This window comes from Streptomyces ochraceiscleroticus, from assembly GCF_000720485.1.
GTDB lineage: Bacteria > Actinomycetota > Actinomycetes > Streptomycetales > Streptomycetaceae > Streptomyces > Streptomyces ochraceiscleroticus.
In genome coordinates this window covers 227,713-457,219 of record NZ_JOAX01000001.1, presented here as the reverse complement: position 1 = coordinate 457,219, position 229,507 = coordinate 227,713, and the positions used below count along the sequence as shown (strand labels likewise).

At 71.3% G+C, this 229,507-nt stretch carries 196 protein-coding genes, 12 tRNA genes, 2 pseudogenes and 1 riboswitch (2 of these 211 running past the window's edge); of the genes and pseudogenes, 83 read left to right on the top strand and 127 right to left on the bottom strand.

Annotated elements, in window-relative coordinates; translation table 11 throughout:
- Positions 1-2,026 carry the 5' portion of an asparagine synthase-related protein gene (locus IG84_RS0102070; RefSeq protein WP_031050533.1) on the bottom strand. It extends 65 nt beyond the left edge of the window, so only the first 2,026 of its 2,091 coding nucleotides appear in the window; its start codon is at positions 2,024-2,026; its stop codon lies off the left edge, out of view.
- A 787-nt stretch (positions 2,027-2,813) separates the two neighbouring features.
- On the opposite strand from IG84_RS0102070, the gene IG84_RS0102065 reads away from it, so the two are divergent.
- From IG84_RS0102065 to IG84_RS0102045, 4 genes are all read left to right on the top strand, one after another.
- On the top strand, positions 2,814-4,415 hold the full coding sequence (locus IG84_RS0102065; RefSeq protein WP_031050530.1) for an NsdA family TPR-like regulatory protein: 1,602 nt from the start codon (positions 2,814-2,816) through the stop codon (positions 4,413-4,415).
- A 309-nt stretch (positions 4,416-4,724) separates the two neighbouring features.
- Positions 4,725-6,095, top strand: a complete 1,371-nt coding sequence (gene lhgO / locus IG84_RS0102055) for an L-2-hydroxyglutarate oxidase (protein WP_078648548.1) — start codon at positions 4,725-4,727, stop codon at positions 6,093-6,095.
- A 188-nt stretch (positions 6,096-6,283) separates the two neighbouring features.
- Positions 6,284-7,135 carry a tRNA (guanosine(46)-N7)-methyltransferase TrmB gene (trmB, locus tag IG84_RS0102050; RefSeq protein ID WP_031050525.1) on the top strand — a complete coding sequence of 284 codons (852 nt, stop codon included), beginning with the start codon at positions 6,284-6,286 and terminating at the stop codon, positions 7,133-7,135.
- A 350-nt stretch (positions 7,136-7,485) separates the two neighbouring features.
- On the top strand, positions 7,486-8,793 hold the full coding sequence (locus IG84_RS0102045) for a PrsW family intramembrane metalloprotease (protein WP_078648547.1): 1,308 nt from the start codon (positions 7,486-7,488) through the stop codon (positions 8,791-8,793).
- 35 nt (positions 8,794-8,828) lie between these two features.
- Here IG84_RS0102045 and IG84_RS39475 read toward each other — a convergent pair whose 3' ends face one another.
- Positions 8,829-9,764 (bottom strand): YDG/SRA domain-containing protein, encoded by a 936-nt coding sequence (locus tag IG84_RS39475; protein ID WP_078648546.1) that lies wholly within the window; start codon positions 9,762-9,764, stop codon positions 8,829-8,831.
- A gap of 171 nt (positions 9,765-9,935) precedes the next feature.
- Here IG84_RS39475 and IG84_RS0102035 point away from each other — a divergent pair, with 171 nt between their 5' ends.
- The gene (locus IG84_RS0102035; RefSeq protein ID WP_031050519.1) at positions 9,936-10,235 is read left to right on the top strand and encodes a hypothetical protein; all 300 of its coding nucleotides are present in this window, start codon (positions 9,936-9,938) and stop codon (positions 10,233-10,235) included.
- A 120-nt stretch (positions 10,236-10,355) separates the two neighbouring features.
- Here IG84_RS0102035 and IG84_RS0102030 read toward each other — a convergent pair whose 3' ends face one another.
- The 3 genes from IG84_RS0102030 to IG84_RS0102020 all read right to left on the bottom strand — a co-directional run bounded on the left by IG84_RS0102030 (position 10,356) and on the right by IG84_RS0102020 (position 13,648).
- Complete coding sequence (locus IG84_RS0102030; RefSeq protein ID WP_078648545.1) at positions 10,356-11,357, bottom strand: aldo/keto reductase; 1,002 nt, start codon at positions 11,355-11,357, stop codon at positions 10,356-10,358.
- A 169-nt stretch (positions 11,358-11,526) separates the two neighbouring features.
- Entirely contained in the window at positions 11,527-11,958 is a 432-nt protein-coding gene (locus tag IG84_RS0102025) for a VOC family protein (protein ID WP_031050515.1), read from the bottom strand.
- A 433-nt stretch (positions 11,959-12,391) separates the two neighbouring features.
- On the bottom strand, positions 12,392-13,648 hold the full coding sequence (locus IG84_RS0102020) for a M23 family metallopeptidase (RefSeq protein ID WP_078648544.1): 1,257 nt from the start codon (positions 13,646-13,648) through the stop codon (positions 12,392-12,394).
- Positions 13,649-13,659: 11 nt separating this feature from the next.
- Positions 13,660-13,802, bottom strand: a riboswitch (cyclic di-AMP (ydaO/yuaA leader).
- A 275-nt stretch (positions 13,803-14,077) separates the two neighbouring features.
- Here IG84_RS0102020 and IG84_RS0102015 point away from each other — a divergent pair.
- A complete protein-coding gene (locus IG84_RS0102015; RefSeq protein ID WP_031050507.1) occupies positions 14,078-15,187 on the top strand; it encodes a DUF2332 domain-containing protein in 1,110 nt (369 codons plus the stop codon).
- Positions 15,188-15,364: 177 nt separating this feature from the next.
- On the opposite strand, the gene IG84_RS0102010 is transcribed toward IG84_RS0102015, so the two are convergent.
- The 5 genes from IG84_RS0102010 to IG84_RS0101995 all read right to left on the bottom strand — a co-directional run bounded on the left by IG84_RS0102010 (position 15,365) and on the right by IG84_RS0101995 (position 21,141).
- Entirely contained in the window at positions 15,365-16,501 is a 1,137-nt protein-coding gene (locus tag IG84_RS0102010; protein WP_031050504.1) for a PP2C family protein-serine/threonine phosphatase, read from the bottom strand.
- A gap of 390 nt (positions 16,502-16,891) precedes the next feature.
- Positions 16,892-16,964 (bottom strand) — tRNA-Lys (locus IG84_RS0102005).
- Positions 16,965-17,194: 230 nt separating this feature from the next.
- Positions 17,195-19,471, bottom strand: coding sequence for a DEAD/DEAH box helicase (locus tag IG84_RS0102000; protein ID WP_031050501.1), 2,277 nt, complete (start codon positions 19,469-19,471; stop codon positions 17,195-17,197).
- A 387-nt stretch (positions 19,472-19,858) separates the two neighbouring features.
- On the bottom strand, positions 19,859-20,554 hold the full coding sequence (locus IG84_RS40985) for a hypothetical protein (RefSeq protein ID WP_157848802.1): 696 nt from the start codon (positions 20,552-20,554) through the stop codon (positions 19,859-19,861).
- A gap of 236 nt (positions 20,555-20,790) precedes the next feature.
- Positions 20,791-21,141 carry a metallopeptidase family protein gene (locus IG84_RS0101995; RefSeq protein WP_031050498.1) on the bottom strand — a complete coding sequence of 117 codons (351 nt, stop codon included), beginning with the start codon at positions 21,139-21,141 and terminating at the stop codon, positions 20,791-20,793.
- A 243-nt stretch (positions 21,142-21,384) separates the two neighbouring features.
- Here IG84_RS0101995 and IG84_RS0101990 point away from each other — a divergent pair, with 243 nt between their 5' ends.
- The 4 genes from IG84_RS0101990 (at position 21,385) to IG84_RS0101975 (ending at position 23,367) form a co-directional block, all read left to right on the top strand.
- Complete coding sequence (locus tag IG84_RS0101990) at positions 21,385-23,001, top strand: metallophosphoesterase family protein (protein ID WP_031050496.1); 1,617 nt, start codon at positions 21,385-21,387, stop codon at positions 22,999-23,001.
- A gap of 82 nt (positions 23,002-23,083) precedes the next feature.
- Positions 23,084-23,156, top strand: a tRNA-Glu gene (locus IG84_RS0101985).
- Positions 23,157-23,194: 38 nt separating this feature from the next.
- Positions 23,195-23,269, top strand: a tRNA-Asp gene (locus tag IG84_RS0101980).
- A gap of 24 nt (positions 23,270-23,293) precedes the next feature.
- A tRNA-Phe gene (locus IG84_RS0101975) sits at positions 23,294-23,367 on the top strand.
- 89 nt (positions 23,368-23,456) lie between these two features.
- Here the strand turns inward: IG84_RS0101975 and IG84_RS0101970 are convergent.
- Positions 23,457-24,575, bottom strand: coding sequence for an ABC transporter permease (locus IG84_RS0101970; RefSeq protein WP_051861246.1), 1,119 nt, complete (start codon positions 24,573-24,575; stop codon positions 23,457-23,459).
- Positions 24,576-24,729: 154 nt separating this feature from the next.
- Here IG84_RS0101970 and hrpA point away from each other — a divergent pair, with 154 nt between their 5' ends.
- The 3 genes from hrpA (at position 24,730) to IG84_RS41990 (ending at position 29,562) form a co-directional block, all read left to right on the top strand.
- Positions 24,730-28,773 (top strand): ATP-dependent RNA helicase HrpA, encoded by a 4,044-nt coding sequence (gene hrpA, locus IG84_RS0101965; RefSeq protein WP_031050492.1) that lies wholly within the window; start codon positions 24,730-24,732, stop codon positions 28,771-28,773.
- A gap of 141 nt (positions 28,774-28,914) precedes the next feature.
- Positions 28,915-28,989: transfer RNA gene (locus IG84_RS0101960), tRNA-Asp, on the top strand.
- Positions 28,990-29,220: 231 nt separating this feature from the next.
- Positions 29,221-29,562 carry a DUF6274 family protein gene (locus IG84_RS41990; RefSeq protein ID WP_078648543.1) on the top strand — a complete coding sequence of 114 codons (342 nt, stop codon included), beginning with the start codon at positions 29,221-29,223 and terminating at the stop codon, positions 29,560-29,562.
- Between the two features lie 520 nt (positions 29,563-30,082).
- On the opposite strand, the gene bldC is transcribed toward IG84_RS41990, so the two are convergent.
- Positions 30,083-30,289 carry a developmental transcriptional regulator BldC gene (gene bldC / locus IG84_RS0101955; protein WP_003949541.1) on the bottom strand — a complete coding sequence of 69 codons (207 nt, stop codon included), beginning with the start codon at positions 30,287-30,289 and terminating at the stop codon, positions 30,083-30,085.
- Between the two features lie 626 nt (positions 30,290-30,915).
- Positions 30,916-31,752, bottom strand: a complete 837-nt coding sequence (locus IG84_RS0101950; RefSeq protein WP_031050490.1) for a DUF8083 family protein — start codon at positions 31,750-31,752, stop codon at positions 30,916-30,918.
- A 274-nt stretch (positions 31,753-32,026) separates the two neighbouring features.
- On the opposite strand from IG84_RS0101950, the gene IG84_RS0101945 reads away from it, so the two are divergent.
- Together IG84_RS0101945 and IG84_RS0101940 are read left to right on the top strand one after the other, a co-directional pair.
- Positions 32,027-33,199 (top strand): Leu/Phe/Val dehydrogenase, encoded by a 1,173-nt coding sequence (locus tag IG84_RS0101945; protein WP_245659186.1) that lies wholly within the window; start codon positions 32,027-32,029, stop codon positions 33,197-33,199.
- Between the two features lie 323 nt (positions 33,200-33,522).
- Positions 33,523-33,780 (top strand): DUF3073 domain-containing protein, encoded by a 258-nt coding sequence (locus tag IG84_RS0101940; RefSeq protein ID WP_031050486.1) that lies wholly within the window; start codon positions 33,523-33,525, stop codon positions 33,778-33,780.
- A 99-nt stretch (positions 33,781-33,879) separates the two neighbouring features.
- Here IG84_RS0101940 and purM read toward each other — a convergent pair whose 3' ends face one another.
- From purM to purS, 6 genes are all read right to left on the bottom strand, one after another.
- Entirely contained in the window at positions 33,880-34,974 is a 1,095-nt protein-coding gene (gene purM / locus IG84_RS0101935; RefSeq protein ID WP_031050479.1) for a phosphoribosylformylglycinamidine cyclo-ligase, read from the bottom strand.
- Positions 34,975-35,007: 33 nt separating this feature from the next.
- Positions 35,008-36,564 carry an amidophosphoribosyltransferase gene (purF, locus tag IG84_RS0101930; RefSeq protein WP_031050476.1) on the bottom strand — a complete coding sequence of 519 codons (1,557 nt, stop codon included), beginning with the start codon at positions 36,562-36,564 and terminating at the stop codon, positions 35,008-35,010.
- Between the two features lie 353 nt (positions 36,565-36,917).
- Entirely contained in the window at positions 36,918-37,709 is a 792-nt protein-coding gene (locus IG84_RS0101920) for a maleylpyruvate isomerase family mycothiol-dependent enzyme (RefSeq protein ID WP_031050473.1), read from the bottom strand.
- Between the two features lie 80 nt (positions 37,710-37,789).
- A complete protein-coding gene (purL, locus tag IG84_RS0101915; protein WP_031050470.1) occupies positions 37,790-40,039 on the bottom strand; it encodes a phosphoribosylformylglycinamidine synthase subunit PurL in 2,250 nt (749 codons plus the stop codon).
- Entirely contained in the window at positions 40,036-40,716 is a 681-nt protein-coding gene (gene purQ / locus IG84_RS0101910; RefSeq protein ID WP_031050467.1) for a phosphoribosylformylglycinamidine synthase subunit PurQ, read from the bottom strand. Before purQ ends, purL begins: the two co-directional genes overlap by 4 nt.
- Positions 40,713-40,958, bottom strand: coding sequence for a phosphoribosylformylglycinamidine synthase subunit PurS (gene purS, locus IG84_RS0101905; protein WP_030259003.1), 246 nt, complete (start codon positions 40,956-40,958; stop codon positions 40,713-40,715). Before purS ends, purQ begins: the two co-directional genes overlap by 4 nt.
- 331 nt (positions 40,959-41,289) lie before the next feature.
- Between purS and IG84_RS0101900 the strand changes: the two genes are divergently transcribed.
- The 4 genes from IG84_RS0101900 to IG84_RS0101885 all read left to right on the top strand — a co-directional run bounded on the left by IG84_RS0101900 (position 41,290) and on the right by IG84_RS0101885 (position 42,243).
- Positions 41,290-41,610: a histone-like nucleoid-structuring protein Lsr2 gene (locus IG84_RS0101900; RefSeq protein ID WP_030259007.1), complete on the top strand. Its 321-nt coding sequence runs from the start codon at positions 41,290-41,292 to the stop codon at positions 41,608-41,610.
- 118 nt (positions 41,611-41,728) lie between these two features.
- A tRNA-Gly gene (locus IG84_RS0101895) sits at positions 41,729-41,800 on the top strand.
- A gap of 75 nt (positions 41,801-41,875) precedes the next feature.
- Positions 41,876-41,948: transfer RNA gene (locus IG84_RS0101890), tRNA-Gly, on the top strand.
- A 219-nt stretch (positions 41,949-42,167) separates the two neighbouring features.
- Positions 42,168-42,243, top strand: a tRNA-Gly gene (locus IG84_RS0101885).
- Positions 42,244-42,299: 56 nt separating this feature from the next.
- On the opposite strand, the gene IG84_RS0101880 is transcribed toward IG84_RS0101885, so the two are convergent.
- The 4 genes from IG84_RS0101880 to purD form a co-directional block, all read right to left on the bottom strand.
- Positions 42,300-43,214 carry a phosphoribosylaminoimidazolesuccinocarboxamide synthase gene (locus IG84_RS0101880; RefSeq protein WP_031050464.1) on the bottom strand — a complete coding sequence of 305 codons (915 nt, stop codon included), beginning with the start codon at positions 43,212-43,214 and terminating at the stop codon, positions 42,300-42,302.
- 196 nt (positions 43,215-43,410) lie between these two features.
- A complete protein-coding gene (locus IG84_RS0101875; protein WP_031050460.1) occupies positions 43,411-44,889 on the bottom strand; it encodes a N,N-dimethylformamidase beta subunit family domain-containing protein in 1,479 nt (492 codons plus the stop codon).
- A gap of 355 nt (positions 44,890-45,244) precedes the next feature.
- Positions 45,245-47,191, bottom strand: coding sequence for a hypothetical protein (locus IG84_RS0101870; RefSeq protein ID WP_031050458.1), 1,947 nt, complete (start codon positions 47,189-47,191; stop codon positions 45,245-45,247).
- 394 nt (positions 47,192-47,585) lie between these two features.
- Positions 47,586-48,863, bottom strand: coding sequence for a phosphoribosylamine--glycine ligase (gene purD, locus IG84_RS0101865; RefSeq protein ID WP_031050457.1), 1,278 nt, complete (start codon positions 48,861-48,863; stop codon positions 47,586-47,588).
- A gap of 375 nt (positions 48,864-49,238) precedes the next feature.
- On the opposite strand from purD, the gene IG84_RS0101860 reads away from it, so the two are divergent.
- On the top strand, positions 49,239-50,003 hold the full coding sequence (locus IG84_RS0101860) for an SLATT domain-containing protein (protein ID WP_031050447.1): 765 nt from the start codon (positions 49,239-49,241) through the stop codon (positions 50,001-50,003).
- Between the two features lie 27 nt (positions 50,004-50,030).
- On the opposite strand, the gene IG84_RS0101855 is transcribed toward IG84_RS0101860, so the two are convergent.
- The 4 genes from IG84_RS0101855 to IG84_RS0101840 form a co-directional block, all read right to left on the bottom strand.
- Positions 50,031-50,681: a hypothetical protein gene (locus IG84_RS0101855; RefSeq protein WP_031050445.1), complete on the bottom strand. Its 651-nt coding sequence runs from the start codon at positions 50,679-50,681 to the stop codon at positions 50,031-50,033.
- A gap of 125 nt (positions 50,682-50,806) precedes the next feature.
- Positions 50,807-51,484 carry a GntR family transcriptional regulator gene (locus IG84_RS0101850; RefSeq protein WP_031050443.1) on the bottom strand — a complete coding sequence of 226 codons (678 nt, stop codon included), beginning with the start codon at positions 51,482-51,484 and terminating at the stop codon, positions 50,807-50,809.
- A 255-nt stretch (positions 51,485-51,739) separates the two neighbouring features.
- Entirely contained in the window at positions 51,740-53,098 is a 1,359-nt protein-coding gene (locus IG84_RS0101845) for an aspartate aminotransferase family protein (RefSeq protein WP_031050441.1), read from the bottom strand.
- A 259-nt stretch (positions 53,099-53,357) separates the two neighbouring features.
- Positions 53,358-53,933 (bottom strand): hypothetical protein, encoded by a 576-nt coding sequence (locus tag IG84_RS0101840; protein WP_031050439.1) that lies wholly within the window; start codon positions 53,931-53,933, stop codon positions 53,358-53,360.
- Positions 53,934-54,240: 307 nt separating this feature from the next.
- On the opposite strand from IG84_RS0101840, the gene IG84_RS0101835 reads away from it, so the two are divergent.
- Together IG84_RS0101835 and IG84_RS0101830 are read left to right on the top strand one after the other, a co-directional pair.
- Positions 54,241-55,035, top strand: a complete 795-nt coding sequence (locus IG84_RS0101835) for a response regulator transcription factor (protein WP_051861244.1) — start codon at positions 54,241-54,243, stop codon at positions 55,033-55,035.
- A gap of 5 nt (positions 55,036-55,040) precedes the next feature.
- Complete coding sequence (locus IG84_RS0101830) at positions 55,041-56,516, top strand: sensor histidine kinase (RefSeq protein WP_037798965.1); 1,476 nt, start codon at positions 55,041-55,043, stop codon at positions 56,514-56,516.
- 126 nt (positions 56,517-56,642) lie between these two features.
- On the opposite strand, the gene IG84_RS0101825 is transcribed toward IG84_RS0101830, so the two are convergent.
- A complete protein-coding gene (locus IG84_RS0101825) occupies positions 56,643-57,449 on the bottom strand; it encodes a polyphosphate polymerase domain-containing protein (RefSeq protein WP_031050432.1) in 807 nt (268 codons plus the stop codon).
- Positions 57,446-58,177 (bottom strand): DUF4956 domain-containing protein, encoded by a 732-nt coding sequence (locus IG84_RS0101820; protein WP_078648542.1) that lies wholly within the window; start codon positions 58,175-58,177, stop codon positions 57,446-57,448. The genes IG84_RS0101825 and IG84_RS0101820 overlap by 4 nt, the downstream gene beginning before the upstream one ends.
- Before the next feature lie 342 nt (positions 58,178-58,519).
- Between IG84_RS0101820 and IG84_RS0101815 the strand changes: the two genes are divergently transcribed.
- Positions 58,520-59,512 carry a phosphatidylinositol-specific phospholipase C gene (locus tag IG84_RS0101815; protein WP_031050425.1) on the top strand — a complete coding sequence of 331 codons (993 nt, stop codon included), beginning with the start codon at positions 58,520-58,522 and terminating at the stop codon, positions 59,510-59,512.
- Between the two features lie 218 nt (positions 59,513-59,730).
- Positions 59,731-61,554, top strand: a complete 1,824-nt coding sequence (locus IG84_RS0101810) for a serine/threonine-protein kinase (RefSeq protein WP_031050422.1) — start codon at positions 59,731-59,733, stop codon at positions 61,552-61,554.
- A gap of 50 nt (positions 61,555-61,604) precedes the next feature.
- Here the strand turns inward: IG84_RS0101810 and IG84_RS0101805 are convergent, their stop codons facing one another.
- Positions 61,605-62,891, bottom strand: a complete 1,287-nt coding sequence (locus IG84_RS0101805) for an adenylosuccinate synthase (protein WP_031050418.1) — start codon at positions 62,889-62,891, stop codon at positions 61,605-61,607.
- Between the two features lie 298 nt (positions 62,892-63,189).
- Here IG84_RS0101805 and IG84_RS0101800 point away from each other — a divergent pair, with 298 nt between their 5' ends.
- Positions 63,190-64,131 (top strand): diacylglycerol kinase catalytic domain-containing protein, encoded by a 942-nt coding sequence (locus IG84_RS0101800; protein WP_037798964.1) that lies wholly within the window; start codon positions 63,190-63,192, stop codon positions 64,129-64,131.
- Positions 64,132-64,216: 85 nt separating this feature from the next.
- Here IG84_RS0101800 and IG84_RS0101795 read toward each other — a convergent pair whose 3' ends face one another.
- Positions 64,217-64,747 (bottom strand): GbsR/MarR family transcriptional regulator, encoded by a 531-nt coding sequence (locus IG84_RS0101795; RefSeq protein ID WP_037798961.1) that lies wholly within the window; start codon positions 64,745-64,747, stop codon positions 64,217-64,219.
- Between the two features lie 124 nt (positions 64,748-64,871).
- Here IG84_RS0101795 and IG84_RS0101790 point away from each other — a divergent pair, with 124 nt between their 5' ends.
- Together IG84_RS0101790 and IG84_RS0101785 are read left to right on the top strand one after the other, a co-directional pair.
- On the top strand, positions 64,872-65,864 hold the full coding sequence (locus IG84_RS0101790) for an ABC transporter ATP-binding protein (RefSeq protein ID WP_031050408.1): 993 nt from the start codon (positions 64,872-64,874) through the stop codon (positions 65,862-65,864).
- A complete protein-coding gene (locus IG84_RS0101785; protein WP_031050406.1) occupies positions 65,861-67,501 on the top strand; it encodes an ABC transporter permease in 1,641 nt (546 codons plus the stop codon). The genes IG84_RS0101790 and IG84_RS0101785 overlap by 4 nt, the downstream gene beginning before the upstream one ends.
- Before the next feature lie 166 nt (positions 67,502-67,667).
- Here IG84_RS0101785 and IG84_RS0101780 read toward each other — a convergent pair whose 3' ends face one another.
- The 14 genes and pseudogenes from IG84_RS0101780 to IG84_RS39465 all read right to left on the bottom strand — a co-directional run bounded on the left by IG84_RS0101780 (position 67,668) and on the right by IG84_RS39465 (position 82,602).
- Complete coding sequence (locus tag IG84_RS0101780) at positions 67,668-68,324, bottom strand: response regulator (protein WP_031050404.1); 657 nt, start codon at positions 68,322-68,324, stop codon at positions 67,668-67,670.
- A gap of 491 nt (positions 68,325-68,815) precedes the next feature.
- Positions 68,816-70,087 (bottom strand): annotated as a pseudogene (locus tag IG84_RS0101775) (sensor histidine kinase); the annotation flags it as partial.
- Positions 70,088-70,337: 250 nt separating this feature from the next.
- Positions 70,338-71,552, bottom strand: coding sequence for a cytochrome P450 (locus tag IG84_RS0101770; protein ID WP_031050399.1), 1,215 nt, complete (start codon positions 71,550-71,552; stop codon positions 70,338-70,340).
- 26 nt (positions 71,553-71,578) lie between these two features.
- Complete coding sequence (locus IG84_RS0101765) at positions 71,579-72,469, bottom strand: alpha/beta hydrolase family protein (RefSeq protein WP_063761728.1); 891 nt, start codon at positions 72,467-72,469, stop codon at positions 71,579-71,581.
- A 90-nt stretch (positions 72,470-72,559) separates the two neighbouring features.
- Entirely contained in the window at positions 72,560-74,023 is a 1,464-nt protein-coding gene (gene kynU, locus IG84_RS0101760) for a kynureninase (RefSeq protein WP_078648539.1), read from the bottom strand.
- 60 nt (positions 74,024-74,083) lie between these two features.
- A complete protein-coding gene (locus IG84_RS0101755) occupies positions 74,084-74,980 on the bottom strand; it encodes a tryptophan 2,3-dioxygenase family protein (RefSeq protein ID WP_031050390.1) in 897 nt (298 codons plus the stop codon).
- A gap of 235 nt (positions 74,981-75,215) precedes the next feature.
- Positions 75,216-75,629: a DUF3151 domain-containing protein gene (locus IG84_RS0101750; protein ID WP_030259077.1), complete on the bottom strand. Its 414-nt coding sequence runs from the start codon at positions 75,627-75,629 to the stop codon at positions 75,216-75,218.
- Positions 75,630-75,801: 172 nt separating this feature from the next.
- Positions 75,802-76,824: a class II fructose-bisphosphate aldolase gene (gene fbaA, locus IG84_RS0101745; RefSeq protein WP_031050387.1), complete on the bottom strand. Its 1,023-nt coding sequence runs from the start codon at positions 76,822-76,824 to the stop codon at positions 75,802-75,804.
- A 226-nt stretch (positions 76,825-77,050) separates the two neighbouring features.
- The gene (gene pyrE / locus IG84_RS0101740) at positions 77,051-77,593 is read right to left on the bottom strand and encodes an orotate phosphoribosyltransferase (protein ID WP_030259085.1); all 543 of its coding nucleotides are present in this window, start codon (positions 77,591-77,593) and stop codon (positions 77,051-77,053) included.
- 55 nt (positions 77,594-77,648) lie between these two features.
- Positions 77,649-78,500: an aldose epimerase family protein gene (locus IG84_RS0101735; RefSeq protein WP_031050386.1), complete on the bottom strand. Its 852-nt coding sequence runs from the start codon at positions 78,498-78,500 to the stop codon at positions 77,649-77,651.
- A gap of 80 nt (positions 78,501-78,580) precedes the next feature.
- Entirely contained in the window at positions 78,581-79,612 is a 1,032-nt protein-coding gene (locus IG84_RS0101730; protein ID WP_031050384.1) for an SRPBCC domain-containing protein, read from the bottom strand.
- A gap of 109 nt (positions 79,613-79,721) precedes the next feature.
- The gene (locus IG84_RS0101725; protein WP_031050382.1) at positions 79,722-81,341 is read right to left on the bottom strand and encodes a polyamine aminopropyltransferase; all 1,620 of its coding nucleotides are present in this window, start codon (positions 81,339-81,341) and stop codon (positions 79,722-79,724) included.
- Positions 81,342-81,439: 98 nt separating this feature from the next.
- Positions 81,440-81,958 (bottom strand): DUF2617 family protein, encoded by a 519-nt coding sequence (locus IG84_RS0101720; RefSeq protein WP_031050370.1) that lies wholly within the window; start codon positions 81,956-81,958, stop codon positions 81,440-81,442.
- A 338-nt stretch (positions 81,959-82,296) separates the two neighbouring features.
- Positions 82,297-82,602 carry a hypothetical protein gene (locus IG84_RS39465; protein ID WP_078648554.1) on the bottom strand — a complete coding sequence of 102 codons (306 nt, stop codon included), beginning with the start codon at positions 82,600-82,602 and terminating at the stop codon, positions 82,297-82,299.
- A gap of 99 nt (positions 82,603-82,701) precedes the next feature.
- Between IG84_RS39465 and IG84_RS0101710 the strand changes: the two genes are divergently transcribed.
- Positions 82,702-83,892, top strand: coding sequence for a pyridoxal phosphate-dependent aminotransferase (locus IG84_RS0101710; protein ID WP_031050364.1), 1,191 nt, complete (start codon positions 82,702-82,704; stop codon positions 83,890-83,892).
- 10 nt (positions 83,893-83,902) lie between these two features.
- On the opposite strand, the gene IG84_RS0101705 is transcribed toward IG84_RS0101710, so the two are convergent.
- The 10 genes from IG84_RS0101705 to IG84_RS0101660 form a co-directional block, all read right to left on the bottom strand.
- Positions 83,903-84,757 carry a DUF6282 family protein gene (locus IG84_RS0101705; protein WP_031050361.1) on the bottom strand — a complete coding sequence of 285 codons (855 nt, stop codon included), beginning with the start codon at positions 84,755-84,757 and terminating at the stop codon, positions 83,903-83,905.
- Complete coding sequence (locus tag IG84_RS0101700) at positions 84,750-85,442, bottom strand: RraA family protein (RefSeq protein WP_031050358.1); 693 nt, start codon at positions 85,440-85,442, stop codon at positions 84,750-84,752. The genes IG84_RS0101705 and IG84_RS0101700 overlap by 8 nt, the downstream gene beginning before the upstream one ends.
- A complete protein-coding gene (locus IG84_RS0101695) occupies positions 85,439-87,637 on the bottom strand; it encodes an isocitrate/isopropylmalate family dehydrogenase (protein ID WP_037798957.1) in 2,199 nt (732 codons plus the stop codon). Before IG84_RS0101695 ends, IG84_RS0101700 begins: the two co-directional genes overlap by 4 nt.
- A complete protein-coding gene (locus IG84_RS0101690) occupies positions 87,634-88,437 on the bottom strand; it encodes an alpha/beta fold hydrolase (RefSeq protein ID WP_051861238.1) in 804 nt (267 codons plus the stop codon). Before IG84_RS0101690 ends, IG84_RS0101695 begins: the two co-directional genes overlap by 4 nt.
- Positions 88,434-89,366, bottom strand: coding sequence for a beta/alpha barrel domain-containing protein (locus IG84_RS0101685; protein ID WP_031050351.1), 933 nt, complete (start codon positions 89,364-89,366; stop codon positions 88,434-88,436). The genes IG84_RS0101690 and IG84_RS0101685 overlap by 4 nt, the downstream gene beginning before the upstream one ends.
- 295 nt (positions 89,367-89,661) lie before the next feature.
- On the bottom strand, positions 89,662-90,582 hold the full coding sequence (locus tag IG84_RS0101680) for a LysR family transcriptional regulator (protein WP_031050349.1): 921 nt from the start codon (positions 90,580-90,582) through the stop codon (positions 89,662-89,664).
- 122 nt (positions 90,583-90,704) lie between these two features.
- Positions 90,705-91,988: a multidrug effflux MFS transporter gene (locus IG84_RS0101675; protein ID WP_078648537.1), complete on the bottom strand. Its 1,284-nt coding sequence runs from the start codon at positions 91,986-91,988 to the stop codon at positions 90,705-90,707.
- 45 nt (positions 91,989-92,033) lie between these two features.
- Entirely contained in the window at positions 92,034-93,476 is a 1,443-nt protein-coding gene (locus IG84_RS0101670) for an FAD-binding protein (protein ID WP_051861237.1), read from the bottom strand.
- A gap of 53 nt (positions 93,477-93,529) precedes the next feature.
- Complete coding sequence (locus IG84_RS0101665; RefSeq protein ID WP_031050342.1) at positions 93,530-93,727, bottom strand: tautomerase family protein; 198 nt, start codon at positions 93,725-93,727, stop codon at positions 93,530-93,532.
- A 118-nt stretch (positions 93,728-93,845) separates the two neighbouring features.
- Positions 93,846-95,072, bottom strand: coding sequence for an MFS transporter (locus IG84_RS0101660; RefSeq protein WP_031050338.1), 1,227 nt, complete (start codon positions 95,070-95,072; stop codon positions 93,846-93,848).
- An 89-nt stretch (positions 95,073-95,161) separates the two neighbouring features.
- On the opposite strand from IG84_RS0101660, the gene IG84_RS0101655 reads away from it, so the two are divergent.
- On the top strand, positions 95,162-96,136 hold the full coding sequence (locus IG84_RS0101655) for a LysR family transcriptional regulator (protein ID WP_245659185.1): 975 nt from the start codon (positions 95,162-95,164) through the stop codon (positions 96,134-96,136).
- 89 nt (positions 96,137-96,225) lie between these two features.
- Here IG84_RS0101655 and IG84_RS0101650 read toward each other — a convergent pair whose 3' ends face one another.
- Entirely contained in the window at positions 96,226-96,756 is a 531-nt protein-coding gene (locus IG84_RS0101650) for a YbjN domain-containing protein (RefSeq protein ID WP_031050330.1), read from the bottom strand.
- A gap of 150 nt (positions 96,757-96,906) precedes the next feature.
- Positions 96,907-99,549, bottom strand: a complete 2,643-nt coding sequence (clpB, locus tag IG84_RS0101645) for an ATP-dependent chaperone ClpB (RefSeq protein WP_031050325.1) — start codon at positions 99,547-99,549, stop codon at positions 96,907-96,909.
- Positions 99,550-99,759: 210 nt separating this feature from the next.
- Between clpB and IG84_RS0101640 the strand changes: the two genes are divergently transcribed.
- Both IG84_RS0101640 and IG84_RS0101635 read left to right on the top strand, forming a co-directional pair.
- The gene (locus IG84_RS0101640; RefSeq protein ID WP_031050323.1) at positions 99,760-100,164 is read left to right on the top strand and encodes a PPOX class F420-dependent oxidoreductase; all 405 of its coding nucleotides are present in this window, start codon (positions 99,760-99,762) and stop codon (positions 100,162-100,164) included.
- A 320-nt stretch (positions 100,165-100,484) separates the two neighbouring features.
- The gene (locus IG84_RS0101635) at positions 100,485-100,889 is read left to right on the top strand and encodes a hypothetical protein (RefSeq protein ID WP_031050321.1); all 405 of its coding nucleotides are present in this window, start codon (positions 100,485-100,487) and stop codon (positions 100,887-100,889) included.
- Between the two features lie 75 nt (positions 100,890-100,964).
- Here the strand turns inward: IG84_RS0101635 and IG84_RS0101630 are convergent, their stop codons facing one another.
- The 4 genes from IG84_RS0101630 to dnaK are packed head-to-tail and all read right to left on the bottom strand — an operon-like array spanning position 100,965 to position 105,141.
- Positions 100,965-101,423, bottom strand: coding sequence for a heat shock protein transcriptional repressor HspR (locus tag IG84_RS0101630; RefSeq protein WP_030259115.1), 459 nt, complete (start codon positions 101,421-101,423; stop codon positions 100,965-100,967).
- Positions 101,424-101,425: 2 nt separating this feature from the next.
- On the bottom strand, positions 101,426-102,604 hold the full coding sequence (dnaJ, locus tag IG84_RS0101625; protein WP_031050317.1) for a molecular chaperone DnaJ: 1,179 nt from the start codon (positions 102,602-102,604) through the stop codon (positions 101,426-101,428).
- Between the two features lie 39 nt (positions 102,605-102,643).
- The gene (grpE, locus tag IG84_RS0101620; protein ID WP_031050314.1) at positions 102,644-103,288 is read right to left on the bottom strand and encodes a nucleotide exchange factor GrpE; all 645 of its coding nucleotides are present in this window, start codon (positions 103,286-103,288) and stop codon (positions 102,644-102,646) included.
- Positions 103,285-105,141 carry a molecular chaperone DnaK gene (gene dnaK, locus IG84_RS0101615; protein ID WP_030259125.1) on the bottom strand — a complete coding sequence of 619 codons (1,857 nt, stop codon included), beginning with the start codon at positions 105,139-105,141 and terminating at the stop codon, positions 103,285-103,287. The genes grpE and dnaK overlap by 4 nt, the downstream gene beginning before the upstream one ends.
- 424 nt (positions 105,142-105,565) lie before the next feature.
- Here dnaK and IG84_RS0101610 point away from each other — a divergent pair, with 424 nt between their 5' ends.
- From IG84_RS0101610 to IG84_RS0101595, 4 genes are all read left to right on the top strand, one after another.
- Entirely contained in the window at positions 105,566-107,833 is a 2,268-nt protein-coding gene (locus IG84_RS0101610) for a (Fe-S)-binding protein (RefSeq protein WP_031050310.1), read from the top strand.
- Positions 107,834-108,083: 250 nt separating this feature from the next.
- Positions 108,084-109,364, top strand: a complete 1,281-nt coding sequence (locus tag IG84_RS0101605; protein WP_425424004.1) for an FG-GAP repeat domain-containing protein — start codon at positions 108,084-108,086, stop codon at positions 109,362-109,364.
- Positions 109,365-109,466: 102 nt separating this feature from the next.
- Positions 109,467-109,712 (top strand): hypothetical protein, encoded by a 246-nt coding sequence (locus tag IG84_RS0101600; RefSeq protein ID WP_031050302.1) that lies wholly within the window; start codon positions 109,467-109,469, stop codon positions 109,710-109,712.
- A gap of 97 nt (positions 109,713-109,809) precedes the next feature.
- On the top strand, positions 109,810-110,787 hold the full coding sequence (locus tag IG84_RS0101595) for a Yip1 family protein (protein WP_031050299.1): 978 nt from the start codon (positions 109,810-109,812) through the stop codon (positions 110,785-110,787).
- A 143-nt stretch (positions 110,788-110,930) separates the two neighbouring features.
- Here IG84_RS0101595 and IG84_RS0101590 read toward each other — a convergent pair whose 3' ends face one another.
- The 4 genes from IG84_RS0101590 to IG84_RS41455 form a co-directional block, all read right to left on the bottom strand.
- Entirely contained in the window at positions 110,931-112,472 is a 1,542-nt protein-coding gene (locus IG84_RS0101590; protein WP_031050297.1) for a ricin-type beta-trefoil lectin domain protein, read from the bottom strand.
- A 127-nt stretch (positions 112,473-112,599) separates the two neighbouring features.
- Complete coding sequence (locus tag IG84_RS0101585) at positions 112,600-113,097, bottom strand: phosphoribosyltransferase (RefSeq protein WP_031050294.1); 498 nt, start codon at positions 113,095-113,097, stop codon at positions 112,600-112,602.
- Positions 113,098-113,148: 51 nt separating this feature from the next.
- Positions 113,149-113,724, bottom strand: a complete 576-nt coding sequence (gene dcd / locus IG84_RS0101580) for a dCTP deaminase (RefSeq protein WP_030259148.1) — start codon at positions 113,722-113,724, stop codon at positions 113,149-113,151.
- A 136-nt stretch (positions 113,725-113,860) separates the two neighbouring features.
- Positions 113,861-114,019, bottom strand: coding sequence for a hypothetical protein (locus IG84_RS41455; RefSeq protein WP_169746141.1), 159 nt, complete (start codon positions 114,017-114,019; stop codon positions 113,861-113,863).
- A 244-nt stretch (positions 114,020-114,263) separates the two neighbouring features.
- On the opposite strand from IG84_RS41455, the gene IG84_RS0101570 reads away from it, so the two are divergent.
- Positions 114,264-114,337 (top strand) — tRNA-Gly (locus tag IG84_RS0101570).
- A gap of 51 nt (positions 114,338-114,388) precedes the next feature.
- Here the strand turns inward: IG84_RS0101570 and IG84_RS0101565 are convergent.
- From IG84_RS0101565 to IG84_RS0101525, 9 genes are all read right to left on the bottom strand, one after another.
- Entirely contained in the window at positions 114,389-115,552 is a 1,164-nt protein-coding gene (locus IG84_RS0101565) for a tyrosine-type recombinase/integrase (protein WP_031050293.1), read from the bottom strand.
- Complete coding sequence (locus IG84_RS0101560; protein ID WP_031050291.1) at positions 115,552-115,755, bottom strand: excisionase family DNA-binding protein; 204 nt, start codon at positions 115,753-115,755, stop codon at positions 115,552-115,554. The genes IG84_RS0101565 and IG84_RS0101560 overlap by 1 nt, the downstream gene beginning before the upstream one ends.
- Before the next feature lie 2 nt (positions 115,756-115,757).
- Positions 115,758-117,149 carry a replication initiator protein RepSA gene (gene repSA, locus IG84_RS0101555; RefSeq protein WP_031050289.1) on the bottom strand — a complete coding sequence of 464 codons (1,392 nt, stop codon included), beginning with the start codon at positions 117,147-117,149 and terminating at the stop codon, positions 115,758-115,760.
- Complete coding sequence (locus tag IG84_RS0101550; RefSeq protein ID WP_031050287.1) at positions 117,146-117,331, bottom strand: hypothetical protein; 186 nt, start codon at positions 117,329-117,331, stop codon at positions 117,146-117,148. Before IG84_RS0101550 ends, repSA begins: the two co-directional genes overlap by 4 nt.
- Before the next feature lie 92 nt (positions 117,332-117,423).
- Positions 117,424-117,693 (bottom strand): hypothetical protein, encoded by a 270-nt coding sequence (locus IG84_RS0101545; RefSeq protein ID WP_031050285.1) that lies wholly within the window; start codon positions 117,691-117,693, stop codon positions 117,424-117,426.
- A gap of 20 nt (positions 117,694-117,713) precedes the next feature.
- Positions 117,714-117,902: a mobile element transfer protein gene (locus tag IG84_RS0101540; protein WP_031050283.1), complete on the bottom strand. Its 189-nt coding sequence runs from the start codon at positions 117,900-117,902 to the stop codon at positions 117,714-117,716.
- 13 nt (positions 117,903-117,915) lie between these two features.
- Positions 117,916-118,662, bottom strand: coding sequence for a DUF2637 domain-containing protein (locus IG84_RS38695; protein ID WP_051861236.1), 747 nt, complete (start codon positions 118,660-118,662; stop codon positions 117,916-117,918).
- 84 nt (positions 118,663-118,746) lie between these two features.
- Positions 118,747-120,093: an FtsK/SpoIIIE domain-containing protein gene (locus tag IG84_RS0101530; protein ID WP_031050279.1), complete on the bottom strand. Its 1,347-nt coding sequence runs from the start codon at positions 120,091-120,093 to the stop codon at positions 118,747-118,749.
- A 2-nt stretch (positions 120,094-120,095) separates the two neighbouring features.
- Complete coding sequence (locus IG84_RS0101525) at positions 120,096-120,425, bottom strand: SCO3933 family regulatory protein (protein WP_031050277.1); 330 nt, start codon at positions 120,423-120,425, stop codon at positions 120,096-120,098.
- Positions 120,426-120,622: 197 nt separating this feature from the next.
- Between IG84_RS0101525 and IG84_RS0101520 the strand changes: the two genes are divergently transcribed.
- The 3 genes from IG84_RS0101520 (at position 120,623) to IG84_RS39455 (ending at position 124,416) form a co-directional block, all read left to right on the top strand.
- On the top strand, positions 120,623-121,381 hold the full coding sequence (locus IG84_RS0101520) for a GntR family transcriptional regulator (protein WP_031050275.1): 759 nt from the start codon (positions 120,623-120,625) through the stop codon (positions 121,379-121,381).
- A gap of 1,220 nt (positions 121,382-122,601) precedes the next feature.
- Entirely contained in the window at positions 122,602-123,279 is a 678-nt protein-coding gene (locus IG84_RS0101510; RefSeq protein WP_031050273.1) for a hypothetical protein, read from the top strand.
- A 42-nt stretch (positions 123,280-123,321) separates the two neighbouring features.
- Positions 123,322-124,416 carry an XRE family transcriptional regulator gene (locus IG84_RS39455; protein WP_037798952.1) on the top strand — a complete coding sequence of 365 codons (1,095 nt, stop codon included), beginning with the start codon at positions 123,322-123,324 and terminating at the stop codon, positions 124,414-124,416.
- A 281-nt stretch (positions 124,417-124,697) separates the two neighbouring features.
- Here the strand turns inward: IG84_RS39455 and IG84_RS0101505 are convergent, their stop codons facing one another.
- Positions 124,698-125,336 carry a YceI family protein gene (locus IG84_RS0101505; protein WP_031050269.1) on the bottom strand — a complete coding sequence of 213 codons (639 nt, stop codon included), beginning with the start codon at positions 125,334-125,336 and terminating at the stop codon, positions 124,698-124,700.
- A 204-nt stretch (positions 125,337-125,540) separates the two neighbouring features.
- Here IG84_RS0101505 and IG84_RS0101500 point away from each other — a divergent pair, with 204 nt between their 5' ends.
- A complete protein-coding gene (locus IG84_RS0101500) occupies positions 125,541-126,311 on the top strand; it encodes a DUF4232 domain-containing protein (RefSeq protein ID WP_031050266.1) in 771 nt (256 codons plus the stop codon).
- A gap of 7 nt (positions 126,312-126,318) precedes the next feature.
- Here IG84_RS0101500 and IG84_RS0101495 read toward each other — a convergent pair whose 3' ends face one another.
- Positions 126,319-126,714, bottom strand: coding sequence for a DoxX family protein (locus tag IG84_RS0101495; protein WP_031050263.1), 396 nt, complete (start codon positions 126,712-126,714; stop codon positions 126,319-126,321).
- Positions 126,715-126,856: 142 nt separating this feature from the next.
- Entirely contained in the window at positions 126,857-127,270 is a 414-nt protein-coding gene (locus IG84_RS0101490) for a hypothetical protein (RefSeq protein WP_031050260.1), read from the bottom strand.
- Between the two features lie 209 nt (positions 127,271-127,479).
- On the opposite strand from IG84_RS0101490, the gene IG84_RS0101485 reads away from it, so the two are divergent.
- The gene (locus IG84_RS0101485) at positions 127,480-129,954 is read left to right on the top strand and encodes a phosphoketolase family protein (RefSeq protein WP_078648532.1); all 2,475 of its coding nucleotides are present in this window, start codon (positions 127,480-127,482) and stop codon (positions 129,952-129,954) included.
- 156 nt (positions 129,955-130,110) lie between these two features.
- Here IG84_RS0101485 and IG84_RS0101480 read toward each other — a convergent pair whose 3' ends face one another.
- Positions 130,111-131,304 carry a GTP-binding protein gene (locus IG84_RS0101480; protein ID WP_031050257.1) on the bottom strand — a complete coding sequence of 398 codons (1,194 nt, stop codon included), beginning with the start codon at positions 131,302-131,304 and terminating at the stop codon, positions 130,111-130,113.
- A gap of 239 nt (positions 131,305-131,543) precedes the next feature.
- Here IG84_RS0101480 and IG84_RS39450 point away from each other — a divergent pair, with 239 nt between their 5' ends.
- From IG84_RS39450 to IG84_RS0101455, 5 genes are read left to right on the top strand one after another with little or no spacing between them, the layout of a single operon-like run.
- Positions 131,544-133,217, top strand: coding sequence for a sensor histidine kinase (locus IG84_RS39450; protein WP_078648531.1), 1,674 nt, complete (start codon positions 131,544-131,546; stop codon positions 133,215-133,217).
- Complete coding sequence (locus IG84_RS0101470) at positions 133,214-133,642, top strand: roadblock/LC7 domain-containing protein (protein ID WP_031050252.1); 429 nt, start codon at positions 133,214-133,216, stop codon at positions 133,640-133,642. The genes IG84_RS39450 and IG84_RS0101470 overlap by 4 nt, the downstream gene beginning before the upstream one ends.
- On the top strand, positions 133,639-133,992 hold the full coding sequence (locus IG84_RS0101465) for a DUF742 domain-containing protein (protein WP_030259166.1): 354 nt from the start codon (positions 133,639-133,641) through the stop codon (positions 133,990-133,992). Before IG84_RS0101470 ends, IG84_RS0101465 begins: the two co-directional genes overlap by 4 nt.
- Positions 133,973-134,590: a GTP-binding protein gene (locus IG84_RS0101460; RefSeq protein ID WP_031050249.1), complete on the top strand. Its 618-nt coding sequence runs from the start codon at positions 133,973-133,975 to the stop codon at positions 134,588-134,590. The genes IG84_RS0101465 and IG84_RS0101460 overlap by 20 nt, the downstream gene beginning before the upstream one ends.
- 34 nt (positions 134,591-134,624) lie before the next feature.
- On the top strand, positions 134,625-135,875 hold the full coding sequence (locus IG84_RS0101455; protein WP_051861234.1) for a cytochrome P450: 1,251 nt from the start codon (positions 134,625-134,627) through the stop codon (positions 135,873-135,875).
- 72 nt (positions 135,876-135,947) lie between these two features.
- On the opposite strand, the gene IG84_RS0101450 is transcribed toward IG84_RS0101455, so the two are convergent.
- Positions 135,948-137,120: a cytochrome P450 gene (locus IG84_RS0101450; protein ID WP_051861231.1), complete on the bottom strand. Its 1,173-nt coding sequence runs from the start codon at positions 137,118-137,120 to the stop codon at positions 135,948-135,950.
- A gap of 306 nt (positions 137,121-137,426) precedes the next feature.
- On the opposite strand from IG84_RS0101450, the gene IG84_RS0101445 reads away from it, so the two are divergent.
- Positions 137,427-138,452: a cation diffusion facilitator family transporter gene (locus tag IG84_RS0101445; protein ID WP_031050241.1), complete on the top strand. Its 1,026-nt coding sequence runs from the start codon at positions 137,427-137,429 to the stop codon at positions 138,450-138,452.
- Positions 138,453-138,653: 201 nt separating this feature from the next.
- A complete protein-coding gene (locus tag IG84_RS0101440) occupies positions 138,654-139,631 on the top strand; it encodes a hypothetical protein (protein ID WP_031050238.1) in 978 nt (325 codons plus the stop codon).
- Here IG84_RS0101440 and IG84_RS0101435 read toward each other — a convergent pair.
- Positions 139,618-140,559, bottom strand: coding sequence for an NADP-dependent oxidoreductase (locus IG84_RS0101435; protein ID WP_031050235.1), 942 nt, complete (start codon positions 140,557-140,559; stop codon positions 139,618-139,620). The two genes, IG84_RS0101440 and IG84_RS0101435, sit on opposite strands and share 14 nt — an antisense overlap.
- Before the next feature lie 196 nt (positions 140,560-140,755).
- Here IG84_RS0101435 and ligD point away from each other — a divergent pair, with 196 nt between their 5' ends.
- Positions 140,756-141,721: a non-homologous end-joining DNA ligase gene (ligD, locus tag IG84_RS0101430; RefSeq protein WP_037798947.1), complete on the top strand. Its 966-nt coding sequence runs from the start codon at positions 140,756-140,758 to the stop codon at positions 141,719-141,721.
- Between the two features lie 78 nt (positions 141,722-141,799).
- Here ligD and IG84_RS0101425 read toward each other — a convergent pair whose 3' ends face one another.
- The gene (locus tag IG84_RS0101425) at positions 141,800-143,884 is read right to left on the bottom strand and encodes a PhoX family protein (RefSeq protein ID WP_031050229.1); all 2,085 of its coding nucleotides are present in this window, start codon (positions 143,882-143,884) and stop codon (positions 141,800-141,802) included.
- A 278-nt stretch (positions 143,885-144,162) separates the two neighbouring features.
- Between IG84_RS0101425 and IG84_RS0101420 the strand changes: the two genes are divergently transcribed.
- The gene (locus IG84_RS0101420; protein ID WP_031050227.1) at positions 144,163-145,770 is read left to right on the top strand and encodes a vWA domain-containing protein; all 1,608 of its coding nucleotides are present in this window, start codon (positions 144,163-144,165) and stop codon (positions 145,768-145,770) included.
- An 82-nt stretch (positions 145,771-145,852) separates the two neighbouring features.
- Here the strand turns inward: IG84_RS0101420 and IG84_RS0101415 are convergent, their stop codons facing one another.
- Positions 145,853-146,053, bottom strand: coding sequence for a DUF397 domain-containing protein (locus IG84_RS0101415; RefSeq protein WP_157848800.1), 201 nt, complete (start codon positions 146,051-146,053; stop codon positions 145,853-145,855).
- A 176-nt stretch (positions 146,054-146,229) separates the two neighbouring features.
- Between IG84_RS0101415 and metG the strand changes: the two genes are divergently transcribed.
- Together metG and IG84_RS0101405 are read left to right on the top strand one after the other, a co-directional pair.
- On the top strand, positions 146,230-147,939 hold the full coding sequence (metG, locus tag IG84_RS0101410; protein ID WP_031050221.1) for a methionine--tRNA ligase: 1,710 nt from the start codon (positions 146,230-146,232) through the stop codon (positions 147,937-147,939).
- Between the two features lie 261 nt (positions 147,940-148,200).
- The gene (locus IG84_RS0101405) at positions 148,201-148,533 is read left to right on the top strand and encodes a hypothetical protein (protein WP_031050219.1); all 333 of its coding nucleotides are present in this window, start codon (positions 148,201-148,203) and stop codon (positions 148,531-148,533) included.
- A 65-nt stretch (positions 148,534-148,598) separates the two neighbouring features.
- Here the strand turns inward: IG84_RS0101405 and aspS are convergent, their stop codons facing one another.
- Complete coding sequence (gene aspS, locus IG84_RS0101400; protein ID WP_031050216.1) at positions 148,599-150,362, bottom strand: aspartate--tRNA ligase; 1,764 nt, start codon at positions 150,360-150,362, stop codon at positions 148,599-148,601.
- A gap of 245 nt (positions 150,363-150,607) precedes the next feature.
- Here aspS and IG84_RS0101395 point away from each other — a divergent pair, with 245 nt between their 5' ends.
- A complete protein-coding gene (locus IG84_RS0101395) occupies positions 150,608-152,833 on the top strand; it encodes an ATP-binding SpoIIE family protein phosphatase (protein ID WP_078648530.1) in 2,226 nt (741 codons plus the stop codon).
- On the opposite strand, the gene IG84_RS0101390 is transcribed toward IG84_RS0101395, so the two are convergent.
- The 3 genes from IG84_RS0101390 to IG84_RS0101380 all read right to left on the bottom strand — a co-directional run bounded on the left by IG84_RS0101390 (position 152,740) and on the right by IG84_RS0101380 (position 155,667).
- Positions 152,740-153,867, bottom strand: a complete 1,128-nt coding sequence (locus IG84_RS0101390; protein ID WP_031050210.1) for an AI-2E family transporter — start codon at positions 153,865-153,867, stop codon at positions 152,740-152,742. The two genes, IG84_RS0101395 and IG84_RS0101390, sit on opposite strands and share 94 nt — an antisense overlap.
- Before the next feature lie 185 nt (positions 153,868-154,052).
- Entirely contained in the window at positions 154,053-155,006 is a 954-nt protein-coding gene (locus tag IG84_RS0101385; RefSeq protein WP_031050207.1) for a pirin family protein, read from the bottom strand.
- 187 nt (positions 155,007-155,193) lie between these two features.
- Positions 155,194-155,667, bottom strand: a complete 474-nt coding sequence (locus IG84_RS0101380) for an SseB family protein (RefSeq protein ID WP_031050204.1) — start codon at positions 155,665-155,667, stop codon at positions 155,194-155,196.
- 131 nt (positions 155,668-155,798) lie between these two features.
- Here IG84_RS0101380 and IG84_RS0101375 point away from each other — a divergent pair, with 131 nt between their 5' ends.
- The 6 genes from IG84_RS0101375 (at position 155,799) to IG84_RS0101350 (ending at position 163,676) form a co-directional block, all read left to right on the top strand.
- Positions 155,799-157,625, top strand: coding sequence for an acyl-CoA dehydrogenase (locus tag IG84_RS0101375; protein ID WP_031050201.1), 1,827 nt, complete (start codon positions 155,799-155,801; stop codon positions 157,623-157,625).
- A 239-nt stretch (positions 157,626-157,864) separates the two neighbouring features.
- Positions 157,865-159,157, top strand: a complete 1,293-nt coding sequence (locus IG84_RS0101370) for a M18 family aminopeptidase (RefSeq protein ID WP_031050198.1) — start codon at positions 157,865-157,867, stop codon at positions 159,155-159,157.
- 1 nt (position 159,158) lies between these two features.
- The gene (locus tag IG84_RS0101365; protein ID WP_031050195.1) at positions 159,159-161,093 is read left to right on the top strand and encodes an AfsR/SARP family transcriptional regulator; all 1,935 of its coding nucleotides are present in this window, start codon (positions 159,159-159,161) and stop codon (positions 161,091-161,093) included.
- 103 nt (positions 161,094-161,196) lie between these two features.
- Entirely contained in the window at positions 161,197-161,424 is a 228-nt protein-coding gene (locus tag IG84_RS0101360) for a DUF6458 family protein (protein ID WP_031050192.1), read from the top strand.
- Between the two features lie 343 nt (positions 161,425-161,767).
- On the top strand, positions 161,768-162,757 hold the full coding sequence (locus tag IG84_RS38690; protein ID WP_245659184.1) for a hypothetical protein: 990 nt from the start codon (positions 161,768-161,770) through the stop codon (positions 162,755-162,757).
- A gap of 91 nt (positions 162,758-162,848) precedes the next feature.
- Entirely contained in the window at positions 162,849-163,676 is an 828-nt protein-coding gene (locus tag IG84_RS0101350; protein ID WP_031050187.1) for a helix-turn-helix domain-containing protein, read from the top strand.
- 17 nt (positions 163,677-163,693) lie between these two features.
- On the opposite strand, the gene IG84_RS0101345 is transcribed toward IG84_RS0101350, so the two are convergent.
- Complete coding sequence (locus IG84_RS0101345; RefSeq protein ID WP_031050184.1) at positions 163,694-165,505, bottom strand: NHL domain-containing thioredoxin family protein; 1,812 nt, start codon at positions 165,503-165,505, stop codon at positions 163,694-163,696.
- A gap of 97 nt (positions 165,506-165,602) precedes the next feature.
- On the opposite strand from IG84_RS0101345, the gene IG84_RS0101340 reads away from it, so the two are divergent.
- Positions 165,603-166,094, top strand: a complete 492-nt coding sequence (locus IG84_RS0101340; RefSeq protein ID WP_031050181.1) for an LURP-one-related/scramblase family protein — start codon at positions 165,603-165,605, stop codon at positions 166,092-166,094.
- Positions 166,095-166,132: 38 nt separating this feature from the next.
- On the opposite strand, the gene IG84_RS0101335 is transcribed toward IG84_RS0101340, so the two are convergent.
- The gene (locus tag IG84_RS0101335; protein WP_031050179.1) at positions 166,133-166,921 is read right to left on the bottom strand and encodes a carbon-nitrogen family hydrolase; all 789 of its coding nucleotides are present in this window, start codon (positions 166,919-166,921) and stop codon (positions 166,133-166,135) included.
- 144 nt (positions 166,922-167,065) lie between these two features.
- Here IG84_RS0101335 and IG84_RS0101330 point away from each other — a divergent pair, with 144 nt between their 5' ends.
- Positions 167,066-167,890 (top strand): maleylpyruvate isomerase family mycothiol-dependent enzyme, encoded by an 825-nt coding sequence (locus tag IG84_RS0101330; RefSeq protein ID WP_031050176.1) that lies wholly within the window; start codon positions 167,066-167,068, stop codon positions 167,888-167,890.
- A 76-nt stretch (positions 167,891-167,966) separates the two neighbouring features.
- Here IG84_RS0101330 and IG84_RS0101325 read toward each other — a convergent pair whose 3' ends face one another.
- Complete coding sequence (locus IG84_RS0101325) at positions 167,967-169,280, bottom strand: MFS transporter (protein ID WP_031050173.1); 1,314 nt, start codon at positions 169,278-169,280, stop codon at positions 167,967-167,969.
- On the bottom strand, positions 169,277-169,951 hold the full coding sequence (locus IG84_RS0101320) for a GntR family transcriptional regulator (RefSeq protein WP_031050171.1): 675 nt from the start codon (positions 169,949-169,951) through the stop codon (positions 169,277-169,279). The genes IG84_RS0101325 and IG84_RS0101320 overlap by 4 nt, the downstream gene beginning before the upstream one ends.
- 191 nt (positions 169,952-170,142) lie before the next feature.
- Between IG84_RS0101320 and IG84_RS0101315 the strand changes: the two genes are divergently transcribed.
- Positions 170,143-170,919, top strand: a complete 777-nt coding sequence (locus IG84_RS0101315; protein WP_031050168.1) for a class I SAM-dependent methyltransferase — start codon at positions 170,143-170,145, stop codon at positions 170,917-170,919.
- Between the two features lie 4 nt (positions 170,920-170,923).
- On the opposite strand, the gene IG84_RS0101310 is transcribed toward IG84_RS0101315, so the two are convergent.
- The 4 genes from IG84_RS0101310 to pdhA (IG84_RS0101295) form a co-directional block, all read right to left on the bottom strand.
- Complete coding sequence (locus IG84_RS0101310; protein WP_037798944.1) at positions 170,924-171,364, bottom strand: NUDIX hydrolase; 441 nt, start codon at positions 171,362-171,364, stop codon at positions 170,924-170,926.
- Between the two features lie 72 nt (positions 171,365-171,436).
- Positions 171,437-172,891, bottom strand: a complete 1,455-nt coding sequence (locus IG84_RS0101305; RefSeq protein ID WP_031050164.1) for a dihydrolipoamide acetyltransferase family protein — start codon at positions 172,889-172,891, stop codon at positions 171,437-171,439.
- A 23-nt stretch (positions 172,892-172,914) separates the two neighbouring features.
- Positions 172,915-173,898, bottom strand: coding sequence for an alpha-ketoacid dehydrogenase subunit beta (locus IG84_RS0101300; protein WP_031050160.1), 984 nt, complete (start codon positions 173,896-173,898; stop codon positions 172,915-172,917).
- 1 nt (position 173,899) lies between these two features.
- Positions 173,900-175,075, bottom strand: a complete 1,176-nt coding sequence (pdhA, locus tag IG84_RS0101295) for a pyruvate dehydrogenase (acetyl-transferring) E1 component subunit alpha (protein ID WP_031050158.1) — start codon at positions 175,073-175,075, stop codon at positions 173,900-173,902.
- A gap of 327 nt (positions 175,076-175,402) precedes the next feature.
- On the opposite strand from pdhA (IG84_RS0101295), the gene IG84_RS0101290 reads away from it, so the two are divergent.
- From IG84_RS0101290 to IG84_RS0101280, 3 genes are all read left to right on the top strand, one after another.
- Positions 175,403-176,062 carry a response regulator gene (locus tag IG84_RS0101290; protein WP_031050156.1) on the top strand — a complete coding sequence of 220 codons (660 nt, stop codon included), beginning with the start codon at positions 175,403-175,405 and terminating at the stop codon, positions 176,060-176,062.
- Positions 176,063-176,199: 137 nt separating this feature from the next.
- Complete coding sequence (locus tag IG84_RS0101285; protein WP_031050153.1) at positions 176,200-176,613, top strand: pyridoxamine 5'-phosphate oxidase family protein; 414 nt, start codon at positions 176,200-176,202, stop codon at positions 176,611-176,613.
- 57 nt (positions 176,614-176,670) lie between these two features.
- Complete coding sequence (locus tag IG84_RS0101280; RefSeq protein ID WP_031050151.1) at positions 176,671-177,696, top strand: phosphotransferase; 1,026 nt, start codon at positions 176,671-176,673, stop codon at positions 177,694-177,696.
- A gap of 108 nt (positions 177,697-177,804) precedes the next feature.
- Here IG84_RS0101280 and IG84_RS0101275 read toward each other — a convergent pair whose 3' ends face one another.
- Positions 177,805-179,349 (bottom strand): protein kinase domain-containing protein, encoded by a 1,545-nt coding sequence (locus IG84_RS0101275; RefSeq protein WP_051861229.1) that lies wholly within the window; start codon positions 179,347-179,349, stop codon positions 177,805-177,807.
- A gap of 466 nt (positions 179,350-179,815) precedes the next feature.
- Here IG84_RS0101275 and IG84_RS0101270 point away from each other — a divergent pair, with 466 nt between their 5' ends.
- On the top strand, positions 179,816-181,459 hold the full coding sequence (locus IG84_RS0101270) for a protein kinase domain-containing protein (RefSeq protein WP_031050147.1): 1,644 nt from the start codon (positions 179,816-179,818) through the stop codon (positions 181,457-181,459).
- A 108-nt stretch (positions 181,460-181,567) separates the two neighbouring features.
- Here the strand turns inward: IG84_RS0101270 and IG84_RS0101265 are convergent, their stop codons facing one another.
- A complete protein-coding gene (locus tag IG84_RS0101265) occupies positions 181,568-182,128 on the bottom strand; it encodes a bacterial proteasome activator family protein (protein WP_031050143.1) in 561 nt (186 codons plus the stop codon).
- 202 nt (positions 182,129-182,330) lie between these two features.
- Between IG84_RS0101265 and IG84_RS37605 the strand changes: the two genes are divergently transcribed.
- Positions 182,331-183,173 (top strand): hypothetical protein, encoded by an 843-nt coding sequence (locus IG84_RS37605; protein WP_037798941.1) that lies wholly within the window; start codon positions 182,331-182,333, stop codon positions 183,171-183,173.
- A gap of 19 nt (positions 183,174-183,192) precedes the next feature.
- On the opposite strand, the gene IG84_RS0101255 is transcribed toward IG84_RS37605, so the two are convergent.
- The 7 genes from IG84_RS0101255 to pdhA (IG84_RS0101225) all read right to left on the bottom strand — a co-directional run bounded on the left by IG84_RS0101255 (position 183,193) and on the right by pdhA (IG84_RS0101225) (position 191,953).
- Entirely contained in the window at positions 183,193-184,173 is a 981-nt protein-coding gene (locus tag IG84_RS0101255; RefSeq protein ID WP_031050140.1) for an NAD(P)H-quinone oxidoreductase, read from the bottom strand.
- Positions 184,174-184,390: 217 nt separating this feature from the next.
- On the bottom strand, positions 184,391-185,575 hold the full coding sequence (locus IG84_RS0101250; RefSeq protein WP_051861227.1) for a potassium channel family protein: 1,185 nt from the start codon (positions 185,573-185,575) through the stop codon (positions 184,391-184,393).
- Complete coding sequence (locus IG84_RS0101245) at positions 185,572-187,170, bottom strand: molybdopterin molybdotransferase MoeA (protein ID WP_342668389.1); 1,599 nt, start codon at positions 187,168-187,170, stop codon at positions 185,572-185,574. Before IG84_RS0101245 ends, IG84_RS0101250 begins: the two co-directional genes overlap by 4 nt.
- 200 nt (positions 187,171-187,370) lie before the next feature.
- Positions 187,371-188,267 carry an NTP transferase domain-containing protein gene (locus IG84_RS0101240; protein ID WP_031050129.1) on the bottom strand — a complete coding sequence of 299 codons (897 nt, stop codon included), beginning with the start codon at positions 188,265-188,267 and terminating at the stop codon, positions 187,371-187,373.
- Positions 188,268-188,337: 70 nt separating this feature from the next.
- A complete protein-coding gene (locus IG84_RS0101235) occupies positions 188,338-189,726 on the bottom strand; it encodes a dihydrolipoamide acetyltransferase family protein (protein WP_031050126.1) in 1,389 nt (462 codons plus the stop codon).
- The gene (locus tag IG84_RS0101230; protein WP_051861222.1) at positions 189,726-190,799 is read right to left on the bottom strand and encodes an alpha-ketoacid dehydrogenase subunit beta; all 1,074 of its coding nucleotides are present in this window, start codon (positions 190,797-190,799) and stop codon (positions 189,726-189,728) included. The genes IG84_RS0101235 and IG84_RS0101230 overlap by 1 nt, the downstream gene beginning before the upstream one ends.
- Positions 190,799-191,953: a pyruvate dehydrogenase (acetyl-transferring) E1 component subunit alpha gene (pdhA, locus tag IG84_RS0101225; protein WP_031050121.1), complete on the bottom strand. Its 1,155-nt coding sequence runs from the start codon at positions 191,951-191,953 to the stop codon at positions 190,799-190,801. The genes IG84_RS0101230 and pdhA (IG84_RS0101225) overlap by 1 nt, the downstream gene beginning before the upstream one ends.
- A gap of 232 nt (positions 191,954-192,185) precedes the next feature.
- On the opposite strand from pdhA (IG84_RS0101225), the gene IG84_RS0101220 reads away from it, so the two are divergent.
- Complete coding sequence (locus IG84_RS0101220; RefSeq protein WP_031050119.1) at positions 192,186-192,674, top strand: Lrp/AsnC family transcriptional regulator; 489 nt, start codon at positions 192,186-192,188, stop codon at positions 192,672-192,674.
- Between the two features lie 36 nt (positions 192,675-192,710).
- Here IG84_RS0101220 and IG84_RS0101215 read toward each other — a convergent pair whose 3' ends face one another.
- The gene (locus IG84_RS0101215) at positions 192,711-193,304 is read right to left on the bottom strand and encodes a TetR/AcrR family transcriptional regulator (protein WP_031050117.1); all 594 of its coding nucleotides are present in this window, start codon (positions 193,302-193,304) and stop codon (positions 192,711-192,713) included.
- Positions 193,305-193,538: 234 nt separating this feature from the next.
- Here IG84_RS0101215 and paaN point away from each other — a divergent pair, with 234 nt between their 5' ends.
- Complete coding sequence (gene paaN, locus IG84_RS0101210) at positions 193,539-195,236, top strand: phenylacetic acid degradation protein PaaN (protein ID WP_031050114.1); 1,698 nt, start codon at positions 193,539-193,541, stop codon at positions 195,234-195,236.
- Between the two features lie 4 nt (positions 195,237-195,240).
- On the opposite strand, the gene IG84_RS0101205 is transcribed toward paaN, so the two are convergent.
- The 3 genes from IG84_RS0101205 to IG84_RS0101195 all read right to left on the bottom strand — a co-directional run bounded on the left by IG84_RS0101205 (position 195,241) and on the right by IG84_RS0101195 (position 198,094).
- Complete coding sequence (locus IG84_RS0101205) at positions 195,241-195,912, bottom strand: TrmH family RNA methyltransferase (protein WP_031050111.1); 672 nt, start codon at positions 195,910-195,912, stop codon at positions 195,241-195,243.
- Positions 195,913-196,004: 92 nt separating this feature from the next.
- Complete coding sequence (locus IG84_RS0101200) at positions 196,005-197,252, bottom strand: HTTM domain-containing protein (RefSeq protein WP_245659197.1); 1,248 nt, start codon at positions 197,250-197,252, stop codon at positions 196,005-196,007.
- Positions 197,253-197,407: 155 nt separating this feature from the next.
- Positions 197,408-198,094, bottom strand: a complete 687-nt coding sequence (locus IG84_RS0101195; RefSeq protein WP_031050105.1) for a DUF5819 family protein — start codon at positions 198,092-198,094, stop codon at positions 197,408-197,410.
- Positions 198,095-198,327: 233 nt separating this feature from the next.
- Here IG84_RS0101195 and IG84_RS0101190 point away from each other — a divergent pair, with 233 nt between their 5' ends.
- On the top strand, positions 198,328-199,461 hold the full coding sequence (locus tag IG84_RS0101190; protein WP_031050093.1) for an acyl-CoA dehydrogenase family protein: 1,134 nt from the start codon (positions 198,328-198,330) through the stop codon (positions 199,459-199,461).
- 102 nt (positions 199,462-199,563) lie between these two features.
- Here IG84_RS0101190 and IG84_RS0101185 read toward each other — a convergent pair whose 3' ends face one another.
- From IG84_RS0101185 to IG84_RS0101175, 3 genes are read right to left on the bottom strand one after another with little or no spacing between them, the layout of a single operon-like run.
- The gene (locus IG84_RS0101185; protein ID WP_063761727.1) at positions 199,564-199,908 is read right to left on the bottom strand and encodes a rhodanese-like domain-containing protein; all 345 of its coding nucleotides are present in this window, start codon (positions 199,906-199,908) and stop codon (positions 199,564-199,566) included.
- 43 nt (positions 199,909-199,951) lie between these two features.
- Positions 199,952-200,824 (bottom strand): hypothetical protein, encoded by an 873-nt coding sequence (locus IG84_RS0101180; RefSeq protein ID WP_031050089.1) that lies wholly within the window; start codon positions 200,822-200,824, stop codon positions 199,952-199,954.
- Between the two features lie 21 nt (positions 200,825-200,845).
- Positions 200,846-202,309: a DUF2252 domain-containing protein gene (locus tag IG84_RS0101175; RefSeq protein ID WP_031050087.1), complete on the bottom strand. Its 1,464-nt coding sequence runs from the start codon at positions 202,307-202,309 to the stop codon at positions 200,846-200,848.
- 130 nt (positions 202,310-202,439) lie between these two features.
- Between IG84_RS0101175 and IG84_RS0101170 the strand changes: the two genes are divergently transcribed.
- A complete protein-coding gene (locus tag IG84_RS0101170) occupies positions 202,440-202,874 on the top strand; it encodes a MarR family winged helix-turn-helix transcriptional regulator (RefSeq protein WP_031050086.1) in 435 nt (144 codons plus the stop codon).
- Between the two features lie 48 nt (positions 202,875-202,922).
- Here the strand turns inward: IG84_RS0101170 and IG84_RS0101165 are convergent, their stop codons facing one another.
- Positions 202,923-203,285: a winged helix-turn-helix transcriptional regulator gene (locus IG84_RS0101165; protein ID WP_031050084.1), complete on the bottom strand. Its 363-nt coding sequence runs from the start codon at positions 203,283-203,285 to the stop codon at positions 202,923-202,925.
- A 94-nt stretch (positions 203,286-203,379) separates the two neighbouring features.
- Between IG84_RS0101165 and IG84_RS0101160 the strand changes: the two genes are divergently transcribed.
- Entirely contained in the window at positions 203,380-204,030 is a 651-nt protein-coding gene (locus IG84_RS0101160) for an FMN-dependent NADH-azoreductase (RefSeq protein ID WP_031050080.1), read from the top strand.
- Positions 204,031-204,139: 109 nt separating this feature from the next.
- Here the strand turns inward: IG84_RS0101160 and IG84_RS0101155 are convergent.
- Positions 204,140-204,223 (bottom strand) — tRNA-Leu (locus IG84_RS0101155).
- A gap of 497 nt (positions 204,224-204,720) precedes the next feature.
- On the opposite strand from IG84_RS0101155, the gene IG84_RS0101150 reads away from it, so the two are divergent.
- From IG84_RS0101150 to pknB, 6 genes are all read left to right on the top strand, one after another.
- Complete coding sequence (locus tag IG84_RS0101150; RefSeq protein WP_031050076.1) at positions 204,721-205,533, top strand: FHA domain-containing protein; 813 nt, start codon at positions 204,721-204,723, stop codon at positions 205,531-205,533.
- Between the two features lie 10 nt (positions 205,534-205,543).
- The gene (locus IG84_RS0101145; RefSeq protein ID WP_031050073.1) at positions 205,544-206,080 is read left to right on the top strand and encodes an FHA domain-containing protein FhaB/FipA; all 537 of its coding nucleotides are present in this window, start codon (positions 205,544-205,546) and stop codon (positions 206,078-206,080) included.
- A gap of 129 nt (positions 206,081-206,209) precedes the next feature.
- Positions 206,210-207,742 carry a PP2C family protein-serine/threonine phosphatase gene (locus IG84_RS0101140; protein ID WP_211266399.1) on the top strand — a complete coding sequence of 511 codons (1,533 nt, stop codon included), beginning with the start codon at positions 206,210-206,212 and terminating at the stop codon, positions 207,740-207,742.
- A 23-nt stretch (positions 207,743-207,765) separates the two neighbouring features.
- Positions 207,766-209,163 carry an FtsW/RodA/SpoVE family cell cycle protein gene (locus IG84_RS0101135; RefSeq protein WP_031050068.1) on the top strand — a complete coding sequence of 466 codons (1,398 nt, stop codon included), beginning with the start codon at positions 207,766-207,768 and terminating at the stop codon, positions 209,161-209,163.
- The gene (locus IG84_RS0101130) at positions 209,160-210,626 is read left to right on the top strand and encodes a peptidoglycan D,D-transpeptidase FtsI family protein (protein ID WP_031050064.1); all 1,467 of its coding nucleotides are present in this window, start codon (positions 209,160-209,162) and stop codon (positions 210,624-210,626) included. Before IG84_RS0101135 ends, IG84_RS0101130 begins: the two co-directional genes overlap by 4 nt.
- 145 nt (positions 210,627-210,771) lie before the next feature.
- Positions 210,772-212,748, top strand: a complete 1,977-nt coding sequence (gene pknB, locus IG84_RS0101125) for a Stk1 family PASTA domain-containing Ser/Thr kinase (protein WP_031050061.1) — start codon at positions 210,772-210,774, stop codon at positions 212,746-212,748.
- A 71-nt stretch (positions 212,749-212,819) separates the two neighbouring features.
- Here the strand turns inward: pknB and IG84_RS0101120 are convergent, their stop codons facing one another.
- The 6 genes from IG84_RS0101120 to IG84_RS0101095 all read right to left on the bottom strand — a co-directional run bounded on the left by IG84_RS0101120 (position 212,820) and on the right by IG84_RS0101095 (position 217,428).
- The gene (locus IG84_RS0101120; protein ID WP_031050058.1) at positions 212,820-213,596 is read right to left on the bottom strand and encodes a class E sortase; all 777 of its coding nucleotides are present in this window, start codon (positions 213,594-213,596) and stop codon (positions 212,820-212,822) included.
- 23 nt (positions 213,597-213,619) lie between these two features.
- Positions 213,620-215,026, bottom strand: a complete 1,407-nt coding sequence (locus IG84_RS0101115) for a class E sortase (protein WP_031050055.1) — start codon at positions 215,024-215,026, stop codon at positions 213,620-213,622.
- The gene (locus IG84_RS0101110; protein WP_030259375.1) at positions 215,023-215,661 is read right to left on the bottom strand and encodes an aminodeoxychorismate/anthranilate synthase component II; all 639 of its coding nucleotides are present in this window, start codon (positions 215,659-215,661) and stop codon (positions 215,023-215,025) included. Before IG84_RS0101110 ends, IG84_RS0101115 begins: the two co-directional genes overlap by 4 nt.
- Positions 215,658-215,852: a hypothetical protein gene (locus tag IG84_RS0101105; protein ID WP_031050053.1), complete on the bottom strand. Its 195-nt coding sequence runs from the start codon at positions 215,850-215,852 to the stop codon at positions 215,658-215,660. The genes IG84_RS0101110 and IG84_RS0101105 overlap by 4 nt, the downstream gene beginning before the upstream one ends.
- A 71-nt stretch (positions 215,853-215,923) precedes the next feature.
- On the bottom strand, positions 215,924-216,622 hold the full coding sequence (locus tag IG84_RS0101100; RefSeq protein WP_031050050.1) for a class E sortase: 699 nt from the start codon (positions 216,620-216,622) through the stop codon (positions 215,924-215,926).
- 35 nt (positions 216,623-216,657) lie between these two features.
- Positions 216,658-217,428, bottom strand: coding sequence for a DUF881 domain-containing protein (locus tag IG84_RS0101095; protein ID WP_031050048.1), 771 nt, complete (start codon positions 217,426-217,428; stop codon positions 216,658-216,660).
- Between the two features lie 144 nt (positions 217,429-217,572).
- Here IG84_RS0101095 and crgA point away from each other — a divergent pair, with 144 nt between their 5' ends.
- On the top strand, positions 217,573-217,830 hold the full coding sequence (gene crgA / locus IG84_RS0101090) for a cell division protein CrgA (RefSeq protein ID WP_031050045.1): 258 nt from the start codon (positions 217,573-217,575) through the stop codon (positions 217,828-217,830).
- A 430-nt stretch (positions 217,831-218,260) separates the two neighbouring features.
- On the opposite strand, the gene IG84_RS0101085 is transcribed toward crgA, so the two are convergent.
- Entirely contained in the window at positions 218,261-219,190 is a 930-nt protein-coding gene (locus IG84_RS0101085; RefSeq protein WP_031050041.1) for a rhomboid family intramembrane serine protease, read from the bottom strand.
- Positions 219,191-219,333: 143 nt separating this feature from the next.
- Positions 219,334-219,861, bottom strand: coding sequence for a peptidylprolyl isomerase (locus IG84_RS0101080; protein ID WP_031050038.1), 528 nt, complete (start codon positions 219,859-219,861; stop codon positions 219,334-219,336).
- A gap of 533 nt (positions 219,862-220,394) precedes the next feature.
- Here IG84_RS0101080 and IG84_RS0101075 point away from each other — a divergent pair.
- Both IG84_RS0101075 and IG84_RS0101070 read left to right on the top strand, forming a co-directional pair.
- Positions 220,395-221,114, top strand: coding sequence for a DUF5324 family protein (locus tag IG84_RS0101075; RefSeq protein ID WP_031050035.1), 720 nt, complete (start codon positions 220,395-220,397; stop codon positions 221,112-221,114).
- An 88-nt stretch (positions 221,115-221,202) separates the two neighbouring features.
- A pseudogene (locus IG84_RS0101070) lies at positions 221,203-221,520 on the top strand (MMPL family transporter); the annotation flags it as partial.
- 61 nt (positions 221,521-221,581) lie between these two features.
- Here IG84_RS0101070 and IG84_RS0101065 read toward each other — a convergent pair.
- Both IG84_RS0101065 and IG84_RS0101060 read right to left on the bottom strand, forming a co-directional pair.
- Positions 221,582-221,815 (bottom strand): hypothetical protein, encoded by a 234-nt coding sequence (locus IG84_RS0101065; RefSeq protein WP_031050031.1) that lies wholly within the window; start codon positions 221,813-221,815, stop codon positions 221,582-221,584.
- Positions 221,816-221,996: 181 nt separating this feature from the next.
- Positions 221,997-222,069: transfer RNA gene (locus IG84_RS0101060), tRNA-Ala, on the bottom strand.
- A gap of 117 nt (positions 222,070-222,186) precedes the next feature.
- Here IG84_RS0101060 and IG84_RS0101055 point away from each other — a divergent pair.
- Together IG84_RS0101055 and IG84_RS0101050 are read left to right on the top strand one after the other, a co-directional pair.
- On the top strand, positions 222,187-222,732 hold the full coding sequence (locus tag IG84_RS0101055; RefSeq protein WP_031050028.1) for a helix-turn-helix domain-containing protein: 546 nt from the start codon (positions 222,187-222,189) through the stop codon (positions 222,730-222,732).
- Between the two features lie 109 nt (positions 222,733-222,841).
- Positions 222,842-224,212: a serine/threonine-protein kinase gene (locus IG84_RS0101050; protein ID WP_031050025.1), complete on the top strand. Its 1,371-nt coding sequence runs from the start codon at positions 222,842-222,844 to the stop codon at positions 224,210-224,212.
- A 41-nt stretch (positions 224,213-224,253) separates the two neighbouring features.
- Here the strand turns inward: IG84_RS0101050 and IG84_RS0101045 are convergent, their stop codons facing one another.
- The 5 genes from IG84_RS0101045 to gyrA all read right to left on the bottom strand — a co-directional run.
- On the bottom strand, positions 224,254-225,681 hold the full coding sequence (locus IG84_RS0101045) for a hypothetical protein (protein ID WP_031050022.1): 1,428 nt from the start codon (positions 225,679-225,681) through the stop codon (positions 224,254-224,256).
- A gap of 237 nt (positions 225,682-225,918) precedes the next feature.
- Positions 225,919-226,053: a DLW-39 family protein gene (locus tag IG84_RS41765; RefSeq protein WP_003958712.1), complete on the bottom strand. Its 135-nt coding sequence runs from the start codon at positions 226,051-226,053 to the stop codon at positions 225,919-225,921.
- A 157-nt stretch (positions 226,054-226,210) separates the two neighbouring features.
- Positions 226,211-226,284, bottom strand: a tRNA-Ile gene (locus tag IG84_RS0101035).
- A gap of 113 nt (positions 226,285-226,397) precedes the next feature.
- Positions 226,398-227,072, bottom strand: a complete 675-nt coding sequence (locus IG84_RS0101030) for a DUF3566 domain-containing protein (protein WP_078648528.1) — start codon at positions 227,070-227,072, stop codon at positions 226,398-226,400.
- Positions 227,073-227,087: 15 nt separating this feature from the next.
- A protein-coding gene (gene gyrA, locus IG84_RS0101025) for a DNA gyrase subunit A (protein ID WP_031050015.1) crosses the window boundary here: on the bottom strand, positions 227,088-229,507 show its 3' portion. Its footprint extends 205 nt past the window's final position; only the last 2,420 of its 2,625 coding nucleotides appear in the window; its start codon lies off the right edge, out of view — the gene reads right to left on this strand; the stop codon is at positions 227,088-227,090.

Below are 229,507 nucleotides of genomic sequence, written 5' to 3'. Positions count from 1 at the left end.
AGCACGTGCCGCGCCGGGCGAGCAGCCGGCGCAGCCACAGCTCCGTCGAGACCAGCTCCGCCAGGCCGTCCAGGGGCAGCGGCGCGCCCTCGGCCGCGGCGCGCAGCGCCTTGCGTACGACGCGGGCCTCCACCAGCCCCGCGTCGGCGAGCAGCGGCGCGTCGAAGAGCCGCACGAGGTCGTCCATGGAGGCGCGCAGCCCGGCCCGTACCGCCGCCGCGTGCGTCACGTGCGAGGTCGCGCCCCAGCCCGGTGGCAGATCGCGGATGCCCGCCCCGGAGAGCACGGCGCGCAACACCGAGGCCCGCGCCCCCGGTTGCACCCTGAGCGTGTCAGGGAGCGCGCGGCAGGCGAGTACCACCTGGTTGTCCAGGAAGGGCGCGTGCAGCCGTTGGTTCCGTACCTCGGCGGCCTGCTCGAAGACGCGGTGGTCGGCGGCGTGCCGGGCGAGCGCCGCGCGTGCCCGGCGTTCCCCGGGGCGGCCGACGGCCGGGGCCCGGAGTGCCGCCTCGCTCAGCCGAACCGATACTTCAGCGAGCGCTTCCCCCGTGAGCCAGCGCGCGGCAGGGCCGGGCCGGCACCACGTGAGCGCCGCCAGCGAGGCTTCCACGGCGCTGCCCGCCACCGCCTCGTCCACGAACTCCCGCCCCAGGAGACGCGCGGCGGCCGCGGAGATGCCCGCCCTGTAGGGCGTGCGGGCCAGCTTCCGCGCCGCCCGGTAGACCGTGAACGGTATGAACACCGAGTGCGTGGCCGCGCCGTCGGCCTTCGCCAGCGCCGTGACCGGGCGCAGCAGGTGCCGGCGCCGCCGGTCGAGCAACAGGTCCGCCAGACGCGCCGGATGGGCGTCCAGTACCTGTCGCGCGCCGTGCCCCACGAAGTGGTCGGCGCTCCCGGAGAGCAGCCGCCTGCGGTGCCGTTCGGCGGCGACCATCGAGGGCCCCGGCTCGTCCGTGAGCGGCCCCGCCCCCAGGTCCGCGTACGGGAGCGCCTCCTCGCCCGCGGCGACCACCACGTGGTGCAGCCGCGGGTTGTCCGCGATGCTGCGGGCACGCTCCAGCTCGGCCTCCCGGTACGCCTGGCCTCCGTTGCCGGCCCGGTCGTTGAAGGTCACCGCGAGGAGCCGCTCGCCCTGCCCGTTGAGCCGCCCCGGCTGCCCCGGCAGGCCGGCCGCGAGCAGCGCCAGCGTCCCGGACGCGCTGCCGCCTGACAGGTCGGCGCCGATGCCGGGTGCCGGTGCGCCGCGCGCGGCCCGTCGGTCCTCCGGGCCCATGCCGGGCACCGGACCGGGGTCCAGGCCGCCCGCGGCGCCCGGGCCGCCGTGCGGGTCGGGCGCGTGCCGCGGGGCCGCCAGCCGGGCCCGTACGGCGTCCACGAGCGCCTCCCGCACGCCGTCCACGGCCTGTTCGGGCGCGAGCTGCGGCGCCGAGACGGCGAGCGAATGGGTCTGTTCGTACGAGGTGATCTCGCTGGAGCCGCCGCGCAGTACGAGGGCGTGGCCGGGCGGGACGCGCCGCACGCCCGTGTACGGCGTGCCGGTGCCGAGCGCCTCGGGGGCGTCCGGGCAGGCCAGCAGTGCCGCGAGGTGCCCCACGTCGAGGCTCGCCTCGATCAGGTCGGCGAGCGGCAGGGCGGCGGTCGCATAGGCCGTGCCGCCCGCCCACCGGGTGTGGAACACCGGGCGGGCGCCCGCCAGATCGCCCGTGACCGTGAGCCGCCGGCCCACCTGGGCGACGGCGGTGTAACTGCCGGGCCAGGCGGTGAGATGGCGCAGTGCGCCACCGCGCGCGGCGAGGAGTCCCACCCGCAACTGGTCGTCGGTGGCGCCGCACACCCCGAAGACCGCGATCCGGGTCTCGGGGTCGGCCTGCACGATGCGTACTTCATCGGGGCGCCAGTCGCCGACCGCCCACAGTGGATCGGGGTCGCCCCACAGGAGTTGGGCGCCCACGGGGAGCACCGTACGGCTGTCGTCGATGGGGCCCGGGCCCGTGGCGGTACTGCTCCACCCCACCAACCAGCGCATCGTGGCCTCCGCCCGTCTCCCCGTCGCTCCGTACGCCGGTCACGGGGCACTCATTCGCCCCGTACGGCGCGTGGCACAGCAGTTGTACAGCAGTTGTGCGGACCACTCTGCCACGACAGGGGCGGGTGGGAGGCGGCATGAGGACGGCGTGTACGCGCGGGCGGCCCCTGGTGCCGCGGCACCGCTCCGAAGAGCCGCGCACGCTGCTTCTCAGAGGCCCGCACACCGCCTTCAGGAGCCGCGGACGCCGCTTCTCAGTGCTGCGCGCTGCCCGCGGCGGGAATTGGGCGGGTGATGGTATTCAGCCAAAGTCCGTTCCGTACCGATACGTTGCGGACGGAAGCGCTCTCGGCGCGTACCCGGCGCATTCGGGGGCGGCCAACGGGGCGCGCGATCCGGGCAGCGGACCGTACGGACCGCCTGGCGGTCCCGTTCCCATGCGTTGCGTAAGTGATCGCGACAGTCCGGGAGGTGGGACTCACCCCCCGGACCGGACCGCCACCCGCGGGGAATGAGGTGGCGGTGTCCCCCAGCCCACTGGATCCAGTGCAGCGGGCCGACCCACGCAAGTCCCATGGAAACGTGCCCGCCTTGGAGCGGCCAGCGCGCACGGACGGGCGCACGGCAACACGTACCCGGAGCACATGCCCATGCGTGACCTCCCCCGCAGACACGAATCTCGCCATCCGGGACACCGGCCCTTAACGGTCGGGATTCAGCGAACTACTCTGGGTGGACGCATGCCCCGGGGAGTACGGGGTGGCCGTCGCTTGGTCGAGGGGTGCGCATGTCCAGGGATACTCGCGGGCCGAACGAAAAACTCGGCACCGTTCTCGCCCTCGCGGGGATCAGTAACGCCGGGCTCGCCCGCCGGGTCAACGACCTCGGTGCGCAGCGTGGCCTGACTCTTCGCTACGACAAGACCTCGGTCGCCCGGTGGGTGTCGAAGGGCATGGTTCCGCAGGGTGCGGCACCGCACTTGATTGCGGCTGCGATCGGCAGCAAGCTCGGCCGGCCGGTGCCGCTGCACGAAATCGGGCTGGCCGACGCCGACCCCGCGCCCGAGGTGGGCCTGGCCTTCCCGCGCGACGTGAACGCGGCCGTACGGTCCGCGACCGAGCTGTACCGGCTGGATCTGGCCGGACGGCGGGCGGGCGGCGGCGGCATCTGGCAGAGCCTGGCCGGTTCCTTCTCCGTCAGCGCATACGCCACTCCGGCCTCCCGCTGGCTCATATCCCCGGCCGACAGCTCGGTGGCGCGGGGCGTCCCCGAGGCGAGAACGGGGCGGGGCGGCCCGCAGGACACGGATACGGACGCGGGGCCCGAGGGTGGCCCTTCGGGGCCGACGGCCGCACCTGGTAGCGCGCCGACGGTCTCCGGGGTACCCAGTACGTCTGTCCCACTGGGCAAGGACCCCGCCGGCATGGACGACCCGAAGGACACGGCGGCCGCCGGCGGCGAGCCGCTGCCCCAGCACGTCGGCCACAGCGACGTCTCCAAGCTGCGCGAGGCGGCCGAGGACGCGCGCCGCTGGGACTCCAAGTACGGCGGCGGCGACTGGCGTTCCTCGATGGTGCCCGAGTGCCTCCGGGTGGACGCGGCGCCGTTACTCCTCGCCTCGTACAGCGACGAGGTGGGGCGCGCGCTGTTCGGCGCCACCGCCGAGCTGACCCGGCTGGCCGGCTGGATGGCGTTCGACACGGGCCAGCAGGAGGCGGCGCAGCGGTACTACATCCAGGCGCTGCGCCTCGCCCGAGCCGCCGCCGACGTACCCCTGGGCGGCTACGTCCTCGCATCGATGTCGCTGCAGGCGACCTACCGCGGCTTCGCCGACGAGGGCGTCGACCTCGCCCAGGCCGCGCTGGAGCGCAACCGGGGGCTGGCGACGGCCCGCACGATGAGCTTCTTCCGGCTGGTCGAGGCGCGCGCCCAGGCGAAGGCCGGCGAGGGCCGCGCCTGCGAGGTCGCTCTGAAGGCGTCCGAGGGCTGGCTCGAACGGTCCCGTGAGGGCGACCCCGACCCGTCCTGGCTGGACTTCTACTCGTACGAGCGGTTCGCGGCCGATGCCGCCGAGTGCTACCGCGATCTGAGACTTCCGCGCCAGGTACGGCGCTTCACGGAACAGGCCCTGTCCCGCCCGACCGAGGAATTCGTGCGCTCGCACGGCCTGCGGCTGGTGGTGTCGGCAGTGGCCGAGCTGGAATCGGGCAATCTGGACGCGGCCTGCGCGGCGGGCACCCGCGCGGTCGAGGTGGCCGGGCGGATCTCCTCCGCCCGCACCACGGAGTACGTGCGCGACCTCCTGCACCGGCTGGAGCCGTACGGCGACGAGCCGCGCGTGGTGGAGCTGCGGGAACGGGCCCGGCCGCTGCTGGTGGCGCCGGTTTAGGGGCTGGCCCGGCGTCGTACGGGCGTCGTGGCGACGTCGTACCGGCGCCTCGCCGGATGTTCTCTTTCGGCTGCTCTTGCCGGCCCGGCGCGTGGCCACCGGCGCGGTCCTCGCCATGGTCCTCGTCGTGGTCACCGACCTGATCAACGGGCTGAACAACAGACCTGTCAACGGTCTGATCAACGGCCTGGCCGTGGCCCGGCGGCGGCCGCTGAGGGAGCCGGTGACGGACGGATGTCAGTGCCCCCCGTCATGATGGGTATGTCGGTCGTGACGTGACGTTGCTCGTGATGGGGAGGTGCTGCCGCGATGACGTTCGAGCAGGCGGAGGGGCGGCCCGCGGGGCAGGCCCCGGGTGAGGGCGCGGAGGCCGCGCGGCGTGCGGAAACAGGGACGGCGGAGCCCGCGGGCGCGCGAGGGGACGACGCGCGGACCGTCGACGCCTCTCGGCCCGCCGGGGCGCCCGGCGCGGCTCCCCGCTCCGACTGTGACGTCGTGATCATCGGCGCCGGCATCGTCGGCCTCTCGACGGCGTACGCGATCACCCGGGCAGCCCCCGGCACCCGCGTCGTCGTGCTGGAGAAGGAGCCCGGCCCCGCCCGCCACCAGACGGGCCGGAACAGCGGCGTGATCCACAGCGGCATCTACTACCCACCCGGCTCCCTCAAGGCCCGCTTCGCGCTCGAAGGCTCGGCCGAGATGGTCAAGTTCTGCGCCGAGCACGACATCCCGCACGACATCACCGGCAAGCTGATCGTCGCCACCGACCGCGCCGAGCTGCCCCGTCTGCACTCCCTGATCCAGCGCGGCCGTGAGCACGGCATCCCCGTCCGCGAGCTGGGCCCCGCGCAGATCCTGGAGTACGAGCCCGAGGTGCGCGGCCTCGCGGCCATCCACGTGGGCACAACCGGCGTCGCCGACTTCGGCGCGGTCGCGGACCGGCTGGGCCGCCTCGCTACGGAGGCCGGCGCGCGCATCGAGTACGGCGCGGACGTCCGTACGATCGGCCGGCGCGGCGGCCGCGTCGCGGTCCGCACGTCCACGGGCCGGGTCGTCCGCGCCCGCGCCCTGGTGAACTGCGCGGGGCTGCACTGCGACCGCGTCGCCCGGCTGGCCGGTGACGCCCCCGGGATGCGCATCGTCCCGTTCCGCGGTGAGTACTACTCCCTCTCCCCCGCGCGCGACTCCCTGGTCCGCGGCCTGGTCTACCCCGTCCCCGACCCGGCCTTCCCGTTCCTCGGCGTCCACCTCACCCGCGGCGTCCACGGCGAGGTCCACCTCGGACCGAACGCCGTCCCGGCCCTGGCCCGCGAGGGGTACGACTGGCGGACGGTCCGGCCCGCCGAGCTGGCCGGCACCCTGGCGTATCCGGGCGCCTGGCAGATAGCCCGCCGCCACTGGCGGTACGGCGCGGGCGAGCTGCACCGCTCCCTCTCCAAGCGCGCCTTCACGGACGCGGTCCGCCGCCTGCTCCCGGCGATCACGGCCGACGACCTCATCCCCGCCCCGGCCGGCGTCCGCGCCCAGGCGGTCCTGCCCGACGGCACCCTGGTGGACGACTTCCTCATCACCGAGGGCCCCCACACCATCCACGTCCTCAACGCCCCGTCCCCGGCGGCGACGGCCTCCTTGCCCATCGGCCGAGAGATCGCGGACCGAGCCCTGCGGACTCTCGGGTAACCCGGTCCGCCGCCGCTGTGGGCAATCGTGCCGCTGGGGCGATGGGGGTACCCCCTGCTCCTCAAGGGCTTGGGGGAGGGTGGGCACAGCGGCACGCCCACCGGCGCGCAGCCGGAAGGCCACCCCGACCACCGACCCCATACCGCCGCCCCTGCCCTCCACTCCCCCGCCCGTAGAATCGACCCACTGTGTCCGAGAACCCCGTCACCCCAGCCGACGCCGCCCCCACCGCACCCGAGGGGCACGCAGGCGCCTCCGCCGACCCGCAGACGCCCCCGGCACGGCAGACGCCCGTACGCCACCGCGGCGAGCCGATGTTCCCCGACGGCACCGGACCGGCCGCCGACCCGGCGGGCTCGCACCACGAGCGCCGCATCCGCTCGTTCCAGCCGCGCCGCAGCCGGGTGTCGCCCTCCCAGGCCGACGCGCTCCGCCGCCTGTGGCCCAAGTGGGGCCTGGACATCGACGGCCTGTCCCGGATCGACCTCGACGAGCTCTTCGACGGCCTGCCCGTCGTCCTGGAGATCGGCTTCGGCATGGGCGAGGCGACGGCCCAGATGGCCGCCGCCGACCCGGACACCGGCATCCTCGCCTGCGACGTCCACACCCCCGGCCAGGGCAACCTCCTCGCCCTCGCCGAGCGCAATGGCCTGTCCAACATCCGCGTGGCCAACGGCGACGCGATCATCCTCCTCCGCGAGATGCTCGCGCCCGCCTCCTTGGCCGGTCTGCGCGTGTACTTCCCCGACCCGTGGCCGAAAAAGCGCCACCACAAGCGCCGCCTGATCCAGCCGGAGTTCCTCTCCCTGGTCAGCACGCGGCTCGCCCCGGGCGCGATCGTCCACTGCGCCACCGACTGGGAGCCGTACGCGGAGCAGATGCTCGAGGTCCTGAGCGCCGAGCCCAGCCTGGAGAACCTCCACCCGGACAGCGGCTACGCGCCCCGCCCCGGCTTCCGCCCGCTCACCAAGTTCGAGGGCCAGGGCCTGGACAAGGGCCACGTCGTCCACGACCTCCTCTTCCGCCGCCGCACCGACTGAGCCGACGCGGACTGGCCGACACGGACCGAGCGGACACGGACTGAGCGGATGGGGGGGCGCCGGGGCGTCCGCACCCGTACAGCTCCCGTCCGCTCAGCTCCCCTCCGTACGTGTCCAATCCGCGCGCAAGTGCAGTCAAAACTGGCCCGTACCGACCGCCCCACCCATCGGCTCTCAGCCCCGGTGCACGACTCCGCGCGCAGCCGCCACCTCGTGGTTACTGTCGAAGAGTGCACCCGTCCAAGCCGTCACCGGACCGCCCCTCGGGCCCCCCGTACGGACCCCCGAGCGGCCCCCCGCCTCTGCCCCAGCCCCCCGACGGCACACCGACGGACACCCACCGCAGAGGCATGCACGAACACAGCAGAGGCGCACTCGAGCACGGCAGCGGCGTACGCGTAGGCAAGCAACGCTCCCCCCGCCGGGCGGCGCTCCGCATCGCCTCCCTGATCGCCCTCATAGCCCTGCTGACGGTTTCCGGCATAGCCATCCTGACCCTGGTCCGCCGCCAGACCGGCACGGAAGGGTTCCTGGTCGGCTTCGCCCTCGCCGTCTTCCCGGTACCGATCCTCGTCACGGCCTTCCGCTGGCTGGACCGCGTGGACCCGGAACCCTGGCGCAACCTCGCCTTCGCCTTCGCCTGGGGCGCCTGCGCCGCGACCCTCGTCGCGATCACCGCCAACGGCTTCGCGACCCAATGGCTGAGTACGAACATCGCCAGCGTCTCCCCGACCGACGCCGAGACCTGGAGCAGTACGGTCGTCGCGCCGGTCGTCGAGGAGACGGCGAAGGCCGCCGCCGTCCTCCTCCTCTTCGTCTTCCGCCGCCGGCACGTCGACGGCATCACGGACGGCGTCGTCATCGCGGGCCTCACCGCCACCGGATTCGCGTTCACCGAGAACGTCCTCTACCTCGGCAACGCCGTCGGCCGCGACCTCTCGCTCGGCTCGCTCAGCCTGCACTCACTGGCCGGCCTCGCCGACTCCCTCACGGCGGGCACCTTCTTCGTACGCGTCATCATGTCGCCGTTCGCGCACCCGCTCTTCACGGTCCTGACGGGCCTGTCCTTCGGCATAGCCGCGACCCGCTACCCCCACCACCGCCCGCTGCGCCTGGCGCTCCCCGCCCTCGGCCTCACGACGGCGATCCTGCTCCACTCCATATGGAACAGTGCCTCGTCCCTCGGCAGCTTCGGCTTCCTGGCGGTCTACGGGCTCTTCATGGTCCCGGTCTTCGCCGCCCTCTCCTGCCTCGCCGTCTGGTCCCGCCGCCAGGAGCTGCTCTCCCTGCGCACGTACCTGCCCCCGTACGCGGCCGCCGGCTGGCTCAACCCGACCGACCCGCTCACCCTCTCCTCCCTCAGGACGCGCGCCCTCGCCCGCTCGATAGCCCGCCGCACCCACGGCCCGGCCGCCGCCCGAGCCGTCACCGAGTACGCCGCGCTGGCCACCTCCCTGGCCTTCCTCCGCCGCCGCGCCCACCGCACGGGCCCCACCCCCGACTTCCACACCCGCGAACGCACCCTCCTCCACCACCTCTGGCAAACCAAACCCCTGGCCCACCCCTCCCTCACCCACGCCCATCTCACCACTCGACGCCCATACCAGTCCGGCTCGCTCATGCAATACGAGTCGGCTACTGAGCCAGACAATGATTGAGCTTGATCGCGCGTTTCGCGTTTCTTATTCAGCTCTTACTCAGCCAGCCGATCAGCCCACCGCGCTCGATGGAGGCGGACACATTCCACCTTTATTGCATGCGTCTTCGCTTTACGAAGCGCAGTCACGAACTTTTGCGTGAGACCATCAATAACATCTAGATCGTCAGTGAGCTGAAGAGCCCCCCGATCAAACAGCGTATGGCAGTTTGGGCACAAGCAGAGCACGTTCCACACTTTATCCGGGCCATTGTGCGGCTTACCCATCGCTTGTATATGCGCCGCTTCGCTGTACGCTCCCCCAGTAGGGGATATGACCAGTCGCGTCCCACAAATCTGGCAGGTATTGTCGTACAGTTCCTTCACTTCGCGCACTACGGCGGAGTCACGAACGCGCCGCTCACGCTCAACCGTACGGCGCACCTGCATCTCAAAGTCCGTGTCCTGATCGCCGTCAGGAGAGACGGGCTTAGGCTGTGGCGACTCGCCCGGCGCCAGTTTCACCAACCTGAACTGGCAAACGCGGAAGCCCTCCTTGCCGGGCTTCATCCAGTGATCCGCTACGCGAAAGAGCCCACAGTATTCATACCCGCCGGTTGCTCGACGACGCTTGGTGCCCTTAATATCCAGCCCCCGAATCACTCGGACAGGATGACCAAGAGCCTCATCAAGCAACAACCCGGCATTACCCGGCGAGTCCATTGTCTGATCGGCGAAGAGACTTCCAGTCGTTCTATCGCGCCCCCCTTCACCGGTATACGTGATCTCCTCATCTCCGTACACATCGTCGAGGTAGCCGCCAGAGAGAACAATCGAGTCCACACCGTCGCGCGCCGTACCAGAAATTCCCTGCCCGTAGGCCCGGTGCACGCCACGGTCATACAATTCCCTATGGCCCTTAAACCAGTCCCCCTCCGATACTCCCGGTGGAGTGCCGAAGCTGACCGACTTGCTCACCTTTGACTTCGCCATGTGCAAATTCTGTCAAGTGATCGACGCTTCGACTGAAGGCGACGCAGAGTGTGTCAGGGCACACATCCGCCTCGCGAAGTCACGACCGAAGTGACGGACACGCCGTCGGGACTCCAAGCGCCCCGGCGTAAGGTCATGGCCAGAGATGTCCCTGATGTGGAGGTTTTGGTGATGGCTGGGGTGCCGGCGAGTGTCGTGGCTGCGGGTGGGCTCGTAGGGGGCTATGGAGTGGCTCGGTGGACGAAGAAGCGGCCGTTGGGTGGGGTGGCGCTGGCGGCGGCCGGGGCCGTGGCGGCTCGGGAGTGGCAGCGGAAGGGTGGGAACGGTACGGCGGCGGCGCTGACGGGGCTGTACGTAGCGGCGTTCGCCGGGTCGCATCCGCTGGCGAAGAAGGTGGGGGCCTGGCCGTCCGTATTCGCGGTCGCCGGGGCCGTGGCGGCGGCTTCTTGGGTGGTCGTGGACCGCAAGTAGTGGTCGTGGACCGCAAGTAAGCGAGCCAGGGGCCAAGAGTGGCAAGGCAAGGCAAGGCAAGGGCGGCTGTGTACGAACCGTACGCAGCCGCCCTTGCCGTATGCCGGAGTGCGGGGCGGGTTACGCCGACGCGTCCGTCAGGAGGGTGAGGTCCTCGTTGGTGAGGGGGAGGGTGCCGAGGGCCAGGAGGGCCGGGAGCTGGGCGACCGTGCGGGCGCTGGCGATCGGGGCCGTGACCGTGGGCTGCGCGGCGAGCCAGGCGAGGGCGACGGTGGCCTGTTCGGCGTTGTGGCGGGCCGCGACCTCGTCGAGGGCGGCCAGGACGCGGCGGCCGCGCTCCGTGGCGAGGTGTGCGGCGGCCTTGCCGGAGCGGGCGCTGTCCACGTCCGTACCCGGGCGGTACTTGCCGGTCAGAAAGCCGGAGGCGAGGCCGTAGTACGGCATGGCACCCAGGCCGTGGCGGGCGGCGATGTCGCGCAGCGGGCCCTCGTACGTGTCGCGGGAGACGAGGTTGTAGTGGGGCTGCAGGGCCACGTACTTGGCCAGGCCCTCGCGCTCGGAGAAGTCGAGGGACTCCTGCAGGCGCTCCGGCGAAATGTTGGAGGCGCCGATCTCGCGTACCTTGCCGGCCTTCACCAGGTCGTCGAGGGTCGAGATGATCTCCGAGACCTCGACGGACTCGTCGTCGTAGTGGGTGTAGTAGAGGTCGATGTGGTCGGTGCGGAGGCGGGCCAGGGACTCGTCGACGGCCGCCTTGATGTTGGCGGCGGACAGGCCCTTGCGGTCGGGGAGGGCGCCGACCTTCGTAGCGATGACGAGGTCGGAGCGGTTGCCGCGGGCGGTGTGCCAGTCGCCGATGATCGCCTCGGATTCGCCGCCCTTGTTGCCGGGGGCGAAGACGGAGTAGGCATCGGCCGTGTCGATGAAGTTGCCGCCGGCTCCGGTGAACGCGTCCAGTACCTCGAAGGACGTCGCCACGTCGGCGGTCCAGCCGAAGACGTTGCCGCCGAGGGAGAGGGGGGAGACCGTCAGCGAGCCCAGGGGCTTGGTGGCGGAGACGGCGACGGGGCCGTGGCCGGGCGTGGGGGCGGAAGAGGCGGAAGAACTGGAGGAAGTGGACATGTGAGCGTCAGCGAGGGTCGGGCGGGGAGTTATTCCGGGAGATGGCCTGAAGGTGAGGGGGCATCACTCGGTTGCTTTGCCAGGGGCATTCGTGGCCGGGGTGGGGCCTCTCTCCCCGCCGGTCGTCGACTCCGCCCGGAGGCCCCACCGGTTACGGAGCGGAGAAGCCCTACCGGTCACTGAGCGGGGACGGCGCCTCCTGGACCGTCCAGCCGTTGCCGTCGGGGTCCTTGAAGAACATGAAGGAGTTCCACGTCTCGCCCCGGCCTTCGGTCCAGCCCTCGGCCCCGAGATGCTGTACCGGGCCGACCTCCACCCCGCGCCGTACCAGCTCCGCGTGGGCCGCTTCGATGTCCACCACGCACAGCTGCAGGCCCTGGAGCGAGCCCGGGGCCATGGCGGACTGGCCGGGTGCCGGGGGCAGGCCCCGGACGAGGGCGATCGAGCAGCGCGAACCGGGCGGGGTGAGCTGGATGATCCGTACCCCCTCGGCGACCTGCGCGTCCACATCGGCCTTGAAGCCGCACTGTTCTTCGTAGAAGCGCTTCGCACGGTCCTGGTCGGTGACGGGAACGGTGACGATCTCGAGGGTCCACTCCACTGGGGCCGTCCTTGGCTCGGCGCCGTGCTTCTGAGGCGCGGTGGCGGGGGCTCGTTCATTCTGCGGGAGCGGGGTCGGTCGCGCTCGCCGGATGGCCGAACATACGACCGGCGGCCCGATGGCGCACCGCGGTGTGCGGGTGGCCATCAGGGCCGCCGTAGTGTGCGGGCCCGCGGTACGCGGAGACCCGGCCGTCGGCCACCGCCTCTCCCCTCCTGCTGTGCGCCCGGTTCCCGTTCACGGCGGAACGGGGCGCACGAGGCGGCGGCGACGGCGGACAAGTGCCCCGGACGGGCGGACGGAAGCCCGTAGGAGCGCCCGTTCTCGGCCCTTCACCACATCGACGTCGTCAGGCGTTGAGTCGGACGTTCAGTCGGGCGTTCAGTCAGGCGTTGAGCCAGACGTTCAGTCGGACGTTCGGCCAGACGATCACTCAGAGGCTCAGCCCGTGGTCGCGCAGCCACGGCATCGGGTCGACCGGGGTGTCCGGGCTCGGGCGGACCTCCAGGTGGAGGTGCGGGCCCGTGACGTTGCCCGTGGCGCCGACCCGGCCGATGACGTCGCCGGTGGCCACCTTGCCCGAGGTCTTCACCATCGAGGAGAGGTGGCAGTACCAGAGCTCCGTGCCGTCGTCGAGGGTGACGACGATGCGGTACCCGTACGAGCCCGCCCAGCCGGCCTGCGTGATCGTGCCGCCGTGCACAGCCTTGGCCGGGGTGCCGGTCGGCGCTGCGAAGTCCAGGCCGGTGTGGTCGGCGGCCCAGCGGTCACCGCCCTGCCCGAAGGTGGCGGTGATGGTGAAGGAGGAGACCGGGAGGGTGTAACTCTTGGCCAGTTCGGCGAGCTTGGCGGCCCGTTCGGCGGCCGCCTTCTTGCGCGCCTCTTCCTCGGCCTTGGCCTTGGCTTCCGCCGCGGCCTTCTTCTTCGCGCTCTCGGCCTGCTGCTGACGCTCGGCCGCGTCCGCCTCGGCCTGCTTGACCGCGGCCTGTTCGGCGGCCTCGCGGGCCTCCTGGTCGGCGGAGCTCTGCGCCCGTTCGGCCTGCTCAAGGATGCGGGCGCGGAGCGCCTCGCCGCCGCCCTGAGCGGACTCGCCGCCGGCCGCCCCGGTGAACGGGCCGCCCTGCGCGGCGTCCGTCCCCGTCCCGGAGGAGTCGTGGGACACCAGGTCGCCGATGCCCGGCAGGGTCTCCGCCGCGGGGAGCTTTGCGGATACCTGTTCGGCCATGCTGCCCAGGTCGGGCATGGATATGGAGACCTGTGGCTTGCCCTGCGCGGAGGCAATGCCACCCGCGCCGACCGCCGCGATGACGCCGACGCCCAGGACCGTACTGCTGCGGGCGAGGCCGCCGCCGCGCTGCTTGGCGACGCGGTGCCGGCCGCGTACCGGACGTACGGACTCCTCGGTGGGGTTCCACTGCTCCCACGGACCGTCGGCCGCACCCGGATCACTCACGGCGGGGAAGGTGGGGAAGACGGCGGTGTCGGCTGGCCCCGGCTCGGCGTGCGCCCTGGGGGACTCATAGGAGCCGTGCGCTGTGTACGCATCGGGGGCGGCGTACGTGTCGTGCGCGGCGTACCCCTCACCTGCGGCGAAGGAAGCTTCGCCCGAGGAGGCAAAGGGGGCAGAGGGGGCGAAGGGCTCGTACAGGGTCCCGGAAGACGGGCTCGGGGCAGGCTTGTTGGACGCCACTAGGGCGCACTCCTTTCCTTCCTTCTCGCCTACCGGGTTAGCTGACGGGTTCGGAGCAGGAAGGTCTCCTACGGACGGCTCCGGGGGGAGTCGTCCGATTCACCCCAAGGTGGTGGTTCCCCGGTTCCCTGGGCAGGTGGTGCGGTGGTGAAGTGCGCTTTTGGGATTCGGCGTCGGCCGCGCGGTGCCGCCTCTTGCGACGGCTGGTCCGACCGCGCTGCGTTATCGGACAGTAATAGACGGGACGGCCGGATTCCAAGCGTTCTCCGGAATCCGTACGCCCGCTGAGCTGGACTTATGCGGCCAGTCATGACCAAATGGGGGCGAGTTGACCGAGGATCGGAAACCCGAACCGGACTGATCGTTTGTCAGTTGTTATGCGGAGGGGTGCACAGTGATTACGTACAGTGAGAGCAGTAACGTCTGATCATGGTCGTCAACAGCGCGCAGGCAGTGGCGGATCGGTACGCGGAGTTCTCGTGGCAGCAGGCGCGGGGCGAGTCCGAAGCGCATGAGGAGCTGACCGCCCGCATCAGCCAGGACCCGGAATTCTGCGACTTCCTGGGCGCCTCGTTGCCACCCGGCAACAAGCAGCAGCCCAATCTCCTGCTCGCCGCCGTCCGTTACCTCGACGGCCCGCACGCCGATCAGGGGCCGCGCGGCGACTTCGCGTACCGCACGTGGCGCGAGTGGACCATCCGGCACTGGGACGACGTACGCGACGTCATGATGCGGCGGCTCACGCAGACCAATGAGCCCGCGCGCTGTGCCACGCTCCTGCCGCTTCTCGCCCGCCTCCCCCAGCCGCTCGCGCTTCTGGAGGTCGGCGCGTCGGCCGGACTGTGCCTGCACCCGGACCTGTACCGCTACCGGTACGACGACGGCCCGGAGTTCGGCGCTCCTGACAGCCGGGAGCCCGGTGCTCCGAGCCGCCCGGAGTTTGGTGCTCCGAACCGCCCGGAGTCCGGCGCTTCGGACAGTCCGGTCGTCTTTCCCTGCCGTACGTCTCCGGGCACGCCCGTACCGACCGAGCTGCCGCGGATCGTCTGGCGGGCCGGGATCGACCTGAACCCGCTCGACGTGACCGACCCCGACGACGTGCGCTGGCTCCAGGCGCTGGTCTGGCCCGGTTCGACGCCCGATGCGGCGGCACGTCAGCAGCGCCAGCTGGGCGCCATCGAGGCCGTACGGCAGGCACCGCCCGCTCCGCTCGTACGCGGCGACCTCCTGGACGAGCTGCCCGCGCTGGCCGCGCAGGCGCCGCGCGACGCGACGCTGGTGGTCTTCCACACGGCCGTGCTGACGTATCTGCCGCTGGAGCGCCGCGAGGAGTTCGCCCGGGTCGTACGGTCGGTCCTGGTGGACCGGGCCGGACACTGGATCTCCAACGAGTACCACAGCGTGCTGCCGTGGCTGCCCGGGCCGCGCCCCGCCGACGCACACCAGCTCACCCTCGCCCTCGACGGCCGGCCGGTCGCCCTCACGGGCCAGCACGGGCAGAGCGTGCAGTGGCTGGAGGAGACGCCGGAGGTGGGGTGACCTCCCCCGGGGTCACCTCGGCCCGCCGGGACTCCGCAGGGCCCGACCAGGGACTCAGCAGAGCCCTCCCAGGCACTCCGCAGGGCCCGTCCAAGGGCTTCGCAGACCCGTCCAGGGGGCTCGCCAGGGCGACTCCCCAGGGCACGCCCTACCGCCCTGGCTTACCCCTCCGGTCGCCTACCCCTCCGGTCTCCGTACCGCCAGCAGCGCCATGTCGTCCGCCTTCTCCCCTCCCGTGTGCTGCGCCACGTCGTCGATCAGGGCGTCCAGAAGCGCATCGGGGCCGGTGAACGCCCGACCGGCCAGCCGGACCGCCGGCTGGTAGAACACGCCCCCGGAGTCCCGCGCCTCGGACACCCCGTCGGTGAACAGCAGCAGCATCGCGCCGGGCGGGAAGTCGGCCTGGTCGGCCCGGTCCGGCCAGCCCGCGACCTCGCTCAGCCCGAGCGGCAGCGCCGGTATCCGCGGCTCCAGCTCGCGCAGCGTGCCGTCCGCGCACAGCAGCAGCGGCGCCGGATGGCCGCGGTTCAGTACGCGCAGCACCCCGCGCTCCTCGGACGGCACCTCGGCAAGTACAGCCGTGGTGAATCCCTCGAACTGGTCCAGCCCCTCCCGCCGGCTCCCCTCGCGCTGCAGCGCCCGTTCCAGCCGGCCCGCCACCGCCTCCAGCGTGGCCTCCTGCTCCGCGGCCTCCCGGAAGGCCCCGATGACGATCACGGCGGCCTCCACCGCCTCCAGTCCCTTGCCGCGTACATCGCCGACGATGAGCCGCACGCCGTGCGGGGTGTCCTGCACGGCGTACAGATCGCCGCCGATACGGGCGTCCGCCTGCGCCGCTTCGTACCGCGCGGCGACGTCGAGCCCGCTGATGCGGTCCGGCGGCAGCGGCAGCACGGCCCGCTGGGCGACCTCCGCCACGTCCCGCACGGAGGCGAGCCGGGCGTCGGTCATCCGTACCGCCCGGTTGATCGCGAGCGCCAGGAAGGCGACGACCAGGACGGTCACCGCTTCGGTGTACGACTCGTAGCCGCCGGCGTGGCCGTGGGCGGTGACCACGCCCAGCTCCGCCAGTACGGAGACGACGCTGACCAGCGCCGTGTTCCGCAGTGAGTACAGCGGCGCGGCCACCAGCGGCGCTGCCGAGAAGAAGGGCGCGGCGGTGTACTGGGCCGGGGTCAGCAGGTCGAAGGCCAGACCGCCGATGAGGAGCATGGCGGGCAGCCAGCAGACCAGCCGGCGGCTGACCGGCGACAGCCCGTCCCGACGGGCCTGCCGCTCCCGGTCGCCCGACATGCACGCTCCGCCTCGCCCCATCCGCACCGGCCTCTTTCCCGCGCCGCTCTCCGCACCGCTGTCCGTGCCGCGCGCCGTCTCGTCCGCCTCGTCCGCCGTTCCGGTCCCCGTGCTGTCGTCCACCGCTCCCGTCACCATCGCCGTACCGCCGTCCCAGGGTGTCCGCCATGGCACCGCATGGCGACTCTTCGAGGGCCGGACGGGTCACGCTCACGCCCCGAGCCCCTCCGGCTGCCTCTGGACACTTCTTCAACTCCTGGCCGCCGTACACGCGTTCCCAGCCGCCGGAAGATTCGCGGCAGAACGGTGCGCGCGGCCGCAGCGCGCGCCCCACCCACAACAGCAGCGCCCCCACCCACGACAAAGCGCCCCCACTCCCGGTTTCCCAGGAGCGGGGGCGCCGCTCATCGGTGGGCCATCAGGGGCTCGAACCCTGAACCAATGGATTAAAAGTCCACTGCTCTGCCAATTGAGCTAATGGCCCGCACCGAGCAGCATAGCCCGCGCTCGGACCACAACTGGAAGGCATTGGGGCTCGGCGGGGTCGGAGTGGCTCGGAGAGACCCGGCGCGGGGGCGCTGCGCCCGGCGGAAACGCGCCGGTGGGCCCGTCCTTGAAGGACGGACCCACCGGTCTGTCAGCGATGCGCAGGACGGCGCTGTGCGGACGCCTCAGTGCCGCATGGACGTTTCCGCGGTACGCGCTCCGCCCTGATCAGCCGTTGCGCTTCCAGCGCGGCTTGTCGGCGCGGCGGTCGAAGGAGCGGCCACCGGCGTTGCCGCCGCGGTGGTCGTCCCGGCGGCCGTGCGGGCGACGGTCGTTGTCACGGTCGCGGCCGAAGGACGACGGGCGGTCGTCGCGGCGGTCGCGGTTGAACGGGCGGTCGCCGCCACGGTGGTCACGGCGCTCGAAGGAGCGGCCGCCACGGTCGTCACGGTTGAAGCCGCCGCGGTCGCCGCCGCGGTCGTTGCGGTCGTTGCGGTCGAACGAACGGCCGCCACGGTCGTCCCGGCGGTTGAAGCCGCCACGGTCGCCACCGCGGTCGTTGCGGTCGAAGGAACGGCCACCGCGGTCATCCCGACGGTCACGGTTGAAGCCACCACGGTCACCGCCGCGGTCGTTACGGTCGTTGCGGTCGTTGCGGTCGAACGAACGGCCACCACGGTCGTCCCGACGGTTGAAGCCGCCACGGTCGCCACCGCGGTCATCGCGACGGTCGAAGGAACGGCCGCCACGGTCGTCCCGACGGTCACGGTTGAAGCCACCACGGTCGCCACCGCGGTCGTTACGGTCGTTGCGGTCGTTGCGGTCGAACGAACGGCCACCACGGTCGTCCCGACGGTCACGGCGCTCGTAGTTGCCGCGCTCGTCGCGGTACGTGGAGCGGCGCGGGGCCTCGTCGGCCTCCGGAGTGTGCGCGGCCTGCGCCGGCAGCGACACCTCGGCCTGCGCGGCGCTCTCCGCCGCGGCCTCCTCGGCCTTGGCCTGCACCGCGGCCTCCGGGTCCTCGCCCCGCTCACGCGCGGCACGGGCGGTCAGCCGGTCGGCGTCCTCGCGCAGCTCGGCGGCGCGGCGCTGCAGCCGCTCCAGCTCGCGGGTCAGCTCGGCGACCTCGCGCTCGGCCTGCTTGGCGGAGTTCGCGGCCGACTCGGCCTGCACCTCGGTCAGCGACCGGGCGCCGGTGATCCGGGCCACGTCCTCGTCGAACTGGCCGGCGCCGCCGACGATGTGGCGCGAGGCGTCCACGCCCGCGTCCTCCATCAGGCGGAAGATCTGCCGGCGCTGGTGCGGCAGGGCCAGGGAGACCACCGTGCCGGACTGGCCGGCGCGGGCCGTACGGCCGGAACGGTGCAGGTAGTCCTTGTGGTCGCCGGCCGGGTCCACGTTCAGGACCAGGTCGATGCCGTCGACGTGGATGCCGCGCGCGGCGACGTCGGTGGCGACCAGGACGTTGACGTAACCGTCCTTGAAGTCGGCGAGCGTACGAGTACGCGCACCCTGCGTCATGCCACCGTGCAGCGCGTCGGCGCGGACACCGGAGTCGCAGAGCTGCTCGGCGACGCGGTCGGCGCCCAGCTGCGTACGGACGAAGATGATCGTGCGGCCCTTACGGGCGGCGATGGCGGCGGTGACCGGCGCCTTGTCCTTGGGCTTCACGACGAGGACGTGGTGCGTCATGGTCGTGACGTTGCCCTGGGCGCTGTCGACCTCGTGCGTCGCCGGGTCGGTCAGGTAGCGCTTGACCAGCGTGCCGATCTCGTTCTCCATCGTGGCGGAGAAGAGCATCCGCTGGCCGCCGGCCGGCACCAGGTCGAGCAGCTCGGTGACCTCGGGCAGGAAGCCCAGGTCGGCCATCTGGTCGGCCTCGTCCAGGACCGCGACCTGCACCTTGTCCAGGGAGCAGGCGCCGCGGTTGATGATGTCGCGCAGTCGGCCCGGGGTGGCGACGAGGATGTCGACGCCGCGCTCCAGGGCGTAGATCTGGTTGCCCATCGACGTACCGCCGCAGACGACCTTGATCTTCAGGCCGAGGACGTCGCCGTACGGCTGCAGCGCGTCGGCGACCTGCATGGCCAGCTCGCGGGTCGGGGTGAGGATGACGCCGCGCGGGCGCTTCTTCTCGGTGGAGCCGCCGGAGAGCTGGGTCAGCAGCGGGAGGCCGAAGGAGAGGGTCTTGCCGGAGCCGGTGCGGCCGCGGCCGAGGATGTCACGGCCGGCGATGGCGTCCGGGATGGTCGCCGCCTGGATCGGGAACGGGGTGGTGACACCGTTCTGCGCCAGCTTGCGGACGATCTTCTCGTCCAGACCCAGGTCCGCGAAGGTGACCTGCGGCTCTTCGGGGGCCTGCGGCTCGTCGGCGACGGCCTCGGAGGACTCGACGGCCTCGACGGCGGCGGTGGCCTGCTCGTCCTGGCGTACGGCCTGGTCGTCGGTGAGGAGGGCCTGCTCGTCGTGTGCGGGCATGGCGGACTGGTCAGTGGAAATGGACATGCGAAATGCGAAACCTTCCGGAGTCTCGGCACGCGCCCAAACTCCGTGTTGTTTCACAAAAGACCGCCTCTATGCGGTCAGCCACGGCAAGGAGAGAACGCGCCACGCGACGCGCTTCGTCCTCTTCGGAGAAGAGGATCCGGTGGGCGCCGGGCAAATGGGATCAAACGATCTACCACCATACGCACCCGGGCCCCCTGAAGGCAAATGCGATACCGGGCGGCACCGGCCCGATACCGCCGGCCGTCCGCCGATAGCCCGCTGATCGTCCGGTTTCCGCCGGTCAACGGCCGATCTACGCCCTACGGCGCCGCGGCCCAGGGAGACTGCCCGCGGCCATCCAGCCCTGGCTTACGGAGCACCCCCGGCTTACGAAGCGCCGCCGGCTCACGAAGCATCGCCGCTCCCTGGCTGCGCGGAGTCCGGGCTGCCCGACTGCGGGCCGGTCTGCGCGGGGCTGCTCGGGGGCGGGTCCTGGCTCGGCGTGGGTGTCGGGTCCGGCGCCGGGGTCGTACGGGAGGGGGTGGGCGTCGGCGCCGGGTAACCGGAGGGCCGGGGCGGGGCCGGGCGGGGCGCGCTGCCCTCCGTGGGGCTCTCCGACCCCGGACGTCCGCTGCCCGTCGTCCCGCCGCCCGGGGCCGTCGGGGTGCGCCCCTCGTCCGCCGACGGGTCCGCGCCGTCCGAGGGCGCGGCGCGACGGCCGTCCTCCATCGGCCCCGAGGACCGGCCCATCCGGCGCGGCCCGCCACCGGGCGCGTCGGCCGCTCCGCCGTCCGGCTGGGCATCGCTGCCGTGGTCCCCGGCGGAGCGGCCGGAGGGCTTGGCCTTCGGCGCGTCCTCGCTGACGCTCATGCAGCCGGTGACCGAGACGGCGAAGGCCGAGGCCGCGGCGACCGCAGCGGCCGTACGGGCCAGGGAGCGGGCCGTACGCGCCGCCGTACGGGGCGAGACCGAGCCGTCGGCGGACGCGGGCGAGGAGGCGGAAGAGACGGAGGAGGCAGGAGCAGAGGGGGCGGAGGGCAGCGGTGGGGCGGACGGCACTGCGGGCCGGGGCGAACGACTGACGGGGAGCGGGCGAGGCACGGGCGGGACCTCCGGATCCGGAGCGGACACGCGGGACAGGTGCACTGCCCAACTCCCGCCGCCCACCGGAGGACACGCGCGGGACGCCGCCCGTCGTACGCACCCGGTCGCCCGGCCCGGCTCCGGAGCCCTCGGCCGCACCCGTACACGTACACGTACGGCCACCGCCGCCCTCCGTAGGCGCGCAGCCGTACCCGTAGGCGCACCGCCGCACCCGGTGGGCGAGCGCCCGCCCGTCACCCGTACCCGAGCGCGTGCAGCCGTTCGTCGTCGATGCCGAAGTGGTGGGCGATCTCGTGGACGACCGTGACCTCGGTCTCGGTGACCACGTCCTCGCGGGTGTCGCACATCCGGAGCGTCGGGCCCCGGTAGACGGTGATCCGGTCCGGCAGCACGCCCGCGTACCACTCGCCCCGTTCCGTCAGCGGCGTCCCTTCGTAGAGCCCGAGCAGGTCGGGGTCGTCCGCCGGGGGCTCGTCCTCGACGAACACGGCGACGTTGTCCATCAGGCGGGTCAGCTCCGGCGGAATCCGGTCCAGCGCCTCGCCGACCAGTTCCTCGAACTCCTCGCGCGTCATCTCCAGCACAGCGCCCATTGTGGGTCACGGAGCCGCTCGGAGCGGCCGCCCTCGCGCCGGCCGCGTCCACCACGTTCCCGCGCGCACTCCCGTGCTCCGCTCCCGCCCGCCTCCGCTCGCACTCCGCTCCCGCCCGCGCTCCGGTACGCCATCACCGTGTACGCCCCGGCACGCCCGCCCGTTCCGCATCACCACCCCACGGATGCCCCAACCCTCGGCATAACGGGCCCCGCATACGGGCATACGGGCACAATGGCCCGCACCGCGCCGTCCGGGGGGCCGCCCCCCGGCTCCTCCGTGCTCCGGCTGCTCCGCACCGCGTACGACCGCGTCCGGAGCGCCCCAGCCGCCGTCCTGCGGCACTACCGCGCCCACCACCAGGCCCCCACCTTCACGCTGACGCACCCGCCGCACCCGTATGCCCGCGCCCTCGGACTGATCGTCGTGACCCTGCTCGGCGCCTGGCTCGGCCTGCTGATCGTCGGCAGCGTCCGCGCCCCGGTGGGGCCCGTGGACACGACGATGACGCTGCGTCCGTCGTTCAGCGGCGGCACGAAGATCAGCGTCTCCCCGCTGGGCGCGCTGGAGCTGCGGAGCCACCACGCCCCGATACGGCTCGACGTCGACGTGGACCAGCTCGACCCGGCGCGCGCGCAGGCCCTGGTCGACCACCCGGAACGGTTCTCCGGGCTGCAGGCCGAGGTCACCCGGGACGTCGAGCGCGGCACCGCCGACCTCGCCTTCCGCTCGTGCGTGGCCGTGGTCTCCGGCGCGACCGCGCTGGGCCTCGCGGTGTACCGGAGGCCGCGCCGCGCGCTCGCCGCCGGCGGCCTGGCCCTCGCGCTGCTCGCCGCCTCCGGCGGAGCCGCGTACGCCACCTGGAACCCCAAGTCCGTACTGGAACCGCGCTTCTCCGGACTGCTCTCCTCCGCGCCGTCCGTAGTCGGCAACGCCCGCTCCATCGTGAGCGAGTTCGACGTGTACCAGAAGGAGCTGGCCCGCCTGGTCACCAACGTCACCAAGCTCTACGACGCGACGTCCACGCTGCCCGCGTACCAGCCGGACCCCACCACCGTCCGTGTCCTGCACGTCTCCGACATCCATCTGAACCCGGCCGCCTGGCAGATCATCAAGTCGCTGGTGAAGCAGTACGACATCGACGTGATCATCGACACCGGCGACACCATGGACCACGGCACGGCCGCCGAGAACCACTTCCTGGACCCGATCGGCACGCTCGGCGCCCCGTACGTCTGGGTGCGCGGCAACCACGACTCGATGAAGACGCAGAAGTACCTCGCGCGGAGCAAGAAGCTGAAGAACGTGAAGGTCGTGGACGAGGGCACCTCCGTACGAGCCGGGGGCCTGCGCATCGCGGGCGTCGGCGACCCGCAGTTCACTCCGGACCGCTCGGTCGCCGCATCCGGGGACGGTGCGGAGCGTGCCGCGGGCCGGCGACTCGCCGATTCCCTGCGCACCCTCTCCCGTGCCCGCACCCCGGCCGACATCGCGCTCGCGCACAATCCGGTCGCCGCCGCGGAGACCGACGGCCTGGTCCCTCTCGTCCTCTCCGGCCACGTCCACCACCGCGACAACCGGACGCTGCCGCACGGCACCCGGCTGATGGTCGAGGGCTCCACGGGCGGCGGCGGGCTGCGTGCGGTCGAGGGCGCGACACCCGAACAGGTGCAGGCGTCGGTGCTCTACCTGGACCGGGAGACCCGGCACCTCCAGGCGTGGGACGAGATCACGCTCGGCGGGCTGGGCCTGTCGAAAGCCGAGGTCAGCCGCCACCTGCCGGCCGACAACCGGCCCGGAGCCACCCCGTCACCCACCCCTTCGCGGACCTCACCGACCCCCCGTTCGTAAACCGTTTTGGCGAACCGTCCCCCCATCCCATATGCTTCTCACGTCCCCGACGGCGCCGACAAAGCGCCCAGGTGGGCCATCAGCCCTCATCGTCTAGTGGCCCAGGACGCCGCCCTTTCAAGGCGGTAGCACGGGTTCGAATCCCGTTGGGGGCACGCAACACCATGTGCGAGACTAGTGCTCGCACAAGCTTGGTCCTGTGGAGCAGTTTGGAGTGCTCGCCACCCTGTCAAGGTGGAGGCCGCGGGTTCAAATCCCGTCAGGACCGCTGAGGTTTCACGTGAAACCTCGTGGCTGGGTAGCTCAGTTGGTACGAGCGTCCGCCTGAAAAGCGGAAGGTCGCCGGTTCGACCCCGGCCCCAGCCACCGCACAAAACCCCGGGAAGTTGCTTCCCGGGGTTTTTTCGTGTTCCTCCTGGGGTTTTTCGTATGCCCCGTAGTGCTGTGGCGCGGCCCTACGCCGCATGTCCCGGCCCCGTCGGCCGGCCGCCCGGGTGGCGGTGGCGCCAGGTCCAGAAGACCGTGCAGGAGAGCAGGGACCAGCCGGCGAGCACCAGGTACGGGAAGACGTGCTGATGCCCGGGGAAGTAGACGGCCGTGTGCTGGGCGTTCACCGAGGCGCCCGGGGGCAGCCACTGGCCGATGTGGCCCAGTACGGACGGCAGCAGGGGCCAGGAGACCGCGCCGCCGGACGAGGGGTTTCCGAGCAGCACCATCAGGCCCCAGGTCGGCACCATCGCCCAGCGCCCGATCAGGGTGTTGAACATCGTGAAGACCATGCCGGTCGTGAACATCGTGAACGCCAGGATCAGCCAGGACTGTACGAAGGGCAGCGTCAGCGCGCCCAGCAGCCAGTCCACCACCGCGGCGATGGTGAATCCGCCGAGCAGGCTGTAGGCGAGGGTGTACGCGATCCGCTCGGCCGGATTGAGCGCGCGGGCGTGCACACTGAGCTGGATCGCGCCGACGAAGCCGACGATCACCGCGGCGAGCGAGATGTAGAAGAGCGCCAGGCCGCGCGGGTCGCCCTGCTGCAGCGGCCGGATGTCCTTGATCGTGACCGGGACGCCGGTCTTCTTGCTCACCTGCGGTGCGGCCTGGGACAACAACTGGCCCACCGTGGCGCCCGTGGCGCTGGACAGGTCCATCCGTACGCCGGACCGGTCCACGTTGATGATCGTGAACGCCGCCTGCTCGTCGACGGCCTCGCGGGCCTTCGCGTACGTCGGGTAGGCGTGCAGCTCCAGCGAGGCGTTCAGGGCCTGCTCCATGCCCTGAACGAACTTCTTCCCGCGGGCGTCGTCCGGCTGGCCGACCACGGCGGCGGGAATGCGGTGCGGGGTCGGGTTCGCCATGGAGTACGTGTACGAACCGGCGAAGAGGCCGGCCGCGGCCGCCACGATGAAGAGCAGCACGGTCGCGGGCAGGAACGGCGACTTCTTGAAGGCCGCCCACTTCTCGGCCGCGGTCCGTGGTCTGCCGTGCGCGCCGTGTGCGACGGATGCACCGGGGCCGGAAGGCCCGGTGGGTGCGCCGGGGCGGCCGGTGGGCTCGGCGTCGTGATCATCGGACATGAGAACACGCTAAAACACCCATCGCGGACATTCTCTCCGGTCGGCGCCGGCGCCTCCCCGAACGCCCGGATCCGGCCGCCGCGACCGCCTCCGGCCCCTCCCGGCCGCAATTCGTTCGCCAGTCGTTTCGGCGAGGTGAGATCCTGGACCGCGTATGTCCAGTCAGCCTGCCTCCGCCGCGGCCCAGGGCGCCACGCCCGAGGGCACTTCGCCCACCCTGTCCGCCCTGGGAGCGCAGCTCCCCGAGCTGATGCTGCGCGACCAGCAGCGGCTCGGCCGCCGGCTCGATGGCGCGCGCCGGATCCGCAAGCCGGAGGCCCGTGCCGCCGTGCTGGCCGAGATCGCCGAGAGCATCGGCGAAGCACAGCTCCGCGTCGAGCAGCGCCGGGCCGCCGTTCCGGAGATCACGTATCCCGAGCAGCTTCCGGTCAGCCAGAAGAAGGACGACATCCGAGAGGCGATACGTGACCACCAGGTCGTGATCGTCGCGGGTGAGACCGGCTCCGGCAAGACGACGCAGATCCCGAAGATCTGTCTGGAGCTGGGGCGGGGCGTCCAGGGGCTCATCGGGCACACGCAGCCGCGGCGGATCGCGGCGCGTACGGTCGCGGAGCGGGTCGCCGAGGAGCTGAAGACCCCGCTGGGCGAGGCGGTGGGCTGGAAGGTCCGGTTCACGGATCAGGTCGGCGGGGACACCCTCGTCAAGCTGATGACGGACGGCATTCTGCTCGCCGAGATCCAGACGGACCGCGAGCTGCGCCAGTACGACACGATCATCATCGACGAGGCGCACGAGCGCAGCCTGAACATCGACTTCCTGCTCGGCTACCTGGCGCAGTTGCTGCCGAAGCGACCGGATCTGAAGGTCGTCATCACCTCGGCCACGATCGATCCCGAGCGGTTCTCGCGGCACTTCGGGGACGCGCCGATCGTCGAGGTCAGCGGGCGTACGTATCCGGTGGAGGTGCGGTACCGCCCGCTGCTGGAGGAGGGCGGCGACGACGCCGACCGGGACCAGGTCACCGCGATCTGCGAGGCGGCGGACGAGCTGCAGGCCGAGGGGCCCGGCGACATCCTGGTCTTCCTCTCCGGCGAGCGGGAGATCCGGGACACGGCGGACGCGCTGACCAAGCGGCTGAACCGGGGCGGCGCGATCGCGCAGGACACCGAGGTACTGCCGCTGTACGCGCGGCTGTCGCACGCCGAGCAGCACCGCGTCTTCCAGCGCCACTCGGGCCGGCGGATCGTGCTGGCGACCAACGTCGCCGAGACCTCGCTGACGGTCCCCGGCATCCGGTACGTCATCGACACCGGCATGGCGCGCATCTCGCGGTACAGCTACCGCACGAAGGTGCAGCGGCTGCCGATCGAGCCGATCTCGCAGGCCAGCGCCAATCAGCGCAAGGGCCGCTGCGGCCGGCTCAGCGACGGCATCTGCATCCGGCTGTACTCGGAGGAGGACTTCGAGTCCCGGCCGGAGTTCACGGACGCGGAGATCCTGCGGACCAACCTGGCGTCGGTCATCCTGCAGATGACCGCGGCCGGCCTCGGCGACATCGAGAAGTTTCCTTTCATCGACCCGCCGGACCGCCGCAACATCAAGGACGGCGTGCAGCTCCTCGAAGAGCTCGGCGCGATCGACCCGAAGCAGAAGTCCTCCCAGTCGGGAAGGCAGGGGCAGCGGCTCACCCAGATGGGCCGGAAGCTCTCCCAGCTGCCGGTGGACCCGCGGCTCGCGCGGATGGTCCTGGAGGCCGACCGCAACGGCTGCGTACGCGAAGTCATGGTCATCGCCGCGGGGCTGTCCATCCAGGACCCGCGCGAGCGGCCCGCCGACAAGCAGCAGCAGGCCGACCAGCAGCACGCCCGCTTCAAGGACGAGACCAGCGACTTCCTGGCGTACCTGAATCTCTGGCGGTATGTCAGGGAGCAGCAGAAGGTGCTCTCTTCGTCGGCCTTCCGCCGGATGTGCCGCAATGAGTTCCTGAACTATCTGCGGATACGTGAGTGGCAGGACATCTATACGCAGTTGCGTACGGTCGCCAAGACGATGGGCATCCATCTCAGCGAGCAGGACGCGGCCCCGGATCACATCCACACGTCCTTGCTCGCCGGTTTGCTCTCGCATATCGGGCTGAAGGACACGGACGCCAAGAACGAGTATCTGGGCGCCCGCAGCGCCAAGTTCGCGGTCTTCCCCGGCTCGGCGCTCTTCAAGAAGCCACCGCGCTGGATCATGTCGGCCGAGCTGGTCGAAACGTCCCGCCTGTGGGCGCGGGTGAACGCGAAGATCGAGCCCGAATGGGTCGAGCCGCTCGCCCAGCACCTGGTGAAGCGGACGTACAGCGAGCCGCACTGGGAACAGAAGATGGCCGCGGTGATGGCGTACGAGCGGGTCACGCTCTACGGCGTTCCGATCGTGGCCCAGCGCAAGGTCAACTACGGCCGGATCGATCCGGAGACCTCCCGCGACCTGTTCATCCGGAACGCCCTGGTCGAGGGCGACTGGCGGACCCACCACCAGTTCTTCCACGACAACCGCAAGCTGCTGGGCGAGGTCGAGGAGCTGGAGCACCGGGCCCGGCGCCGCGACATCCTCGTGGACGACGAGACGCTGTTTGATTTCTACGATCAGCGGATTCCCGAACACGTCGTATCCGGGGCGCACTTCGACTCCTGGTGGAAGAAGAAGCGCCAGGACGAGCCGGAACTGCTCAACTTCGAGCAGTCGATGCTCATCAACGAAACCGCCGAGGCCGTCACCAAGGACGACTACCCGGACTCCTGGCGACAGGGAAAGCTGAAGTTCCGGGTCACGTACCAGTTCGAGCCCGGCGCCGACGCGGACGGCGTGACCGTCCACATCCCGCTCCAGGTGCTCAACCAGGTCTCGGCCGAGGGCTTCGACTGGCAGATCCCGGGGCTGCGCGAGCAGGTGGTCACCGAGCTGATCCGGTCCCTGCCCAAGCCGATCCGGCGGAACTACGTGCCGGCGCCGAACTTCGCGGCCCGCTTCCTGGACACGACCGTGCCGCTGCAGGGCCCGCTGACCGCCTCGCTGGCGGCCGGGCTGCAGCGGATGGTGGGCGTGCCCGTCCAGGCGGCCGATTTTGACTGGTCCAAGGTGCCGGACCATCTGAAGATCACGTTCCGGGTGGTCGACGAGCGGCGGCGCAAGCTCGCCGAGGCCAAGGACCTCGAGGCGCTGCGGCTGAAGCTCAAGCCCAAGACCCGGGCCGCGATCTCCAAGGCATTCGAGCAGGCAGCCCAGAAGCAGGGCGGGCAGCCCGGCAAGGGCGGCGCGGACGCGGGCCCGGCGGGTCCGGAGCAGCGCACGGGCCTGACCTCCTGGACGATCGGCACGCTGCCGCACACCTTCGAGACGCGGCGCGCGGGCCAGCCCCTGAAGGCGTACCCGGCGCTCGTGGACGAGGGCACCTCGGTGGCCGTACGGCTCTTCGACACCGAGGCGGAGCAGCGGAGTGCGATGTGGGCCGGCACCCGCCGCCTCATCCTGCTCAACATCACCTCCAATCCGGCCAAGTTCGCGCAGAGCAAGCTCACCAACCAGCAGAAGCTCGCGCTCTCCAGTAATCCGCATGGCTCGATTCAGTCGCTCTTCGACGACTGCGTGACCGCAGCGGCGGACCGGCTGATCGCCGCGCACGGCGGCCCGGCCTGGGACGAGGAGGGCTTCAAGAAGCTCTTCGACGCGGTGCGGGCCGATCTGGTCGACGCCACGATGAAGACCGTGCAGCAGGTCCGCGAGGTACTGGCGGCCTGGCAGGCGTGCGAGCGGCGGCTGAAGGACACCACCTCGCCGGTGCTGCTGGCCTCGGTCGCGGACGTCAGGGAGCAGCTCGCACGGCTCATCAAGCCGGGCTTCGTCACCGAGCACGGCGCCAAGCGGCTGCCGGACCTGATGCGGTACCTGGTCGCCGCCGACCGCCGGCTGCAGCAGATGCCCACCAACGCCGAGCGGGACCGCTCCCGGATGGCGAAGGTGAAGGAGATGCAGGACGAATTCGCCTGGCTGCTGGAGCAGTTCCCGGCGGGGCGGCCGGTGCCGCAGCAGGCGCGGGAGATCCGCTGGATGATCGAGGAGCTGCGGGTGAGCTACTTCGCGCACGCGCTGGGCACCGCGTATCCGATCTCCGACAAGCGGATCGTGAAGGCCGTGGACGCGGCCGCTCCATAGGCGGCGCGGGGCCGTTCCGGTGTGCGCTGGGTCACCGCCGGGCGCCCACCAGGGCCTTCCCCGGCAGCGAGTTCGACCGCACCCCCTGACCTGCTGTAGAGTCTTGCTTCGCAGCCACCGCGCAAGCGGAGGAAGCAGCAAGGTCCTGTGGAGCAGTTTGGAGTGCTCGCCACCCTGTCAAGGTGGAGGCCGCGGGTTCAAATCCCGTCAGGACCGCAGCAGGAAAGGCCCGCATCCGATCAGGATGCGGGCCCTTTCGTCGTACTCGGCTCATGCCCGACATGTACTCGGCTCGCACCCGGCGCTCGTACCCGGTGGCCGGTTTCCGGCCCCCACCCCGGCCGCCGGTTCCGGCCCCACCCCGCCGCGGACGCCCGTCCCGACTCCTTGACTGCGCCCCCCGCCGCCGGTACTCACAAAGCACCGACGGGTTCGGAGGTGCGGGCGATGGCGGCAACGGGGAGACACGAGACCGGCGCACTGCTCCGTGCGCATCTGTCCGCCGCCGCGGGCTTCCGGCACGCGACCGGGCTCTGCCCGGTGTGCCGGCGGCTCCTGCGGCTGGCGCTCGAGCACACTCCGGACGGCCCGGCGACCAAGATCGTCTCTGCGGGGGCGCCAGCGGCCGCTGCACGCGCCGGCCGCTCTTCGGCGCCCGGGGCCGCCTCCGCGGCCCGCACACGGCGCGTGACGGCCTCCTCATGTCCCCCGGCGGCGCGGCCGGCCCCCCGCGTCGTCATTTCCGCCCCCTCGATCTTCAGCGAGGACGAAAGTCCGCTCCCGAGGTGACCAATGACGCCCCCCTCATCGCCCGTGCGGTGAGAGGCTGTTGAGGAGCGGGATGACCGCTGTGCACTACCGCAGCGGGCGGCGAGGGGACAACCGCTGACCACTGTGACGGGTGTCACCGCACGAGTTTTGGGATCAGGGGAACTTACGCCCTGCCTACAGGCAGTCAATTTAATATGTGCAATTGCACCGCTCATCCGGAGACACCACGGCCGTACCGCTGCGTGCGGGGCCGCAGCTCCGGGACCCCCGCGGGCGGTGACCATGAGCGACACTCCGGCCTGCATACGGAGCGTCAGCGACACGCCCGGCCGGCGGGGGCGGGCGAGCGGCCCAAGGGCACATCAGCGCACAAAAAAGATCGCGCTGGACCCGGCGGAGTCCAGCGCGATCGATGACGTACCCATGTGGCGCGGGTGCGGCACCTGTTGGGGCAGGCGCCTCGTCATATGGAGCTTTGTGGTGCTCTATGGGCATGTCACGGGTTGGGGGACCCGAAAATGCCCGGTCATGCGTGTTTTCAGGCCTCGCTGCGCTGCTGCGGGATGCCCGCCAGCAGTGCGCGGACCTCAGCCTCGCGGTAGCGCCGATGTCCACCGAGAGTCCGGATGGACGTGAGCTTGCCTGCCTTGGCCCAACGGGTCACCGTCTTGGGGTCGACACGGAACATCGTGGCAACCTCGGCAGGGGTCAGCAGCGGCTCGGCGTCAGGGGTGCGAGCGGTCATGAGCGGCCTCCTCGGGAGAACCGAACCATCACGGTTCTTTCCTCTAAATTCTGCACCTTGACCCGCGTTGCCCGAAATGGCGGACGCGGGCCGAGTCGGTTATAGGACGAACGGCTTGTCCTCGGCACTACAACTACACCATCTGTCCAGCCGCGTCGGCCAAACCGATGGAATTGCCCTCTCAGGTGTTCAACCTCGGCGGAAGCCGATGGACCGTGCCATAGCGGACAGTCACGCCACTGTGACGATCAGTCACAACGTGACCAGCCGTCACCAGTCCCACCAAGGAGTGCAATACCGATCTATCCGCCCTTAGTTGGACGGAAGGAGCCCCAGTCAGGCTCCTTGTCCTATTTTGGCACGAGGGTGGTAGTTGGTGGCAAGGCCCGAAGTCAGTGCTTTAGGTCACTGTTGTGCGAAAAGACCGGATCGGGACCTACGTCCCCTACCTCCGAACCACCGCACCGCGATCACACAGCACCGCACAGAAAACCCTCAACCACCGCACAGGGATCACCTGCAGCCCACCACCCGTAGGCACGCGCCGGTACGCCCGCCGGGGGCGCACAACGGAGGCGCGCGTCATCACGACACGTGCCTCCGAAAATGATCACCCAAGCCCGCGGTCAGCTCGCGTACTGCCGCTCCCGGACCGCACGCCAGCGGTCCGACAGCTTCTCGTACGCCGCGCCGGCGCGCTCCCCGTCCCCCTCGCGCAGCGCCGCGAGCCCCTCCGCCACTTCCGCGGCGGAACGGTCCTCGGCGAGCTGCCCCTCGGGGACGGCGTGCACCAGCCCCCCGTAGTCCAGCTCGACGAGGGCGCGCGGGTGGAATTCCTCCAGCCAGCGCCCCACATCTACCAGGCCGTCGATCAGGGGCCCCTCTTCGAGCGCGTCCTTGAGGGTGCGCAGGCCGCGCGCGACCCGGCGTCTGGCCTCCACCATCGGCGTGCGGTAACGCAGCACGAGCCCTTGGTCACTCTTCGTGTACTCACGCTCCGCGTCGTCGAAGAGCACGAACCAGCGCACCGGTACGTGCCACGTCGCCGTCCGGATCCAAGGGCGCGCGTCAGGGTTCAGATCCAGCCACCGCTCGTAGTCGGCGGCGGCCTGCCGGCGCACGACCGGGGGCAGGGCGGCATCCAGTACCGGCGCCGGGAGCCGCTCGGGCAGCTCCTCCAGCGCCTGCCAGCCCCGCAGCCGCGTCCGCCAGGGGCACACGCACGTCACGCCGTCCACGACGGCGATGAACGCGTCGGCGCTCTCGTGCACGGGGACCGCGACGGGCGGGATCGCCAGCAGATCGGCCAGCGAGCGCCGCAGCTCGTCCTGGGCGGTGGGCGTGGCGTCCCGCTTGGCGTACCGCGCCCAGTGGGAGCGCTCCGGCTCGGGGAACGCTGCCAGCGGTTCGTAGACCCGTAGATACGCCGCATACGGGACCATCACCGACGACGCCAAGGCCACGCCCGCTCCATTCTTCTGTCGGTCCCTCTCCGGAGGGCCGCAAGGGAAGTCCGCCGCAGAGGAGTCTGCCAAGGGGGAGCACATTGCCGGGAGTTGCCCTCGACGAGCGGCCCGGCATGCGCAAATCGTCCCATGCCCGTCCCCCACTAGGGGGTGATCCTCCGCACTGTGCCGATCAACGGGCGTCGAAGGTCATACGCTTCCCCCGACCGGCCCTCCCCCCGCTTCCCCTGCCACAAGCGGGGGGAACGACCCGAGGGCGTCCACCGCGACTATGGGAGTCACCACAGTGACCGACGTACGTCCTTCCTCCGAGCACTCCGTGCCGGGGATTCCGCAGTCCGCCCAGCACTTCGTGCAGGGGGCACCCCCGGCCGACGGCGGTGTCCTGCACACCCTTTTCCGGTCCGATCAGGGCGGCCATGAGCAGGTCGTGCTCTGCCAGGACCGCGCCAGCGGTCTCAAGGCCGTGATCGCGATCCACAGCACCGCGCTCGGCCCGGCCCTGGGCGGTACCCGCTTCCACGCGTACGCCTCCGAGGAGGCGGCCGTGCTGGACGCGCTGAACCTCTCCCGCGGCATGTCGTACAAGAACGCGCTCGCGGGCCTGGACCACGGCGGCGGCAAGGCCGTGATCATCGGCGATCCCGATGTGATCAAGACCGAAGAGCTGCTGCTCGCCTACGGACGCTGCGTGGCCTCTCTCGGTGGCCGTTACGTCACGGCCTGTGACGTCGGCACGTACGTCGCGGACATGGACGTCGTCGCCCGGACGAACCGCTGGACCACCGGCCGATCGCCCGAGAACGGCGGCGCCGGCGACTCCTCCGTCCTCACCGCGTACGGCGTCTTCCAGGGCATGCGTGCGGCCGCGCAGCACCAGTGGGGCGACCCCAGCCTGCGCGGCAGGAAGGTGGGCATCGCGGGCGTCGGCAAGGTCGGCCGCCACCTCGTCGAGCACCTGCTCGAAGACGGGGCAGAGGTGGTCATCACGGACGTACGGGCCGAATCGGTGGAGCGAATTCTGGCCACCCACCCACAGGTCCGCGCGGCCGTCGACACCGAGGCGCTCATCCGCACCGAGGGCCTGGACGTGTACGCGCCGTGCGCGCTGGGCGGCGCGCTCAACGATGACTCCGTACCGGTCCTGACCGCGAAGGTGGTGTGCGGCGCGGCCAACAACCAGCTCGCCCACCCGGGCGTGGAGAAGGATCTCGCCGACCGCGGAATCCTTTACGCGCCCGACTACGTGGTCAATGCGGGTGGTGTCATCCAGGTGGCGGACGAGCTGCACGGATTTGATTTCGACCGGTGCAAGGCCAAGGCCGGAAAGATCTTCGACACGACGCTTTCAATATTCGCGAATGCGAAGGCGGATGGCATTCCGCCGGCCGCGGCGGCGGACCGGCTCGCCGAACTGCGGATGGCGGAGGCACGCTCCGCGTGACCGCCGCCACGCTCCCCGGCCGCCGACGGTGACCGTGGGGTTCCTACAGTGACACGCTCGGTGGGCAGTGAAGGAGACTTCCCTCACCACCCACCGGCGGGTCGCCGGACGTGACACGTTAAAATCGCAGTTGACCAGCGGGTACGGGGCGTCCCGCGAGTCATGCCGGGCGGCCGGTGGTGCGGGCGACGTACCGTATGGCCGCGGAAGCAGGTACCGTTAAAGCCCTACGGGCCGGACTCTCCGTCGAGAGTCCGCTCTGAATCATGAACGCGTGTCAAGACTCTGGGGCCGTCGAGCCCCGTCGTTGAGGGGGTCGAGCCATGGGGCGCGGCCGGGCCAAGGCCAAGCAGACGAAGGTCGCCCGCCAGCTGAAGTACAACAGCGGTGGGACTGATCTCTCACGCCTGGCCGAAGAGCTGGGTGCATCGCCGCAACAGCCGGCACAGCAGCCGCCGAACGGTGAGCCGTTCGAGGATGACGAGGACGACGACCCGTACGCACGGTACGCCGACCTGTACAACAACGATGACGATGAGGAGGACGAGGGCGACTCGTCCGACCAGCGTCGTCGCGCCTGACGCCGCCGCGCGCTCAAGGCAACAGCAGCATCACGGACCCGGTCCGGGGCATCGCCCGGACCGGGTTCTGTGCTGCCCTGCTGCCGTGCGGGGCCTGCGTCAGCCGGCGTAGTCACCGGTCAGGGCCACGGCCTCGGCCTGGTCGCCGCGCTCGACGATCTCGCCGCTGACCCAGGCGTCCATGCCGCGGTCCGCGAGAGTGGCCAGCGCCGCGTCCACCGAATCCTGGGGCACGACGGCCATCATGCCGACGCCCATGTTCAGGGTCTTCTCCAGCTCCAGACGCTCGACCGAGCCGGCCGTGCCGACCAGGTCGAAGACCGCGCCGGGGGTCCAGGTGGAGCGGTCGATGGTGGCGTGCAGCCCGTCCGGGATCACGCGCGCGAGGTTGGCCGCGAGGCCGCCGCCGGTGATGTGCGAGAAGGCGTGCACGTCGGTGGTGCGGGTGAGCGCCAGACAGTCCAGCGAGTAGATCTTGGTGGGCTCCAGCAGCTCCTCGCCCAGGGTGCGGCCGAACTCGGCGACCTCCTGGTCCAGGGCCATGCCGGCGCGGTCGAAGAGCACGTGGCGAACGAGCGAGTACCCGTTCGAGTGAAGACCGGAGGACTCCATGGCGATCACCACGTCACCCTTACGGATACGATCCGCGCCCAGCACGCGGTCGGCCTCGACCACGCCCGTACCGGCCCCGGCGACGTCGAAGTCGTCCTCGCCCAGCAGGCCCGGGTGCTCGGCGGTCTCGCCGCCGACCAGCGCGCAGCCGGCCAGCACACAGCCCTCGGCGATGCCCTTCACGATCGACGCCACCCGCTCGGGGTAGACCTTGCCGACGCAGATGTAGTCGGTCATGAAGAGCGGCTCGGCGCCGCAGACGACCAGGTCGTCGACGACCATGCCGACCAGGTCGTGGCCGATCGTGTCGTACACGCCCATCTTGCGGGCGATGTCGACCTTGGTGCCCACGCCGTCGGTCGCGGAGGCGAGCAGCGGGCGCTCGTACCGCTTGAGCGCGGAGGCGTCGAAGAGGCCGGCGAAGCCGCCGAGGCCGCCGACGACCTCGGGGCGGGTGGCCTTCTTGACCCACTTCTTCATGAGGTCGACGGCGCGGTCGCCCGCTTCGATGTCGACGCCCGCGCTCGCGTAGCTGGCACCGGTGCCCGCGTGCGGCGCACGCTGAGGAGATTCAGCAGACATGGCTGAGAGCTTTCGTGTCGTCTTGCAGGGGTTCTACGGGCGACGCAGCGCGTCGGCGCCGCCGACCCCGGCGGTGAGCGTCTGCACACCGTCCACGTCGGACGACGTCCGGCCCTCGGTCTCCGACTCCAGCAGGTGCTTGCCGAGCAGCTCCGGGTCGGGCAGATCCATCGGGTACTCGCCGTCGAAGCAGGCGCGGCACAGGTTCGGCTTGGCGATCGTGGTCGCCTCGACCATGGCGTCGATGGAGATGTACGAGAGCGAATCGGCACCCAGGGACTTGCCGATCTCCTCGACCGAGAGACCGTTGGCGATCAGCTCGGCGCGGGTGGCGAAGTCGATGCCGAAGAAGCACGGCCACTTGATCGGCGGGGAGGAGATCCGGACGTGGACCTCGGCGGCGCCGGCCTCGCGGAGCATCCGTACCAGCGCGCGCTGGGTGTTGCCGCGGACGATCGAGTCGTCGACGACCACCAGGCGCTTGCCGCGGATGACTTCCTTGAGCGGATTGAGCTTCAGGCGGATACCGAGCTGGCGGATCGTCTGCGAGGGCTGGATGAAGGTCCGGCCGACGTAGGAGTTCTTGACCAGGCCGGTGCCGAACGGGATACCGCTGGCCTCGGCGTAGCCCACCGCTGCCGGCGTGCCGGACTCCGGCGTCGCTATGACCAGATCGGCGTCGGCGGGCGCCTCGGCGGCCAGCTTGCGGCCCATCTCCACACGGGAGAGGTACACGTTCCGGCCCGCGATGTCCGTGTCGGGACGGGCGAGGTAGACGTACTCGAAGACGCAGCCCTTGGGGCGGGCCTCGGCGAAGCGGGTCGCGCGCAGGCCGTCCTCGTCGATGGCGACCATCTCACCGGGCTCGATCTCCCGGATGAAGCTGGCGCCGCAGATGTCCAGCGCCGCGGTCTCGGAGGCGACCACCCAGCCGCGCTCCAGGCGGCCGAGGACCAGCGGGCGGATGCCCTGCGGGTCACGGGCGGCGTACAGGGTGTGCTCGTCCATGAAGCACAGCGAGAAGGCGCCCTTGACCTTCGGGAGGACGCGCGGCGCGGCCTCCTCGACGGTCAGCGGCTTGCCGTCCTCGTCGACCTGGCCGGCCAGCAGCGCCGTCACCAGGTCGGTGTCGTTGGTGGCCGCGACCTGCGTCGCCCGGCCGCCCTCACGGGGCAGCTCGGCGACCAGCTCGGCCAGCTCGGCGGTGTTCACCAGATTGCCGTTGTGACCCAGCGCGATCGAGCCGTGCGCGGTGGCACGGAAGGTCGGCTGGGCGTTCTCCCACACGGACGCACCGGTGGTGGAGTAGCGGGCATGGCCCACGGCGATGTGGCCCTGGAGAGAGCCCAGGGAGGTCTCGTCGAAGACCTGGGAAACGAGCCCCATGTCCTTGAAGACCAGGATCTGTGAGCCGTTGCTCACTGCGATGCCCGCAGACTCCTGCCCGCGGTGCTGCAGCGCGTACAGCCCGAAATAAGTGAGTTTGGCGACCTCTTCTCCCGGGGCCCAGACACCAAAGACGCCGCAGGCGTCCTGGGGACCCTTCTCACCAGGGAGCAGGTCGTGGTTGAGTCGTCCGTCACCACGCACATCAATGAGTCTAGGGCAGGTACGGGATTCATCCGAACCGGGGATGGCCGGGAACCTGGCCGATGTGCTTGACGTGAACACACGGCCAGCGCTCGAATTCGAGACCGCGCAGACCCCATAGCTCCTGGTGCGGCGCGGTCATGTCGGGCTCGGCGGCGCACGCCGCGGCGGCCGGGACGATCACCGCCTGCTTATCCGCAGCTCACATCGGGTGAGAAGCGTCACTTCTGCGCCATTGGCGGACCGGGCGCGCGACCGGTCCCCCTTTGGGGGGGCTTTGGGCGTCGAATCCGTGGCTCGTACGCCACGCGTTTCCCTTCAGCAAATGCGGACCGCCGGCAAACGTCGGACTCTCAGGAGAGTACCGGCAGGTACTCCCCGAGATCGGCCCGTTCGCCACTTGCCATGACCCCCGCGTCCTCCAGCGCCGCCGCCCACCGCGTACGGCCGGTGGCCAGCCGCAGCCAGGTCAGCGGGTCGGTCTCCACGACATTCGGCGGGGTGCCGCGGGTGTGCCGCGGCCCCGCCACGCACTGCACGACGGCGAAGGGCGGCACGCGTACCTCCACGGAGCCGCCCGGTGCCTTCTCCGCCAGCGCGTCGGCGAGCAGCCGGGTCGCGGCGGCCAGCGCCTGCCGGTCGAACGGGATCTCCGTACCGGTCGCCGCGGCCAGGTCGTCGGTGTGCACGACCAGCTCGACGCAGCGGGTCACCAGGACCTCGTCCAGCCGCATCGCGCCGGTCCTGAGCGGCAGCAGCCGGTCGTCGGCGGCGCCGGACACCAGGGTGGTGTACCGCTCGTGGGCCCGGTCCAGCAGCGCGACCGGGTCCTGCGCGGCCGCCGTCTCCCGCACATACTCGTCGATCTTGTCGGCGTGCGGCGCCGTGGTGAACGCCCACTCGGCGAGCGTCCTCTCCTGCCGCGCCGGCGCGGGCCGCTCCAGGTTGTCCGCGACGTGCTCCAGCGCCATGGAGAGGTGCACGACGAGTTCCCGTACGGTCCACTCCCCCAGCCGCGTCGGCCGCGCGAACTCCTCGGGGCCAAAGGCCCCTACGGCCTCACGTACGTGGGCGAACTGGGCGGTCACCGCGGCCCGGGTCCTGGCGGGGTCGTACTTACGGGGACGCTTCTTGGCCGGTGGCATGAGCGCGAGCCTAATGGCAACGGGCGGTGTCCCCCACCGGATTTCTCCGGCGGGGACACCGCCCGTGACGCGGGAAACGATCAGCCGAAGATGCCCGGGATCGTCTCCTCGTGCGCCGTGCGCAGCTCGCTCAGCGGGATGCTGAACTGCCCCTGGACGTCCAGGACATCACCGTCGACGACGCCGATGCGGGTCACCGGGAGGCCACGCGCACCGCACATGTCGGTGAAGCGGAGCTCCTCGCTGCGCGGCACCGAGACGACCGCGCGGCCCGCGGACTCGGAGAACAGCGTGACGAAGGGGTCCTGGCCGTCGGGGATGACGACCCGGGCGCCCTTGCCGCCCTTGAGGCAGGACTCCACCAGCGCCTGGACCAGTCCGCCGTCGGACAGGTCGTGCGCCGCGTCGATCATGCCGTCGCGGGAGGCGGAGATCAGGATCTCGGCGAGCAGCCGCTCGCGCTCCAGGTCCACCTGCGGCGGCAGGCCGCCCAGGTGGTCGTGGACGACCTGCGCCCAGGCCGAGCCGCTGAGCTCCTCGCGGGTGTCGCCGAGCAGGTAGAGGAGCTGGCCCTCTTCCGCGAAGGCGATCGGCGTGCGGCGGGCCACGTCGTCGATCACGCCGAGGACGGCGACGACCGGCGTCGGGTGGATGGCGGCCTCGCCCGTCTGGTTGTACAGCGAGACGTTGCCGCCGGTGACCGGCGTACCGAGCTGCTGGCAGCCGTCCGCGAGACCGCGGATGGCCTCGGCGAACTGCCACATGACGGCCGGGTCCTCGGGCGAACCGAAGTTCAGGCAGTCCGAGACGGCGAGCGGCTTGGCGCCGGTGGCCGCCACGTTCCGGTACGACTCGGCGAGTGCGAGCTGCGCACCGTGGTACGGGTCCAGCTTCGCGAAGCGGCCGTTGCCGTCAGTGGCGAGCGCCACGCCCAGCCCGGTCTCGGGGTCGATGCGGATCATCCCGGAGTCCTCCGGGCTCGCCAGCACCGTGTTGCCCTGCACGAAGTGGTCGTACTGGGAGGTGATCCAGGACTTGGACGCCTGGTTCGGCGAGGAGACCAGCTTGAGGACCTGCTCGCGCAGCTCGTCGCCGTTGGCCGGACGGGCCAGCTTGGCGGCGTCGTCGGCCTGCAGGGTGTCCTGCCACTCGGGACGGGCGTACGGACGCTCGTACACCGGGCCCTCGTGGGCCACCGTGCGCGGGTCGACGTCGACGATCTTCTCGCCGTGCCAGAAGATCTCCAGCCGGTCGCCGTCGGTGACCTCACCGATGACGGTGGCCGTGACGTCCCACTTCTCGCAGATCTCCAGGAAGCGGTCGACCTTCTCCGGCTCGACGACCGCGCACATGCGCTCCTGCGACTCGCTCATGAGGATTTCCTCGGGCGAGAGCGTGGAGTCGCGCAGCGGTACGTCGTCGAGCTCGACGCGCATACCGCCGGAGCCGTTCGAGGCCAGCTCGCTGGTGGCGCAGGAGATGCCGGCGGCACCCAGGTCCTGGATGCCGACGACCAGCTTCTCGGCGAACGCCTCCAGGGTGCACTCGATGAGCAGCTTCTCCTGGAAGGGGTCGCCGACCTGGACGGCGGGGCGCTTCGACGGCTTGCTGTCGTCGAAGGTCTCCGAGGCCAGGATCGACGCGCCGCCGATGCCGTCGCCGCCCGTCCGGGCCCCGTACATGATGACCTTGTTGCCGGCGCCCGACGCCTTGGCGAGGTGGATGTCCTCGTGCCGCATGACGCCGATGGCGCCGGCGTTGACCAGCGGGTTGCCCTGGTAACAGGCGTCGAAGACGACCTCGCCGCCGATGTTGGGCAGGCCCAGGCAGTTGCCGTAGCCGCCGATGCCTGCGACGACGCCCGGGAGGACGCGCTTGGTGTCGGGGTGGTCGGCCGCGCCCATGCGCAGCGGGTCGACCACGGCGACCGGGCGGGCGCCCATCGCGATGATGTCGCGGACGATGCCGCCGACACCGGTCGCGGCGCCCTGGTACGGCTCGACGTACGAGGGGTGGTTGTGCGACTCGACCTTGAAGGTGACCGCGTAACCGTTGCCCACGTCGACGACGCCGGCGTTCTCGCCGATGCCGACGAGCAGCGCGTCGGTCTCCGGGGCCTTCTCGCCGAACTGGCGGAGGTGGACCTTGCTGCTCTTGTAGGAGCAGTGCTCGGACCACATGACGGAGTACATCGCGAGCTCGGCGCCGGTGGGACGGCGGCCGAGGATCTCGCGGACCCGCTCGTACTCCTCCTTCTTCAGGCCCAGTTCGGCCCAGGGCTGGTCGACGTCGGGCGTCCCGGCGGCGTGCTTGACCGTGTCCAGCGTCATGCGTTGACCAACTTCTTCAGGATCGAGGTGAAGAATCCGAGGCCGTCGGTACGGCCCGTACCGATCAGCGGCTCGACGGCGTGCTCGGGGTGCGGCATGAGGCCGACGACATTGCCGGCCGCATTGGTGATGCCGGCGATGTCCCGCAGCGAGCCATTGGGGTTGACGTCCAGGTACCGGAAGGCGACGCGACCCTCGGCCTCCAGCTCGTCGAGGGTGCGCTCATCGGCGACGTAACGGCCGTCGATGTTCTTCAGCGGCACGTTGATCTCCTGGCCGGCGGTGTAGTCCGCCGTCCACGCCGTGCCGGCGTTCTCCACCCGCAGCTTCTGATCGCGGCAGATGAAGTGGAGATGGTTGTTCCGCAGCATCGCACCGGGCAGGAGGTGCGTCTCCGTGAGGACCTGGAAACCGTTGCAGATACCGAGGACCGGCATGCCCGCCTTGGCCTGCTCGATCACGGTGTCCATGACCGGCGAGAAGCGGGAGATGGCACCGGCGCGCAGGTAGTCGCCGTAGGAGAAGCCGCCGGGCAGCACCACGGCGTCGACCTGCTTGAGGTCCTTGTCCTTGTGCCACAGCGGCACGGCCTCGGCCCCGGCGAGCCGGACGGCGCGCTGGGTGTCGCGGTCGTCCAGCGTGCCGGGGAAGGTGATGACTCCGATGCGAGCGGTCATGAGTCGACCCGCACGACGAAGTCTTCGATGACGGTGTTGGCGAGGAAGGTCTCGGCCATCTCACGGATGCGGGCGAGGGCGGGCTCGTCGACCGGGCCCTCCACCTCAAGTTCGAAACGCTTGCCCTGACGTACGTCGGAGATGCCCTCGAAGCCCAGACGCGGCAGTGCACGCTGCACCGCCTGTCCCTGCGGGTCGAGGATCTCGGGCTTGAGCATGACGTCGACTACGACGCGTGCCACTGGCACTCCCGGTTTGTGTGGTGCGGCTGGGTTTATCCGGGGACACCCCGGACCCCGACTCGGTTCCTTCACAGTACCTTGCTCAAAAATCTACGCGCATAGATCTGTACTCGGCCGATCACGTTCAGGTATCGGCGGTTGTGAACACCCGGGAAAAATCCTCGAAAAGATCGGCAGTCCTGATTGCGCGATGACACGCTGAGGAAATTAACTGGGCTTCACAATGCATTGCTCATCGCTGTACAAATGAAAAAGCATTGATCCCAGACATCCGGATCTGTGGCATCTCCCCATGTCAGCACGGAGATGCCGCGCGAAAGGACCGATATCCGTGGCGCAGCGCGTAGTAGTCACGCTCTCCGATGACATCGACGGCGGAGAAGCCGCAGAGACGGTCGCCTTCGGATTGGACGGGAAGACGTACGAGATCGACGTCAATCCCGCCAATGCGAAGAAACTGCGCGAGGTGCTCGCTCCGTACGTCGAGGCCGGCCGCAAGCGCGCGAGGTCGGGCAAGGCATACCGGCACACCCCGGTCGCGGCAGACCCCGCCGCCGTACGGGCCTGGGCCCGCTCGCACCACATGGACGTGCCCCCGCGGGGCCGCATCCCGAAGAAGGTCTACGAGGCGTTCGAGGCCGCCAACAGCTGAGCCCGCTGCCGGCCGGCAGCCCCTGCCGGCAGCGGACTTGCGCTGTACCCCCCTTGATCAGCTAAAGTCTGGAGCACGCCGAGGGGCGAGGCCGAGAGGCCGGGCCCCGAGGAGTCACGCGGGTGTAGCTCAGTAGTAGAGCGCCCCCTTTCCAAGGGGGAGGCGCAGTGTGCGATCCCTGTCACCCGCTCTGACAGTCTCGACCGGTCCTCCGGATCAGGTAGAGTAGCTGTCGCGCCGCTCGGTGAAAGCCGGACGGATGCATGCGGACGTAGCTCAGTTGGTAGAGCGCAACCTTGCCAAGGTTGAGGTCGCGAGTTCGAGCCTCGTCGTCCGCTCAGAGAAAGAAGGCCCCGGTCATCGCGACCGGGGCCTTCTGCTTTTTCCGTGTGTGATCTTCCCGGCCCAGCTCCCGGTCCAGGAAGGCATCGGGAACGTACGGGGAAATTGATCTGTGTCCGTGACCACATTCCGCCCCCGTCGTCCGCCGGACGGCACGAGCACCCCTCACGGTTGGCTATAGTGGTTCCCGCACCGCGCGCTTCGGCGCCGGACAGGCGGACGTAGCTCAGTTGGTAGAGCGCAACCTTGCCAAGGTTGAGGTCGCGAGTTCGAGCCTCGTCGTCCGCTCCATAGAGAAAGGCCCCGGTCATCACGACCGGGGCCTTTCTCGTGTGCGGGCTTACCGCTCAGGACCACTTGTGGCCGGTGAGCCGCTCGTACGCCTCGATGTACTTCGCGCGGGTCTGCTCCACGATCTCCGCCGGCAGCGGGGGCGGCGGCTGCTCGCTCGTGCGGTCCCAGCCGGAGGCCGGCGAGGTCAGCCAGTCCCGGACGAACTGCTTGTCGAAGGACGGCTGGGCGCGGCCCGGCTGCCACTGGTCGGCAGGCCAGAAGCGCGAGGAGTCCGGCGTCAGCACCTCGTCGGCGAGGGTCAGCGTCCGCGTGCCGTCCTCGTCCGTCGCGTAGCCGAACTCGAACTTGGTGTCCGCCAGGATGATCCCGCGCTCGCGGGCGATGTCCCGGGCACGGCTGTACACCGCGAGGGTCGCCTGGCGCAGCTGCGCCGCGGTCTCCGCGCCGGTCTGGCGGGCGACCTCTTCGTACGAGACGTTCTCGTCGTGCTCGCCGACCTCGGCCTTGGTGGCCGGGGTGAAGATCGGTGCGGGCAGCTCGGAGCCGTCCTCCAGGCCCTCGGGGAGCGCGAGGCCGCAGACCGTACGGGTCTCCTCGTACTCCTTCAGGCCCGAGCCGGTGAGGTAGCCGCGGGCCACGCACTCGACCGGGACCATCTGGAGGGACTTGCAGACCAGGGTGCGGCCCGCCCAGTCGGCGGGGGCGCCGGCCGGGACCTCCGTGGAGAGCACGTGGTTGGGCGCCAGGTCGGCGAGCTGGTCGAACCACCACAGCGAGAGCTGGGTGAGGACCCGGCCCTTGTCGGGGATCTCGGTGGGCAGCACCCAGTCGTACGCGGAAGTGCGGTCGCTGGCGACCATGATCAGGTCGCCGTCGGTGTTCTCGTAGAGGTCGCGCACCTTGCCGGTGTGGAGATGGACCAGGCCCGGCACCTCCACGGGTTCGGGCTTTTCAACGAATCCGGACACGCTGCCTCCGCGTAGGTTGATCCAGGAGTCGTTCCGATTCTCGCGCATGCGGGCGCCCGGCAGCGCTTCAGGGTGGGCCGACGCGGCGCACGGCAGGCGCCGCACGCCCTCCGCCGCCTCCGTCCCCCGTCTCAGCGGTGGCGTCTCAGCGGCGGGCGCGGGCATGCGGCGTACGGTGCGCGGCGCGCCCCGGAGCTCAGTCGCGTTTGCAGATGCGGTCGAGAAGATTGGCGGTGGCCCGCTGGATTCTCTCGTCGATATGGCCCGGCCGGTCCAGCGCGGGCGACCAGGCGAAGGTGCCGGAGGCGAAGACCAGGGCGCCGCTGGGAGCCCGGTACAGGGACGTCTCCTGGTGCCGCCGGACGCCGTCCCCGTCGCGGTACGGGGAGTGGGCCAGCAGCACCCGGCTGACGTGCTCGGGCAGGCTCGTGCGCGGGAAGTACCGGTCGGCCTCCCCGGCGACCAGCCCGGCCAGCTCGTCCCCTTCGTGCGCGCCGGTGGCCTCCCACAGCCAGTGATCGCCGTTGCGGACGACCAGCGGCGCGGGCTCGGGCACCCGGCCCGCGTACTGGATGCCCATGAGCTGCTGCTCTGGGTGGCCCAGCTCGCGCCAGAGCGCCGGGCGTCCGGGCCCCTGGCGCTTGCGGCAGGTCAGCAGGGAGTCCGGCCCCGAGGGAGACGGGGACAGCTCGACCTGCCAGTACATGGTGTTGGCGGAGAGGAAGACCAGGGACGTGCCGGTGTCGCGGGCACGCTCGGCCGCCCGGCGCATGGGGACCGACCAGTACTCGTCGTGCCCGGGGAAGACCAGGCCGCGGTAGCGCGTCGGGTCGACCCGCCCCGCGTGCAGGTCGCGCGCGTCGGCGTAGGCGAGGTCGTAGCCGTACCGTTCCGCCCAGCGGATGAAGTCGTACGCGTGGCCGACGTGCAGGGGCAGGCCCGCGCCCGCGAACGGGCGGTCGAAGGAGAGCGTGACGGCCGCGTCCGCCTCGCCCAGCAGCGCGCCCTCCTCGTCCCACGCGTGGTACAGGCTGGCGCCCGTCCGGCCGTCCTCGGGGTAGAGGTTGTACGCCTGCCAAGTGACGTCCGGGAGCAGCAGGAGCAGGTCGGCGGGGCGGTCGTCGCGGACGGTGAAGGGGACGTGGCTGCGGTAGCCGTCCTGGGTGGTCAGCACGGCGACGTACGCGCCGACGTTCCAGTACGCGGGGATCTGCAGCCGCCAGGAGAGCCACCAGTGGTGGCAGGAGACCGTGCGGTCGGCGGTGAGCGGGGGCGGCTGGACGATGCCGGAGAGCCGGGGGCTGGTGGTGATCTTGGATGCGCCGGCCGCCGCGTAATGGCCGATGCGGTAGACGTCGATGCTGAACGGCTGCGGCGGGTCGACGGTGATCCGGAAGTCGATGGCCTCGCCGGGGGCCACCGCGCCGGTCGCGGCGAAGCCCTTGATCTGGCGGTGCACGTCATCGGCGGTGCGGGGGCCCGTGCAGGAGCGGGGCAGCGGGACGGTCGCCTCACCTTGGGCGAGGACCGGATCGACGTACCAGGGGACGACCCTGCCGGAGTCGAAGTAGTTCTCGCTGCCGCGCAGCCAAGGAAGCGGACCCTGGCCGAACGGGTCCGTCACGGCATGCGCGAGCGCCCCGGACTCCCAGCGCCGGATCTGCTGTGTGCCCACGCTCCCACTCCCCTCCCTCGCCCCACCGGTCGGTACACCGTCGGGCCCCTGCTGTGCTGCCGACTTGTTGTGTTCTTGTCCTTTTGGTCCGCGAGTTCGTTCGTACGAGAAGCGGCGAGTACCCCCAGCACATCACATTACGCACTTGGACCGTCACCCTTCGTCGTGAATTTACGAGCGGAAACGACCGAAAGGTGAACTGGGGCAGAACATCCAGCCGGAGTCACCGGACGGATTGGGCGTCCGATGCGGCGGAGACGAGCAGGGCGTGAGCTGCGCACATCGTGACGGTGTGCGGACGGGCAGGGACGTGCGGCGCCGCCTCCCCGGTGGGCGAAGGCGGCGGGGCCCGTCGTCAGACGAGGCGTACGGGCTTGTCGGGGCGTACGCCCAGCTCGCCGAGCCAGTCGCGGAGCGGCTCGGCGTCGCCGTCGTCGACCAGGCTGCGGACCGAGTGGCCGACATCGGTCCGGCGGGCCCCGCCGACCAGCAGCGCGGGTCCGTCCAGCCAGTCCAGCCCCGGAGCGGCGCCCGCGGTGTCCACGGCGGCGCAGCAGACCATCGCCGTGACGTGGTCGGCGAGCAGCTCACGGCCCGAGCGGGGCGCCTGCAGCGGGAACAGCGGGACGCCGCCGTCGACCAGCCCGTCGCCCCACGGCACACCGGGGCCGGTCGTCCCGGCGGGCTCGGGGGCGGCCGTGCGGGCTGCGGCCCGGCGGTCGGCGGTGGCCCGCTCCTCCCGCTCCAGCTCGGTCACCAGGCGCGCGGCGATCAGGTCGCTCGCCCCGGAGTCCCGCGCCAGCCGCTCGATGATCCGCGACAGGGTGGGCCCGGCAACGGCGGACTCGGCACCGTCCCTCGGGGGGACCGCACCGGCGAGCCGCACCCGGCCGGCGAGGGGCTCGCCCATGGGTTCCGCGGCGCCCATGGGCTCCGTGGTGCCCGCGGGCTCCTGCACGCCGACCGGCTCCCTCGTGCCCGTCGGGTCCGGCCTGTCCACGGGATCCGTTGTGCCCAACGTTTCCTTCGGCCGTACCGGCTGTGCCGCTCCGTCGTCCTCATTCGTACTGTCCGGGGACGCGAGCGCGGGGAGGTCGTCCAGTACGCGGTGCAGGCGGGCGGCCTCCAGCCGCCACTTGCGGTCGACGACCTCCTCCGGATAGCGGTCCCAGGCCACCGGCGACCAGTCGGGCCCGCTCTCGGCGGGGCCGCCGTGGAAGAGCCGCGCGGCCAGCAGGGAGGCGGCGCGGTCGATGGCGCCGGGCTCCTCCAGCAGGTCACAGGCCGGGCGCTCGCCCAGCCGGGAGGCGAAGCCCTCGGCGAGGCGGTCACGGCGGGAGAGCTCGGTGAGCGCCGAGACCACGCCGGCGTCCAGCCGGGCGGGCCAGCGCCCCATTCGCCACGCGGGCAGCGCGACACGGGTGAGCAGCCGGTCCCAGCCCGCGTACGCCAGGCCCACCTGCTCCTGCGCGACGATCCGCAGGCCGTAGTCCACGCCCTGGGCGCGCTCGGAGGCCGCGGCCGCGACGCCGCGCTCCATCTGCGCGGCGTGCTCGCCGCAGCCGCGCAGCAGCAGCCGCGCCACCCGGCCCACGAAGCGCAGCGGTACGCCGCGCAACGTGCCCCGGGCGCGGGCGGCGACCGCGACGGCGGCGTCCAGGCCGCGGACGAAGCGGCGCGCTGCCGCTATGTCGGGGTGCGCCGAGGGCCCCGTACCGGCGACGACCGGAGCCAGCAGGGCGCGCAGCTCGGCGACCCGCATCCACCACAGGAACGGGGAGCCGATGACCAGGACGGGCGCCGGCACCTGCCGGCCCGCCCCGGCCGCGGCGTCGCGGGACACGGGCGCTGTGCGGCCGGATTCCGGGCCGCCGCCGAGCGGCGCCTGCGCGCGGTGCGTACGGTCCTCCAGCCAGCTGTCGCAGTCCGGCGTGAGCGCTATCGCGGAGGGCGCGGGGACCTCCAGCCGGTCGGCGAGATCGCGCACCAGCCGGTACAGATCGGGCGCGGACTCCTCGGCGACCGGGACGGTGGGACTGAGCGCGGGCCTGGCCCGGGCGACCACCGCGGCGACCAGCGCCGCCAGCAGCAGCACCGCCACCGCGAACCCCGCCACGATCCAGCGGGCGAGGACCCAGCCCCCGGAATCCCAGGAGCCGAGCCCACCGGTCGCTGCCCCGGCGAAGAGCACCACGGCCAGCGCGGCCGGCAGCACGGCCGCGCCCAGCGCCGCGCCGCGGATCCGCAGCACCGCGAGCGCCCGGGCGCGCGCTGCCTGTTCGCCTGCTTCCGGACCTGCCACGAGCCTGTACACCCCCTGCTGTCCTGCTTGAACGGGACGGAGAGAACACGGGACGGAAGAGACCGGGCAACGTGCCCGCGGACGCTGGCGACCGTCGGCGCGCTGCTCACTCCCCACCACTCTGGCACCGGCCACTGACATCGCAATGCCGGTGAGCCACTTGCCGGACGTCTCGGGGCAGCCGGCCCGGGAACCGGTAAGGCCACCGGAACGGGCACCACAGGACGCTTGCGCGGAACCCTAGTTGGGGCACCGTCGCACGTCAGCCGTTAACCGGTTTGGTCACTCGATGGAATGGCTTTGGGTAAAGCAAGGAACCGGCCACATGAGCGGCCGGTTCCTCGGACAGCGGGGGCGGCCTCTCCACAGAGGCGGGCCGGGGGTGGTGCGACGCTCAGCCGGCCTGCTCCGCGGCCTTGGCGTCCGCGGCGGCCTTGGCGGCGATGTCCGTCCGGTGGTGGGACCCCTCCAGGGAGATCCGGCCGACGGCGGTGTACGCACGCTCCCTGGCGATGGCCAGGTCGGAGCCGGTGGCGGTGACGGACAGCACCCGGCCACCGGCGCTGAGAACCCGGCCGTCGGCGTCGTTCCGGGTACCGGCGTGCAGGACGTACGCCTCCGGGGCGTCCTGCCCGGCCACCGCGTCCAGGCCGGTGATCGGGTCGCCCGTACGCGGCGCGTCCGGATAGTTGTGCGAGGCGATGACGACCGTGACGGCCGCGCCGTCGCTCCAGCGCAGCGGCGGGAGGGCGGCGAGGTTGCCGGTCGCCGAGGCCATGAGCAGGCCCGCGAGCGGGGTCTTCAGGCGGGCGAGTACGACCTGGGTCTCCGGGTCACCGAAGCGCGCGTTGAACTCGATCACGCGGACGCCGCGCGAGGTGATCGCCAGGCCCGCGTACAGCAGCCCGGAGAACGGCGTCCCGCGGCGCCGCAGCTCGTCCACGGTCGGCTGCAGCACGGACTGCATGACCTCGTCGACCAGCTTGGGGTCGGCCCACGGCAGCGGGCTGTACGCACCCATGCCGCCGGTGTTCGGGCCCGCGTCGCCGTCGAGCGCGCGCTTGAAGTCCTGGGCGGGCTGGAGCGGCACGACGGTCTCGCCGTCGGTGATCGCGAAGAGCGAGACCTCGGGGCCGTCGAGGAACTCCTCGATCACCACGCGGTCGCAGGCCAGGGCGTGCGCCCGGGCCGTCTCGACGTCGTCCGTCACGACGACGCCCTTGCCGGCCGCGAGGCCGTCGTCCTTGACCACGTACGGGGCACCGAACGCGTCCAGGGCCTCGTCGATCTCCGCGGGGGTGGTGCACACGTAGCTGCGGGCCGTCGGCACGCCGGCGGCCGCCATGACGTCCTTGGCGAACGCCTTGGAGCCTTCCAGCTGCGCGGCCTCCGCAGAGGGGCCGAAGACCGGGATGCCGCGGGCGCGCACGGCGTCTGCGACACCGGCCACGAGCGGCGCCTCCGGGCCGACGACGACCAGCTCCGCCTGCAGGCTCACGGCCAGCTCGGCCACGGCCGCGCCGTCGAGGGCGTCCACCGGGTGGAGCTCGGCCACCTCGGCGATGCCGGCGTTGCCGGGAGCGCAGTGCAGCGCGGTGACGTCGGAATCGAGGGACAGAGAGCGGCACAGGGCATGTTCGCGGGCGCCGCCGCCGATGACGAGGACCTTCACAGGAGCAGGGTAGTCGCCCCTTGGGCAGAGACACGAAACGGGCCGCGGCCGCCCTTTGGACAGAGGCACGAAGCGGCTGGGCGGCGGGCCGCTTCCGGGGTGCGGTGGGCCGCGCTCGGGTGCGGTGGGCACAGGTGACCGGACACCGCGAAACCGGCCCGAACCTGTGTACCTAGGCGGGGGCCATGGGGTGTAGCAACTCTTTCGAGTGAGGGTGGGAACTGGCCTATACCTGATCCCGCGCCACTTCCGGGCGGAAATAGCTGGATTCTGGCGGCAACGCCAGCCGTTCGGCGGTAGGAAGGGTGTCTGCGCGCCACGGCCGTCTCATTCGCATCGCGCGCACCGCACGTATCTTCAACAGGGAGTGCACGGGTGAGCCAGCCGGACATGCAGCCCGAGAGGCCGCCCGAGGGGCCTCCTCGGGCGGAAGGCGAGGACGCGCAAGGGCGGGATCGCGGTGATCTAGCCGGCCGTGCCTTTCCGCTCGGCGACTGGGGAGAGCCGGCCGAGCGCCTGGACGAGCTGTACCAATGGGCCGAGACCGGCGCGCTGCACGTCATCGACTGGTATCTCGCCGACCGCGTCGCCAAGCGGCGCACCGCCCGGATACTGCGGGCCGGCGCCGCCGTCGGCGTCTCGGCGGGGGCCCTGCTGCCCCTGCTCGGCGTCAGCGGCGCCCTGGACCGCGGCGCGGAGTACGGCTATCTGGCGCTGCTGCTCGCCGCCGTCTGTATGGGCTGCGACCGGTTCTTCGGCGTGACGGCGGGCTGGATGCGGGACGTGGCCGCCGCGCAGGCCGTACAGCGGCGGCTGGAGGCGCTGCAGTTCGACTGGGCGTCGGAGAGCGTCCGGGAGGTGCTCGGCCCGACGGAGGGCACCGCCGCGGAAGCGGCCGAGCGCTGCCTGACCGTACTGCGGCGCTTCCACGAGGACCTCGCGGAGCTCGTGCGCTCCGAGACCTCCGACTGGATGATGCAGTTCCGTACGGGCCCGGTGCCGACGGGCAGCCAGGCGGCACCGGTCCCCTGGGGCCCGCCGCGCCAGGAGGCCGCGCCGGACCGCACGGGCCGGATCGTGCTCCCTCCGGGCACTCGCCCGAACATGCCCCGGCAGCGACCGCCGGAGCCGCCACGGTGAGGGAGCCGCCGCGGTGAGGAAGGGCGCTCAGCTGAAGACGATCATCGAGCCCTGGCCGAGGCTGCGGGTGGCCGCCGCGTGCAGCCCGAGCCAGACATGACGTTCCCGTGCGAAGGGGCTGTCGTCGGCCTCCGTCGTCTCCGCCCGCTCCTCCAGCGTCGTGGGCCCTTCCGGCGGTGCCGGCGTGGCGGGCGGATTGGCCGGATCGATGCCGATGACCGGTGCGACCACCTCGAGCTCTCTCAGCAGCCCCTGCGAGGACCCCAACGGCCCGCCGCCCTCGAGCAGTTCATCGTTGGCGAGCGGGTGCGGGAAGTCCACCGGTACGTACGCGCCCGCGTGGTCGTAGTGCCACACCAGGTGCGATTCCTGGGCCGTGCTCTCGAACATCTCCAGCAACTGCTCATAGTCGCTGCCCAGTTCGTCCACCGGTGACACGGCGAGCCCGCAGACCTGGAGAAGGTACGCGCGGCGCAGGAAGTGCAGCGCGTCGTAGTCGAAACCGGCGACCGGCGCGACGTCTCCCGACAGGCCCGGCATGTAGTTGAAGATCGGCACGGGCGGCAGTCCCGCGTCGGTCAGCGCTTTGTCGTAGGCGGCGAGCTCTTCGGAGAAGGGATTGTCGGGGCTGTGGCACAGCACGTCGACCAGGGGGACCAGCCAGAGGTCACACGCCACAAGTTCTCGCTTCCGTTCGGTTCCGTTCGGTTGGGTTCCGTTCGGTTCGGTTCCGGTAGACCAGGCGATCGAAGACCAAACGATCGACTGCGATCGACAAAGCCGATGGTCGGGACAGCGTAGTGCTAGGCGAGGTTCTCCACGAGAGCGAGGGAGTGGGCGTTGTACTCGCGCACCAGGCGCTGCGCGGTGGCCAGATCGCGGTGGACGACCGCCGCCGCCAACTCCTGGTGCCCCTGCCACAGATGCCCGCACAGGTCGGCCTTGTCGCGCAGCATCGGCACGGCGAACACCCAGCCCTGTATCCGCATCCGGTCCAGGAAATCCGCGATGTACGGGTTGCCCACCAGATTGCCGAACTCACGCCAGAACCGCAGGTCATAGCCGATCAGTACGTCCAGGTCACCGCAGCGCGCGTACCGTTCCGCCTCCTCGGCGCGGCGCCGGAGGGAGACGAGCATGTCGGAGGTGACGCTGCGGACCAGCTCCTCCGCGCTCGTCCGGAACACGCCCTCCACGACGAGCGTGCGCGCCTCGACCATGGCCCGGTAATCGGCCGCCGTGAACGTGTGGACGCAGAAACCGCGGTGCTGCTCCACATCCAGGAGGCCCTGCGCCGCGAGATCGAGCAGCGCCTCGCGCACAGGGGTCGCGGAGACCCCGTACTGCTCGGCGATCTCCTTGACGGTGAACTGGCGTCCCGCGGGCAGCCGTCCGGCCAGTACCTCGTCGCGCAGCGCGTCCGCGATCTGCTGACGCAGGGTGCTGCGCTGGATGACTCCGCTGACCGACCCGGCGGGCATCGTGTCCGTCTCCTTCCGCGACCGCGCGGCAGGAGCGCGGCCCTCGCCCTCACGATAGGCGAGCGCCGCACGAGACGGATGAGGCAGTGGGTACTAAAGGGCGAGTGGAGGGGATTTGCCCTGGTGAACACGAGGGGGCAGGAGAGGGGCGGGACGTCTGTGCGGCCGGGTCGCACGACCCGGCGGCCGAGCCGCGATCGGCCGGCCGGCCCGCGGCCGGGGTGCTCAGGCGACGGGTCGGCCGGGCCGACTCGGTCAGACGGTGTACGCGTCTGCCGTGGTCAGGGCCTCGTCGAGGGCTGCCAGGCCCTCCTTCGCCTCCCCCTCGGTGATCGTGCACGGCGGGACGACGTGCGTACGGTTCATGTTCAGGAACGGCCACAGGCCCCGCTCCTTGCACGCCGCCGCGAACTTCGCCATCGGGGCGTTGTCCGCGCCCGAAGCGTTGTAGGGCACCAGCGGCTCGTGCGTCTCACGGTTCTTGACCAGCTCGAGCGCCCAGAAGGCACCCATGCCGCGCACCTCGCCCACCGAGGGGTGGCGCTCGGCGATGTCCCGCAGCGCCGGTCCGATGACCTTCTCGCCGATCTCGGCCGCGTTCTCCACGATCCGCTCCTCCGCCATCGCGTTGATCGTCGCGACCGCGGAGGCGCAGGCCAGCGGGTGGCCGGAGTACGTCAGACCGCCCGGGTAGGGGCGCTGGTCGAAGGTCACGGCGATCTCCGCCGAGATCGCGACGCCGCCCAGCGGCACATAACCGCTGTTCACGCCCTTGGCGAAGGTCACCAGGTCGGGCACGACGTCGAAGTGGTCGAGCGCGAACCAGCGGCCCGTCCGCCCGAAGCCCGCCATGACCTCGTCCAGGATGAAGACGATGCCGTACCGGTCACAGATCTCGCGGACCCCGGCGAGGTAGCCGGGCGGCGGGACCATGATGCCGGCGGTGCCCGGAATGGTCTCCAGGATGATCGCGGCGATCGACTGCGGGCCCTCGTAGGCGATGGTGTCCTCGAGGTGGCGCAGCGCGCGCTCGCACTCCTGCTGCTCGCTCTCCGCGTGGAACGGCGAGCGGTACAGGTACGGGCCCCAGAAGTGCACCACGCCGGCCGACGCGGTGTCCGAGGGCCAGCGGCGCGGGTCACCCGTGAGGTTGATCGCGGCCGCGGTGGCGCCGTGGTACGAGCGGTATGTGGAGAGCACCTTGGACCGGCCGGTGTGCAGCCGGGCCATGCGCACGGCGTTCTCGACCGCCTCGGCGCCGCCGTTGGTGAAGAAGATCTTGTCCAGGTCGCCGGGCGTGCGCTCGGCGATCAGCCGCGCGGCCTCGGACCGCACGTCCACGGCGAAGCCCGGCGCCAGGGTGCAGAGCTTGCCGGCCTGTTCCTGGATGGCGGCAACGACCTTCGGGTGCTGGTGGCCGATGTTGGTGTTGACCAGCTGCGAGGTGAAGTCGAGGTAGCGGTTGCCGTCGTAGTCCCACATGTACGAGCCCTCGGCGCCCGCGATCGGCAGCGGGTCTATCAGGCCCTGCGCCGACCAGGAGTGGAAGACGTGGGCACGGTCGGCGGCCTTCACGGCCGCGCCGACGGCGGGGTCTGGTTGCGTCGTGGTCACGGTCACTACCTCGGATCGCTCAGGGCCGCCAGGAAATCAGGGACGCGACAACGCTGGACTGCGAGAACGCGGGAACGCGGGGCGGCGGTCGCTCTCAGCCTAAGGATCACGACGACCGCGCCGGTACCGACAGTGTGTATGGCACTCTCCACGCGCTCTGACAGGTTGTCGATCGTCACTCACGAGGATCGAGACCGGCAGCCGTCGGGCGCGGGCGGGCGCCGTCAGGCACCGTCAGCCGCCGGCCGTCGTCTGTGGCTCAGTCGTCATCGTCGTCATCGTCGTGGTCGATGTCGTGGTCCGCTATGGGTACTGCCTTGGGGCGGCCGTCGTCGCAGCGCACCGCGTACGTGAGGTCGTCGCCGTCGTCCAGCGGCTCGAACTCGATCGTCGCGACATCGGAAGGGCCTCGCTTCACGGAGTCCATGTGATAGCCCGACGCGGGGCTCCACACCGTGAGGTACACCGTGCCGTCGGGGCGGCACTCGGCGGTGGCGCTGCCCCCTGTGACATTCACGGTGCCCACCCGCGCGGCGGAGCCAGGGGACGACGCCCCGCCCGGGGACGGCGTGGCTCCGCCGGAGGGCGTGCCGGACCCGCCGGAATCTGTGGCGCCGGACTCGGAGGCACCGCTGCCCGGATCCGATGAGCCAGGAGGCTGCGCGGACGTACGCGCGGCCGCGAGCTTCTGGCGCACCCCGTCGTCATCGAGCGGCTCGGCCCGGCTGTTCCGCACCCCCATGTCGGTATTGGCCAGCGACCACGCGCCCAGCCCGCCCGCTCCCGCGAACGCGCAGACCCATACGGCGGTCACCACCGCGCTTCGCCACTTCATCGCGCGCCCCTCCTTTCCCTTCCTCATCAATGCCTCGTCCCGGCCTCGGTCTTTTCTCACTCTGCCCGCTCGATCCGGCCCGCGTCGGTTTTCCACAGGCCGGATGTCACGCCCCGCCGCGATCATCGGCCTCGATCGGGTGAGCCGGTTGTCCACAGCGCTCCGTCCACGGCTTCCGCGCCGGAGCGATGCGGCGCGGACCAGGCACGATCCAGACTCCCGCACCCTTCCCTAACGTCCGGTTAAAGCGGTCCCAAAGCCTCCGGCCGACCGCCCGGACGGAATCATTGCTGGTTACCGTGGCGGCATGTCCCACCTGCTCGTCGTCGAGGACGACCCCCAGCTGCGCAGTGCGCTCGTGCGGGCGTTGCGTGACCGTGGCCATGCCGTGGCCACCGCCGCGACCGGGATGTCCGGCCTCGACGCTGCCGTGACCGACCGCCCCGACCTCGTCGTCCTGGATCTCGGCCTGCCCGACGTGGACGGCGCGCAGGTCCTGCGGATGCTGCGGGCGGTCAGCGATGTACCGATCATCGTCGCCACCGCGCGCGACGAGGAGGGCGACATGGTTGCGGTGCTCGACGACGGGGCGGACGACTACATCGTCAAGCCGTTCGGCGCCGCACAGCTCGACGCGCGGATCAAGGCGGTACTGCGCCGACTGGGCACCGCGGAGCCGGAGGCGCCTCTTCGGGTGGGAGGGCTGGTGCTGGACTCGGCGGCGCGCGAAGTCGTGCTGGACGGCGCACCGCTGGATCTCACGCCCCGCGAGTTCGACCTGCTTCTGTACCTCGCCCGCCGCGCCGGCCAAGTGGTCTCGCGCCGGGAACTGCTCGCCGAGGTGTGGCAGCAGCCGCTCGGCGGCGCGGACAAGACGGTGGACGTCCATCTGTCCTGGCTGCGCCGCAAACTCGGCGAAACCGCCCAGAAGCCCCGTTATCTCCACACGGTCCGCACCGTGGGCGTCAAGCTCGCCGCCCCGGAGGAGGGCGCCGCCGAGGACGAAACCGGCCCGAGCGACGTCAGTAGTGCTGATGGTATCGGTGGGGCCCCGAGCGCCGGTCGGGCCCGTGGGGCCAGTGGCCCGCGGATTCCGGAGTAGTCCCGATGCGTCTCCGGATTCTCCTGGTCACGGCCGTGACCACCGCACTCGTGCTCGCCACGCTCCTGGTGCCGCTCGCCCTGCTCACCCGTAGCCACGCCGCGGACCGGGCCACCGCGGACGCCACCGCCCGCGCGCAGTCGCTGGCCGCGGGCATCGGTACCGCGCTGGCACACCCCGGCCCCGAGGCCAGCCGGACCACCGCCGCGTCGCTCGTGACGGCCGCCAACGGCGCGGACCTCCCGCGTACCTCGGTGATCCTCGCCGACGGGACCGTACTGGGCCCTCCGGCGCACGTCACAGACGCCGTGCGCCTGGCGCGTTACGGGCGTGCGTTCGCGTACGCGCCCCCTGAGGGCGGCCAGACCGTACTGGTCCCCGTACAGGGCACGTCGGGCGGCACCGCCGTCGTCCATGTCGCGCTGACGGACGAGCAGTTGTACGCGGGGACCCTCCCGTCATGGCTGGCGTTCGCCGGACTCGGCGCCGGGCTGGTGCTCCTCGGCCTGCTGGTCGCCGACCGGCTGGGCGCGCGCCTGGTCGGCTCGACACAGCGGCTCGCGAAGGTCGCCGACCGATTGGCGGCCGGCGACCTCACCGCACGTGCCGAGCCGGACGGACCACCGGAGCTGCGCCTGGTGGCCGGCCAACTCAACCACCTCGCCGGCCGTATCGAGGGCTTCCTCACGGCCGAACGGGAGAACGCGGCGGATCTCGCGCACCGCCTCCGCACCCCGGTCGCCGCGCTCCGCCTGGACGCGGAGGGGCTGCGCGACCCGGCCGAGGCGGAGCGGATCGCGGCGGACGTGGCGGCGCTGGAACGCAGCGTGGACGAGGTCATCCGTACGGCGCGCAAGCCACTGCGGGACGCGACAGGGCTCACTGGGGCGGGCGGCCCGTCCCGTGGCGGGGCCGGTGAGCCGTCCGCCGATCTGGCCGCGGTGGCCCGCGAACGGGCGGACTTCTGGCGCCCGTTGGCCGAGGACCAGGGGCGCACGCTGGACTTTCACGCCCCTGATGCGCCGGTGTACGTACGGGCGGACGAAGCGGAGCTGGCAGCGGCGGTCGACGCCCTCATCGGCAACGTCTTCGACCACACCCCTGAGGGCGTGGGCATGCGCCTGTCCGTGTCGGCCGCGGCCGGACAGGAGCCCGGGGGCAGTACTGCGGAGGGGGCCGGCGGCGGCTCCGTACCCGGGCGCGCGAGCGGGCGTACGGGCCCGGGCGCGGCCGGCCGCACCGGTGGTCTGCTGGTCATCGAGGACGACGGGCCCGGCTTCCCGGAAGGGCACGTCCCGCAGCGGGGCAAGAGCGGCGGCGGCTCCACCGGCCTCGGCCTGGACATCGTCCGCCGGGTCGCGGAGGAGTCCGGCGGTCGCACGGAGTTGACCGCCGCGCGACGGGCGAGCGGCGGGGAAGACACCCCGGGTGACGGCCGGGGCGCCCGCGTGGAGGCCCACCTCGGGGGACCGTCGGCGTAGCGCTGAGGTGGGCTCGTGCACGTCGGCGGCGGGGCCGGTCCACACCGCCGGTGGAAGCCGGTACACGCTGGTAGTAAGACCGGTGCACGCCGTCGGCGGACTGACCGCCCACCTGCCGCCGCGCCGTCAGGCCGCGTACGGCTCGGTCGGTGTGAAGACCCGCCGGGTGGCGCGGCGCCAGGCGTTCGCGGTGAGGTCGGGGCGGAGGGCCGAGAGCGCACCGCAGTACTTGGTGAATTCGGCCGGGCGCACGCCATAACCGTGCAGCAGACGATCGGCCTCGGTCAGATGTCCATCCGTCTTGGACTCGACGAGCACCAGGCCCCCATCGGCACGGACCGAGCGCCCGGTACGCGGATCGCGGCAGACCATGCCCGCGTCGCAGGTGATGCGCTGGCCGTCCGCCACGAAGGTCGCACGCTGGTAGTCGGTGACGAGCGAGGTGGCGAGGTCCGTGGGGGCCGTGATGTCGTACGTACGGCGCAGGACCGAGGCGAGGAAGTCGCGCGGGGCCTGGTCCAGCGCGGTGTCGCCGGGCAGCATCGGCTGCCGGAACTTCACGGTCTCCCCGCGCCCGCTCTTGAGCTTGATCTCGAACTGGCGCTCGCCGGTGTCCTCGTACAGCCGCTCCCGGATCTTGAAACGGAGCCGCCGCCCCTGCCGGTGGTCGTGGAAGGAACGCAGGTCAGGCGTGTCGTAGTACACGGAGTTGTACCGGAACCAGCGGCGGCCGTTGATGCACAGCGACTTGAACGGTCCGCCGGGGCGCTTCGGGTCCGTCAGCCGGGCCGCGAAGTCGGCGAAGATCTCGATCGGCACGAGGTAGCTGTTGTCGTGGCGGGCCAGTAGCTCGGCGCGGGCCTGCACCTCGGCGAGGGTGATGGGATGCGCGGCCAGTGCGGCGCGCCCGATGGCACGGACGGCGGGGTTCACACGGTCTCCTTCGAGGCGTTGGCGGTACGTCCGGAGGGGAGGTCGGTGGTGCGGTCGGCGCGGCGCGGGTCGATGGTGTCCGCGAACGCCTGGTGGGAAGTCCTGGGGGACGTCTCGTGCGGCATCTGGTGAGGTGTCTCGTGAGGCGTACGAGCGGCAGCGACGGAACGTTCCATCTCGCGGTATCGGACGTCCACGACCGTCACGTCCCGGACGAAGTCCACCTGCTTGACGGTCCAGTCGAGCGGCTCGCCCACCCGGCGGGCCAGATCGGCGCGGAGTGCGGCCGGATCCGCGTGCACGGTGTCGAGCGTGACGACCGTGCGCCGGCTGCGGGTCAGCAGCTTGGGGTGGTCGGCGCACCAGATGACGAAGAGCAGCAGCACGGTGAAGAGCGCGGCGAACCCCAACTCGAGCTGCGGCAGCCCGCACAGCAGGCCCAGGACGAGGGTGGTGAAGTAGTACGCCACCTCCTCGTGCTGGATGGAATCCGACCGCAGCCGGATGATCGAGAGCACGCCGAACAGGCCGAACGCCAGCGCCGTACCGCCGCTCCCGTTGACTCTCGCGAGCGCCGCGACGACCGAGAACAGGGCGACGTTGAGCGCGAGGTAGGCCGGCACGAGGTCCCGGCGCCGGTGCCGCGGGTAGTAGACGGCGAATGTCAGCGCGCACACCGCGGCCAGGTCGAGCCCCAGATGGGCGGCCAGCTGTCCGAAAGTGATCATTGCTTTCCCTGTCCGGTCACGAGTGGCCGACCTGCCCGGTGGCCACGTCTCCTGCGATTCGCTCCCCTGGCGTGGCGCAGCGCGGCACGGCGACGGCGGGAGGCACAGGAAAAACGTAGGAACCGGCGGGTTAAGCGCGCCCCTCGTGAGCGTTAAGGAAGGGCGTTGGCGGAAGCGGGCCGGGACAGGCGACTCTCCGGTACTGCTGTTTCTTCAGTCTCACCCACCTCTCCACTCCCTTAGGGCTACTCTCACCACACGCGACTCTGCCGTGCCTGGACTGCTCCTGCCTGCATGGAGCCGGGCCGTGCGCAGCCGTATGCCGTCGGAGGGGGATGCCGCATGTCCATGAGTCGTCGAGGCTTCGTCGCCGCGGCCGTGACCGGGTCCGCCGCCGCACTGCTCGCCCCAGGAGCGTCCGCCCGCGCGCTGACGTCCCCCATCGCTTTGTCGACCGGCCGCCGCCTTTCCGCGGCGTCCGACCCCGCCAGGTGGATGGCCGCGCTGGCCGACGGCACTCCGCTGACCCGGCTGACCATCCCCGGTACGCACGACACCTGCGCCACCGACCCGATGAACGGTACGGAGTGGTCGCACACCCAGAACATGGGCATACCGGAGCAACTGCGGCGCGGAATACGCTTCTTCGACATCCGCTGCGGCGAACCGCCCTCGGACGTGCCCGACGAACTCGGCATCTATCACGCGTCGTACTACCAGGACATCACCTTCAACACCGTCCTCGATCAGTGCCGCGACTTCCTGCGGGCTTCTCCGGGCGAAACCGTGCTGATGCGCGTCAAGAACGAGCACGGGCTGACCGATGCGCAGCTCAGTGCCAAGTTCGGTGAGTATCTGGGAGCCAAGGGCTACGGGGATCTCTTCCTCATCGAGCCCGACCTTCCGGCGCTCGGCGCGGCGCGTGGCAAGGTCGTCCTCATCACGCAGTTCGCCTCCGGACTGGGCGCACCCGCCTGGCCCGCGGGCGACAACGGCACCTTCTCCAACGAGTGGTTCGAGCTGCAGGACCACTACGCGACGTCCGTCGACACCAAACGGCAGGACATCCTGCGGCACTTCGACACCGCCGCGGCCCACCAGGACTCCGGCCGGCTCTTCCTCAACTTCACCAGCCTCGCTCCGGATGCCGCCAACGGCTTCCGCTGGCCCAAGCACCTCGCCGACGCGGTGATGCCGACCGTCCTGGACTACCTCGACGGCCACCCGCAGCCCGGTGTCCATCTCGGGGTCGTGGTCATGGACTTCCCCGAATTCCACGCTCCTGCCACCGAGTCGCTCATCGCCCGCAATTTCCCCGCGGCGACGTCTTCCTGATCCGGTCTCACCCAGAGCCCCCATGCCATCCCCCGTTCGCGAACCCTCACTTCACACGCCCCATCACTCAGTGTGACGAACGAGTCGGCGCGATCGTTCCCGCCTCGTGACGCCCCGGCCGCCACCGAGCGATCTCCCGCGGCCTACGCTCGGCTGACGATGCCGGAACGGCACGAGACGCGACGGCAACGGCTGAGGGAACGGGGAGGGTGCCGAGCATGGACGGCCTCAAGGGACTGACCGCGGAGGACCCGAGGGCGATCGGCGCCTACCGCCTGCTCGGCCGGCTGGGCACCGGGGGGATGGGGCGGGTCTACCTCGCGCGTTCCGAAGGCGGACGGACCGTGGCCGTGAAGCTGGTCAAGGCCGAACTGGCGGTCGAGCAGGAGTTCCGGGACCGGTTCCGGGCCGAGGTCGCGGCGGCGCGCCGGGTGGGCGGCCGGTGGACCGCACCCGTACTGGACGCCGACACCGAAGCGCAGGTGCCGTGGGTGGCGACCGGGTACATCGCGGGCCCGTCGCTGAGCGAGGTCGTGGAGGGCGCGTACGGGCCGCTTCCGGAGTACTCGGTCAGGCGGCTCGCCTACGGGCTGGCCAGCGCGCTGCTCGACATCCACGGCGTCGGCCTGGTGCACCGCGACCTCAAGCCGTCCAACGTCCTGCTGACCATCGACGGCCCGCGCGTGATCGACTTCGGTATCGCGCGGGCGCTGGACGCCGTGAGCGAGCACACCCAGACGCAGGCGGGCATGGTCGTCGGCTCGCCGAGCTTCATGTCGCCCGAGCAAGTACGCGGCGAGCGGATCACGCCGGCCGGCGACGTCTTCTGCCTGGGCTCGGTGCTCGCGTACGCGGCCTCCGGGCGGATGCCCTTCGGATCGCTCGTCTCGGGTGTGCACTCCGTGATGTTCCGCGTCGCCGAGTCCGACCCCGACCTCGACGCCGTACCGGAGTCCTTGCGGGAGCTGATCGGCAGTTGCCTGTCGAAGAGCGCGGCGGAGCGGCCGGCCCCGGAAGAGCTCATCTCCGTGATCGGGCCGGTGAGCAGCGGCGGAGCGGCCGCGCCCTGGCTGCCGGCCGAGCTCATCGCCCGGCTGGGACAGCACGCCGTACAGCTGCTGGACACGGATACGCCGCCCTCGGGGCAGCCGGCGCGCCCGGGGCACGCGGAACCGCCCACCACGGTCCTGCCGACGGGATCGCAATCAGGGCCCGGGCCGGCAGCGAGTACTGGCTCCGGCAACACGCCCGCCCCCGCCCGTCGGCGCCGCTGGCCCCTCGCCCTCGGGGCCGTCGCCGTGGTAATCGCTGCGGCCGGTGTCGCGGCGGTCGCCGTGCCCGCGCTGGGTGGCGGCACGCAGCACGAGGGCGGCTCGGACATCCCGGCCGACTACGTGGGCACCTGGACCGGCGATGTGGAGCGGGACGGGATGCCCACGGGGCAGCAGCGGCGATTCGTGATCTCGCACGGGAGCGTCGGCGAGGTGGTCGCCAACAGCATCAGCCTCGGCGCCACGTACGAGTGCAAGAGCGACGGGAAGCTGGTCTCGGCGTCGGACACCGAGGGGCTGCGGCTGGACACCACCGTGGTGAAGTCCGCACCCGAAGGGCGCTGCTCGGCGCTGGGCGAGCACAGCCTCAAGAGGGGGCCGCAGAAGAACACCCTCGTATGGAGCGCGGCGGGGCGTACGGCGACGCTGCGCCCCGCGGGCCACGAGGTGGTCCCGACGGCGTACCTGGGCACCTGGGAGCGCCCGAACGCGGACGGTGTGGGCACCCAGCGGGTGACGATCGAGCGCACTCCGGTGGGCAGTCCCGCCGTGACGATCGACGTACAGGGCAGCGGCGGGCACTGTACGGCGCGCGCGGACTTCTACTCGGCCGACGGGAAACTCTCCGTCGGCCCCTCCGTAGTGCAGCGCCCCGCTCCGGGGTGCGCGGCCGGCAGTTCGTCCGTCTTCAGGATCGCGGGCGACGGCTCCCTGGTGCGCGAGTTCCGCGGAAACGACAAGCAGCCGCGTACCTACACGAAGGTGCAGTGAACGCGGCTGCTGACCGTCACGGTCGGCCCCTACGGAGCCTGACGCACGCCTCAGTCCAGGAACGAGTTGATCTGGATCGTCTCGTCGCGGCCCGGGCCGACGCCGATCGCGGAGATGGGCGCGCCCGACATGTCCTCGAGCGCCTTCACGTACGCCTGGGCGTTCTTCGGGAGCTCGGCGAAGGTCTTGGCCTTGGTGATGTCCTCGGACCAGCCCGGCAGCATCTCGTAGACCGGCTTCGCGTGGTGGAAGTCGCTCTGGTTGTGCGGCAGCTCCTCGACCCGCTTGCCGTCGACCTCGTAGGCGACGCAGACCGGGATCTGCTCCCAGCCGGTGAGCACGTCGAGCTTGGTCAGGAAGAAGTCGGTGAGGCCGTTGACGCGGGTCGCGTAGCGCGCGATGACCGCGTCGAACCAGCCGCAGCGGCGGTCGCGGCCGGTGGTCACACCGCGCTCGCCACCAATGGTGCGCAGCGCCTCGCCGTCCTTGTCGAACAGCTCGGTCGGGAACGGGCCGGCGCCGACACGCGTGGTGTACGCCTTCAGGATGCCGATGACCCGGTTGATCTTCGTCGGGCCGACGCCCGCACCGGTGCAGGCACCGCCGGCGGTCGGGTTCGAGGAGGTGACGAAGGGGTACGTGCCGTGGTCGACGTCCAGGAGGGTGCCCTGGCCGCCCTCGAAGAGGACGACCTTGCCCTCGTCGATGGCGTCATTGAGGATCAGCGTGGTGTCCGCCACGTAGCCCTTGATCTGGTCCGCGTAGCCGAGCATCTCCTCGACGACCTGCTCGGCGACCACCGCGCGGTGGTTGTAGAGCTTGGCCAGCACCTGGTTCTTGAAGTCGAGGGCCGCCTCGACCTTCTGGAGCAGGATCGACTCGTCGAACAAGTCCTGCACACGGATGCCGGTGCGGTTGATCTTGTCGGCGTAGGTCGGGCCGATGCCGCGCCCCGTGGTGCCGATCTTCCGCTTGCCGAGGAAGCGCTCGGTCACCTTGTCGACGGTGATGTTGTACGGCGTGATCAGGTGGGCGTTACCGCTGACCAGCAGCTTGGACGTGTCGACGCCGCGCTCGTTCAGTCCGCTCAGCTCGGAGAGCAGGACCGCCGGGTCGACGACGACACCGTTACCGATGACCGGGGTACATCCCGGCGAGAGGATCCCGGAAGGGAGCAGGTGCAGTGCGTACTTCTGGTCGCCCACGACGACCGTGTGGCCGGCATTGTTGCCGCCCTGGTAGCGCACTACATAGTCAACGGATCCACCGAGCAGGTCGGTGGCCTTTCCCTTGCCCTCGTCACCCCACTGAGCACCGAGCAGCACAAGTGCGGGCACAGGCGTACACCCCTTCCGGGCGGGGCATGTCCAACGTGCGAGCGGCTCACTGCGTGGTGCAGCCGCCGCGCGAGCCGTCGACCGGTGCCCCGGATAGACGAAGCCCCTGGCGCAACAACGACAGGGGCTCTTGCACCGAGAGATTACCGAATATTTCTCTCGGGCGACGAACAGGACAGTCCCGGGCGCCCGGCCACCGCCGGGGTACGGGGGCCCGCGGTGGCCGCTACGACTGTTTTGTCCCCCGTCCCGTCCGAGTCCGTTCCCCGAGAGAACGCAAGCCCTAGGAAGGACCGAGGTGTCGGCTCCAGACCTTGCCGGGCGCTCCCTGCTCGTGGTCATCGACCCGGTCGCCCGCCGTGTGGACGGCGAGTCCGTGCGTATCGCCAAAGACGTCCTGTGCGCGGCCGCGACCACGAAGATCTGCTTTCCGGACGACCCCGCGGAATTCGCCCGGGTGCTCGCCCGAAGGGGGCAACGCCGCCCCGTGGTGATCGGCGACGACCGCGCCCTGTTGCGCGCCGTCGAGCTGCTCCACAAGGAGCGCGAGCTGCCTCGCGTGCCCCTCTCGATGGTGCCCGTCGGGGTGCCGACCGCCATCGCGCTGAGCCGGGCGCTGGGCGTCCCCACGGACACCGTGACCGCCGCGCGCGCCGTCCTGGACGGCCAGGAGCGCGTTCTGGACCTGCTCGCCGACGACAGCGACGGAATCGTGCTGGGCGGCCTGCGCATCCCCGGCGGCGATCCGGCCGAGCAGCCCGCACAGCCCGCCCGTATGGCCACTGAGGAGCCGGCTGTGCCCGCGCAGCGCCCCTGGTGGGCCCCGGCCGCCCGGACCGCGAGAGCGGCCCTGTCGCTGCTCACGGCGCCCGTTCCGGGCGGCGGACGGCGCGACGGCCGGATGCCGCCGCGGCTGCGTGTGGAGGCGGACGGCGTCGTACTGGCGGACCTGGACCGGCCGGTGCACCGGGTGTCGGTCGTGCCCGTGGGGTGCACGGCGGCGGAGGGCGCGGCACCGGGAGACGGGGCGGCGTACCCCGCACAGGAGCACGAAGGACTGGCCGAGGTGATCGTGCAGTGGCAGGCCACGGAGGCGCCGGTGCGCGTACGGGCGCGGGCCGTGACGGTGTCCGGGCCGGATTTTCGCTACCGGGCGGACGCGGTGATCGGCGGGCCGGTCAGGACGCGGACGTGGACGGTCCAGCCGGCCGCGTGGCGGCTGACACTGCCCCGTAGGTGACGCATCTCACGCTCCGTGAGGCGATACCCAGGACTTCCGGCGAGCGTCGACGCGGCGTACCGGGCGCGCCGACGCGGCCGGCGGATCACCGCCGGAGCCGGCCCTCGGCATCGTTTTCCTGCTGAGCGCGCAGTTCGTCCCGGTGCGCGCGCCAGCGCTCCATCATCACGTTCAGCTCCTGCTGCATGAACTCGAAGAACGCGAGCGTCTCGCCGACCCGGCGGCCGGCCGGTGAGCCCTCGCCGAGGCTCTCCAGGCCGTCGCGCAGCGCGGTCTCGAAGCGGGTCATGCTGCTGTCCTTGCGGGTCAGCGCTTCGTACCACTGATCACTGTGCACCCGGTACCGGTCGCGCCGGGACCCCGGCTCGCGTTCCCGGCCGACCATGCCGACCTGCGAGAGATAGCGGATCGCGCCGGAGACGGCGGCCGGGCTGATCTGCAGCCGCTCGCTGATCTCGGCGGAGGTGAGCACGCCGGAGTCGGAGGCGAGCAGGCAGGAGAAGACCCGCGCGGGCATCCGCTGCATCCCCGCATCCGTCAGCTGCGCCGCGAATCGCTCCACGAACTGCGCGACCGCCTCGTCGTCCCGGGTTCCCGTCCGCTGTTCCTCGCTCATCTGCTCATCCTCTCGCCCTGCTCCTGCGACCGACCTGCGCGTTCCCGGCTCGTCAACGCCTCCACCCAATTTTATACGCTTCCTTAACTTCACAAATTTGTGAAAGTAGCGTATGTTCAAAATCATGACAGCACTCGCCCCAGCCGCGGCGATCCACATCGCCGATCTGCACAAGTCGTTCGGCCGCACCCGCGCGCTGGACGGTCTCGACCTCGCCGTCGCACCCGGCGAGGTGCACGGCTTCCTCGGCCCCAACGGCGCGGGGAAGTCCACCACCATCCGCGTCCTGCTCGGCCTGCTGCGCGCCGACCGCGGCGCCGTGCGCCTGCTGGGCAAGGACCCGTGGCACGACGCGGTCGAGTTGCACCGCCGCATCGCGTACGTGCCCGGGGACGTGACGCTGTGGCGCAATCTCTCCGGCGGCGAGGTCATAGATCTGTACGGGAGGCTGCGCGGCGGTCTGGACGGCGCGCGCAGGGCGCAGTTGCTGGAGCGCTTCGAGCTCGACCCCACGAAGAAGGGGCGCACGTACTCCAAGGGGAATCGGCAGAAGGTCGCCCTGGTCGCGGCCTTCGCCTCCGACGTCGACCTGCTGATCCTCGACGAGCCGACCTCCGGCCTGGACCCGCTGATGGAAGAGGTCTTCCAGGAGTGCGTCATGGAGGAGCGCGACCGCGGGCGCACGGTGCTGCTCTCCAGCCATCTCCTCTCCGAGGTCGAGGCGCTGTGCGACCGCGTGAGCATCATCCGCAAGGGCCGGACCGTGGAGAGCGGTTCGCTCGCCGAGCTGCGCCACCTCACGCGGACCTCGGTCTCCGCCGAGCTGGCCGGCCCGCCCAACGGACTGTCCCGCCTCCCCGGCGTGCATGACCTCGATGTCCAGGACAGACGCGTCCGGCTCCAGGTCGACACCGACAAGCTCGACGCCGTGCTGCGCTCCCTCACCGAGTCCGGCGTACGCAGCCTGACGAGTACGCCACCGACGCTGGAGGAGCTGTTCCTGCGGCACTACCAGGACGACATGGCCGGCACAGGCGCGGGAGGCCGGCCCGCCGCAGCCGACGCGAACGCTGCCGCCGAGCCTTCCGGCGCCGAAGGCGGGGTGACCTCGCGATGACTGCTGTGGCCGCCGCGCCCGCGGGCCGGCGCGGGTCCCGCGACCTGGCCGGTACCGGCGCCCTGCTGCGCCTCGCCCTGCGCCGGGACCGGCTGATGATCCCCCTGTGGGTACTGCTGCTGGGACTGACGGTGGCCGGCCTCAGCGGAACCTTGGAAGCGCTGTACGACACGGCAGCCGAGCGCGCCGAGCTCGGCCGGTCGATGAACGCCAACGCCTCGATGCGGGCGCTGTACGGCCCGGTCTTCGGCGACTCGATCGGCGGGCTGGTCGCCTGGCGAATGGCCGGCTTCGGCGCGGTGCTCGCCGCCGTGATGAGCCTGCTGATCGTCATACGGCACACGAGAGAAGAGGAGGAGACGGGGCGTCAGGAGCTGCTGTCGGCCGCCATGGTCGGACGCCGCGCGCCGATCAGTGCCGCACTGCTGACCGCGTTCCTCGCCAATGCCGCGCTGGCGCTGGTCATCGCCGCCGGGCTCGCCAAGTCCGGGCAGCCGGTCGCGGGTTCGCTGGCGCTGGGGCTTGCCATCGGTGGGTGCGGGATGTTCTTCGCGGGCGTCGCCACGATCGCCGCGCAGCTCACCGAGAGCGCGCGGCTGGCCAAGGGGCTGACGGGCGCGGTCGTGGGCCTCGCGTTCGTTCTGCGGGCGGCGGGCGACGCCGCGACCGACGACGGCTCCTCGCCGCTGACCTGGATATCGCCGGTCGGCTGGTGCCAGCATGTGCGGGCCTACGCCGGTGAGCGCTGGTGGGTGCTGCTGCTGTTCGCCGCCGGGGCCGCCGTCGCGGGCGGTGTCGGGTACGCGTTGACCGCGCGGCGCGACATGGGGATGAGCTTCCTGCCCGCCCGGCCGGGGCCGGCCCGTGCGCCGGCGTCGCTGAACGGCGCGTTCGGCCTCGCCTGGCGGCTGCAGCGTACGACGCTGCTGGGCTGGGCCGCCGGGTTCGCGGTGGCCGGCGGGGTGTTCGGCGGGATCGCCGACGGCGCCTCCGACATGGTCGGCGACAACGAGCAGACGCGCCGGATACTCGAGCGGATGGGCGGCACCCAGGCGTTGACCGACACGTTCCTGGCCACCATGGTCGGCATGCTCGGAATGGTCGCTGCGGTCTACGCGGCGGGGGCGGTGCTGCGGCTGCGCGGCGAGGAGACCGGCGAGCGGGCCGAGCCGGTGCTGGCCGGCGCGGTGGGGCGGCTTCGCTGGGCGGCGAGCCACCTGGTGATCGCCTTCCTCGGCTCGGTCGTGGTGATGGCGGTCGGCGGAGTGGGCCTGGCGGTCGGGTACGGGAGTGCGGTCGGCGACCTGGACGGACGGCGGTTCGGGGCCGTCGTGGGTGCGGCACTGGCGCAGATACCGGCGATCTGGGTGCTCGCCGGGCTCGCCACCCTCCTCTTCGGCTCCCTTCCGAAGCTGGCCACGGCGGCTTGGGGGCTGGTCGGTGCGTCCCTGGCCCTCGGCTGGATCGGCCCGGCGCTCGATCTGCCGCAGTGGGCGATGGACCTCTCCCCGTTCAGCCATCTGCCGAAGCTTCCGGGCGGCGAGGTGACGGCGACGCCGTTCCTGTGGCTCCTGCTGATAGCCGCCCTGAGCACGGCCGTCGGGCTGGTGGGACTGCGGCGGAGGGACATGGGGTGACGCGGGGACGCAAGGGCGGGCCCGAAAACGGGGGTGGGGCCCGCCTGAGCGTCCGGGAGAGGGTGCGGGAAGGCAAGGGAGGATGCATTCGTTGTCCACAGGCTGTGGACAACAGTTACGGCGCCGGCCGGGCTCCGCGGTACCGGCCGGGTTCCGGTACACGATCTCAGAGGCCCGGGGTGACCAGGCGGGTTTCGTAGGCGAAGACGGCGGCTTGGGTGCGGTCTCGGAGGCCGAGCTTCACCAGGATGCGGCTGACGTGCGTCTTGATCGTGGATTCGGCCACGACGAGGTGGGCGGCGATCTCGCCGTTGGAGAGGCCCTGGGCGACCAGTACCAGGACCTCGGTCTCCCGTTCGGTGAGATCACCGATGCGTTCCTGGGCGGGTGGACGGGGAGCGCCCAGGCGGGAGAACTCCGAGATCAGCCGCTTGGTGATGGCCGGTGCGAGCAGCGCTTCGCCGGCTGCCACGATCCGTACGCCGTCGGCGAGCTGGCCGGCGGAGGCGTCCTTGAGGAGGAAGCCGCTGGCTCCGACGCGGAGCGCTTGGTACACGTACTCGTCCAGGTCGAAGGTGGTCAGCACGAGCACCTTGGCGTCCGCGTCGGCGGCGACGATCTCGCGGGTCGCTTCGAGGCCGTTGACCTCCGGCATGCGGATGTCCATCAGGACCACGTCCGGGTGCAGGGCGGCGACCTTGTGGACCGCGTCGCGGCCGTTCACCGCCTCGCCCACGACCTCGATGTCCGGCATCGCATTGAGGAGGACGGAGAAGCCTTCGCGGACCATGACCTGGTCGTCGACGATCAGGACCTTGATCATGCTTGCGGCCTCTCCGGGGAGGGGGAAGTGGGGGATGAGGAGATGGGGGAGGCCGGGGAGATGGGGGAGTCCGGTCGGGACGATGAATCCGGGCCCGCGGGCGGGGCCGAAGGCGCGGCCGGGGCCGGGGCTGGGTCCGCAGCCGGGACTGAGGCCGGGGCCGGTGTCGGTGACACGGCCGGGGCCGGGGCTGGGTCCGCGGCCGGGGCCGAGGCTGGGTCCGCAGCCGGGACTGAGGCCGGGGCCGGTGTCGGTGACACGGCCGGGGCCGGGTCCGCAGGCGCGGCCGGGGCTGAGGCCCGAACCGGGGACGGCGTCGCGGCCGGGGCTGAAGCCGAGGACGGGGCCGGTGTCGGTGACGCCGCCGAGGCCGGACCCGAAGGCGCGGCCGGGCCTGTGGCCCGAACCGGGGACGGTGTCGCGGCCGGGGACGGTTTCGCGGCGGGAGCCGGTGTCGGTGACGTGGTCGGGGCTGAGGCCGCGGCTGGCGACGGTGTTGCGGGGGTTTTCACGGCTGATGCCGGGAGGAAGACCGTGACCTCGTATCCGCCGTCGGGCGTGGGGCCGTTGGTCATGTCGCCGTTGAGCATGCCGACGCGTTCGTGCATGCCGAGGACGCCGTGGCCCGCGCCGGGGGACGGCTTGGCCAGGCGGTTCGGGGGGCCGTTGACGATGCGGAGACCGAGACCGCCCAGGACGTACGCGACTTCGACCCGTGCCTCCGCGCCCGGTGCGTGCCGCAGCGTGTTGCTCAGCGCTTCCTGGACGATGCGGTACGCCGACAGTTCGACGCCCTGCGGCAGCGGCCGTACCGCCCCCGTCACCACCGCCGCGACGGTCAGCCCCGCGCCGCGCACGCTCTCCAGCAGCGCGTCCAGATCGGCGAGGGTCGGCTGCGGCGCCTCCGGACCGGCGAAGGCGTCCGGGTCCTCGGAGCGTACGACGCCCAGGATGCGCCGCAGTTCGGTGAGTGCCGCCACGGCGTTCTCGCGGATCGTGGAGAAGGCGGTGGCCAGCTCGGGCGGCGTGTCCCGCATACGGTACGGCGCGGCCTCCGCCTGGATGGCGATCACCGACATGTGGTGCGCGACGACATCGTGCAGCTCGCGGGCGATGGTCGCGCGTTCCTCCAGGAGGGTGCGCCGCGACCGCTCCTCAGCGGTGACCGTACGGGTCTCCACGACCTGCTGCCGCTCCTCGCGCCAGGCGCGTACGGCCGCGGCCGCCAGCAGGACGATCCCGCTCATGACCGCCAGCGGCGCCAGCACCGACCCACCACCGATGCCGACCACCGCGACCCCGGGCGCGAGGACGGCGAACGTCACCACCCACATCCCCGGTGCCAGTCGCGGCCGGGTACGCAGGACGACCAGCGTCATCGTTCCGACGTGGGTGACGAACGCGATCTCCCAGGAGAAGTCTCCTGCCAGGAGCCCGAGGCATACGGCCAGCAGCGACACCCAGAACGCCCCGACCGGGCGGACGAGCGTCATCGCCGGCGGCCCCGCGACGAGTACGCCGAAGACCAGCAGCAGCAACGACGGGCCGGAGCCGCCCGTCGTGGCGGAGACGGCCAGCAGTACGCAGGCGGCGAAGCCGATGACGAGCGCGTGCGGGAGCCAGCGCAGGCACCGGCCGATCCGGGGCGGCAGCCAGGGCACCCAGCCGGCCGCCCTCGCGCCGTCCAGTGGGAGCATCGGATGAAAGGCGAAGGCGTGGGTGAACAGATCCTGGCGCAGACCGCGCAGCGCACCGCTCGCCAAACGGGCTTCGGGAGGCGGCACCTGGTGGGGCGGGGCTTCGGCGCGCCCGGCGGCGCCCTGCTTTCCGCGGGCGCCGTTGACGTACTGAGGTGTCTCGTTCACGCCTACCACGGTAGGTACGGGAGCGGGCGGTGGCGTCCGGCCCAGTGGGGATCTGTGCGGGTCCGTCTCAAGTACTACCTCAAGGACTCCGTGTCGCACGCTTCCTCTCAATACCCACGCGCCGCTACCGCCCCCGGCCCTCGCCTCCTCAGACCTCCACCAGGAGTTCCTCCAGGCCCCGGATCACGAAGTTCGGCTTCCAGGACGGGTCGGTGGTGAGGCGGAGGGAGGGGGCGGCGCGGAGCAGGGCTCCGAAGGAGGCGGTCAGCTCGAGGCGGGCGAGCGGGGCGCCCAGGCAGTAGTGGATGCCGGCGCCGAGGGAGACGTGCGGGTTGTCAGTACGGGACAGGTCCAGCTCCTCCGGCCGGTCGAAGACCGCCGGGTCGCGGTTGGCCGAGCCGAAGAGGAGGGCGACCTCGGCGCCGCGCGGGATCACCGTGCCGTCGATCTCGATGTCATCCAGCACCCAGCGTTCGAAGAGCTGGAGCGGCGTGGCGTACCGGAGCAGTTCCTCGACGGCGGTCGGCAGCAGCGCGTCCGGTGCGGCGCGCAGCGCGGCCAGTTGCTCGGGGTGGCGGAAGAGGGCCAGCCAGCCGTTGGCCGTGGTGTTGACCGTCGCCTCGTGGCCCGCGTTGAGCAGCAGGACGCAGGTGGAGATCATCTCCTGTTCGTTCAGGCGGTCGCCCTCGTCGTATGCCGCGATCAGGGCGCTGATCAGGTCCTCGCCCGGTGATGTGCGCCGGGCGGCGATCAGTTCACGCAGGTACGCGGAGAATTCGAGGGACGCCTGCACTGCGCGGCGGGCCGTTTCCTCGTCCGGCTTCAGCTCGTACATTCCGCAGATGGCGGCCGACCAGGGCCGCAGCAGCGGCCGGTCGGCCTCCGGAATACCGAGCATCTCGGCGATGACCGCGACGGGCAGGGGCTCGGCGATCGCGGTCAGCAGGTCGCCGCCGCCCGCCGCGACGAAGTCACTGACCATGGCATTCACCAAGTGCCCGATGACAGGCGTCAGTTGCTCGACCGTGCGGGGCGTGAACGCCTTCGACACCAGGCGGCGCAGGCGGGTGTGGTCCGGCGGCTCGAGGTCGAGCAGACCGTTGTCGTTGAGGACGTGGAAGGGCTCGTGCGCGGGCGGGGGCGGCGTACGGCCGAACTCCTCGTGGGAGAAGCGGTGCAGATACGTACGGCCGAGGCGGCGGTCCCGCAGGAGCGCGCTGACGTCCGCGTGCCGCGGTATCAGCCACTGGTTGCTGGGCGGGAAGTAGTGCACGCGACCCGCGGCGCGCAGCTCGGCGAAGCCGGGGTAGGGGTCGGCGACGAACTCGGGCGCCCAGGGGTGGAATGCGGCTGCGGCTGGCATGGAGGGACGGTACCGCCGGTCACCCGTCATTCGTCAGGGGTGGACTGCTCCGGTGATCGCGCCTCTGGCCGTGCCTGCCCGGACGCCGTTCCGAACGCCGCCCGGGACGCCTCCCGCAGCGCTGCCACCAGCGCTTCGAACGCCGCCGTGCCCGGGGTGACGGCCGCGTAGTGCCCGACGCCGGGGAGCTCATGCAGGGTGGGCGCGGCGGTGCCCCGGTGCGCCGCGACGTACCGCCGCGACAGGTCGACCGGTACATCGGAGTCGTCCGTACCGTGCAGCACCGTCACCGGTACGCGGGGTGGCAGCCGTACGGGGTCGACTTCGGCGATACGTGCCGCGATGCCGTCGCCGTGGCCGTCGGCGATACGTTCCGCCGTGCCGGTGGGTGCTGCCGCCGGTAGCGGAACCCCGGTCAGGAACTCCGCCACCGCGCCGTCGCTGAGCCGGAGTTCGTGGGCGCGGGCGAGGTCGGCGACCGGGGCGATGGCGACGGCCGCGGTGACCGGACCCGGCCGGGCGGCCGCCCAGAGTGCCAGGTGGCCACCGGCGGAGTGCCCGGCGACGATCACGGACGCGTGTTCGCCGGCATCGGCGGCCGCGGCCCGTACCGCGTTCGTCACATCGTTGAACGTTTCCGGGAAACCGCCGCCTCCGCCGGCTCGCCGGTACTCCGCGAGGGCGACCGGCAGGCCCTCCCGGGCGAGCGCGGCGGCCAGCGGTGAGAGGTGCGTACGGTCGTAGGCCACCCGCCAGAAGCCGCCGTGCAGCAGCACGGTCAGCGGGCCGCGCGGCGGCTCCGGCGGCAGGTACAGGTCGACCACCTGGTCGGGGTGGTCGCCGTACGCGATCCGGCCGTCCGGCGGTACGGGCGCGCACGCCAGCAGCGCCTCTTCCTCGCTCAGCGCCCCGCTCATGCCACCTCGCTCGTCCGCCCCGCCCACACCTGCCCCCTCACGCCGGCCTCCAACGCCGCCCTGCCGACACCGACCCTCGCGCCGGAGCCCTCACATCGTCGTAGGCCCCTGTTCCGCCGCCCCCGCGGCGACCGCCGAGGCCGTGCCGTCGCCCGGTACGTACGCCACGACTTCCGCGAGGACGCGGGCCGCGCGCTCCGCGTCCGCGAAGGACGTGTAGAGCGGGGTGAAGCCGAAGCGCAGCACGTCGGGGTGGCGGAAGTCGCCGATCACGCCGTGCCGGATCAGCTCGCCCATCACCTCGCCGGCGCCCGCGCACTCCAGCGCGACCTGGCTGCCGCGCTCGTCGTGCGGCTCCGGCGTCACCGACCGCACCCTGCCGCGCGGCACGTACGCCCGCACGCACTCCAGGAAGAAGTCGCTCAGCGCGAGGCTCTTGGCCCGTACGTCCTCGACGGCCACGCCTTCCCAGACCTCCAGCGCGGCCTCCAGGGCGAGCAGCGACAGGATGTCCGGGGTGCCGACCCGGGCGCGTTCGATGCCCGCCGCCGGTACGTACTCGGGGTTCATGCCGAAGGGGTCGGCGTGCGAGTTCCAGCCGGGGAGCGGGGAGTCGAAGCGCGCTTGGTGCTCGGCGCGTACGTACAGGTACGCGGGCGCGCCGGGGCCGCCGTTGAGGTACTTGTACGTGCAGCCCACCGCGAGGTCGACGCCGTGCGCGTCCAGGCCGACCGGCAGCGCGCCCGCGCTGTGGCACAGGTCCCAGACGGCGAGCGCGCCCGCTTCGTGCAGCGCGGCGGTGATCCTGGGCAGGTCGTTGAGCCGGCCGGAGCGGTAGTCGACGTGGTTGACCAGCGCGACGGCGGTACGGTCCGACACCTCGGCGGGGATCTTGCCCGCCTCCACGGGGCGCAGCGTACGGCCGGTGAGCCGGGCCACGGACTGCGCGATGTAGCCGTCGGTCGGGAAGGTCGCGGCGTCGACCAGGATCTCGTCCCGGGGCACGCCGTCCACCGCCGGGCCGGTCTCGTCGGCCATGCGTACGGCAGCGACCAGCGCCTTGAAGACGTTGATGCTGGTGGAGTCGCCGACCACGACCTGCCCGGGGGCCGCGCCGAGGAGCGGGGCGATACGGTCACCGATCCGCTCGGGCGCGGTCCACCAGCCGGACTCCGACCAGGAGCGGATGCGCAGCTCGCCCCACTCGCGGGCGACGACCTCGCGGACCCGCTCGGGGACCGCCTGCGGCAGCGCGCCGAGGGAGTTGCCGTCGAGGTAGACCGCCTCGTCGAGGACGAATTCCGCGCGCTTGCCGCGCAGCGGGTCCTCGGCGTCCAGTTGCGCGGCCCGAGCGGCGAGGTCGTCGCGGACGGCGGCCGCGGCGACGGTGCGGGCGATCAGCGCGCCGCCCTCGGCAGGAGTATCGATTCTCTCGGTGGGCACGCCGGCACCGGCGCTCTCGTTCTGCTGCACCTCGTTGTCACCCTCCGCGCGGACAGCGCCGCATCGCTCGGTCGTGAGGAGCCACTCGGACCCGGCTTCCTCGTCGGTCATGAGTGGCCGCTCCGTCACGAGTGCCCCCTCAGGCGGGGCCGAGTGCCTCGGCCGGGCCGCTCAGACATGGCTGCGTGCCGTCCACAGCTCCGGAAAGACGTTTTTGCGGGCCCGCTTCTCCAGCCAGGCCACGCCGGACGAACCGCCCGTGCCCATCTTCGCGCCCATCGCGCGGCGGGTCGCCACCAAGTGATCGTTGCGCCATCGCCAGACCAGTTCGGCGACGTCCGTGAGGGCCTCGCCCAGCCTGACCAGCTCGTTCTCCGGATCGCCGACGTAGATCTCCGTCCAGGCCGCCTCGACGGCCGGGTGCGGCTCGTACTTGAGCGTGGGGTCGCGGTGCAGTACGGACACCGGGATCGCGTACCCCCGGCGGTCCAGCAGCCGCAGCACCTCGTCCCACAGGCTCGGCTCGTGCAGCGCCTTCTCCAGCTCGGCGTACTCGCGGGGCGCGCCGCGGTGCGGGACGAGCATCGACGCGGACTTCTCGCCGAGCAGGAACTCCAGCCGCCGGTACATCGCGGACTGGAAGCCGGAGCCCTCGCCGAGCGCCCCGCGGTAGGCGTTGAACTGCGCCGGGGTCAGCCGGGCCAGCGGCTTCCACGCGGCGTTCAGGGCCTCCAGCTCGTACGTGGAGCGGCGCAGCGCGTCCATCGCGGTGGGCAGGTCCTCGCTGCGCAGGGCCTGCGCGGCGGTGTGCCACTCGTGGACGATGACGGTGAACCACAGCTCCATGACCTGGGTGGTCACCAGGAAGGCCATCTCTCCGGGGTCGTCGGAGAGCAGGTGCTGGGCGTGGGTGAGCAGCTCCGCCTGTACATAGTCCTCGTACGGCGTGGTGCCCTTGAAGTCCAGGTTCGGGTCCGCCTCCGCCTGCCCGAACGGGCAGCTCGGGGCCGGCTGCGGGGCCGGCTCCGGGGACGGGGACGCCTGGGACGCTGATGACGAGTGCGACATCAGAACTCCTCGTGATGCATGCCTCCGGGTAGCGGTCCGCCCCTTCCTGTCGGCATCGGAGCCCCGGTCCCCTCGTCAGGCCCGGCTCACCGGACCTGTTGCGCATCTTCCGCAACTCCCCGGGGTTTGGCAAGGGCCGACCCGGCCGACCCGGAGGCCCTCCAACGGCTCAGGACCGGCCGGAACACGTCGGCCGGCCGGCCCTGAGCGGTCATCTCGGTAGGGGGCTTCCCTCTCAGGAGAGCGTGTCGGCCGCGGTCGGCGAGGACTCGCGCAGGAACGCCGTGCAGCGCTCGTACTCCTCCTGCTCGCCGATCGCCTGGGCGGCGCGGGCGAGTGCGTGCAGGGCCCGCAGGAAGCCGCGGTTCGGCTCGTGCTCGAACGGGACCGGGCCATGGCCCTTCCAGCCGGCCCGGCGCAGCGCGTCCAGGCCGCGGTGGTAGCCGGTACGGGCGTACGCGTACGACTCGACGGTACGGCCGGCCTGGAAGGCGTCGTCCGCGAGCTGTGCCCAGACCAGCGAGGACGCCGGGTACTTCGCGGCGACGTCGGCCGGTGCGGTGCCCGCCGCGAGCAGCTCGCGGGGCTCCGGGTCGTCGGGCAGATGGGTCGGGGGCGGTCCCCCGAGCAGGTTCTCGTGAATGGCCATGGTTCCAAGTCTGCCTGGTACTCGCGGTCGGTGACGCCCCGGCGGTGTCCCTTCGGCCGGGCGCACGGAGGACCGGGCACGCGCGCGGAGGGCCCCGTACGCGTGTTCCTGATGCGTACGGGGCCCTCCGGGGTACTCCGCTGCGCGCGCCGGTGCAGCGCGCGCGGCGGCGTTACTTGATCTTGGTGCCCGTGGAGCGCAGGTTGGCGCACGCCTCGGTGACGCGCTTGGCCATGCCGGCCTCGGCCAGCTTGCCCCAGCTCCGCGGGTCGTAGGTCTTCTTGTTGCCGACCTCGCCGTCGACCTTCAGGACGCCGTCGTAGTTGCGGAACATGTGGTCCGCGATCGGACGGGTGAAGGCGTACTGGGTGTCGGTGTCCAGGTTCATCTTCACGACGCCGTTCTCCAGCGCGGTGGCGATCTCCTGCTCGGTGGAGCCGGAGCCGCCGTGGAAGACGAAGTCGAACGGGGAGGTCTTGCCGTACTTGGCGCCGACGCCCTCCTGGAGGTCCTTGAGGAGCTCGGGGCGGAGGACGACGTTGCCCGGCTTGTAGACGCCGTGCACATTGCCGAAGGAGGCGGCGAGCAGGTAGCGGCCCTTCTCGCCCAGGCCCAGCGCCTCGGCGGTGCGCAGCGCGTCGTCGACGGTGGTGTACAGCTCGTCGTTGATCTCGTGGGTGACGCCGTCCTCCTCGCCGCCGGTCGGGGTGATCTCGACCTCGAGGATGATCTTGGCGGCGGCGGCCTTGGCGAGCAGCTCCTGGCCGATGGCCAGGTTGTCGGCCAGGGTCTCGGCCGAGCCGTCCCACATGTGCGACTGGAAGAGCGGGTTCTGGCCCTTGGCCACGCGCTCGGCGGAGATGTCGAGCAGCGGGCGGACGTAGCCGTCCAGCTTGTCCTTGGGGCAGTGGTCGGTGTGCAGCGCGACGGTGATGTCGTACTTCGCGGCCACGACGTGCGCGAACTCGGCCAGGGCGACGGCGCCGGTCACCATGTCCTTGCTGTACTGGCCGCCCAGGAACTCCGCACCACCGGTGGAGATCTGGATGATGCCGTCGCTCTCGGCCTCGGCGAAACCGCGCAGCGCCGCGTGCAGCGTCTGCGTCGAGGTCACGTTGATGGCCGGGTAGGCGAACTTGCCTGCCTTCGCCCGGTCGAGCATCTCGTTGTAGATCTCGGGGGTTGCGATGGGCATCTGTCCGCTCCTTGTGATGTGCGGGTACCGGTGTGTTCTGGGCCCTGACCAGGGGGCGACGTCATCGTCGCGGCCCATCTTCCCAGACTTGCCGGATACCTCCACATCGCGCTTCCACCCGGACGGCGCAAGGGGCGGGCTGTTTCACGTGAAACAGCCCGCCCCTTGCGGAAAGAGCAGGTCAAGGCGGTGCGGGCCGGGGCCCACGCCCGACGCGCCCGATCTCTCAGGCGAGATCGAGGTCGGTGAGCCGGTAGCCGGTGATGTACTTCAGGCCCGCGTCGGCGATGGCCGACTCGGCACCGCGGTCGACGATCGTGGCGACCGCGACGACCTCGGCGCCCGCCTCGCGGGCCGCCTCGACGGCGGTCAGCGGCGAGCCGCCGGTGGTGGAGGTGTCCTCGACGACCAGGACGCGGCGGCCCTTGATGTCCGGGCCCTCGATGCGGCGCTGCATGCCGTGCGTCTTCTGGGCCTTGCGGACCACGAAGGCGTCCAGCTTCCGGCCGCGCGCGGCGGCGGCGTGCAGCATCGACGTCGCGACCGGGTCGGCGCCGAGCGTCAGCCCGCCGACCGCGTCGTAGTCGAGGTCGGCGGTGGCGTCCAGCATCACCTGGCCGACCAGCGGCGCGGCCTCGGCGTCCAGGGTGATCCGGCGCAGGTCGATGTAGTAATCGGCTTCCTTGCCGGAGGAAAGCGTCACCTTGCCGTGCACCACGGCCTTGTCCTTGATCTGCTGCAGCAGCTCGCCGCGCACGTCGTCACTCATGCGCACGAGCTTAGGACAGCGAAGAGCACGGCCCCGGACACGGCTCCCGTCCGGCTCAGGCCAGGGAGCGCCAGCTCCACGTCGTGGAGATCTCCAGCGGGTCGATGGGGGTGACCAGGCGCGGGTGGGTGTTGAGGCCGTTGGGCGGGCCGGACTGCGGCTCCACGCACACGGCCGCCTCCTGCTCGTCGTACACGACCACCCACTCCGCGCGGCTGGTGACCTTCAGCTCCAGGCGGCCCGGCCAGGTCAGCGTGACGTCCACGCCCTGCGGCATGCCGAAGCAGTCGTCCCAGGGGCCGGGGCGGGGGTCGATGCGGCGGCCGGTGGGGAGGTGGTCCTCGCCGCGCTCCTCCTGCCACTCGGGGTCGAAGTCGATGCGTACGCCCTCGCCGCCGTCGCCGAGGTCGCGGAGGAACCAGGGATGCCAGCCGGCCTGCGCCGGGAAGGAGTCGTCGTACGTCTCGACGCCCATGCTGAGGGTCAGCGACCCGCCGTCCTCGGCCAGCTCGACCAGCTGGGTGACCTTGCCCGGGTACGGCCAGGGGGCGGCCGGGTCGTCCAGGTCGTACGTGAAGGCCGCGGTGGTCCCGGTCGTGCGGGCGGTGCGCCAGGAGAGGTTGCGGCCGTTGCCGTGGATGGCGTGCGGCGGGGAGTTGAGCGGCATCTGGTGCGTCTCGGAGCCGTTGCGGAACCGGCCGTGCTCGATCCGGCCGCACCACGGCACCATCGGGAAGCAGCCGTACTTGGCTCCTTGCCGGAGCAGTTCGGTGCCGCCGATGCGGAGGCTCTCGATGCGGCAGCCGTTGTCCGGGCGGACGGCCACTTCGGTGTCGCCGGCGGCCAGCCGTACGGTACGCGCCACGCGCGGCTTACGGGCGGGCTCTGCGGGGTTCTCAGTGCTCACGGATCGACCTTAGCGGTGCGGCACGGACGCGGCGGCCCGGGCACGCTGCACCGGGCGTCGGCGGCAGCGCGGGCCCGGCGTCAGCGGCGGCGGCGCAGCGCCCGGCCGACCACCACGGCGGAGGCCAGGACCACGGCGGCCGCGGGCGCCGCCCAGCGGAGGGTGGCCGAGGCGGAGGACGTCTCGGGCGCGGGCACGGGGGCGTAGCGGCCGCGCGGCGGAGCGTGGTCCACCTCCTCCGCGCTGCGGCCGATCATCGTGCGGCGCGCGTGCGCGGCCTCGGCGGGCGGCTCGTCCGGGATGCCGAGCTCGTCCTCGGCGAGCGGGTCCAGCGAGGACGGCGGAATCTCGCTCTCGAAGACACCGGAGCGCGGCGACACCTCCGCGAGGTCCCCGGCGCCGTCCACCTCGTCGGTGTCGTCCTCGTCGGTGTCGTCCGTGCCGATGACGTCGGCCGGGTCGTCCTCGGCGCCCGCCTCCTTCAGCTCCGCCTCATCCAGGCCCTCCAGGCCCTCGTCGTCCAGGTCCTCGTCCTCCAGGCCCGCCGCGTCCCGTTCCCCGGCGGTCCCCGCTTCGGCCGGCCCCGCGGCGAGTACCGCCAGGCCGTCCATCGCCGTGGTCGGCCCCGCTGCCGCGTCCGGCCCGGCCTGCTGCCCCGCGACCGGGTTCGTCGTCAGGTCGTCGGTGAGGGTCGTGGCGAAGCGCTCCAGGAGGCGGCGGCCGGCCGTGCGGGCGGCGTCCTCCGGGGCGTCCGCGAGCCGGCCCTCGGCACGCACCGCCGCGGTACAGGACAGCGTCGTGCCCTTGCCGCCCGCGTCGGGCGCCACCCGGACGGTCAGGTCCAGCTCGGCGAGGCCGTCGCCGCGCACCTCCGTGCCGTGCGCCGCGGCGTCGAAGGTGCCGGGCTCGTCCTCGCGCGGGGTCACCCGCAGTGACCCGCGGTAAGTGATGGTGGAGCCCCCGATCCGCAGCCGCAGCCGGCCCTCCGGAACCCCGGGAGCGGCGTCCGCGTCGAGCTGGGCGCCCGGGACGCAGCGGGCCAGACGCTCCGGCTCGGCGAGCGCCTGCCGCACCGTACCGACGGGAAACGGAACGTACACCTCGTGCTCCATGAATCGGAGCCTACCCAGCGGGCCCCGCCCCGTGCCCGCTCCCGCACAACTTTCTCCACATACCGTCACCGTCCGGGCCACGCTGTCCGGCCGCCGCGGCCCCGCCGCCTCAGTACCGCGGATGCACGAGCGTCGACGGCGGGAGGCCGGGCAGGCGCGTACGGGCCAGGGCAAGGTGGCCGGAACGGAGCAGCGCCGGGGTCAGGGAGCGCAGCGGCGGCGCGGCGGGCGAGAGGCCCAGATGCGGCGTGGCGCGGCCGGCCAGGACGAAGCCCCAGCGCGCCCGGCCCGGCGTCCCGTACGGGACCGTGCGCAGGCCCGCGGCGCGCAGCGTCGCCTCGACCGTCCAGAAGCTGCGCGGCCGGGCGCGCGGCGGGCCCGCGTGCACCGCGAGCCGACCGTCCCCGGCCAGCACCCGGGCCGCGAGGCCGTAGAACTCCTGGGAGTACAGCTTGGTGCCGGCGGTGAGGTGGGGGTCGGGCAGGTCGGCGAGGACCACGTCGTACGGGCCGTCCCTGCGCACCTCGCGCCGGGCGTCCCGGCGCAGCCAGTCGAAGGCGTCGGCAATCGCCACGCGGACCCGCGGATCGTCGAGCGACCGGCGGTTCAGCCGGGCGAGGCCGGGGTCCGTGCGGGCCAGCCGCACCAGGCCGCCGTCGCGTTCGACGACGGTGACCGAGTCGACGTCGGGGTAGCGCAGCAGCTCGCGCGCGGCGAGGCCGTCGCCGCCGCCGAGCACCAGCACCCGGCCGTGCGGCCCGCCCGCCATCGCCGGGTGGACCAGCGCTTCGTGGTAGCGGAATTCGTCCCGCGCGCTGACCCGCAGCCGGCCGTCCAGATAGAGCGCGAGCGGCGCGCCGGAGCGCCCGGCGCCCCGGCCCGCGTGCCCGGCGCCGCCCGTGCCGCCGGTCAGTACGACCTCCTGGACGTCCGTCCGGACGGCGACCCGCGGCCCCGCGCCGTACACCGCCTTGCGCGCGGCCCCCTCGAAGGGGCCTGCCAGCACCGTGCACGCCGCGAGGAGCACGAGGACGAGCGCGTTGGCCGCCAGCAGTGACCGGCGCGCCCGTATGGAGAGGTCGCGGCGGAACAGCCCGAGGACGAGCGCGCCGCCCGCGACCGCGTTCACCCCGCCCGTGACGAGCGCGCCCGTGAGCTGTCCGAGCAGTGGCAGCAGCAGGAAGGGGAAGGCGAGGCCGCCGACCAGTGCGCCCACGTAGTCCGCCGCGAAGAGGTCGGCGACCGCGCCGCCCGCGTCCTGGTTGCGGATGCGCTGGATGAGCGTCATCAGCAACGGCACCTCGGCGCCGATGAGCACGCCGATCACCAGCGAGAAGCCGACGAGCGCGGGCCGGGACTGGCCGAACCACGCGAAGCACGCGTACAGCGCCATCGCCGAGACCCCGCCGGCCAGGGCCAGCGCCGCCTCGACCGCGCCGAAACCGACCGCGGCCCGGCAACGCAGCCGCTTGGCCAGCAGCGAGCCGACGCCCATCGCGAAGACCATCACGGAGAGCACCACGGACGCTTGGGTCACGGAGTCGCCGACCAGGTAGGAGGAGAGGGCGACCAGCTCCAGTTCGTACACCAGTCCGCAGGCGGCGCAGAGGAAGACGACGGCGAGGACCAGCAGCCGGCCGAGCCCGGCCGGCACCGGCAGCCGTGGCGGCCTGACGATCTCCGGCGGCTTGCGGGGGCCGGAGGTGAGGGCCGCTGGCGGATCGATCATGTTGCGAACGCTACGTGACGGCCCCGTCGCGGCTCGTCACCCACAAGAGCGCATTGGCTGCGCGCGGGGACGACGCCGGGCCGCTTCCGCGCGCCCGCTCACAATGCCGCTACCGCCCGCACTCCCACTCTCGTACGGGTCGCCACCAGCCGGCCCTCCTGGGGGTAGGCATGCCAGGTGCGCCAGCGCACCTGACCGCTCTCCCGTTGCGCAAGCATCGCGGTGAATGCGTGCGGCGCGCCGGGAAATGTGCCGGCGAGTCCATACGGATGCTCGGCCACCAGTGCGAGCAATTCCTGTGCCCGGCCCGCGAATGAACCGTGGGAAAGCGTCTCCACATGGGCGGCGAATTCGTACTCCCAGTCGCCGATGCGCTTCGCCACGCCGAGCGGGAGCGGGGTGCTGCTGCCGGGCATGCACGCCACGGTCTCCGAGCAACTGCCGTGCTCCTCCTCCAGGAGCACTTGGTGCGAGGCACCGAGCAGCCGCAACTGGACCTTGACATCGTCCAGTTGCAGGTCGAGGACGGCGAGGGCGGGCAGCGGCTCGCGGCCGAGTGCCCAGGCCAGGTCGGCGGCGCGGGTGTCGGTGTAGGCGGTCTTGATGGTGGTGAGCATGGGTCGGCTCCGCAAGCACGCAGTGGATGGTGGGCCGGCCCGCCCCGGAGGAGGACCAGGGATACGACTTACCGGCTGCCGGCTCGTGACCACGTGGGGTCCGAGAACTGGTGGATTCTCACAGAAGAGGGAATCATGAAATTCCGAGCGCCCACAGCCTTTTTACCCATCTTCGCCGGGTTTCCATCCCTCAGAGGGCCTCCCAGTTCAGTTGTTCAACATGCTTGCGCCTGGCGGCTGTTGAGAACCGCCAGGCGCATATGCGTCAAGTCATGGGCCCGTTGCATGTTCCACGCCGTCCCGGTGCGCGTCCGCCTCGGGACGCGCGGGGAATCGGCTCAGGAACCACCGCCTCCGCCACCGCCGCAGCCGCCGCCACCGCCGCCGCCCCCGCAGGACGACCCCCCACCGCAGGACGAGCCGCCGCCGCAGGACGAGCCGCCATGGTGATGGCCGTGGTGGCCACCGCCCGACCCGCCGTCACCGGCCCACCAGCTCGCCCCGGAGGAGGTCCCGCCGCCGCCCGCGGACCACCTCCTCCTGTTGCGGCCCCGCGGCGACTCGTTGGCGGCGGCCGTCCGCGCCATCCAGACCGCGGCCGCCACAAAGGCACAGATCACCAGGAAGATCACAACGCCAGTCATGCGCTTCACCCCCGTCTTTCGGTTCTTGCGTGCGGATCACATGCCCGGCCCCATAGATCTCAAAAGCGGAGTTGAGGAACTCCAGAGGTTCGGCGGAGGATGACGCCCATGGGACGACCGCTGCTCAACCGCCGCCTGGCCGAATTCGGCACGACGATCTTCGCCGAGATGTCCGCGCTCGCCGTACGGACCGGCTCGATCAACCTGGGCCAGGGATTCCCCGACACCGACGGCCCCGAAGAGGTCCGCGAAGCGGCGGTGCGCGCCCTGCGCGACGGCCGCGGCAACCAGTACCCGCCGGGCCCCGGCATCCCCGAGCTGCGCACCGCCGTCGCCGCGCACCAGCAGCGCTGGTACGGCCTGCCGTACGACCCCGACACCGAAGTGCTGGTCACCGCGGGCGCGACCGAGGCCATCGCGGCGTCGCTGCTGGCGCTGCTGGAGCCCGGCGACGAGGTGATCGCGCTGGAGCCGTACTACGACTCGTACGCCGCGTGCATCGCGCTGGCCGGCGGCACCCGCGTCCCGGTCACCCTGCGCCCCTCCCCCGCCGACGCCGCCGCTGAGCGCCGCTATCACCTGGACCTGGACGAGCTGCGGGACGCCGTCACCGACCGCACGCGGCTCATCCTCCTCAACACCCCGCACAACCCCACCGGCACCGTGCTCAGCCGCGACGAGCTGGCCGCCATCGCCGAGCTGGCCTGCGAGCGCGACCTCCTCGTCGTCACCGACGAGGTCTACGAGCATCTGGTGTTCGAGGGCGAGCACGTGCCGATGGCGTCCTTCCCCGGGATGCGCGAGCGCACGGTGACCATCGGCAGCGCCGGCAAGACCTTCTCCTTCACCGGCTGGAAGGTCGGTTGGGTGACCGGCACGCCCGAGCTGGTCGGCGCGGTCCGCTCCGCCAAGCAGTTCCTCACCTATGTCTCGGCCGGCCCCTTCCAGTACGCGGTCGCCGAGGCGCTCGCGCTGCCCGACGACTACTTCCACGGCCTGCGGGAGGACCTGCGCCGCAAGCGGGACATCCTGTCCGACGGGCTGGCGGAGGCCGGCTTCCAGGTGTTCCGGCCGAGCGGGACGTACTTCGTCACCACCGACATCACGGCCCTGGGCGAGAAGGACGGCCTGGCCTTCTGCCTCGGCCTGCCCGAGCGCTGCGGCGTGGTCGCCGTGCCGAACTCCGTCTTCTACGACGACAAGGAGGCGGGGCGCAGCCTCGTCCGGTTCGCGTTCTGCAAGCAGGACGAGGTGCTCCGGGACGCCGTCTCACGCCTTCAGCGGCTGTGAGCCGCGGCGGTCACAGGCTCAGCATCTCCAGGGGTGCGGTGCGGGTGACCTCGTCGATCCGGCCGGGGGTGAGCCCGGCCCGGCCGAACCACTCCTTGCTGGCCGTCAGCCAGGGGGCGATGTCCATCTGGGAGGGCTGTCCGAGGTCGGAGCTGTAGACCGTCCTCGGGAGGGCGGACAGCACCTCGGCGAAGTCCTCCCAGTCCTGGTACTCCAGGAGGTACGTGAGCGCGGTCTGCTCGGTCCACACCTGTTCGGCGGCGGCGACCTCCACCAGGTCCTTGCAGGTCAGGCCGGTCATCGGGTTGGCGGGCTGGTTGAGCATCAGCCGCAGGTCCAGCCGTACGGCCTCCTCGACCAGCAGCCGTACCTCGTGGCCGTCCGCGTGGCCGGTGGAAAGGACCACCGGCAGATCGCGGGCGGCGCGCAGCAGCTCGCGGACCTCGGGGCGCAGCTCCCGGCGCTCGTCGCTGACGGTCAGCGGGCGCTGGCCGTCCTTGAGCAGCGGGTGGGCGGGGGTGCGGGCCAGCCGGCTGCGGTGCGTGCGGCCGGTGACGGTCGGCAGGTGGACGAGCAGCCGCAGGCCGCTGTCCTCGCCGTGCTGGATGACGGCCTGTTCCACGGCGCGCGGGTCGAAGCCGCCGGCCAGGTCGTTGAGCACGATCGAGCCGGAGACCGGCAGGCCCTGCTGCCGGGCCTCCCACGCCTGGGCGGCGGTCGAGCCGAGGTGGTTCTTCAGGACGACCCAGCCGCCGTGCTCGGCGTAGACCGCGCCGGCGGTGGCGGCGGTGTGGCGGCGCAGGTAGGCGTCCGGGCCGACGTGGTAGTGGACGTCGACGAAGCGGGCCGTGCTCACGTCAGTCATTGGCGCCCCCGTCCTCCCACGGCCGCGCGTATCCGAAGCGGGCGCGTGCCTCGTCCAGCCGGCTGCCGCCGAGCGCGGCCTCCCGGATGCGGGACTCGGTGCGCTCCACGGCCTCGGCGCGCCGGACGACCTCCTCGATCAGGCCGACCGGGATGCGCAGAGCGCCGTTGTCGTCGGCGACGATCCAGTCGCCGGGGGCGACGGTCGTACCGGCCACGTCGACCTCGGCTCCGGTGCGGTCCAGGACCGCCCGGTTCTTGGCGCTGACCATCGTGACCCCCGTGCTGAACAGCGGGTATCCGGCGGCGCTGCTCTCCTTCACATCGCGTACGGAGCCGTGCACGACCGTGCCGGAGATGCCGCGGTGCAGGGCGACGGCGGTGAGCAGGGAGCCCCAGTTGGTGCATTCCAGGGTGCCGCCGTTGTCCACGACCACGACCGACCCGGCCGGTACGTCGTCGAGGTAGTTGGCGGCGTTGTGGAAGGTGGTGGTGTCGTCGACGGGGCGGTAGCGCACGGTGAAGGCGGGGCCGCAGGCGACGGTGCCGGGGGTGCGCGGCCGGATGCCGGGCAGCACGCACGGCGGGGTGCGCAGGCTGTCCATGGCATCGGAGAGCGCGGCGGTGTCCAGGCGGGACAGCCGGGCGCGCAGCGCCTCGGTGTCCGCGGGGGTGGCGGTGGTCATGCGGTTCCCTCCGTGAGGTGACGGGCGGTGGCCCAGGCGGCGAACTGGCTGATGTACGTGGTCACTTCGGCGCCCCGGTTCGGCACCGTCAGCTCCCTCGTGGTTTCCCCGGCCGCGTCGCGCACCGTGCAGGTCAGGGTGACCGTGCCGGTGTAGGTCGTCCGGTCGCCGCCCGCCCAGGTGCCCGAGAGGGTGACGCTCAGGGAGCCCGAGCCGTCGGTGGTGCCGCGTTCGCGGGCCAGCTCGGCGGCGAAGGCCCCTTCGGTGAGTTGGTCGTCGAGGTCCAGGACGAGGCCGCGCGCGTCCAGCAGCAGGGCCAGCTCCTGGACGGCGGTGCGGTCCCGGTCGGTGACGGTGTACTCGGCGAGCGCGGCGTCCAGGCGCTTGGCCAGCTCGTCGGCGGCCTCGGGCGGGCAGCCGAGCCGGATGTCGACGTACGGGTAGTGCCAGCGGTACGCGGGCTTGACCGGCACCCCGTACTCCCGCACCAGCTCGTCGACCAGGGCCGCGGCGTCCGCCTCGATGATGCCGAGGGTGCGCCGGAAGACCGTGCTCACCTCGGGCGGTTCGGGCAGGTGGGGCAGGCCGTCGCGCAGTACGTCCCGGAGCATCGGGAGGCACTCGCGCGGCGGACCGGGGAGCATGATCAGGGTGCTGCCCTGGGCTTCGGCCCGGCAGCCCCACGCGGTGCCGTTGGCGTTCGGCAGCAGCTCGGCGCCCTCGGCGAACAGTGCCTGGCGGCGGTTGTCCTCGTGGACGCCGACGCCGAAGCGGGTGAGGCGCTCGACCACGCCCTGCCATGCCTCCTCGCGGTGGACCAGCGGGCGGCCGAGCGCGCGGGCGACGGCGCTGCGGGTCACATCGTCGGAGGTGGGGCCGAGCCCGCCCATGACCACGATGACGTCGTCCCGGCCGAGCGAGGGCCGGATGGCGTCGGCGATGGTGGCCTCGTCGTCGCCGATGGTGTGCCGGACGCGGACCGGGACGCCGCGCTCGGCCAGCATCCGGGAGGCGTTGCCCGCGTTGGAGTCCTCCAGGTCGCCCCGGAGCAGTTCGTCGCCGATGGTGACGACGGCGGCGGTGGGGGCGTGCGGCACCTCGCGGCAGGCGTCGAGCACCGCGGCGGCCGCTTCGGTCGTGGTGGCCGAGCCGCCCAGGTCGTAGGTGACCCGGTCGCGGCGGCGGGTGACGTGCCGTACGGCGTCCTGGATGCTGCCCGCCGCGTCCTTGAAGCCGAGGTGCTCCAGCAGCAGGCCGATGGTGAGGAACGCGGCGGCGGGGTTGGCGCGCTGCCGGCCGGCCATGGCCGGGGCGCTGCCGTGCACCGGCTCGAAGTAGTTGCCGCTCTCGCCGATGTTGGCGCTGGGCGCGAGGCCGAGGCCGCCCATCACGCCCCCGCCGAGGTCGGAGAGGATGTCGCCGAACATGTTCTCGGCGACGAGCACGCCGAAGCGCTCCGGGCGGCGCGCCATCCACAGCGCGACCGCGTCGACGTTGAGGACCTCGTACGGGATCTCCGGGAAGTCGGCGGCGATCGCCTCCAGCCGCTCCAGGACGTACGCGCTGGAGGCCCGCAGGACGTTGGGCTTGTCGGCGAGGGTGACCCGCTCGTAGCCGTGGCCGCGCGCGGTCTCGAAGGCGAAGCGCAGGATGCGGTCCAGGCCGTGCGCCGTCTGCAGGCGGATGCTGGCGGTGGCGTCCGAGGGGCCGCCGCGGCGGGCGTTGGGGTGCTCGGCGACCAGCGGCCACATCGCGTCCGGTACGTGGTTCCAGTCCAGGCCCGCGTACAGCCCCTCGGTGTTCTCCCGGACCACGCAGAAGCGGTACGGGGTGCCGCCGCCGAGGTAGTTCTCCACCGGGCGGAGGTTGGCGAAGAGGTCCAGGCGCTGGCGGAGCTGGATGATGGGCGAGATGTACCGCGGGTCGCCCGCGCGCAGTTCGGGGGCGAGCTCGGCGAGCGCCTCGCGGCGCGGCTTGCTGGTGGTGGCGCCGAGCAGCACGGCGTCGCTGCGGTCGATCAGGTCCCAGGTGCGGTCGGGTACGGGGGTGCCCTCGGCGCGCCAGCACTCCCAGCCGATGTCGCCGAATTCCAGGTCGATGGGCAGGCCGAGGGCCTCGATCACCGGCAGCGCGGCGTCCAGTACCTCCGGCCCGATTCCGTCGCCGGGCAGTACTGCGACGGTCTTGCGGTTCATGACTCTTCAGCTCCCAGGAAGCGGACGACGGCGTCGGTGGTGAGGTCGGGGCGGTCGGCGTGCGGACGCATCCCGGCCCGCGGGATGCCGGCGCAGTGGTGCGTCGGCCCCGGGCCGGTGGCCAGGTGGTGGCGCTGTACGAGCAGGGACTGCTCGCCGTACACGTGCAGCAGCGGTCCGGGGAAGGCCCGTACGGGCTCCCGGGCGTCGGCGTCGTGCAACAGCCGCAGCCCGGTGGCGAGCCGCCGGCCCGCCAACTCCTCGTCCAGCCGCGGCGCTTCGGGCTCCGGCTTCGGGTGCGTCACGGTGCCGGGCCCGCGGACGACCTCCTCCAGGAGGCACAGCGCCGCGGCCAGGCCCTCGGCGTCGACCGCGGCGGCGATCCGCTCCAGCTTCGCGTTCAGCTCGTCGTCGGCGAGGGTGGGTCCGGAGAGCAGCAGGACCTTGGCGTGGTGCGTCCACTCCCGGTCGAGCAGGGTCTGGACGATGGCGCCGCCCAGCGCGTTGCCGGCCAGCACGTCGGGTGCGGCGTCCTGTTCGAGGCGGTGGGCCCAGCGGCCGGCGAGCGCCTTCAGGTCATCGCCGTCGCGCAGGAGGGAGAGGGTGTCGTGGATCGTCACCCGGTGCCCCGAGGCGAGCAGCGGCTCGGCGACCTGCCGGAAGAACGCGCCGTTGTCCCAGCGGGCCATGACGGGCCCGAGGACGACCGCGTGGCGTGGTGCGCCGGGGTCGCCCAGGACGGCGGGGGCCGGAGCCGGCGCGGTGTGCGCCGGCTCCGGGTGCGGGGGCCGCGAGGTCACCGGGCGCCCGCCGCGGTCAGCTCGCGGGCCGCCGAGAAGGCGTCGCCGATCCGGTCCACGGGGAGCTTGGCGCGCTCCTCGACGGACAGGTCGAAGTGGCCCAGGACCAGGTCGGGCAGCGGCAGGGACGGCCGCGCCTCCTCGAACTCGGCTTCCATGCGGTGGGCGAGGCTGAGGACGCGGCCGAGGTCGTACCCGTCGGTGCGGCCGTGCCGGCCGAGGTAGGCCAGCCACTGCTCGGTGACGAGGTTGCCCGGGCCCTTGCCCATGCCCAGTACGGACGAGTCGATCCAGGTGGCGCCCGCGTCCACGGCGGCGATCGCGTTGGCCAGCGCCAGCCCGAGGTTGTTGTGGGCGTGCAGGCCGATGGCCGCGTCGGTCACCGAGCCGACCAGGGTGACCAGTTGGCCCACCTCGTGCGGCAGCATGGAGCCGTTGGAGTCGGCCAGGTAGACCACATCGGCGCCGGCGTCGCCGGACATCGCGGCGAGTTCGACCAGCCGGCGCCGGTCGAGCTGGCTGACGCGAGTGATGTTGACGGTGGTGGTGAAGCCGAGGTCGGCGGCCTTGGCGAGCATGGCGAGCCCGGCCTCGGGCGCGCCCGCGGGCAGGCAGAACCGTACGAGGCGGATGCCCGCTTCGTACATGCGCGGCAGGTCGTCGTCGGTGATGTTCTTCGGATGCAGGATCATGCAGAGGCGCTCGGGAGAGACCACCTCGGCCACCGCGCGGATGTAGTCGTCCGCGCCCACACCGGTCCGGCCGATGCCGGGCTGCGGCTTGAACGAGCCGTTGCGGTAGCCGATCTCGACCCACTCCATGCCGGCCGCCACGCTCTCGCGGGCGTGGTGCAGCACGTACTCGAGCGGGAAGTCGAAGTTGTTGCGGTAGCCCCCGTCGCGCAGCGTCACATCAAGATTGATGACCATTACCCCTCCATGTATGGCGCATACAATTGCGGGGTGACGCATGCCGTGTTAATCCGGCCGCGACGATGCGGCGGATCGAATAGCGATGGACACGTTTTTCATTCCGCGGGATCCCCCTGTAACAAAATCCCGCATCACCCCGTTAGCGAACTTCCGGGTTCGACGCCGCTACGGCCGGAAAACTCTTCGGCGCGACGGAACGAGAAGTTCGACACCGCAGAATCTATCGCATGTTTGCGGTCCAACCCCCATGCCTGGGCAAAGACTTTCCCAAGCGGAGTCCGGGCTTACCCTTTCATTCCTCGGCGTCCGCCCGGCTCTCCCTCGCAATCCTCCGGCGGACCTGCGTGCTGGTCGCCACCAGCAATTCCTGCCGCTCGGAATCCGCGTTCTCGCGCAGCGCCAGGGACATCCGGATGGTGACGGGCTCGCCCTCGAGCGGGAGCAGCGCGATGCGGCGGGAGGAGACGGTGCCCGCCGCCGTCGGGTACATCAGGGTCCAGCCCGGAGTGCCGGCGCCGATGTCGGCGAGGGTGTCCTGCAGCCCCGTGGAGGGCGGCCCGATGGTCACCTCGAAGCCCGCCTTGCGGCAGGCGGCGACCACCGTGTCGTACAGGACGGGGTTCTTGTCGCGCGGCGCGATGCGCAGCGGCAGCCCGGCCAGGTCGGCGAGGTCCAGCCGGCCGCGCTCCGCCAGCGGGTGCGCGGCGGGCAGCGCGACCACCAGCGGGTCGTACCAGAGGGTGAGAAGCCGCAGGCCAGGGGCGCTGTCGAGGCCGCGTACGAAGGCGGCGTCCAGGCGCCCCGCGCGCACCTCCTCGAGCCGGGTGTGCGCGTCCAGCGTCTGGAATTCGAAGCGGGTGCCGGCGCCGTCCGCGGGCAGCGCGTCGAGGAAGTCGTCGAGCCGCTCCCCCAGCGCGGAGCTGATGCCGACGCGGAGGGTGGCCTCGCTCTGCGCGGCCAGCCGGCGGGCCTTGGCGGCGAAGGTGTCCAGCGCCTCGAGCAGCTCGCGGCCCTCGGGCAGCAGGGCCTGGCCGACCGGGGTGAGCGTGACGGTACGGCCGGAGCGGTCGAAGAGCTGGGTGCGCAGTTCGCGCTCCAGCCGGCGCACCTGCTGACTCACCGCGGGCTGGCCTATGTGCAGCCGTTCGGCCGCTCTCCCGAAATGCAGCTCCTCGGCCACCGCAACAAAGTATTGAATCTGACGCAGTTCCACAGGATCCCCCTTTTCCTGCGGGCGATCCTTGCACACCTCGCGGCGGCCCCCACCATCGGGTCGGGCCGCCGCTCGGTCGTACAACGCAGAACCATTTCCAGGGTTTCCCGGGAAACGTTTATTTACCCGGCGTTGGCCTTCTGCAAATCGCCGTCCCGGCTTTCCGTAACCGGCTCCGGTACGGCGAGGGATTCCTTCGCCGCGGCCTGCCGCGCCGCCATCGACAAGAAGAAAGCGAAGGCCGCGATGCCCACCGCCGAGGCGCCGATGACGAACCAGCCCAGCGCGAAGAGATCACCGGCCGGCAGCCGGCTGGAAAGGAAGATTCCCAGCGAGGCGCCCAGCAACTGGAGCGCGCCCATCAGCCCGGAGGCCGAGCCCGCCGTCGAGCGGAAACTCGTCACGCCCGCGCTCATCGACAGCGGCAGCAGGAAGCCGTTGCCGAAGGTCATCACCGGCATGAAGACCAGCACCAGCAGGCCCCAGGGCGCGCCGGCCCCGCTCAGCCCCAGGCCCAGCATCATCAGCGCGCCGGCGAAGAAGAAGCCGTGGCCCATCCACAGCAGCCGGTTGACGGGCCGCTTGCGGAGCAGGGTGCGGGAGGTGAGGTTGCCCGCGACGTACGCGACGGAGACGGTGATGTAGCAGTAGCTGGTCGTCTCGGTGGCCAGCCCCATCTTCTCGAAGACCAGCGGGGAGGCGGCCAGGTAACCGAAGTAACCGCCGTACGCCACCGCGAGGTTGATGGTGTACGCCCAGAACAGCGGGCGGGTGAGCAGCTTGGGGTAGCCCTTGAGCGTGGCGCCGAGGTGCTTGCTGCGCCGCTCCGGCGGCAGGCTCTCGGGGATCGCGGTGACCATCACGGCCAGCGTGGCGAGACCGATCAGCGCGGTCACCACGAACGGCGCCCGCCACGAGACGTACGTGGTCAGATACCCGCCGACCAGCGGCGCGACGGACGGCGAGACGCCCACGATCGGCATGACCGTGGCGAACATCCGGGCCGCGTCCTTCTCCTCGTACAGGTCGCTGATCACGGCCCGCCCGAGCACCATGCCCGAGCCCGCGCCGAGCGCCTGCAGCAGCCGTCCCGCGCCGAACACCTCGACCGTGGGCGCCACCGCGCACACCAAGGAGGCCAGGACGAACAGGCCGAGCCCGGAGACGATGACGCGCTTGCGGCCCCACGCGTCCGAGATCGGCCCGTAGACCGCCTGCGAGACCGCGATGCCGATCATGAACGCGCTGAACGTCCACTGCACGGACGCGACGGGGGTACCGAAGGCATGCGCGGTGGCGGGCACGCCCGGCAGGTTGATGTCGGAGGCGAACAGGCCGCCGGCGTTCAGCGAGCACAGGACGGCGAGCAACAGCGCGTAGGGCGTGCGTGCCGATGCGGTCTTCATGACAACTGACAACTTCCTTGTCTCAAGGGTTCGTTGGGGGCTTTGTCACCCGGTGGCGACCGCAGCCCGGGCGACCTCGGCCCCGGCCAGCCGCCCGAACGTGAGCGCGCGCAGCACCGAGGTGGCCCCCGGGTAGCGGCTGTAGTAGAGGCCCGCGGTCTCCCCGATGGCGTACAGCCCCTCGATCGGTTCGTCCCGCTCGGTCAGCACCCGCGAGCGGGCGTCGGTGCGCACCCCGCCGAAGGTGAAGGTGATGGCGCAGTGCACCGGCCAGGCCATGTACGGCGCGGTGTCCAGCTCCACGGCCCAGTTGGACTTCGGCGGCACGAGGCCCACGGTGTGCTTGCCGTCCAGCCGGGTCGGGTCGTACGGCGCGGTGGGCCGGCAGGCGTCGTTGTACCGGGCGACCGTCCAGCTCAGCTCGTCCGGCGCGACGTCCAGCTTGCGGGCCAGCTCGTCGATGGTCGGCGCGGTGACCGGGTCCTTGTCCGTCAGCAGCGACCGCTCGTGGCCCTCGATCCGCAGCAGCTTGGCGTCGCAGATCAGGTACGCGGACTGCCGGGCCTCCCGCCAGATCCGGTAGGCGACTTCCTCGAAGGTGTTGTCGGGGGTGTCCGACCCCTCGTCCAGGAAGCGCCGCCCGTCCGCGTTGACGAGGATGCCGTACGGATACGCCATGACCAGCGCCTCGGCCTGGTGGCTGCGCGGGTCCACGGGCTCACCGTGGAAGCGGTCGTACTGCCCGCTGCGCGCCGCCCCCACCGCGACGGCCATCTCGATGCCCTCGCCCCGGTTGTTCCTGCCGCCGGGCGCGATGGGCCGCAGCTCGCCGCCGGTGGGGCCCACGTGGCGCTCCAGCAGCTCCCGGTTCCCCTGGAAGCCGCCGGACGCGAGGACGACCCGCCGCGCGGCGATGTGCCGCGGCGTGCCGCCCTCCTCGACGTGCACCCCGCACACCGCGCCGAAGGCGTCGGTGCTCAGCGAGATGGCGCGCACCCCGTAGGCGATTGAACCGCCCAGCCGTTCCAGCGACTTGGCGAGCCTGTCCACCAGCGCGGCGCCGCCGCCGGCCGGCATCAGCCGGGGCCCGCGCGCGGTGACGAAGTAGGTCGGGCGGGTCTCGAACTCGACCCCGTGCCGGTCGGCGAGCCAGCGCACGGTGGGCTCGGCGTTCTCGGACAGCGCCGCGATGTACGCGGGGTCCGACTGGCCCTCGCTCAGCTCGTGCATCCGGCGCTCGAAGTCCTCGGCCGGCCTGCCGTCCGCGGTGAGCCGGAAGAAGGAGCCGGTCCAGGTGGTGTTCCCGCCGCGGTTGTAGCGGCTGGAGCGCTCCAGGACCAGCACCCGGCTGCCCGGGGCGTTCTCGGCGAAACTCACCGCGGTCGCCAGGCCACCCGCCCCGCACCCCACCACCACCAGGTCCAGGGGACCGGCGGCGTCGGCTGCGGGCTCGGACGAGGGGACGGCGGTGTCGAGCACATCGCTCACGGCGGCTCTTCCTCTCCTGTATGCGGGGCTTCGGGGCCTGGAACCGGCGCGGGTCAGCGCTTGGCGGCGCGCGCGGCGAGCGTCTCGCCGGCGATCGACCAGCTGTCGGTGCCGATCTCCTGCACGGTGACCCACACGCTCTCCGGCTTGCTGCCGGTGGCCTTCACGTAGGCGTCGGTCAGCTCGCGGACCAGCTCGGCCTTCTGCTCGGCGGTCTTGCCGGGGGTCTGCTGCACGTGGATGAGAGGCATGGCGGTACTCCCAGAAGTCGGGTGGATGTGAGGGATCAAGTCCAGCACCGGGCCCGGGGCCGTCCAAGACGCAATCCGATCTGGCACCGATCACGAATCGTGATGGGTCGCGCCGCGCTCAGATCCTGCGTACGGCGATCAGCGCCGCCGCCCCCATCGACGCCAGGCACACCACGACCACACCGGTCCACCCGGCGCGGTGGTATGCCGCGGCGGCCAGCGTGCCGCCGACGCTGTTGCCGATGTAATAGATCGTCAGGTAGACGGCGGACGCCTGGGCACGCCCGGTGGCCGCGTTGCTGCTCACCGAGCTGGAGGCGATCACATGGCCGGTGAAGAAGCCGGCGGTGACCAGGACCAGGCCCGCCACGATCGCCACGACGCTGTCCGCGATCGTCACCAGGACCCCCGCCGAGGCCAGCACCATGCCCCCGTACAGGGCCGTGCGCCGTCCGAAGCGCTCGGCGAGCCGCCCGATGTACGTCGAGGTCACCGTCCCCACGAGGTAGATCAGGAAGAACGCGCCGATCACGCCCTCGGGCAGGCCGAACGGCGGCGCCGAGAGCCGGTACCCCAGCACCGTGAAGACCGCGCCGAAGACCACCATGAACAGCGCGCCGAGGAAGTACAGCCGCAGCAGCAGCGGATTACGGAGATGACCGCGGACCGTACGGGCCACCGCGCCCGGATTGACGCGCGCGGGGCGGAAGTTGGCGGCCTTGGGGACGGTGAGCCGGAAGACCACCGCGCACAGCAGCGCGATGCCGCCGAGGACCCCGAGCGAGACCCGCCAGTTGCTCCACTGGGCGACCAGACCCGCCACGAACCGCGAGCTCATCCCGCCGATGCTGTTCCCCGCCAGATACAGCCCGATGGCCGAGGACACCGCCGCCGGGGAGACCTCTTCGGCGAGGTACGCCATGGCGGTGGCGGGGAGCCCGGCGAGCGCGACGCCCTGCAGGGCGCGCAGCGCCACGAACGTGCCGGTGTCCGTCACGAACGGCAGCGCCAGCCCGACCACGGACGCGCTGAAGACCGAGGCCGTCATGACGCGGGTGCGCCCGTACTTCTCCGACAGTGCGCTCAGCGGCAGCAGCGCGATGGCGATCGCGGCGGTGGTCGCCGAGACTGTCAGGCTCGCCTCCGCCGGGGTGATCCGCAGCTCCCCTGAGATCTCCGGCAGCAGGCCCTGGGTGACGTACAGCAGCAGGAAGACGGCGACGCCGGCCGCGAAGAGCGCGGTGATGGCGCGGCGGTAGGCGGGGGTGCCGGGCGCGAGCTTGCGCGCATCGGACGGGAGCGGGACAGGAGTGGGGGCACCGGCCCCCGTACGTGTATCCACCATGTTCGGGGACGCTAAGAGCGCCCGATCCATGCGTCCAATGGTCAAAAGGCGCGATACTGATGCGAAAACGCATCAGCGGAGGTGGCGGGGTGTCCGAACGGGCCGAGCCGGCGGATTACTCGGACGACGGCACGGCCGTCCCACCGGTCCCGCTGACGGGCGACTCGGCGGCGCTGCTGCTCTCCCCGCGGCTGGCGCAGTTCGCCGCCGTGGCCCGCGCCCAGCACGTCACCCGCGCCGCCGCCGAACTCGGCGTACCACAACCGACGTTGAGCCGGTCCCTCGCCCGCCTCGAAGCGGACCTCGGCGTGCAGCTGCTGACCCGGCACGGCCGCCGCGTCCGGCTGACCTCCTCGGGCCGCACGCTCCTCGCGCACGCCGAACGCTCCCTGCTGCACGCCGAACGCGCCGGCCGGGCCGTGCGCGAGGACGCCGATCCGCACAGCGGCCGGATCGCCTTCGGCTTCCCCCACACCCTCGGCCCGTCCACCGTCCCCGACCTGCTGCGCGAGTTCAGCGCACGGTATCCGCGCATCCGCTTCCAGCTCATGCAGGACTACGGCGCGGCCCTGCTGTCCCGGCTGCGCACCGGCGAGCTGGACCTCACCCTCATCTCGCCGCCGCCCGACGCGCCCGATGTGACCGTGCGCCGGGTCCACCGGCAGCCGCTGCGCATCGTCGTCCCCGCCGGACACCCGCTCGCCGGGCGCAAGCGGGTCCGGCTCGCGGAGGTGCGCGACGACGCCTTCGTCTCCCTGCCCGCGGGCTACGGCCTGCGGCAGATCACCGAGCGGCTGTGCGCCGAGGCCGGCTTCGCCCCGCGGATCACCTTCGAGGGCGAGGAGGTGGAGACCCTCCGCGGCCTGGTCGCCGCGGGCCTCGGGGTGGCGCTGCTGCCGGCCCCCGCGGTCCCGCGGCCCGGCGTCGTCGAGCTGGCCGCCGACGGCCCCGGCGTGGTCCGCGAGATCGCCCTGATCTGGGTCAACGGCCACCGGGCACCCGCTCCCGTCGAGGAGTTCCGGCGCTTCCTGCTGGCGCGCCGCGACCGCCTGCTGTCCGGCTGAGAGCCTGTCTCCACAAACAGGCTCCGGCATACGGAAGGGCCCCGGAGCGCTGTGCTCCGGGGCCCTTCCGCAGAACCTTCGTAACGGGCTCACGCCTCGTCGTCGGGCTTCTTCGTGTCACCGTCGATGTCGGCCTCCAGGCCGAGCTGCTCGACGAGCCACTTGTCGAACTCGATGGACGCGCGGATCCAGCTCACCGTGCTGGAGACGAAGTGCTCCAGCGAGACGCCGGTGCCGACCAGCATCGACGCCTCACCGATCAGACGGACCGTGCCGTCGTCGTGGGTGTGGGTGTAGGCCTTGGGCCACAGGGTGCGGCGGTTCCAGTCGTCGATCGCCTCCAGCAGCTTCGCTTTGAGCTCGATGCCGTGCGGGCGGTCGTAGAACGTGCGGACGGAGAAGATCTGCTGCTCCTCCTCGCCGCGGAACATGAAGTACGTGCGGAACTGCTCCCACGGGGCGGCGAGGTCGCCCTCGTCGTCGACGACGTACTTCAGCTCCATCTGGTCAAGGAGCTGCTTGACCAGGTCCTGATCGGGCACGATCGGCCCCTCAGGCCCGGTCGGCTGCGGTTCGGGCTGGCCCCCGAAATTCGGAATCGAGGACGGGTCGATAGTCACCGTGGAAGTCCCTTCGTATGGTCCTCGCCATCCTCCCCCACACCCGCCCCGTCCTGGCAAGCGGACGGGGCGGGTCGTGTGCGGAGCGCCCCTTGTGCGGCGGGAGTGCCGGGGCGGTCCGCCCCTTGTGCGGCGGGAGTGCCGGGACGGTCAGGCCGCGGCCGGCTCCCGCTCCGCCGTCACCGAAAGGTGGTCGCCGTCCACGTCCACCCGTACGGTGTCGCCGTCGCGGATGTCGCCCGCCAGGATCGCCCGCGCGAGCTGGTCGCCGATGGCGGTCTGGACGAGGCGGCGCAGCGGGCGGGCACCGTAGGAGAGATCCGGCTGCGACTGCTCCGGCTTGTCGATCACCGGTTCCTGGCCCAGCCACGCCAGCCAGGTCAGCGCCGCGTCCGAGACGTCCAGGGTCAGCCGCCGGTCGGCGAGCCGCTTCTGCAGATGCGCGATCTGGATCTGCGCGATCCGCTGGAGCTGGTCCGTGCCGAGCGGGTGGAAGACCACCGTGTCGTCCAGCCGGTTCAGGAACTCGGGGCGGAAGGCGGAGCGGACCGTCTCCAGCACCTTCTCCTTCTTCTGGTCCTCCTTCAGCAGCGGGTCCATCAGGAAGTTCGAGCCGAGGTTGGAGGTCAGGATCAGGATGGTGTTGCGGAAGTCCACCGTCCGGCCCTGGCCGTCCGTGAGCCGGCCGTCGTCCAGCACCTGCAGCAGGATGTCGAAGACCTCGTGGTGGGCCTTCTCCACCTCGTCCAGCAGCACGACGCTGTACGGGCGCCGGCGCACGGCCTCGGTGAGCTGGCCGCCCTCCTCGTACCCGACGTAGCCGGGAGGCGCACCGACCAGCCGGGCCACGGAGTGCTTCTCGCCGTACTCGCTCATGTCGATGCGGACCATCGCCCGCTCGTCGTCGAAGAGGAAGTCCGCGAGCGCCTTGGCAAGCTCGGTCTTGCCGACGCCGGTCGGGCCGAGGAAGAGGAACGAGCCGGTCGGGCGGTCGGGGTCGGCGATCCCGGCACGCGTACGGCGCACCGCGTCCGACACCGCGCGCACGGCCTCGGTCTGCCCGATCAGCCGCTTGCCCAGCTCGTCCTCCATGCGCAGCAGCTTCTGGGTCTCGCCCTCCAGCAGGCGGCCCGCCGGAATGCCGGTCCAGGAGGCGACCACGTCCGCGATGTCGTCCGGACCGACCTCCTCCTTGACCATCGACTCCTTGGACGCCTCCTGCTCGGCCTCGGCGGCCGCGGCCTCGTCCAGCTCCCGCTCCAGGCCCGGGATCTCCCCGTACAGCAGCTTGGAGGCGGTGTCGAAGTCGCCGTCGCGCTGGGCGCGCTCGGCCTGGCCGCGCAGCTCGTCGAGCTTCTCCTTCAGCTCACCGAGGCGGTTCAGGCCCTGCTTCTCCTTCTCCCAGCGCGCGGTCAGCCCGCGCAGCTCTTCTTCCTTGTCGGCGAGGTCCTTGCGCAGCTTCTCCAGCCGCTGCACGGACGCCGCGTCCGTCTCGTTCTTGAGCGCCAGCTCTTCCATGCGCAGCCGGTCCACGGACCGCTGCAGCTCGTCGATCTCCACGGGCGAGGAGTCGATCTCCATGCGCAGCCGGGAGGCCGACTCGTCGACCAGGTCGATGGCCTTGTCGGGCAGGAAGCGGGAGGTGATGTACCGGTCGGAGAGGGTGGCGGCGGCGACCAGCGCGGAGTCCGCGATCTGGACCTTGTGGTGCGCCTCGTACCGCCCCTTGAGGCCACGCAGGATCGCGACCGTGTCCTCGACGGTCGGCTCGGCGACCAGCACCTGCTGGAAGCGCCGCTCCAGCGCCGGGTCCTTCTCGATCCGCTCGCGGTACTCGTCGAGCGTGGTCGCGCCGACCATCCGCAGCTCACCGCGGGCGAGCATCGGCTTGAGCATGTTGCCCGCGTCCATGGCGGAGTCGCCGCCGGCGCCCGCGCCGACGACCGTGTGCAGCTCGTCGATGAACGTGATGATCTGCCCGTCGCTGGACTTGATCTCCGCCAGGACGGTCTTCAGCCGCTCCTCGAACTCACCGCGGTACTTCGCGCCCGCGACCATCGCGCCGAGATCCAGCGCGACCAACCGCTTGTCGCGCAGCGACTCGGGCACGTCGCCCTTGACGATGCGCTGGGCCAGTCCCTCCACGACGGCGGTCTTGCCGACGCCGGGCTCGCCGATCAGCACGGGGTTGTTCTTCGTCCGCCGCGAGAGCACCTGCACGACGCGGCGGATCTCCTGGTCCCGGCCGATGACCGGGTCGAGCTTGCCCTCGCGCGCGGCCGCGGTGAAGTCCGTACCGAACTTCTCCAGCGCCTTGTACGTGCCCTCCGGGTCCGGGTTGGTCACCCGCTGGCCACCGCGCGCCTTCTCGAAGGCGTCCAGCAGCTTCTTGGCGGAGGCGCCCTGCCGGTCCAGCAGCTCACCGGTGGACCCGCCCTTCGCGGCGATGCCGATGAGCAGGTGCTCGGTGGAGATGTAGTCGTCGCCCAGCTCCTTGGCGCGCTGCGAGGCGTCCGCTATCACGGCGAGCAGCTCACGGTCGGGCTGCGGCGGGGCGACCGTCGAGCCCTGGATGCTGGGCAGCGCGGCGACCCGGCGCTCGGCCCCGGAGCGCAGCGCAGCGGCGTCCGCGCCGACGGCGGCCAGCAGGTCGGTGATGTTCTCGTTGTCCTGCCCGGCGAGCAGCGCGAGCAGCAGATGGGCCGACGTCATGTCCGCGTTGCCCGCGGTCACGGCCCGCTCGTTGGCGGCGCTCAGCGCCTCCCGGCTCTTGTTGGTCAGCTCGGCGTCCACGTGCTCGCGCTCCTCCTCGTACCTCTGGCCTGCATGTATACGCCCCTCGCGGGGCCCACCCTGCCTAGCTCAACATGCGATAAGTTGAGTCTATTCCACTCAAGGCCAAAACGCCGACTCCTCGAACCCGTCCACCGCCCCCTGGGGTGCCCGCTGGTCTCCCGCCCACTCCTGCGAGGAGACCGCGCCGGGCCCCCGTAAGGTGCGGGTATGGCTCAAGATCTGCGGAATCCCGACCCCGAGTACCTCGACTTCTGGCGCGAGCGGCATCTGTGCACCCTGACCACCCTGCGCCCGGACGGGACCCCGCACGTGGTGCCGGTGGGGGTGACGTACGACCACGAGCAGGGGCTGGCCCGCGTCATCGCGAGCAAGGGCAGCACCAAGGTCCGCAACGTCCTGGCGAGGGGCGACGGCGGCGCGCGCGCCGCGGTCTGCCAGATACAGGGCCGGCGGTGGGCGACCCTGGAGGGGATGGCGACGGTCCGTACGGACGCGGAGAGCGTGCGGGACGCGGAGGAACGGTACGCGGTGCGGTACGAGCGGACCCCGCGGCCCAACCCCGAGCGCGTGGTCATCGAGATCCGGGTGACGAAGATGCTCGGGCGGGCATGAGCGTCGGTGGGTGACCGGGTCGGCGGGTGACCGGGTCCGCCCAGGATGTGGTCCGTTTCCGGACAGAAAACGTCAGCTGGAGGCCGAATGAGGTCGGTAACGGACACCAGCAGGGCGTACGGAATCTCATCCACGCCTCCTGATCCGCCTCCCCGCGCCGAGTGCTGCCCGCGCTGCGGCGGCCTGCTCGCCGTCAACCAGGACGGATGGAAGATCTGCCACGCCTGCGGCTACGCCTCGCCACCCGGCACCGCGTCACCACCCCGCTCATCCCACAGAGGTATCGTCACCCCCACAGTCGTCACGTCCCGGGGGGCACGATGAATGCGGTGCGAGTGACGGCGATCGCGTGCCTGATGCCGCTGTCCGAGCTGGACGACGATCCCTTCCTGGTCGACGACCGCCGCCAGCACGAGATGTGCTCGCAGTGGGCCGCGGACCGTGACTACCGCCTCACCTGGCGGCTGAGCCTGCACCACCTGCGTGCCGACCACTGCGCCCTGTGGCAGGACGTGGAGGCGGGCCTGGTCGATGTCTTCGTCGTACCGAACCGCCGCGCCCTGGAGAACGCCGTCGACTCCGCCGAGGATTTCACCGCCCGGTGCGCCGCGGCCGGCGTCCGGCTGGAGACCGCCGACCTCGCCGAGCCGGTCTACACCGCGGCGATGAAGTCCCATGTGCACCGCCGGCTGTCGATGCCGACGGCCGGCTACAACGGCTGCTGAGACAGCGACCGAGTACCCGAGTACCACGGCCGCTGAAACGGCGGACGAGTACAACGGCCGCCGAGAGCGCGGCCGTTACTCGGACGTCCGCTTCGGGCGCCACACGACCAGCGCGCTGGTCTGCTGCACGTCCTGATACGGGACCAGGTCACGGCGGTAGCTGGCGTGCACCGCCGCCTCCCGCTGCTGGATCGCGGCGGCGGCGCCCTCCACCGCGCTCTGCAGCTCGGCGACCCGCTGCTGGAGCGCCGCGACCTGGTTCTCCAGTTCGATGATGCGCTTGATGCCCGCGAGATTGATGCCCTCGTTCTGCGAGAGCTGCTGCACCTGGCGGAGCAGCTCGATGTCGCGGGCCGAGTAGCGACGACCGCGCCCGGCCGTACGGTCCGGTGAGACCAGGCCGAGCCGGTCGTACTGGCGCAGCGTCTGCGGATGCAGGCCGGAGAGCTGAGCCGCGACGGAGATGACGTAGACCGGCGACTCGTCGGTCAGTTCATAGGGGTTACGACTGCGCCGCCCGCCCCGGCTGTCCATCATCAAGCTCCCTTCGCCGCCTGGAAGAGCTTCGATCGCGGGTCCTCACCCGCGGTCGCCTCGCGATACGCCTCCAGCGCCTCACGCGCCTTGTCGCCGAGGTCCTTGGGCACGACCACCTCGATGGTGACCAGGAGGTCGCCCCGGGTGCCGTCCTTGCGCGCCGCACCCTTGCCGCGGGCCCGCATCGTCCGGCCGTTCGGCGTACCTGCCGGGACCTTCAGGGTGACCGGCGGCCCGCCCAGGGTCGGGACCTTCACCTCGCCGCCGAGGGCGGCCTCCGGGAAGGTGACCGGCACGGTGACGGTGAGGTTGTCGCCCTTGCGGCCGAACACCGGGTGCGCGTCGACGTGCACGACGACGTACAGGTCGCCGTTGGGCCCGCCGCGCTCGCCCGGAGCGCCCTTGCCGCGCAGCCGGATCCGCTGCCCGTCCGAGACGCCCGCGGGGATGCGCACCTGCATCGTGCGCGAACTCGTCGCGCGCCCGCTGCCCTTGCACACCTCGCAGGGGTCCTCGGCGATCAGGCCGCGGCCCTTGCAGTCGGCGCACGGGTCGGTGAGCGAGAAGCCGCCGCCCGCGCCCCGGCTGACCTGGCCCGTACCCACGCAGGTCGGGCAGACCCGCGGGGTGCCGTTCTTGTCGCCGGTGCCCGAACACGCCTTGCAGGGCGCCGGGCTGGACATCCGCAGCGGGACCGTGGCCCCGTCCACCGCCTCGGTGAAGCTGAGCGTCACCTCGGACTCGATGTCCTGGCCGCGGCGGGGCTGCGTACGCGTCCCCGCGCCGCCGCCCCTGTTGAACAGGCCGCCGAAGACGTCCCCGAGGCCACCGCCGAAGCCGCCGGCGCCCGCCCCGCCCTGGGCGCCCCCGAAGAGGTCACCCAGGTCGAAGTTGAAGCTGCCGCCGCCGGCGCCGCCGGGCCCGGCCCGGAAGCCACCGTTGCCGAACAGCGCCCGTGCCTCGTCGTACTCCTTGCGGCGCTTGGGGTCGCCCAGGACGTCGTTCGCCTCGGAGATCTCCTTGAAGCGCTCCTCGGCCTTGGTGTCGCCCTTGTTCGCGTCCGGGTGGTTCTCCCGGGCGAGCTTGCGGTACGCCTTCTTGATCTCGGCGTCGGTGGCGTCCTTCGGGACGCCGAGGACCTTGTAGTAGTCCTTCTCGACGAAGTCCTTGGTGCTCATCCCCGACGTCCCTCCTCCCGTGCTGTCCTGCTTCTCACGTCAGCCCTCGTCCGGGCCACCGCTCTCCTCGTCCGATTTCTCCTCGGACTTGGCGGTCTGGGCCCCCGGCTGGGGCTCGGCGACCGCGACCCGCGCGGGGCGAATCGTTCGCTCGCCGATCCGATACCCCGGCTGCAGGATCGCAACGCACGTCGTCTCCGTGACGTCCGGTGCGTACGAGTGCATGAGCGCCTCGTGGATCGTCGGGTCGAAGGGCTCGCCCTCCTTGCCGAACTGCTGCAGGCCGAACTTGGCCACGACCGTCTCCACCGACTCGCCGACCGACTTGAAGCCGCCGACCAGCTCGCCGTGCTCGCGAGCCCGGCCGATGTCGTCGAGGACCGGCAGGAGCTCGGACAGGAGGTTCGCCGCGGCGATCTCCTTGACCGTCACACGGTCCCGCTCCACCCGCCGGCGGTAGTTCTGGTACTCGGCCTGCAGGCGCTGGAGGTCCGCGGTGCGCTCGTTGAGCGCAGTGCGCACCTGGTCCAGCTGGGCCGTCAGGCCGACGTCCTGATTCGCGTCCCCGGCCGGGGCCGGGCCCGCCTTGTCGGCGGACCCGGCGCCCTGCGCCGCATCGTCAGGGGCTGCGGCGTCGGAGGGGACGTCAGGCTTCTCGTCAAAGCCCGGGGTCTCCTCCGTCACGCGGCACCATCCTTCTTGGGCTTCTCGTCGTCGACGATCTCGGCGTCGACCACGTCGTCCTCGGCCTTGGCCTGCTCGCCACCGGCGGCACCCTCGGCACCGCCCGCGGCCTGCGCGCCCTGGGCGTCGGCGTACATGGCCTGGCCCAGCTTCTGCGAGACGGCGGCGACCTTCTCCGTGGCAGTACGGATCTCGGCCGTGTCCTCGCCCTTGAGCTTCTCCTTCAGCTCGCCGACGGCGGTCTCGACCTCGGTCTTCACCTCGGCGGGGACCTTCTCCTCGTTGTCCTTGAGGAACTTCTCCGTCTGGTAGACGAGCTGCTCGCCCTGGTTACGCGTCTCGGCGGCCTCGCGGCGCTTGTGGTCCTCGTCCGCGTAGCGCTCGGCCTCCTCGCGCATGCGGTCGACCTCGTCCTTCGGCAGCGAGGAGCCGCCGGTGACGGTCATCTTCTGCTCCTTGCCCGTGCCCAGGTCCTTCGCGGTCACGTGCATGATGCCGTTGGCGTCGATGTCGAAGGAGACCTCGATCTGCGGGACGCCACGCGGGGCCGGCGGCAGACCGGTCAGCTCGAACATGCCGAGCTTCTTGTTGTACGCCGCGATCTCGCGCTCGCCCTGGTAGACCTGGATCTGCACGGAGGGCTGGTTGTCCTCGGCGGTGGTGAAGATCTCCGAACGCTTGGTCGGGATCGTCGTGTTCCGCTCGATGAGCTTGGTCATGATGCCGCCCTTGGTCTCGATACCGAGGGACAGCGGGGTGACGTCCAGCAGGAGGACGTCCTTGACCTCGCCCTTGAGGACACCGGCCTGCAGCGACGCGCCGATGGCGACGACCTCGTCCGGGTTGACGCCCTTGTTGGCGTCCTTGCCTCCGGTCAGCTCCTTGACGAGCTCGGCGACGGCCGGCATACGGGTCGAACCGCCGACCAGGACCACGTGGTCGATCTCGGACAGCTGGATGCCGGCGTCCTTGATGACGTTGTGGAACGGGGTCTTGCAGCGGTCGAGCAGGTCGCTGGTGAGCTGCTGGAACTGCGAGCGCGTGAGCTTCTCGTCCAGGTGCAGCGGGCCCTCGGCCGAGGCGGTGATGTAGGGAAGATTGATCGTCGTCTCGGTGGAGGACGACAGCTCGATCTTCGCCTTCTCGGCGGCCTCGCGCAGCCGCTGGAGCGCCATCTTGTCCTTGGACAGGTCGACGCCGTGGCCGTTCTGGAACTGCTTGACCAGGTAGTCGACGACGCGCTGGTCCCAGTCGTCACCACCGAGCTGGTTGTCGCCGTTGGTCGCCTTCACCTCGACGACACCGTCGCCGATCTCCAGCAGCGAGACGTCGAAGGTACCGCCACCGAGGTCGAAGACCAGGATGGTCTGGTCGTCCTTCTCCAGGCCGTACGCCAGCGCCGCGGAGGTGGGCTCGTTGACGATGCGCAGGACGTTCAGGCCCGCGATCTCGCCGGCCTCCTTGGTGGCCTGCCGCTCGGAGTCGTTGAAGTACGCCGGGACGGTGATGACCGCGTCCGCGACCTTCTCGCCGAGGTACGACTCCGCGTCCCGCTTCAGCTTCTGCAGGATGAACGCGGAGATCTGCTGCGGGTTGAAGCTCTTGTCGTCGATGTCCACCTTCCAGTCGGTGCCCATGTGGCGCTTGACCGACCGGATGGTCCTGTCGACGTTCGTGACCGCCTGGCGCTTCGCGACCTCGCCGACGAGCACTTCACCGTTCTTGGCGAAAGCGACGACGGACGGCGTGGTCCTGGCGCCCTCGGCGTTGGTGATGACGGTGGGCTCACCGCCTTCGAGAACACTGACGACGGAGTTCGTCGTGCCCAGGTCGATGCCGACCGCACGTGCCATTTCGATTCCTCCAGCTGACATTGAGTGGAACTGGCTCAAGGGTGCACCAGAGATTCGACCCTGTCAAAGGACCTGAGCCAGAGCCACTCAACTCTCCTGCCGAAGATCTGCGCAGCGCAACATTTCCGCAGGTCACAGCGGTACGCGAGGCCAGAAGAGGAGGCGCCCGCCATGCGCGGACGCGTCAACGACACCCCCACCCTCCCTCTCACGGGCGACCGCCGCATCTCCGGCGTGTCGCACACGCACAAGCGGGAGGGGCCTTACGACACCCTTAGGTCACCCTCAGCGACGCAGATCACCGCCGCGCCCGGTACAGCGGGGCGTGAATAGTGGGTAATCTCGGAGGGATTAACTAAGTTACTGCTTAGTAGTTATCGAGAGCACCGAAAGAACCCGCTCACGCAGGCCCGAGGAGCCACCCATGCAACTCGCCGCGATCATCGTGTCGCTGGTCCTAATCGCGGTCGGCGTCGCACTGTTCGGCCGCGCCATTGTGCAGATCTACCGCTACATGCGGCTCGGACAGTCCGTACCCGCCGGTTCACGGACCAATGACCCCACGCAGCGCACCGTCACGGTGGTCAAGGAGTTCCTCGGCCACACCAGGATGAACCGCTGGGGCGTCGTCGGCGTCGCGCACTGGTTCGTCGCGGTGGGCTTCTTCTCGCTGCTGCTGACGATCGTCAACGCCATCGGCCAGCTCTTCAAGGCCGACTGGCTGCTGCCGGTCATCGGCGAGTGGGCGCCGTACAACGTCTTCGTCGAGTTCATCGGCACGATGACGGTCCTCGGCATCCTGCTCCTGATCGCCATCCGGCAGCTGAGCAAGCCGGGCAAGGCGGGCCGCAAGTCCCGCTTCGCGGGCTCCAACTTCGGCCAGGCGTACTTCGTCGAGGCCGTCATCCTCATCGTCGGCGTCTGCATCTTCATGCTGCACGCGCTGGAGGGCGCCCAGCACCACGTGGACGGCTACGAGGCGTCGTTCTTCATCTCGTACCCGGTGGTCTCGTGGCTGGAGGGCCTGGACGTCTCGACGCTCCAGAACCTCACCTACTTCTTCGCCGGCCTGAAGATCGCGACGTCCTTCATCTGGATGATCACCGTCGCGCTCAAGACCGACATGGGTGTCGCCTGGCACCGCTTCCTGGCCTTCCCCAACATCTGGTTCAAGCGCGAGGCCGACGGCGACGTCGCGCTCGGCGCGCTGCTGCCGATGACCAGCGAGGGCAAGGAGATCGACTTCGAGGACCCGGGCGACGACGACCAGTTCGGCGTCTCCCAGATCGAGCACTTCTCCTGGAAGGGCCTGCTGGACTTCTCCACCTGCACCGAGTGCGGCCGCTGCCAGTCGCAGTGCCCCGCGTGGAACACCGGCAAGCCGCTCTCCCCCAAGCTCATGATCATGGCGCTGCGCGACCACGCGCACGCCAAGGCCCCCTACCTCCTCGCCGGCGGTGGCAAGGACATGGAGGGCAACGAGAAGGCGACCGAGGAGCAGCTGAAGGACGTCCCGAAGGCCGCTCTCGAAGAGGCCGAGCGTCCGCTGATCGGCACCCTCGAAGAGAACGGCGTCATCGACCCGGACGTGCTGTGGTCCTGCACCACCTGCGGTGCCTGCGTCGAGCAGTGCCCCGTCGACATCGAGCACATCGACCACATCGTCGACATGCGCCGCTACCAGGTCATGATCGAGTCCAGCTTCCCCAGCGAGGCGGGCACGATGCTCAAGAACCTGGAGAAGAAGGGCAACCCCTGGGGCCTGGCCAAGAAGCAGCGCCTCGCGTGGACCAAGGAGGTCGACTTCGAGGTTCCCGTCGTCGGCACGGACGTCGAGGACCTCACCGAGGTCGACTACCTGTACTGGGTCGGCTGCGCCGGCGCCCTGGAGGACCGCGCCAAGAAGACCACCAAGGCCTTCGCCGAGCTGCTGCACATCGCGGGCGTCAACTTCGCGATCATGGGCGGCGACGAGAAGTGCACCGGTGACTCCCCGCGCCGCCTGGGCAACGAGTTCCTCTTCCAGCAGCTCGGCGCGGAGAACGTCGCCACGCTGAACGCGGCCTTCGGCGAGGACGACGAGGACGAGTCGACCAAGAAGCCGAAGTCCAAGAAGAAGATCGTCGCGACCTGCCCGCACTGCTTCAACACGATCGCGAACGAGTACCCGCAGCTCGGCGGCGAGTACGAGGTCATCCACCACACCCAGCTGCTGCAGCACCTCATCGACGAGGGGCGCCTGACCCCCGTCACCCCGGTCGAGGGTCTGATCACCTACCACGACCCCTGCTACCTGGGCCGCCACAACAAGGTCTACACACCCCCGCGCGAGATCATCGCCAAGGTGCCCGGCCTGCGCAACGAGGAAATGCACCGCCACAAGGAGCGCGGCTTCTGCTGCGGCGCCGGCGGCGCCCGCATGTGGATGGAAGAGCGCATCGGCAAGCGCATCAACAACGAGCGCGTGGACGAGGCCCTCTCCCTCAACCCGGACATCGTCTCCACCGCCTGCCCCTTCTGCCTGGTCATGCTGACCGACTCCGTCAACGGCAAGAAGAACGACGGCAAGGTCAGCGAGAACGTGCAGGTCGTCGACGTGGCCCAGCTCCTGCTGGACTCCGTCAAGACCCCGGCCGACCCGGCCGGCGAGGCCGAGCCCGCCGATGAGCCGGAGCCCGAGCCGGTGAAGTAATCCGCTGTACTTCCCTTCGACGGCCGGTCCCGCAGCGCGCGGGACCGGCCGTCGTCGTCTGCGCCCCCCCGCGCCCACGCCTGCTGCACAGCGGGGTCCCGCGCCGGCTGCGCACCGTGTCCGGAACCGGATGAACGTGCGGGCCCATGACGTATGTCCGTGCGACCATGAGGCGCCGGATACGGATGGGGCGCTGGGGGGCGAAGTGCGGTACCGGAGATCACGTGCGGCACGCGCGGCGGGAGCCGCACTGTGCTGCGCACTGCTGGCGGCCGGCTGCGGCCTGCTCCCCTCGGGAGGCGGCGCGCGCTCCGCGGCCCACCACACCGCCTCCGGCCCCCCGGCACGGCCCGTCCCGCACGGCAAGGGCAGCAAGAAGCCCGACGACTTCAACGGCGACGGCCACCCCGACCTCGTACTCGACACGCTGCTCAACCCCGACGACAGCCACGACGACGACCCCGGCATCGGCATCGTCTACGGCTCGGACCACGGCCTCGACCCGGCCGTGCGCCGGCTCCTCACCCCGGCCCGGCACGCGGCGCCCACGGACGGCGTCGTACCGGCCGTTTTCGACGCCGAGGCCGCCTGCGACCTGGACGGCGACGGCTTCACCGACCTCGTCGTCAGCACCGACCCGCCGTACGACGGCCGGGGCCGCCCGCCCGTCCCCGTACAGCTCCTCTTCGGCTCCCCGGAAGGGCTCACCGCGCGCGCCGTGAAGCTGCGCATCCCCGACCGCGCCAGGTTCGGCACCGAGTGGCCCGACCAGCCGGTCTGCGGGGACTTCGACGGGGACGGCGACCAGGACCTGGCGGTCACCGCCTCCGGGCCGCGGGCGAGCTTCCTGCGCGGCCCGTTCACCCGCGCGGGCGCGCCGAAGGGCGCCGGCGCGCCGCTGGACATCCCCGGCACGGCGCCGGCCGGGCTGCCGGCGCCCGTCGACGTGGACGGGGACGGCGCCGACGACCTGCTCGTACGGTCCGGGGACGCGGGCCGCCGCGCGCCGGGGCGGCTCGCGCTGGGCGGCGCGCGGGGGCCGGACGCGGCGGGGGCCGCGCTGCCTGCGGGGTACGACGTGGCATTCGGGCGGTTCGACGGCGGCACGTCGGCCGACGCGGTGGTCGCCGGGGGCGGCCGGCTCGCCGTCCGGTACGGCGTCGGCACGGCGGCACCGCGGAGCGCCACGGTCCGGGTGGCGGGGCGGTCGGTGGCCGCCGGGGATGTGACCGGCGACGGCCGTACGGACCTGGTCGTGTCCGGCGGCGCGGGGCGTCCCGTGCTCCTCCCGGGGTCGGCTGGCGGCCTGCGCGCGGACCGCGAGCAGGCCGTGCCGAAGGTCCCCGGTATGCCGGCCGCCGCACGCACGGCGGTGCTCCGGCTGGCCGACTACGACCAGGACGGGCGGGCCGACCTGGTCCTTCTCACCCGCTCGGGCGGCCGGGACGCGGTCACGGTGTACCGGGGGACGGCGTCCGGGTTCGCGGACGAGCCCGCGGTGTCGTTCAGCACGGCGGCCTTCACGGAGTGACCGGCGCGGCGCTGCCGCCGGGTGCCGTAGGGCGTGCAACCCTCCTGCGGCCTCGCGGGCCTTGTGATCGTCAACTGCCGCCGGCCTCCCGGTGAATGCCCGGTGACACGCGGCGGACGGGACCTGTCCGTGGGCGCGGGCTACGAGAACGACGGCAACGGAGCGGTCGTCTCCCTGCCGTCCGACGGCACCCGCATCGGCACCGCCGGCGCCCGCTCGGTGACGCCGGGCGCGGTGGGCGTACCGACCACCGGCCGGCCGCAGTTCGGCGCCGTCTTCACGGGCTGGCGCCGCCCCCGCCCGGCCCCTGCGCGCGGCCCGCGGCCGCCCCCGCCGGGATTCCCCTAGGGGATGTCACAGCTCGGCAGCAATGCCCGTCCTGTCCGCCATCTCCCGCCTGCGACCCACCGGGACCAGGTACGTTCGAAGCGTGGCTGGATTCAGGATGGGTCGCGGGCGGAACTCCCGCACCGCGCAGCAGGGGCAGCAAGGGCAAGCCCCGTACGGTCAGCAGGCTCCGCAGGGTCAGCCTGCCCCGTACGGAGCACCGGCGCCGTACGGTCAGCAGCAGGCGCCGTACGGCCGGCAGGCCCCGCCCCCCGCACAGGGACAGTGGCAGCAGCAGGCTCCCCACGGCGGCGCTCAGGGCGCCGGCCGGCACGGCGAGCCCGAGTACTTCGGCGACCAGGGGCACGCCCCGCAGCAGCCGCCCTACGGCGGCGGCAGCGCCCGCGCGGACGCACCGGGCCACACCCAGCAGTTCAGCCTGGGTGACGCGCCGGACGCGTACGGGGACGGCCAGTACGGCGGCCAGTACGACAACGGTCAGTACAGCGGCGGCAGTACGTACCACGCAGGCCAGTCGGCGGCCCCGCCCGCCGGTCCGCGCCTGCCGTGGAAGGAGCTGCTGAGCGGCATCGTCCGGCAGCCCGACCAGACCTTCTGGCGGATGCGCGACTACGCCGTGTGGGGTCCGGCCCTCGTCGTGACCTTCATCTACGGCCTGCTCGCGGTCTTCGGCTTCGACGCCGCCCGCGAGGACGTGCTGAACGCCACGCTCTCGCAGAGCATCCCGTGGGTGCTGATCACCGGCGTGATGTTCGTCATCGGCGGGCTGATCCTGGGCGCGGTGACCCACACCCTCGCCCGGCAGCTCGGTGGCGACGGCGGGTGGCAGCCGACCATCGGCCTCTCCATGCTGATCATGTCGATCACCGACGCGCCGCGGCTGCTCTTCGCGATGTTCCTGGGTGGCGACAGCACGCTCGTCCAGGTCCTCGGCTGGCTGACCTGGCTCGCCGCCGCCTATCTCTTCACCACGATGGTCCGCAGGTCGCACGACCTGCCCTGGCCCAAGGCGCTGGGCGCCTCCGCGATCCAACTGGTCGCCCTGCTCGCCCTGGTGAAGCTGGGCACGCTGTAGGCGATCGCCGCCACGCCGGCGACACATCCTGATGAGGCAGGGCCCCGTTCCGGACGGAACGGGGCCCTGCCTCATATCAACTGCCGTAGATCACACGCTGTTTCACGTGAAACGCCGTGTCACGGCGCGACCGTGCGGCTGTTTCACGTGAAACGCTGCGTGGCCGACCCATCACACTTCTGCAGTCGCACTCGATCCTTCGCCGAGGCCAGCGTCAGGCACAGCTCCCGGGCCGCCTCCGGCCGGATGCTCTGCGTCGCCACGTCCTTCACGAACCGCTGGTTGGCCGCACCCGAGCAGTTCCACAGCACCACTCCGGCCCCGGCCTCGTACTTCGCCTCCGGCACGTCCAGGCACCGGTCCTGCGTCAGCTCCACATGCACCGACCGCCGGCCGCTGTCGTACCACCAGCCCTGGTTCCGCTGGTCCTTGCAGTCCCAGCCGCCGACAGCCGTGCCATTGCGCGAACTGCCGCCGGTCGCGTCCACACAGCTCCCCGTGCCGACGTTCTTCAGCGGCCGGTACGCATCGTCCCAGGCCCCCGCGTACAGCTCCGGCTTCCCCGTGCTCGCCGGGTCCGCACAGGACGCCTCCCGCAGGCCGGACGCATAGAGCTGGGTGAGGCAGGAGGCGAACGCGGCGTGCCCGCGCGCGTTCGGGTGGAAGGACTGGCGTACGGAGTTGGCGTCCGGCGGGAAGGGGTGGGAGACATCGACGTACAGGCCGCGCGCCCAGGCGTCCTCCATGCACACCTCGTGCCCGTGGAAGAGCCGCGAGTTGTCCAGGTACACCGCGCCCGACTCGCGCGCGGCCTTCCGCATGCCCTTCTCAAAGGCCGGGACCGCGGCGTTGCGCCCCCACGCCGAGTCGGAGGTGTACCCCGTGCAGCCGCCCGGCAGCTTCCCAGGGAAATCGGGGTTGTCCTCGATGTCCGGGCCGATCGGGCTCGGATACCCCATCACCACGAGCTTGTAGTCGCCGTCCGCGTACCCGGCGTCCCGCATCACCGTCCGCAGATCACCGACCGTCTGCTCGACCTTCGGCACCAGCCCGTCGACCCGCGTCTGCCACCCCGGCGCGTACTTCGGCTCACAGGCCCCCTGCAGCAGCAGCCAGCGCGTGACGCAGTCCGTCATGACCGGCCCGAACTGCAGGTCGTCATTGGCCCCGGCCACCAGCACGACCATCTTCAGCCGGGTGTTCCTGGCCTTGATCGCCAGGCTGTCGCTCTGCACCAGCTCATCGGCGTACTGCTTGCTGCCGCCGGCCTTGATGTTCCCGGTGTACGCGCCCGAGCAGGACACGTTGTACGTCACATCGGCGGCGATGCCGGTGCGGTGGATGGCCGCGTCCGGCGACCGATGACACCAGTTGTCCGGCCCGTCGGTCCCCGGCTCGTACGTCCCGACGCCCTCCCCCGAGATCTCACTGTCCCCCAGCGAGATCAGCGAGGTCTTGCGCTGCTCCATCGGGCGTTCGGCCGGGTCCCCGTACAGCCGGGTGGCCTCCTGGGCCCTGATCTTCTCCAGCTCGGGCGGCAGTGGCTTGCTGTCGGCCGCCGCGGCCCCGTACGGCGGCCGGGCCGCCACGCTCGTCCCCGTACCGGCGGCGGTCACACCACCGGTCAGCACCATCACGGCGGCGGCTGCGGTCACCAGCCGCCGCCCGCGTCTCGCACGCACCATTGGGCCTCCCCTCCGGTCTGCTGTTACCGCCGGTTTCTACTCGTAGGTAGACCCCGGCGGAACACCCGGCACAGGATTGGCCCGAATTCACCCTGCGCGCCAACTGGCACGCGAGGCAAGGGAGTTCTCAGGCGTCGAGAACCTGGCCCTCGCGCCGCACGACCGGCGGCTCGACGCTCCACGGGAAGTTGATCCAGTCGTCCGTGCGCTGCCAGACGTACTCGCACTTCACCAGCGACTGCGACTTCTCGTAGATCACCGCGCTGCGCACCTCGGCGACGGTCCCCTGGCAGAAGTCGTGCACCAGCTTCAGCGTCTTGCCGGTGTCGGCGACGTCGTCCGCGATGAGCACCTTCTTGTCCGAGAAGTCGATCGCGTTCGGCACCGGCGCCAGCATGACGGGCATTTCCAGCGTCTCGCCCACGCCGGTGTAGAACTCCACGTTCACCAGGTGGATGTTCTTGCAGTCCAGCGCGTACGCCAGGCCACCGGCGACGAAGACGCCGCCACGCGCGATGCTCAGCACCACGTCGGGCTCGTACCCGCCGTCCGCGATCGTCTGCGCCAGCTCACGGATGGCGGTGCCGAAGCGCTCGTACGTCAGATTTTCCCGCACGTCAGTCACGTATCTCTCTCAGCCCTCTAGCGATTCCCCATCGCATCCGCCGTACGGTCCTCAGACCTGCGTACGGTGGAAGTTCTTGTACGAACGCGAGGGCGTCGGCCCGCGCTGGCCCTGGTAGCGGGAGCCGTACCGCTCCGACCCGTACGGAAACTCGGCCGGCGAGGTCAGCCGGAACATGCACAGCTGCCCGATCTTCATGCCGGGCCACAGCTTTATCGGCAGCGTCGCGACATTGCTCAGCTCCAGCGTGACGTGCCCGCTGAACCCGGGGTCGATGAACCCGGCCGTCGAGTGCGTCAGCAGCCCCAGCCGCCCCAGCGAGCTCTTCCCCTCCAGCCGCGAGGCGAGGTCGTCCGGCAGCGTGATGACCTCGTAGGTCGACGCCAGCACGAATTCGCCCGGGTGCAGGATGAACGCCTCGTCCCCCTCGGGCACGACCTCCCGCGTCAGGTCGAGCTGCTCGACGGCGGGATCAATGTGCGGATACCGGTGGTTCTCGAACACTCGGAAGTACCGATCGAGGCGCACATCAATACTCGACGGCTGAACCATCGACTCGTCGTAGGGATCGATACGCACCCGGCCCGCGTCGATCTCGGCCCGGATGTCCTTGTCTGAGAGAAGCACGCCACGAGGATACGCGCCCGGTACACCCGCCTCCGCATCGCGCATCCGCCCCGGCTCCCCGCCCCGACCCTTCACCCCTCCCGGACAGCCGCGAGGGCCCGGCCCCCTTCCGGGAACCGGGTCCTCGCCACCCTCGCTAGCGCTTCTCCATCTGCACAGGGACCGCGTGGCGCAGCCGCGCACAGCGCGGGCACCGCAGCAGCCGACCAGGGCCGAGCCGGTCGGTGGTCTGCATCGGGAACGAAGCGGTGCTGAACACGTGCCCTTCGGCACAACGGACGACGGTGCGCTCCATCAAGTCCCTCTCCCAAACGCATGGACAACAAAAGCCACATTAGGGGATGAACTGGGCGCACTCCCAAGCGGCACTCCGAACCGGGGAAGAGTCCCCACCGTACGCCTCAACTCCCGCACCCCGCACCGCTTACCGCCGCGCGCCGCACCCGGACATGACAAAAGCCTCACGGTCGAATACACCGGAGGCCGGGGATGAGGTACAGTGTGCGACGATGCACCGCCTTGCAAGATCAGGCGGTCACGCGGGTGTAGTTTAATGGTAGAACATGAGCTTCCCAAGCTCAGAGCGCGGGTTCGATTCCCGTCACCCGCTCCAGAGTTGAGGCCCAGGTCAGAGACCTGGGCCTTCGTCGTTGTCTGGACCGGGTTAAGCGTTCCGTGCCCGTTGCGTGCCCGATCGCTCTTGATCGCGAGCCGCCTTGGCCTTCACCCGCTCAGCACGCACGTGGGCATCGATGCCGCCAGCGACCTCCTTCTGCCGCTCAACGTCCGAGTGCTGATAGATCAGCGCGGCCCGAGTCGAGGACTGGCCGGCGCGAACCATCGTGTCCTTGAGCGTCGCGCCGGACCGCGTCGAGAGGGTGTGCCCGGTGTGCCGCAGATCGTAGAACCGGAAGTCGTCAGGCAGCCCGACCTTGGCACGGGCCTTGCGCCACTTTCGCCCGAAGGTGGACCGCCGGAACGGCTTACCGCGCTCCCCCACGAACAGCAGTCCGTTCGGTTCCTTCTCCGCGTACCAGTCGAGGTGCCGCTCCAGGTCCACGCGCATGAACTCCGGCAGGACGAGGAACCGCTTGCCCGCCGCGGACTTGGTATCGCCCGGGACCCGCCGACCGGTGGTCAGCTCAGGCTCGGCTGTGCGAATCCACACACCGACGTTCTCCAGGTCCACATCAGGACGCCGCAACGCGGCCTGTTCCTCGGGACGGGCGGGACCATAGGCGGCGATGTACACCATCAGGCGCCAGCGCGGGCCCATCGCGTCGGCCACCGAATCCACCTGCTCCACCGTGGCCGTGGGCCGCTCTGCAGCCGTCTCCTTGCCAGCGCCCTTGATCCGGCACGGATTACGGCGGATCAGCTCGTCCTCGACAGCGGTCTCCATGATGGCCTTCAACAGCCGGTAGGACTTCGCCACCGTCGTAGCGGCACCCGTCGCCTGCAGCCGTTCAGCCCGCCAGGTCCTGACCCGAGGCGGAGTGATCTCATCGAGGTCCAGGACCTCGAAGGTCGGCAGGATGTGCAGCCGAAGCAGGCGCCGGTACAGCTCATCGGTGGTCGGCGCGAGGTCACGCTCATCCACCCACTGCAAGGCGTAGACCATGAAGTTCACCGCGCCGGCATCAGGGTCCTGCCAGTCTCCAGAGCGGACCTCACTCTGCCGGTCGGCGAGCCAGTCATCCGCCTCCTTCTTGGTACGGAAGGTCTGGGGCGCCGGGCGGTCGACTCCATCAGGAGCCAGGTAACGCGCCTGATACCGGCCCGACGGCAGCTTGCGGACCCGGCCGAACGAACGCTTCTTCCCTGCCATCAGGCCACCCTCCGCAGCCGTCGAACGGTGGGTGCAACCGTGTGCGCAGCGACGAAGGCTTCTACGACCCGCTCAGGGATACGGACGTGCCGACCGATCTTGACGTACTCGATCCGCCGTTCCTCGATCAGGCGCCGGGGGAAGCGCACCGTGGTCCCGAGCCGCTCAGCGACTTCCTGCACGGTCAGCAGGCGATCAGCCATGGTCACCACTCCCCTTCGGTGTCGAGTTCGGCACGGACTTCACGGGCGATCTCACGGTTGGCTTGGATCTCCTTCGCGAGGTTGGCGGCGAGCCAGGACTCACCGGGCGTGTGGCCGTGCCCGGCGTAGGCCCAGTGGGCGATGACCCGGGTGGTGGCTTCGGGGTGGTCGTCGGGATCGGGCAGGCCCAGGGCGGCGCGTTGCTGGGCGGCGCGGTAGTCGGCGCGAACCTGGCGCAGGGCGCCCAGGGTGGTGGAGTAGCGGCGGGACTTGGTGGAGAAGTGGCCGCGGAAGCCGAGCATGTGCGCCCACTGCCAGAGCTTGCGGTCCGGGTAGAGCTCGTCCAGGTCGCGGCAGGCGCGGATCAGGCGGCGGGTGTGGTCGGGCAGGTCGGGGAGCTTGTTCAGCTCGTGCATTTCGCCGATGCGGCGGTCGACGGTGCCGGTGGTCTCGGCGGCCTTGGTGGCGTACTTGGCCACGTAGGAGGCCACGGCCTGTTCGGTGAGGTCTTCGCCGTCGCCGAAGGCGCCGATGGGCCGGACGTCGAGTTGGGTGCCCCAGCGCAGAACACGCTCCGGCTGGTCGCCGACAGGGTCGAGGACGATCTCAGCGCGAGCGGCAGCGGCCCGGAGCGCGTCGGTGAGCAGGTCGATGGTCGCCCAGGCCGGGGGCGCGGTCTCAGGACCGTCAGGCCCGTCGAAGCGGATCACGGCATGGAAGTGGATCGCGCCGCGCTTTTGGTACTCGGCGACCTTGCCGTAGGAGACCCGGAGCTGTTCCTTCAGCGCGCGCTGGGTGATGCCGGCGCGCTTGGCCAGCTCGCGGGGCAGGTAGATGGTCACGTACCGCCACAGGTGACCGGCGTGGTTGTTCCACAGCACCGCACCCGCGTAGTCGTAGCTCTCCGGATCCAGGGCGGTGCCCAGTTCGGGGGCGTCGGCCTGGTGGTGGACGCCGCAACGGCACCGGCCGTGGCTGGGACGGTTGTGCACCGGGCCAAAGGACGGAGCCGTCAAGGTCGCGAAGACCCGGGGATGGTCCCGGACGGTCTCGGGGGTGCCCTTGGCTTCGTCGCCGGTGAGCCCGGCGCGGATGAGGTGGTAGGTGTCGCCCGCGTAGGTCCAGGCGCAGGCGGGGCAGCGGGAGGCGCGACGGTTTCCGCAGGCCACCCGGAGGCGTCCGCCGGGTTCGGCGTCGGTGGAGTAGGCGTGCAGGACGGTGCCGGTGGCTCGGTCGACGGTCTTGGTCGTGCCGGTGAGGTGGATGGGGTCGGAGCATCCGCCGGTGCGGCGGATCTGGTCTTCCCAGCGGTCGAAGCCGGGAGACCCGGCCACCCGGAGGAGGTCCCCCAGGGTGGTCGGGTCCAGGCCCGCCAGGGTGGCGGCGTCACTCACGCGGCCACCTCACGAGCAGCGGGGCGGCGGGCAACGGTGCCGGTGCCCTCGCAGGTACGGCAGACCACAGTGAAGGTCCTGCGGGTGCCGTCGGGGTTCTTCTGGCCGGTGGTGATGGCCACGGTGGGGAAGCCGTCGCAGTCGGGGCAGAGCCGGACGCGGGCAGGGCGGGTCTCGGGCATGATGAGGAGTCCCTTTCGGGTCAGCGGATCTGGAAGGGGTCAGGCGCCCGGGGCGGCGGAAACTTGGCGGTTGAGGCCGCCCCGGGGGCCGCTTAGCGCTTGCGAGCGAGCTTGAGCGAGATACCGGCGCCGCCCACGGTCGGGACAGCGGCTGCGGCAGCGGCGGCCGCGATCTGGAAGGCCACCGCGAGGACGACGATGACCACGGACGCGCCGAGGGCGAGCGTGATGGTCAGCAGGATCGGGCCCGCGTAGGAGCGGGGCGGGGCCTGGATGACCACCACCTCACCGGGGCGGATGCCGGGCGGGATCAGGTCGGCCGGGCGGTGGTTGGCACGGAGCTGAGCGTCCGGGTAGCGCATGGGCCTTGCCTCCGTCCGGGTCAGGGGTTGCAGCGGTGGGTGCGGGCGGCGAGTTCAGCGGCCGAGCGGTCGTCGTAGTCGACGGAGAAGCCACAGCGGGGCACGGTGCACGCGGCGGTGTGCTTGGTACGTCCACGGCCGTCGTAGTGGGAGCCGACCTTGACGGGGCCTAAGCGGAGCACGTTGTAGAAGCGGTTCGGGCGGGGCATGTCAGGTGTCCTTTCAGGCGAGTTGAGCGGTGATGGCGTCGGCGAGCACCGGCGGGACGCCGAGGCGAGCGCGGAGGGTGGCGGAGTCGATCGGGGCGCCGGTGGTGGCCTGGTGGTTGTCGGCGACCTTCCGGGCGTGATCGAGCAGTGCCGGAGGGACCGTGAGCGGCGACGGAGCAGGCCGGGACGGCGGCGTGACCGCTTCGGGCTCCGGCGACGGCTCTTCCGCGTCCGTACTGGCTTCTTCGGTCACCGGCTCTGGCGCAGGCAGTTCGACCGGGGCCGACTCCGGGATGCGTTCGACGGTGACCGGCTCCGCGATCGGCTCAGCCGCAGGCACCGAGGCCGGGGCGGGGTCGGTGACGAGGGTGTGAACCTGGCGCATCAGGGCACCGAAGGCCAGGAGCGCGGCGGACGGCGGTACGGCCGCGACGACGTAGTCGAGGATCGGGGCGTTGGTGCCGACACCCGCCACGTTGAGGCCGATGCTGCCGAGCGATCCGGCAACCGTCAGGCCGATCGCCCACCAGTCGGTCACGTGCCGCAGCGCGGCGCGGAACATCAAGACCTCACCGGCCAGGATGAACAGATCGATCGTGCCCGGCCAGGCCCACCGGCGCACCGGGGATGCGGCGAGACCGTGCGACTCGGCGACCGAGGCGAGATGGGCGTAGGAGAGCCAGAACGCAGCGATCGTGAGAGCCATGATCACGGCCCCGGCGACGAGGATCGCGGTCCGTTCCGCCTGCGGCTTGGTCATCGCGTCCTCCTTTCGTTTCAGGCATGGGCGGGGTAGGGACCTGGCGCGAGACGGTCACGCCAACCGTGGGAGGAGGTAGGGCTGTTACTCGGTGACGGGCTGGGGCTTGACCAGCGAAGGCACCTCAGCCGGTGCGCGGTCGGCCGGCACGTGCGGGCGGAACGGGGCCAGCGCGGGCAGATCCGGGACAAGGTGCGCGTACTCCCGGCAGACCGCCGCCGCCTGAGTGGGAGTGGTCTGCGGGGTGCGGATGCGGGACCAGCCGCCCGAGGCATCACCGGCAACCGCCACCCCAGGCCGATCAGCAGCGATCAGCGTCGCGGCCAGCACCGCATCCGGCGAGACATCGCCGAGGCCCATTTCGGCGGTCTGCTTGTCGTTGACCCGGTGCACGACCCGGCCGGTGAGCTGGGCACGGAGCATGGTCGCGCCCTTCCCCAGCTCGGCACCGAAGCGCTGGCCGCAGACCTCCAGGTAGATGCCGACCGCCCGCGCCATCTGGGCGAGCCGGACCATCTGCATGACCATCCGGTCCCGGCGCTCTTCGTCCTTCTTCGCGGCGGTCAGGAACAGCTCCGCCACCTCATCGACGAGGACCACCAGCGGCACCGGCCGCACCTCCTCGGGCAGATCCCACAGGTCCGAGACGTGATGCTCGCTGAGCAGGTCGAACCGCTCCTCCATCTCGGCAATCAGCACACCCAGCAGCTCGGCGGCATCCTCCGGGGTGGTGGCCAGAGCCGACAGGCGAGGGCCGTAGGCGCTCTGCTCCACACCCCGCTTGCAGTCGATGCCGACCAGCCCCACCGGCAGCTTGGCCAGCCCGGTGATCAAGTTGCGCTGGTACATGGACTTCCCCGACTGGTTAGCGCCCAGGGTCAGGGCGTGGGGGACCTTGCGGTAGTCCCGGACATACGCGCTGCCGTCTTCCCGCAGGGCCACCGGCACCTCCATCGGCCCGGTCGTCCGCGTTCGGCGCGGCATCTTCACTCGCCGCAGCACGTCGTAGCCGGTCATCCGCAGTTCGACCACGCCGGGCTTGGTCTCGGCGACGGTGACGGAGTGGACGCCCCAGGCGTGCCGGAGCCGTTCGGAGGCCGCCGCCACGTCCGAGGGCTCCAGCCCGGCCGGGAGGCGGAGGGAGGCGACAAGTCCGGTGGAGGTGCCCCGCAGGCGGCGGACCTTCGGAGGCACGGGCTGGACCTCGCGGCGGGCGACGTTGCGGACCATGAACGCCCGCAGCTTCGACGGCTGCACCGTCAGCCCGCACACATCCATCGTGGTGCCATAGGTGAAGGTGAACCGGCCCATCGCGACCGGCATGCCCACCAGCGACCAGTACACGCGCGGAGCGTGTCCCTTGGCGTAGCCGAGGCCACCGACACCGGCGAAAGCACCGGTGACCTCCAGCACCGTGGTCAGGTCCGCCATGATCAGGCACCCGCCGCGAGGGCCGCCGCGCGGAAGGCGATGCCGTGCCGCTTCTCGCCGTTGAACTCGTTCTCCCAGTCCCGCGCCTTCAGGCCGACGACCGAGACCGGCATGCCCGGCGTCAGGCCGTCGGGAACGCCCGTCTCCGGCACGGACACCTGGTAGAGGTTGCCCTCCCCCTCATCCGAGACCAGCAGGCCCACCGTCATCAGGTCGGCGCCAGTCTCACGGTCCTTGGCAATCTCGCCCGTCTTCCGGTTGGCGACCTTCGGAGTCGGCGCGGTCGCGACGAACACCACAGCAGTCGACGTGTCGATCTTGAACGAAGGCATAGAGCACCCCTTATTGCTGGGGAGGCCACCCCTTCCGGCGACCTCTCTAGACATCTACGAGTGAAGCGCAGATCTCTAGAGACGTCAATAGAGATCTCTAGAGATGTTCACGCATGGCGGGAAGGGGCACCAGGCCCGGATGCAGCGACGTAGGCATGTCCTAGGCTGTCTAGAGAGGATGAAAGGAGGGAGACGCAATGACCGCGAAGAACGGCGCTCGACAGCCGAAGTACCAGCGCATTGCTGACGCGCTTCGGGAGGCAATCACGGCAGGTGAGTACGGCCCTGGTGATCGCTTGCCAGGCGAGAACGACCTCATGGCGAAGTACGACGTGGCCCGGATGACCGCCCGGCAGGCTCTTGGAGTCCTGCAGAACGAGGGACTCGCCGAGTCACGCAAGGGCGCCGGCGTATTCGTTCGGGCGTTCCGACCGCTGCGACGACGCGGCATCCAGCGCCTCTCCCAAGAGCAGTGGGGCTCAGGCCGCTCGATCTGGTCGGCCGACACCGAAGGTCGGCAGCTCACGGTGGACCAGATCACCGTCACCGAGGAGCCGACTCCTGAGCGGATCGCGGGAGTCCTGGACATCGCCCCGGAGTCGGCTGTCTGTGTCCGCAGTCGGCGATTCGTCCTCGACGGGAAGCCGGTCCTGCTGGCAACGAGCTACCTGCCCGCGGAGCTTGTCGCAGGCTCGGCAATCACCCAGGAGGACACGGGACCGGGCGGTACCTACGCCCGCCTTGCTGAACTCGGAGCAAAGCCAGTCCACTTCCGCGAAGAAGTGCGATCTCGCATGCCCTCTCAGGACGAAGCGAAGCGGCTCAATCTCTCCATGGGCACGCCAGTGATGCTCATCTGCCGGACCGCCTTTGCCGACGGAGGCCGACCTGTCGAGATCAACGAGATGACTCTCGACTCCGCTTCCTACGTGCTTGAGTACGACTTCGACGCGTAGCCACTTCGCGGGTGAGGCAGGGAGCTGTTACAGGTTTCTCTACCTCATCAAGCCCCGCCCTTCGGCCGGGGAAGAGGGGTGGGGAGGGGAAGCACTCCGGCTCTCTCTCATGAGGGGATGCCGTTCCCTGCCGGGCCATCCTGGGCCGTTCGCTTGGCGTTCGCCTGTTGATCCACTGGGGCCGTTTGAGGCCAGCAGTCGCCTTGAGCCTCGGCGGCCGGGCGCGTGTACAGCCCGGTCCTTTGCAGGCTGTCGGTTTGTCGGCGTCGACCTTGTGGGTGCTCTTGCCTTCGGCATCCGGCGCGCGGTCAACGGCTATCCAGCCGCCGCTACGAATCACACCCCACCGGCCCGTAAAGGGCCGGCGCGGGCACGGGGACTGGGGCGCCGCTCCTGCCTTCGGCCCGCTCCGCCCCGCCCCCGGCCCCGCGCCACTCTCGTTGCACGGGGTGATCCGCTAGACGCTATGTCCGCCCAAAGCAGCGCCGGAACGAGCAAGGCTTCCCACCGGCCAACGCCACCGACCACGCCTTCCAGAACCAACCACAAGCAACCACCACCAACATCGGGCGAAGCAGCATCCAAGCCCGCATGACTCGAGGCAAGTCCAGCCGGGGAGCCCCGGGGGTGGCGAGAAGAGCGCAAATGTGGGATGGGGAAGGTAGGGCGGAGACGGTGAGCGGTTTACGTGACACGCGCACTGCCGACAACCGCATAGGCCATGGATCCGTAGAGATGAGCTGGCTACGGGAGGGGTGGGGTCGGGGCGGGCGAGCATGCCGGGCGAAACCGAGAGTCAGGGGTTGATCGCCGTACCGCCACCGTCCCGGATGCTCCAGCGTGAGCGGATCGGACCGGAGAACATGGTCGAGGGGGAGCTACCTGCTGCCGCGATGTGGTGAAGGCCCGTAGGCGTTCCACTCGACGCGGCACCGTCGGAGCCGAGGAGCGTGTCGCGCCTACGCATCGAGCCGTCGTCCCGCCGCAGGCGCTCCGCTTGGACGCGGCTAGCTCTCTCCACAGTGTGGGGACGACGGTAGGCAGGGTGGCAGCCAGGGCCGTGGCTGAGACGAAACCTATGCAGGTCAACGCAACTGCCGTGCGTCAGCGGGTCCTTGATCCGCCATCACGCGACCCCGACTGTCAGACCCACCCGCTACTCTTATAAAAATCGCCCCTCAAGTGAGGAGGCGTTCCTATAAGACCCTGCGGAGGGGTGCGTGTTCGAGTTCATCCCGTCCACCCCGGGCGACAGAGACCACATCCAGCAACTTGCCGAGCTGGGGCTCAAGCACGAGTACTTCGACCTAGCCATCCGCCTCGGCGAAGAGGCGCGGGACGGCGCCACGAAGGATGACCCCAAGAACGCGCCCGGCACCCTGGACTACTTCACACGAGTCCGGACACTGCGCGAGGCGCTCAGGACACAGGAACGCTGGCGTCGATACGACCCAAAGCAGGCCCCTCTGATCGTCAACCGCGATAAGACGATCGCCGTGGGCGTCCTCCTTGGCGATGCTCGAACCGGCGTGCCCGGTAGCCCACAACCCCGCAGCCACCGTCCCGCCGGCGTGGCGAAGGAAGCCCTCGTGGCCCGCAATCAGGACCTCACGCTCTTCCCCCTGCCCGAGGAGCCCACCGAAGCCGACGAGGTGAACCTCGGCGAGGACGAGTACGCACAACTGGCTACCTGGTACCTGCTCACATACCGCTACGTCGCTCGCAAGCAGGGCTTCGTAGAGGTACGCAGCGAGCTCTCCCTCCCGAGTAAGGTTGGTACACAGGGAAAGATCGACAGCTGGAGCCGGAGGATTCTATTCCCCGCCATCCGGATCAAAAAGACGTTCGATTACCCTGTGGCTGGTCCCGACTTCGACGTTGCGGTCGAAGAGTGGTGACATAGGGACAAACCGACCTAGCGTGAGGATGGCGAGTGCAGCATGATCTCTTCCTCCCGAATCACAGTCGCCCGACGGAGGAGAGGGCTCACACTCGCCGAACTCAGCCACCTGACTGGGGTGAGCATCCAAAGCCTCTCGAACTACGAGCGGGGGCGGACGGAGCCCACCCCGGACACGCTGGAAAAGCTAGCTACATCCCTGAACTTCCCCGAGTCGTTTTTCCATGAACCCGACCTAGACCCAATTCCGGCCGATTCCGTCTCCTTTCGCGCCAGAAGTAGGCTGGCGGCCGGCCCCAGAGATGGGGCCTTGGCCGCAAGCCGCTTGGTCATGGAGCTCAACGACTGGATCGAAACTCGATTCAAGTTGCCCCCAAACCAGCTACCAACTCTGGACAAGTTGGATCCCGAATCTGCAGCTGATGTGCTTAGGGCTCGATGGGGACTTGGCAATGCACCCATCTCCAATATGGTGCATCTACTAGAAGCCCACGGCGTCCGCGTTTTTTCTTTGCCACCCGAATTTACAGACGTCGACGCATTCTCGCTATGGCGAGAGGGTACACCGTTCGTATTCTTGAGCACGCTCAAAACAGCTGAACGTGGGCGCTTCGACGCAGCTCACGAGCTCGGTCACCTCGTACTGCATGGCGTAGAGCGAAGCCACAGCGGGCCTCAGGCAGAGAAGGAGGCTAATGCTTTCGCGAGTGCCTTCCTCATGCCACGCGACAGCATTACCGAGCACATCCCTGACAATCCCATGGTGTCGCAGGTGCTCGAAGCGAAGAAGGTCTGGAAGGTCGCAGCAATGGCCTTGACCTACAGGCTGCACGATTTGGGGATGCTAACCGACTGGCATTACCGTCGAACGTGCGTCGAACTCGGTAAGCGTGGATTTCGCAAATCGGAGCCACAGGGACTTCCCGTTCGGGAGAAATCACAGCTCCTAGAGAAAGTATTTAACGCTTTCCAAGCCAAGAACATCTCGTTTCGCGACGTGGCCCGCGAACTACACGTCGATACCGAAGAGCTGAGTAGTTGGGTATTTGGGCTAGTGGTAACACTACGGTCAGGTACACCTAGTGGTCGTCGCCCCTCCCGACGTGAGAGGCCACACCTCTCATTGGTCCCGTGACTTAGGCTCAGCCGCGTGCCCGATGCGTGCCCGGTGCGCCGGGGAACAGCGGTGAATGACGGGTTCGGCAACGGTTCAGCCGGGCCCCCACTCGCAGCCATCGTTGCAGGTCAGCGGCCGGATTGACTGTAGATCACCCGTGATTCCCAAGCTCAGAGCGCGGGTTCGATTCCCGTCACCCGCTCCAGAGTTGAGGCCCAGGTCAGAGACCTGGGCCTTGTTTGTTGTTTCGGGCCGGTGGCCTTGGGCCCTCCCTCGCCGGGGGCGTGGCGGGGGTCCGGTCAGTCGACGGGGAACGTTCGGATGGCGGCGATGTCGAACTGGAGGCGGACCTTTTCGCTCACCATGGCGCCGCCCTGGGCGAGTTTGGCGCTGTAGGTCAGGCCCCAGTCGGTGCGGTTGATGGTGGTGGTGCCGTCGAAGCCGACCCGCTCGTATCCGAACGGGTCGGTGACGTGCCCGATGTAGGTGAGTTCCAGCACGACGGGCCGGGTGATGTCCCTGATGGTGAGGTCGCCGGTCATGCGGTAGACGTCGTCGTCCGCGAGTTCCACGGCGGTGCTCGTGAAGGACATCCGCGGGTAGCTCGCGGCGTCCAGGAAGTCTCGGCCGGTCACGTGCGCGTCGCGCTGCTCCACACCCGTGTCGATGCTGGCGGTGGACAGCGTGATCTGCGCCTCGGAGCGGTCCGGGTCGCGGCCGTCGAAGTAGAGGCGGCTCTCGTACTCCGTGAAGGCGCCGCGCACCGTGGTCACCATGGCGTGCCGGACGGAGAAGCCGATCCTGCTGTGCGCGGGGTCGATCATCCACTCACCGGTGAGCGCGGCGAAAGCGGGGTCCAGAACGGCGAGGTCGGAGGGGGCTGGAGCGGCGGGGGCCACCGCGCGGCGGGAGGAGGAACTGCGGCCGAACAAGTTCATGGGGCACGTTGTTACTTCAAAGTAAAAATGGGCGCAACCCCTGTTCAGGGGCGCGGAATCCGAGAGTCCGGTGACCAGTGGCGTCCGTACCCCGAGCACGCCCGCACGTTAGCCCGGTGTTAGCGGATCAGCAGCGGGGGTGGCGAGTGTAGGTGGTGCGGAACCGAAGGACCGGCCGCACCGATGCCACCACCAGGGGGATCCATGTCGCACCGCACCCGCCGCCACGGCCGCAAGGCCGCCGCCGCGCTGCTCGCCGCCACCGCGCTCGCCCTCACCGCCTGCCAGAGCGGCGAGTCCGGGGCCGCGGGGCCGGACTCGTCGGCGTCCGCCGGCAGCTCCGCCGGGTCCGACGGGTCGGGTGGCTCCGACGGGGCCGGTGGCTCCGCAGACGGCTCGTCGAAGGGCTCCGCGGACTCCCCGTCGCAGACGGGTACGGGCTCCGCCGAGGGCTCCGGTACGAATGCTTCGTCCGGCGGGCAGCAGGCCACCGGGAGCGGCGGCTCGTCCGGTACGGGCAGCTCGGCCGGTACCGGGAGCTCGGCCGCCCGCTGCACCACGGCGAACATGACGGCCGGCTGGGGCTCCGCGGGCGGCGGCCGCCCCGACATGGACAGCAGCGACCAGCAGACCGCCACCGTGTGGTTCAAGAACAAGGGCAGCGGCGCCTGCACGATCAGCGGCTTCCCGGGCGTACAGCTCAAGGGCACCGACGGCGCCACCTGGGACCTGCGGCGGTCCGGGAAGAAGCCGGTGGCGGTGGTGCTGAAGCCGGGCGCGAACACCCACTTCACCTTCCAGCTCCTGCCCTCGACCAGGGACGGCGACCGCAAGGTCGAGACGGCCACCGTCGTGGTCACCCCGCCTAACGAGAAGCAGCACTTCGAGCTGAAGTGGCCCTACGGCGGCGCCGTCCTGGACCAGTCGGGCGCCACCCACCCGGGTACCTTCGTCAACCCGGTGGGCGCCTCCTGAGACCCGCTCAGCGGCTCTGCCGGCGCGCGACGCCGCGGGCCCACAGGACGAGCGGTGCCTGCAGCGGCAGGCGGGCGAGGGCGGCGGTGCGCAGGGGGGCCGGACGGTCCCGCCAGTCGACGGCCATCTGGACATTCGCGGGGAAGACGCCCACGAAGAAGGCGGCCGTGGCCAGCGCCGCCACCCGCCGGGTTCGAGGGTGGGCCACGCCGGCCGCCAGCGCCAGTTCGGCCACGCCGCTCGCGTACGTCCAGCCGCGCGCCGAGCCGGGCAGGACCCGGGGCACGGTCGCATCGAACGGCTTCGGCACCGCGAAGTGCAGCACCCCCGCGCCGGCCAGCAGGCCCGCGAGCAGCCTGGGTGAACGGTCGGTGCGCGCGGTGCGGTCGGCGGTGCGGGACATGACGCCTCCTGTACGGGCCGGAAGTGGGCCGAGGAAGCGTGACGTTACTCCGGAGTAAGTGAGGGGGTAAGGGATTGCAGGCCCACCGTGACCGGCCTCACGGTCCCGGCGGGACCACCTCACCGACCCGGCGTGCCCGGCCTCACCGCTCGTGGATGTGCTGGTCCCGGCCCGCCTGGTACACCCGCGCCGAGCCGGAGGCCGAGGCGTGCTGGGTGATCGCCGGCGCCGCCGGTGCTTCCTCGGGGGCGACCTCGGCGAGCAGGGCGCGCAGGTCGTCGGCGACATCCGGGCGGGCCGCGAGGAGCCGGCGGATACGGCCCTGCCAGTCCCGGCGCAGCTCGTCCTCGGTCTCGTCGTCGGCGGCGTCGCGGGCCGCGAGCAGGTCCTCGCGGGCGGCTTCGAGCTCTGCCGAGACGGCGTCGGCGCGCTCGGGGCGGGCTCGCCGCCACAGGCCCACGACTCCCTCCCGTACGCCCTGCCACGCCTCGGTGGCCATCAGCGTGACGAGCGTCGTGCCGGCGGTGCCCGCCAGCGTCGCGATCTCCGGATCCATCGGCCGTCCCCCATCTGCGTACAGCGGCTGCTCAGGTTCTTTCCGTCGCACGGTACGGGACGGCGCCCGGGTACGCAGGCAGTGCGCAGGCATTCCTCTCCAGGTCACGGGTACCGCGTACCCGGCCCGATCCTGCGTTGCCGGGCGGCGCCCCGGATCCCAGCATGGGAAGGGTCGGTTCGACGGGAAAGCCGGAGAAGGGTTGATTCATGCGGGATGCACCGGGGACCGGGACGGCGACGAGGAGCGGCGAGCGGGCGGGCGCGGCACCCTCCGACGCGAGCACGGCGCCCTCCGACGCGGGCGCACCATCCGGTACCGCGCTGTCCGACGAGGACGTGCGGACGCTGGACGCCCACTGGCGGGCGGCGAACTACCTCGCCGCGGGCCAGATCTACCTGCTGAGCAACCCGCTGCTGAGCGAGCCGCTGGTACCGAAGCACATCAAGCCCCGGCTGCTCGGCCACTGGGGCACCTCGCCCGGCCTCAACCTCGTCTACACCCACCTCAACCGGGTGATCGTCGAACGCGACCTGGACGCGATGTGCATCTGGGGACCCGGGCACGGCGGCCCCGCGGTGGTCGCCGGGTCCTGGCTGGAGGGCAGCTACTCGGAGATCTACCCGGACGTCAGCCAGGACGAGGCGGGCATGGCCCGGCTGTTCAAGCAGTTCTCGTTCCCCGGCGGGGTGCCCAGCCATGTCGCGCCCGAGACGCCGGGGTCGATCCACGAGGGCGGCGAACTGGGGTACTCGCTCTCGCACGCGTACGGGGCCGCCTTCGACAACCCCGACCTGCTCGTGGCCTGCGTCGTCGGTGACGGCGAGGCGGAGACCGGCCCGCTGGCCACCTCCTGGCACTCGAACAAGTTCCTGGACCCGGTGCACGACGGTGCGGTCCTGCCGATCCTGCACCTCAACGGCTACAAGATCGCGAACCCGACGGTGCTCGCCCGGCTCCCCGAGGAGGAGCTGGACGCGCTGCTCCGCGGGTACGGCCACGACCCGATCTACGTCACGGGTGACGAGCCGGAGGCCGTGCACCGCGCGCTGGCCGCCGCCATGGACCAGGCGCTCGATCGCATCGGCGCCCTCCAGCGCGCCGCGCGGGACGGCTCCGCCACCGCCCCGCCCGCCCGGCAGCCCTGGCCCATGATCGTGCTCCGTACGCCCAAGGGCTGGACCGGCCCGCGCACGGTCGACGGCAAGCCCGTCGAGGGCACCTGGCGCGCCCATCAGGTCCCGCTCGCCGCCACCCGCGAGAACCCCGACCACCTGCGCGAACTGGAGCGCTGGATGCGTTCCTACCGCCCCGAGGAGCTGTTCGACGAGCGGGGCGCGCCGCGTCCGGCCGTACTGCGCTGGGTACCGAAGGGCGCGCGCCGGCTGGGCGCCAACCCGCACGCCAACGGCGGCCGGCTGACCCGCTCGCTCCCGATGCCGCCGCTGAGCGAGTACGCCGTACCGGTGAAGCACCCCGGTACCGAGCTGCGCGAGCCGACCAAGGTCCTCGGGCAGCTCCTGGAACGGGTCATGGCCGACACCGCCGAGAGCCGCAACTTCCGCCTGGTGGGCCCGGACGAGACCGCGTCGAACCGGCTGCAGGCGGTGTACGCGGCATCCGGCAAGAACTGGCAGGACAAGCTGCTGGAGACCGACGAGGACCTGGACCGGCACGGCCGCGTCCTGGAGATCCTCTCCGAACACACCTGCCAGGGCTGGCTGGAGGGCTATCTCCTCACCGGCCGGCACGGCCTCTTCTCCTGCTACGAAGCCTTCGTGCACATCGTCGACTCGATGGTCAATCAGCACATCAAGTGGCTGAAGGTCACCAGCGGCCTGACCTGGCGGCAACCGATCCCCTCGCTCAACTACCTGCTCAGCTCGCACGTCTGGCGCCAGGACCACAACGGCTTCTCGCACCAGGACCCGGGCTTCGTGGACCATGTGCTCAACAAGTACCCGCCAGCTGTGCGGGTCTATCTGCCGCCGGACACCAACACCCTGCTCTCCGTGGCCGATCACGCGCTGCGCAGCCGGGACTACGTCAACGTCATCGTGGCGGGCAAGCAGCCCACCTTCGACTGGCTGGACATGGACCAGGCGATCGCGCACTGCGCGCGGGGCGCGGGCGTGTGGGAGTGGGCGGGCACCGAGCGCGACGGTGACTCCCCGGACGTGGTGCTCGCGTGCGCGGGCGACGTACCGACCCAGGAGGTACTGGCCGCCGCCGCGCTGCTCCGCGAGCACCTGCCCGACCTCGCCGTACGGGTGGTCAACGTCGTGGACATCGCGCGGCTGCTGCCCAGCGAGGACCATCCGCACGGCATGAAGGACGCCGAGTACGACGCGCTGTTCACCCCCGACCGGCCGGTGATCTTCGCGTACCACGGCTACCCCTGGCTGATCCACCGGCTCGCCTACCGCCGCACCGGCCACGCCAACCTGCACGTGCGCGGCTTCAAGGAGCACGGCACCACGACCACGCCCTTCGACATGGTGGTGATCAACGACTTGGACCGGTACCGGCTGGTCATGGACGTCATCGACCGGGTGCCGGGCCTCGCCGTACGAGCCACGGCGCTGCGCCAGCAGATGCAGGACGCCCGCACCCGCCACCACGCCTACATCCGCGAACGCGGAACCGACATGCCGGAGGTGGCGGACTGGAAGTGGCCGTACTAGGGGCGTACCGCACGCCTTACGGACCGGCAGGACAGGCGCCGGTCCGTAAGGCGACGGGCGGGGCGGGCGCCGGACCGCAGTTCTCCGGCGCCCGCCGCCGCCCGGTTTTCGGGGATGCCCGACGAGGGCTGCCAGGCCCGCCGGACATCCCCGGGTTCAGGAGACCGGGACCGTTGTGAGGTCCCAGGCAGGGAAGGGATCGTCGTACGCCGCCCAGGCCGCGGGGCCGTCGGCCAGTTCACCGGCGGTGAGCAGGGCGTCGGCCAGCGCGTCGCGCAGTGCGTCGGCCCGCAGGCCGGTACCGATGAAGACCAGCTCCTGGCCCTGTACGGCGGGCCGCTCTTCGGCGGAGTGGTCATGGTCGTGGTCGTGCACGCCCGACGGCTCGAAGCGGGCCACCGCGCCCGCCTGGGACCACAGCCCCGTGACATCGGGACGGGTCGCAAGTGTGAAGAAGCCCTTGGAGCGCAGGACGGTGCCGTACGTACCGGCGTCCAGCGGCCCGGTGATCAGGTCCCACAGCCGACCGGGGTGGAAGGGCCGCGGGTCGCGCAGCACCACGGACGAGATCCCGTACTCCTCCGTCTCCGGCACATGGTCGCCGTTGAGCTCGGCCACCCAGCCCGGCGCCTGCTCGGCCTTCGCGAGGTCGAACAGCCCGGTACCCAGGATCTCTGCGGGGTCGATCCGGCCGCGTACGGTCCGCTGGACGCGCGCCGCCGGGTTCAGCCGCCGCAGCGTGGCCTCCAGCCGGTCACCCTCCTCCGCGGAGACCAGGTCGGTCTTGTTCAGCAGGATCACATCCGCGAACTCGACCTGGTCGATCAGGAGATCGCTGACCGTCCGCTCATCGTCCTCGACCGGGGCCAGACCGCGCTCCACGAGGTCGTCGCCGCGGCCCAGTTCGTCGTCGAAGTTCACCGCGTCCACGACCGTGACCATCGTGTCCAGGTTCGCGATGTCGGTGAGCGTGGCCCCGTCGTCCCTCGCGAACGCGAAGGTCGCGGCGACCGGCATCGGCTCGGAGATGCCGCTGGACTCGATGAGCAGGTAGTCGAAGCGGCCGGCGCGGGCGAGCCGTTCGACCTCTTCGAGCAGGTCGTCCCGGAGCGTGCAGCAGATGCACCCGTTGGTCATCTCGACCAGCCGCTCCTCGGTACGGGAGAGCGCGGCGCCGTCCCGCACGAGGGAGGCGTCGATGTTGATCTCGCTCATGTCGTTGACGATGACCGCGACGCGCAGGCCCTGGCGGTTGCCGAGCACATGGTTGAGGAGGGTGGTCTTGCCGGCGCCGAGGAAACCGGAGAGCACGGTGACCGGCAGCCGGCCGTCGGGCGGCGTGTGGTTCATGCCGGGGACAGTAGCAGATGATAATCATGTTCAACAAGAGTCGGGGGCGTGACACTCGCCCACGAGTCGCGGCACACCTGGTGACACATCGGGAATTCCGGCATGGACGGGACGTCAAAACATTGTCACTACGCGGAAGTTGCTCGCCGGTAGGAAGCGGATAGGGTTCTTCCGATCTTCGCTTCTCCTGCGCCCGCAGGGCCCGTTTGCCATGCCGCGACCGCCCGAGGACCCGTTTGATGACAGCTCAGACACCCGCCCGCCCGCAGCGCGCACGCCCGCCCGTGGTGGCGGCGCTGTACGCGTTCCTCGTCGCCCTCGTCGTGACCGGCGGCGCCGTCCTGTGGGCGGTGCTCGCGGGCCCGGCGGCGCTGCGCACCGGGCTGGCGTGGGGCTGCGGCACGGTGGCGGTGGTGCTGAGCGCGCTGCTCGCGGTCACGGTGTACGCGGTGCGCACCAGCGCCCGGCACCGCGCCCGGATCGCGGAGCTGGCGGCCGCCGCCGACCGGCTCGCGGACGAGACGCTGCCCGCGGTCGTGGCCCGGCTGCGCGACGGCGCCTCGGTGGACACCGCGCTCGGCCACACCCCGATGCCCGCCGACGAGGCGCACCGCCGGATCGTGGAGACGCTGGCCACCGAGGTCGGCCGCGGCGAGCGGATGCGGGCCGCGGCGATGTCCGCCTGCGCCAGCGCCGCGGGCCGCGTCCAGGCGCTGGCCACCAGCATGCTCGCCGACCTCCGCGAGATGGAGCACCGGCACGGCGAGGAGGTCCTCGGCGACCTGCTGAAGCTGGACCACACCACCGCGCAGGCGGGCCGGCTGGCGGACAGCATCGCCGTACTGACCGGCGCCCGCTCCGGCCGCCGCTGGAACAAGCCGATCGCCATGGAGAGCATCCTGCGCGGCGCGATGGGCCGGATCAGCGCCTACCGCCGGGTGCGGCTGCACAGCAGCAGTACCGCGGCGGTGGCCGGGCACGCGGCCGAGGGCGTCATGCACGCGCTCGCCGAGATCATGGACAACGCCACCTCTTTCTCGCCGCCCACCTCGCCGGTGCACGTGTACGTCGAGGAAGCGCAGGCCGGCGTCGTGGTCAGCGTCGAGGACAGCGGCCTGGTCATGACCGAGACGGCGCTGCGCAGCGCCGAGGCCGCGGTGTCCGCCAAGACGCTGGACCTGATGTCGCTGTCCGGCACCCGGCTCGGCCTCGCCGTCGTCGGCTGCCTGGCCGGCAAGCACGGCCTGACCGTCTCGTTCCGCCCGTCGGCCCGCGGCGGTACGAGCGTGGTCGTGCTGATCCCGCAGCAGCTCATCACCCAGCCGCCGCCCAAGCCGGCCGGCGGCCGGACCGAGGTCCCCGAGGTGCCCGTCGCGGGCCTGCGCGCCGCGCACGACGCGCAGGCGCGCGAGGTGCACGAACGGGACGCGCACGACACCGGCGTGCGCGAACGCCACCCGCGCGGAAGCGACGTACCCGACCGGCCCGCCGCCCGTGAAACCCGCCCCGCCTCCGGGGCCGGCGCAGCGCGGGAAACCACCGGCCACCGCCCCACCGTCCCCGACCGGGACACGGGCGCCGCGCGCGACGGGGGCGCGTCGCGGGGCCCGGACGACCCGCACGGCGGGAGCGCGCCCCAGGACCGGGGCGTGCCCGACGTGCCCGCGCCGCGCGGCGCCGCCCCGGCGCCCGCGACGGAGTACGGACCGAGCGGACTGCCCAAGCGGCGCCGCGGCCAGACCCTGGCCGGCGCGCCCATCCCGCAGGTCCCGCAGGCCACCGGACGCACTCGCGGCCGCTCCCACGAGGAGTCAGCGGCGCGCCTGCGCTCCTTCCGCCGGGCCGTGCAGGGCGAGGCCCCGCCCGCCCGGCCCACCGCCCCCGAAAACGCCCCGAAGGACGATCCCCGATGAACACCACCGACAACCGCCTGGACTGGCTGCTGGAGAACCTCCTGCAGAAGACGCCGGGCGCCCGGCACGCGCTGGTGCTGTCCCGCGACGGCCTCAAGCTCTGCCACTCCCGGGACCTGAGCGTCGACCAGGCCGACCAGCTCGCCGCGATCGCCTCCGGCATCCAGTCGCTGTCGCACGGCGCGTCCGTGGAGTTCGGTGACGGCAGCGGCGGAGTGCGGCAGGCGATGACCGAGTTCCACGGCGGCATCCTCTTCATCGTCGAGGCCGGGCACGGCGCGCACCTGGCCGTGGTCGCCGTCGAGGACGCCGACGTCGGCGTGATCGGCTTCAACATGAACGAACTGGTCGAGCAGATCGGCGAGTACCTCAGCGCCGCGCCCCGCGAGGACGGCGGCACCGGCCTGCCGGGCCGGCCGGCGTGAGCCCGCTCGGTCCGGACGACGACCCGGACCGCCTCTACACCGTCACCGGCGGCCGCAGCCGGGCCGCCGGGAGCCGCTTCGACCTGGTCACGCTGATCGTGGCCGAGTGCGAGCCGGCACCCGGCATGCAGTCCGAGCACGTCCGCATCCTGGAGCTGGCCCGGCGCCCGACGGCGGTCGTGGAGCTGTCGGCGGCGCTGCGGCTGCCGGTGAGCGTCGTACGGATCCTGCTGACCGACCTGCTCGACACGGGCCGGATCACCGCCCGCCATCCGCGCACGGCCGCCCGGGCCGAGCTGCCCGAACCCGACCTGCTGAAGGAGGTGCTCGATGCACTCCAACGTCTCTGACGGCGCGGCCGGCGCCACCTTGGAGGAGGACGTACGGGCCCCGCTGCACCAGTCCGCCGACAACGGCCTGAAGATCGTGATCGTCGGCGGTTTCGGCGTCGGCAAGACCACCATGGTCCGCTCGGTCAGCGAGATCCGCCCCCTCAACACCGAGGAGACGATGACCCAGGCGGGCGTCGGCGTGGACGACCCGGCCGGCGTCGAGGCCAAGTCGACGACCACCGTCGCCTTCGACTTCGGCCGCATCACGATCAACGACCGCAACGTCCTGTACCTCTTCGGCGCCCCCGGCCAGGAGCGTTTCTGGTTCCTGTGGGACCGGCTCTTCGCGGGGACGCTGGGCGCCGTGGTGCTGGTCGACACCCGGCGGCTGCACGACTCCTGGTACGCGATCGACCGCCTGGAGGCGCACGGGATGCCGTTCATCGTCGCGCACAACGACTTCGGCGGCGAGCAGCACACCCTGGAGCAGATCCGGGACGCGCTGGACCTCTCCCCGCACGTCCCGCTGGTCTCCTGCGACGCCCGCGACAGGGAGTCCAGCAAGCAGGTGCTGATCTCCCTCGTCCGCCACCTGTACGCGCTCGCCGCCCAGTGACCCATCGCACGACCCGAGTTCAGGAGGGTGCACCGTGACCGAAGCGCCGCAGACCGCCGGCTGCCCCGTGACCGCCGGGGCCGTACCGCTGTACGGCGAGGGGCTGAGCGGCGATCCGGCCCGGCTGTACCGGGAGATGCGCAGCCGGCACGGCGCGGTCGTACCGATCCTGCTGGACGGCGGCTTCCCGGCCTGGTTCGTGATCGGCTACCGCGAGCTGCACCAGGTCACCTCCGACCCCGAGCTGTTCGCCCGCGACTCGCGCCGCTGGCACGCCTGGGACCAGGTGCCGGACGACTGGCCGCTGCTGCCGTTCGTCGGGTACCAGCCGTCGGTGATGTTCGCCGAGGGAGCCGAGCACCAGCGCCGGGCCGGGGCGATCAGCGACGCGCTGCTGGCCATCGACCAGTTCGAGCTGCGGCAGATCTGCGAACGCATCGCGGACGGGCTGGTCGACTCCTTCGCCGGGCGCGGCGAAGCGGACCTGATGGCCGAGTACGCGCTGCGGCTGCCGCTGCTGGTCGTCGCCGAGCTGTACGGCGCGCCGACAGGCGAAGTGCCGGACCTGGTGCGGGACATCGCCGAGTCGCTGGACGTGGGCGACGGCGCGATCGACGCGCACCAGCGGGTCGCGGCCCGGATGGCGCGGCTGGTCCGCGTGAAGCGCGGGCGGCCCGGTCCCGACGTCCCCTCGCGGCTGCTGGCCCACGCGGCGGGACTGACCGCCGAGGAGGTGGTCATCGACCTGCTGGTGGTGATGGCCGCGGCGCAGCAGCCGACCGCCAACTGGATCGGCAACACGCTGCGGCTGATGCTGACCGACGACCGGTTCGCGGTCAGCCTGACCGGTGGGCGGCGCAGCGTGGGCCAGGCGCTGAACGAGGTGCTGTGGGAGGACACCCCCACGCAGAACTTCATCGGGCGCTGGGCGGCCCGCGACACCCAGCTCGGCGGCCACCGCATCAAGGCCGGTGACCTGCTCGTACTGGGGCTGGCCGCGGCCAACAACGACCCGCTGGTGCGGCCGGACTTCACCGCGGCGCACGCCGACGGCAACCAGGCGCACATGGCGTTCAGCCACGGCGAGCACGCCTGCCCCTACCCGGCTCCGCAGCTAGCGGAGGTGATCGCGCGGGCGGCGGTGGAAGTACTGCTGGACCGGCTGCCCGACGTGGTGCTCGCGGTGCCCGACGCGGACCTGGTCTGGCACCCGTCGCTGTGGATGCGCGGGCTGACGGGCCTGCCGGTGACATTCACGCCTACGTACACGCCGGGGCCCGCCTGACCCGGCCTGAGGTCCGCTGTCCGGGGCACGGGCCGTACGGGGCGTACCCGTACGGCCCTTTGCCCGCCCGCCTCAGCCCACCGGCGTGAAGCGGACCGGCAGCGCGTCCAGGCCGCGGGTGAAGACGCCCTGCTCGCGCGGGGTGTAGCCGTCCTCGATCACCATGTCCGGCAGCGCGTCGAGGAGCTGCCCGACGCCGGCCTCCACCTCGGCCTTGGCCAGCAGCGCGCCGACGCAGAAGTGCCGGCCGAGCGCGAAGGCCAGGTGATCGGCGGCGGCGGAGAAGGCCGTCGTCGTCTTCAGGTCGTCGCGGAAGATGTTGAAGGTGTCCGGGTCCGCGTACCGCCGGTCGTCCCGGCCCGCCGCGCCGATCAGGCAGGTCACGGTGGCCCCGGCGGGCACCTTGCCGCCGCCGATCACGACGTCCTCCGCCGGCTGCCGCATGATCATGTGCACCGGGGGCGTGTACCGCAGCGTCTCGGCGAAGGCCCGCTCGATCAGCGACCGGTCCTCCCGCACGGCGGCGAGCTGCTCCGGGTGGCGCAGCAGGTTGTGCATGACGCTGGAGATCGCCTTGTCGGTGGTCTCGCCGCCCGCGGCCAGCAGCAGGCTGCAGAACGCCTTGATGTCCTCGTCGCTCATCGCCGTACCGTCGATCTCCGCGGTGCACAGCGTGGAGAGCAGATCGTCGCCGGGGTTCGCGCGCCGCTCCCGGATGATCGGCAGCATGTACGCGGCGAACTCCTGCTGCGTCCGCAGCCCGGCCGCGGCCACGTCCGGGTCCTGGCTGAGGTTGCCGAGGAAGCCGATGATCGCGGTGTACCAGCGGTGGAAACGGTCGTAGTCGGCGCGGTCCAGGCCGAGCATGTCGACGATGACGTTGACCGGGAAGCGGGTCGCGAACTCTGCGACGAGGTCGGCCCGGCCCGCGTCGCGGAAGCCGTCGATCAGCTCGCGCGCGTTGCGCTCGATGACCGGCTGGAAGGTCTCCTGGAGGGGGACGCCGCGGAAGGCGGGCGCGACCAGCGCCCGGCGCACGGAGTGCTCGCGGCCGCTCATCTGCAGGATGGTCCGGCCGTGCACCGGCTCGAGCTGCCAGTCGTAGTTCTCGGTGGTGAACGCCGGGTCCTTGAAGGCCCGTTCGACGTCCTCGTAGCGAGAGACGATGTAGCTCTGGGTGGGCTCGTGGTGGAGCAGCGGGAAGTCGTCACGCATGACGCGGTACGCGGCGTACGGATCCGCCATGAACTCCGGCGACAGTATGTCCGGCGCTTCTCGGTTCGGCGCTTCTCGGTTCGCGGCCAAGAACGCTCCCTGGGAGTGTGTGGGTGGGGTCCTGCGGTCCTCACCAAGATCGTTCCTGCCCGGCGCGCTTTCAAGACCGCCTCCGCATTCCGTTCGGACACACCGCGCTGACCTGCGGCGATGCGCAACTGCCGGGGGAATGACAACGGGTACCGATGCAGCCTTTGGATCTTTTGCCGAAGTGCGGTTTGCTTCGTTCGAGCGCCTTTGCGGCAGCATGCCGCCCGACGCAGGAGGGAGTGGGCCATGGCGGGGCACGCCCACGCGCACGGTGATCACTCGGGCCACTCGCACACGGTGGCCGCGGACGCGGACCGCCGCTGGCTGCGGGCCGCGCTGATCCTGATCACCGCCTTCATGGCCGTCGAGGTCGTGATCGGCTTCGTCGCCCGGTCCCTGGCGCTGATCTCCGACGCCGCCCACATGCTCACCGACGCCGCCTCGATCGTGCTCGCGCTGATCGCCATGCGGCTGGCGGCCCGCCCGGCCCGCGGCGGTTACACGTACGGCCTCAAGCGCGCCGAGATCCTCTCCGCGCAGGCCAACGGCGTCACGCTGCTGGTGCTGTCGGTCTGGCTGGCGTACGAGGCGGTCCACCGGCTCGTCGAACCGCCCGAGGTCACCGGCGGCCTGGTCCTGGTCACCGCCCTCGCCGGGGTCGTGGTGAACCTCGTCGCGACCTGGTGCATCTCCAAGGCCAACCGCTCCAGCCTGAACGTCGAGGGCGCCTACCAGCACATCCTCACCGACCTCTTCGGCTTCATCGCCACGGCGGTGGCCGGTGCGGTCGTGCTGACCACCGGCTTCGCCCGGGCGGACGCCATCGCGTCGCTGCTCGTGGTCGCGCTGATGCTCAAGGCCGGTATCGGCCTGGTCCGCGACTCGGGCCGGATCTTCATGGAGGCCGCGCCCGCCGGGGTGGACCCGGACGCGCTGGGCGACCGGCTGGTCGCCGCCGACCAGGTCGTGGAGATCCACGACCTGCACATCTGGGAGATCACCTCCGGCGACCCCGCGCTCTCCGCGCACGTCCTGGTCGCGCCGGGCGGCGACTGCCACAAGGTCCGCCGGACGCTGCAGGAGCTGCTCGCCGCGGAGTACGGCATCACGCACGCCACGCTCCAGGTCGACCACCTGGGCGAACAGGACAGCGGCGGGGAGCTGCTGCGCATCGGGGACCGCCAGGCCCCGGACACCGCGGACCAGCCCTCCGGCGCCCACTGCGCCGACACGCACGGACCGGTACACCGGCCGGGGCCGCACGACCACTGAACGGCCGTCCGAAAACGACGCGTCGGCGGGCGGCGCGGCGCCGGACTTCTGCGCGCCTGTGATGAGGTGGTGGTGCCGGGTTACTCGGGGCGGGTGCCGCTAGTCGGGACAGGTGCCGATTACGCAGGACGGGTGCGGATTACTCGGGACGAGCACCGATTGCTCGGTACCGGTTCTGGTTTCACGTGAAACGGAGGAGACATGGCAGCGAGCGCGCCGGCCCGCACCGGTGCCCCGCCCGCACGCCGCGTACCGGCCCTCCACCGGCCGCGCACCCTCCTGGCCACCGTGCTGCTGGTCCTCGGCTGTCTCCTGGCCCCACCGGCCCTCGCCACGGGCTGGGCACGCGCCGAACTGACCGACACCGCCCGCTACACCGCCACCACCGCACCGCTCTCCCGCGACCCGGCCGTCCAGCGGAACATGGTCACCGCGATCACCGACGGCGTGATGCGCCGGGTGGACCTGTCGTCGCTGGTGGACGCCGTGCCGCCGGCCGATCGTCCCGCGGTGCGGGAGCGGTTCACCCGCGGCATACGGGAGTTCGTGGCCACCCAGATCCGCGGCGTGGTCACCTCACGTTCCTTTCCCGCCCTGTGGAGCCGCGTCAACGGCACCACGCATGCCTCCCTCGTCACCGCGCTCGCCTCACCCGGCGACCGGTCCGTGGTGCTCGACCTGCAGCCCGTCGTCGACCGGGCCCGGGCCCGCCTCGTCCACACCGTGCCGGCCGGAGCCCGCCTGATCCAGCGGGTCCATGTCTCCGGCACCACGCTCGTACTGCTGCGGTCCGACGAGGTCGCCGAGGCCCGCGGCCCGTACGCGGCGGTGCGGACGCTCGGCCGGCTGCTGCCCGTCGCGGCGGTGCTGAGCCTGGCGGCCGGGCTGCTGCTGGCACCGCGCCGCCGACGGGCACTGATCGGTACGGGCCTGGGCTGCGCGGCGGGCGGCGTGCTCCTGCTCGCCGCGTTCGCCGCCGCCCGCGGCTACGCCCTGGACGCGCTGCCACCGGCGGTGACCGGCGCGGCGGGCTCGGCGGTGTACGACACGCTCACCGCGAGCGCCCGGCTCGGCGGCGGGGCGCTGCTCGCCACGGGGCTCACCGCGGGGTGCGCCGCCGTCCTGTCGGGAGTCCTGGCCCGGCGCGTGCGGGCCCGCCGGGCGCTCAGAGGCCGATGACGGTCTTGCCCTGCGCCCGGCCCGTGCGGCTGCGGGCGAGGGCCGCCGGGGCGTCCTCGAGCTGCACCTCGCTGGTGATCAGGACGGTGAGCCGGCCCGCGTCGAGCTGGTCGGCGAGGATGGACAGGAGCTGCGGCGAGGGTCGGTTCTCGAAGTTGAAGCCGCGCAGGTTGTGCTCGATGAGCATGTCCGTGTCGGCCGCGCCGACGGTGGACACGACCGTGCCCCCGTCCCGTACGACCCGCGTCATGTCCGCGAACGCTTCCGGCCCGCTGACCAGGTCGATCAGGATGTCCACGCCGTCCGGGTGGGCCGCCAGCACCTGCTGGGCCACCGGGCCCTGGGTGTGGTCCACCGTGACCGCCGCGCCGAACTGCCCCATCAGCTCCGCGCTGCCCGCCCGGGCCGTGGCGATCACCTCGGCGCCGCGCTGCGCCGCGAGCTGCGTGACGAACGTGCCGACGCCGCCGGTCGCGCCCACGACCAGCACCCGCTTGCCCTCCGCGACCCGGGTCTCCTCGACGAGGTTGTACGCGGCCGTACCGGCCGTCGGCACCGCAGCCGAGGTCGCGTACGTGACGTTGCGCGGCGCGGGGGCGACCGCGTCCTCGGCGGCGACGGCGTAGTCGGCGTACGCACCGCCGCCCCTGCCGACCAGTTGGAACTGCCCGAAGACCTGGTCGCCGACCGTGCAGCGGCGCACGTCGGGGCCGACCGCGACCACCTCGCCCGCCCCGTCGGCCCCCAGGATCAGCGGGAAGGAGTGTGGCACGGCGTCCTTCAGCATGCCGTCGGCGATCTTCCAGTCGGTCGGATTCAGCCCGGCGACCGCCATCGCGACCAGCACCTCGCCGGGTCCCGGCTCGGGCTGTGGCAGGTCCATCAGCTCGGGCTCGGCCCCGAAGGCACTGACTGCTACGGCTCTCATCGTGGCGTTCCTTCCACCTCTCCGTACCCCGGCCCCTGTCCGGCCCCTGCCGCCAAGGATCGTAAGCACGCCGGTGGCCCCGGCGCGGCAGGAGAAAGGGCCGTGCCCCGGAAGCAACTCGTACGGCCCCCAGGGGCGGCCTTGGCGCGGCGGCAAGGGGTTTGACGCACGGCCGGTGCGGTTACCCCTCCCCCTCATGAAGGGCGACAAGGCAGACGGGCGCCCCCACGGCGGGCGCGCGAAGGACGAGGAGACCGTACGGGCCGGCCGGCGCACCGTCGCGATCAGCCGCCCGGACAAGGTGCTCTTCCCCGACGACGGCATTACGAAGCTGGACGTGGCCGAGCACTACGAGGCCGTCGCCCCGCGCGCGCTGCCGCATCTGCGCGGCCGCCCCCTGATGATGGAGCGCCACCCGGACGGCATCGGCGGCCGCCCGCTGATGCAGAAGAACGCGCCGGACTACTTCCCCGACTGGGTGCGCACCTCCGTCCAGGAGAAGGCCGGCGGCAAGGTCACGCACGTCGTCTGCGACGACGCCGCCACGCTCGTGTACCTCGCCGGACAGGCATCGCTCACCCAGCACCGCTGGCTGTCCCGGGAGGACTCCCCCAACGACCCCGACCTCCTGATCGTCGACCTGGACCCGTCGGAGGGCGCGGACTTCGAGGACGTGCGCTGGGCGGCCGGGCGGGTCTGCGCGCTGTGGGACGAACTCCGGCTGCCGGCCCGGCTGATGACCACCGGCTCGCGCGGCCTGCACGTCATCGCGCCGCTGGACGGCAAGTCGGACTACGACGCGGTACGGGACTTCGCGCACCGCGCCGCCGAGCTGCTCGCCGACCGGCACCCCGACCGGCTCACCACCGAGCAGCGCAAGGCCGACCGCCCCACGAAGGGCGGCCGCGGCCGCATCTACCTCGACGTACAGCGCAACGCCTACGCGCAGACCGCGGTCGCGCCCTACAGCGTCCGCGCCAAGCCGGGCGCGCCGGTGGCCATGCCGATCACCCGTGAGGAACTGGACGACCCGGAGCTGCATGCCCAGCGCTGGACGCTGCGTACGGCGCCCGAGCGGCTGGCGGCGGCCGACCCGTGGTCCGGTGACGGCTGGCGCGGCCGGTCGGTGAGCGCGGCGGCGAAGCGGCTGCCGGAGGAGTGAGGCACCGACCGCGCGGACGGAGCGGGCCGCCTGTCCCCCCACGGCAGGCGGCCCGCTCCGTACCGGCGGACCGGCAGCTCAGACGCCGATGTCGTCGCCGTTCGTGCGCCACACGCTGATCACGGACGGCCGGACCAGCGCGCCCGGTCCGTCCGGCCAGTGCGAAGCGGGCTGCTCCACGCTCGCGCCGTCCACCTCGCCCGGGTGCTGCACCGCGACCAGTACCCGCCGCTCCTGCACGATCGGCCCGCAGGTCTCTGCACCGGTCGGCACGGTCAGGAACTGCCGCACCTGGCCGCGCCGGGGACCGGTGGTGGCGACGCCGAAGAGGCCGTCATGGCTGCCCAGGGCGTTGCCGTCGGTGGAGATCCACAGGTTGCCGTGCACATCGAAGGTGATGTTGTCCGGGCAGGAGATCGGGCTGACCTGGTCCTTGGGGAAGCCGCCGAAGTACGTCGACGGGTCCTCCGGGTCGCCGCAGACCAGGAAGAGGTTCCACGTGAAACGTCCGGCGGCGGGGTCGCCGCGGTGCTCGGTCAGCTCCAGGATCTGGCCGTGCTTGTTCGCGTTGCGCGGGTTGGCCTCGTCGGCGGGCGCCTTGCCGTCCTTCCCCCGGTCGCTGTTGTTGGTCAGTGCGACGTAGACCTTGCCGGTACGGGGGCTGGGCTCGACGTCCTCGGGGCGGTCCATCTTCGTGGCACCCACCTTGTCGGCGGCCATCCGCGTGAAGACGTACACCTCCTCGGCGGTCATGCCGGGGACGTGCGAGGTGGTGCCGGTGGCCAGCGGGATCCACTCGCCGCGGCCGTCGAACTCGCCGTCCTCCGGCAGCTTCCCCGACCCGTCGATCTCGCCTGCCGGGCTGTCGCCGGCGAACTTCGCGACGTACAGCGTGCCCTCGTCCAGCAGCGTGCGGTTGTGCTCGCGCGCGGCGGCGCTGCTGCCGCGCTTCATCCGCTTGGCGGAGACGAACTTGTAGAAGTAGTCGAACTTCTCGTCGTCACCCATGTAGAGCACGGGCCGGCCGTCGGGGGTCAGCCGCGGCTCGGCGGCCTCGTGCTTGAAGCGGCCGAGCGCGGTGAGCTTGCGCGGGGTGGAGCCGGGGTCGAACGGGTCGATCTCCACGACCCAGCCGAAGCGGTTCGGCTCGTTCGGCTCCTTCGCGACGTCGAAGCGGCGGTCGAACCGCTCCCACTTGCGCTCGCTGGCGCCGCCCTTGAAGCCGTACCGCTTCAGCCGGGCGGCGCTCTCCGGGTCGCCGGCCTGGTCGCCGTGGGCGAAGTACTGGTTGAAGTTCTCCTCGCCGGACAGCACGGTGCCCCACGGGGTGATGCCGCCGCCGCAGTTGTTGAGCGTGCCGAGGATGCGGGTGCCCTCGGGGTCGGCAGAGGTCTTCAGCAGGTCGCTGCCGGCCGCCGGGCCAGTCACCTCGAACGGCGTGGTGCCGGTGATCCGGCGGTTGAGGTGGTGGCGGGGCAGCGCGGTGAGCCGGCCGCTGCGCCGCTCCTCCTGCGCGGCGAGCACCGTCAGGCCGTGCGCCTGCAGCCCGATCTCCGCCTGCTCCCGGGTCGGGTTCTCCGCGTCGTACCCGGCGAACATCAGGGCCTCGTCGGTGTACTCGTGGTTGATCACGAGGAGCTGCCGGTCCCGCTCGCCCGGCAGGTCCAGGACGGCCATGTAGTCGTTGTTGTAACCGAACTGGCCGGCCTGCGCCTTCGCGGACTGCCGGTCGGCGTCGAACGCCGGGGCGCCGCGCAGCACCGGGTCACCCCAGCGGACGACGATGTTCTGCTCATGGCCCGCGGGGACGGTCACGGCGTCGGCGGTGTTGGGCGCGACGGCCGGGAAGCGCAGGCCGCGGGCGGGGCGTGCGTGCCGGGTGGCGGTGGCCGCCGTACCGGAAGCGGCGCCGGCCCCGGCCGCGGCGGCCTGCGGGGCAGCCGGTCCGGTCAGCGCGGCGCCGGTGGCTGCCGCGACCGTGACGACGGCGCTTGCGCGGAGGACGTTCCGGCGGGAGAGCGCCCCTGCGATCACGTCACCGACGTACGCGTTGCCGCTGGTGTTGGGCGTCTCGTGGAAGCAGGCGTCACCGCAGCGGTAACGGCAGGTCATGGCCGAACGGCCACCCGGGTGAGAGCCGATCAGCGGCAGCAGCTTGCGCACGGTGGTCCTTCGCGTAGGGGGTGAGGTGGTGACGGTGCGTCGGGTGATCAGCCGAGACGGTATGGGGACAGGCCCGACACGCGGCGACAAAAAGATGAACTGACGGTGAATCCGGGTGGCTTCGGCTCGTACCGGCGCACGACGCGCGGGGTCCCACGATGCGACAGGGGCAGGCCGCTACCCTTTGGTGTCCGTCCTGGTCAGCACGCGCCTCGCTCAAACGGACATTCGCCGCACCCAGCACAACGCACGCCACCACACGCACGAGAGGTACGCCGATGGGCATTCGGAGTCTGCTGCGCAACGCTTTCGGTCGCTCCAAGGCGGCCCGTAACGAACCGGATGCCGTCGCGGCGACGGAGGCCACCGACGCGGCGGCCATCCCGGAGGCCCGTGAGGAGTCGGCCCCCTCGGCGGACGCGGTGGCCGACACGGTGACGGAGACCGCGCCGGCCGCGGAGACGGAGGTACCGGCGGCCCGTACGGAGCAGGCACCGGCCCGTCCGGAGCCGGCGTACGCGGAGACCGCACCCGCGGCGGGCGCCGCGGTACTCGCGGCCTCGGCCGCCTCCGCCCCCGCCTCCTCGACCGCCTCCGACGTCCCGGACATCTCGGACCTGGTGAGAGAGGCATTCGACCGCCCGTCGACCGCGAAGGAGGACGCTGCGGAGGAGCGGGCTGCGGAAGCGGCGACTGCCGAGGCCACGACCGAGGTCGAGGCCGAGGAGCCGGAGGACGCGAAGAGCGACGAGGCCCAGGCCAAGGCAGAGGTCGAGACCGCCGAGCCGGTGGCCACCGAGCCCGAGACCAAGGCAGAGCCCGAGGTCAAGGCAGAGCCCGAGCCGGTGGCCGCCGACGCCGAGGAGGCCGAGGTCGAGGCCCCGGCCGAAAAGCCGAAGGTCGAGCAGCCGAAGGCGGAAGCACCGCAGGCCGACGAGCCGAAGCACGAGGCCGAGGCCGAGCCCGAGGTCGTCGCCGCCCCCGAGCCCACCCCCGCTGCCACCATCCCGGCCGCCCGCACCGAGGCCCCCGTCGAGGCCCCGACCGAGGCCCCCGCCGAACCGGCCCCCGCGCCCGCAGCCGCCTCCGCCCCCGCGCAGGCAGACGCCCCCGCGAAGACGGACGCCGCCGGCGACGAAGCCCGTCCCGCCCTCCCCCTCACCAAGGTCGAGGAGGTCGCGCCCGGGCTGGTCAGCCTGTACAAGGACGCCGGTGCGGCGCTGGAGAAGCACGGCCTGACGACGCAGCGCGCCGCCGTCTACCTCGTGCTCGACCGCTCCGGCTCGATGCGCAACTACTACAAGGACGGCACCGTCCAGCACCTCGCCGAGCAGGCCCTCGGCCTCTCCGCGCACCTCGACGACGACGGCACCGTCCCCGTCGTCTTCTTCTCCACCGACGTGGACGGCACCGCGGAGCTGGACCTCGCCTCGTACGAGGGCAGGATCGAGGAGCTGCACGCGGGCCTGGGCCACATGGGCCGTACGAACTACCACTGGGCGATCAAGGCCGTCGTCGACCACTACAAGAAGTCGAAGACGACGGCGCCCGCGTTCGTGATCTTCCAGACCGACGGCGCCCCCACCTCCAAGCCCGCTGCCGAGAAGGCGCTGTGCGAGGCGGCCGGGCTGCCGATCTTCTGGCAGTTCATCGGCTTCGGCGACCCCGAGGCCAAGGGCTTCGACTTCCTGCGCAAGCTGGACGACCTCACCGTCCCGGAGAAGCGGAAGGTCGACAACGCCGGCTTCTTCCACGCCGGCCGCGACCCGCGCGCCCTGGCCGACGCCGACCTCTACGCGCAGCTCATGATCGAGTTCCCCGAGTGGCTCACCGAGGCCCGCGCCGCGGGCGTACTCAAGAAGAGCAAGAAGAACAAGAAGAGCTGACCGGCACGATCGGCACACCGCACCACCGGCGCACGGCCCGGCGGCTCCCACGGGGAGCGGCCGGGCCGTCGCGCTTCCCGCCTCAGTCCGCCGTCGTGTGCGCGATGAAGAGTGACCACGCCGCCGCGGAGAACGTCAGCCGCGGCGCGTCCTCACCCGAGTCACCCGAGACCCGCCATGAGTCCCGTACCTGGACCCGCGGTGCCGTGATCGCTACTTCGACGCAGGTGGCGTCCGTATCGGAGCAGTAGCCCGACGAGACCCACCTCAGCCGCTCTGCCATGACCCGCCCCTCCCCCTGGCCCCTCTTCCCCACATCATCCCCGGTCGCCCGCACCCCATGCCTGCACGCGGGGCGGCCCTTGAAGGGGGCGCGGTGACCCCCGTCCGGGCGAGTACGATATTGGCGTTCCGTAGTGCAAAAAATCACTCACCGTAGCGACTTGGGAGCAGCCGGCAATGGCTCGACACCTCATCACCAGCGCCCTTCCGTACATCAACGGGATCAAGCACCTGGGCAACATGGTGGGGTCCATGCTCCCGGCCGATGTGTACTCCCGGTATCTGCGCCAGCGCGGCCACGACGTGCTGTACATCTGCGCGACCGATGAGCACGGCACCCCCGCCGAGCTGGCCGCGAAGGCCGCCGGCCAGTCGGTCGACGCGTTCTGCGCCGAGCAGCACGACGCGCAGAAGGCGATCTACGACGGCTTCGGCCTCGCCTTCGACCACTTCGGCCGCAGCTCCTCGCCGGAGAACGTCGAGCTCACCCAGCACTTCGCGCGCAAGCTGCACGAGAACGGCTTCATCGAGGAGCGGGCGATCCGCCAGGTCTACTCGAACGCCGACGAGCGCTTCCTGCCCGACCGGTACATCGTCGGCACCTGCCCGCACTGCGGTTACGACAAGGCCCGCGGCGACCAGTGCGAGAACTGCACCCGCGTGCTGGACCCGACCGACCTGATCGACGCCCGCTCGGCGATCAGCGGCAGCAGCGACCTGGAGGTGCGCGAGACCAAGCACCTCTTCCTGCTCCAGTCCAAGCTCCAGGGCGAGGTCGAGAAGTTCATCGACGAGACCGGTGAGGAGTGGCCGACGCTGGCCTCCTCCATCGCCCGCAAGTGGCTGACCGAGGGCCTGCACGACCGCGCGATCACCCGCGACCTGGACTGGGGCGTGCCGGTGCCTGCCGACGTGTGGCCGGACCTGGCCGCCGAGGGCAAGGTCTTCTACGTCTGGTTCGACGCCCCGATCGAGTACATCGGCTCGACGAAGGAGTGGGCGGACGTCGACCCGGAGAACCGCGACTGGAAGTCGTGGTGGTACGAGGCCGACGACGTCCGGTACACGGAGTTCATGGCCAAGGACAACGTGCCGTTCCACTCCGTGATGTTCCCGGCGACCCAGCTCGGTACCCGCGAGCCGTGGAAGAAGGTCGACTTCCTCAAGGCGTTCAACTGGCTGAACTACTACGGTGGCAAGTTCTCCACCTCGCAGCGGCGCGGCATCTTCACCGACGCGGCGCTGGAGCTGCTCCCCGCCGACTACTGGCGCTACTTCCTCATCGCGAACGCGCCGGAGTCCGACGACACCTCCTTCACCTGGGAGCTCTTCTCCTCCTCGGTCAACAAGGACCTGGCCGACACCCTCGGCAACTTCGTCAACCGCGTGCTCTCCTTCTCGCGGAAGCGCTTCGGTGACGAGGTCCCGGCGGGCGCCGAGGCCGGCGAGGCCGAGGCGAAGCTCGGCGAGGACATCGCGCGGCTCCTGGCCGAGTACGAGGGCCACATGGAGGCCCTCCAGTTCCGCAAGGCCGCGGCGTCGCTGCGCGCCCTGTGGAGCACGGGCAACTCCTACCTGGAGGAGAAGGCCCCCTGGCTGGAGATCAAGACCGACAAGGACGCAGCCGCGCTCACCCTCCGTACGGCGATGAACCTCATCCACCTGTACTCGGTGATCTCCGAGCCGTTCATCCCGTCTTCGGCGAAGGCCATGCGCGGCGCGTTCGCGCTCGACGGCGACACGGCCCTGTGGATCACCCCCGACGAGGCCCGCTCCCTCTCCGCGGTCCCGGCCGGCACCCCCTTCACCGTCCCCCCGGTCCTCTTCGCCAAGATCACCGAAGACGACCTGACCTCCTACAAGGACCGCTTCGGCGGCGAGGAGTAAGTCCTCCGGTCCCGGCCGGTGCTCCCCGAGAGGCACCGGCCGGCCCAACTACCCCTGGCGCCTCAGGGGTTGACACGGTTGGTAGAATCAGAGCACCGAACGATCACACGCAGAAGCAGTACCTCCGCATGTGACGTCAGTACGACAGCTCCCTTCCTCTCCGGAGGACGGGGGCTTTTCTGCTTTTCCGCTCCATCCGAGTCCGACCGTCCATGGCTCCCTGATCTCTTCAGGGGGCCTTTTGCTTTTCGGAGGCAGTACTTGTCCCACGCTCAGACCGTCCTCACCGCCGCGCCGGTATGGCTCGCCGCGACCGGCGTCCTCGCCCTCCTCGTCCTCGCCCTGCTCGCCGCCTATGTCGTACGGCTCGTGGTGTGCAAGGCCCGCGCCGAAGACCTGCCGCACGTGCTGACCGGGATGAGCCAGGTACTGGAGGCCATCGCCGCCATGCTGCCCTGGTCCCGGCCGCGCGATCGGGCCGATGACACACTCCCCGGCCCTCCCGCGGGGCAGCCGGTGCCGCCCGCCGTCCGCTCCGTCCACACGGTCCATTCCGTGACCGCCGTACAGCAGTCCGGGCAGCTGACCGACTGACGTGCGGCAAACACACAAAGGGGCCCGGAACCGCCGAGCGGTTCCGGGCCCCTTGTGCGTGCTGCTTACTTCACCTGCGGCTTGCGGAGGGAGAGGTGGAGTTCCTTCAGGCGGGACTCCTCGACCTCGCTGGGGGCGCCCATCAGGAGGTCCTGGGCGTTGCCGTTGAGGGGGAAGGCGATGGTCTCGCGGATGTTCGGCTCGTCGGCGAGGAGCATGACGATGCGGTCGACGCCGGGGGCGATGCCACCGTGCGGCGGGGCGCCGAACTTGAACGCGCGGAGCATGCCGCCGAACTCGGCCTCGACGGTGTCCTTGTCGTAACCGGCGATCGAGAACGCCTTGTACATGACCTCGGGCTCGTGGTTACGGATCGCGCCGGAGGACAGCTCGACGCCGTTGCAGACGATGTCGTACTGCCAGGCCAGGATGTCCAGCGGGTCCTTGGTCTCGAGCGCTTCGAGACCGCCCTGGGGCATCGAGAAGGGGTTGTGGGAGAACTCGATCTTGCCGGTCTCCTCGTCCTTCTCGAACATCGGGAAGTCGACGATCCAGCAGAAGCGGAAGACGCCCTCTTCGAAGTGGCCGGCGCGCTTGGCGGCCTCGACGCGGACCGCGCCCATGATCTTGGAGACCTCGTCGAACTCGCCCGCGCCGAAGAAGACGGCGTGGCCGGGGGCCAGGTCCAGCTTGCTGACCAGGGCCTTCACGTCGTCCTCGGTGAGGAACTTGGCGATCGGGCCGGTGAGGGCGTTCTCCTCGCCGACGCGGACCCAGGCGAGGCCCTTCGCGCCCTGCTCGACGGCGTACTCACCGAGCTGGTCGAAGAACTTGCGCGGCTGGTCGGCGGTGTCCGGCACGGCCAGCGCGCGGACGTGCTTGCCGGCGAACGCCTTGAAGCCGGAGCCCGCGAACACGTCGGAGACGTCGACCAGTTCGAGCTTGGCACGCAGGTCGGGCTTGTCGTTGCCGTACTTGAGCATCGACTCGCGGAACGGGATGCGCGGGAACGGCGAGGTGACCTCACGGCCGCCGCCGAACTCGGTGAAGAGCTCGGTCATCAGCTTCTCGACGGGCTGGAAGACGTCCTCCTGCTCGACGAAGCTCATCTCGATGTCGAGCTGGTAGAACTCGCCGGGCGAGCGGTCCGCGCGGGCGTCCTCGTCGCGGAAGCACGGCGCGATCTGGAAGTACCGGTCGAAGCCCGCGATCATCAGCAGCTGCTTGAACTGCTGCGGGGCCTGCGGCAGGGCGTAGAACTTGCCGGCGTGCAGGCGCGAGGGGACCAGGAAGTCGCGCGCGCCCTCGGGGGAGGTCGCGGACAGGATCGGGGTCGCCATCTCGTTGAAGCCGAGCGTCACCATCTTCTGGCGGATGGCGGAGATGACGGCCGTGCGCAGCATGATGTTGCGGTGCATGCGCTCGCGGCGGAGGTCGAGGAAGCGGTACTCCAGGCGCTTCTCCTCGTTGACCCCGTCCTCGGCGTTGATCGTGAAGGGGATCTGCTCGGCGGCGCCGAGCACCTCGACCGCGGAGACCTCGATCTCGACCTCGCCGGTGGGCAGGTCGGGGTTGATGTTGTCCGCGCCGCGGGCGCTGACCTTGCCGTCGATGCGGACGACGGACTCCTTGGTCAGGGAGCCGAGCGCCTCGTTGGCGGGGGTGCCGGGGCGGGCGACGAGCTGCGTGATGCCGTGGTGGTCGCGCAGATCGATGAAGAGGATGCCGCCCAGGTCACGTCGATTGTGCAGCCAGCCGCTGAGGCGGACGTCCGTGTCGACGTCCGCGGCCCGGAGCTCGCCGCAGTTATGGGACCGGTACCGATGCATCGCTCATCCAAGTCGTCGCGAGTCGAGGTGGGGCACGGGGGAGGGAGGCCGGGGTCGGCTCCCGGTCGGCACCCGATGATCACCCCAGGATTGGCATAACCGCTCCAGGTTACCGCTCCGCCCCGCCGCTCCGGGTTGCCATATCCACGACAAGGCCCCCGTAGGCTCCGCAGAAGAACACCATGGGACCAGGGTCACGTTCTTCGCACTGGTGAGCCTCCGTGAAACCCACCTAAAGTGATGCAATGCGCACCAAGGACGTCCTGGCCGCCATCGGTACCGGCCTGTGGCACTGGGACCACGCAGTGGGCAAGGTGAGGCTGGACGCCGAGGCGGCCAGGCTGCTCGGGCTGCCCGAGGAGCCGGCCGACTTCAGCGAAGCCTTCATCCGCTCCCGTTTCCACGCCGTCGACTTCGCCGAGATCAACGGTGTCGTCCACCTCGCGCTGACCGAGGGCACCCTCGCCGAGGGCAGGCTGCGCGTCATGGACACCGACGGCAAGGTCCTGCGCGTCGTCCGCTGCCGGGCCCGCGTCACGCCGCTGGACAACAGTTACGAGCTGGTCGGCACCCTCCAGGAGGTCCCCGAGCCGCAGCCGGGCACGTCCGCGGCGCGCACCCCCGTCACCGGCGACTGGCGCCGCTCCCGCGAGGCATTCCTGCTGGATGCGGGCCGCGCGCTGGCCGAGGCCCGGTCCACCGCCGAGGTACTGCGGGTGGCGGCCGGCCTCTCCATGCCCGGGTTCATGCCCGACGGGCTGGCCGTCTTCGGCATCAAGGGCGACCACATATCGGTCATCGGGCACCACGGACAGCGCCCCGGAGACGAGCAGCCGTTCGTCGACATGTCCCTGAACACCGACTATCCGGCCGCCGAGGTGATACGGACCGGGCGCGCCCTCTATCTCCCCACTCCGGAGGAGTACCGCCGCCGGTTCCCCGCGACCTGGCCGATGGCCGCGCACTTCGACCGCCAGTCCTGGGCCTTCCTGCCGCTGATCAGCGCCGGCCGGACGGTCGGCGCCTGGATGGCCGCCTTCGCCCACCGCGTCGCCTTCACGCCCGACGAGCGCTCGGTGCTCACCACCGTCGCCCGGATGCTCGCGCAGGCGCTGCACCGGGCCGGCGACCAGGAGTCGCAGCTGGAGCTGACGGTCGGCCTGCAGCGCAGCATGATGCCGACGGTGCAGCCGGACATCCCCGGCATGGCGGTGGCCGCGCGGTACGTCCCCACCGGCGGCGGCCTGGAGGTCGGCGGCGACTGGTACGACATGATCACGCTGCCCTCGGGCCGGATCGCCCTGGTCATCGGGGACGTGCAGGGCCATGACGTGCGGGCGGCGGGGCTGATGGGCCAGCTTCGGATCGCGCTGCGCGCCTACGCCTCGGAGGGCCACCACCCCGATGCCGTCCTCTCCCGCGCCTCCCGTTTCCTCTCCGGCCTGAACGACACCGAGGCCGAGGGGCTGGACCCGCGCTTCGCGACCTGCCTGTACATCGAGGTCGACCCGGCCACGGGGCTGCTGGACATCGCCCGGGCCGGCCATCCCGACCCCGCCATCCGGATGACCGACGGCACGATGCTGGTGCGGCCGACCGCGGGCGGGCTGCCACTGGGCATCCACGCGGACACCGATTACCCCACCACCCGGCTGGTCCTGGAGCCCGGCGAGACGATGCTGGTCTGCACGGACGGGCTCATCGAGACCGGCGGGCACGACCTGGAGAGCGGCTGGGCGCGGCTGCGGGACATCATCGAGAACCACGAGGAGCCGGAGACCGGCGACAGCCTCGAGAAGCTCGCCGACACGCTGGTACAGGCCGTGCACGGGCCGTCCTCGCACCACACCACCGGGCGGCTGGCCGACCGCCGCGAGGACGACATCGCGATGCTGCTGCTGTGCCGCGAGGGCGGCAGCTGCGCCATCGGCACCGGCGGACTGGAACCGCGCGCGCCCGTGCGCCGCACGGTCCTGACCATCGCGCAGGCCGAACCGGAGCGGATCTCCGAGGCCCGCGGCCAGATCCGGGACGTGCTGCACGACTGGGCCGACGAGGACCAGATCGACTCGGCCGCCCTGATGGTCTCCGAGATGGTCACCAACGTCCTGCTGCACACCGACGGCGACGCCCTGCTGATCGCCGAGATCTCCGGCGTGAAGGGCTCCCGGCGCGTCCGGGTGGACGTCGCCGACAGCAGCGACGAGCTGCCGCACCGCCGCCGCCCCGGCGAGCTGGCCTCCTCCGGGCGCGGCCTGGTCCTGATGGAGCTGCTGGCCGGCGCGTGGGGCGTGAACCCGCGCGGGGACGGCAAGTCGATCTGGTTCGAGCTGTACGAGGACGCGCAGGAGCGGGCGGCGGCCGTACCGGAGGGGGCTCAGGCCGGGGCGTCGCCGGACGTGCCGCCGGAGGAACCGCCGGACGGTGACCCCTCGCTGCCCGGATCCTCGCTCTCCGAACCGGCCGCGTAGCGCTCGTGCAGCTCTGACAGGATCCCGGTCGCCGCCGCCGTCAGCGGCACGGCCAGCAGCATCCCGAGGATGCCCGCCACGCTCGCGCCCGCGGTGATCGCGAGCAGCACCACGGCCGGGTGCATATGGACGGTACGGCTCTGGACCATCGGCTGCAGGACGTGTCCTTCGAGCACCTGCACGGCCAGTACGACGCCCAGCGCCCACAGCGCGATCACGAACCCGCGGTCGGCCAGCGCGACCAGTACCGCGACCGTGCCGGAGATGAACGCGCCGAGGTACGGGATGTACGCGCCGACGAAGACCAGCGCGCCCAGCCCGACCGCGCCCGGCACCCCCAGGATCAGCAGCCCGACCGTGATGCAGATGGCGTCGATCAGCGCGATGACCGTCGTCCCGCGCATGAAGCCCTCCACGGCCTCGAAGCCGCGCCGCGCCATCCGCTCGAGCTGCGGCCCCGATTCGCCCGGCGCCCAGGACCGCAAGACGCCCACCGCCCGCTCGGCGTCCCGCAGGAAGAAGAAGGTCAGCAGCAGCGCCAGCACGGCGGCGGCCACCGTCTGGCCGACCAGGGAGAGCCCGGAGAGCAGTCCGGTCGCGGCCCGGCCGCCGAACTTCTCCGCCAGCTGCTTGGCGTTCGCCGTCAGGTCGCCCAGCGAGGCGCCGGAAGCACCCAGGTGCTTGGTGAGCTCCCGGGTCGCCTGCTGCACCGACGACACGATCTGGTCGCCGGTGTCGATCAGCGCCGACACCACGATGTACCCGGCTCCGCCGACGACCACCAGCAGCACGACGCAGGTCAGCCCGGACGCCAGCGAGCGGTTGACCTTCATCGCGACCAGCCGCCGGTACACCGGCCCGAGCAGCGCACTGCCCAGCAGGGCCAGCAGGACGGGCGTCACGGCCGCCTTCAGCGTCACGGTCAGCCATACGGCGACCGCGACCACCGCCGCGACCAGCAGCAAGAGCCCGCACCAGGCCGCGGCCCGACGCGCACCGAGGGGAAGCAGCGCTTCCCGTTCACCCTTGTTCATCCGTTTCTGCACCGTGCCAGTCCACCACGTGCCCCGCAGGGGCGCGGGGAACTGCGCGCTCAACCAGACACGTCCGGCACACGGCCGACGAGTCGAACCCCCACGGCGAGCCTCCGTGGCAACACGGACACGGCTGTGCCCGGCGTTTCACGTGAAACGCCGGGCACAGCCGTGGGTGAGTCGGTTCAGCCGGCGTGAGCCGGAATCGTGCCGAGGCGGCCGGCCTGGAAGTCCTCGAACGCCTGGGCAAGCTCGGCGTGCGTGTTCATCACGAACGGGCCGTAGTGCATCATCGGCTCGCGGATCGGCTGCCCGCCGAGCAGCACGACCTCGAAGTTCGGACTGCGGGACTCCTGGGTCGCGTCCGCCTTGATGGTGAGCGAGTCACCGGCGCCGAAGACGACCGACTGGCCCATGCGGAACGGACGGCCCTCGGGGCCCGCCGTGCCGCGCCCGGCCAGCCCGTACGCCAACGCGTTGAAATCGGCGCGCCAGGGCAGCGTCAGCTCGGCGCCCGGGTTCAGCGAGACGTGCATCATCGTGATCGGCGTGTGCGTGATGCCGGGGCCCTCGTGGCCGTCGATGTCGCCCGCGATCAGCCGCAGCAGTGCACCACCGTCGGACGAGGTCAGCAGCTTGACCTGGCCGCCGCCGATGTCCTGGTAGCGGGGGGACATCATCTTGTCCTTCTTCGGCAGGTTCACCCACAGCTGCAGGCCGTGGAAGAGACCGCCGGACATGACGAGGGACTCCGGCGGCGCCTCGATGTGCAACAGGCCGGAACCCGCCGTCATCCACTGAGTATCACCGTCGTTGATCGTGCCGCCACCACCGTGCGAGTCCTGGTGCACGAACGTGCCGTCGATCAGGTACGTGACCGTTTCGAAGCCGCGGTGCGGGTGCCAGGGGGTGCCCTTCGGCTCGCCCGGCGCGTACTCCACCTCGCCCATCTGGTCCATCATGATGAACGGGTCGAGGTGCTTGTAGTCGATGCCGGCGAAGGCACGGCGGACGGGGAAGCCCTCGCCCTCGAAACCGCTGGGCGCGGTCGATACGGCGAGTGCGGGGCGCTGCCGCCCCTCGGCGGGCGCCGCGACGCGCGGCAGGGTCAGCGGGTTCTCAACGGTCACTGCGGGCATGACGGCCTCCTCGGTCGTTCATCATTCAATTTAGTTGAACACTGAACAACCCGCAAGCCGCACTTCATTCCCGGACACGTTCATGCAGGTCAGAGGCGTCAACAAACCGGTGGGCCGGTCGCGTACCCACGCGACCGGCCCACCGGGTCAAGGACGGACGGGATCAGCCGTCCACGAAGTAGGGGCGCTAGCCGTACATCCGCCGCATCGCGAAGTCGACCATCTGCTCCACCGCCTTGGCGTCGAACACCATGCGGTGCTCGCCCTCCATGTCGAGCACGAAGCCGTACCCCGTCGGCAGCAGGTCGAGGACCTCGGCGCCGGTGATCACGAAGTACTTGGACTCCTTGCCGGCGTAGGCGCGCAGCTCCTTGAGCGAGGTGAACATCGGGATCACCGGCTGCTGGGTGTTGTGCAACGCCAGGAACCCCGGGTTGTCGCCCCGCGGGCAGTACACCTTGGACGTCGAGAAGATGCCCTGGAAGTCCTCGGCCGACATCGAGCCGGTGGTGAAGGCGCGCACCGCGTCGGCGAGGGAGGGCGGGGACGGCTCCGGATACAGCGGCTGCCCGCCGTAACCGCCAGGAGCCTGCTGCGGCGGAGGCGGCGCAGCGCCGTAACCCTGCTGACCCGCGCCCACGTTCTGGTCGTAGCCGTACATAGCTGCAAAGCGTACTGAGTCACAGATGGGCCGTTAGGGGTTGCTTCTTATTACCGACGGGTAGCATCCTAGAAGCTACTACCTGGTATGCGTTTGAGGACCTCCTCACGAAGGATTACGGAGCCGTCGCCATGGGGCACTACAAGTCGAATCTCCGCGACATCGAGTTCAACCTCTTCGAGGTGCTCGGCCGCGACAGCGTGTACGGCACCGGCCCGTTCGCGGAGATGGACGTCGACACCGCCAAGAGCGTGCTGTCCGAGATCGCCCGGCTGGCCGAGAACGAGCTGGCCGAGTCGTACACCGACGCAGACCGGAACCCGCCGGTCTTCGACCCCGAGACCAACACCGCGCCGGTCCCGGCGTCCTTCAAGAAGAGCTACCAGGCGTACATGGACGCCGAGTGGTGGCGGCTGGGCGTCCCGGAGGAGATCGGCGGCACCACGACGCCGCGCTCCCTGCTGTGGGCCTTCGCCGAGTCCATCCTGGGCTCGAACCCGGCCGTGTGGATGTACGCCTCCGGCCCGGCCTTCGCCGGCGTGCTCCACGAGGAGGGCACCGAGCAGCAGAAGCACATCGCCAAGGTCGCCACCGAGAAGGGCTGGGGCTCCACGATGGTGCTGACCGAGCCCGACGCGGGTTCGGACGTGGGCGCCGGCCGCACCAAGGCGGTCAAGCAGGAGGACGGCTCCTGGCACATCGAGGGCGTGAAGCGCTTCATCACCTCCGGTGAGCACGACATGGCGGAGAACATCCTCCACTACGTGCTCGCGCGTCCCGAGGGCCACGGCCCGGGCACCAAGGGCCTGTCGCTCTTCCTCGTCCCGAAGTACGAGTTCGACTTCGAGACCGGTGAGCTGGGCGCCCGCAACGGCGTGTACGCCACCAACGTCGAGCACAAGATGGGCCTGAAGGCGTCCAACACCTGCGAGATGACCTTCGGCGACAAGCACCCCGCCAAGGGCTGGCTCATCGGCGAGAAGCACGACGGCATCCGCCAGATGTTCCGCATCATCGAGTTCGCCCGGATGATGGTCGGCACGAAGGCCATCGCGACCCTGTCGACCGGCTACCTGAACGCGCTGGAGTACGCCAAGGAGCGCGTGCAGGGCCCGGACCTGGCCGCCTTCACCGACAAGAAGGCGCCGCGCGTCACGATCACCCACCACCCCGACGTGCGCCGCTCGCTGATGACGCAGAAGGCGTACGCGGAGGGCATGCGCGCCCTGGTGCTCTACACGGCCACGGTCCAGGACGAGATCCTGATCAAGGAGACGGCGGGCGAGGACGCCTCGGCCGAGCACGCGCTGAACGACCTGCTGCTGCCGATCGTGAAGGGCTACGGCTCGGAGAAGTCCTACGAGCAGCTCGCCCAGTCGCTGCAGACCTTCGGCGGCTCCGGCTACCTGCAGGAGTACCCGATCGAGCAGTACATCCGGGACTCCAAGATCGACACGCTCTACGAGGGCACCACCGCCATCCAGGGCCAGGACTTCTTCTTCCGGAAGATCGTCCGCAACCAGGGCGCGGCGCTGACCCAGCTCTCGGAGACCATCAAGAAGTTCCTGTCCGAGGCGGCCGGCGGCGAGGAGCTGGAGGGCGCTCGCGGCGAGCTGGCCAAGGCCGCTGCCGACCTGGAGGCGATCGTCGGCGCGATGCTGACCGACCTCGCCGCCACGGAAAACGACGTGAAGTCCATCTACAAGGTGGGCCTGAACACCACGCGCCTGCTGATGGCCTCCGGTGACGTCGTCATCGGTTACCTGCTGCTCAAGGGCGCCGCGGTGGCCCAGGAGAAGCTGGCGACCGCCTCCACCAAGGACAAGGCGTTCTACGAGGGCAAGATCGCCGCGGCGAAGTTCTTCGCGCACAACGTCCTGCCGGGCGTCTCCGTGCAGCGCGGGCTCGCCGAGTCCGTCGACCAGTCGCTGATGGAGCTGGACGAGGCGGCGTTCTGATCCGCCGCTGAAGCGGGTATCCGCCTGCCGCTCATGGCCCCGTCCGGTCCGTTCCGGGCGGGGCCATCGGCGGTTCCCGCGCCGGGGCATCGACGGTTCGGGCCGGGTCATTGGCGGTTCCTGGCCGGTCTCCTGAAACCCTTTGGGCACAGGTGACACACCGGCCACACCGACGCCGGATTCCACTCATCCGTACGGCGCAACACCCACCCGGTACAACGCCTCCTTATGCTGAATCCATGAGCACATCTGTCCGCTTCGATCGCGGCCACACCGACGACCTGATGTCCTTCCTCGCCGCGAGCCCGTCGCCGTACCACGCGGTGGCGAACGCGGCCGCCCGGCTGGAGAAGGCCGGCTTCCGGCAGGTCGTCGAGACCGACGCCTGGGACGGTGAGGCGGGCGGCAAGTACGTGCTCCGCGGCGGCGCCCTCATCGCCTGGTACGTCCCTGAAGGCGCCACCCCCGCGACCCCCTTCCGCATCGTCGGGGCGCACACCGACTCCCCCAACCTCCGCGTGAAGCCGATCCCGGACACCGGGGCGCGCGGCTGGCGGCAGATCGCGGTCGAGATCTACGGCGGCACGCTGCTCAACACCTGGCTCGACCGGGACCTGGGCCTGTCGGGCCGGGTGACGCTGCGGGACGGCAGCCACCGGCTCGTCAACGTCGACCGGCCGCTGCTGCGCGTGCCGCAGCTCGCCGTGCACCTGGACCGGTCGGTCAACGCCGACGGCCTCAAGCTCGACAAGCAGCGGCACATGACGCCGATCTGGGGCCTGGGCGAGGTCCAGGAGGGCGGCCTGATCTCCTTCGTCGAGGAGGAGGCGGGGCTCAACGCCGGCGAGGTGCGCGGCTGGGACCTGATGGTGCACAGCGTCGAGCCGCCCGCCTACCTGGGCCGGGACCAGGAGCTGGTCGCCGGGCCGCGGATGGACAACCTGCTGTCGGTGCACGCCGGTACGGCCGCGCTCGCCGCCGCCTCCGCACAGGACGGCCTGTCCTGCATCCCGGTGCTGGCCGCCTTCGACCACGAGGAGAACGGCAGCCAGTCCGACACCGGCGCCGACGGCCCCCTGCTGGGCACCGTGCTGGAGCGGTCGGTCTTCGCACGCGGCGGCAGTTACGAGGACCGGGCACGCGCCTTCGCCGGCACGGTCTGCCTGTCCTCCGACACCGGCCACGCCGTCCACCCGAACTACACCGAGCGGCACGAGCCGGGCCACCACCCGATGCCCAACGGCGGCCCGATCCTGAAGGTCAACGTCAACCAGCGGTACGCCACCGACGGCGGCGGCCGGGCGGTCTTCGCCGACGCCTGCGAGCGGGCCGGCGTGCCGTGGCAGACCTTCGTCTCGAACAACTCCATGCCGTGCGGCACGACGATCGGCCCGATCACCGCCGCCCGGCACGGCATCACCACCGTCGACATCGGTGTCGCGATCCTCTCGATGCACTCGGCGCGCGAGCTGTGCGGCGCCGAGGACCCGCATCTGCTGGCCGCGGCCCTGACAGCCTTCCTGGAGGGCTGAGTTGGAGTTCTCCCTGCTGGGTCCGGTCAGCGTCACCACCGCCGGGGGCGAGCTGGCGCTCGGGCCCGCCAAGCGGCGCAGCGTGCTCGCGCTGCTGCTCCTGCGGCCCAACACCACCGTCCCGCTGGAGCAGTTGATCGACTCCCTGTGGGAGGACGAGCCGCCCGAGCACGCCCGCACGGTCGTGCAGGGGCATGTGTCGCGGCTGCGCGCCACGCTCGCGGCGGCCGGCGCCGAGGCGTACGGCGTGGAGCTGGCCACGCACGGCTCGGCGTACGTGCTGCGGCTCCCCGAGGAACTGATCGACGCGCACCGCTTTGGTGAACTGGTCTCGCTGGCCCGGCCCGAGGCGGCCCCGGCCGACGCCGTACCGCTGCTGCGGGAGGCGCTCGGGCTGTGGCGCGGTCCCGCGCTGACCGGCACGGTCTCCAGCCCGCCGTTCGCCGCCGCCACGCACGCGCTGGACGAGCGGCGGCTGACGGCGGTGGAGACGCTGGCCCGCGCGCACAGCGCGCTGGGCGAGCACGAGCAGGCCGCGTCCGTGCTCTACAACGCCGCGGTGCAGCACCCGCTGCGGGAGGGACTGATCGCCGCCCTGATGCGGGCGCTGTTCCGTACGGGACGCCAGTCGGACGCGCTGGACTGGTACCACCGCACCCGGCGGCTGCTGAACGAGGAGCTGGGCGTCGATCCGGGCGCGCGGCTGCGGGAGGCGTACGAGGAGATCCTGCGGGCGGAAGAGGCGGCGCCGGGCACCGGCACGGTACCGGCAGCCCGTACGGCGGGCGGGCCGGGCGCTCCGGGCGCCGGGACCGGTGCGGACGGCGGTGCCGAACGGCCGGCTGCGGCGGTTTCACGTGAAACCGGGCCGACCGTGGGCACGGACGGAGTCGCCGGTACGGGCCCGGTCCCGCCCCGGCTGCTGCCCCGGCCACCGGCCCGCTTCCTGGGTCGCGGAGCGGCGCTGGAGCGGCTCACCGCGGCACTGACCGGCGACTCCGGCCCGGACAGCGACAGCCCGCTGGCGGTCGTGACCGGCCCGGCCGGGGTCGGCAAGACCGCGTGTGCCGTGCAGTGGGCACACCAGCACGCCGCCGACTTCCCCGACGGGCAGCTCTTCGCCGACCTGCGCGGCTTCGGCGAGGGCGACGCGACCGAACCGGCCGCCGTACTGCGCTTCTTCCTCACCGCGCTGGGAACACCGGAGCACGCTGTGCCGTCCTCCGCGACGGCCGCGTCCGCGCTGTACCGCTCGCTGGTCGCGGACCGCCGGCTGCTGGTCGTACTGGACAACGCCCGCAGCTCGGCGCAGGTGCGGCCGCTGCTGCCCGGCGGGCCCGGCTGCGCCACCGTCGTGACCAGCCGGAGCAGGCTGGACGGTCTGGTGGCCACCGACTGCGCCCGGCCGGTGGGACTGCAGGAGTTCGGCGTGCCGGAGGGCATCGCGCTGCTGGGCGCGATGCTCGGCGCCGAGCGGGTGGACGAGGACCCGGAAGCCGCCCGCGAGCTGGTCGAATTGTGCGACGGGCTGCCGCTGGCGCTGCGTGCCGCGGTCGCCCAGCTCACCGCCCGGCCGCGCTGGCGGCTGGCCCGGCTGGCGGCCGCGCTGCGCGACGAGCGGCGCCGGCTGTCGCTGCTCTCCGCGGAGGACACCGGGATCGCCTCGGCGCTGCGGATGTCCGTGGCCCGGCTCTCGGCGGACGACGCGCGGCTGCTGAGCGCGCTCGCGACCAGTACGGACGGGCAGCTGAACGCCTCGGCGGCGGCCGCGCTGGCCGGCTCGGACCTGGAACACACGCAGGACGGGCTGGCCCGGCTGGCCGAGATGCATCTGGTCGACGAGAAGGCCACGGACGTCTACACGATCAGCACGCTGACCCAGCTCTTCGCCCGGGACGGGACGGGAGAGGCGGAAGAAACGGAACCGCGCAACTGAGGCCCCGCACCGCTGGATTGACGGCTCGCTGATTGATGGCTCCGCGACCGGGTACTCGGCGCGGGACCCGCCCGGAACCGCCGATCCAGAGGAGGCGCACATCATGGGCATCGGCTGGTGCATTGGTCTGCTCGCCGCCGGAGGCATTCTGACCTTCGCGGTGGACTGGCACATGGCCGGGGTCAACCTCGATCTCGTGGGTCTGATCCTGATGGCGGTCGGCATCATCGGTATCGCCGCTTACGTCAGCATCTTCAAGCGGCGGCGCATGCAGCCACCGCCGCCCGCAGCGCCCGTGATCGAGGAGACCCACCGGCACGGCTACGAGTGAGACAACCGCCACTCTGTGACCACCTGCTACCGGACCGGAGAACGAAGACCGGACCGAATGACTTGAAGGGGCGCCCGCGCGAAGGCCGCGCGGGCGCCCCTTCTGTGTGCCCGCACATCCCGTCATGTCCCGCGCCCGGCCGGCCGGTGTCCCGCGCGCACCGTCCCGATCCCACGTCCCAGCAGGTCGGCGCCGGTCCCGGGACGTCCCGGCGGGCGGGATGTCCCATGGGACACCACAGCCCCGGATTCCCCCTGTTCCCCGCCCAATGATGGATCCCGTCGCCGAGGCGGCCGATCGGCACGACGCCCCGGCCGCCTCCGTCAAACGAGGGGAATCCACCATGTCGCAGACCGACGACAGCACGTTCCGCACGGCTCCTACGACTACGCCCCGGGCATCGGCCCGTGCGCCCCGCAGGGCGGCGCTCCGCAGGATCCTGCCCGCGATCGCCGCGGCGGGGATCAGCATCTCCGGCATCACGGCCTGCTCGGGCGGTGCCGCCGAGGCGGACACCGGTACCAAGGCCGCCGCGCAGACGACCGTCAAGACGCGGGACACCAAGGCCGACCTGATGACGCAGGGCGGGACGGCCGCCACCATCAAGAAGACCGCGGCCGGCAGCACCTTCCCGACCTGGGGGACGCGCTGGGTGGTGCACGCCTCGCCGGACACCGGCTCGCCGTCCGTCGGCATGATCAACAAGGACGCGCCGGGCCAGGACAGGATCACGGCCGACTACCAGGTCAACACGGGCAAGAAGGTCTGCGAGGGCAGCTCCTGCTCGACCTACATGGCGCACCTCACCGGCCCGGTGACCGGCTTCCTCAGCGTCGTCGCGGTCGACATCCCGCAGGACTCGCTGCCGGGCGTGCCCGTGCAGGGCGGCCCGCCGCCCGCCCCGGCGCCCGGCGGCACCCGCGGCGAGGCGCTGCAGCGCGCGGCCACCTGGCTGACCGCCAACAACGGTGCGCAGGTGCCCTACAGCCAGGCGAAGAACTGGAAGGACGGCTACCGCCAGGACTGCTCCGGCTACGTCTCCATGGCGCTGAACCTGGGCGCCCCCGGCACGAACACCGTGGGACTCACCAGCTCCCGGATCACCCGGCCGATCACCGTCAACGACCTGAAGCCCGGTGACCTGCTCATCGACGCGGCCGGCGACAACAACACCCGGCACGTCGTGATGTTCGAGAAGTGGGACAACCCCGCGCACACCTCCTACACCGCGTACGAGCAGCGCGGCGGCCACGGCACCGACCACCGGTCGCTCACCTACGGGCTCAACGGCGGCGAGTTCAAGCCCTACCGCCCCGTGAAGTTCACGGACTGATCCGGGCGGTTTCCGGATCCTGTAACGAGAGGCACTTCCGCCGCAGGGGAGCGGAAGTGCCTCTCGCGGTGCGTACCGCGGCTGTGCTGGAATGCCGTGCGTGCATGGGAAACCGAACCGCGCCACCAGTTCCCGCCGCAAGCCGCTCGCACCCCTGCCCGACCAACTCGGCGGCCCGGTGCGCGACTTCGTGTCCGGACTGCGGCACATGCATGGCGAGCTGGGCCTGAGCCTGAAGGAGCTGGAAGGCAGGCTCCCGGCCAGCAGATCGTCCCTGTCCCGCTACCTGCGGGGCCAGAGCCTGCCCGACGAGCGGCTGTTGGTGCAGTGGTGCAAGCTCTCGTTCACCGGCGAGGACCGGCTGCCCGAGCTGGTACGGCTGCTGCACCGCGCCAACGAGGCGGCGCCGGCGGGCGGTTCGGTGAGCACGGAGGCGCCCGGCGGCGCACCGGAACGGCCGCCGGCATCGACGCCCCGGCTGAAGCCGGTCCTCGTGGGCGTGGCGACGGCCGCGGTTCTCGCGGTGGCAGCCGTCGTGACGTGGGGTCTGATCGACGACAACGACGCGCCGGGCAAGGGTGTTTCACGTGAAACACCGGCGGCCAAGGGCACCGAGCGCATTACGGTCCACAACGTCGACAAGAAATGCCGCCCCCAGCACACGCGCGAGTGTTCCATGGGACTGGCCATGGACCCGTACATGGCCTACCGGCCGTCCAACATCGGCGGTCATGTCTGGCACGGTGACCGGCTCACCGCCGAGTGCCGGATCGCCAACGGCGTCACCGTCACCGACGAAGTCGGTGGCCACAGCAGCATCTGGTTCCAGGTCCGGCAGGACGGCAAGGAACTGTGGATGCCCGGCATCCGGATCGACCCCGACCAGCTCCAGTACTCGACGCTCGACAACTGTGAGTGATCGGGGCCGCTCCCGGCCTACGCCTCGCTGTCCAGCCCCGCGAGGACGAGCCCGAGCCGGGCGGTCCCGTCCGCGGTGACCGTGACCGGTACGCCCCAGTCCTGCTGGTGCACATGGCAGGCCGGGTACTCGATGTCCGGGTCGTCGTCGCAGGACGCGGCCATCGCCGAGACGTGCAGCACGCCCTCGTTGACCCCGTCCGCCAGGACCAGGTCCCGACCGAGGTCGGTGCCCGCGCCCTCGCCCTCCGCCAGCAGCTCCGGCGGCGTCGAGCTGACCAGCAGCCGGGTGGACGGGCCGTAGCGGGTGTCCAGCTTCTGCCCGGCCGGCGCCTGGAAGACCACGTCCAGCCGGAGCCGGCCGGGGGCCACCTCGGTGGCGGCGCGCTGGGTGCGGTGCGCGACCGACTCCACCCGTACCGCCGCCTCGGGCAGCCGCAGCCGGGTCAGCCGGTGCCGGGCCGACTCCACGACGACGATGTCGTCGCCGACGAGCACCGCGTCCGACGGCTCCCGCAGGTCCGTGGCGAGCGTGGTCACCTCGCCGGTCGCGGGGTCGTAGCGGCGCAGCGCGTGGTTGTAGGTGTCGGAGACCGCGACCGAGCCGTCCGGCAGGGCGGTGACACCCAGCGGGTGCTGCAGCAGCGCCTGATCTGCGGCACCGTCACGGTGTCCGAAGTCGAAGAGGCCGGTGCCCACGGCCGTGTGCACGACGCCCTCGCGGTCGATCCAGCGAACGGCGCTGGTCTCGGAGTCGGCGATCCACAGCCGGTCCTCGGTCGCGGCCAGGCCCGACGGCTGCGCGAACCACGCCTCGGCGGCCGGCCCGTCCACCAGGCCCTCGTTGGTGGTGCCCGCCGCGGCGCGCACGGTCCCGGTCTCCGGGTCGTACGTCCAGAGCTGGTGCACGCCGGCCATGGCGATCCATACCCGGCCGTCGAAGTACGCCACGTCCCACGGCGAGGAGAGGTCCACCTCGCGGGCCGGGCCCTCGGTGGGCGAGCCCTGCCACCACTGCTTGCCGGTGCCGGCGACGGTGCCGACCTCGCCGGTCTCCGGGTCGAAGAGGCGCAGCGCGTGGTTCACGGTGTCGGCGACGATCACCTTGCCCCCAGGCAGCAGTGCCAGGCCCTGCGGCTCGCTGAAGGCGGCCCGCTCGGCCGGTCCGTCGGCCAGACCGCGCTCGCCGGTGCCGATCCGGCGCAGCACGCTCTCGCCGTCCCCGTCCAGCTCCACGAGCTGGTGCCGGGTGGTGTCCGAGACCAGGAAGGAGCCCCCGGGAAGCTGGAGCGCCTTGCCGGGGAAGCGGAGGTCGGTGGCGACCGGCTCGGGCGGTACGTACGGGCCGTCGCCGCGCCGCAGCGTGCCCTTCGCCTCGTGCTCGGCCTCCAGCTCCTCGACCAGCTTCTCGATGGCGTGGGCGTGGCCCTCACCGGCGTGCTGGGCGACGACGTAGCCCTCGGGGTCGATGACGACCAGCGTCGGCCAGGCGCGGACGGCGTACTGCTTCCAGGTGGCGAGCTCGGGGTCGTCCAGGACGGGGTGCTCGACCTCGTACCGCTCGACGGCGTCGACGACGGCCTGGTGCTCCGCCTCGTGCACGAACTTCGGGGAGTGCACGCCGACGATGACGACGGTGTCGCGGTGCCGCTCCTCCAGCTCCCGCAGCTCGTCCAGGACGTGCAGGCAGTTCACACAGCAAAACGTCCAGAAATCCAGGACGACGATGCGTCCCCGCAGGTCGGAGAGGGTCAGATCCTTGTCGCCGGTGTTGAGCCAGCCGCCCTTGCCGATCAGCTCGGGGGCCCGGACGCGCGCACGTGAAGCCATGTGCACATTCAACGTCACGTGGCCGGGTGTGCATTCCGCCGGGGGGTGTGAGGCCCGTCCGGGTGCAAGCCGGCCCGGGGCGGGCACAGATCCCCGCATGAGATACCTGGTACGCGACCGGATCTTCGGGATCGGCGACGACTACTGGATCGAGGACGAGACGGGCCGCAGCGTCTACCTCGTCGACGGCAAGGCGCTCCGGATGCGGGAGACCTTCGAGATCAAGGACCGCGAGGGCCGGGTCCTGATCACGCTGCGCAAAAAGGTGCTGAGCCTGCGCGACACGATGACGATCGAGCGGGACGACCAGGCCATCGCCACCATCCGCCGGAAGCGGCTGTCGCTGCTGCGCAACCACTACCGCGTCGAGCTGGTGGACGGCACGGAGCTGGACGTCAGCGGCAAGATCCTGGACCGGGAGTTCGCGGTCGAGTACGACGGCGAACTGCTCGCGGAGATCTCCCGGCGCTGGCTGACCGTCCGCGACACCTACGCGGTCAACGTGCTGCGGGAGGACGCCGACGCCGCCCTGCTCATCGCGGTCGCGGTGTGCGTGATCCGGCTGGCGGAGCGGGAGCACGAGGACTGACCGCCCGCGCTCCCCTCACTTCGGTCGCCGGCCGCGGGTCACGGCGTCGGCAGCCCCAGCACGCGGTCCCGCAGCACGGGGAAGGAGTGCCGCACCTTGCCGACCAGCTCCGGGTCCAGCTCGGCGCTGATGATCTCCTCGTCGGGACCGGCCTCGGCGAGCACCTCGCCCCACGGATCGACGATCACGCTGTGCCCGGCCTGCTCGACCCCGGCGTGCGTGCCGCCCGTGCCACAGGCGAGTACGTACGTCTGGTTCTCCACCGCCCGGGCGCGGGCCAGCAGCGACCAGTGCGCGCGGCGCCGCGCGGGCCAGCCGGCCGGTACGACCAGGGTCTGCGCGCCGGCGTCCACCAACTGCCGGAACAGCTCGGGGAAGCGCAGGTCGTAGCAGGTGGCCAGGCCGAGCGTGGTGTCCGGCAGCGCGACCGTCACCGGCTCGGTGCCGGCACCCAGCAGCGTCGCCTCGCCCTTGTCGAAGCCGAAGCGGTGGATCTTGCGGTAGTGCGCGGCGCGCTCACCGTCGGGGGAGTAGACCAGCGAGGTGTTGTAGAGGACGCCGTCCGCGTCGCGCTCGATGACGGATCCGGCGTGCAGCCAGACGCCCGCATCCCGCGCCGCCGCGGACATGGCCTGATGGGTCGGGCCGTCCAGTGCCTCCGCGACCTCCTCGAAGGCGTCGAAGGCGAAGGCGCCCACCGGCCACAGCTCGGGGAGCACGACGAGGTCCGCGTCCGCCTGGGAGCGCACGCGTGAAGCCACGCGCTCCCGGCGGGAATTGACCGGTTCCTGCTGGTCCACACCGACTTGGATCAATGAAGCGCGCACAGTACCACCGCCTGGTCTTCCGAGCCCGGTCCGTCGTCAAAAAATGCCTACGATGGTCACCCGAAAGCACTGCCGGGGTGCCCGTGCGCAGCGTAACTTAACTGCACAGACAGCAGCCCGCGTACAAACCGTCCGAGGGGTCCCGTGACCGTCCACCCAGTCCTTCAGCCCTCCATCGACGCCTGGACGCACTCCATCGAAGCTATATCCGAGCTGGTGACGCCGCTCGTGGAAGGGGAGTGGAATCGCGCCACGGAATGCCCCGGCTGGTCGGTGCGGGACGTCGTGTCCCACCTCATCGGCCTGGACTGCGAGGCGCTGGGCGATCCCCGCCCCATCCACTCGCTGCCGCGCGATCTCTACCACGTACGCAGCGAGTTCGCGCGGTACATGGAGATGCAGGTCGACGTCCGCCGGCACCACACGGGCCCGGAAATGACGGCGGAGCTGGAGTACACCGTCATCCGCCGCGCCCGGCAGCTCCGCAACGAGACGCGCGAGCCGGACGCCACCGTGCGAGGCCCGCAGGGCAAGGAGCAGACGCTCGAACACGCGCTGAAAGTGCGGGCCTTCGACACCTGGGTGCACGAGCAGGACATTCGCCGCGCGCTCGGCGAGCCCGGCAACCTCGACTCCCCCGGCGCCCACCTCACCCGCGACTTCCTGCTGCCGGCGCTGGCCAAGGTCGTCGCCAAGGACGCGGGCGCGCCGGCCGGCACCGCCGTGGTGGTCGACGTGACCGGCCCGGTGGAGTTCATGCGGACGGTACGGGTCGACGCGCAGGGCCGCGGGACGGTCGACGGCAGCGTCTCGCTGGGCCCGGCCGTCACGATCTCGACGGACTGGGAGACCTACGTCCGGCTGGCCTGCGGCCGGGTGCGGCCGGCGGCGGTCGCCGACCAGGTCAAGATCGATGGCGACCAGGAGCTGGCCGGGGCCGTGCTGGAGCACTTCGCGGTGACGCCGTAGGCGCGGGGCGCGCCGGGAAACGCACCGCCGCAGGCGCGGGGCGCGCGCCCGGAAGCGCACGCCCGGCCCGGGGCGGTCACACCGGTACGTGCACCGCCTCCACCCGGCTCGCCACCGTCCGCTCGCGCTCCCGGCGCGCCGCCCGCTTCCGCAGCCGCAGGATCTGGCTGACGCCAAGCGCCTCCAGGACGAAGACTGTCGCGAACGCGATGCGGTAGTTGTCGCCGGTGGCGTCCAGCAGCACGCCGACCGCCAGCAGGGTCGTCATCGAGGCGGTGAAGCCGCCCATGTTGACGATGCCGGAGGCGGTGCCCTGGCGCTCCGGCGGGTTGGCCGGGCGGGCGAAGTCGAAACCGATCATCGAGGCCGGGCCGCACGCGCCGAGCACGACGCAGGTGAGGACCAGCAGCGCCATCGGCGCGTGCCCCGGCCAGCAGAGCATGGCGGCCCACAGCGTCGCCGTGGCGCCGACGGTACCGAGCGCCAGCGGCATCCGGGCCGCGTGGTGGCGGGCGATGACCTGCCCGTAGATCAGCCCGGAGGCCATGTTCGAGACCACGATGAGGGTGAGCAGGCCGCCGGCCGCGGTCTCGGTCAGCCCCTGCGCCTCGACGAGGAACGGCATCCCCCACAGCAGCAGGAAGAACATCGCGGGGAACTGCGTGGTGAAGTGCACCCACATGCCCAGCCGGGTGCCCGGCTCGCGCCAGCACTGGGAGATCTGCTGCCGTACGTAGCCGCCGCCGGCCGCCGACGGACCCGCGGGCGCCGGCTCGAAGCCCTCGGGGTGGTCCTTGAGGAAGAGCAGGACGAGAGTGATCACCGCGATGCCGCAGACGGCGCTGCCGGCGAAGGTCGGGGTCCAGCCGAGGGTGTCCAGCAGCCGCGCGAGGACGAGGGTGGAGACCAGGTTGCCGGACATGCCGATGAGCGCGGCGATCTGCGCGATCATCGGGCCGCGACGGGCCGGGAACCAGCGGGTGCCCAGCCGCAGCACGCTGATGAACGTCATCGCGTCGCCGCAGCCCAGCAGCGCGCGGGAGATCAGCGCCATGCCGTACGAGCCGGACAGCGCGAAGCCGAGCTGGCCGACGGTGTAGAGCGTCGCGCCGAGGATCAGGACCTTCTTGGGGCCCATCCGGTCGACCATCAGGCCGACGGGTATCTGCATGCCCGCGTAGACCAGTAGCTGCAGGATGGAGAAGGTCGACAGCGCCGAGGCATTGATGTGGAAGCGCTCGGCCGCGTCCAGCCCGGCGACGCCGAGGCTGGTGCGGTAGATGATCGCGACGAAGTAGACGGCGACGCCGATGCCCCAGACCCACATGGCCCGCCGGCCGCCGGGCGGGTCACCGGGCAGCGACATCGGGACGCTCCGTGCGGTACTCATCGCACGTCCCCCTGGGCCAGGTTCCGCACCCAGCTCACGTGCCGGTGCACGGCGGCGGTCGCCGCCTCCGGGTCGCCGGCCCGCAACGCTTCGAGGATCTCGGCGTGCTCGGCGATGTTCTTCGCGATCCGGTCCGGGTGCGCGTGCATCACGGCGACGCCCATCCGAAGCTGGCGGTCGCGGAGCTGCTCGTAGAGCCGGTCCAGGATCTGATTGCCCGCGCTGCGCACGATGGCGGCGTGGAAGGCGCGGTCGGTGACCGAGACGGCGGCCAGGTCGCCGGCGGCGACCTGCTGCCGCATGGTCGCCAGCAGCGACTCCAGCTCCTCGATCAGCGCGGCCGGCGCGGGCACGGCCTTGCGCGCCGCGTGCTCCTCGACCAGCAGCCGGGTCTCCACGACGTCCGCGATCTCCTGCGCGGAGACCGGCAGGACCAGCGCGCCCTTCTTCGGATAGAGCTTGATCAGCCCCTCGACCTCCAGCCGCAGCAGCGCCTCGCGTACGGGCGTTCGCGACACCCCGACGGCCTCGGCGAGCTCGCCCTCGGTGAGCAGCATGCCGCCCTCGTAGCGGCGTTCGAGGACGGCGTGCTTGATGTGCGCGTAGACCCGCTCGGCAGCGGGCGGCTGCTTCACGGGGGCGGGAGGAGGTGAGGCTGGGGCTGAAGGCATGCGCACAGGATAGATACAACAGGTATGCGTCTGCGAGCGCGTCCATCATGCGGACCGGAGGACGGGCGAGGAGACTGCCTACGCCAACTATCCGGCACCCTGCCTACGCTCCATGAGCAGTGCGCCACGAGACCGTGTCGTTTCCGTGACGCTCAGTGATCGAGATGGTGATCGAGATGGGGTGCGTCCGCGTGTCCGTCAAGAAGAACCTCGCCGTCGACCGCACGGCACTCGCCCACAAGGTCCGCTACGCCCTCGGCCACCCCGGGCGAATACCTCCGTACGTCCGGCGAGCCGCCCGCGACCGCTGGCTCGCCCTGCACCATCCCGATCACGTGAGCTACTACCGGGCGGTGATGGCCTCCGACACCCGGCGCAGCCCCGAGGCGGCCGTCGGCAGTCGGGCGCACGACCGCTGGCTCGCGCTCGGCCGGCTGCAATTCGACTACCTGCGGGAACACGGCCTCACGCCGCAGTCACGGATGCTCGACATAGGCTGCGGCAACCTCCGCGCCGGGTGGCGCTTCATCGAGTACCTCGAACCGGGCCACTACTACGGCATCGACATCTCGCCCGACATCCTGATCGCCGCGAAGCAGACGCTGGCCGACCGGGGGCTGCAGGACCGGCTCCCGCACCTGACCCTCACGAAGAACCTCACGCTGGACTTCCTGCCCGAAGCGCACTTCGACGTCGTGCACGCGCACAGCGTCTTCTCGCACTCGCCGCTGGAGATCATCGACGAATGCCTGGCCCACGTGGGACGGGTGCTGGCCCCCGGCGGCTTCTTCGACTTCACCTTCGACCGCACGACGGGCGCCGAGCACCAGGTGCTGCGCGAGGACTTCTACTACCGGACCGAGACCCTTGCCGGCCTCGCCGCGCGGCACGGGCTGGAGGCCCGCTTCATGGCGGACTGGGAGTCCCGCGGGCACGGCCAGTCCAAGCTCCGCGTGACCGCCGGCTGACGCCCTACAGCCGCCCCGCCTCCGTGAGGCGTCGGACGACCTGGCGGAAAGCAGGGGCGCACACATCGAAGTCGTCCGCGTTGTGCCAGGCGACCTCGGCGATCTCGCGGCCCGGGACCGGGTCCGCCGTGGCCGGGCCGCCCGTGAAGCAGGTCATGTGCAGGCGGCGGCCGGCGCGGCCGTGCGCCTCGTCGTGGACGGTGAACGCCTCGGTCAGCTTGTCCGCCGGGACCCGCACGCCGATCTCCTCGGCCAGCTCGCGGGAGAGCGCCTCCGCGGCCGTCTCACCGGGCTCGTACTTGCCGCCGGGCAGGTAGAAGGTGTCGTTGCCGCGGGTGCGGACGCTCAGCAGGCGGCCGTCCCTGATGTGCAGCCAGGCGACGGACCGCAGGGGCGGGAGGGCGTCCGGGGTGACAGTGTCAGCAGTGATCTGTACGTCGCTCATGACGGTGACGGTAAGCAGGGCGGCGCGGCGACACCAATTCCTTTTCGCCGACGCCGCCCTGCCGGTCGCGTACTACGACCAGGTGATCAGGCGCTTCGGGCGTTCCAGGATCGCGGCGGTGTCCGCGAGGACCTTGGAGCCCAGCTCGCCGTCGACCAGGCGGTGGTCGAAGGAGAGTGCCAGGGTCGTCACCTGGCGCGGCTTGACCTTGCCCTTGTGGACCCAGGGCTGCTCCTTGACCGCGCCGAAGGCGAGGATCGCGGACTCACCGGGGTTCAGGATGGGCGTACCGGTGTCGACGCCGAAGACACCGACGTTGGTGATGGTGACCGTGCCGCCCGCCATGTCCGCCGGCGAGGTCTTGCCCTCGCGGGCCGTGGCGACCAGTTCGCCGAGGGAGGCGGCGAGCTGGGGCAGGGTCTGCGCGCCGGCGTCCTTGATGTTCGGGACGATCAGGCCCCGGGGAGTCGCCGCCGCGATGCCCAGGTTCACGTAGTCCTTGCGGACGATCTCCTGGTTCTCCTCGTCCCAGGACGCGTTGATCTCCGGGTGGCGCTTGATGGCGACCAGGAACGCCTTGGCGACGAGCAGCAGCGGGTTGACGCGGACGCCCGCCATGTCGGGGTCCTGCTTCAGCTCCTGTACGAGCTTCATCGTGCGGGTCACGTCGACGGTGATGAACTCCGTGACGTGCGGCGCGGTGAAGGCGGAGCTCACCATTGCCTGGGCGGTGGCCTTGCGCACGCCCTTGACCGGGATACGGGTCTCCCGCGCGGCGGCGACGGCCTCGGGGGCCGGCGCGGGCTCGTGCGGGGCCGGCTCCACGTCGTACTCCGGTGCCGCCGCGGGCGCGGGCGCGGGCGCGGCCGCCGCGTGCACGTCCTCGCGGGTGATGATCCCGTCGGGGCCGCTGGGCACGACCGTGGCCAGGTCGATGCCGAGGTCCTTGGCGAGCTTGCGGACGGGCGGCTTGGCCAGCGGACGCCCGGTGCCCGCCGGAGCCGCCGGAGCCACGGGCCCGGCTGCGGGTGTTTCACGTGAAACCGGCTCGGCGGCCGGCTCGGGCACGGCGTACCCGTTCAGCTCCGCCTGAACGGCCGCCTGCGCGCCGTTCGCGGTGCCGGGCTGCGCCTTGCGCGCGCGCCGCTTCGTCGAGGACGGCGCGGCGCCGTAGCCGACGAGCACGGCCTTGCGGCCCTCCTCGCCGTCCTCGGCGGCCGGCTCGGCGGCTTCCGGAGCGGCTGCCGGGGCCTCGGCGGGACCCGCGCCCGGGTCGGTGTCCACGGTGATGATGACCGTGCCGACGTCGACCGTGGTGCCCTCGCCGAACCGAAGCTGGTGCACCACCCCGTCGTACGGGATGGGGAGCTCGACGGCCGCCTTGGCGGTCTCGACCTCACAGACGACCTGGCCGTCGGCGACGGTGTCGCCCTCGGCGACGTACCACTTGAGGATCTCCGCCTCGGTAAGCCCCTCGCCCACGTCGGGCATCTTGAACTCGCGGAAGCGCTGATCGGTTGCAGTCATGGTCACGACTCTCCTCAAGCCCCTCAGTACGCCAGCGACCGGTCGACCGCGTCGAGCACCCGGTCCAGGTTCGGAAGGTACTCGTCCTCCAGCCGGGACGGCGGGTAGGGGGCGTGGTAGCCGCCCACCCGCAGCACCGGTGCCTCCAGGTGGTAGAAGCACCGCTCGGTGATGCGCGCGGCGATCTCCGCGCCGGAGCCGAGGAAGACCGGCGCCTCGTGCACGACGACCAGGCGGCGGGTCTTCTCGACCGAGGACTGGAGCGTGTCGAAGTCGATCGGGGAGAGGGAACGCAGATCGACGATCTCGACCGACTTGCCCTCCTCGGCGGCGACCTGGGCGACGTCCTGGCAGACCTTGACCATCGGGCCGTACGCGGCGAGCGTCAGGTCGCTGCCCTCGCGGGCGACACGGGCCTTGTGCAGCGGGTGCGGAAGGGCCTCGGTGTCCAGCGCGGACTTGTCGTGGTAGCGGCGCTTGGGCTCGAAGTAGATGACCGGGTCGTCGCCGGCGATGGCCTGCTGGAGCATCCAGTAGGCGTCCGAGGAGTTCGACGGGGTGATCACCTTCAGGCCGGCGACGTGCGCGAAGAGCACCTCGGGCGACTCGGAGTGGTGCTCGACCGCGCCGATCGCGCCGCCGTAAGGGATGCGGATGACGACCGGCAGCTTGATCTTGCCGAGCGCGCGGGCGTGCATCTTGGCGAGCTGGGTGACGATCTGGTCGTACGCCGGGAAGACGAAGCCGTCGAACTGGATCTCCACGACCGGGCGGTAGCCGCGCAGGGCCATGCCGATCGCGGTGCCGACGATGCCGGACTCGGCGAGCGGGGTGTCGATCACCCGGTCCTCGCCGAAGTCCTTCTGCAGGCCGTCGGTGACGCGGAAGACGCCGCCGAGCTTGCCCACGTCCTCGCCCATGACGAGGACCTTGGGGTCGGCCTCCATGGCCGTGCGCAGCGATTCGTTGATCGCCTTGGCGATGGTGATCTTCTCGAAGACGGCCATGTCAGTTCTCCTCCGCGAACGCGGCCTGGTACGCGGCGAACTGGGCGCGCTCCTCGTCGACGAGCGCGTGCCCGTCGGCGTAGACGTGCTCGAACATCGCCATGTCATCGGGGTTCGGCATGGTGCGCACGGCGTCCCGCACCCGCTTGCCGAGCGCCTCGTCCTCCTTCTCGACGGACGCGAAGAACGCCTCGTCGGCCATCCCCTCGGCCTCGAGGTACCGGCGCAGCCGCAGGATCGGGTCCTTGGCCTCCCAGGCCAGCAGCTCGTCGTTGCCGCGGTAGCGCGTCGGGTCGTCGGAGGTGGTGTGGGCGCCCATGCGGTAGGTGTACGCCTCGACGAGCATCGGCCCCTGGCCGGTGCGGGCGCGGTCCAGGGCCGCCTTGGTGACGGCGAGCACGGCGAGCACGTCGTTGCCGTCGACCCGTACACCGGGGAAGCCGTAACCGCGGGCGCGCTGGAAGAGCGGCACCCGGGTCTGCTTCTCGGTCGGCTCGGAGATCGCCCACTGGTTGTTCTGGCAGAAGAACACCACGGGGGCGTTGTAGACGGCGGCGAAGGTGAAAGACTCGGCGACGTCACCCTGGCTGGACGCGCCGTCACCGAAATAGGCGATGACGGCGGAGTCGGCACCATCCTTCTGCACGCCCATCGCATAGCCCGTCGCGTGCAGCGTCTGCGAGCCGATCACGATCGTGTACAGGTGGAAGTTGTTGCTGTTGGGGTCCCAGCCGCCGTGGTTCACGCCGCGGAACATGCCCAGCAGGTTCGTCGGGTCCACCCCGCGGCACCAGGCGACGCCGTGCTCGCGGTAGGTGGGGAAGACGTAGTCGTCATCGCGCAGCGCGCGCCCGGAACCGATCTGCGCGGCCTCCTGGCCCAGCAGCGAGGGCCACAGGCCCAGCTCGCCCTGGCGCTGGAGGGTGGTCGCCTCGGCGTCGAACTTCCGCGTGAGCACCATGTCGCGGTACAGGCCGCGCAGCTCGTCGGCGGACAGGTCGATCGCGTACTCCGGGTGCTCGACCCGCTCCCCTTCCGGGGTGAGCAGCTGGACGAACTGATCCGGGTCCTGCTCCGCTGAAACCTTCGCCCTCGGCTTGGCCGGGGCTTTCTTCGCGGTCGTGCGCTTGCCGCTTCCGCGTGTGGCTTTTCGTGCGGCACTGCTGTCCACGGTCACGTGCTGCTCCTCCGTCTGTCCGGCCCCCGGGGTCCGCCGGTGGCCGTATTGCGGCTCACCCGGTATCCGATACGGCGCACGGGGTGTGTGCGAACGCGGTCAGGCCCGGGTGGAACAAAACTGCCCCGGACGTGGCCTGCCCATGCACGTTACCCATTTCCCGAGCCTAAGCGAAAACGGCCCTGACCTGCGATTTTGCTTGGATTTCCAAGTAAATCGCGGAGGGTGGGAACAACTCCTGGTCACAGCGTCGCAGGCCGCCGGGACAACGGCACGTTATATCGGCGGGCCGGAGCACGGGAAGGGTCGGTGTGTGAGACTGAAACCGTGCGCGAAGACGGAAAAATCACGGTATTCCTGCTCGACGACCACGAGGTCGTCCGGCGCGGCGTCCACGACATGCTCACGGTCGAGAGCGACATCGAGGTGGTCGGCGAGGCCGGTACCGCCGCAGATGCCCTGGTCAGGATCCCTGCGACGCACCCCGACGTCGCCGTGCTCGACGTCCGGCTGCCGGACGGTAGCGGTGTCGAGGTCTGCCGCGAGATCCGCTCGCAGAACGAGGACATCAAGTGCCTGATGCTCACGTCTTTCGCCGATGACGAGGCGCTTTTTGACGCGATCATGGCTGGTGCGTCCGGTTACGTACTCAAGGCCATCCGCGGGAACGAACTGCTCTCGGCCGTCCGGGACGTCGCGGCCGGCAAGTCCCTGCTGGACCCCGTGGCCACCGCGCGGGTCCTCGAACGGCTGCGCGACGGCGGCGGCCACAAGGGCGACGACCGGCTGGCGAACCTCACTGAGCAGGAACGACGCATCCTCGACCTGATCGGCGAGGGACTGACCAACCGCGCCATCGGGGAACGGCTGCATCTGGCCGAGAAAACCATCAAGAATTACGTCTCCAGCCTGCTGGCCAAACTCGGTATGGAACGCCGTTCCCAGGCCGCCGCATACGTCGCGAGAATGCAGGCGGAAGGCCGCTGAGCTCGTTCATTTCCGGGCCGCCCGGTGACTTATAGGGGCTGACCTGCGGCGTAACGAATTTCGGGACCAACGTCCCCGGTGAACCAGGGGCCGCCGCCCCTACAGCCGCGCTCGCGCCGCCGGGCAGGCTGGTTCCCATGCCTGACGAATTCCGCGCACTGGAACTGCTCAGCCGTACGCCCTACGGCCGGGTCTCGGCCAGCCAGCGGGCGCTGCCCTTCACCACGATCGCCCGGCACGTCGTGACCGGGGGCCGGCTCCTGCTGCGCCTGCACCGCGGCTACGGCTACCACCGCGCCCTGGACGGCAGCGTGGTCTCGTACCAGGCGGACAACCTCGCCGGCGGCGAGTCAGAGACCTGGACCGTCCAGTTCACCGGCACGGCCCGCGTCCTGCACCCGGAGCCGGCCGACCGCGACGCCTTCGGGCGCACCCCGGCCCTGGCCGACGGCGAGCCCTTCGACCCGGTGTTCCTGCACATCGAGCCGGTCTTCGCCAAGGTCCACACGCTGACCGATGTACCGGTGTTCCGGTACGCCTCTTCAGGCTGACTGATAGGCGACCTGTGCGGCGGAGCGGCCCGGGCCATGTGATCTAACATCTGACGGGTGCTGCGCTCATCTGCGGTCCGGACGGCAACGGCGCCCGACGGACACATCCTCGGCTCCCTGCTGCGCCGCTACGAAGGCGCCGGGGAGCCGCTGACGTGCGAGCCCGTCGCCGAGGGCCTGCTCAACCACGGCTACCGGCTGGCCACCACGCGCGGCCGCTTCTTCCTCAAGCACCACCTCGACGCCGACCGCGCCGCCCTCGTACGGCAGCACCGCGCCACCCGCCTGCTGGGCGCCATGGGCCTCCCCGTCGCGCCGCCCGTACGCGCCGCCGACGGCCGCACCGTCGCCGTCATCGACGGCCGCTGTTACGCGCTGCACCCCTGGGTCGAGGGCCGGCACCTGGACGGCGCGGCCCTCACCCCCGCCCAGTGCCGCCGCCTCGGCGCGCTGCTGGGCCGCGTCCACGTGTCCCTCGCCCAGGTGATGCCCGACGAGCCGCCGCAGCCCGGCCAGGAGAGCGCCGACCCCGCCGCGACCTTCACGGGCATCGACGAGCTGCTGGCGCTGGCGCGGGACGCCCGCCCGCACGACAGCTTCGACGCGCTGGCCGAGCACCGGCTCCTGGAGCGGCGCGCCCTGCTGGCCGCGCACGCCCACCACCGGCCGGCCCGCGCGGCGCCCGCGGGCTGGGTGCACGGCGACTTCCACCCGCTGAACCTGCTCTACCGGGGCGCCGAGCCGGCCGCGATCGTCGACTGGGACCGGCTGGCGGTCAAGCCGCGCGCCGAGGAGGCCGTACGGGCCGCCGCGATCTTCTTCGTACGGCCCTCGGGCAGCCTGGACCTGGCGAAGGTGGCGGCGTACGCGCGCGCCTACCGGGGTGCCTCGGGCGTCGGCGCGGAGGAGCTGGCGGCCGCCGTGCACCGCGTCTGGTGGGAACGCCTGAACGACTTCTGGATGCTGGACTGGCGGTACCGGCTGGGCGACCGGCGCGCCGACAGCCTCTTCCCCGCCTCGGCCGCGCTCGCGGTGTGGTGGACGGACGAGTACGCGGCGGTACGCGGGGCCTTCACGGGCTGAGGGCGGCGCGGTACGCAGGCTCTCTTTCACGGGCTGAGGGCCGCCGGGAACGGTGTCCCCGGCGGCCCTCAGTAGCCCTGTACGGTCCTCAGCGGCCCTGTGCGGCGCTCACTGATCGCCGCCCTCACCGTCCGGCGGCGGGATGATCGGGGACTGCTCGTCGGTCGGCTCATCGGTGGGCGCCGTCGGCTCCCCCGTCGGCTCCGTCGGCTCCCCAGTCGGCTCCGTCGGCTCGCCGGTCGGCTCCGTCGGCTCGCCGGTGGGCTCCGTCGGCGTCGGCTCCCCGGTCTCCGTCGGCGTCTGGGTGTAGTCACCGGTGTTGCCGCCCGAGCCGGCGGGCAGCGTCGCCTGCGTCGTCGGCTCCTCCGTCGGCGGCTCGGTGGTCTTCTCGTCCTTGCTCTTCGTCGCCGTCGGCGTGGGCTTCGGCTTCTTCGGCTGCTCGTCGCCGCCGGTGTTCTGCAGCGCGATGGCCACGCCCGCCACGATGGCGATCAGGGCGAGGGCCGCGATCAGCCAGATCTTGCCGCGGCCGCCCTTCGAGCCGCGCGGACCGCCCTCGTACCCGCCGTCGTCGTCCCGCCCGGTCGGCAGGATCGGCTGCGCGGTCGTCGAGCCGTGCGCCGGGTGCGGCATCGCCGTCGTGGACGCGACACCCATCGCGGGCGTCGAGCCGCCCTCGTGCACGGCGACGGGGCCGGTGCTCCACGTACCGGTGTGGCCGCCCTGCTCGTGCAGCATCTGCAGCGCGTACTGGACCAGGCCGCGCATCTCCTCCGCGCTCTGGAACCGGTCGTCCGGGTCCTTCGCCAGCGAGCGCATGACCAGCCCGTCCAGCTCCGGCGGCACCGCTTCCAGGACCTCGGACGGCGGCACCGGCATGTCCTGCACGTGCTGGTAGACCACCGACAGCGGGGTCTCGCCGACGAACGGCGGGCGCAGCGCGAGCAGTTCGTACAGCAGACAGCCCGTCGCGTACAGGTCGGAGCGGGTGTCGACGGTCTTGCCGAGCGCCTGCTCGGGCGAGAGGTACTGCGGCGTGCCCATGACCATGCCGGTCTGGGTCATGGTGTTCGACGCGCCGTGCAGGGCACGCGCGATGCCGAAGTCCATCACCTTGACCGCGCCGCTGTTCGTGATGATCACGTTCGCGGGCTTGATGTCGCGGTGCACGATGCCGTGCTGGTGGCTGTAGGCCAGCGCCTCCAGTACCCCGGAGACGATGATCAGCGCCTGGTCCGGCGGCGGCGCGTCGGCGTTGAGCAGCAGGTCACGGATGGTGTGACCCTCGACCAGCTCCATCACGATGTACGGGATGGTGTTCCCGCCGACCAGGTCCTCGCCGGAGTCGTAGACGGCCACCACGGCATGGTGGTTCAGCCCGGCCACGGACTGCGCCTCGCGGGTGAAGCGGGCCTTGGACACCGGGTCCTCGGCGAGGTCGGAGCGCAGCAGCTTCACCGCGACCGTACGGCCCAGCCGTACATCCTCGGCGGCGAACACCTCCGCCATGCCGCCCCGGCCCAGACGGCCCGTCAGGCGGTAACGCCCGTCACCGACCAGACCACCGTTGCCCCACATCTCCGGTGCGTCGGGGATATTGGAGCCGGTGGCTTCAGGATCGGACGGGCCCTGGGGGCTCTGCGTCTGTGCCATCGGTCCTCGCCGTCGAATCGATCCGCGTACCCGCGGTTTTACGTCTCGGTCTTCGCAAGAGCACGCTACAGGCTCCGCGGCGCGCACCGGTTTTGAAAGGGGACCGGCCATCAAACCGTTCACCGGCCACATGTCGCAAGTTCACTACGAGTGACCGTTTTGCCCGGCGCTCGCTGACAGAGTCGTGACAGGTTTCTGACACGCTCGCGACAACCCGCCGCCGCGGACCTGACAGGCTCCCGTCAGGTGACGCGGCGGTGCAGGGATGCTGCCCATCTGGTCACGGAACGGGCACGCAGCTTGACTGGTCGGAGCCCTGAGGCAGACTTGGCTGCGGAATTCCAGAACCTGGCCGGCCGGTCGCATACCGGGCCCGGCCAGCAACAGAACAGCCCGGACAGTGCCGCGTACGGGATCGTGCCGGGTACGGGACGACGGGCAGCGCGCCGAGGGGGAAACGGAAAACATGAGCCAGGACGGCGCACAGGCCCACGGCGCGGGCCGTTCGGTGGGACGGGGACGCTACCAGCTCCGTGATCTTCTCGGCACCGGTGGCATGGCCGCCGTCCACCTCGCGTACGACAGCGTGCTGGACCGCGAGGTCGCGATCAAGACGCTGCACACCGAGCTCGGCCGCGAGCAGGCGTTCCGCGAGCGCTTCCGCCGCGAGGCACAGGCCGTCGCGAAGCTCTCGCACACCAACATCGTCTCGGTGTACGACTCCGGCGAGGACGAGCTCGACGGCGGCACGACGCCGTACATCGTCATGGAGTACGTCTCCGGGCAGCCGCTGCGCTCGGCCCTGGACGCCGATGTCGCGCAGTACGGCGCCATGCCCACCGAGAAGGCTCTGAAGATCACCGCCGATGTGCTGGCGGCCCTGGAGACCAGCCACGAGATGGGCCTGGTCCACCGGGACATCAAGCCGGGCAACGTCATGGTGACCAAGCGCGGCGTCGTGAAGGTCATGGACTTCGGCATCGCGCGCGCCATGCAGTCCGGCGTCACCTCCATGACCCAGACCGGCATGGTCGTCGGCACCCCGCAGTACCTCTCGCCCGAACAGGCGCTGGGCCGCGGCGTCGACGCCCGCTCCGACCTGTACTCCGTCGGCATCATGCTCTTCGAGCTGCTGACCGGGCAGCTTCCCTTCGACGCGGACTCGCCGCTGGCCATCGCGTACGCGCACGTGCAGGAGGAGCCGCCGGTTCCCTCCAGCATCAACCGCTCGGTGCCGCCCGCGGTGGACGCGCTGGTGGCCCGCGCGCTGAAGAAGAACCCCAACGAACGCTTCCCCACCGCCCAGGCGATGCAGGACGAGTGCCTGCGCATCGCCCAGTCCGGGCAGTCCGGCTCCTCGCCGGTGATCATCGGCGGCCAGGGCCCGCGCAGCAGCGGCGCGTCGGTGGCCTCCGCGGTCTTCCCGTCGGCGACCGGCAGCCTGGGCATGGGCGCACCGAACGTGCAGAACCCGTACACGCCGCCGCCGGCGAACGGCCCGTACGGCGGCTTCGCCCCGTCCACCCCGCCGCCCCCCAGCCACGGTTACCAGACCCCGGCGCCCGGTCCGTACCACGGCGGCATGCGGACCCCGCCGCCCACGCCGTCGCCGTACACCGCCTCGATGCAGAGCAGCGGTTCCCGCAGCAAGGGCAACAAGCCGGTGATCATCGGCTCCGCCGTGGTCGCGCTGATCGCCGTCGTCGCGGTCGTCCTGGTCATCGCCCTCAGTGGCGGCGACCCGGACCAGCCGGGCCCGCAGGCCAACGGCACGCCCCAGCCCTCCGCCTCCGCCACCGAGGACCCCGCCGGCAAGGTCCAGCCGGAGCAGAAGGACCGGACGATCGACCCCAAGGACTGCACCGAGGCCGTCAAGAGCTTCGACGACAAGTCGAAGGTCATGATGCCGAACTTCTACAGCAAGAACCTCGCTTCGGTGAAGACCTGCATGCAGAAGGCCGGCTGGCAGTGGGACATCACGTACGAGAACAGCGAGCCCGTGTGGGGCAAGAACGCGGTGATCCGCCAGACGCCCGGTGAGAACGAGGATTACGACCCCAAGGGCAACCAGAAGATCCAACTGGTCGTGGCCACGGGCAAGTCCGGCTGAGACGGGCTCCGGACGCACCTGCACCGAGGGGCCCTTCGCGCGTCGTGCGCGCAGGGCCCCTCGGTGCAGGTTTCCGACGTCCCGTCCGCCGTCCGGCGGCGGTGGCCGTCAGAGGTACGGGCCGGAGCGGGCGCCGCCGCGGCCGGGGTGTTCGTCGTCGTCCTCGGACGCCACGCCGGGCGGGAGCGCGCGGCGCATCTGCTCCAACTGGGCGCGTGCGGCCATCTGCTGGGCAAACAGGGCGGTCTGGATGCCGTGGAACAGGCCCTCCAGCCAGCCGACCAACTGTGCCTGCGCGATGCGCAGTTCGGCTTCGGTGGGCACGGAGTCCTCGGTGAACGGCAGGGACAGCCGCTCCAGCTCCTCCACCAGCTCGGGGGCCAGCCCGTCCTCCAACTCCTTGACGGAGCCGGCGTGGATCTCCTTCAGGCGGACCCGGCTCGCCTCGTCCAGCGGGGCGGCCTTCACCTCTTCCAGCAACTGCTTGATCATGCTGCCGATCCGCATGACCTTCGCCGGCTGTTCGACCATCTCCGTCACCGGAACCTCGCGTGGCTCATCGTCGCCGCCTCCACCACCGGAGCCTGCGCTGCCGAGAGCCATGCCGTCCGGGCCGACAACCAGGACGTGCGGGCTCTCCTGCGACCGTTCGTTCATCGGCATATCCATGCCGCCATTCTCTCGTACATGCAGTAGGAACAGTTGTGCCCCGAGGAACTAGTGATCCACCCTCGCGATGCACCCCGTCGCAGTACTTCGCCGCAATTCAGGGCTTTTAGCGATACATGAGCGCCTTTTCCGAGATGCCGCGTTTATGGGCTCATGTGACTCTGATTACGTCACTCGACGGCTCGGCACGGGAGGACACGGCGTGGTTCCAGGACTCCGCTCGCTCATCGTCGCCGGCCTGCTGACGGCCACCACGCTGCTTCCCACCACCGCCGTACCCGCGGCCGCCGCCATGCATCCCCCCGTACGGGCGCACACCCGGGCGGCGGACCCCCCGCGGCCGCAGTCCACCGACGGGCTGCCCGCCGACAGCCGGCTCCCCGTACGCGGGTCCGGCCGGCCGCAGCCGTCCGTGCAGGACCAGCCGGGCACCGGCGCCACCGGTCACCGCCCCCAGGGCCCCGGCACCTCGATGTCCGCAGGGGCCTCGGAGGCCCCGGCGGAACCGGACGACAGCCCCTCGCCGTCCCCGACCGCCTCCGGCCCGAGCCCGTCCGCCGGCGCGAGCGACTCCGCCACGGCATCACCCGGGCGGCCCACCCCCAGCCACTCGGCATCCGGCTCCGGCGGGCCGACCAGCCGGCCGGCGACGCCGTCCCGTACCGGCGCCGCCACTCCGTCCCGTCCCGGCCGGACGAGCGGGCAGGAGACGCCGCACGCCTCCGGTACCTCCGACAGCGCCGGTACGCCGATCGAGGACCCCGGCGCGACCGACCGGCCGGCCACCGGCGCGCACTCGGACCGTCCGTACGCGCCTCTCTCGCCGCACGGCCGGACACACGCATGGCAGACGCTGCGGCCGCCGCACCGTCCCGCGGCCGCCGGGCCCTCCTCGACGAACCGCGAGACCGCCGGTGCCGTCCGGCCGCCCTACGCCCCCACCGAACACGCCGCCCGGGTCGCCCGCGTCCTCCCCTTCGGCGCCGGGCTGGCGCTCACGGGGCTGGGGCTGGCGTTCATCGGGCTGCGGCTGCGGCGGCGGTGAGGGCGGCCCGGCTCCCGGCTCAGCCGACCGTCAGGACGACCTTGCCGATGTGGCTGCTCTCCTCCAGGACGCGGTGCGCCTCGGCGGCATCCGCCATCGGCAGCGTGCGGTCCACGATCGGCCGCACCTGGCCGTTCTCGACCAGCGGCCAGACGTGCTCCCGTACGGCGGCGACGATCGCGGCCTTCTCCTCGATCGGCCGGCCGCGCAGCGACGTCGCGGTGACCGCGCCCCGCTTGGCCAGCAGCGCGCCCAGGTTCAGCTCGCCCTTCCGGCCGCCCTGCAGACCGATGACGGCCAGACGGCCGTTGGTGGCCAGCGCCTTGACGTTGGCGTCCAGGTACTTCGCGCCGATGATGTCGAGGATCACGTCCGCGCCCCGGCCGTCGGTGGCCTTGCGGATCTCCTCGACGAAGTCCTGCTCGCGGTAGTTGATGAGCACGTCGGCGCCCAGCTCGCGGCAGCTCTCCAGCTTCTCGGCGCTGCCCGCGGTCACGGCCACCTTCGCGCCGACGGCCTTGGCGAGCTGGATCGCCATGGTGCCGATGCCGCTGGACCCGCCGTGCACGAGCAGGGTCTCGCCGGGCCGCAGGTGCGCCACCATGAAGACGTTCGACCAGACGGTGCAGGTCACCTCGGGCAGCGCGGCAGCCTGCGTGACGTCGATGCCCTTCGGCAGCGGCAGCAGCTGGCCGGCCGGCACCGCCACCTGCTCGGCGTAACCGCCGCCCGCCAGCAGCGCGCAGACCTCGTCGCCGACCGACCAGCCACTCACGCCCGGGCCGACCTCGGTGATCGTGCCGGCGCACTCCAGGCCGGGGTAGGGGGAGGCACCGGGCGGCGGGTCGTAGAAGCCCTGGCGCTGCATCACATCGGCGCGGTTGGCGGCGCTGGCCGCGACCCGCACCAGCACCTCGCCTTCGGACAGTTGCGGCGCGGGCACCTCGGCCCACACCAGGGCCTCGGGTCCGCCGGGTTCGGGAATGGTGATCGCACGCATGGCCGCGAGGCTACTCGCCTCCGTACCGGACGGACGAGCACCACCCGCGCGGTCCCCGCAGGTGCTGGCCCCGGGGCCCTGCTCGTCCGCGAGCCCGGGACAGCCCCGGCCCTCGCGTTTCACGTGAAACAGTCCCGCGTGTACGTACCGAACGTACGGGCCAAGAAGGGCGGCCCGTCAGAAGCCCCTGGTCCCCGAAGCCCCGTTCGCCGCGGGGCTAGTCCCCAAAGTCCTGTTCGTCCGCGCGGCGGATCACCCGGTCCTTCTCGTCCGCCCGGCGCATCGGCTGGACGCCGGAGCCCGGCAGTCCCTGTGCGGCCGGGCGGCCCAGCTCCGGCACCTCGTCCTTCGGCACCGCGCGGACGATCGTGATCAGCCGGTCGGCGTGCTGCAGCGGGCTCGCCGCCGGGTCGTCGTACGCCAGCAGCCGGTGGCCGCGCAGGACGGAAACGACCAGGTCACCGGTGTCCCGTACCGACTTGCCGACCTCCGCCTTCACCACCGGGCGCTCGATCAGGTCCAGCCCGCTGCCCTGCTGGATCAGGTCCTCCATGACCGTGCTCGCGCTCGGGCTGTTCACCGACAGGCCCAGCAGCCGGCCGGCCGCGCTCGCCGAGGTGATCACGGAGTCGGCGCCGGACTGCCGCAGCAGCGGCGCGTTCTCCTCCTCCCGCACCGCCGCCACGATCGTCGCCTTCTTGTTGAGCTGGCGGGCGGTGAGCGACACCAGGACCGCGGTGTCGTCGCGCTGTGTGGCGATGATGATCTGGCGGGCGCGCTGGACCTCGGCGCGCAGCAGCACGTCGCTGCGTGTGGCGTCGCCCAGTACGCCGGCGAAGCCCTCGGCGACGGCCGAGTCGATCACCTTGGGGCTCGGGTCCACAATGACGATGCGGTCCCGGCTCGCGCCCGTAGCCCGCAGCGTCTGCACGGCCGACCGGCCCTTCGTACCGAAGCCGACGATGACGGTGTGGTCGCGCAAGGCGGTCCTCCAGCGGTTCAGCCGCCACTGTTCACGGGTCCGCTCGGTGAGGACCTCGAGGGTGGTGCCGACCAGGATGATCAGGAACAGGACGCGGAGTGGCGTGATGAGCAGGATGTTCAGCAGCCGTGCACTGTCTCCGTACGGGACGATGTCGCCGTACCCGGTCGTGGAGAGCGTGACGGTCGCGTAGTAGACGCAGTCGAGGAAGTCGACCGAGCCGTTGGCGTTGTCGTGGTACTCGTCGCGGTCCACCCAGACGATGAGGACCGTCAACACCAGCACTATCAGCGCCATGACGAGCCGGCGCACCACCTGGCGCAGCGGTGCGGCCGGCGCCCGGCGGGGCAACTGGACCCGGTGCGAGACGTCTTCGGGGAGCCGCTCGTGTGCCGCGGCGTCCTGCATGGGGAGCTTCACGCGCGGCCTCCGGTGGCACCGGTGTCCGGGGTCGTGGCGAGGTACGGGTTCGTGGCGGCGGGGGACCAGGGGAGGCCGAGGAGCGCGGCCGGCTCACCCTCGGCGGCGCCGCCGGGCGGGATCACGGCCAGCGCGTCGGCGGCCGCGATGCCGCGCAGCATGGCCGGGCCGTTGAAGTGCAGCGGGCTCGCCACGACGCCTCCCTTCTCGTCCGTGCGGCAGGCCACGGGGACCAGCCGGGTGTCGTGCGGGTGCCCGTGCACGCCGTCGGCGAGGCGTACCCGGCGGGGCTCGGGGCGCATACGGCCCGAGAGCGTACCGAGCAGCGGTTCGGCGAGCGTCAGTAGCCCCGAGACGGCGGCGAGCGGATTGCCGGGGAGGCCGACCAAATGACGGGGGGTACGCGGGGAACGGGCGGAGCGCGCGGCGCGCTTGGCGGACCGGCCGCGCGGGGTGCTGCCGTCCGCCGGGTCGAGCCGGGCGAGCAGCATCGGGTGGCCGGGGCGTACCTGTACGCCGTCCACCAGCAGTTCGGCCCCGAGGCGGTGCAGAGCCGGGTGCACATGGTCGACCGGTCCCGCGGCCGTGCCGCCGGTCGTGATGACCACATCCGCCGTCGAGGAAGCGATGGCCTCGTACAACACGCCCTCGTCGTCCGCGAGATGGCGCGGGCCGATGGTCTCCGCGCCCAGGGCGTGCAGCCAGGGCGCGAGCATCGGGCCGAGCGCGTCCCGGATGCGTCCCTCGTGCGGCAGTCCGCTGTGCAGCAACTCGTCGCCCAGGACCAGGATTTCCACCACCGGGCGGCGGTACGTCCACAGCTCGTCGTAGCCCGCGGCCGCGGCGAGGCCGAGCACGGCCGGCGTCACCGGCGTGCCGGGCGGCAGCAGTTGGTCGCCGTTGCGGCACTCCTGGCCGCGCGGCCGGATGTCCTGCCCCGGCGGCGCGCCACCGGGTGCGGACAACAGCACGCCGCCGTCGGCCGCTTGCACGGTCTCGCCGTGCTCGGAGCGGAGCACGGCCGAGGCGCCGGGCGGTATGCGCGCCCCGGTGGCGATCCGGATCGCGTGCCCGTCGGGCAGCGGCCGGGCGGGGGCCTGACCGGCGAGGATGCCGGCGGTCGCGGCGGGGGCGAGAGAGCTGGGGGCGGTCACGCGCCAGGGCCCTGGCCCGGAGACGGCCCAGCCGTCCATCGCCGAGGTGTCGAAGGAGGGCAGGTCCGTGAGCGCCGTGAGCGCCCCGGCGAGCACGCGGCCCAGCGCTTCGGGGCCGAGCGCTACGGCGGCTGCCTCCAGCGGCCCGTCCACGGCGCCGGCGGCGGCCTCCCGCGCGACGTGCCAGGGGGAGTGGGCGCTGTGGCGGTGGGTCGGTGCGGTGCGGGAGGCGGCTGCGGGTGCGGGGGAGCTCGGGGAGTGGGCCTGCGCGCTCGGCTGCGGTTCGGCGGCAGCCGGAAGGTCCGGGGAGCCGGGCCCTTCTGGGCCCGGCTGCGGCTCCTGCTCCGGCTGCCGCTCCGGCTCCGGGGTACGGGCCTCGGCCGCCGCCTCCGCCCTGGTTTCGTGGCGGCCGTTGCCCCAGGGTGCGTGCCAGGGGTCCATCCACGTACGTTCGGACGAGCGCTCGCGGGCACGGTGCTCCGCGCCTTGGGGTGCGGCGTCCGCTGTACGAGGCGCGGCATCCGGTACCAGGGGCGCGGTGTCCGGTACCCGGGGCGCGGCATCCGATGTCCGGGCCCGACCCGCGTTGGCGATGGCGAGGGCGTCGTCGAATTCGCCGGGGTCTCCCGTAAGACCGGGCATCATTCCGCCGTGTCCGCGGCTTCGGCTTCCGCGGCTTCCGCGGCCCAGCGGTTCGCCAGCGCCGCCGCGCGGCTGCTGACCTCCGCCACGTCGAGGCCCTGCTGGGCGGCCGCGTACCCGACGAGGAAGGTCGTCAGTGGCGCGGCCGGCCGGGCCACGCCGTGCGCCGCGTCCCGCGCCAGGTCGAGGAGGACGGCCGTGTCGACATCGAGCTCGATGCCCAGTTCGGCCTTGACTGCGGTGATCCATTCGTCCAACACGTGTCCATGCTCCCTGATCCGGGCGCGCGCCGCGCTGAGGGCCTCCCAGGTGTCGCAGTCGAACGAGGCCGCCGCCGTGTCGTCCCGGACCCGCCGCAGCGTCAGTTCGGCGAGCAGGGCACGCAGCGGCAGCCCCTCGAGCCCGCCGCGCGCGGCCCGCAGCGTCTCAAGGGCGCGGCGCAGCGCCGCGGCCTTGTACGCCGCCACGAGCGGCTGGTCCCGCCCGTCACCGTCGACCAGCAGCGCCCCGTCCGCGTGACCGGGCGCCTCCCCGGGTCCCGCTCCCGCTACGGCTCCCGGCCCCGTTGCCGCCGCCAGCAGCGCGTCCACCGTCGCGGTGGTGAGGAAGGGCAGGTCGGCGGAGAGGACGAGCACCGTCTCGGCCGTGGTCTGCCGCAGGCCCGCGTCCAGCGCCGCGACCGGCCCGGCCCCGGGCGGGTCCTCGCACGTCGTCACCACGGGGCGCGCGGTCGGCCGCTCGGGCCCGACCACCACGGTGCGCGCCGCACCGGGGCAGGCGGCGAGCACCCGATCCAGCAGGGACCGGCCGCCGACCGCGAGGGCCGGCTTGTCCGCCCCGCCGAGCCGGCGCGCCGCGCCCCCGGCCAGCACGATGGTGTCGTAGTCGCTCGTCACCCCCCGAGTATCACCGGCACCCGGCGATCGACACCCCTTCCGTACCGGTGTTCGTGATCGTGTGTGGCTCTCACAGCCCCCGCAACAGGATCGCCGGCGACTCCACACAGTCCGCGACGAAGCGCAAGAAGCCGCCCGCCGTGCCGCCGTCGCACACCCGGTGATCGAAGGTGAGCGAGAGCTGGGCCACCTGCCGCACGGCCAACTCCCCATCGTGCACCCAGGGCTTGGCGGCTATCCGCCCGACGCCGAGCATCGCGGCCTCGGGGTGGTTGATGATCGGCGTGGAGCCGTCGACGCCGAAGACGCCGTAGTTGTTCAGCGTGAACGTGCCGTGCGACAGCTCGGCGGGCGTGAGCCGGCCCGCGCGCGCCGTCTCGGTGAGCCGCCCCATCTCGGTGGAGAGCCCCTCGACCGTACGGGCGTGCGCGTCCCGTACGACCGGCACGATCAGCCCGCGGTCGGTCTGCGCCGCGAACCCCAGATGCACCTCCGGCAGCCGGACGATCTCGTGCGTCGTCGTGTCGACGGTGGAGTTCAGCTCCGGATACCGCGCAAGGGCCGCCGTACAGATCCGCGCCAGCAGCGCGAGCAGCGACACCTTCTCGCCGCGCCCCGCGTTCATGGCGCGGCGGGCGGCCAGCAGCTCCGTCGCGTCCGCGTCCACCCAGCAGGTCGCGTCCGGGATCTCCCGCCGGCTGCGGGCGAACTTCTCCGCCGCCGCGCCCCGCATCCCCTTCAGCGGCACCCGCTCGCCCCCCGAAGGGGCCACGGGGCCAGCACCCGCAGCGGCGGCCACCGCTCCGGCCTGCTTCCCGCCGCGCAGCGCGTGCTCGACGTCGGACCGCAGGATCAGCCCCTCCGGGCCGCTCCCCCGGACCGTGCGCAGGTCCACGCCGTGCTCCCGCGCCAGCCGCCGCACCAGCGGCGAGATCACCGGCACGGGCGCCGCCCCGCTCACGTCCTGCGGTACCTCCGGGACGGCGGTCTCCCGTACGGCCGTCTCCGGGACCGTCACCTGCCCGGCTGCCGTCGCCCCCACCGGACCGCCCACACCGGTCGTACGGGCCGCACCGGCCGCATCCGTCGGCCGTACGCGTCGCCGGCGCCCCGCCGGCGCGCTCGTGCCGTACCCGACCAGTACGTTCCCCGAGCCCTCGGCCTCCCCGGCGCGCTCGCCTCCCGTGGCGCGCTCGGTCCCGGCGTCCGGCGACGCCCCCACCGCCACCGTCACCAACGGGGCGCCGACCGGCAGTTCGTCGCCCTCCTCGCCCATCCTGGCGGTGACGACGCCGCCGTACGGGCACGGCACCTCGACCATCGCCTTGGCCGTCTCGACCTCCACCACAGGCTGGTCGACGGCGACGACCTCGCCCACCTCGACCAGCCAGCGCACGATGGTCGCCTCGGTCAGCCCCTCGCCCAGGTCGGGCAGCGGGAACTCGCGTACTTCGGCCATCAGCTGCCACTCCCCTCGGTGCCGCCGCCGGCGTCGCTCTCGGTCCAGTCGGACTCCCACTGGAGGCGTGCCACGGCGTCCAGCACCCGGTCGACGCCGGGCAGGTGGTGCCGCTCCAGCATCGGCGGCGGATACGGGATGTCGAAGCCGGCCACCCGCAGCACGGGCGCCTCCAGATGGTGGAAGCAGCGCTCGGTGATCCGGGCGGCGATCTCCCCTCCGGGGCCGCCGAAACCGGTGGACTCGTGGACGACGACCGCGCGCCCCGTGCGCCGCACCGACGCGCACACCGTCTCGTCGTCGAACGGCACCAGGGAGCGCAGGTCCAGTACCTCCAGGTCCCAGCCCTCCTCACGGGCCGCCTCGGCCGCCTCCAGGCACACCGGCAGCGACGGCCCGTACGTGAGCAGCGTGGCGCTGCTCCCGGGGCGGCGGATCTCCGCACGGCCGAGGGGCGCGACAGGCGCCGGGTCGTCGGGGGACCAGTCGGCCTTGGACCAGTACAGCCGCTTGGGCTCCAGGAAGACCACCGGGTCGTCGGAGGCGATGGCGGCGCGCAACATGCCGTACGCGTCGGCGACGGTCGCCGGGGCGAGCACCTGCAGCCCCGGCGTGGCCATGTAGTACGCCTCGGAGGAGTCGCTGTGGTGCTCGACGCCGCCGATCCCGCCGCCGTACGGGATGCGGATCGTCAGCGGCATCGGGAGCGCACCCCGCGTCCTGTTCCGCATCCGGGCCACATGGCTGACGAGCTGCTCGAAAGCGGGGTAGGCGAACGCGTCGAACTGCATCTCCACCACGGGCCGCAGGCCGTACATCGCCATGCCGACCGCCGTGCCGAGGATGCCGGCCTCGGCGAGCGGGGTGTCGGTACAGCGGTCCTCGCCGAACTCCTTGGCGAGGCCGTCGGTGATCCGGAAGACGCCGCCGAGCTGCCCGACGTCCTCGCCCATCACATGGACGGTGGGGTCCTCGGCCATGGCGTCGCGCAGCGCCCTGGTGAGGGCCTGCGCCATCGTGGCGGGCCTGCGCTCGGTCGCGGTCGTGCCCCCGGCGGCCACTGCGGTGCTCATCAGTGCTCCCCCTCCGCTGCGATCTCGGCGCGCAACAGGTCCGCCTGCTCGCGCAGTTGGGCGGTCGGCGCGGCGTACACGTGGTCGAAGAGGTCCATCGGGTCCAGCGCCGGGTCCGCGTTCATCCGCTCGCGCAGCGCGCCTGCCATCTCCTCCGCCGCGTCCTTCGTGGCGCTCACGTACGCGGGCGTCAGCAGGTCCCGCTCCGCCAACTCGCCCTCCAGCAGGGCGATCGGGTCGTGGCCGCGCCAGGTCTCGACCTCGGCGTCGCTGCGGTAGCGGGTGGCGTCGTCGGCGTTGGTGTGCGCCTCCATGCGGTACGTCACGGCCTCGACCAGCGTGGGGCCGCCGCCGCGGCGCGCTCGCGCCACCGCCTCGCCGAGCACTTCGTACAGCGCGGGCGCGTCGTTCCCGTCGACCAGCCGTCCGGGCATGCCGTATCCCACCGCCTTGTGGGCGAGCGAGGGGGCGGCCGTCTGCTTGGCGAGCGGGACGGAGATCGCGAAGCCGTTGTTCTGGACCAGGAAGACGACGGGTGCCTGCCATACGGCCGCGAAGTTCAGCGCCTCGTGGAAGTCGCCCTCGCTCGTGCCGCCGTCGCCGACCATGGCGAGCGCGACGACGTCGTCACCCTTGAGGCGGGCGGCGTGCGCGAGGCCCACCGCGTGCGGCAGCTGGGTGGCGAGCGGGGTGCACAGTGGCGCCACGCGGTGCTCCCGCGGGTCGTACCCCGTGTGCCAGTCGCCGCGCAGCAGGGTGAGCGCCTGTACGGGGTCCAGGCCGCGGGCGACGGCGGCGAGGGTGTCGCGGTAACTGGGGAAGAGCCAGTCGCGCTCCTCCAGGACGAGCGCGGCGGCCACCTGGCACGCCTCCTGGCCGGTGGAGGAGGGATACACGGCCAGCCGGCCCTGGCGGGTGAGGGCTGTGGCCTGGGTGTTGTACCGGCGGCCGCTGACGAGCTGCGCGTACAGCCGCTTGAGGAGGCCGTCGTCCAGCCCGCGGGCCGCGTCCGTGCCGAGCAGGCGGTACGGCTCCTCGTCGGGCAGGAGGGGCCCGGGGTCGACGCGGGGCCGCCAGGCGGGCGGCGGGGCCGGCCGGTCGCTGGTCGCGGTGCTGCCATGCCTGCTGCTGCCGGGCTGCTCGAGAACCGTCATGAGGGGCACCTCCTCGGTGAAAGGGGTGGCGCTGTGCGCCGCGTGCGGGGTGGTGACGGGCGACTGGAGGGAAAACTGCGGGTGCGGGGGACCGGCCGGTGGGCCGGACTCCTCCCTACCGATTGTTCGGTTGCCGACACATTTTGGCTACAGGCGGGCCGAGCCTGTGGACAATCGGTTCTGCACAGCCTGGAATGAAGTCAGGACGTCCAAGAAGGGGAGACAGGACGGCATGCCGGACGAACAGATGGTCAATCCCGCCGGACGACACCCCGTCCGCCCACTGGACGCCGTGGACCGCGACATCCTGCGCATGCTGCAGACCGACGGCCGCGCGTCGATACGGTCCGTGGCCGACCGCGTGCACATCTCACGGGCCAATGCGTATGCCCGGATAAACCGCCTGCTGGACGACGGCGTCATCCGCGGTTTCAGCGCCCGGGTGGACCAGGAGCGGGCGGGACAGGGCGCGTCGGCGTACATCACGCTGAAGATCGTGCAGAACTCCTGGCGCACGGTGCGCGAAGCGCTCCAGGCACTCCCGGGTGCCGCGCACATCGCCCTGGTCAGCGGGGACTTCGATGTCCTGCTGCTGGTCCACACGAAGGACAACAGGGCGCTCCGGGAGCTCGTCCTCACCCGGATTCAGTCGATACCGGAAGTACTGAGCACCCGCACGCTGCTGGTCTTCGAGGAGACCGACCTCGAACCAGAGGGGTGAGCCTTACGCCGCGTGACCCTCGCGGGCCCGTCGGCGTCAGCCTTCGTTGCGCAGGCCCGCGAAGGCCGTACGGACCACGGCGTCGGCCACTTCCTCGGCGCTCGCCGAGCCGCCGCGGCCCGGCCGGTACCACTCCACGATCGAGTTGATCATGCCGAAGAGCAGCCTCGTCGCCAGCCGGATGTCGGCGTCCGGGCGCAGGTCGCCCTCGGCGGCCGCCGCCTTCAGCAGCTCGGCGACCTCGTTGTCGAAGTCGCGGCGGCGCTCCATGGCCCACCGCTCGGTGTCGGTGTTGCCCCGCACCCGTAGCAGCAGCGTCACGTACGGCAGCTCCGCGATCAGCACCTCGACCTCGCGCCGGGTCACGTACTCCAGCCGCTCGATCGCCCGCCCCTGGGTCGCGCCCGGCTCCTGGAGGACGCCGAAGAGGCCGTCCAGCGCCCTGCTTATCGCCCGCCGCAGCAGCTCTTCCTTGCTGCGCACGTGGTGGTAGATGGAGGACTTGGAGATGCCGGCCGCCTTGGAGAGGTGCTCCATGGACGTGCCGTCGTAACCGCGCTCGTTGAACACCTCGACGGCGACCGCGAGCAGCGAATCGGGCGTGTAGGTGTCGCGCTTGGCCATGGTCATGATTACAGCAGCTTTCCGGACGGGGCCGCACAGCGGACCAGGGAGCGGGACGGGGCCGGCGGCCGGCGGGCGCTGAGCGGACTCTCACCCCACGCGCCCCACCGCGACGACCGGCGCTCCGGCGGAGTTTTTCCACAGGCTTTCCGAGCCCTCTTGCCCCGACCGATCGTTCGGTTACTCTAGCTCCCGATGCCCGTCCGCTCCCAGCCCCGATCGACGAGGAGTTGGTCCCCGATGGCCGCCGACCCGACCGCCACGCAGTTGATCGAGAAGCACCGCCCCACGCTCGATCAGGCGCTGGAGACCATCCGCAGCCGTGCGTACTGGTCCCCGCACGCGGAGCACCCCAAGGCGTACGGCGAGGACGCCGCGCCCGAGGGCAAGGCCGCCTTCGAGGCCCTCCGCGGCACCCGCTTCGAGCTGGACCAGCCCGGCACCGACGGCTGGGCCGGCGAGGAGATCTCGCCGTACGGCATCGAGCTGGGCATCACCTATCCGCATCCCGACCCCGACGTCCTGCTGCCCGTCATGCGCGCGGCGATCCCTGCCTGGCGGGACGCGGGGCCCGAGGTCCGCGCCGCGGTCTGCCTGGAGATCCTCTCCCGGATCAACGCCCGCACCCACGAGTTCGCGCACGCGGTGATGCACACCAGCGGCCAGGCGTTCATGATGGCGTTCCAGGCCGGCGGGCCGCACGCCCAGGACCGCGGGCTGGAGGCGGTGGCGTACGCCTTCGCGGAGCAGACCCGCACGCCCGGCGAGGCCCCCTGGTCCAAGCCGCAGGGCAAGCGCGACCCGCTGGAGCTCAGCAAGACCTTCCAGGCCGTGCCGCGCGGCGTCGCCCTGATGATCGGCTGCAACACCTTCCCCACCTGGAATGGTTACCCGGGCCTCTTCGCCTCCCTGGCCACCGGCAATCCCGTGCTGGTCAAGCCGCACCCCCGGGCCGTCCTGCCGCTCGCCCTCACCGTCCGCGTCGCGCGCGAGGTGCTCGCCGAGGCCGGCTTCGACCCGAATCTGGTCGCGCTCGCCGTGGACCGCCCCGACGAGGGCCTCGCCAAGATCCTCGCGCTCCGCCCCGAAGTGCGCATCATCGACTACACCGGCTCCACCTCCTTCGGCGACTGGCTGGAGGAGAACGCCCGCCAGGCGCAGGTGTACACGGAAAAGGCCGGCGTCAACACCGTCGTCATCGACTCGACGGACGACTACAAGGGCATGATCGGCAACCTGGCGTTCTCGCTGTCCCTCTACAGCGGCCAGATGTGCACCACCCCGCAGAACCTCCTCATCCCCCGGGACGGCATCAGCACGGACGCCGGCCCGAAGACGTACGACGAGGTGGTCGGCGACCTCGCGGGCGCGGTCCAGGGCCTGCTCGGCGACGACGCCCGCGCCAACGCCCTGCTGGGCGCGATCGTGAACCCGCAGGTGGCCGGGCGTATAACGGCAGCCCCCGAGCTCGGCGAGGTCGCGCTGGCCTCCCGCGAAGTGACCCACCCGGAGTTCCCCGGCGCCACGGTCCGCACGCCGGTGATGGTCAAGGCCGACGGCGAGCGGAAGCAGTGGGAGGCCGCGGACACCGAGCCGCCCTTCCTCTCGGAATGCTTCGGCCCGGTCTCCTTCGCCGTGGCCGTGGACTCCACGCCGGAGGGGGTGGAGCTGCTGCGCCGCACGCTGCGCGACAAGGGCGCGATGACCGTCGGCGCGTACACCACCTCGCCGGAGGTGGAGCGCCTGGTCGAGGACGCCTGTCTGGAGGAGTGCGCCCAGCTCTCGCTGAACCTCACGGGCGGGGTGTACGTCAACCAGACCGCGGCGTTCTCCGACTTCCACGGCTCCGGCGGCAATCCGGCGGCGAACGCGGCGCTGTGCGACACCGCGTTCGTGGCCAACCGGTTCCGGACGGTGGAGGTGCGACGCCAGGCGTGAGTGCCTAGGCGGGCGGCTCGATGCGGGCGTGGCGGCCGATCCAGGCGTGCATGGCGATGGCGGCGGCCGCCCCCGCGTTGATCGAGCGGGTCGAGCCGAACTGCGCGATCGAGCAGACCATCGAGGCGTGCGCCCGGGCCTCCTCGGTCAGCCCCGGCCCCTCCTGCCCGAAGAGCAGCACGCAGCGCCGCGGCAGTGCCGTGGTCTCCAGCGGGACGGCGCCGGGGAGGTTGTCGATCCCGATGATCGGCAGCTCCTCGGCGGCCGCCCAGGCGGTGAGATCCGCGGTGTCGGGGTGATGGCGCACGTGCTGGTAGCGGTCGGTCACCATCGCGCCCCGCCGGTTCCAGCGCCGTCGGCCGACGATATGGATCTCCTTGGCCAGGAAGGCGTTGGCCGTGCGGACGACCGAGCCGATGTTGAAGTCATGGCCCCAGTTCTCCACGGCCACGTGGAAATCGTGGCGGCGGGTGTCCAGGTCGGCGACGATCGCCTCGCGGGTCCAGTAGCGGTACTGGTCGACGACGTTGCGCCGGTCACCGTGCGCGAGCAGCTCGGGGTCGTACCGCTCGTCCTGCGGCCAGGGCTCCGGGTGCGGCCCCACGCCGACCACGGTCGCGAAGCCCTCGTCGTACTGGACGGGCTCGGCGGTCCGGGCGGACTCGTCGGGGAGGATCGTCGCCGGACCGGTGGTGCGCCGGCCGGGGCCGTCCGGGCCGCCGCCGGTGGTGGTGTCCGTGCCGCTGCCGGGGGCGGTTTTCTCGCTGCTCACCCCACGAGCGTATGGCCACCACCGGACTCCCGCGTACGAGCCCCCGGCCCACCGGCCGGCTTCCCCTCGTCCCCCGCCGCTCCGTCCGCCGCTCCGGCCGCACCGCCGGCCGCCTCGCCGGACGCCGGTCGCGCGGGGCCGCCAGGGATCAGCCGGTCGCGTACGGCCGCCACCCGGCCACCGAGCCACCGCAGGAAGTTCGTCGGCAGGAAGACCGCGTCCGCCGCCACCATCGCGAGCGAGAAGAACGGCAGCCCGAGCAGCACCGCGATCGACAGGTGCTCCAGGATCATCGCCACCAGCAGGACGTTCTTCACGCGCCGGTTGAAGACCGTGAAGGGGAAGGCGACCTGCACGATCACCGTGCCGTAGGTGACCAGCATGATCAGCAGCCCGCTACCCGCGAGCAGCGCCGACAGCTCGGGCCACGGCGAGAAGTAGTCCAGGTGCATCGGGTAGAAGACGGCGGTGCCGTCCTGCCAGCGGTTGCCCTGGATCTTGTACCAGCCGGCCGTGGCGTAGATCAGACAGACCTCGACCATGATGACCAGCAGCGCGCCGTTGTGCGCGAGGTCGGCGAGGGTGTTCAGGACCGTACGCGGCTCTCCCGGCGCATAGCGCCGCACCCACCACCACGCGCCGTGCACCAGCCACAGCACCCACAGCGCCAGGCCCCAGCCCACGTGCGGGAACGGCCCGTTGGCCGTCCACTCCAGCCCGTACAGCCCCAGCAACTGGGCGAGGGCGAGGGCCGGCCCGAGGACGGACCACAGGAGTACGCCGGTCACGTCCCGGCCCGGCGTCCCGTCGGCACCGGCCGCCGCCGTCCGCCGCGCGCGCCGGGCGTCCAGCGACCAGACCTGCCCGCAGCGGGTCAGGACCAGGTACATCGACATCAGGTGGATGACGTTGTCGCCGCCGTCCCCGAGGAAGACGCTGCGGTTCTGCAGCGACAGCACGCCGATCATGAACAGCACGGACATGGTGCGGGTGCGCCAGCCGAGCATCAGCAGCGCGCTGGAAATCATGGCCAGCGCGTACACGAGCTCGAACCAGCCGCGGCCGTCGGACCAGACCAGGACGGAGAACGCGCCGTTGCTCCCGAGGAGCCGGCGGGCCATGTCCAGGCTCCAGACGCCGTCCGGGCCGTACAGCTCATGGCGGTACGGCCACTCGCGCAGCAGGAAGAACAGCCAGGTCGCGGCGAAGCCGATACGGATCACGGCGGTCTGGTACGGGGCCATCGGACCGGCCGTGACGCGGGCGAACCCGCGGCCGACCGCGCGCTCTATCCAGGTGTCCTGCACGACGTAGTCCTGTGCGTCCTGTGCGTCATGTGCGTTTTGCGCGTCGGCGCCGCCGGTGTCGCTCGCGTGCCGAGGCTCGGTGGAGTGCGTGGTCACTTGCTCGCCCCCTCGGGCACGTCGTCGACGGTGACCGGCCACCAGGGCAGCACCCGGTACACGGGCTTGTCGCTGATCTTCTCGCTGCTCCACGGCGGCGGCCCGACAGGAGTCGTCACCGAGCGGAACTCCATCCGGTCGACCGTGCCGCCGTGCGCCGTCCACTCCGCGCCGAGGCGGCCCATCGCGATCCGCCGCAGGTAGCGTTCGGTCAGCTCACCGCGGGTGCCGTTCGGTCGGTTCTGCGCGTCGTGCGAGCCGACGAACGACTCCCAGCCGCGGCGCAGTTCGTTCTGCTGCGTGTGGCTGGGGAAAAAGTTGTGGTGAATGGCCCGGCCGTCGAGCGCGGTCAGGTCGGTCCAGCCGGTCGTCCGGGCACTGCCTCCGTCGCCGGGGCGTATTTCCGCCCGTACTTGTACGGAGATGTTCTGCTGCAGCGGATTGGGCGCGAAAAGCTTCCAGTTCTGTTCGTACTCCGGGTAGACGTAGTCGCTGACCGCCGCGCCGTGCGCCTTGGTGACCGTGTTGGACGGGGCGACGTGCAGGAACATCATCGCGATGTGGACCAGGGCGGCGACCGCGATGCCGCCCGCCGCGGTCGCCACCACGATCCGCGAAGGCAGCGAGAGCGCGGTGGCAGGCGACTCCTCTGGTGGTCGCGTTTCATCCGCGTTTGACTGCATTCCTGCCCCGTTCCCCGGTCCTGTGCGGCTCCATCCCGCCACGGAACCGTACCCAGGCCACGTGCGCAACGACAGCGATCCCCCGGTTGTGCACAGCCTCGACACCTTCCCTGCCGTCGCCCGCACCCCCGCCGGACCGCCCTCGTCGCACCTCGGCCGTCCGCCGCCATTCCCAATTCCTGCAACGTGTTCTACCTTGCAGGCCCCCAACGGTGCGCGCGGAAGGACAGCCAGTGGACTTCACCTTCACCGAGGAACAGCAAGCGGCCGCCGAGGCGGCCGGGGCCGTCTTCTCCGGCGTCGCCCCGGACGCCGTCCCGTCGCCCGCCCTCACCACCGGAGCCGTCGCCGAGGACATCGACCGCGGCCTGTGGCGCACGCTGGCCGACGCCGACCTGCTCGGCCTGGTGCTCGACCCCGCGTACGGCGGGTCGGGGCTCGATCCCGTCGCGCTCTGCCTCGTCCTGCGCGAAGCCGCCAAGGTCCTCGCCCGGGTGCCGCTGCTGGAGACCTGCGCCGCCGCGCTCGCCCTTCAGACGTACGCCGACCCCAACCTGCGCGAGGAGACGCTGCCCCGCATCGGCCGCGGCGAGCTGATCGTCACCGTCGCCGCCGCCGGACGCACCGGCCACGAACCGGCCGAACTGGCCGTCGAGGCGGACGAGGAGGACGCGCACTGGACGCTGGACGGCACCCACAGCGCCGTGCCCTGGGCATACAGCGCGGACCGCCTCCTCCTCCCGGCGCACACCCGCGACGGCAGCGCCGTCCTCGCCCTCGTCCCCCGCGACCACCCCGGCGTCTCCCTCGCCGAGCAGATCTCCACCAACGGAGAGCGGTACGCCGAGGTCCGGCTGGACGCCGTACGGCTCACCGCCCGCGAGATGATCACCGACCCCGCCGCCTGGGAACGGCTGCGGCAGCTCCTTACCGTCGGCACCTGCGCCCAGGCGCTCGGGCTCGGCGAGCGGGTCCTCGCCATGACCGCCGAATACACCGGTACGCGCGAACAGTTCGGGCACCCGGTCGCCACGTTCCAGGCCGTCGCCGTACAGGCCGCCGACCGGTACATCGACCTGCGGGCCATGGAGGCCACCCTGTGGCAGGCCGCCTGGCGCATCGGCACCGGCGCACCCGGCGCCCTGCCCCCGGCCGGAGACGTCGCCGTGGCCAAGATCTGGGCCGCGGAGGGCGTACGCCGCGTCGTACAGACCGCGCAGCACCTCCACGGCGGGTTCGGCGCCGACACCGACTACCCGCTGCACCGCTACCACGCCTGGGCCAAGCAACTGGAACTCGCACTCGGCCCGGCCGCGGCCCATGAGGAGGCGCTGGGAGACCTGTTGGCCGCTCACGCGCTGGGGTGAGACCTGAGCGGTACAACGGCAATGCCCGCAGAACAACGGCGGCGCCCCGCTTCACGTTTCACGTGAAACAGAGCGCCGCCGCGAAAAGCCTTCGGCAGGTGGTCAGATGACCGTGCCCGCTCCGCCCTGGTCGGTGACCACCGGGCGTCCGGCGGCCTCCCAGGACTGCATGCCGCCCTCGACGTTCACCGCGTCGACGCCCTGCTGGACCAGGTACTGCGTGACCTGTGCCGAACGGCCACCGACCCGGCACAGCACGTACACCTTGCCGCTCTCGGGCGCCTTCTCCGTCAGCTCGGCGTAGCGCGCGACGAAATCACTCATCGGGATGTGCAGGGCGCCCTCGGCGTGCCCTGCCTCCCACTCGTCGTCCTCACGCACGTCCAGCAGGAAATCCGCCGGCGTGAGCGCGTCGACACCGACCGTGGGCACAGAACCAAAATGCATGACCCCGACGCTACCCGACCGGACTCCCCGCACGCCGCCCGCGCTATGCCACGAGCTGAGCCAGCCGCTCCTCGCGCTCCGCCACGTCGGCCAGCAGCTTCTCGGCGATCTGCTCCAGCAGCGCGTCCGGATCCTCCGGCGCCATCTTGAGCATCTGGCCGATCGCGCTCTCCTCCAGCTCCGCGGCGACCGCCGTCAGCATCTCCTTGCGTGTGGCCAGCCACTCCAGCCGCGCGTACAGCTCCTCGCTCTCGCTGAGCTGCCGCTCCTGCGGCACCGGACCGGCCTCCCACTCCGCCGCCAGCTGCCGCAGCGCCGCCTCGTCACCGATCGCGTACGCCGCGTTGACCCGCGAGATGAACGCGTCCCGGCGCTCCCGCTCCGCGTCGTCCCGCGCCAGATCCGGATGCGCCTTGCGCACCAGGTCGCGGAACACCTTGCGGGCCTCCTCGCTCGGCCGCACCTTCTGCGGCGGCCGCACCGGCTGGTCCGTCAGCATGGCCTGCGCCTCGGGCCACAGCCCCTCGGACCCCATCCAGCCGTGGAACAGCTCCTCCACACCCGGCATCGGCAGCACGGCGGCACGGAGCTCCTGCGCCCTGCGCACGTCCTCCGGATCGCCCGACCGTGCCGCGACGGCCTCCGCGATCTGCGCGTCCAGCTCGTCCAGCCGCGAGTACATCGGCCCGAGCCGCTGGTGGTGGAGGCGCGAGAAGTTCTCCACCTCCACCCGGAAGGTCTCCACCGCGATCTCGAACTCGATCAGTGCCTGCTCGGCCGCCCGCACGGCCTGCGCCAGCCGGGCGGTGCCGCCCGCCGCACGCCCGTCGGAGCCGCCGGCCGCCGGATCCTCCGGGCCCGCACCTCCTGCGGCTTCCTGGCCGTCCTGCCCGTTCTGCGCTTGCGAGTTCGTCACCCGGCCACCCTACGGCCCGGCTCACACTCCCGGCTCTGCGGCCAGTCGCCCGTTGCGCACGGCCGTGACCAGCTCTTCGTGATCGGCCTCCGTACGGTCCGCGTACGCCACCGCGAACGAGGCCAGCGCCTCGTCCAGCACCTCGTTCTTGCCGCAGTACCCGGCGACCAGCCGCGGGTCGGCGCTGTGCGCATGGGCCCTGGCCAGCAGCGCACCGGTCATCCGCGCATAGTCGTCGAGCTGGTCCGCCGGCAGCGCCGCCGGGTCCACGCTGCCCTTGCGATTACGGAACTGCCGCACCTGGAAGGGCAGCCCCTCCCGGCGCCCGCTCGCCGCGGCCTCCGCGCCGTACACCGTCGTCCACCCCAGCAGCATGTCGCTGACGACCTGCATGCGCTTCTGGCCCAGGACCACCCGACGCGCCTCGTGCTCCACGGGCGCCACCTCGAACCCGGCCTTCCCCACATACGGCGCGAGCGCGGACGAGCGCGCCTCCTTCACCTGCAGCACCAGCGGCTCCCCCCGGTGATCCAGCAGCAGGACGACGTACGACCGCAGGCCCACGCTCCCCGTCCCGACGATGCGGAAGGCCACGTCGTGCACCGCGTACCTGGACAGCAGCGGCAGCCGGTCGTCGGGCAGCGTCCGCAAGTACCCGGCGAGGGCCGACACCACCGCGGCGGCCTCCCCGTCCGGCACCCGCCGCAGTACGGGCGGCGCGTCGACGAACTGCCGCCGGACGCCGTTCTGCCCTCCGCCCGGAGCCGTGCCGTCGTCGTCCGGTACCGCCTCGGTCGCCTTCGCGGCGAAGCGCGCGCTGGTGTTCTTGCGCGCCTTGTCCATCACGCGTTCCAGCGTGCCCACCAGGTCCCGCGCGTCGGCGTGCGAGACGAGGTCCTCGTCCACGATGGCGTGCCACGCGTCCGCCGCGGGCATCCTCGCCAGCAGCCGCATCGTGCGGCGGTACGCGCCCACCGCGTCCCGCGCCGCGTCCCGGCAGGTGTCCTCGCCGGCGCCCGCCTCGCGGCCCGCAAGGACGAGCGAGGCCGCCAGCCGCTTCAGGTCCCACTCCCACGGCCCCCGCAGGGTCTCGTCGAAGTCGTTCAGGTCGATGACGAGCCGGCCGCGGGCGTCGGCGTACAGGCCGAAGTTCGCGGCGTGCGCGTCACCACAGATCTGGGCCGCGATGCCGGTGACGGGCGTGGCCATCAGGTCGTACGCCATCAGCCCGGCCGAACCGCGCAGGAACGCGAACGGCGAGGCCGCCATCCGGCCGACCCGTATCGGTATGAGCTCCGGCAGCCGGCCGGCGTTGGACTCCTCCACCGCGGCCACGGAACCGGGGCGGCCGGCCCCGAAGGCCGGCTCACTGTGCGCGGACCGCGGAACCGTCTCCCGCAGCGCCTTACCGGCGGCCTTCGGCCCCGGCCCGTCATCACCGCGCCGCGCAAAACCGCTGACGTAGGGGAGCCGCAACGTGTCCATCAGGGGGTCCCTTCGGGGGTGGAGGCGGGTGACCACCATCCCACCGCCCCGCCCTCCCGGCGGAAAGCGGCGCAAGAACCAGGAGAACTAAGGTTGTACTATGCAACCAGCAGGAAGAAAGGCAGCGAACGTGACACAGCGAGACGACTCCGTCGGCATCATCCAGCAGGAGCTGACCGCTTTCGCGCGTCGCGCCCGCGCCACAGCGGCCCGTATGCACCCCGAGCTCTCGCTCGTCTCGTACACCCTCCTCGCTCACCTGGAGGACCAGAAGGGCTGCCGCGCCACCGATCTCGCCGCACATTACCTGCTGGACAAGTCCACGGTGAGCCGGCAGATCTCCGCGCTGGAGAAGCTGGGATTCGTCGAGCGCCGCGTCGACCCGGACGATCACCGCGTACAGGTACTGCACCCCACCGAGCTCGGCGCGCAGGTACTCGCCAGCGCCGGCGCACAGCGCCGCCAGGCGTTCACCGACCGGCTCGCCGACTGGGACGACGCGGACCTGGAGCGCTTCGCCTCGTACCTGCTGCGCTACAACGAAGCCCAGCAGCGCCTCGGCTGACCACGCGGGCGCCCCCGCAATGAACGCGGCGCCCCGCAATAACCCTCCTCAGTCCCGGAATCGCTCCGGACACTGCCCCCCGTCCGCCAGATACGTCTCCGCCCAGCGCGCGAGCTCCTTGAGCGCCGGCTCCAGGGCGAGCCCGGCCCGGGAGAGCCGGTACGCCACGCGCAGCGGCGGGCCCGCGTCGACCTCACGGACCACCAGACCCGCCGAGCCCAGCTCCCCGAGCCGGTCGGAGAGCATCCGCTCGCTGATTCCGGGGATCGCCCGCCGCAGGTCGGCGAAGTGCACCGGGCCCGCCATCAGGGTGGCCACGATCAGCCCCGTCCAGCGCTTCCCGAGCAGCCCGAAGACGCGCGTCATACCGCTGTCGACCTGCTTGCATGCCTCTCCGCCGTGATCCGCCATGACACCAGAGTACTGCTTTCCGGTAGGGAGATATAAAAAAGTAAGTAACTGTGGTATCCATAGGTGCATACGGTTTTCCACTAAGGAGCTCACCATGGCCACGCTGCTGCTCATCGATTCATCCGTCTCGCCCGAGGGCGTATCCGCCTCCCGTGCCGTGACCGCCGCCTTCCGCAGGACCTGGGAGGAGCAGCACCCCGGCGGCACGGTCATCCACCGCGACCTGGCGGCCGAGCCGCTGCCGCACCTCGACGGCGTCGCCGCCTCGGCCGGCTTCAGCGACCCCGCCACGCACACCCCGGAGCAGCAGACCGCCTTCGCGCTGCGCACGAAGCTCGCCGAGGAGATCGAGCAGGCGGACGCGATCGTGATCGGCGCACCGATGTACAACTTCACGATCCCCTCGACCCTGAAGGCGTGGCTGGACCAGACGATCATCATGGGCCGCACGGCCGGTGCGGAGCCGTCCGCCAAGGGCACCCCCGCCGTCGTCGTCGCCAGCCGCGGCGGCAGCTACGCGCCGGGCACCCCGCGCGAGGACTTCGAGTACGTGCAGAACTACCTGGAGTCCGTGCTCACCGGCGGGCTCGGCTTCAAGGTGGACTTCATCGTGCCCGAGCTGACGATGGCGCCGTCGAACCCGGCGATGGCCGAGCTGATCCCGCTCTTCGAGGAGTCCCGCGAGAAGGCCCAGCAGGAAGCGGCCACCAAGGCGAAGGAGCTCGCGGAGCGCGTCGCCGCCTGAGCCGGACCGAGCCGTACGGCGGGTGTGAGGTACGCCTCACACCCGCCGCCGCAGTTTCGGACAACGAAAAACCCCCGGTCCGGATCTCTCCGGGACCGGGGGTCCTCTGTGCGCGAGGGGGGAGTTGAACCCCCACGCCCTTTCGGGCACTGGAACCTGAATCCAGCGCGTCTGCCTATTCCGCCACCCGCGCATGGGTGTTGCCGTCTGATTCTCTCACCGGGGATCCGGGCCGTTCGGTCCGGGTCTTCGGCGGGAGCGCCTTTCGACATGGAAAACATTAGCACGCTGTGGGGGGTGCCTTCACACCCGTTCTCCGCAGGCCACCGCCCTGCCGGTCATGGACCCGTCCTCCGTACCGACCTCCCGGCCGTCACCCACCCGGCCCCGCGGCGGACATCCAATCCTCCCCGTCGCGTCAGTACGGCGCCCGTCGCGAAGGTCCATCCGTGCACCGCGCGGCTCCTCAACGGCCCCGCCCGCCCGGGGAGCTCGGCAGTTGCGGGACACTGTCGTCCGGCCGCATCTACGATCGCAGTCAGCATCGGACGGCGAGCGTGGGCAACCTTGTGAGAGGCGACACTCGTCCTCTAGGCGGGAAAGGGGAACCAGCTGTTTTCCCGACGCGTGGATACGATCAGTAAGCAGTACAGGGACGACCCTGAAGAAGACTGAGGAAGGAGGTGCCCCGTGGGAGTACTGAAACGCTTCGAGCAGCGTCTCGAGGGCCTCGTCAACGGCACCTTCGCCAAGGTGTTCAAGTCCGAGGTGCAGCCCGTGGAGATCGCGGGCGCGCTCCAGCGTGAGTGCGACAACAACGCCACGATCTGGAACCGCGACCGGACCGTCGTCCCGAACGACTTCATCGTGGAGCTGAGCGCTCCGGACTACGAGCGTCTCAGCCCCTACAGCGGGCAGCTCGGCGACGAGCTGTCCAGCATGGTGCGGGACTACGCCAAGCAGCAGCGCTACACGTTCATGGGTGCCATCAAGGTCCATCTGGAGAAGGCCGAGGACCTGGACACCGGCCTGTACCGCGTGCGCAGCCGTACCCTCGCCGCCAGCACGTCGCAGCAGGGAGGCGCCGCACCCCAGGGTGCAGGCGCGGCCCGGGCCGGCCGGCCCGGCGGCGGACACGTGGGCCCGCCCCCCATGCCCTCGTCCCCGCCGCCCGGTGCGCCGCCGGCCGCGCGCCCCACAGCGGGCCCGCAGCCGCAGACCCAGACCCGGCGCTGGATCGAGATCAACGGCACCCGCCACCAGATCTCGCGTCCGACGCTGGTGCTCGGCCGCAGCACCGACGCCGATGTGCGCATCGACGATCCGGGGGTCTCGCGCCGTCACTGCGAGATCCGGGCCGGATCGCCGTCCTCGATCCAGGATCTCGGGTCGACGAACGGCATCGTGGTGGACGGGCAGCACACCACCCGCGCTACGCTCCGCGACGGCTCGCGGATCGTCGTGGGCAGCACCACCATCGTTTACCGGCAAGCCGAAGGGTGAAGCGGGGGCAATGTCAGAGCTGACCCTCACGGTCATGCGGTTGGGTTTCCTCGCCGTACTGTGGCTGTTCGTCATCGTGGCCGTACAGGTCATCCGCAGCGATCTGTTCGGCACGCGCGTCACGCAGCGCGGCGCCGCCCGTCGCGGGGGCCAGGAGCAGCAGCGAGGCGCACAGCGGCAGACGGCGGCACCGCCGCAGGCGCAGCGTCGCCAGGAGAGCGGCCGCGGCGGCAACAGCCGCCAGCGCCGCGGCGCTCCCACCAAGCTGGTGGTCTCCGAAGGGACCCTCACGGGCACGACGGTCGCCCTGCAGGGCCAGACCATCAGCCTCGGCAGGGCGCACGACTCCACGATCGTGCTGGACGACGATTACGCCTCCAGCCGGCATGCCAGGATCTACCCGGACCGTGACGGCCAGTGGATCGTCGAGGACCTCGGATCCACGAACGGCACGTACCTCGAGCGGACCCGGCTGACGACTCCGACGCCGATCCCGCTGGGAGCCCCGATCCGCATCGGCAAGACCGTCATCGAGCTGCGGAAGTAGTACGACAATGAGCGAGCGGAGCGAGCGAGCCGCGGCGGTCCTCTCGGCCGGCCTGTGCACGCTCCCGACCGGAGGGTGGGCAGTGTGGCGCGAGACCGGCTGTACCCCGAGCCGACGGGCGAGGTGCGCATGAGTCTGTCACTGCGTTTCGCCGCGGGATCCCACAAGGGCATGATCCGGGAAGGCAACGAGGACTCCGGATACGCCGGCCCCCGCCTGCTCGCCATCGCCGACGGCATGGGCGGCCAGGCCGCCGGCGAGGTCGCCTCCTCCGAGGTCATCTCCACGCTCGTCCAGCTCGACGACGACGTGCCCGGCTCGGACATCCTCACCTCGCTCGGCACGGCCGTGCAGCGCGCGAACGACCAGTTGCGCGTCATGGTCGAGGAGGACCCGCAGCTCGAGGGCATGGGTACGACCCTGACCGCCCTGCTGTGGACCGGGCAGCGGCTCGGCCTCGTGCACGTCGGCGACTCGCGCGCGTACCTGCTGCGCGACGGCGTGCTGACGCAGATCACGCAGGACCACACGTGGGTCCAGCGGCTGGTCGACGAGGGCCGCATCACCGAGGAAGAGGCCACCACGCACCCGCAGCGGTCGCTGCTGATGCGCGCGCTGGGCAGCGGTGACCACGTCGAGCCCGACCTCTCCATCAGAGAGGTGCGGGCCGGGGACCGGTACCTGATCTGCTCGGACGGGCTGTCGGGGGTGGTGAGCCACCAGACGATGGAGGACACCCTCGCCAGTTACCAGGGCCCGCACGAGACCGTGCAGGAGTTGATCCAGCTCGCGCTGCGCGGCGGCGGCCCGGACAACATCACCTGCATCGTGGCCGACGTACTGAACGTCGACGACACCGACACCCTCGCCGGGCAGCTCAACGACACCCCGGTGATCGTGGGCGCGGTCGCGGAGAACCAGCACCAGTACGACGACGGTGCCCTGCACACCCCGGCGGGCCGCGCGGCCGAGCTGGGGCGCGGCGGGCGCGGCGACGTGCCCCCGCAGCCGGCCGGCGGGTTCGGCCCGCCCGGGAGCGGCGGCGCGGAGACGGTGCCGCCGCAGGGCGCGTACGGCGCGTTCGTCGACGAGGACTACGCGCAGCCGCGGCGGCGGGGCCGGTGGCTCAAGCCGACGCTGATCGTCGCGCTGTGCCTGGCCGTGGTCGGCGGCGGACTGTACGCGGGATACCGCTGGACGCAGTCGCAGTACTTCGTGGGTGCCAGGGACGGGCACGTGGCCCTGTACCAGGGCATCAGCCAGGACCTGGCGTGGTTCTCCATGAACAAGATCGACCAGGACCACCCCGAGATCGAACTCAAGTACCTGCCCGCCTACCAGCGCAAGCAGGTCGAGGAGACGATCGCGGTCGACAGCCACAACCAGGCACTGGCCAAGGTCGGCGAGCTCGGCAAGCAGGCCGGCGCGTGCAAGTCCCTGCAGCAGCGGGAGGCCGCGGAGCGCGAGGCGGCCCGCAAGAAGAGCGAGCGCCAGGCCGGCGGCACCGCCGGTACGAAGCCGGGCGCGACCGCCAAGCCCAGCTCCACGGCCGGGCCGGGCAGCGCGACGAGCAGCGCGAGCCCCACTCCTACGCCGTCCACCAGCAACTCCCCCTCAGTGGAGCAGCAGCGGCTGGAGAAGAATTGCAGCACCCAGCAGTGAGGGCGTAGGGGGCCGTTGATCTCATGAGCAGTACCAGCAACACCACCACCATCGGGACGATCGGAGCCCCGAGCCGCCGGAACACCGAACTGGCGCTGCTCGTCTTCGCCGTGATCATCCCGGTGTTCGCCTACATCAACGTGGGGCTCGCCAAGGAGGACACGGTCCCCGCCGGCGTGCTCGGCTACGCCCTGGGCCTCGGCCTGCTGGCGGGCGTCGCGCACTTGGTCGTGCGGAAGTGGGCCCCGTACGCGGACCCGCTGATGCTCCCGGTCTCCACGCTGCTGAACGGGCTGGGCCTGGTGTTCATCTGGCGCCTGGACCAGGAGCCGCAGATCACCACGCCGCAGCTCGGCGGGGCGATGGCGCCGGGACAGCTCATGTGGTCCACGCTCGGCGTCGCACTGTTCCTGGGCGTACTGATCTTCCTGAAGGACCACCGCGTCCTGCAGCGCTACACCTACATCTCCATGGTGGCAGCGCTGGTCCTGCTGATCCTGCCGGTGTTCTTCCCGGCCCGCTTCGGTGCCCGCATCTGGATCACGATCCCGGGCGTGGGCTCGCTGCAGCCGGGCGAGTTCGCGAAGATCATCATCGCGATCTTCTTCGCCGGGTACCTGATGGTGAAGCGGGACGCGCTGGCGCTGGCCAGCCGCCGCTTCATGGGCCTGTACCTGCCGCGCGGCCGTGACCTCGGCCCGATCCTGGTCATCTGGGCGCTGAGCCTGATGATCCTGGTCTTCGAAACCGACCTCGGTACGTCGCTGCTGTTCTTCGGCCTCTTCGTGATCATGCTGTACGTCGCGACGGAGCGGACCAGCTGGATCGTCTTCGGTCTGCTGCTCAGCGGCGCCGGCGCGGTCGCCGTGGCCACCTTCGAGTCCCACGTGCAGACCCGTGTGCACAACTGGCTGAACCCCCTGGAACTGCTCAACGGGGGCGTCACCGAGACCGCCCAGGCGATGTACTCCTTCGGTTCCGGCGGCATCCTCGGGTCGGGCCTCGGGCAGGGGTACTCCCGCCTCATCGGCGGTATCGCGCCGAAGAGCGACTACATCCTCGCCACTGTCGGCGAGGAGCTGGGCCTGGCCGGAGTCATGGCCATCCTGCTGCTCTACGGCCTGCTGATCGAGCGCGGCATCCGTACGGCGCTGGCCGCCCGCGACCCGTTCGGCAAGCTGCTGGCCGTCGGCCTGTCCGGCGCGTTCGCGCTGCAGGTCTTCGTCGTCGCCGGCGGTGTCACGGGGCTGATCCCGCTGACCGGTATGACCATGCCGTTCCTGGCGCAGGGCGGTTCGTCCGTCATCGCCAACTGGGCACTGGTCGCGATCCTGCTCCGGATCAGCGACACCGCGCGCCGCCCGGCCCCGGCCCCCGCTCCCTCCACCGACGCCGAGATGACCCAGGTGGTCCGACCGTGAACAAGCCCCTGCGCCGGGTCGCGATCTTCTGCGGCCTGCTCGTCCTCGCCCTGCTCATCCGCGTCAACTGGGTGCAGTTCGTCCAGGCCGACGAACTCAAGAACGATTCCCACAACCGCCGGGTGGCCATCGAGCGGTACAGCATCCCGCGCGGCAACATCATCGTCGGCGACAAGCCCGTGACCGGCTCGACCACCACGGACAGCGGCGACTTCAAGTACAAGCGGACCTACAAGGACGGCCCCATGTGGGCGCCGGTCACCGGGTACGCCTCGCAGGCGTTCGACGCGAACCAGCTGGAGAAGCTGTACGACCCGGTCCTCACCGGCACCGACGACAAGCTGTTCTTCAGCCGCACGGTGGACATGTTCACCGGTGAGAAGCAGCAGGGCGGTGACGTCGTCACGACCCTGGACCCGAAGGCGCAGAAGGCCGCGTACGACGGTCTGAAGGGCAAGAAGGGCGCGGTCGCGGCCATCAACCCCGAGACCGGCGCGATCCTCGCGCTGTCCTCGGCGCCGTCCTACGACCCGTCCAGCTTCGCCGGCATGAGCGACGACGACGCCAAGGCGTACAACGGGCTGCTGAAGAAGAGCGACCCCGACGAGCCGATGCTGAACCGGGCGCTGCGCCAGACCTACCCGCCCGGCTCGACCTTCAAGGTCGTCACCGCCGCCGCGGCGCTGGAGAACGGCCTGTACACGGACATCGACGCGAAGACGAACTCGCCGCTGCCCTACTACCTGCCGGACACCGCGCACCAGCCGCTGAACAACGAGGGCAACCTCCCCTGCGAGAACGCCACGCTGCGCGAGGCGCTGCGGGTGTCCTGCAACAGCGTCTTCGGCAAGATCAGCGCCGACCTGGGCAACAAGAAGATGATCGAGGAGGCCGACCAGTTCGGCTTCAACAAGGAGCACTTCACCCCGGTCCGCGCGGACGCCAGCGTCTACCCCAAGGACAACCGGCCGCAGAACGCCATGGCCGGCATCGGGCAGGCGTCCAACCGCGCCACGCCGCTGCAGATGGCCATGGTCGCCTCGGCCGTCGCCAACGGCGGCACGCTGATGAAGCCGTACATGGTCGACAAGCTGGTCGCGCCGAACCTCAACGTCATCCAGCAGACGCAGCCGGAGAAGCTCAGCGAGCCGCTGAAGCCGGAGAACGCGCAGAAGCTGCAGGACATGATGGAGACGGTCGTCAAGTCCGGTACCGGCACCACCGCGCAGATCCCGGGCGTCACGGTCGGCGGCAAGACCGGTACGGCGCAGCACGGTGAGGACAACAAGGACAACCCGTACGCCTGGTTCATCTCCTACGCCAAGACCGACAAGGGCACCCCAGTGGCCGTCGCCGTGGTCATCGAGGGGTCCGACACCCTGCGTGGCGACATCGCGGGCGGCAAGCTCGCCGCTCCCGTCGCCAAGGCCGTCATGGAGGCGGTAATCGACGGCAACAAGTGACCTCGGTCACGACCGTACCGGTCGGATATCAGGTGGCGGCCGTGGCCGGGCCACGTCAGGCGTGCCGGGTACGGTATGCCCGAACAGCACACCGCCGGACCACACACAGGTGCGGTCGGGATCAACGGAGAGGGCTGGAGTAGCTATGGAAGAGCCGCGTCGCCTCGGCGGCCGGTACGAGCTGGGCTCGGTGCTCGGCCGCGGCGGCATGGCCGAGGTCTACCTCGCCCATGACACTCGCCTGGGTCGCACCGTCGCTGTGAAGACGCTGCGCGTGGACCTCGCCCGCGATCCGTCGTTCCAGGCCCGGTTCCGCCGGGAGGCCCAGTCGGCCGCCTCGCTGAACCACCCGTCCATCGTCGCGGTCTACGACACCGGCGAGGACTACGTCGACGGCGTCTCGATCCCGTACATCGTGATGGAGTACGTCGACGGCTCCACGCTGCGTGAGCTGCTGCACTCCGGCCGCAAGCTGCTGCCCGAGCGGTCCCTGGAGATGACCATCGGTGTGCTCCAGGCGCTGGAGTACTCGCACCGGGCCGGCATCGTCCACCGCGACATCAAGCCCGCGAACGTCATGCTCACCCGCACCGGCCAGGTCAAGGTCATGGACTTCGGCATCGCCCGCGCGATGGGTGACGCCGGGATGACGATGACGCAGACCGCCGCGGTGATCGGTACCGCGCAGTACCTCTCCCCGGAGCAGGCCAAGGGCGAGCAGGTCGACGCCCGCTCGGACCTCTACTCCACCGGCTGTCTGCTGTACGAACTCCTCACCGTACGGCCGCCGTTCGTCGGCGACTCGCCGGTCGCGGTCGCGTACCAGCACGTACGCGAGGAGCCGCAGCCGCCGAGCAACTTCGACTCCGAGATCACGCCCGAGATGGACGCCATCGTCCTGAAGGCCCTGGTCAAGGACCCCGACTACCGCTATCAGTCGGCGGACGAGATGCGCGCCGACATCGAGGCGGCGCTGGACGGGCAGCCGGTCGCGGCCACCGCGGCGCTCGGCGCCGTCGGCTACGACCAGGACCAGCCCACCGCGACGCTGCGGCCGCAGGACCCAGCGGGCGCCACGTCCATGCTGCCGCCGGTCAACCCCGATGACGGCGGTTACGGCTACGACGACCGTCCGGACCGGCGCCGCGGCCAGAAGAAGAACCGCACCTCCACGATCCTGCTGATCGTGGCGGCGGTCCTGGTGCTGATCGGCGCGATCTTCATCGGCAAAGCGATGTTCAGCGGCGGCAAGGCCGGCGGCGACCTCGACGTGCCCAGCCTGGTCGGCAAGACCCTCACCGAGGCCAAGGAGGCCGGCCGCAACGGCGACTTCGAGGTGGTCAGGGGCGGTAGCACGACCTGCGACAACGTCGAAAAGGGCCAGGTCACCAAGCAGAACCCGAAGCCCCGGGCGACCATCGGCAAGGGCGACACGGTCACGGTCACGATGTGCACCGGGCCGGCCAAGGTCACCGTGCCGGACGTGCTCGGCTACACCTTCGACAAGGCCAAGTCGATCCTGGAGAACAAGGGCTTCACGGACGTCCAGCAGACGACGGAGCAGTCCGACCAGACCCCCGGCAAGGTCATCCGGCAGGACCCCGAGAGCCAGACCGAGGCCGCCAAGGACAAGACGATCACTCTGACCGTCGCGGCCGCCAAGCCGAAGACCTCGGTGCCCGACGTCACGAACAAGCCCTTCGACGCGGCGCAGAAGCAGCTCACCGACCTGGGCTTCGAGGTGGCACGCACCGACCAGGAGTCCGACCAGCCGGCCGAGACCGTGCTGTCGCAGGACCCGGCCGGCGGCAGCCAGGCCGAGAACGGCTCCACGATCACCCTGACCGTCGCCAAGGCGGCCGAGAAGGTCCAGGTTCCCGACCTGGCCAACCAGAAGCTCAAGGACGCCAAGAAGACCCTCACCGACATGGGTCTCGCGGTCGGCAACATCACCGGGCCGCAGGACGACAAGGCCACCGTCGTGGTGTCCGACCCGGTGGCCGGCACCGAGGTCGCCAAGAACACGCCCGTGAACCTCACCACGATGCCCGGCAACGAGGACGGCGGGGACGACGGCGGCTTCTTCGGCGGCGCCGGCGGCTGGGGCCGCGACAAGAACTGAGCCGGCGGCAGTCGGCACACGAAGAGGGCCCGGGGCATTGCGCCCCGGGCCCTCTCGCGTACGCCTGCGGACTAGCGCAGCTCCTTGGGCGGAGTGCGGTCGGCGTCGACCTTCTCGGTGCGGACCAGCTCGCCCCACACGATGTAGCGGTAGGTGGAGGTGTAGACCGGCGTGCAGGTCGTCAGCGTGATGTAGCGGCCCGGCTTACGCTTGCCGGACTCCTTGGGCGTCTTCTCCAGCACACCGACGTCGTACTTGGAGGTCTCCGGCAGCGTCGCGAAGACCTTGTAGACGTACCAGGTGTCCTGCGACTCGTAGACGACCGCGTCGCCCTTCTTCAGCTTGTCGATGTTGTGGAACTTGGCGCCGTGCCCGTCCCGGTGCGCGGCGAGCGTGAAGTTCCCCGTCTTGTCCTGCGGCAGCGCGGACTTCACGGGGTCGGTGTAGTAGCCGGCCACCCCGTCGTTGAGGACCTTGCTGCTGGTGCCCTTCTTGACCAGCACCTCGCCGTTCTTCATCGCGGGGACGTGCAGGAAGCCGATGCCGTCCTTGGTGTCCAGCTCCTTCTGCTCCGGGCTCTTGGCCTTCGCCCAGTGCTGCCGGACCCGGTCACCCTGGTGGTGCGCCGCGCGGTCGGCGAGGACGTTGGTCCACCACAGCGAGTAGGCGACGAAGAGGCCCATGACCACGCCTGCCGTGATCAGCAGCTCGCCGATGACGCTGACGACCGCGGCGATCCGGCGCCGCGCCTTCCGCGGCGGGGGCGGGGGCGGCGTGCTGGACGACGCCTCGGATGCCTCAGTGTCCTCGACGCGGCAGGCGTCCGCGTCCTGTCCGGTGGCAGTCACCGCGTGGTACCCCCTGATGGTGCTCAGCTGACGAGCGCATCCGGCTTGCCCTTGCTCCGCGGCCGCTCCTCGACCATCTTGCCCCACACGATCATCCGGTAGGTACTGGTGAACTCCGGGGTGCACGTGGTCAGCGTGAGGTACCGGCCGGGCTCGGTGAAGCCGGAGCCGGGCGGGATCGGGCCGATCACCCCGATGTTGGAGGGCGAGGTCTGCGGGAGGATGCTCTCCATCTCGTACGTGTAGAAGCGGCTGCGGGTCTCGACGACGATCTTGTCGCCCTTCACCAGCCGGTTGATGTAGCGGAACGGCTCGCCGTGGGTGTTGCGGTGGCCCGCGACCGCGAAGTTCCCCGTCTTGTCCCAGGGCATCGCCGTCTTCAGCTTGCCCTCGCCGTAGTGGCCGACCATGCCGTGGTCCAGGACGCCGGTCTTGCTGATGCCCTCGGCGATGGGGACCTTCACGTCGAGCTTCGGGATGTACATGATCGCGAAGCCCTGGCCGGGCGAGAACGCGCCCGCCGCGCGCTTGTCCGCGCCGTCCTTGTCCCACTCCTGCTGGAGGTTGCTGGCCGCGCCGCCCGCCTGGTTGTGCGCCAGGACGTTGGTCCACCAGAGCTGGTAGGCGACGAACAGCAGCATCAGCACGCCGAGCGTGATGAACGCCTCGCCCGTGACCCGGCTGACGACGACGCCGACGCTCTCCTTTCGGGCGCGAGCGGCCCGTCGGGCGGCGACTCGCGAGGTCGGTGCGGACTCGGGGGCGGTCTCTGCGGCCTTCGCGGTCTCCGCAGCGTTCGCGGCCGGGGCCGGGCGACGGGCGCGTTTGCCGCCCCGTCTGGCGGCCTCCGCGGCTGGAGCGGCGCGGCGGGCACGTTTGCCACCCTGTTTGGCGGCCGCCTGCGCCGCTCTGCGCCGCGCGGCGCGGCCGCCGGGGGCCGGAGTCTCTGTTTCACGTGAAACAGCGTCCTCGGGCCGTTTCACGGCCTTCGCGTCCGCCTGCCGCAGCGCCATCGTCTCGTCGTCCTGCCGCGGCGTCACCGTCTCGTCGTCGGCGGGCAGGTACGGCACGGCCGGGGCGATGAGCGTCTCGGCCGACGCGAGCGCCGCCTCGCTGTACGCGCCCGGGTCCTCCTGGGCGTACGCGTACGTCCCGGCCTGTTCGTAGGCCGGGACCTGCGGATAGGCAGCGGTCGGTTCGTAGGACGGGACCTGCAGGTAGGTCGCGGTCGGTTCGTACCCGGCGGCCGGATCCTCGTACTGCGGCTGGTCGTAGTACTGCTGGTGCTCGTGCTGGTTCCGGCCGGGCAGGGGGTCCGTCAGGGGATCGCCGAGCTCCCCGACGGCCGCCTCGAACGCGGCAGAGCCGTCGTACGGATCATGAGGACCGTACGACGACGTGCCTTCGCGCTCGGGGCGGAGTGCGGTCACGCGCCGGCCTTGCCGACCACGGGGGCAAGCCCCGTCGAACGCTCCACCGCTCCCTCGTCACCGCACTCGACCAGCCAGTTGGCGAGCATTCCGTGGCCCCACTCCGTCAGCACCGACTCCGGGTGGAACTGCACGCCCTCCACTCGCAGTTCGCGGTGGCGCACGCCCATCACCAGGCCGGTCTCCGTCCAGGCGGTGACCTCCAGCTCGTCCGGCAGCGTGTCCCGCTCGACCGACAGGGAGTGGTACCGGGTGGCCGTGAAGGGCGTGGGCAGCCCCTGGAAGACGCCCTTGTGCTCATGCGTCACCAGCGACGTCTTGCCGTGCAGCAGCTCGGGGGCGCGGCCCACGACACCGCCGTACGCCACCGCCATCGACTGCATGCCCAGGCAGACGCCGAAGACCGGCACGTCGGTGTCCGCGCAGTGCCGCACCATGTCGATGCAGACGCCGGCCTGCTCGGGCGCGCCCGGGCCCGGCGAGAGCAGGACGCCGTCGAAGCCGTCCTGTGCGTGCCCCGGCTCCACCTCGTCGTTCCGCCGCACCTCGCACTCGGCACCGAGCTGGTAGAGGTACTGGACGAGGTTGAAGACGAAGCTGTCGTAGTTGTCGACGACGAGGATCCTCGCGCTCATCGGACGGCTCCCATCTGCTGTGCGGCACCCATGCCCTGGTCGACCGTGACGTCGTTGAAGGGGAGCAGCGGCTCCGCCCATGGAAAGACGTACTGGAAGAGCAGGAAGACGATCGCCAGCGCGAGCACGAGCGAGATCAGTGCCTTCACCCATGCGTTGCCCGGCAGATGCCGCCAGATCCAGCCGTACATGCTGTCCCTACTTGCCGATGCCAGTTGTCATTTGCCCCACCAGAGTAAGGGGCGAGCCTTGGCCATGTGGCTCAGCTTCGCAATGCCGCCGGACGTCCCGCGACCACGGGTGCGGTGGCGTCCAGATGCGCCCAGGCGATGAGCCGGTGGCTGTGCCCCCACTCCGGCTCGCAGGTCGTCAGGGTGAGGTAGCGGCCGGGGCCGTCGTAGCCGGATGTGCCCGGTACCGGGTCGATCACCCCGATGTCGCCGGGCAGCGTGCGATAGGGCCGCTTGTCGATGCGGTACGTGAACCACGTCGTGCCGTCGCTGATCACGACCGCGTCGCCGGGCCGCAGCCGCGGGAAGTCCTTGAAGGGGTCGCCGTAGGTGCGGCGGTGGCCCGCGACGGCGAAGTTTCCGGTCACGCCGAGGCGTGCGGTACGGGCGTAGTGGCCGAGGCCCTTCTGCAGGGTGCCGGTGGCGGTGCCCTCCAGGACGGGTTTGGCCCAGTCGCGGCCGAAGCGCGGGATGTACATGACGGCGAAGGGCTCGCCGTCGCGGTACGCGGGCGCCGCGGGTTCGTGCGGCTTGCCGTCGTCCGGAGCGGGTGAGGCGGTCGCGACCGGCCCCGTGGACCAGCGGTCCTGCAGCCGGCCGAGCTCGCCATCCATGGCGCTGTCGGCCCGTACGCCGGTCCAGTACAGGACGTAGACGACGAAGAGCACGATCAGTGTGCCGATGGTCAGGCACAGCTCGCTGAACGTCCTGACGATCAGCCGTACCGTCATCCCCCGCCCTCCGCGCTTGTGCGCGCCCCCGCGCGCTACGGCTTCACAGGCTGTGCGTAGTGGAGATCCACTGTGCCGGAGTAGCCGGGCAGCGTCATCGCCCCGTGCGGCTCGACTTTCCAGCCGAGGCCGTAGGCGTCGACGTACTGGAGGTAGTTCTGGATGGCGGGTGAAGCGTTCAGGGAGTCGGTCAGCGCCTGGCGGTCGCCCACGGCGGTGACGGTGTAGGGCGGGGAGTAGACCCGGCCCTGGAGGATCAGGGTGTTGCCGACGCAGCGCACCGCGCTGGTGGAGATCAGCCGCTGGTCCATGACCTTGATGCCCTTGGCGCCGCCCTGCCACAGGGCGTTGACCACGGCCTGCAGGTCCTGCTGGTGGATGACCAGGTCGTTGGGCTGCGGCTCGGGCACGCCGGGGATCTGGGCGGTGGCGTTGGGCGGGGCGTCGGTGAGGGTGACGGTCAGGGCCTGGCCGCTCACCTTCTTCGTCCCCGCGTTCTTCTCCAGCGCGTCGACCCGGGCCTTGTCGGCATCGGTGCTGCCGCTGTCCTTGCCGGCGAGGCGGTCGACGTCGGTGCGCAGCGAGGCGTTCCGCTCGTCCTGGATCTTGTTCTTCTGGCTGTGGTCCTGGATGAGATCGGACAGCCGCAGCATGGAGTCGTCCGAGCGCAGGTTCGTGCCGCGCGCGGTGTCGAAACTGATCCAGAAGAGCAGGCCGGCCAGCGCGAAGACGACAAGCGTCAACAGGCGTACGGGGCGCAGCCGCAAACGGGAGCGGCGGCCGGGGGAGTCAGCGGAATTGCTCAACGTACCCTTACTCCTTACGACGCCGCGGAAGCACTACGCTAACGGACGCCCCGGGGGGAGCACCCGATCCCCGACGCCCCCCACCCCGGTGCCAGCCTTTGTACATCCGCGCGGTTACGCAGCGCATCGACAGGAGAGTTCCTCGTGCCGAAGTCACGGATCCGCAAGAAGGACGACTTCACGCCGCCGCCGTCGGCGAAGCAGACCTCGATCAAGCTGAACTCAGGGCGGGGCTGGGTGGCGCCGCTGATGCTGGCGATGTTCCTGATCGGACTGGCGTGGATCGTGTGCTTCTACGTGACCGAAGGTGACCTGCCCATCAAGTCGATGGGAAACTGGAACATCGTGGCCGGCTTCGGCTTCATCGCGGTGGGCTTCGGCGTCTCCACGCAGTGGAAGTAGCGCCCCGAACGCAAGCTGTACCCAAGGCCATCCACACGGTTATCCACAGCCGGGGAAAACTTCAGAAGATCTGTGGATAACCCCTGTGGGGTTGACGCCGGTCACACCGGCGGCGGGTGCCGCCGATGACCGGGTACCACCGCGCTGTACTGGGGAAACGTCCCTGCAGCGGTCCCCCTTGCCGGGATTCTGCACCCTGCGCACAGGGGCCGACACGAGCTGTGGACAAGTGAACGGACGATCACTCCGGGCTGGTGCCCGAGGGGCGGCCGGGAGCCGTGTGACTCCTGTGGGTGTCGAGTGGGTCCCCTATGGGTGCTGAGTGGGCTCCTCGGCCGGGAGGCCCGAGGGCACGACTGCCTGACGGCCGGGGCCCGCTCCGCGCCCGGCTCCGCCTGCGCGCCCTCGGGCTCGTCCGGTACAGCAGCCGTCAGCCGGTGAGCTGGACGGTGCGGATCCACACGACCGCGACGATCACCAGGAGCGCCAGCACGCAGGCCGCAGCCTGTATCGCGTTCCGGCGGCCGCGCGGCGCGTGCACCATGGCGTACGTCACCGCGGCACCCACCACCAGGCCGCCCACGTGTGCCTGCCAGGCGATGTTCGGCCACAGGAACGTGAAGGCGAGGTTCAGGCCGAGCAGGATCAGCACCGGCTTCATGTCGTAGTTCAGCCGGCGCAGCAGCACCGCCGTGGCGCCCAGCAGCCCGAAGACCGCGCCGGACGCGCCCAGCGACGGCTGGTTCTGCGCGGCGAGCAGGTACGACAGGGCGCTGCCGCCGAGCCCGGCGAGGAAGTACAGCGCGAGGAACCTGACCCGGCCGAGCGCCGCCTCCAGCGGCGGCCCCAGCCACCACAGCGAGAGCATGTTGAACGCGATGTGCATGACCTGCTGGTGCAGGAACATCGCGGTGATCAGGCGGTACCACTCGCCGTGCCCGACGCCGACCAGCCCCAGCGAGCCGGGATCGAAGGCCAGGCCCACCAGGTCCAGCGCGTTGACGAACCGGTCACCGATGACCATGGCCGCGACGAAGACCGCGACGTTGACGCCGATGAGGATCTTGGTGAGCAGCCGCGGATCAGCGGTGAGCGCACCGCCGGCGACCGTACGGGGGCGGCTCGCACCCGGTGCGTGGCCGGTCCCGCTGCCGCCGCGTACGCACTCCGGGCAGTGGAAGCCGACCGAGGCGCTGACCATGCACTCCGGGCAGATGGGCCGCTCGCAACGGGTGCAACTGATGCCGGTGGCCCGGTCGGGGTGGCGGTAGCAGCCCGGCGAACCGTTTCCGCCCTCCGACGGATCGTTTCCGCCGTGAGCGTCCTGCGGTCCCTGCGGATTGCCTGGCGCCTGCTCCATCGCTTCCCCTCGTCCTCAATGGCGCACGGCCCTGACAAGCTGCGCGCCCCGCCTGGTCTACGACCGGGCGGGGCGTCATGGTTCCACGCCGCCCGCGGCAGGCCGCGGGCAGGGGTGACGAAGAGGTCCTCGTGCGGCGGGGATCAGCGGGTCTCGATGACGACCTGCTCGATGACCACGTCGTTCACCGGACGGTCGGTGCGCGGGTTGGTCTGGGTGGTCGCGATGGCGTCCACGACCTTCTTGCTCGCGTCGTTGGTGACCTCACCGAAGATGGTGTGCTTGCCGGTCAGCCATGCGGTCGGAGCCACGGTGATGAAGAACTGCGAGCCGTTGGTGCCCGGACCGGCGTTGGCCATGGCCAGCAGGTACGGGCGGTCGAAGGCGAGGTCCGGGTGGAACTCGTCGGCGAACTCGTAGCCCGGACCGCCGGTGCCGTTGCCCAGGGGGTCGCCGCCCTGGAGCATGAAGCCGCTGATCACCCGGTGGAAGATGGTGCCGTCGTACAGCTTGTCCGTGGACTTCTGTCCGGTCGCCGGGTTGGTCCACTCCCGCTCGCCCTTGGCGAGCTCGACGAAGTTCTTGACCGTCTTCGGGGCGTGGTTCGGCAGAAGCCGAAGTTCGATGTCGCCCTGGTTGGTCTTCAGGGTGGCGTAGAGCTGCTCAGCCACGATCTACCTTCCATAAGTCTTCACTGACGGTTCCCGATCCTCGCACGAACGGGCGCGCCCGTCCCCCGCCCGCCACCTCATGCCCGGCGTTCGCACTGATTTCCCCCCTGCTGGGGGTTTTCTCCGCCGACCAGCGGGGACCCGTACATTCCGCTCAGGGCGTCGACCGTACGTCCGTACCGGGCGGACCGCCCACAATCGCTGACCGGTCCGACGCCAACCACGGACCGGACCGACCACAACCGCAGACAGGCCGCAGAACAGGCCGGAGAAAGACCGCAACAGCCCGCAGACAGGGGGCGAGAAACCGCCGAATCCCGATACCGCGGCCGGAAGCCGCCGAAGCGGCGCGCGCCGCGCCGAACCGTGGCATTGTCATCACAAGGCGCCCGAAGTCCGCATTGACCCGGATGCCCGCCTGCACATGCCGTACGTCCGCCGCGCAGGCATGATCTGCAAGCGGGCGGAGAGGCGAACTGCAGACGTGGGCAAGCGCCCCCGAGCCCGGACACGCCACCGATGAGGAGGATCCCGTGACCCGCAAGGACAGCGTGCGCGCCGCCACCGGAACGGCCAAGGACAGCGTGCGGCACGCCGCGGAGGTGGTGGCTCCGTATGCCGGCACGGCCAAGGACACCGCTGTGCACCTCTCCCACGAGGCGCGCGCGAAACTGGCCCCCAAGGTGACCGAGGCCGCCCATCAGGCACGTCAGCAGTACGACGCCCGGCTGCAGCCACGCCTGGAGCACGCGCGCGGCGCGCTGCCCCCGAAGGTGGACGCCGCCGCCACGAAGGCCGCGGCCCGTACCCGTAAGGCCGCCCGGCAGGCCACCGACTACACGGCGCCGCGTGTGGAGAAGGCTGTCCGCAGCGCCCGTACCGCCGCCGAGCCCGTCCGCGAGGAAGCCATGCTGCGCGGTGCAGCGGCCGTGGCGGCGCTGCGCGGACAGGTCACCGCCGCCGAGATCGAGAAGCTCGCCAAGAAGCACCGCCGCCGGGCCCGGACCGGCAAGGCCGTCAAGCGGATCACCCTGCTCGGCATCCTCGCCGGTGGCGCCTTCGCCGCGTGGAAGTGGTGGGACAAGCAGGCCAACCCGGACTGGCTGGTCGAGCCGCCCGCCGCCACCGAGGTCGGCGAGCGCGCCCCGCTCAGCGCCGTGGACGGCAGCCCCGGCGCGGTCCTGGACCCTGAAGTCCAGGCCAAGCAGGCGGAGTCCGAGGTCGACGAACGCGACGGCGGCGGCCGCGCGTAAGCCCCCGGCCCCGCCGCCCAGCGGCACCGCAGAACAATCGCACAGCAGAACGCCCTCCGAGCGCTTCCCGCAGCTCGGGGGGCTTTTTGCGGTACTGGACGGGATCGGCAGCTCGGCGGGCGTCGTGACCAGCGCCGCGATCGTCATGGTCACCGTCTTCGCCGGCTTCGTCTTCCTCAGCCTGGTCGAAATGAAGCAGATGGGCTTCGGCCTCGCCGTCGCGGTCCTGCTGGACGCCTTCCTCGTCCGCATCATGATCCTGCCGTCGGCCCTGACCCTGCTCGGCAGGGCGAGCTGGTGGCCGTCCCGCACGATGCGCAGGGCGCAGGCGCAACCGACCGGAGCGGCCGGTTCCCCCGTACGTGAGGCCCCTCAGGCGGCCGTCCCGTCCTCGCCGCCGGTGTAGCCGTGGAACGGGCCGGGCGGGCGAGCACGTCCCTTCGAGCGAGCCCCCGGCGGCGGGCCGGTCACTCGATCCTCCGCAGCATGTCGTCGATCGAGCCCACCCGGGCCTTCAGCTCGGCCAGCTCGGCCTGCAGGGCCTCCTGCCGGGCCACGGCCTCTTCGGCGAGCTCGCGGTACGCGGCCATGGCCACGGCGTCGGCACGGTGGCGCTGCAGCCTGAAGTGGGCAACCACCGCCGCCGTGATTCCCCCGACGACGATCAAGACGATAGAGATGGCGACGATGGCGCCGGTCATGTACGAGTCCCCCTCTTGACGTCCTAGCCTTCCTTGTCGGCAGGCCCGTCCGGCTCGCGTGGCTGTTCCTCGTCCTCCCGGAGGGCGTCCAGCGTCCGGGCGCGGCGGCGTTGGCCCCTTCCCCACCATGAAAAAAGGTCACCCGGCCGGCGTTTCCGCAGGCCGGGTGACCTTTTGAGAGTGGAGCCTAGGGGAGTCGAACCCCTGACATCTGCCATGCAAAGACAGCGCTCTACCAACTGAGCTAAGGCCCCGTCGCGCACCAGAGTACCCGGTACCCGCTCGCTTTCCCGACCGGGTATCGCTCCGGGCGGTTGCTCTCCGTAGGATGCTTCGCGAGATTCGCGGCAGCGAAGCGAAGGGGAGACGCCATGGATGCAGCACAGCAGGAAGCCACCGCGCGCGCTCGGGAGCTGCAGCGCAGCTGGTACGGAGAGCCGCTGGGGGCGCTCTTCCGTCGTCTCATCGACGATCTCGGGCTCAATCAGGCCCGTCTCGCCGCTGTGCTCGGCCTGTCGGCGCCCATGTTGTCGCAGCTCATGAGCGGCCAACGCGCCAAGATCGGCAACCCGGCCGTGGTCCAGCGCGTACAGGCGCTCCAGGAGCTGTCGAGCCAGGTCGCCGACGGCAGCGTGTCCGCGGCCGAGGCCACCGACCGGATGGACGAGATCAAGAAGACGGCGGGCGGTTCGGTGCTGAACAACACGACGCAGACCGCCACCACGGGGGCCACCACCGTGCGTCGCGTCGTGCGCGAGATCCAGTCGCTGCTGCGGTCCGTCGCGGCGGCCGGCGACATCATCGATGCCGCGGATTCCCTCTCCGCCACCCATCCCGAACTGGCAGAGTTCCTGCGGGTCTACGGGGCGGGCCGGACCGCCGACGCGGTGGCCCATTACGAAGCGCACCAGAACTGAACCAGGACTGCTGACGACCAGAACCAGTCAAGAATTAGTCCGGAACTGGTTACGAAGCGCACCACAATCAGCCAGGCAGGCAGCTTGTCGAGGGAGCGGACGCGGCGCCATGGGTGAGGTCTTCGCCGGCAGGTACGAGCTGATCGATCCGATCGGGCGGGGCGGGGTGGGCGCCGTGTGGCGCGCCTGGGACCAGCGGCGCCGGCGCTACGTCGCGGCGAAGGTGCTCCAGCAGAGCGACGCGCACACGTTGCTGCGCTTCGTACGGGAACAGGCGCTGCGCATCGACCACCCGCACGTGGTCGCGCCCGCCAGCTGGGCCGCCAACGACGACAAGGTCCTGTTCACCATGGACCTGGTCAACGGCGGTTCGCTGGCGCACCTGGTGGGCGACTACGGCCCGCTGCCGCCGCGCTACGTGTGCCTGCTGCTGGACCAGGTCCTCTCGGGGCTGGCCGCGGTGCACGCCGAGGGCGTGGTCCACCGGGACATCAAGCCCGCCAACATCCTGCTGGAGGCCACCGGCACCGGGCGGCCGCACGTGCGCGTCTCCGACTTCGGCATCTCGATGCGCAAGGGCGAGCCGCGGCTCACCGAGGCCGATTACGTGGTCGGGACGCCCGGTTACTTCGCGCCCGAGCAACTGCTGGGCGCCGAGCCGGACTTCCCCGCCGACCTCTTCGCGGTCGGCCTGCTCGCCCTGTACCTGCTGACCGGCAGCAAGCCGGACTCCCAGGCGCTGGTCGACCACTTCACGCAGCACGGTGTGCCCGGCGCGCCCGAAGGCGTGCCCGAGCCGCTGTGGCAGGTGCTGGCCGGTCTGCTGCAGCCCGACCCGGACGCCCGCTTCAAGACGGCGAACGGCGCCCGCAAGGCGGTCCTCTCGGCCGTCGAGCTGCTGCCCGAGGAGACGGTCGAGGACGAGATCGTCGAGGTCTTCGACCACATCGGGCCGCTGCCCTCGGGGTACGGGCCGGACGGGCCGGTCGGCGGCGGTACGCAGGGCAGCGGCGCGCGGGGCAACGGTGCGCAGGGCAGCGGCCCGAGCGGCGGTCCGGTGAGCGGCCCCCGGATGCCGGGCACCGGCAGCTTCCCGTCGGCACCACCCGTCCCGCAGGAGCCCCCCAGCCGCACCCCCACGCCGACGCCCCTCCCGGCGCCCGATATGCAGCCGTACGCGCCACCGGCGCAGCGGTACGAGCCGTCGGTGCAGCCGTACGTTCCGCCGGTCCGGACGTACGAGCCGACCGCCGCGGCGCAGCAGGACCTGCCGCAGACCAGGCCGTACACCGTGGGGCAGCCACGCGTCCCCCATCGGACCCCGGCGCCCGCAGGTCCCGGTGCGCAGCCCCCCGCCGCTCCCGGTGCGCAGCATGCGAAGCCGGCCCGCCCCGGGCCGTCCCCGAAGGTCGCCGTGCCGGTCCTGGTCGTCGCGCTGCTGTGCATCGCGGTCGGGATCTGGGCCCTGATCGCGAGCTGACGCTCTGGGCCCGCCACAGAGCCGTACAGGCCCCTGGGCGGTCAGCCCCGCGGCGGTCGGCTTCCGAACCCCTGTCCGGCGTCCTGAGCGCCGTTCTGAGCGCCGTACGGCTGCTGTCCGGGCACCCGGTCCCCCTGACCGCCCGGCGCGCCCTCAGCGGGGCCCGTGGCCGCCATGGTGATCGCCGCCTTGCGCCGCGCCCTCGCCGTCCACACCCCGAGGCCGACGAGCAGCGCCGCACCGACGCCGATGCCCGCGTACCCGACCGTCCGCAGATGACCGCTGCGCTCCGCCTCGGACGCCGCGCGGCCCGTCTCCGCCAGGTCCCGGTCCCCGGAGGTGACGGAGAAGTCGGCCGCCGGCTCCGCGTAATGGGGGCCGGGCTTCGCCGCGCCCTTGAGGCCCACCCGGAGCGTGAGGTCGGCGCCCTTCTTGAAGAACTGCGCGGCGTCCGGGTTGAGCGACACCTCCAGGTAGTACCAGCCCGCGAAGCGCATCGGGCTGACGGCGTCGTCGTCACTGAAGCGGTTGCCGTAGTCCACCGGCGCGGTGAACAGCCGCACCGCCGTCTGCTTGCCCTCGTACGCCTTGAAGCTCTCGTCGCTGACCAGGCCGCGCGCCGGGTTGTACGCGGTCAGGCCGAGCGCCTCCGGGACGAACGAGGAGATCCCCGTGCCCGGCTTCCGCGCCGTGCTGGACAGTTCGGCGCTCACGTTCAGCTGCTGCCCCCAGTCCACCGGCACCCGGTAGAAGCGGGTCTCGCCGGGCCGGATGCGGTCCCGCCACTGCCCCTCGCCCACGGAGGCGGCGTCGTTGAAGCCGGTACCGCCCGAGACGGACTTCCGCGCGCCCTCCGTGGGCGGCGGGGGCGTCGCGCTGCTCCAACTGCCCTTACCGGGTTCGGCGGGCGCAGCCCCCGTAAGGGCGGGCTCGGTCATGTAGTGCAGCTCGACCGGCCAGCTGTCGGGGCCCGAGGTGGCGTCCCCGGGGCGTTCGACCACCACGTAGTACGGGCCCGCCTGCTGACACTCCGACAGGTCACTGCCGATGCGGCGGGCGGCGTAATCGGCGATCGGATAGGCGGTCTTGCCGCCGTGGAACCGCACGTCACCGTCCGGGCCGCAGGTCGTGCCGTTGCTGTCCTGCACGGAGACGGTCAGCCCGTCGGTGTAGTCCTCCACCTTCGTGTCCGGCGCCGGCGCGGCCACCGCGGAGACGTAGGCGGTGGAACTGCCGTCCAGATCGAGGGCGTAGAGCTTCTTCTCGCCGCGCTTCAGGGAGTCGGTGTACGTACCGGGGACGATCTCCGGCGCGGATCCCGTACTCGCCTTTCCCTCGACGGGTTTGGCATCCGGCGCGGGCGCATACGTGGGCGGCGCGTCCGCCGTGGCCACCCCCGGCAGCACCGCCAGCACGCCGAGCGCCATCGGGCCGGCCAGTCCCCTCCTGATCGTGCGCCGCGTCACCACGTACTACCCCTCATCGTCCCGAGCCCCCGCCCATCCTGCCCCGCCGGCCGCGTCACTGTCCGCCGCCCCGGTGCACACCCATCGAGTTTGCTAGCGCAACTTAGTGGTGTGCTACCGCAAACTCAAGACACGAGGCATCACGGTCCCGCAACGACCACCGGGAAGCGCCGCCGAACAGACGAAACCCCGGCCGCCGCAGAGCGCGGCAACCGGGGTTTCGTACGTACGTGCTGGGGCTCACACGCCCGAACCTGCGGGCACGGAGTCGGTCGCCTCCGTCCACAGATCCTGCTCGGCGCGATCCGCCTGGATCTGGCGGTACACGAGGAGCCCGCCGATGGCGGCCAGTGCGACCAGGAGAAGCTTCTTCACCGCGCGACCTCGTCTTTCGTTGACGTAGGGGACCTTCGGGGGCCGATGATACACACCGGTCGATATCAATCGGTGACCTAGCCCGCCCCCAACTCGCCAGAAGCACAAACGGATCGGCCCGGGCGGAGAACTCTCCGTCCGGGCCGATCCTTGCCGGTGGGGCTAACAGGACTTGAACCTGTGGCCTCTTCCTTATCAGGGAAGCGCTCTAACCGTCTGAGCTATAGCCCCTGGCTTGGTGCCGCCTCGCTGGCTGCACCGAAAGATTAGCGCACTTCAGAGCCATGACCCAAATCGATAGCCGCCGGGGTCCCGAAAGGCCGTCCGCGGCCACCCGCACCAGGTCATTCGTCCTCGGCCAGGGTCAGCTCCACGCCGCCCACGAAGCCCGCCGAGAGGTTGTAGATGAACGCGCCGAGCGTGGCCAGCGCCGTCGCCAGCACCACGTCGATCACCGCGATGACACCGGTGAACAGCAGCACCCGCGGCAGCGACAGGAACGACTGAAGGTCGAAACCGGAACCGCCGTCGGAGCTGGTGGCCTCGCTGATCGTGCCGCCGACCGTGGTGAAGACGCCCATCGCGTCCATCACCATCCACAGCACCGACACCGCCACCAGCGTGCACAGCCCCAGCGCGATCGACAGCAGGAAGCTGACCTTCATCACCGACCACGGATCGGCGCGGGCCACCCGAAGCCGGGCCTTGCGCGTACGCGGGGTCGTACGGACGCCCGTACGGGGCACGCGCATCCCCTGCTGACCCACCTCGGTCGCGTACGCCGACGGCGGGCGGTAAGGCTGCCCCTCGGCGCCCTGCGGACGGGGCTCGGGCTGCGGCTGTGCCTCGGGCTGCGGCTGCCGGGTGTCGGTCACTGTTCCCCCCTCGGAGGCGGCCTCCTTGCGGGGGCCGCCCTCAGCATCGGAGCCACGGGCGCTGTCCGTCACGGTCGCGGGCCCGGAGGACGAGCTCCGCCCGTCGCCCGATCCGCCCGCCTGCGCACCCGTGGCTCCACTCACGACCTACTCCTCGCGCTACTCCGCCGCGGGCTCCTCGCCCCCGGCCGCCGGGGCCTGGTCCTGCGCCGCGTCGTCGGCCGGCTCGCCGTCCGCCAGCGCCTCGACCTCTTCGGCCTCGCGACCGGCCTCGGCGTTCCGAGCGATACCGACGACGGCATCGCGCTTGCCCAGGTTGATCAGTTGGACGCCCATGGTGTCACGGCCCGTCTCCCTGACCTCGTCGACCCGCGTGCGGATCACCCCACCGCCGAGGGTGATCGCGAGGATCTCGTCGCTCGCCTCGACCACCAGCGCGCCGACCAGCTCACCCCGATCCTCCACGATCTTGGCGGCCTTGATACCGAGGCCGCCGCGGCCCTGTACGCGGTACTCGTCCACGTTCGTACGCTTGGCGTACCCGCCATCGGTGGCCGTGAAGACGAAGGTGTTCGCCCGCACCACGTTCATCGACAGGAGCTCGTCGCCTTCGCGAAAGCTCATGCCCTTGACGCCGGAGGTCGCACGGCCCATCGGGCGCAGCGCTTCGTCCGTGGCGGTGAACCGGATCGACTGTGCCTTCTTGGAGATGAGCAGCAGGTCGTCCTCGCCGGAGACCAGCTCGGCGCCGATCAGCTCGTCGTCCGAGCCGTCCTCCTGCTCGCGCAGGTTGATGGCGATGACACCGCCGGAGCGCGGCGAGTCGTAGTCCTTCAGCGGCGTCTTCTTCACCAGGCCGGCCTTGGTGCCCAGGACCAGGTACGGCGCCGCCTCGTAGTCGCGGATCGCCAGGATCTGCGCGATCTGCTCGTCCGGCTGGAAGGCGAGGAGGTTCGCGACGTGCTGGCCGCGCGCGTCCCGGCCCGCGTCCGGCAGCTCGTACGCCTTGGCGCGGTAGACCCGGCCCTTGTTCGTGAAGAACAGCAGCCAGTGGTGGGTGGTGGACACGAAGAAGTGGTCGACGATGTCGTCTTCCTTGAGCTTCGTGCCGCGGACGCCCTTGCCGCCGCGCTTCTGCGAGCGGTAGTCGTCGGTCTTGGTCCGCTTCACATAGCCGCCACGGGTGATCGTGACGACGATGTCCTCCTCGGCGATCAGGTCCTCGATGGACATGTCGCCCTCGAAGGGCACCAGCTTGGAGCGGCGGTCGTCGCCGTACTTGTCGACGAGCGCGGTCAGCTCGTCGCTGACGATCCCGCGCTGCTTCTCGGGGGAGGCCAGGATCGCGTTGTACTCGCGGATCTTCGCTTCCAGCTCGTCGTGCTCGGCGGTGATCTTCTGCCTCTCCAGGGCCGCCAGGCGCCGCAGCTGCATCTCCAGGATCGCGTTCGCCTGGATCTCGTCGATCTCCAGCAGGCCCATCAGGCCGCCGCGCGCGTCCTCGACCGTCTGGCTGCGCCGGATCAGCGCGATGACCTCGTCGATGGCGTCCAGGGCCTTGAGCAGACCGCGCAGGATGTGCGCCCGCTCCTCGGCCTTGCGCAGCCGGAACTTCGTCCGGCGGACGATGACCTCGATCTGGTGCGTCACCCAGTGGCGGATGAACGCGTCCAGGGACAGCGTGCGCGGCACGCCGTCGACCAGCGCCAGCATGTTGGCGCCGAAGTTCGTCTGCAGGTCGGTGTGCTTGTACAGGTTGTTCAGGACGACCTTGGCGACGGCGTCCCGCTTGAGCACGATGACCAGGCGCTGGCCGGTCCGCGAGGAGGTCTCGTCGCGGACGTCGGCGATGCCGCCGATCCGGCCGTCCTTCACCAGGTCGGCGATCTTCTGCGCGAGGTTGTCGGGGTTGACCTGGTACGGAAGCTCGGTGACCACCAGGCACTGGCGGTTGTGGATCTCCTCGACCTCGACGACCGCGCGCATCGTGATGGAGCCGCGCCCGGTGCGGTACGCCTCCTCGATGCCCTTGCGGCCCACCACCAGCGCGCCGGTGGGGAAGTCCGGGCCCTTGATCCGCTCGATCAGGGCGTCCAGCAGCTCCTCGTTGGAGGCTTCCGGGTGCTCCAGCGCCCACTGCGCGCCGGCCGCGACCTCGCGGAGGTTGTGCGGCGGGATGTTGGTCGCCATGCCGACCGCGATACCGGCCGAGCCGTTGATCAGCAGGTTCGGGAAGCGCGACGGCAGGACCGTCGGCTCCTGGTTACGGCCGTCGTAGTTGTCCTGGAAGTCGACGGTCTCCTCGTCGATGTCCCGGAGCATCTCCATCGACAGCGGCGCCATCTTGCACTCGGTGTACCGCATGGCCGCGGCCGGGTCGTTGCCCGGAGAACCGAAGTTGCCGTTGGAGTCCACCAGCGGCATTCGCATCGACCACGGCTGCGCGAGGCGGACCAGCGCGTCGTAGATCGAGGAGTCGCCGTGCGGGTGGTACGTACCCATGACGTCGCCGACGACGCGGGCGCACTTGTAGAAGCCCTTCTCGGGGCGGTACCCGCCGTCGTACATCGCGTACAGGA

Coding starts and splice junctions, on each gene's coding strand:
- IG84_RS0101200 (WP_245659197.1), bottom strand. CDS start 197,252: ATGGCCCCGTACCAGACCGCCGTGATCCGTATCGGCTTCGCCGCGACC.
- dnaJ (WP_031050317.1), bottom strand. CDS start 102,604: ATGAGCACCAAGGACTTCGTCGAGAAGGACTACTACAAGGTCCTCGGC.
- IG84_RS0101940 (WP_031050486.1), top strand. CDS start 33,523: ATGGGGCGCGGCCGGGCCAAGGCCAAGCAGACGAAGGTCGCCCGCCAG.
- IG84_RS0101525 (WP_031050277.1), bottom strand. CDS start 120,425: ATGCCTTCGTTCAAGATCGACACGTCGACTGCTGTGGTGTTCGTCGCG.
- IG84_RS0101725 (WP_031050382.1), bottom strand. CDS start 81,341: ATGATCGATCCGCCAGCGGCCCTCACCTCCGGCCCCCGCAAGCCGCCG.
- IG84_RS41990 (WP_078648543.1), top strand. CDS start 29,221: ATGGCGGCAACGGGGAGACACGAGACCGGCGCACTGCTCCGTGCGCAT.
- IG84_RS0101140 (WP_211266399.1), top strand. CDS start 206,210: ATGAGTCTGTCACTGCGTTTCGCCGCGGGATCCCACAAGGGCATGATC.
- IG84_RS0101505 (WP_031050269.1), bottom strand. CDS start 125,336: ATGAACTTGTTCGGCCGCAGTTCCTCCTCCCGCCGCGCGGTGGCCCCC.
- bldC (WP_003949541.1), bottom strand. CDS start 30,289: ATGACCGCTCGCACCCCTGACGCCGAGCCGCTGCTGACCCCTGCCGAG.
- IG84_RS0101440 (WP_031050238.1), top strand. CDS start 138,654: ATGGCAGCGAGCGCGCCGGCCCGCACCGGTGCCCCGCCCGCACGCCGC.
- IG84_RS0102065 (WP_031050530.1), top strand. CDS start 2,814: ATGTCCAGGGATACTCGCGGGCCGAACGAAAAACTCGGCACCGTTCTC.
- purL (WP_031050470.1), bottom strand. CDS start 40,039: ATGACGCTGGACACGGTCAAGCACGCCGCCGGGACGCCCGACGTCGAC.
- IG84_RS0101470 (WP_031050252.1), top strand. CDS start 133,214: ATGAACACCACCGACAACCGCCTGGACTGGCTGCTGGAGAACCTCCTG.
- IG84_RS38690 (WP_245659184.1), top strand. CDS start 161,768: ATGTCGCAGACCGACGACAGCACGTTCCGCACGGCTCCTACGACTACG.
- IG84_RS0102010 (WP_031050504.1), bottom strand. CDS start 16,501: ATGGGGCGAGGCGGAGCGTGCATGTCGGGCGACCGGGAGCGGCAGGCC.
- IG84_RS0102000 (WP_031050501.1), bottom strand. CDS start 19,471: ATGTCCATTTCCACTGACCAGTCCGCCATGCCCGCACACGACGAGCAG.
- IG84_RS0101720 (WP_031050370.1), bottom strand. CDS start 81,958: ATGCTCACCACCATCAAGACCGCCTACACCGACACCCGCGCCGCCGAC.
- IG84_RS0101820 (WP_078648542.1), bottom strand. CDS start 58,177: ATGATCACTTTCGGACAGCTGGCCGCCCATCTGGGGCTCGACCTGGCC.
- IG84_RS0101610 (WP_031050310.1), top strand. CDS start 105,566: ATGCAACTCGCCGCGATCATCGTGTCGCTGGTCCTAATCGCGGTCGGC.
- IG84_RS0101550 (WP_031050287.1), bottom strand. CDS start 117,331: ATGCCCGAGACCCGCCCTGCCCGCGTCCGGCTCTGCCCCGACTGCGAC.
- IG84_RS0101360 (WP_031050192.1), top strand. CDS start 161,197: ATGGGCATCGGCTGGTGCATTGGTCTGCTCGCCGCCGGAGGCATTCTG.
- IG84_RS0101135 (WP_031050068.1), top strand. CDS start 207,766: ATGAGCAGTACCAGCAACACCACCACCATCGGGACGATCGGAGCCCCG.
- IG84_RS0101055 (WP_031050028.1), top strand. CDS start 222,187: ATGGATGCAGCACAGCAGGAAGCCACCGCGCGCGCTCGGGAGCTGCAG.
- IG84_RS39450 (WP_078648531.1), top strand. CDS start 131,544: ATGACAGCTCAGACACCCGCCCGCCCGCAGCGCGCACGCCCGCCCGTG.
- IG84_RS0101085 (WP_031050041.1), bottom strand. CDS start 219,190: ATGGAGCAGGCGCCAGGCAATCCGCAGGGACCGCAGGACGCTCACGGC.
- IG84_RS0101235 (WP_031050126.1), bottom strand. CDS start 189,726: ATGGCCGAAGTACGCGAGTTCCCGCTGCCCGACCTGGGCGAGGGGCTG.
- IG84_RS0101750 (WP_030259077.1), bottom strand. CDS start 75,629: ATGGCCATTCACGAGAACCTGCTCGGGGGACCGCCCCCGACCCATCTG.
- hrpA (WP_031050492.1), top strand. CDS start 24,730: ATGTCCAGTCAGCCTGCCTCCGCCGCGGCCCAGGGCGCCACGCCCGAG.
- IG84_RS0101700 (WP_031050358.1), bottom strand. CDS start 85,442: ATGACCACCGCCACCCCCGCGGACACCGAGGCGCTGCGCGCCCGGCTG.
- IG84_RS0101285 (WP_031050153.1), top strand. CDS start 176,200: ATGCCTGACGAATTCCGCGCACTGGAACTGCTCAGCCGTACGCCCTAC.
- IG84_RS0101460 (WP_031050249.1), top strand. CDS start 133,973: ATGCACTCCAACGTCTCTGACGGCGCGGCCGGCGCCACCTTGGAGGAG.
- IG84_RS0101590 (WP_031050297.1), bottom strand. CDS start 112,472: ATGGTGCGTGCGAGACGCGGGCGGCGGCTGGTGACCGCAGCCGCCGCC.
- IG84_RS0101565 (WP_031050293.1), bottom strand. CDS start 115,552: ATGGCAGGGAAGAAGCGTTCGTTCGGCCGGGTCCGCAAGCTGCCGTCG.
- IG84_RS0101395 (WP_078648530.1), top strand. CDS start 150,608: ATGCGCACCAAGGACGTCCTGGCCGCCATCGGTACCGGCCTGTGGCAC.
- IG84_RS0101920 (WP_031050473.1), bottom strand. CDS start 37,709: ATGCCACCGGCCAAGAAGCGTCCCCGTAAGTACGACCCCGCCAGGACC.
- IG84_RS0101545 (WP_031050285.1), bottom strand. CDS start 117,693: ATGCGCTACCCGGACGCTCAGCTCCGTGCCAACCACCGCCCGGCCGAC.
- IG84_RS0101165 (WP_031050084.1), bottom strand. CDS start 203,285: ATGGCGGATCACGGCGGAGAGGCATGCAAGCAGGTCGACAGCGGTATG.
- IG84_RS0101790 (WP_031050408.1), top strand. CDS start 64,872: ATGACAGCACTCGCCCCAGCCGCGGCGATCCACATCGCCGATCTGCAC.
- IG84_RS0101305 (WP_031050164.1), bottom strand. CDS start 172,891: ATGACTGCAACCGATCAGCGCTTCCGCGAGTTCAAGATGCCCGACGTG.
- lhgO (WP_078648548.1), top strand. CDS start 4,725: ATGACGTTCGAGCAGGCGGAGGGGCGGCCCGCGGGGCAGGCCCCGGGT.
- kynU (WP_078648539.1), bottom strand. CDS start 74,023: ATGACCGACGAGGAAGCCGGGTCCGAGTGGCTCCTCACGACCGAGCGA.
- IG84_RS0101595 (WP_031050299.1), top strand. CDS start 109,810: ATGGGTCGCGGGCGGAACTCCCGCACCGCGCAGCAGGGGCAGCAAGGG.
- IG84_RS0101160 (WP_031050080.1), top strand. CDS start 203,380: ATGGCCACGCTGCTGCTCATCGATTCATCCGTCTCGCCCGAGGGCGTA.
- IG84_RS0101640 (WP_031050323.1), top strand. CDS start 99,760: ATGGCTCAAGATCTGCGGAATCCCGACCCCGAGTACCTCGACTTCTGG.
- dnaK (WP_030259125.1), bottom strand. CDS start 105,141: ATGGCACGTGCGGTCGGCATCGACCTGGGCACGACGAACTCCGTCGTC.
- IG84_RS0101445 (WP_031050241.1), top strand. CDS start 137,427: ATGGCGGGGCACGCCCACGCGCACGGTGATCACTCGGGCCACTCGCAC.
- IG84_RS0102030 (WP_078648545.1), bottom strand. CDS start 11,357: ATGTCCACTTCCTCCAGTTCTTCCGCCTCTTCCGCCCCCACGCCCGGC.
- IG84_RS39465 (WP_078648554.1), bottom strand. CDS start 82,602: ATGACTGGCGTTGTGATCTTCCTGGTGATCTGTGCCTTTGTGGCGGCC.
- IG84_RS0101325 (WP_031050173.1), bottom strand. CDS start 169,280: ATGAGTACCGCACGGAGCGTCCCGATGTCGCTGCCCGGTGACCCGCCC.
- IG84_RS0101185 (WP_063761727.1), bottom strand. CDS start 199,908: ATGCATTTTGGTTCTGTGCCCACGGTCGGTGTCGACGCGCTCACGCCG.
- IG84_RS0101810 (WP_031050422.1), top strand. CDS start 59,731: ATGGACGGCCTCAAGGGACTGACCGCGGAGGACCCGAGGGCGATCGGC.
- IG84_RS0101630 (WP_030259115.1), bottom strand. CDS start 101,423: ATGGACAGCCGGGGCGGGCGGCGCAGTCGTAACCCCTATGAACTGACC.
- IG84_RS0101530 (WP_031050279.1), bottom strand. CDS start 120,093: ATGGCGGACCTGACCACGGTGCTGGAGGTCACCGGTGCTTTCGCCGGT.
- IG84_RS0101065 (WP_031050031.1), bottom strand. CDS start 221,815: ATGACCGGCGCCATCGTCGCCATCTCTATCGTCTTGATCGTCGTCGGG.
- IG84_RS0101520 (WP_031050275.1), top strand. CDS start 120,623: ATGACCGCGAAGAACGGCGCTCGACAGCCGAAGTACCAGCGCATTGCT.
- IG84_RS0101380 (WP_031050204.1), bottom strand. CDS start 155,667: ATGTACGGCTACGACCAGAACGTGGGCGCGGGTCAGCAGGGTTACGGC.
- IG84_RS0101420 (WP_031050227.1), top strand. CDS start 144,163: ATGGGCATTCGGAGTCTGCTGCGCAACGCTTTCGGTCGCTCCAAGGCG.
- IG84_RS0101350 (WP_031050187.1), top strand. CDS start 162,849: ATGCCGTGCGTGCATGGGAAACCGAACCGCGCCACCAGTTCCCGCCGC.
- IG84_RS0101485 (WP_078648532.1), top strand. CDS start 127,480: ATGCGGGATGCACCGGGGACCGGGACGGCGACGAGGAGCGGCGAGCGG.
- IG84_RS0101795 (WP_037798961.1), bottom strand. CDS start 64,747: ATGAGCGAGGAACAGCGGACGGGAACCCGGGACGACGAGGCGGTCGCG.
- IG84_RS0101175 (WP_031050087.1), bottom strand. CDS start 202,309: ATGGACACGTTGCGGCTCCCCTACGTCAGCGGTTTTGCGCGGCGCGGT.
- IG84_RS0101480 (WP_031050257.1), bottom strand. CDS start 131,304: ATGAACCACACGCCGCCCGACGGCCGGCTGCCGGTCACCGTGCTCTCC.
- IG84_RS0102015 (WP_031050507.1), top strand. CDS start 14,078: ATGGTCGTCAACAGCGCGCAGGCAGTGGCGGATCGGTACGCGGAGTTC.
- IG84_RS0101830 (WP_037798965.1), top strand. CDS start 55,041: ATGCGTCTCCGGATTCTCCTGGTCACGGCCGTGACCACCGCACTCGTG.
- IG84_RS0101270 (WP_031050147.1), top strand. CDS start 179,816: ATGAGCCAGGACGGCGCACAGGCCCACGGCGCGGGCCGTTCGGTGGGA.
- IG84_RS0101970 (WP_051861246.1), bottom strand. CDS start 24,575: ATGTCCGATGATCACGACGCCGAGCCCACCGGCCGCCCCGGCGCACCC.
- IG84_RS0102045 (WP_078648547.1), top strand. CDS start 7,486: ATGCACGAACACAGCAGAGGCGCACTCGAGCACGGCAGCGGCGTACGC.
- pdhA (WP_031050121.1), bottom strand. CDS start 191,953: ATGACGGTTCTCGAGCAGCCCGGCAGCAGCAGGCATGGCAGCACCGCG.
- IG84_RS0101490 (WP_031050260.1), bottom strand. CDS start 127,270: ATGGATCCGGAGATCGCGACGCTGGCGGGCACCGCCGGCACGACGCTC.
- pknB (WP_031050061.1), top strand. CDS start 210,772: ATGGAAGAGCCGCGTCGCCTCGGCGGCCGGTACGAGCTGGGCTCGGTG.
- IG84_RS38695 (WP_051861236.1), bottom strand. CDS start 118,662: ATGACCAAGCCGCAGGCGGAACGGACCGCGATCCTCGTCGCCGGGGCC.
- IG84_RS0101945 (WP_245659186.1), top strand. CDS start 32,027: ATGGGAGTCACCACAGTGACCGACGTACGTCCTTCCTCCGAGCACTCC.
- IG84_RS0101265 (WP_031050143.1), bottom strand. CDS start 182,128: ATGGATATGCCGATGAACGAACGGTCGCAGGAGAGCCCGCACGTCCTG.
- IG84_RS0101145 (WP_031050073.1), top strand. CDS start 205,544: ATGTCAGAGCTGACCCTCACGGTCATGCGGTTGGGTTTCCTCGCCGTA.
- IG84_RS0101415 (WP_157848800.1), bottom strand. CDS start 146,053: ATGGCAGAGCGGCTGAGGTGGGTCTCGTCGGGCTACTGCTCCGATACG.
- IG84_RS0101390 (WP_031050210.1), bottom strand. CDS start 153,867: ATGAACAAGGGTGAACGGGAAGCGCTGCTTCCCCTCGGTGCGCGTCGG.
- IG84_RS0101850 (WP_031050443.1), bottom strand. CDS start 51,484: ATGCCCGCCGGGTCGGTCAGCGGAGTCATCCAGCGCAGCACCCTGCGT.
- IG84_RS0101435 (WP_031050235.1), bottom strand. CDS start 140,559: ATGAGAGCCGTAGCAGTCAGTGCCTTCGGGGCCGAGCCCGAGCTGATG.
- IG84_RS0101730 (WP_031050384.1), bottom strand. CDS start 79,612: ATGGAGCACGAGGTGTACGTTCCGTTTCCCGTCGGTACGGTGCGGCAG.
- IG84_RS0101695 (WP_037798957.1), bottom strand. CDS start 87,637: ATGAACCGCAAGACCGTCGCAGTACTGCCCGGCGACGGAATCGGGCCG.
- IG84_RS0101755 (WP_031050390.1), bottom strand. CDS start 74,980: ATGTCGCACTCGTCATCAGCGTCCCAGGCGTCCCCGTCCCCGGAGCCG.
- IG84_RS0101840 (WP_031050439.1), bottom strand. CDS start 53,933: ATGAAGTGGCGAAGCGCGGTGGTGACCGCCGTATGGGTCTGCGCGTTC.
- paaN (WP_031050114.1), top strand. CDS start 193,539: ATGGCCGCCGACCCGACCGCCACGCAGTTGATCGAGAAGCACCGCCCC.
- IG84_RS41455 (WP_169746141.1), bottom strand. CDS start 114,019: ATGGAGCGCACCGTCGTCCGTTGTGCCGAAGGGCACGTGTTCAGCACC.
- metG (WP_031050221.1), top strand. CDS start 146,230: ATGGCTCGACACCTCATCACCAGCGCCCTTCCGTACATCAACGGGATC.
- IG84_RS0101300 (WP_031050160.1), bottom strand. CDS start 173,898: ATGGCCGTCTTCGAGAAGATCACCATCGCCAAGGCGATCAACGAATCG.
- IG84_RS0101345 (WP_031050184.1), bottom strand. CDS start 165,505: ATGGCTTCACGTGCGCGCGTCCGGGCCCCCGAGCTGATCGGCAAGGGC.
- IG84_RS0101835 (WP_051861244.1), top strand. CDS start 54,241: ATGTCCCACCTGCTCGTCGTCGAGGACGACCCCCAGCTGCGCAGTGCG.
- IG84_RS0101635 (WP_031050321.1), top strand. CDS start 100,485: ATGAATGCGGTGCGAGTGACGGCGATCGCGTGCCTGATGCCGCTGTCC.
- aspS (WP_031050216.1), bottom strand. CDS start 150,362: ATGCATCGGTACCGGTCCCATAACTGCGGCGAGCTCCGGGCCGCGGAC.
- purM (WP_031050479.1), bottom strand. CDS start 34,974: ATGTCTGCTGAATCTCCTCAGCGTGCGCCGCACGCGGGCACCGGTGCC.
- IG84_RS0101370 (WP_031050198.1), top strand. CDS start 157,865: ATGAGCACATCTGTCCGCTTCGATCGCGGCCACACCGACGACCTGATG.
- IG84_RS0101660 (WP_031050338.1), bottom strand. CDS start 95,072: ATGGTGGATACACGTACGGGGGCCGGTGCCCCCACTCCTGTCCCGCTC.
- IG84_RS0101685 (WP_031050351.1), bottom strand. CDS start 89,366: ATGGTCATCAATCTTGATGTGACGCTGCGCGACGGGGGCTACCGCAAC.
- IG84_RS0101540 (WP_031050283.1), bottom strand. CDS start 117,902: ATGCCCCGCCCGAACCGCTTCTACAACGTGCTCCGCTTAGGCCCCGTC.
- IG84_RS0101780 (WP_031050404.1), bottom strand. CDS start 68,324: ATGATCAAGGTCCTGATCGTCGACGACCAGGTCATGGTCCGCGAAGGC.
- IG84_RS0101815 (WP_031050425.1), top strand. CDS start 58,520: ATGTCCATGAGTCGTCGAGGCTTCGTCGCCGCGGCCGTGACCGGGTCC.
- IG84_RS0101230 (WP_051861222.1), bottom strand. CDS start 190,799: ATGAGCACCGCAGTGGCCGCCGGGGGCACGACCGCGACCGAGCGCAGG.
- IG84_RS0101215 (WP_031050117.1), bottom strand. CDS start 193,304: ATGACCATGGCCAAGCGCGACACCTACACGCCCGATTCGCTGCTCGCG.
- IG84_RS39475 (WP_078648546.1), bottom strand. CDS start 9,764: ATGGCGAAGTCAAAGGTGAGCAAGTCGGTCAGCTTCGGCACTCCACCG.
- IG84_RS0101220 (WP_031050119.1), top strand. CDS start 192,186: ATGCCGGACGAACAGATGGTCAATCCCGCCGGACGACACCCCGTCCGC.
- IG84_RS0101050 (WP_031050025.1), top strand. CDS start 222,842: ATGGGTGAGGTCTTCGCCGGCAGGTACGAGCTGATCGATCCGATCGGG.
- pyrE (WP_030259085.1), bottom strand. CDS start 77,593: ATGAGTGACGACGTGCGCGGCGAGCTGCTGCAGCAGATCAAGGACAAG.
- IG84_RS0101560 (WP_031050291.1), bottom strand. CDS start 115,755: ATGGCTGATCGCCTGCTGACCGTGCAGGAAGTCGCTGAGCGGCTCGGG.
- IG84_RS0101340 (WP_031050181.1), top strand. CDS start 165,603: ATGAGATACCTGGTACGCGACCGGATCTTCGGGATCGGCGACGACTAC.
- IG84_RS0101495 (WP_031050263.1), bottom strand. CDS start 126,714: ATGTCCCGCACCGCCGACCGCACCGCGCGCACCGACCGTTCACCCAGG.
- IG84_RS0101710 (WP_031050364.1), top strand. CDS start 82,702: ATGACGCCCATGGGACGACCGCTGCTCAACCGCCGCCTGGCCGAATTC.
- IG84_RS0101275 (WP_051861229.1), bottom strand. CDS start 179,349: ATGGCACAGACGCAGAGCCCCCAGGGCCCGTCCGATCCTGAAGCCACC.
- IG84_RS0101705 (WP_031050361.1), bottom strand. CDS start 84,757: ATGACTGACGTGAGCACGGCCCGCTTCGTCGACGTCCACTACCACGTC.
- IG84_RS0101500 (WP_031050266.1), top strand. CDS start 125,541: ATGTCGCACCGCACCCGCCGCCACGGCCGCAAGGCCGCCGCCGCGCTG.
- IG84_RS39455 (WP_037798952.1), top strand. CDS start 123,322: ATGATCTCTTCCTCCCGAATCACAGTCGCCCGACGGAGGAGAGGGCTC.
- IG84_RS0102035 (WP_031050519.1), top strand. CDS start 9,936: ATGGCTGGGGTGCCGGCGAGTGTCGTGGCTGCGGGTGGGCTCGTAGGG.
- IG84_RS0101375 (WP_031050201.1), top strand. CDS start 155,799: ATGGGGCACTACAAGTCGAATCTCCGCGACATCGAGTTCAACCTCTTC.
- IG84_RS0101255 (WP_031050140.1), bottom strand. CDS start 184,173: ATGCGTGCGATCACCATTCCCGAACCCGGCGGACCCGAGGCCCTGGTG.
- IG84_RS0101100 (WP_031050050.1), bottom strand. CDS start 216,622: ATGACGGTACGGCTGATCGTCAGGACGTTCAGCGAGCTGTGCCTGACC.
- ligD (WP_037798947.1), top strand. CDS start 140,756: ATGAAGGGCGACAAGGCAGACGGGCGCCCCCACGGCGGGCGCGCGAAG.
- IG84_RS0101765 (WP_063761728.1), bottom strand. CDS start 72,469: ATGAGCGGGGCGCTGAGCGAGGAAGAGGCGCTGCTGGCGTGCGCGCCC.
- IG84_RS0101110 (WP_030259375.1), bottom strand. CDS start 215,661: ATGAGCGCGAGGATCCTCGTCGTCGACAACTACGACAGCTTCGTCTTC.
- IG84_RS0101770 (WP_031050399.1), bottom strand. CDS start 71,552: ATGCCAGCCGCAGCCGCATTCCACCCCTGGGCGCCCGAGTTCGTCGCC.
- IG84_RS0101665 (WP_031050342.1), bottom strand. CDS start 93,727: ATGCCTCTCATCCACGTGCAGCAGACCCCCGGCAAGACCGCCGAGCAG.
- IG84_RS0101245 (WP_342668389.1), bottom strand. CDS start 187,170: ATGGACCCCTGGCACGCACCCTGGGGCAACGGCCGCCACGAAACCAGG.
- purQ (WP_031050467.1), bottom strand. CDS start 40,716: ATGACCGCTCGCATCGGAGTCATCACCTTCCCCGGCACGCTGGACGAC.
- fbaA (WP_031050387.1), bottom strand. CDS start 76,824: ATGCCCATCGCAACCCCCGAGATCTACAACGAGATGCTCGACCGGGCG.
- IG84_RS0101105 (WP_031050053.1), bottom strand. CDS start 215,852: ATGTACGGCTGGATCTGGCGGCATCTGCCGGGCAACGCATGGGTGAAG.
- IG84_RS0101785 (WP_031050406.1), top strand. CDS start 65,861: ATGACTGCTGTGGCCGCCGCGCCCGCGGGCCGGCGCGGGTCCCGCGAC.
- IG84_RS0101385 (WP_031050207.1), bottom strand. CDS start 155,006: ATGCCCGCAGTGACCGTTGAGAACCCGCTGACCCTGCCGCGCGTCGCG.
- IG84_RS0101320 (WP_031050171.1), bottom strand. CDS start 169,951: ATGCCTTCAGCCCCAGCCTCACCTCCTCCCGCCCCCGTGAAGCAGCCG.
- IG84_RS0101195 (WP_031050105.1), bottom strand. CDS start 198,094: ATGCAGTCAAACGCGGATGAAACGCGACCACCAGAGGAGTCGCCTGCC.
- IG84_RS0101675 (WP_078648537.1), bottom strand. CDS start 91,988: ATGAAGACCGCATCGGCACGCACGCCCTACGCGCTGTTGCTCGCCGTC.
- IG84_RS0101450 (WP_051861231.1), bottom strand. CDS start 137,120: ATGGCGGATCCGTACGCCGCGTACCGCGTCATGCGTGACGACTTCCCG.
- IG84_RS0101310 (WP_037798944.1), bottom strand. CDS start 171,364: ATGAGCGACGTACAGATCACTGCTGACACTGTCACCCCGGACGCCCTC.
- IG84_RS0101990 (WP_031050496.1), top strand. CDS start 21,385: ATGGCCCGCACCGCGCCGTCCGGGGGGCCGCCCCCCGGCTCCTCCGTG.